Source organism: Peribacillus sp. TE19612, assembly GCF_056279465.1.
In genome coordinates this window covers 287,002-453,190 of sequence record NZ_JBWCCL010000003.1, presented here as the reverse complement: position 1 = coordinate 453,190, position 166,189 = coordinate 287,002, and the positions used below count along the sequence as shown (strand labels likewise).

General features: G+C 41.5%; 159 protein-coding genes, 3 pseudogenes and 2 riboswitches (1 of these 164 cut by a window edge). Of the genes and pseudogenes, 68 read left to right on the top strand and 94 right to left on the bottom strand.

Annotated elements, in window-relative coordinates; all coding sequences use genetic code 11:
- Nucleotides 1-139: 139 nt before the first annotated feature.
- The 4 genes from ACZ9AO_RS08125 to ACZ9AO_RS08110 all read right to left on the bottom strand — a co-directional run bounded on the left by ACZ9AO_RS08125 (nucleotide 140) and on the right by ACZ9AO_RS08110 (nucleotide 4,125).
- A complete protein-coding gene (locus ACZ9AO_RS08125) occupies nucleotides 140-895 on the bottom strand; it encodes a YjbA family protein (RefSeq protein WP_034314514.1) in 756 nt (251 codons plus the stop codon).
- A 114-nt stretch (nucleotides 896-1,009) separates the two neighbouring features.
- Complete coding sequence (locus tag ACZ9AO_RS08120) at nucleotides 1,010-1,774, bottom strand: DUF2268 domain-containing putative Zn-dependent protease (RefSeq protein ID WP_048686927.1); 765 nt, start codon at nucleotides 1,772-1,774, stop codon at nucleotides 1,010-1,012.
- 126 nt (nucleotides 1,775-1,900) lie between these two features.
- Nucleotides 1,901-3,139 (bottom strand): beta-ketoacyl-ACP synthase II, encoded by a 1,239-nt coding sequence (fabF, locus tag ACZ9AO_RS08115; protein ID WP_048686925.1) that lies wholly within the window; start codon nucleotides 3,137-3,139, stop codon nucleotides 1,901-1,903.
- A 50-nt stretch (nucleotides 3,140-3,189) separates the two neighbouring features.
- On the bottom strand, nucleotides 3,190-4,125 hold the full coding sequence (locus tag ACZ9AO_RS08110; protein WP_034314519.1) for a beta-ketoacyl-ACP synthase III: 936 nt from the start codon (nucleotides 4,123-4,125) through the stop codon (nucleotides 3,190-3,192).
- 202 nt (nucleotides 4,126-4,327) lie between these two features.
- Here ACZ9AO_RS08110 and ACZ9AO_RS08105 point away from each other — a divergent pair, with 202 nt between their 5' ends.
- A complete protein-coding gene (locus ACZ9AO_RS08105; protein ID WP_048686923.1) occupies nucleotides 4,328-4,549 on the top strand; it encodes a hypothetical protein in 222 nt (73 codons plus the stop codon).
- Nucleotides 4,550-4,590: 41 nt separating this feature from the next.
- On the opposite strand, the gene ACZ9AO_RS08100 is transcribed toward ACZ9AO_RS08105, so the two are convergent.
- The 3 genes from ACZ9AO_RS08100 to ACZ9AO_RS08090 all read right to left on the bottom strand — a co-directional run bounded on the left by ACZ9AO_RS08100 (nucleotide 4,591) and on the right by ACZ9AO_RS08090 (nucleotide 6,644).
- The gene (locus tag ACZ9AO_RS08100; RefSeq protein ID WP_034314525.1) at nucleotides 4,591-4,773 is read right to left on the bottom strand and encodes a ComZ family protein; all 183 of its coding nucleotides are present in this window, start codon (nucleotides 4,771-4,773) and stop codon (nucleotides 4,591-4,593) included.
- Nucleotides 4,774-4,985: 212 nt separating this feature from the next.
- Nucleotides 4,986-5,819, bottom strand: coding sequence for a hypothetical protein (locus tag ACZ9AO_RS08095; RefSeq protein ID WP_476108827.1), 834 nt, complete (start codon nucleotides 5,817-5,819; stop codon nucleotides 4,986-4,988).
- Nucleotides 5,820-5,921: 102 nt separating this feature from the next.
- Complete coding sequence (locus ACZ9AO_RS08090) at nucleotides 5,922-6,644, bottom strand: alpha/beta fold hydrolase (protein ID WP_048686919.1); 723 nt, start codon at nucleotides 6,642-6,644, stop codon at nucleotides 5,922-5,924.
- A 294-nt stretch (nucleotides 6,645-6,938) separates the two neighbouring features.
- Between ACZ9AO_RS08090 and ACZ9AO_RS08085 the strand changes: the two genes are divergently transcribed.
- The gene (locus ACZ9AO_RS08085) at nucleotides 6,939-7,130 is read left to right on the top strand and encodes a YjzD family protein (RefSeq protein ID WP_048686917.1); all 192 of its coding nucleotides are present in this window, start codon (nucleotides 6,939-6,941) and stop codon (nucleotides 7,128-7,130) included.
- Nucleotides 7,131-7,212: 82 nt separating this feature from the next.
- Here ACZ9AO_RS08085 and clpB read toward each other — a convergent pair whose 3' ends face one another.
- The 5 genes from clpB to ACZ9AO_RS08060 form a co-directional block, all read right to left on the bottom strand.
- A complete protein-coding gene (clpB, locus tag ACZ9AO_RS08080) occupies nucleotides 7,213-9,801 on the bottom strand; it encodes an ATP-dependent chaperone ClpB (RefSeq protein WP_476108826.1) in 2,589 nt (862 codons plus the stop codon).
- A gap of 219 nt (nucleotides 9,802-10,020) precedes the next feature.
- Nucleotides 10,021-11,220 (bottom strand): FAD-dependent monooxygenase, encoded by a 1,200-nt coding sequence (locus ACZ9AO_RS08075; protein ID WP_034314536.1) that lies wholly within the window; start codon nucleotides 11,218-11,220, stop codon nucleotides 10,021-10,023.
- Nucleotides 11,221-11,347: 127 nt separating this feature from the next.
- On the bottom strand, nucleotides 11,348-12,460 hold the full coding sequence (locus tag ACZ9AO_RS08070; RefSeq protein WP_251538662.1) for a cupin domain-containing protein: 1,113 nt from the start codon (nucleotides 12,458-12,460) through the stop codon (nucleotides 11,348-11,350).
- Nucleotides 12,461-12,490: 30 nt separating this feature from the next.
- Nucleotides 12,491-12,982, bottom strand: a complete 492-nt coding sequence (locus tag ACZ9AO_RS08065; RefSeq protein ID WP_476108825.1) for a DinB family protein — start codon at nucleotides 12,980-12,982, stop codon at nucleotides 12,491-12,493.
- 1 nt (nucleotide 12,983) lies between these two features.
- Nucleotides 12,984-13,931 carry a fumarylacetoacetate hydrolase family protein gene (locus tag ACZ9AO_RS08060; protein WP_476108824.1) on the bottom strand — a complete coding sequence of 316 codons (948 nt, stop codon included), beginning with the start codon at nucleotides 13,929-13,931 and terminating at the stop codon, nucleotides 12,984-12,986.
- Nucleotides 13,932-14,314: 383 nt separating this feature from the next.
- Here ACZ9AO_RS08060 and ACZ9AO_RS08055 point away from each other — a divergent pair, with 383 nt between their 5' ends.
- Nucleotides 14,315-15,073, top strand: coding sequence for an IclR family transcriptional regulator (locus ACZ9AO_RS08055; RefSeq protein WP_251538658.1), 759 nt, complete (start codon nucleotides 14,315-14,317; stop codon nucleotides 15,071-15,073).
- A 53-nt stretch (nucleotides 15,074-15,126) separates the two neighbouring features.
- Here ACZ9AO_RS08055 and ACZ9AO_RS08050 read toward each other — a convergent pair whose 3' ends face one another.
- The 8 genes from ACZ9AO_RS08050 to argC form a co-directional block, all read right to left on the bottom strand.
- A complete protein-coding gene (locus ACZ9AO_RS08050; RefSeq protein WP_034314546.1) occupies nucleotides 15,127-15,306 on the bottom strand; it encodes a YjzC family protein in 180 nt (59 codons plus the stop codon).
- A 630-nt stretch (nucleotides 15,307-15,936) separates the two neighbouring features.
- A complete protein-coding gene (gene argF / locus ACZ9AO_RS08045) occupies nucleotides 15,937-16,896 on the bottom strand; it encodes an ornithine carbamoyltransferase (protein WP_048686903.1) in 960 nt (319 codons plus the stop codon).
- Entirely contained in the window at nucleotides 16,893-20,012 is a 3,120-nt protein-coding gene (locus tag ACZ9AO_RS08040; protein WP_476108823.1) for a carbamoyl phosphate synthase large subunit, read from the bottom strand. The genes argF and ACZ9AO_RS08040 overlap by 4 nt, the downstream gene beginning before the upstream one ends.
- A complete protein-coding gene (locus ACZ9AO_RS08035; protein WP_048686899.1) occupies nucleotides 20,005-21,087 on the bottom strand; it encodes a carbamoyl phosphate synthase small subunit in 1,083 nt (360 codons plus the stop codon). The genes ACZ9AO_RS08040 and ACZ9AO_RS08035 overlap by 8 nt, the downstream gene beginning before the upstream one ends.
- A gap of 81 nt (nucleotides 21,088-21,168) precedes the next feature.
- Complete coding sequence (locus tag ACZ9AO_RS08030) at nucleotides 21,169-22,320, bottom strand: acetylornithine transaminase (RefSeq protein ID WP_048686897.1); 1,152 nt, start codon at nucleotides 22,318-22,320, stop codon at nucleotides 21,169-21,171.
- The gene (argB, locus tag ACZ9AO_RS08025; protein WP_476108822.1) at nucleotides 22,317-23,090 is read right to left on the bottom strand and encodes an acetylglutamate kinase; all 774 of its coding nucleotides are present in this window, start codon (nucleotides 23,088-23,090) and stop codon (nucleotides 22,317-22,319) included. The genes ACZ9AO_RS08030 and argB overlap by 4 nt, the downstream gene beginning before the upstream one ends.
- Before the next feature lie 12 nt (nucleotides 23,091-23,102).
- On the bottom strand, nucleotides 23,103-24,335 hold the full coding sequence (gene argJ / locus ACZ9AO_RS08020; protein ID WP_476108821.1) for a bifunctional ornithine acetyltransferase/N-acetylglutamate synthase: 1,233 nt from the start codon (nucleotides 24,333-24,335) through the stop codon (nucleotides 23,103-23,105).
- Between the two features lie 16 nt (nucleotides 24,336-24,351).
- Nucleotides 24,352-25,389: an N-acetyl-gamma-glutamyl-phosphate reductase gene (gene argC / locus ACZ9AO_RS08015; RefSeq protein ID WP_476108820.1), complete on the bottom strand. Its 1,038-nt coding sequence runs from the start codon at nucleotides 25,387-25,389 to the stop codon at nucleotides 24,352-24,354.
- Between the two features lie 232 nt (nucleotides 25,390-25,621).
- Between argC and ACZ9AO_RS08010 the strand changes: the two genes are divergently transcribed.
- Complete coding sequence (locus tag ACZ9AO_RS08010) at nucleotides 25,622-26,311, top strand: Crp/Fnr family transcriptional regulator (RefSeq protein ID WP_034314560.1); 690 nt, start codon at nucleotides 25,622-25,624, stop codon at nucleotides 26,309-26,311.
- A 240-nt stretch (nucleotides 26,312-26,551) separates the two neighbouring features.
- Here the strand turns inward: ACZ9AO_RS08010 and moaA are convergent, their stop codons facing one another.
- The 3 genes from moaA to ACZ9AO_RS07995 all read right to left on the bottom strand — a co-directional run bounded on the left by moaA (nucleotide 26,552) and on the right by ACZ9AO_RS07995 (nucleotide 28,858).
- Complete coding sequence (moaA, locus tag ACZ9AO_RS08005) at nucleotides 26,552-27,565, bottom strand: GTP 3',8-cyclase MoaA (RefSeq protein WP_251538647.1); 1,014 nt, start codon at nucleotides 27,563-27,565, stop codon at nucleotides 26,552-26,554.
- A 107-nt stretch (nucleotides 27,566-27,672) separates the two neighbouring features.
- The gene (locus ACZ9AO_RS08000; RefSeq protein ID WP_034314562.1) at nucleotides 27,673-27,981 is read right to left on the bottom strand and encodes a metal-sulfur cluster assembly factor; all 309 of its coding nucleotides are present in this window, start codon (nucleotides 27,979-27,981) and stop codon (nucleotides 27,673-27,675) included.
- An 88-nt stretch (nucleotides 27,982-28,069) separates the two neighbouring features.
- The gene (locus ACZ9AO_RS07995; protein WP_476108819.1) at nucleotides 28,070-28,858 is read right to left on the bottom strand and encodes an alpha/beta fold hydrolase; all 789 of its coding nucleotides are present in this window, start codon (nucleotides 28,856-28,858) and stop codon (nucleotides 28,070-28,072) included.
- Between the two features lie 216 nt (nucleotides 28,859-29,074).
- Between ACZ9AO_RS07995 and ACZ9AO_RS07990 the strand changes: the two genes are divergently transcribed.
- From ACZ9AO_RS07990 to ACZ9AO_RS07980, 3 genes are all read left to right on the top strand, one after another.
- A complete protein-coding gene (locus ACZ9AO_RS07990; RefSeq protein ID WP_057275841.1) occupies nucleotides 29,075-29,890 on the top strand; it encodes a Cof-type HAD-IIB family hydrolase in 816 nt (271 codons plus the stop codon).
- A gap of 103 nt (nucleotides 29,891-29,993) precedes the next feature.
- Nucleotides 29,994-30,146, top strand: a complete 153-nt coding sequence (locus tag ACZ9AO_RS07985; protein WP_164468789.1) for a hypothetical protein — start codon at nucleotides 29,994-29,996, stop codon at nucleotides 30,144-30,146.
- On the top strand, nucleotides 30,146-30,337 hold the full coding sequence (locus ACZ9AO_RS07980) for a DUF3813 domain-containing protein (protein WP_034314570.1): 192 nt from the start codon (nucleotides 30,146-30,148) through the stop codon (nucleotides 30,335-30,337). The genes ACZ9AO_RS07985 and ACZ9AO_RS07980 overlap by 1 nt, the downstream gene beginning before the upstream one ends.
- A 49-nt stretch (nucleotides 30,338-30,386) precedes the next feature.
- Here the strand turns inward: ACZ9AO_RS07980 and ACZ9AO_RS07975 are convergent.
- Together ACZ9AO_RS07975 and ACZ9AO_RS07970 are read right to left on the bottom strand one after the other, a co-directional pair.
- A pseudogene (locus ACZ9AO_RS07975) lies at nucleotides 30,387-30,635 on the bottom strand (KGG domain-containing protein); the annotation flags it as partial.
- A gap of 136 nt (nucleotides 30,636-30,771) precedes the next feature.
- Nucleotides 30,772-31,614, bottom strand: coding sequence for a YitT family protein (locus tag ACZ9AO_RS07970; protein ID WP_048686881.1), 843 nt, complete (start codon nucleotides 31,612-31,614; stop codon nucleotides 30,772-30,774).
- A 156-nt stretch (nucleotides 31,615-31,770) separates the two neighbouring features.
- Between ACZ9AO_RS07970 and ACZ9AO_RS07965 the strand changes: the two genes are divergently transcribed.
- The 5 genes and pseudogenes from ACZ9AO_RS07965 (at nucleotide 31,771) to ACZ9AO_RS07945 (ending at nucleotide 35,454) form a co-directional block, all read left to right on the top strand.
- Nucleotides 31,771-32,637: a DegV family protein gene (locus tag ACZ9AO_RS07965; RefSeq protein WP_063596478.1), complete on the top strand. Its 867-nt coding sequence runs from the start codon at nucleotides 31,771-31,773 to the stop codon at nucleotides 32,635-32,637.
- 68 nt (nucleotides 32,638-32,705) lie between these two features.
- Entirely contained in the window at nucleotides 32,706-32,837 is a 132-nt protein-coding gene (locus ACZ9AO_RS07960; protein ID WP_072272565.1) for a DUF3941 domain-containing protein, read from the top strand.
- Nucleotides 32,838-32,940: 103 nt separating this feature from the next.
- Nucleotides 32,941-33,432, top strand: coding sequence for a YajQ family cyclic di-GMP-binding protein (locus ACZ9AO_RS07955; protein ID WP_034314577.1), 492 nt, complete (start codon nucleotides 32,941-32,943; stop codon nucleotides 33,430-33,432).
- Nucleotides 33,433-33,669: 237 nt separating this feature from the next.
- Nucleotides 33,670-34,545, top strand: coding sequence for an SDR family oxidoreductase (locus ACZ9AO_RS07950; protein WP_476108818.1), 876 nt, complete (start codon nucleotides 33,670-33,672; stop codon nucleotides 34,543-34,545).
- 121 nt (nucleotides 34,546-34,666) lie between these two features.
- A pseudogene (locus tag ACZ9AO_RS07945) lies at nucleotides 34,667-35,454 on the top strand (MBL fold metallo-hydrolase).
- Between the two features lie 37 nt (nucleotides 35,455-35,491).
- Here the strand turns inward: ACZ9AO_RS07945 and ACZ9AO_RS07940 are convergent.
- The 4 genes from ACZ9AO_RS07940 to ACZ9AO_RS07925 all read right to left on the bottom strand — a co-directional run bounded on the left by ACZ9AO_RS07940 (nucleotide 35,492) and on the right by ACZ9AO_RS07925 (nucleotide 41,540).
- Nucleotides 35,492-36,535, bottom strand: a complete 1,044-nt coding sequence (locus tag ACZ9AO_RS07940) for a LacI family DNA-binding transcriptional regulator (RefSeq protein WP_476108817.1) — start codon at nucleotides 36,533-36,535, stop codon at nucleotides 35,492-35,494.
- 327 nt (nucleotides 36,536-36,862) lie between these two features.
- Nucleotides 36,863-38,512 carry a glycoside hydrolase family 13 protein gene (locus ACZ9AO_RS07935; protein WP_476108816.1) on the bottom strand — a complete coding sequence of 550 codons (1,650 nt, stop codon included), beginning with the start codon at nucleotides 38,510-38,512 and terminating at the stop codon, nucleotides 36,863-36,865.
- Between the two features lie 79 nt (nucleotides 38,513-38,591).
- A complete protein-coding gene (locus tag ACZ9AO_RS07930) occupies nucleotides 38,592-40,127 on the bottom strand; it encodes an alpha-amylase family glycosyl hydrolase (protein ID WP_251538633.1) in 1,536 nt (511 codons plus the stop codon).
- A gap of 150 nt (nucleotides 40,128-40,277) precedes the next feature.
- Nucleotides 40,278-41,540 carry an extracellular solute-binding protein gene (locus ACZ9AO_RS07925; protein WP_251538631.1) on the bottom strand — a complete coding sequence of 421 codons (1,263 nt, stop codon included), beginning with the start codon at nucleotides 41,538-41,540 and terminating at the stop codon, nucleotides 40,278-40,280.
- Nucleotides 41,541-41,897: 357 nt separating this feature from the next.
- Here ACZ9AO_RS07925 and ACZ9AO_RS07920 point away from each other — a divergent pair, with 357 nt between their 5' ends.
- Nucleotides 41,898-43,649 carry a glycoside hydrolase family 13 protein gene (locus ACZ9AO_RS07920; RefSeq protein ID WP_476108815.1) on the top strand — a complete coding sequence of 584 codons (1,752 nt, stop codon included), beginning with the start codon at nucleotides 41,898-41,900 and terminating at the stop codon, nucleotides 43,647-43,649.
- A gap of 44 nt (nucleotides 43,650-43,693) precedes the next feature.
- Here the strand turns inward: ACZ9AO_RS07920 and asnB are convergent, their stop codons facing one another.
- On the bottom strand, nucleotides 43,694-45,541 hold the full coding sequence (gene asnB / locus ACZ9AO_RS07915) for an asparagine synthase (glutamine-hydrolyzing) (RefSeq protein ID WP_063596487.1): 1,848 nt from the start codon (nucleotides 45,539-45,541) through the stop codon (nucleotides 43,694-43,696).
- Between the two features lie 285 nt (nucleotides 45,542-45,826).
- On the opposite strand from asnB, the gene ACZ9AO_RS07910 reads away from it, so the two are divergent.
- Entirely contained in the window at nucleotides 45,827-46,393 is a 567-nt protein-coding gene (locus ACZ9AO_RS07910) for a DUF2777 domain-containing protein (RefSeq protein ID WP_020018810.1), read from the top strand.
- Between the two features lie 57 nt (nucleotides 46,394-46,450).
- On the opposite strand, the gene ACZ9AO_RS07905 is transcribed toward ACZ9AO_RS07910, so the two are convergent.
- The 4 genes from ACZ9AO_RS07905 to ACZ9AO_RS07890 form a co-directional block, all read right to left on the bottom strand.
- Nucleotides 46,451-46,792: a YisL family protein gene (locus ACZ9AO_RS07905; RefSeq protein WP_048686864.1), complete on the bottom strand. Its 342-nt coding sequence runs from the start codon at nucleotides 46,790-46,792 to the stop codon at nucleotides 46,451-46,453.
- Nucleotides 46,793-46,925: 133 nt separating this feature from the next.
- Nucleotides 46,926-48,107 carry a DUF418 domain-containing protein gene (locus tag ACZ9AO_RS07900; RefSeq protein ID WP_476108814.1) on the bottom strand — a complete coding sequence of 394 codons (1,182 nt, stop codon included), beginning with the start codon at nucleotides 48,105-48,107 and terminating at the stop codon, nucleotides 46,926-46,928.
- 40 nt (nucleotides 48,108-48,147) lie between these two features.
- Nucleotides 48,148-49,422 (bottom strand): MFS transporter, encoded by a 1,275-nt coding sequence (locus tag ACZ9AO_RS07895; protein ID WP_476108813.1) that lies wholly within the window; start codon nucleotides 49,420-49,422, stop codon nucleotides 48,148-48,150.
- Nucleotides 49,423-49,702: 280 nt separating this feature from the next.
- A complete protein-coding gene (locus ACZ9AO_RS07890; protein ID WP_476108812.1) occupies nucleotides 49,703-51,295 on the bottom strand; it encodes a long-chain-fatty-acid--CoA ligase in 1,593 nt (530 codons plus the stop codon).
- 221 nt (nucleotides 51,296-51,516) lie between these two features.
- Between ACZ9AO_RS07890 and ACZ9AO_RS07885 the strand changes: the two genes are divergently transcribed.
- The 6 genes from ACZ9AO_RS07885 (at nucleotide 51,517) to ACZ9AO_RS07860 (ending at nucleotide 53,482) form a co-directional block, all read left to right on the top strand.
- On the top strand, nucleotides 51,517-51,738 hold the full coding sequence (locus tag ACZ9AO_RS07885; RefSeq protein ID WP_034315507.1) for a spore germination protein: 222 nt from the start codon (nucleotides 51,517-51,519) through the stop codon (nucleotides 51,736-51,738).
- 21 nt (nucleotides 51,739-51,759) lie between these two features.
- Nucleotides 51,760-51,966 carry a spore germination protein GerPB gene (locus ACZ9AO_RS07880; protein ID WP_251538621.1) on the top strand — a complete coding sequence of 69 codons (207 nt, stop codon included), beginning with the start codon at nucleotides 51,760-51,762 and terminating at the stop codon, nucleotides 51,964-51,966.
- Nucleotides 51,967-52,048: 82 nt separating this feature from the next.
- Nucleotides 52,049-52,660, top strand: coding sequence for a spore germination protein GerPC (gene gerPC / locus ACZ9AO_RS07875; protein WP_476108811.1), 612 nt, complete (start codon nucleotides 52,049-52,051; stop codon nucleotides 52,658-52,660).
- A complete protein-coding gene (locus ACZ9AO_RS07870; RefSeq protein WP_034314611.1) occupies nucleotides 52,650-52,829 on the top strand; it encodes a hypothetical protein in 180 nt (59 codons plus the stop codon). Before gerPC ends, ACZ9AO_RS07870 begins: the two co-directional genes overlap by 11 nt.
- A gap of 5 nt (nucleotides 52,830-52,834) precedes the next feature.
- Complete coding sequence (locus ACZ9AO_RS07865) at nucleotides 52,835-53,242, top strand: spore germination protein GerPE (RefSeq protein ID WP_251538617.1); 408 nt, start codon at nucleotides 52,835-52,837, stop codon at nucleotides 53,240-53,242.
- Between the two features lie 21 nt (nucleotides 53,243-53,263).
- Nucleotides 53,264-53,482 carry a spore germination protein gene (locus tag ACZ9AO_RS07860; protein WP_063596493.1) on the top strand — a complete coding sequence of 73 codons (219 nt, stop codon included), beginning with the start codon at nucleotides 53,264-53,266 and terminating at the stop codon, nucleotides 53,480-53,482.
- A gap of 45 nt (nucleotides 53,483-53,527) precedes the next feature.
- On the opposite strand, the gene trpB is transcribed toward ACZ9AO_RS07860, so the two are convergent.
- The 5 genes from trpB to ACZ9AO_RS07835 form a co-directional block, all read right to left on the bottom strand.
- A complete protein-coding gene (gene trpB, locus ACZ9AO_RS07855) occupies nucleotides 53,528-54,691 on the bottom strand; it encodes a tryptophan synthase subunit beta (RefSeq protein ID WP_048680038.1) in 1,164 nt (387 codons plus the stop codon).
- Nucleotides 54,692-54,820: 129 nt separating this feature from the next.
- A complete protein-coding gene (gene addA / locus ACZ9AO_RS07850; protein WP_476108810.1) occupies nucleotides 54,821-58,555 on the bottom strand; it encodes a helicase-exonuclease AddAB subunit AddA in 3,735 nt (1,244 codons plus the stop codon).
- Entirely contained in the window at nucleotides 58,548-62,045 is a 3,498-nt protein-coding gene (gene addB, locus ACZ9AO_RS07845) for a helicase-exonuclease AddAB subunit AddB (RefSeq protein ID WP_476108809.1), read from the bottom strand. Before addB ends, addA begins: the two co-directional genes overlap by 8 nt.
- A 187-nt stretch (nucleotides 62,046-62,232) precedes the next feature.
- Nucleotides 62,233-62,796 (bottom strand): signal peptidase I, encoded by a 564-nt coding sequence (lepB, locus tag ACZ9AO_RS07840; protein WP_048680048.1) that lies wholly within the window; start codon nucleotides 62,794-62,796, stop codon nucleotides 62,233-62,235.
- A gap of 33 nt (nucleotides 62,797-62,829) precedes the next feature.
- On the bottom strand, nucleotides 62,830-63,444 hold the full coding sequence (locus tag ACZ9AO_RS07835; RefSeq protein WP_048680052.1) for a TVP38/TMEM64 family protein: 615 nt from the start codon (nucleotides 63,442-63,444) through the stop codon (nucleotides 62,830-62,832).
- A gap of 288 nt (nucleotides 63,445-63,732) precedes the next feature.
- Here ACZ9AO_RS07835 and ACZ9AO_RS07830 point away from each other — a divergent pair, with 288 nt between their 5' ends.
- The 3 genes from ACZ9AO_RS07830 to ACZ9AO_RS07820 all read left to right on the top strand — a co-directional run bounded on the left by ACZ9AO_RS07830 (nucleotide 63,733) and on the right by ACZ9AO_RS07820 (nucleotide 66,807).
- Complete coding sequence (locus ACZ9AO_RS07830) at nucleotides 63,733-64,101, top strand: YhjD family protein (protein ID WP_476108808.1); 369 nt, start codon at nucleotides 63,733-63,735, stop codon at nucleotides 64,099-64,101.
- A gap of 1,647 nt (nucleotides 64,102-65,748) precedes the next feature.
- Complete coding sequence (locus tag ACZ9AO_RS07825; RefSeq protein WP_191929106.1) at nucleotides 65,749-66,588, top strand: ComEC/Rec2 family competence protein; 840 nt, start codon at nucleotides 65,749-65,751, stop codon at nucleotides 66,586-66,588.
- Nucleotides 66,589-66,807, top strand: a complete 219-nt coding sequence (locus tag ACZ9AO_RS07820; RefSeq protein ID WP_251538608.1) for a DUF3006 domain-containing protein — start codon at nucleotides 66,589-66,591, stop codon at nucleotides 66,805-66,807.
- Between the two features lie 90 nt (nucleotides 66,808-66,897).
- Here the strand turns inward: ACZ9AO_RS07820 and ACZ9AO_RS07815 are convergent, their stop codons facing one another.
- Nucleotides 66,898-67,461 (bottom strand): competence protein ComK, encoded by a 564-nt coding sequence (locus ACZ9AO_RS07815; RefSeq protein ID WP_034314639.1) that lies wholly within the window; start codon nucleotides 67,459-67,461, stop codon nucleotides 66,898-66,900.
- Nucleotides 67,462-67,776: 315 nt separating this feature from the next.
- On the opposite strand from ACZ9AO_RS07815, the gene ACZ9AO_RS07810 reads away from it, so the two are divergent.
- On the top strand, nucleotides 67,777-68,013 hold the full coding sequence (locus tag ACZ9AO_RS07810) for an IDEAL domain-containing protein (protein WP_048680068.1): 237 nt from the start codon (nucleotides 67,777-67,779) through the stop codon (nucleotides 68,011-68,013).
- A gap of 53 nt (nucleotides 68,014-68,066) precedes the next feature.
- Here the strand turns inward: ACZ9AO_RS07810 and ACZ9AO_RS07805 are convergent, their stop codons facing one another.
- From ACZ9AO_RS07805 to ACZ9AO_RS07775, 7 genes are all read right to left on the bottom strand, one after another.
- Nucleotides 68,067-68,876 carry a YitT family protein gene (locus ACZ9AO_RS07805; protein WP_048677994.1) on the bottom strand — a complete coding sequence of 270 codons (810 nt, stop codon included), beginning with the start codon at nucleotides 68,874-68,876 and terminating at the stop codon, nucleotides 68,067-68,069.
- Between the two features lie 142 nt (nucleotides 68,877-69,018).
- On the bottom strand, nucleotides 69,019-70,284 hold the full coding sequence (locus ACZ9AO_RS07800; RefSeq protein ID WP_476108807.1) for a M48 family metallopeptidase: 1,266 nt from the start codon (nucleotides 70,282-70,284) through the stop codon (nucleotides 69,019-69,021).
- Nucleotides 70,285-70,650: 366 nt separating this feature from the next.
- Nucleotides 70,651-71,316 (bottom strand): LuxR C-terminal-related transcriptional regulator, encoded by a 666-nt coding sequence (locus ACZ9AO_RS07795; RefSeq protein WP_476108806.1) that lies wholly within the window; start codon nucleotides 71,314-71,316, stop codon nucleotides 70,651-70,653.
- A gap of 186 nt (nucleotides 71,317-71,502) precedes the next feature.
- Nucleotides 71,503-72,030 carry an HD domain-containing protein gene (locus tag ACZ9AO_RS07790; protein WP_048677997.1) on the bottom strand — a complete coding sequence of 176 codons (528 nt, stop codon included), beginning with the start codon at nucleotides 72,028-72,030 and terminating at the stop codon, nucleotides 71,503-71,505.
- A 176-nt stretch (nucleotides 72,031-72,206) separates the two neighbouring features.
- Nucleotides 72,207-73,751 (bottom strand): fatty acid--CoA ligase family protein, encoded by a 1,545-nt coding sequence (locus ACZ9AO_RS07785; RefSeq protein ID WP_476108805.1) that lies wholly within the window; start codon nucleotides 73,749-73,751, stop codon nucleotides 72,207-72,209.
- Nucleotides 73,752-73,929: 178 nt separating this feature from the next.
- Nucleotides 73,930-74,919 (bottom strand): lipoate--protein ligase, encoded by a 990-nt coding sequence (locus ACZ9AO_RS07780; protein WP_476108803.1) that lies wholly within the window; start codon nucleotides 74,917-74,919, stop codon nucleotides 73,930-73,932.
- A 41-nt stretch (nucleotides 74,920-74,960) separates the two neighbouring features.
- Entirely contained in the window at nucleotides 74,961-75,695 is a 735-nt protein-coding gene (locus tag ACZ9AO_RS07775) for an MBL fold metallo-hydrolase (protein WP_063596505.1), read from the bottom strand.
- 172 nt (nucleotides 75,696-75,867) lie between these two features.
- Here ACZ9AO_RS07775 and yhfH point away from each other — a divergent pair, with 172 nt between their 5' ends.
- The gene (gene yhfH / locus ACZ9AO_RS07770) at nucleotides 75,868-75,996 is read left to right on the top strand and encodes a protein YhfH (RefSeq protein ID WP_065310849.1); all 129 of its coding nucleotides are present in this window, start codon (nucleotides 75,868-75,870) and stop codon (nucleotides 75,994-75,996) included.
- Between the two features lie 159 nt (nucleotides 75,997-76,155).
- On the opposite strand, the gene ACZ9AO_RS07765 is transcribed toward yhfH, so the two are convergent.
- From ACZ9AO_RS07765 to hemE, 3 genes are all read right to left on the bottom strand, one after another.
- Nucleotides 76,156-76,731: a TetR/AcrR family transcriptional regulator gene (locus tag ACZ9AO_RS07765; protein WP_048678001.1), complete on the bottom strand. Its 576-nt coding sequence runs from the start codon at nucleotides 76,729-76,731 to the stop codon at nucleotides 76,156-76,158.
- A 265-nt stretch (nucleotides 76,732-76,996) separates the two neighbouring features.
- The gene (gene hemH / locus ACZ9AO_RS07760; RefSeq protein ID WP_034314663.1) at nucleotides 76,997-77,932 is read right to left on the bottom strand and encodes a ferrochelatase; all 936 of its coding nucleotides are present in this window, start codon (nucleotides 77,930-77,932) and stop codon (nucleotides 76,997-76,999) included.
- A 78-nt stretch (nucleotides 77,933-78,010) separates the two neighbouring features.
- A complete protein-coding gene (gene hemE / locus ACZ9AO_RS07755) occupies nucleotides 78,011-79,054 on the bottom strand; it encodes a uroporphyrinogen decarboxylase (protein ID WP_048678002.1) in 1,044 nt (347 codons plus the stop codon).
- 252 nt (nucleotides 79,055-79,306) lie between these two features.
- Here hemE and ACZ9AO_RS07750 point away from each other — a divergent pair, with 252 nt between their 5' ends.
- A complete protein-coding gene (locus ACZ9AO_RS07750; RefSeq protein WP_048678003.1) occupies nucleotides 79,307-79,822 on the top strand; it encodes an antibiotic biosynthesis monooxygenase family protein in 516 nt (171 codons plus the stop codon).
- Between the two features lie 451 nt (nucleotides 79,823-80,273).
- On the opposite strand, the gene ACZ9AO_RS07745 is transcribed toward ACZ9AO_RS07750, so the two are convergent.
- Complete coding sequence (locus ACZ9AO_RS07745) at nucleotides 80,274-80,897, bottom strand: phosphatase PAP2 family protein (protein ID WP_251538603.1); 624 nt, start codon at nucleotides 80,895-80,897, stop codon at nucleotides 80,274-80,276.
- 94 nt (nucleotides 80,898-80,991) lie between these two features.
- Between ACZ9AO_RS07745 and ACZ9AO_RS07740 the strand changes: the two genes are divergently transcribed.
- Nucleotides 80,992-82,203, top strand: coding sequence for a M20 family metallopeptidase (locus ACZ9AO_RS07740; protein ID WP_476108802.1), 1,212 nt, complete (start codon nucleotides 80,992-80,994; stop codon nucleotides 82,201-82,203).
- A gap of 28 nt (nucleotides 82,204-82,231) precedes the next feature.
- Here the strand turns inward: ACZ9AO_RS07740 and ACZ9AO_RS07735 are convergent, their stop codons facing one another.
- The 3 genes from ACZ9AO_RS07735 to ACZ9AO_RS07725 form a co-directional block, all read right to left on the bottom strand.
- Nucleotides 82,232-82,939 (bottom strand): EcsC family protein, encoded by a 708-nt coding sequence (locus ACZ9AO_RS07735; RefSeq protein ID WP_311292520.1) that lies wholly within the window; start codon nucleotides 82,937-82,939, stop codon nucleotides 82,232-82,234.
- Nucleotides 82,940-83,648: 709 nt separating this feature from the next.
- The gene (locus tag ACZ9AO_RS07730; RefSeq protein ID WP_251538601.1) at nucleotides 83,649-84,857 is read right to left on the bottom strand and encodes an ABC transporter permease; all 1,209 of its coding nucleotides are present in this window, start codon (nucleotides 84,855-84,857) and stop codon (nucleotides 83,649-83,651) included.
- The gene (locus tag ACZ9AO_RS07725) at nucleotides 84,850-85,593 is read right to left on the bottom strand and encodes an ABC transporter ATP-binding protein (RefSeq protein ID WP_048677969.1); all 744 of its coding nucleotides are present in this window, start codon (nucleotides 85,591-85,593) and stop codon (nucleotides 84,850-84,852) included. The genes ACZ9AO_RS07730 and ACZ9AO_RS07725 overlap by 8 nt, the downstream gene beginning before the upstream one ends.
- 659 nt (nucleotides 85,594-86,252) lie before the next feature.
- Here ACZ9AO_RS07725 and ACZ9AO_RS07720 point away from each other — a divergent pair.
- The 3 genes from ACZ9AO_RS07720 to ACZ9AO_RS07710 all read left to right on the top strand — a co-directional run bounded on the left by ACZ9AO_RS07720 (nucleotide 86,253) and on the right by ACZ9AO_RS07710 (nucleotide 88,649).
- Nucleotides 86,253-86,675 (top strand): HIT family protein, encoded by a 423-nt coding sequence (locus ACZ9AO_RS07720; RefSeq protein WP_476108800.1) that lies wholly within the window; start codon nucleotides 86,253-86,255, stop codon nucleotides 86,673-86,675.
- A gap of 225 nt (nucleotides 86,676-86,900) precedes the next feature.
- On the top strand, nucleotides 86,901-88,004 hold the full coding sequence (serC, locus tag ACZ9AO_RS07715; protein ID WP_476108799.1) for a 3-phosphoserine/phosphohydroxythreonine transaminase: 1,104 nt from the start codon (nucleotides 86,901-86,903) through the stop codon (nucleotides 88,002-88,004).
- A 126-nt stretch (nucleotides 88,005-88,130) separates the two neighbouring features.
- Entirely contained in the window at nucleotides 88,131-88,649 is a 519-nt protein-coding gene (locus tag ACZ9AO_RS07710; RefSeq protein ID WP_476108798.1) for a tryptophan transporter, read from the top strand.
- 99 nt (nucleotides 88,650-88,748) lie between these two features.
- Here ACZ9AO_RS07710 and yhzF read toward each other — a convergent pair whose 3' ends face one another.
- Nucleotides 88,749-88,928 carry a membrane protein YhzF gene (gene yhzF / locus ACZ9AO_RS07705; protein WP_048677966.1) on the bottom strand — a complete coding sequence of 60 codons (180 nt, stop codon included), beginning with the start codon at nucleotides 88,926-88,928 and terminating at the stop codon, nucleotides 88,749-88,751.
- Between the two features lie 310 nt (nucleotides 88,929-89,238).
- Here yhzF and ACZ9AO_RS07700 point away from each other — a divergent pair, with 310 nt between their 5' ends.
- Both ACZ9AO_RS07700 and ACZ9AO_RS07695 read left to right on the top strand, forming a co-directional pair.
- Entirely contained in the window at nucleotides 89,239-89,601 is a 363-nt protein-coding gene (locus ACZ9AO_RS07700; protein ID WP_048677965.1) for a YtxH domain-containing protein, read from the top strand.
- A gap of 190 nt (nucleotides 89,602-89,791) precedes the next feature.
- Nucleotides 89,792-90,370: an HTH-type transcriptional regulator Hpr gene (locus ACZ9AO_RS07695; protein ID WP_034314691.1), complete on the top strand. Its 579-nt coding sequence runs from the start codon at nucleotides 89,792-89,794 to the stop codon at nucleotides 90,368-90,370.
- Between the two features lie 2 nt (nucleotides 90,371-90,372).
- Here the strand turns inward: ACZ9AO_RS07695 and ACZ9AO_RS07690 are convergent, their stop codons facing one another.
- Entirely contained in the window at nucleotides 90,373-90,699 is a 327-nt protein-coding gene (locus tag ACZ9AO_RS07690; RefSeq protein ID WP_053534080.1) for a DUF1878 family protein, read from the bottom strand.
- A gap of 241 nt (nucleotides 90,700-90,940) precedes the next feature.
- Between ACZ9AO_RS07690 and ACZ9AO_RS07685 the strand changes: the two genes are divergently transcribed.
- Both ACZ9AO_RS07685 and ACZ9AO_RS07680 read left to right on the top strand, forming a co-directional pair.
- On the top strand, nucleotides 90,941-91,480 hold the full coding sequence (locus ACZ9AO_RS07685; protein WP_053534079.1) for a DUF3267 domain-containing protein: 540 nt from the start codon (nucleotides 90,941-90,943) through the stop codon (nucleotides 91,478-91,480).
- 108 nt (nucleotides 91,481-91,588) lie between these two features.
- On the top strand, nucleotides 91,589-91,771 hold the full coding sequence (locus tag ACZ9AO_RS07680; protein WP_034314696.1) for a hypothetical protein: 183 nt from the start codon (nucleotides 91,589-91,591) through the stop codon (nucleotides 91,769-91,771).
- 111 nt (nucleotides 91,772-91,882) lie between these two features.
- Here ACZ9AO_RS07680 and ACZ9AO_RS07675 read toward each other — a convergent pair whose 3' ends face one another.
- Nucleotides 91,883-91,966 carry a YjcZ family sporulation protein gene (locus ACZ9AO_RS07675; RefSeq protein WP_057275797.1) on the bottom strand — a complete coding sequence of 28 codons (84 nt, stop codon included), beginning with the start codon at nucleotides 91,964-91,966 and terminating at the stop codon, nucleotides 91,883-91,885.
- A 184-nt stretch (nucleotides 91,967-92,150) separates the two neighbouring features.
- Nucleotides 92,151-92,234: a YjcZ family sporulation protein gene (locus ACZ9AO_RS07670; protein WP_141242671.1), complete on the bottom strand. Its 84-nt coding sequence runs from the start codon at nucleotides 92,232-92,234 to the stop codon at nucleotides 92,151-92,153.
- 200 nt (nucleotides 92,235-92,434) lie between these two features.
- On the opposite strand from ACZ9AO_RS07670, the gene ACZ9AO_RS07665 reads away from it, so the two are divergent.
- On the top strand, nucleotides 92,435-93,301 hold the full coding sequence (locus ACZ9AO_RS07665) for a peptidylprolyl isomerase (protein ID WP_048677963.1): 867 nt from the start codon (nucleotides 92,435-92,437) through the stop codon (nucleotides 93,299-93,301).
- Nucleotides 93,302-93,356: 55 nt separating this feature from the next.
- Here ACZ9AO_RS07665 and ACZ9AO_RS07660 read toward each other — a convergent pair whose 3' ends face one another.
- The 8 genes from ACZ9AO_RS07660 to cysK form a co-directional block, all read right to left on the bottom strand.
- Entirely contained in the window at nucleotides 93,357-93,539 is a 183-nt protein-coding gene (locus ACZ9AO_RS07660; RefSeq protein WP_053344914.1) for a sporulation YhaL family protein, read from the bottom strand.
- A gap of 99 nt (nucleotides 93,540-93,638) precedes the next feature.
- A complete protein-coding gene (gene yhaM / locus ACZ9AO_RS07655; protein WP_048677961.1) occupies nucleotides 93,639-94,577 on the bottom strand; it encodes a 3'-5' exoribonuclease YhaM in 939 nt (312 codons plus the stop codon).
- 178 nt (nucleotides 94,578-94,755) lie between these two features.
- Complete coding sequence (locus tag ACZ9AO_RS07650) at nucleotides 94,756-95,454, bottom strand: (2Fe-2S)-binding protein (RefSeq protein ID WP_251538599.1); 699 nt, start codon at nucleotides 95,452-95,454, stop codon at nucleotides 94,756-94,758.
- Nucleotides 95,447-96,271, bottom strand: a complete 825-nt coding sequence (locus tag ACZ9AO_RS07645; RefSeq protein ID WP_476108797.1) for an ABC transporter ATP-binding protein — start codon at nucleotides 96,269-96,271, stop codon at nucleotides 95,447-95,449. Before ACZ9AO_RS07645 ends, ACZ9AO_RS07650 begins: the two co-directional genes overlap by 8 nt.
- A gap of 311 nt (nucleotides 96,272-96,582) precedes the next feature.
- Nucleotides 96,583-96,996: a hypothetical protein gene (locus tag ACZ9AO_RS07640; protein ID WP_318291125.1), complete on the bottom strand. Its 414-nt coding sequence runs from the start codon at nucleotides 96,994-96,996 to the stop codon at nucleotides 96,583-96,585.
- A gap of 35 nt (nucleotides 96,997-97,031) precedes the next feature.
- On the bottom strand, nucleotides 97,032-100,052 hold the full coding sequence (locus ACZ9AO_RS07635) for an ATP-binding protein (protein ID WP_476108796.1): 3,021 nt from the start codon (nucleotides 100,050-100,052) through the stop codon (nucleotides 97,032-97,034).
- Nucleotides 100,053-100,073: 21 nt separating this feature from the next.
- Complete coding sequence (locus ACZ9AO_RS07630) at nucleotides 100,074-101,276, bottom strand: metallophosphoesterase family protein (protein ID WP_476108835.1); 1,203 nt, start codon at nucleotides 101,274-101,276, stop codon at nucleotides 100,074-100,076.
- Between the two features lie 170 nt (nucleotides 101,277-101,446).
- Nucleotides 101,447-102,370: a cysteine synthase A gene (cysK, locus tag ACZ9AO_RS07625; protein WP_048677955.1), complete on the bottom strand. Its 924-nt coding sequence runs from the start codon at nucleotides 102,368-102,370 to the stop codon at nucleotides 101,447-101,449.
- 309 nt (nucleotides 102,371-102,679) lie between these two features.
- Between cysK and ACZ9AO_RS07620 the strand changes: the two genes are divergently transcribed.
- On the top strand, nucleotides 102,680-102,868 hold the full coding sequence (locus tag ACZ9AO_RS07620; RefSeq protein ID WP_048677954.1) for a YhzD family protein: 189 nt from the start codon (nucleotides 102,680-102,682) through the stop codon (nucleotides 102,866-102,868).
- A gap of 98 nt (nucleotides 102,869-102,966) precedes the next feature.
- Here the strand turns inward: ACZ9AO_RS07620 and ACZ9AO_RS07615 are convergent, their stop codons facing one another.
- Both ACZ9AO_RS07615 and ACZ9AO_RS07610 read right to left on the bottom strand, forming a co-directional pair.
- Nucleotides 102,967-103,764, bottom strand: a complete 798-nt coding sequence (locus ACZ9AO_RS07615) for an enoyl-CoA hydratase (RefSeq protein WP_034314728.1) — start codon at nucleotides 103,762-103,764, stop codon at nucleotides 102,967-102,969.
- A gap of 93 nt (nucleotides 103,765-103,857) precedes the next feature.
- Nucleotides 103,858-105,474, bottom strand: a complete 1,617-nt coding sequence (locus ACZ9AO_RS07610) for a long-chain fatty acid--CoA ligase (RefSeq protein ID WP_251538593.1) — start codon at nucleotides 105,472-105,474, stop codon at nucleotides 103,858-103,860.
- A gap of 497 nt (nucleotides 105,475-105,971) precedes the next feature.
- On the opposite strand from ACZ9AO_RS07610, the gene ACZ9AO_RS07605 reads away from it, so the two are divergent.
- Nucleotides 105,972-106,850, top strand: a complete 879-nt coding sequence (locus ACZ9AO_RS07605) for a dimethylarginine dimethylaminohydrolase family protein (RefSeq protein ID WP_251538592.1) — start codon at nucleotides 105,972-105,974, stop codon at nucleotides 106,848-106,850.
- Nucleotides 106,851-107,049: 199 nt separating this feature from the next.
- Here ACZ9AO_RS07605 and ACZ9AO_RS07600 read toward each other — a convergent pair whose 3' ends face one another.
- On the bottom strand, nucleotides 107,050-107,448 hold the full coding sequence (locus ACZ9AO_RS07600) for a hypothetical protein (RefSeq protein WP_251538591.1): 399 nt from the start codon (nucleotides 107,446-107,448) through the stop codon (nucleotides 107,050-107,052).
- A gap of 305 nt (nucleotides 107,449-107,753) precedes the next feature.
- Here ACZ9AO_RS07600 and ACZ9AO_RS07595 point away from each other — a divergent pair, with 305 nt between their 5' ends.
- Nucleotides 107,754-108,203 (top strand): DinB family protein, encoded by a 450-nt coding sequence (locus ACZ9AO_RS07595; RefSeq protein ID WP_289349253.1) that lies wholly within the window; start codon nucleotides 107,754-107,756, stop codon nucleotides 108,201-108,203.
- Between the two features lie 111 nt (nucleotides 108,204-108,314).
- Nucleotides 108,315-108,446, top strand: a complete 132-nt coding sequence (locus tag ACZ9AO_RS07590; protein WP_476108795.1) for a hypothetical protein — start codon at nucleotides 108,315-108,317, stop codon at nucleotides 108,444-108,446.
- Between the two features lie 71 nt (nucleotides 108,447-108,517).
- Here the strand turns inward: ACZ9AO_RS07590 and ACZ9AO_RS07585 are convergent, their stop codons facing one another.
- From ACZ9AO_RS07585 to ACZ9AO_RS07570, 4 genes are all read right to left on the bottom strand, one after another.
- On the bottom strand, nucleotides 108,518-108,790 hold the full coding sequence (locus tag ACZ9AO_RS07585; protein ID WP_222620128.1) for a transcriptional regulator SplA domain-containing protein: 273 nt from the start codon (nucleotides 108,788-108,790) through the stop codon (nucleotides 108,518-108,520).
- 114 nt (nucleotides 108,791-108,904) lie between these two features.
- Nucleotides 108,905-109,771, bottom strand: a complete 867-nt coding sequence (locus ACZ9AO_RS07580) for a Cof-type HAD-IIB family hydrolase (RefSeq protein ID WP_057275891.1) — start codon at nucleotides 109,769-109,771, stop codon at nucleotides 108,905-108,907.
- A 147-nt stretch (nucleotides 109,772-109,918) separates the two neighbouring features.
- A complete protein-coding gene (locus ACZ9AO_RS07575) occupies nucleotides 109,919-110,275 on the bottom strand; it encodes a YlbF/YmcA family competence regulator (protein ID WP_034314741.1) in 357 nt (118 codons plus the stop codon).
- A gap of 73 nt (nucleotides 110,276-110,348) precedes the next feature.
- Nucleotides 110,349-111,488 (bottom strand): DUF445 domain-containing protein, encoded by a 1,140-nt coding sequence (locus ACZ9AO_RS07570; protein ID WP_251538581.1) that lies wholly within the window; start codon nucleotides 111,486-111,488, stop codon nucleotides 110,349-110,351.
- Nucleotides 111,489-111,624: 136 nt separating this feature from the next.
- Between ACZ9AO_RS07570 and ACZ9AO_RS07565 the strand changes: the two genes are divergently transcribed.
- From ACZ9AO_RS07565 to ACZ9AO_RS07540, 6 genes are all read left to right on the top strand, one after another.
- The gene (locus tag ACZ9AO_RS07565; RefSeq protein WP_476108794.1) at nucleotides 111,625-112,998 is read left to right on the top strand and encodes a YheC/YheD family endospore coat-associated protein; all 1,374 of its coding nucleotides are present in this window, start codon (nucleotides 111,625-111,627) and stop codon (nucleotides 112,996-112,998) included.
- A gap of 3 nt (nucleotides 112,999-113,001) precedes the next feature.
- Complete coding sequence (locus ACZ9AO_RS07560) at nucleotides 113,002-114,072, top strand: YheC/YheD family endospore coat-associated protein (RefSeq protein WP_476108793.1); 1,071 nt, start codon at nucleotides 113,002-113,004, stop codon at nucleotides 114,070-114,072.
- A 3-nt stretch (nucleotides 114,073-114,075) separates the two neighbouring features.
- Entirely contained in the window at nucleotides 114,076-115,443 is a 1,368-nt protein-coding gene (locus ACZ9AO_RS07555) for a YheC/YheD family endospore coat-associated protein (protein WP_251538576.1), read from the top strand.
- Nucleotides 115,440-116,636 (top strand): YheC/YheD family endospore coat-associated protein, encoded by a 1,197-nt coding sequence (locus ACZ9AO_RS07550; protein WP_476108792.1) that lies wholly within the window; start codon nucleotides 115,440-115,442, stop codon nucleotides 116,634-116,636. Before ACZ9AO_RS07555 ends, ACZ9AO_RS07550 begins: the two co-directional genes overlap by 4 nt.
- 63 nt (nucleotides 116,637-116,699) lie before the next feature.
- Nucleotides 116,700-116,903 carry a YheE family protein gene (locus ACZ9AO_RS07545; RefSeq protein ID WP_034314751.1) on the top strand — a complete coding sequence of 68 codons (204 nt, stop codon included), beginning with the start codon at nucleotides 116,700-116,702 and terminating at the stop codon, nucleotides 116,901-116,903.
- Between the two features lie 85 nt (nucleotides 116,904-116,988).
- Nucleotides 116,989-117,177 (top strand): hypothetical protein, encoded by a 189-nt coding sequence (locus ACZ9AO_RS07540; protein ID WP_034314753.1) that lies wholly within the window; start codon nucleotides 116,989-116,991, stop codon nucleotides 117,175-117,177.
- Between the two features lie 64 nt (nucleotides 117,178-117,241).
- Here the strand turns inward: ACZ9AO_RS07540 and ACZ9AO_RS07535 are convergent, their stop codons facing one another.
- Nucleotides 117,242-118,066 carry an MBL fold metallo-hydrolase gene (locus tag ACZ9AO_RS07535; RefSeq protein ID WP_289349249.1) on the bottom strand — a complete coding sequence of 275 codons (825 nt, stop codon included), beginning with the start codon at nucleotides 118,064-118,066 and terminating at the stop codon, nucleotides 117,242-117,244.
- A 283-nt stretch (nucleotides 118,067-118,349) separates the two neighbouring features.
- A riboswitch (SAM riboswitch) is annotated at nucleotides 118,350-118,454 on the top strand.
- A 69-nt stretch (nucleotides 118,455-118,523) separates the two neighbouring features.
- Between ACZ9AO_RS07535 and ACZ9AO_RS07530 the strand changes: the two genes are divergently transcribed.
- The 4 genes from ACZ9AO_RS07530 (at nucleotide 118,524) to ACZ9AO_RS07515 (ending at nucleotide 122,236) form a co-directional block, all read left to right on the top strand.
- Complete coding sequence (locus ACZ9AO_RS07530; RefSeq protein WP_048687407.1) at nucleotides 118,524-119,540, top strand: methionine ABC transporter ATP-binding protein; 1,017 nt, start codon at nucleotides 118,524-118,526, stop codon at nucleotides 119,538-119,540.
- The gene (locus ACZ9AO_RS07525; RefSeq protein WP_048687408.1) at nucleotides 119,527-120,195 is read left to right on the top strand and encodes a methionine ABC transporter permease; all 669 of its coding nucleotides are present in this window, start codon (nucleotides 119,527-119,529) and stop codon (nucleotides 120,193-120,195) included. The genes ACZ9AO_RS07530 and ACZ9AO_RS07525 overlap by 14 nt, the downstream gene beginning before the upstream one ends.
- A 56-nt stretch (nucleotides 120,196-120,251) precedes the next feature.
- Nucleotides 120,252-121,073 carry a MetQ/NlpA family ABC transporter substrate-binding protein gene (locus ACZ9AO_RS07520; protein ID WP_054397281.1) on the top strand — a complete coding sequence of 274 codons (822 nt, stop codon included), beginning with the start codon at nucleotides 120,252-120,254 and terminating at the stop codon, nucleotides 121,071-121,073.
- A 62-nt stretch (nucleotides 121,074-121,135) separates the two neighbouring features.
- Nucleotides 121,136-122,236 carry an iron-containing alcohol dehydrogenase family protein gene (locus tag ACZ9AO_RS07515; protein ID WP_251538569.1) on the top strand — a complete coding sequence of 367 codons (1,101 nt, stop codon included), beginning with the start codon at nucleotides 121,136-121,138 and terminating at the stop codon, nucleotides 122,234-122,236.
- Nucleotides 122,237-122,352: 116 nt separating this feature from the next.
- On the opposite strand, the gene ACZ9AO_RS07510 is transcribed toward ACZ9AO_RS07515, so the two are convergent.
- Entirely contained in the window at nucleotides 122,353-123,390 is a 1,038-nt protein-coding gene (locus ACZ9AO_RS07510; RefSeq protein WP_476108791.1) for an NAD-dependent epimerase/dehydratase family protein, read from the bottom strand.
- A gap of 181 nt (nucleotides 123,391-123,571) precedes the next feature.
- Here ACZ9AO_RS07510 and ACZ9AO_RS07505 point away from each other — a divergent pair, with 181 nt between their 5' ends.
- Together ACZ9AO_RS07505 and ACZ9AO_RS07500 are read left to right on the top strand one after the other, a co-directional pair.
- Nucleotides 123,572-124,456, top strand: coding sequence for a PucR family transcriptional regulator (locus ACZ9AO_RS07505; RefSeq protein WP_251538566.1), 885 nt, complete (start codon nucleotides 123,572-123,574; stop codon nucleotides 124,454-124,456).
- 113 nt (nucleotides 124,457-124,569) lie between these two features.
- Nucleotides 124,570-125,715 (top strand): ABC transporter ATP-binding protein, encoded by a 1,146-nt coding sequence (locus ACZ9AO_RS07500; protein WP_289349243.1) that lies wholly within the window; start codon nucleotides 124,570-124,572, stop codon nucleotides 125,713-125,715.
- A gap of 53 nt (nucleotides 125,716-125,768) precedes the next feature.
- Here ACZ9AO_RS07500 and ACZ9AO_RS07495 read toward each other — a convergent pair whose 3' ends face one another.
- Both ACZ9AO_RS07495 and fumC read right to left on the bottom strand, forming a co-directional pair.
- A complete protein-coding gene (locus tag ACZ9AO_RS07495) occupies nucleotides 125,769-126,011 on the bottom strand; it encodes a hypothetical protein (protein ID WP_034314767.1) in 243 nt (80 codons plus the stop codon).
- A gap of 109 nt (nucleotides 126,012-126,120) precedes the next feature.
- Entirely contained in the window at nucleotides 126,121-127,503 is a 1,383-nt protein-coding gene (gene fumC, locus ACZ9AO_RS07490; RefSeq protein ID WP_476108790.1) for a class II fumarate hydratase, read from the bottom strand.
- Between the two features lie 326 nt (nucleotides 127,504-127,829).
- A riboswitch (SAM riboswitch) is annotated at nucleotides 127,830-127,943 on the top strand.
- Between the two features lie 86 nt (nucleotides 127,944-128,029).
- Here fumC and ACZ9AO_RS07485 point away from each other — a divergent pair.
- Both ACZ9AO_RS07485 and metC read left to right on the top strand, forming a co-directional pair.
- A complete protein-coding gene (locus ACZ9AO_RS07485) occupies nucleotides 128,030-129,142 on the top strand; it encodes a methionine biosynthesis PLP-dependent protein (protein WP_034314771.1) in 1,113 nt (370 codons plus the stop codon).
- Nucleotides 129,139-130,320 (top strand): cystathionine beta-lyase, encoded by a 1,182-nt coding sequence (gene metC, locus ACZ9AO_RS07480; protein ID WP_053534051.1) that lies wholly within the window; start codon nucleotides 129,139-129,141, stop codon nucleotides 130,318-130,320. Before ACZ9AO_RS07485 ends, metC begins: the two co-directional genes overlap by 4 nt.
- A gap of 90 nt (nucleotides 130,321-130,410) precedes the next feature.
- On the opposite strand, the gene ACZ9AO_RS07475 is transcribed toward metC, so the two are convergent.
- The 3 genes from ACZ9AO_RS07475 to ACZ9AO_RS07465 all read right to left on the bottom strand — a co-directional run bounded on the left by ACZ9AO_RS07475 (nucleotide 130,411) and on the right by ACZ9AO_RS07465 (nucleotide 134,562).
- Complete coding sequence (locus ACZ9AO_RS07475) at nucleotides 130,411-130,659, bottom strand: type B 50S ribosomal protein L31 (RefSeq protein WP_034314776.1); 249 nt, start codon at nucleotides 130,657-130,659, stop codon at nucleotides 130,411-130,413.
- Nucleotides 130,660-130,795: 136 nt separating this feature from the next.
- A complete protein-coding gene (locus ACZ9AO_RS07470) occupies nucleotides 130,796-132,814 on the bottom strand; it encodes an ABC transporter ATP-binding protein (protein WP_476108789.1) in 2,019 nt (672 codons plus the stop codon).
- Nucleotides 132,811-134,562: an ABC transporter ATP-binding protein gene (locus tag ACZ9AO_RS07465; RefSeq protein WP_476108788.1), complete on the bottom strand. Its 1,752-nt coding sequence runs from the start codon at nucleotides 134,560-134,562 to the stop codon at nucleotides 132,811-132,813. The genes ACZ9AO_RS07470 and ACZ9AO_RS07465 overlap by 4 nt, the downstream gene beginning before the upstream one ends.
- Before the next feature lie 507 nt (nucleotides 134,563-135,069).
- On the opposite strand from ACZ9AO_RS07465, the gene ACZ9AO_RS07460 reads away from it, so the two are divergent.
- The 4 genes from ACZ9AO_RS07460 to ACZ9AO_RS07445 all read left to right on the top strand — a co-directional run bounded on the left by ACZ9AO_RS07460 (nucleotide 135,070) and on the right by ACZ9AO_RS07445 (nucleotide 139,364).
- Nucleotides 135,070-135,237, top strand: coding sequence for a hypothetical protein (locus ACZ9AO_RS07460; RefSeq protein WP_153246154.1), 168 nt, complete (start codon nucleotides 135,070-135,072; stop codon nucleotides 135,235-135,237).
- 22 nt (nucleotides 135,238-135,259) lie between these two features.
- Nucleotides 135,260-136,441 (top strand): DUF2515 family protein, encoded by a 1,182-nt coding sequence (locus ACZ9AO_RS07455; RefSeq protein WP_476108787.1) that lies wholly within the window; start codon nucleotides 135,260-135,262, stop codon nucleotides 136,439-136,441.
- Between the two features lie 74 nt (nucleotides 136,442-136,515).
- On the top strand, nucleotides 136,516-136,869 hold the full coding sequence (locus ACZ9AO_RS07450) for a hypothetical protein (protein ID WP_476108786.1): 354 nt from the start codon (nucleotides 136,516-136,518) through the stop codon (nucleotides 136,867-136,869).
- Nucleotides 136,870-137,249: 380 nt separating this feature from the next.
- Complete coding sequence (locus ACZ9AO_RS07445) at nucleotides 137,250-139,364, top strand: peptidoglycan D,D-transpeptidase FtsI family protein (protein WP_251539040.1); 2,115 nt, start codon at nucleotides 137,250-137,252, stop codon at nucleotides 139,362-139,364.
- A 53-nt stretch (nucleotides 139,365-139,417) separates the two neighbouring features.
- On the opposite strand, the gene ACZ9AO_RS07440 is transcribed toward ACZ9AO_RS07445, so the two are convergent.
- A complete protein-coding gene (locus ACZ9AO_RS07440) occupies nucleotides 139,418-139,885 on the bottom strand; it encodes a CBS domain-containing protein (RefSeq protein ID WP_214769613.1) in 468 nt (155 codons plus the stop codon).
- Nucleotides 139,886-139,953: 68 nt separating this feature from the next.
- Entirely contained in the window at nucleotides 139,954-141,444 is a 1,491-nt protein-coding gene (gene glpK, locus ACZ9AO_RS07435) for a glycerol kinase GlpK (RefSeq protein WP_476108785.1), read from the bottom strand.
- Between the two features lie 191 nt (nucleotides 141,445-141,635).
- Here glpK and ACZ9AO_RS07430 point away from each other — a divergent pair, with 191 nt between their 5' ends.
- Nucleotides 141,636-142,427, top strand: a complete 792-nt coding sequence (locus ACZ9AO_RS07430; protein WP_048687434.1) for a TIGR00266 family protein — start codon at nucleotides 141,636-141,638, stop codon at nucleotides 142,425-142,427.
- 88 nt (nucleotides 142,428-142,515) lie between these two features.
- On the top strand, nucleotides 142,516-142,722 hold the full coding sequence (locus tag ACZ9AO_RS07425) for a hypothetical protein (RefSeq protein WP_476108784.1): 207 nt from the start codon (nucleotides 142,516-142,518) through the stop codon (nucleotides 142,720-142,722).
- 1 nt (nucleotide 142,723) lies between these two features.
- Here ACZ9AO_RS07425 and ACZ9AO_RS07420 read toward each other — a convergent pair whose 3' ends face one another.
- Nucleotides 142,724-143,473 (bottom strand): SDR family NAD(P)-dependent oxidoreductase, encoded by a 750-nt coding sequence (locus tag ACZ9AO_RS07420; RefSeq protein ID WP_476108783.1) that lies wholly within the window; start codon nucleotides 143,471-143,473, stop codon nucleotides 142,724-142,726.
- A 219-nt stretch (nucleotides 143,474-143,692) separates the two neighbouring features.
- Between ACZ9AO_RS07420 and ACZ9AO_RS07415 the strand changes: the two genes are divergently transcribed.
- Both ACZ9AO_RS07415 and ACZ9AO_RS07410 read left to right on the top strand, forming a co-directional pair.
- Nucleotides 143,693-143,995: a phasin family protein gene (locus ACZ9AO_RS07415; RefSeq protein WP_251538531.1), complete on the top strand. Its 303-nt coding sequence runs from the start codon at nucleotides 143,693-143,695 to the stop codon at nucleotides 143,993-143,995.
- Nucleotides 143,996-144,009: 14 nt separating this feature from the next.
- Nucleotides 144,010-145,680, top strand: a complete 1,671-nt coding sequence (locus ACZ9AO_RS07410; RefSeq protein ID WP_476108782.1) for an ABC1 kinase family protein — start codon at nucleotides 144,010-144,012, stop codon at nucleotides 145,678-145,680.
- Nucleotides 145,681-145,713: 33 nt separating this feature from the next.
- On the opposite strand, the pseudogene ACZ9AO_RS07405 reads toward ACZ9AO_RS07410, so the two are convergent.
- From ACZ9AO_RS07405 to ACZ9AO_RS07395, 3 genes and pseudogenes are all read right to left on the bottom strand, one after another.
- A pseudogene (locus ACZ9AO_RS07405) lies at nucleotides 145,714-146,030 on the bottom strand (transposase); the annotation flags it as partial.
- A gap of 306 nt (nucleotides 146,031-146,336) precedes the next feature.
- Nucleotides 146,337-147,269, bottom strand: coding sequence for a catalase family peroxidase (locus ACZ9AO_RS07400; protein WP_251538514.1), 933 nt, complete (start codon nucleotides 147,267-147,269; stop codon nucleotides 146,337-146,339).
- 226 nt (nucleotides 147,270-147,495) lie between these two features.
- Nucleotides 147,496-147,924: an Lrp/AsnC family transcriptional regulator gene (locus tag ACZ9AO_RS07395; RefSeq protein WP_048687443.1), complete on the bottom strand. Its 429-nt coding sequence runs from the start codon at nucleotides 147,922-147,924 to the stop codon at nucleotides 147,496-147,498.
- Nucleotides 147,925-148,042: 118 nt separating this feature from the next.
- Between ACZ9AO_RS07395 and ACZ9AO_RS07390 the strand changes: the two genes are divergently transcribed.
- Nucleotides 148,043-148,441 (top strand): carboxymuconolactone decarboxylase family protein, encoded by a 399-nt coding sequence (locus tag ACZ9AO_RS07390; RefSeq protein WP_251538513.1) that lies wholly within the window; start codon nucleotides 148,043-148,045, stop codon nucleotides 148,439-148,441.
- Nucleotides 148,442-148,556: 115 nt separating this feature from the next.
- On the opposite strand, the gene ACZ9AO_RS07385 is transcribed toward ACZ9AO_RS07390, so the two are convergent.
- Nucleotides 148,557-149,024 (bottom strand): Lrp/AsnC family transcriptional regulator, encoded by a 468-nt coding sequence (locus ACZ9AO_RS07385; protein ID WP_476108781.1) that lies wholly within the window; start codon nucleotides 149,022-149,024, stop codon nucleotides 148,557-148,559.
- A 173-nt stretch (nucleotides 149,025-149,197) separates the two neighbouring features.
- On the opposite strand from ACZ9AO_RS07385, the gene hisC reads away from it, so the two are divergent.
- Complete coding sequence (gene hisC / locus ACZ9AO_RS07380) at nucleotides 149,198-150,310, top strand: histidinol-phosphate transaminase (RefSeq protein ID WP_251538512.1); 1,113 nt, start codon at nucleotides 149,198-149,200, stop codon at nucleotides 150,308-150,310.
- 93 nt (nucleotides 150,311-150,403) lie between these two features.
- On the opposite strand, the gene ACZ9AO_RS07375 is transcribed toward hisC, so the two are convergent.
- The 6 genes from ACZ9AO_RS07375 to iadA form a co-directional block, all read right to left on the bottom strand.
- Nucleotides 150,404-151,783 (bottom strand): amino acid permease, encoded by a 1,380-nt coding sequence (locus ACZ9AO_RS07375; protein WP_048687449.1) that lies wholly within the window; start codon nucleotides 151,781-151,783, stop codon nucleotides 150,404-150,406.
- 366 nt (nucleotides 151,784-152,149) lie between these two features.
- Complete coding sequence (lpdA, locus tag ACZ9AO_RS07370) at nucleotides 152,150-153,574, bottom strand: dihydrolipoyl dehydrogenase (RefSeq protein WP_476108780.1); 1,425 nt, start codon at nucleotides 153,572-153,574, stop codon at nucleotides 152,150-152,152.
- The gene (locus ACZ9AO_RS07365) at nucleotides 153,575-154,831 is read right to left on the bottom strand and encodes a dihydrolipoamide acetyltransferase family protein (protein ID WP_476108779.1); all 1,257 of its coding nucleotides are present in this window, start codon (nucleotides 154,829-154,831) and stop codon (nucleotides 153,575-153,577) included.
- A gap of 32 nt (nucleotides 154,832-154,863) precedes the next feature.
- Nucleotides 154,864-155,847: an alpha-ketoacid dehydrogenase subunit beta gene (locus ACZ9AO_RS07360; protein ID WP_251539038.1), complete on the bottom strand. Its 984-nt coding sequence runs from the start codon at nucleotides 155,845-155,847 to the stop codon at nucleotides 154,864-154,866.
- A complete protein-coding gene (pdhA, locus tag ACZ9AO_RS07355) occupies nucleotides 155,847-156,959 on the bottom strand; it encodes a pyruvate dehydrogenase (acetyl-transferring) E1 component subunit alpha (RefSeq protein ID WP_289349231.1) in 1,113 nt (370 codons plus the stop codon). The genes ACZ9AO_RS07360 and pdhA overlap by 1 nt, the downstream gene beginning before the upstream one ends.
- Before the next feature lie 1,466 nt (nucleotides 156,960-158,425).
- The gene (iadA, locus tag ACZ9AO_RS07350) at nucleotides 158,426-159,601 is read right to left on the bottom strand and encodes a beta-aspartyl-peptidase (RefSeq protein ID WP_476108778.1); all 1,176 of its coding nucleotides are present in this window, start codon (nucleotides 159,599-159,601) and stop codon (nucleotides 158,426-158,428) included.
- Nucleotides 159,602-159,796: 195 nt separating this feature from the next.
- Here iadA and ACZ9AO_RS07345 point away from each other — a divergent pair, with 195 nt between their 5' ends.
- Complete coding sequence (locus ACZ9AO_RS07345; protein WP_476108777.1) at nucleotides 159,797-160,105, top strand: hypothetical protein; 309 nt, start codon at nucleotides 159,797-159,799, stop codon at nucleotides 160,103-160,105.
- 192 nt (nucleotides 160,106-160,297) lie between these two features.
- Here the strand turns inward: ACZ9AO_RS07345 and ACZ9AO_RS07340 are convergent, their stop codons facing one another.
- Entirely contained in the window at nucleotides 160,298-162,295 is a 1,998-nt protein-coding gene (locus tag ACZ9AO_RS07340; RefSeq protein WP_476108776.1) for a transglycosylase domain-containing protein, read from the bottom strand.
- Nucleotides 162,296-162,623: 328 nt separating this feature from the next.
- Here ACZ9AO_RS07340 and ACZ9AO_RS07335 point away from each other — a divergent pair, with 328 nt between their 5' ends.
- The 4 genes from ACZ9AO_RS07335 to ACZ9AO_RS07320 all read left to right on the top strand — a co-directional run.
- Nucleotides 162,624-163,148: a universal stress protein gene (locus ACZ9AO_RS07335; RefSeq protein WP_251543547.1), complete on the top strand. Its 525-nt coding sequence runs from the start codon at nucleotides 162,624-162,626 to the stop codon at nucleotides 163,146-163,148.
- A gap of 494 nt (nucleotides 163,149-163,642) precedes the next feature.
- Nucleotides 163,643-164,530 (top strand): cation diffusion facilitator family transporter, encoded by an 888-nt coding sequence (locus ACZ9AO_RS07330; protein WP_095390957.1) that lies wholly within the window; start codon nucleotides 163,643-163,645, stop codon nucleotides 164,528-164,530.
- Nucleotides 164,531-164,766: 236 nt separating this feature from the next.
- A complete protein-coding gene (locus tag ACZ9AO_RS07325) occupies nucleotides 164,767-165,876 on the top strand; it encodes a sensor histidine kinase (protein WP_034314825.1) in 1,110 nt (369 codons plus the stop codon).
- 274 nt (nucleotides 165,877-166,150) lie between these two features.
- Nucleotides 166,151-166,189, top strand: the beginning of a protein-coding gene (locus ACZ9AO_RS07320) for a hemolysin family protein (protein ID WP_096339913.1). The gene runs 1,293 nt beyond the window's last position; only the first 39 of its 1,332 coding nucleotides appear in the window; its start codon is at nucleotides 166,151-166,153; the stop codon falls past the right edge of the window.

Here is a 166,189-nt window from a genome sequence, read left to right as displayed (position 1 = left end):
AAGGTAAAATTAAAAGACCTGAGTCCGATAGAATACCGAACTCAGGTCTTAGAAGCTGCTTAAATTATATGTCTAACTTTATTGGGTCAGATCAAGTCTGCCTACAGTCTGACTTATCCTAACGGATCGTCTTTTTTGTTCATAAAATCGATGGGCTATCGCCAGCCTCCACTTGCCAAAGCTTTTCAAAAAAAGGCTGCCCCTTCACAAGATTTTCACAAAGTTGAAGGTGCTTCTCTGACCAGCCTTCCTTCATTTCTTCATATAACTCAAGCCAAGCTATCTGAAAATCCATTTCTTGAATGCTTTCATATTTCTCAGGGGCCCATTCTGTGTACCAATAGCGGATTTCAGCAGTGTTTTTCGCCGTGAATAATTGGTCCATGGCCATGAATAGCAATTGCTTAAGCTGTCTTTCTTTTCTTGTCAAACCGTTCATGAATAAGGGAGACGGCGACAAAATATGATATTCTTTCTCAGATGTAGGTTTTTCAGTAAAGGTGTAATCCATCTCATCATGGTTTTCTATCATGTCATAAACAATTTGTTCCTGCCGGGGAATTATTCTGCTTTTCCTAATCGGAATATGATAACCTATCGTATCAACAGCTAAAATTCCATTTCCGTCAGTCACGATAAAACAATAGTCAAGCTGAATTCGCTCATGATTTTTCCTTGCATATGCTTTTTGATAAACATCATTCAGCAATGGCTTAGGTAATTCTGACAAGTCGTTTTCTATGTAGTGGAACAATGTTGATGACACTTTCAACAAAGGAACTTGATCTAGTAGTTCGATCCCGTCATCTTTCCTCCATTCATGAAAATGACAAATATTATAGCCGTTTTCTTCTCCTTCAAACCAGTTAACCCATACATCATGAAGATATAGCATCATTCATCCCTCACTTAAACAAATTTCTGTTTGTCAATCAGTATAGGCAGTAACCATACAATTTATTCCTATTCTAGAAAACAGATTAAGAAAAAAAGAACGTATATATTAGCTCTATTTTGATAAGAATTCTTCAGATTGAATAATGAATGATCTTTTCACGGAGAGTTTTTCAAAATTTTTCACCAGGTAATAGCCACTACAGTATCCAAGCATATATGGATATCCTTTCGACCCAAGCAGAAGTACATCATGAAGAGGATCTGTACGTTTTATCGTGTGCTTTTCCTCTAAATGCTTTCTCCAATATTCTCGTAGTTTATCTTCCTGATATAACTTAGTCCAATTCGCTAAATATTTTGTTCCTAAATATTTTCCCACCGTTCTTTCCGCCAGTCCTTCCATGATCATCGTATCAAGGAGAGTGAATTCTTTTTGGTCCTTTTTCAAATGATGCAGACGGCAAACATGATGGTATTCATGAATCAACAGGGCCTCCATTTCCTTTTCGGCTATCCCCTTTCCGTAAAAAAGGAATAGTTTATCTTTAAAGGCCAACCCTGACTTCGTTTCAACTTTTTTATTCCACATCCCTGTAGACATGAGCGGGAAAATATATATGGGAACATCTGGCCCTCCCCATAGCTTCTTATAAGCTGTAAACAAGCTTTGTGTTTTTTCCCATACATCGTTTTCTTGCAAGTCTTCCCATGTGAGTTTAGTTTTTTGATTCGGAGAATACATGCCATGCTTCAATAAATGATGATAAATCATATCCGCATCAAGGGTATCGTTGAAAGTGCTTTTAAGTCTTTCCATCATCTGGATCGGCCGGTTGAAATCCTTCCTCATCCATTCATTGGTTGAAATGACTCCCATTTCCCCATACACCTCCGCTTCTATTGACTATCGTATGATTTAATGAAGGCGGATGACACAATATATCCCTTTTCCCTTCAACATAAAAAAGAGCAGATCCCAAAAGATCTGCTCTTCCTTCAAAACTTATTGATATTTCTTGAAAAGAATCGTAGCGTTATGTCCACCGAATCCAAGTGAATTGCTGATGGCTGCATTGATTTCGCCCTTCCTTGCTTGATTCGGGACATAGTCCAAATCACACTCAGGGTCTGGTGTTTCAATATTGATGGTTGGAGGCAAAATGCTGTCCCTGATTGCCTGAATCGTGAATATTGCTTCCACACCGCCTGCTGCCCCTAGCATATGGCCCGTCATTGATTTAGTGGAACTTATCGCAAGTTTATTAGCATGGTCGCCAAAGACTTCTTTGACTGCCATCGTTTCGTATTTGTCATTGTATGGCGTGCTCGTTCCGTGGGCATTCACATATTGGATGTCTTCAGGATTCAAACCTGCATCCTCAATTGCAATTTTCATGGCTCTTGCCCCGCCTTCTCCACCTGGTGCCGGAGCGGTAATATGGAAGGCATCTCCAGTTGAGCCATAACCAGCTATTTCAGCATAAATCTTGGCTCCTCTATTCAATGCATGTTCAAGGTCTTCCAGAACGATAATTCCAGCTCCTTCACCTATTACAAAACCATCACGGTTAAGATCGAAAGGACGGCTAGCGGTTTGTGGATCAGGATTTGTCGATAAAGCCGTATTTGCACAGAAGCCTGCAACCGACATTTTTGTGATTGGCGCTTCGGCCCCGCCTGTAATCATGACATCGGCATCGCCCCGTTGAATGGCTTTAAACGCATCACCGATTGAGTTTGTTCCTGTTGCACAGGCTGTTACCGTACATGAATTGATTCCTTTTGCACCCAGTAAGATAGAAACCTGGCCGGCTGCCATGTCCGGTATCATCATTGGAACGAAAAATGGGCTAACCCGTTTATATCCCCTGTTTAAAAAGTTTTCATGCTGTGTTTCAAGTGTCTCCAGCCCGCCGATACCCGAACCGATCCAGACCCCGACACGTGCAGCATTTTCATCGGTTATTTCCAGCTTGCTATCATTATATGCCATAACGGAAGCTGCAATTGCATAATGGGTAAAACGGTCCATTTTGCGTGCTTCTTTACGATTTATATATGTTTCTATATCAAAGTCCTTGATTTCAGCAGCCACTTTAACGGGATATTCTTCAGCATTCAAACGAGTTAAAGGCCCTATTCCCGATTTCCCCTCGATTATATTCTTCCATCCAGTTTCTGCATCATTACCAACTGGAGAGATTGCTCCAATACCTGTTACAACTACACGACGATTAGTCATTGAAAATGGCTCCTTCCTATTTTTAAAGCTCTTACGATTTGTTTCTTCTTTTATTTACCCCACCTAAGAGCGATCGCTCCCCATGTAAGGCCACCGCCAAAACCAACCATGACGATTAAGTCATTGTCCTTGATTCTTCCCGCTTCCATTTCTTCCACAAGGGCCATTGGAATGGACGCTGATGAAGTATTTCCATATTTATGAACCGTTTTTGTCATTTTTTCAAGCGGGAGACCCAGGCGTTCCCTTGAGGCTTCCATTATGCGTATGTTTGCTTGATGCGGAACAAGCAGATCCACATCTTCCTTTGTCAAACCAGCTTTGTCCAATACACCCAGGCTGGATTCCCCCATCTGACGGACAGCAAATTTAAATACTTCACGTCCATTCATATGAATGAAATCTCCTTCCTGTAATAAGTGCTTCCCGCCAGTTCCATCTGCGCCTAATTCAAAGGAAAGGACCCCTTTGCCATCAGATACAGGTCCAAGTACAGCTGCACCCGCTCCGTCACCAAAAAGGACAGCAGTATTACGGTCTTCCCAATTGGTTACTTTCGAAAGTTTTTCAACACCGACAATCAACACATGCTTATATGCACCTGTCTTAATAAACTGCTGTGCCGTGATCATTGCATACATAAATCCGGCACATGCCGCACTTACATCCATTGCAGCTGCCTTCATCGCTCCCAATTTCTCTTGAATCATGCAAGCGACAGAAGGAAACGACTGATCAGGTGTAACGGTAGCCACAAGAATCATATCTATCTCTTCAGCCGAAATTTCCGCATTTTTCAATGCAGCCTTTGCGGCTTCATAAGCCATATCTGAAGTATCAATATCATCATTTGCAATTCTTCTTTCCTCAATACCCGTCCTGGTCCGGATCCACTCGTCAGAAGTGTCCATAATTTTTTCTAAATCCGCATTTGTAACGATTTTGTCGGGTAAGTAGCGGCCAAGCCCTAGTATTCCAGCATTCATCTTGCCATCCCCTTATATTTTAATGAGTTATTATAATCATCTATTATTACCTGGTACTAATTTTATATAAAAAAAGACTTCCTTGCAAGAGTTAACAGTTTTAAAAGCTAAAGAAATCTCTTTCGGAAGCCGGTCAAGCGCCTATGCCAGGGGAAATTCAGGGACATACATTATAAATAAAAGGAGTAAAGGAGGACTCATTATGGATATCTTCAATCGCAACCGCGAAAGAAACCCGGATGATCATTTTTCGAATTTGATGTTTGGCAGGAAACCCGAACCGGAGCAAGAGGAATCGGAGGTTGATTACTTGCAATTGATGGCGAGCGTTGAAACATTGATGGGCTTATACAGTCAATACAAACCGACCATTGATAAAATCAATCTGAACCCATTGATCGCCAAGTTCTTGAAAAAAGAATAAAAAAATCAAGGCTGCCCTTTATCGGGACAGCCTGCCTTTAATTAACGCTGAGCATCTTGTTTGCCAAGCTCATAGGCTTCTTGCATTACGCTTTTAAAGAGCTCCATGAATGGCTCTGCCATCTCCATTGAAAATGGAATCCCGCTTGCCTCAAGCTTCGCTTTAGCCTCTGGGAAGTATTTCATGGCGATTCCCATAAATTCAAGAGTTTTATCTGAACTCATTCGCGTTTCCCCCCTATCTTTTGAATATTCATCAATTGATTTGTGATGCCCAAATAATATCATAATTCCACAGGACCCTTTCGTAAAGGGCGCACATATAAAATCATGGATATCTTTTGATGTTCTTCCTATCCTTGTACATTATAGTACAAGACATATAGATTAGAGGCAAATATACCGTTTTGTTCTTCTCAAATAACGAAATTATTTGTTTAATCACGCTTTCTCCACTTTTTAAGTAAGTTTAATCGTTTATTATGTTTTTTTTGTAATGCAATGCCTTCTTCCGGTTCCATTTTGCATTGCACTTCAAATATTGTTCCTTTATTGATTTTAGTTGTTGATTGTTGGGGAGTGAATGAATCCATGCTTTCACCAAATATTAGCTTGGCACATTCATTCCAATGATCATCAATAGAGCTGCACAATTGGATGTCCCTATCGGAACTTGAGGTTAGCACCACTTCCAAGGCATGAACAAAATCAGTGATATAGAGAGCATCAAAGGTATATTCGGCAGCAATTGCCGCTTTGATATCAGACTGCCCAAGCTGATTGATTCCAGCTTCAAAGCTCATGCCTTCCGATTGCCAAGGTCCATAAATCGTCGGTAAAAATATGATTTTTGCAGAATCGATTTCACGAATCGAGCTTAATATGGAATGAAATATACTGACATCTTTTTCAATGGGCATGAAAAGAACGAAATTGGGCGTTTCATTCTTGCCATTTTTAAATTTCTCAATGAAGGAAACGATTTCGCCTATCAGAAAATCGATTTTGTCCATTTTGCCGCTTTGAATATCGTAACAAGAGATGAACACCGTGTCCTGCTGTGAAATATCCAATAATTTAAGTTTATTTATCGGAAAGTATATATAATTTGAATTCCTTCCTATTTCAAATTCTTTTTCTTCCATAATATATTGATTTGCTTCGGAATCATCCCAATCGATTCCGATTACTTCTTTCCCTTGGTTCAAAAAATATTGAGTCACATAGAAGCCCACAAATCGATAAGTGCCTATGACAATGTTTGTTTGCATAAATACAGCCTCCTCGTATGCCATCAAGCCCACTTCACCCGGCACGTCTAGTTTTTTTAGATGCTGTATCGTATGCAAACTATTGTGAAAATATATCTCTTCTCATAAAATCTCTTCATTCTCATTGAAGAACTTTTGTATTTGATAGGGGATTTTATAACGTTTTTCGGGCAATATATACGTCAGCTGCAAGTCTGCTTTTCTGGCCAGCTGTATTTGCCGATAAAGGGAGGCTTGCTCTTTCCGTAAGCTTCCAAAAACCTGAATCACTTTCATGGGGATATTCTCTGCGATAACTGAATCTTCAGTGTCCAGGATATGCTGTTCACATTCTGCCGGATCGAGCTCATATGCAGCAGCAACCTCTGACAGCCATTTTTTATAGAAGAACTTATTTTCCTTTTCTTTTTCCAGTTGTGCTTTCAAGGAAAAAACCGGATCGATCAATACGACAGACCGAATTTTATTTCCAAGTTCATTCATTAGCTTTAGGGCAAGTAGTGCGCCTGTCCCCTCTGCCAATATATGAACCCTTTGATTGACTATTTCTTTTTTCATGAAAAGAATATATAGGTTAAGGGAAAGGTCCAGTGCTTTAGGACTGCCCCAGTTGGCCCCGTGAAAATTGGAAGAAAATAGCGTGTATCCGTATTCCTTTAAATATTCCAATATCTGCAGCCTGCCTGGATGCTGCAGCCAAAAGCTGCTGTCTTTTTCGACAAAATGACTACGGTCTCCAATTACCATTACGGAAAAACCACTGGGCCGCTCTGGATAATAGATGATATTCCATTGGTCATCAATTTGAAAAGTTCGTTGTTCCATCGTTCAAACTCCTTTAAGGAATATTACTACTACTATATTAATTTATGACGAAAAATAGAAAGGGTCAGTGGAAACGCCTAACTTCTTATCTTAAATTAACCAAGCAGGGACGATTTTTGTTTTTATTCCCCCGATGATTTCCCTTTTGAAGTTTTGAACCAGCTTGTCTGCCAAAAAATTTCTCTTATGATTTAATGTATTGAATTATTTAAAGGTTATTATTAAAAACACGTTTTAACTGTATATTAATTATGGTAAGATAAAAATGAATGTAGTGGAATGAGGTGAAATTCGATGCGTTATGCTTGGACAATTTTTTGGACATTCTTATTAGTGCATATGACTGTATATGTTGTTTCTTCCATGATCGGAGTTTCATACGATGCTGCGCAGGGAACTATTCTAGGATTGGCTGCTGCTATCCTGATTTGTATCATCCCAGCTATCATGCCTGCCGGGCCAGCTAAAGACTCCCATCAACATTAAGAAGCAAAAGAGGACATCCTTTTTAGGATGTCCTTTTTGTTATACCGTACTTTGGATACGGATAAACTGCATATTAACGTTTTTATTTAAGGACCAATTCATCATGGTCATAATCAATCGTAATTCCTTCTTTAAGCTTAACAGTCCCAGCTATGATTTTACGAGCGATTTTCGTTTCGAGATGCTTTTGGATGAATCGCTTCAGCGGTCTAGCTCCATATACCGGATCATATCCCTGGTCCGCAATGAATTCCTTAGCCGCTTCTGTGACGTTGAGGACTATATTTTGTTCAGTTAACCTCACTTGTAATTGATGAACCATTTTATCTACGATTTCAACGATTTCATGTTTCGTCAGAGGTTTGAATAAAACAATGTCATCAACTCGATTCAAAAACTCCGGACGGAAATGCCCTCTTAATTCTTTAAAGACCTGATCTTTTATTTCTTCTTCAATGCCACCATCCACCCGGTTGGATTGCAATAAGAAATGGGAACCGATATTGGAAGTCATGATGATGACCGTATTTTTACAGTTGATTGTCCTGCCTTGGGAGTCTGTTATTCTTCCATCATCCAACATTTGCAATAAAATATTGAAGACTTCAGGATGCGCCTTTTCAATTTCGTCCAGTAATATGACTGAGTATGGGTTTCTCCTTACAGCCTCCGTAAGCTGGCCGCCTTCCTCAAATCCAACATAACCGGGAGGTGCACCAACAAGTCGGGACACGGAATGTTTCTCCATATATTCCGACATATCAATTCGAATCATATGTTCCTCACTATCGAATAATGTTTCTGCCAAAGCTTTTACCAATTCGGTTTTACCGACACCAGTCGGCCCAAGAAAAATGAATGAACCGATTGGTCTGTTTGGATCTTTTATTCCAGCCCTTGCTCTTAAAACAGCATCGGATACGAGTTCCACCGCTTCTCCTTGACCGATTACGCGTTCATGCAGGATATCTGATAGGCGAAGCAGCTTCTCCCTTTCACTTTCCACCAGCTTGCTTACCGGAATCCCTGTCCACCTTGCCACAATCGAGGCAATTTCCTCCTCCGTCACTTCCTGGCGAAGCAATCGTGATTCCTGTTTTTCCTTTTCCAATTCGTCTTCCATTGCTTCCAATTCTTTTTGAAGCTGCGGAATCCTTCCATGCCGAAGTTCAGCTGCCCGGTTAAGGTCATAGTCATTCTCTGCCTGTTCCAGTTCATGACGCAGTTTCTCAAGCTCTTCACGTTTGTCCTGCACCTTTTGAAGCGCTGATTTCTCCATTTGCCACTTGGATTTCATGCTATTCGCTTGATCCTGAAGTTCTGATAGTTCTTTTTGAAGCACTTCCAGCCTTGCTTTGCTTTGAGGGTCGTCTTCATTTTTCAGGGCCGCTTCTTCAATTTCTAGTTGCATGACTTTTCTCGTGATTTCATCCAACTCGGATGGCATGGAGTCGATTTCCATGCGGATCATCGCACATGCTTCATCCACAAGATCAATCGCTTTATCCGGTAAAAACCGCTCCGTTATATATCGGTTCGAAAGGACAGAGGCTGCAACGATCGCCCGATCATGTATCCTGACGCCATGATGAATTTCAAACCGTTCCTTTAATCCCCGCAAAATTGAAATCGTATCTTCAACATCCGGTTCAGGAACCAGAACCTGTTGGAAACGGCGTTCCAAAGCCGGATCCTTTTCAATATATTGCCGATATTCATCAAGGGTCGTTGCACCGATACAATGCAGCTCACCGCGCGCAAGCATCGGCTTTAACATATTTCCGGCATCAAGGGCGCCATCCGTTCTTCCTGCACCGACAATTGTATGCAATTCATCAATGAATAAGAGAATTTTCCCATCACTCTTCTTGATCTCATTCAACACCGCTTTTAGGCGTTCCTCAAATTCACCTCGGAATTTGGCCCCTGCGACAAGTGCACTCATATCGAGTGAAAAAACGGTCTTATCCTTTAAACCTTCCGGCACATCCTTCCTGACGATCCTTTGAGCCAACCCCTCGACAATCGCTGTTTTACCTACTCCAGGTTCTCCTATTAATACAGGATTATTTTTCGTTTTCCGTGAAAGGATCCGGATGACGTTACGGATTTCCGTATCTCGACCGATTACTGGATCGACCTTACCCGATTTAACCTCAGCAACGAGATCTCTGCCGTATTTTTTCAGTACTTCATAAGTGCTTTCAGGATTTTGACTAGTCACTCGCTGATTCCCCCTTATATCGCTTATAACCCGTTTTGCTTTATCATAATCAATTCCATATGATGAAAATAGCCTGTTTACATTCGTTCTATTGACTTGCAAAGACGCAAGCAGTATATGCTCGACAGATAAGTATTCATCCTCCCACATCTGCATTTCCTTTTCGGCAGCCGTCAGAACTTGCTGTAGGGAGGATGACATGTAAACCTGGGAAACACCCCCGCTCACTTCCGGTAATCCATCCAATTCCTTATTCAGCTCTATATCAAATAGATTCACCGATTTACCAGATTCCGATAAAATCCTGATTAATAAACTTTCATCCTGTTCCATTAAGGCCTTTAATAAATGAAGCTCCGTCAGCTCGGGATTCCCTCTTTCATTGGCTAGTTCCTGACCGCCAGTGAATGCCTGTTGGGTTCTCTCCGTCATTTTATTAATATCCATCTTGAAACCTCCCATTCATCTATATCATGAACGAATCCCCACTGGGTTTGACCAATTTTGACCTTTATATTTTCATTATACTTCTAATTCTCCCCATGTAAAGGAAAGTTATAAGAAATGCAGTAGTTTGGAAAATAAACGGAAAAAGCCTTTCTTCATATAGAAGAAAGGCAGACCCATTTAACATGGATAAATTCCTTTATGGATGAAAAAAATGGTTTATGCTTTCACGGCCGTTTTATTGTAACCATGAAATTCATCGACGAATTGGAAATCCCTATCCGTCCGACCTGCAAGGATCGTATCTCGGAGCAGAATGCCTGCATCGGTCGTATTGTGAATGATTTCCCCCCACATTCTAGCACTCGTTTGAACATTAGCCGTACGAGGAATGCGTTCCTCCTGATATTCCAAAAATGCCTGTTCAATGTCATTCCCATGCTTATGGAGCATATCAGACAAATAAGCTGCATCTTCTAAAGCCTGGCAAGCGCCTTGTGCCAAGTATTGAAGCATCGGATGTGCCGCATCGCCCATAAGCGTAATTCTTCCTTTTGTCCAATTATCAATTGGTAAACGGTCATACATCGGCCAGCGGCGTTGTCTTTGAATGAATGAAATCGCATTCTGAACAAGCTCACAAGTCCCGGCAAATACACGGTCCATTTCTTCCGGTGTTCCCCATTGATCTGTTTTTTCGTTTTCTTCCGTATATTGAGAACTTTTGAAAACCACTACTTGGTTATAAAGTTCTCCCCTTCTAACCGGATATTGAACAAGATGAAGGTCTGGCCCAATCCACATGTATACATCATCTAAATCCCCATGGCTCGTAACCTCCTCCATCGGGATCGCTCCCCTGTATGCAACATATTGAGAGCAGACCGGCTGATCTTCCACAAAAAGTTTCCGTGCCTTGGACCATAATCCATCGGCTCCAATGACAGCAGTTCCTGAATGTTGGGACCCGTTGGCAGAAGTAACCGTCACTTCACCTTCATACTCTACTGTCTCAATAATGGTTTGATTCGTGACCAGTTCGATATACGGGTTCTTTTCACAGGCTTCAGCCAATACTTTATGCAAATCGGAACGATGCAAAACAACATACGGAGCTCCATATCTTTCTTTATAAACATCACCTAAATCCAAAGCGGAAAGCTCTTTTCCGGAAAAGGCGTCCATCAGCACCAATCTTTTTGGAAATACTGCAATATCATTGATTTTATCCATGACACCCAAACGCTGCAATACGTTGGTGGCATTTGCTGCAAGCTGAATCCCTGCACCTATTTCCCCAAATTCGGGAGCTTGTTCTAGGACTTTTACATACTGTTTTGTTTCTGCGATTCCTAAAGCAGTTGCCAATCCGCCAATTCCCCCACCAATAACGATGAATGGTTTTTTTTCTGTGTTCATCATCAATTCCCCCTATATTAGTTGCTTCTAGCCAAAGTTGCGGACCACTACCACAGTAAGCGTTTTCATTCGAATGGCATTCATCTATTCACTAGTATCTTAGCTGAAGATTCCAAACCGATTATTTTCAAACCAAAACAGGATTGAATTCACTTTCAACCTTTTGGTACCCATTGTTTGTGTCTAATTCTTGTTGCTGTTCCAAATCGAATCTTTCCATTATTGGTAGGTCGTTTACCGAGAATAAGTAAGAATCCGCTTCTGCAACGTGCTCATGCCATGCCCAATTCGGAACGACGAAATAATCTCCCTTGGACCAGTCAAAACGCACGCCATTAATGACCGTATAGCCTGATCCTTGGTGCACTTGATAAATCGTGGAATGGGTATGGCGATGGGCTTTCGTATGGAAACCTTTAGGAAGTTTCTGCATCCATGCCCCCATCGTCGGATTGGCCGTTTGGCCATTTGATGGATTGATATATTCCACGGCAAAACCTTCATATGGATCCGGTTCGAAGTTCATCAATCCTTCTATCGCTGCTTTGGTGCCCTTCCACTTGTAGTTGGCAAGCGGTGCCACTTGTGAATAACGGTCGGATACTGGACGAACCATTCCGCCTTGATAACGGAGCTCTGAAAAATTATCTGGCCGCTTAGGCGTTTCAATCCGATCTGGATATGGTTCAAAGAAAGTGCCGCCTATGGAATAGATGGTTGGGATATCAAGGGCATCCATCCAAATCATTGGTTTTTCCCCAACATGTCCATGACCATGCCATAAGTTTTTGGGCGTGATCAAAAAATCGCCTTCTTCCATGAAGATCCTTTCTCCCTGCACGATGGAGTAGGCACCTTCACCATTCGTAATGAAACGAAGTGCACTTTGGGAATGACGGTGGGAAGGGGCCACTTCACCTGGCAACAATAGCTGGACCGCTGCATAAAGCGTTTGTGTTGTCGAAGCCCATCCCCAAGGCTGGCGATAAGTAAGGCCAGGGTTTTGAAAATAAATCGCCCTGCGCTCCCCGCCTCGGTCAGGTGTGAAGATTTCAGCCGCTTCCATCAATTTTTTTGTCAAAAGCTCTTCTTTCCATAAATAAGCATGCGCATGGGGTTTAGGTTCATGGTCCATCAGAGCGGGAATGGCTTCCCACAGCGGCCCAAGGTTATACTGCTGAATATCCTTTGTAAAATCTTTTACGATTGTACTATTCATGTATTCCGATTTTTCAGCCATATTAATCCCTACTTTCTTTTTTATCTTGCCTCACTGGATTTTAGAAAGATTTCGCTTAATTTGATCATAATGTCCTGAAACATGCTCATCGATGAAGTGATCGACTATATAAGAAACTGGTTTGTTTCCGAATTTAGCGAAATTCCGGTGTGGCGATTCTTTGGATAGTGTTTCTTCATCTAAATTCCCGAGACCGCTCTCCACTTTATATTTAAGCTCCTCCACTTGCTTCATGACATCATCCACAGCAAGTTTGTCAGTATCGGTAACCGCCGCCAATCGGGCTGGATCTTGCAATCCACGCCCCCAATCGGCTCCAGGCATCGCTAGTACAGTTTCCACTTCACCTAACCAATAAGGAATGGCTTCAGCTAAATGGGAAAGTATCTGCATGATTGACCATTCATCCTCAGCTGGTTTAAATCGGATCGTTTCTTCCGGTAGGTTTGCCGTTGTCTCAAGAATATGGTCGATGGATTGTTGCACTGATTGGATTGATGTCCCGATTTCCTGATAAGCCATTTTATTTTCCCTCCTCGACACGTCTCACACGGTTTTCAAGATAACCTATTTTGTCGATTTCGATTTTGACAACGTCACCATCTTTTAAGAACACTTGTGGATCACGGGCTACTCCTACCCCACCCGGTGTTCCTGTTAGTACGATGTCACCTGGTTCAAGAGTCATTAAGTTCGATAAGAATTCAACTAGATACTTCACATCGAATACGAAGTTGGATGTATTCGTTTTTTGGCGTTCTTCACCATTTACCGTTAATCGGACATTCAAGCCCGATGGATCGGACAGTTCATCGGAAGTGACTAACCAAGGCCCCATCGGAGCACTTCCTTCAACCGTTTTCCCTTGTAGCCACTCAAGTGTACGCCGTTGGATATCACGGTAAGTGACATCATTCGCAATTGTATAACCAGCTACATAATCAAGAGCATCTTCTTTTGAAACATTACGTGCCCTTTGTCCGACAACAAAAGCGAATTCGGCTTCATAATCCAGTTGTTCCGAGATTGGGAAAAACGGTATATCATCCTGGGGACCGATAACTGTATTGGCGAACTTTGCGAATACTACAGGGAATGGCGGCAGTTCACGGCCCATTTCAGCAATGTGTTCACGGTAATTATGGCCGACACAAATAATTTTGCTTGGCTTTTGGACAGGGGCCTCAAGCTTTATATTTTCAATTTCATGTACCAATTGATGTCTGAAGGAATCACGATTGTTAATAACGTAGTCCGCAGCCTTTTGCGCGATGGAAAGGCTTTCATTCCCTCCCTGTAAAAACTCCTCCATTGTCGCAGGGACATAAGCGTCGGCAATTTGTTCACTGCGAAGTTTCCCTTCGCTTTCAAGTAGCGCTTGATAGGCATAGTTCAAGTCAACTACTACATTTTCCGGGTAAATTGCACCGATGCGTTTAAATCCTTGACTGCTGAACGTTACTAATTTCATATTCATTCTCCTTTATTAATCTGGATTTTTTTAAAACCTCTTTTTGATGCCAACATCCTAATTCTGCTGGATTCGCTTCGCAAACCAGAATTTGAATGACTGTACACCTTATCTATTTCACTTATAGATAACATTGTTCACTATTTATATAAATGATAACTCAATTTTCGGAATATTGTCAAGAAAGTATTGCAAATTTTTGTGCAAATGTTATCATCTACACCATTATCAGTACTGCGGAATCAAAAAGTTCGTTATTCATTTAATAGGAACGTATATTGATAGCTTCAAGCATCCGGCGGTTTTTTCTGCTGAATTTCATGTTTATTTTACATATTCTGATATACTAGACCTAAATTAAAACAGATTAGGGAGATTGATTTATGGAAATCGTAAAATCCGGTTCGACGATTCAATCATTACAAATAGGGATGAGCATCATAGATTTACTTGCTTCCCAAAGAACTCCTTTAAGATTCTCTGATATTCAGGAATTAACGGAGATAACGAAAAGTAACCTCTATAAGTATTTGAATACTTTGACTCAACTGGAGTTACTATATCGCGATAAGACAACCGGTATGTATCACCTTGGGAGCAAATTGATTCAATACGGAATGGCAGCGATAGGAAATGAGGATGTAACGAGCAGAATAACTCCTTATTTACAGGAAATCAGTCACCATACTTCCTGCACGGTCCTTTTTTCCGTTTGGACATATGATGGACCAATCACTGCAAAAATATGGAATTCCAATCAAAACTTAAACATAGGGGCACAGTTAGGTACGCGACTTCCGCCATCATCCTCTTCCGGAAAGGTATTCACTGTATTTCAGGATCCTTCCTTGACGGCGGAATGGATTGAAAAAGATCGTAATGTTACGGGCTCGTTCCTTAAAGAAACAAATGAATATGATGAAATTCGGAAATACAAAATAGCTTTTGCCAAAGAGCCTCTTGTACCTTCCGTTTCCTCCATGTCCATTCCGGTTTTTAATTATAATTCTGAATTGTTGGGAGCAATCACTGCCGTTGGGTTCACCGAAAACATTCCTGATCATTATGAAGATCCTTTAAGCGTCTATTTAAGGAACAGCTGTTTGGAAATCTCGAATATATTCGGTTATTCCGCTGAATAGAAAAAAGCAGGAAGAAGGATGGCGACCATTCCTTTTTCCTGCTTTTAGATGTTTCATGGCTTCCGCTTATAGGTCCATATCCGATTATGATTGGATGTTTCAGGAAAAGAATCCCCTGCATCAAGCTTTACCATTTTCGGATTCACAACCGTGCTGCCCGTTTCACCGATTTCTACGTAGGTCCCATTATTCGGTGCCTTCTGTCCTGGCTTAAATTGACGATTTTGCCCCATAGATCTCACCCCTTTACATGCTTTCCCTGTTATTATTACCAGGTTCCTACCTTTCATGTCAGAAAAATTAGGTACATACAGGAAATTCGGCTGAATTAAAAAGCGTCTGTTCTCTGAGCAGACGTCTTTTTAGGTTTTTAAAAATTGACCGTCGATTGGAACGTAGGACACTCGCTTTCCTCCCTCGGCGCCATTGCGCCTGCGGGGTCTCCCTTGGACGCGCTTTTCCCGCAGGAATCTCGAACACCCACTCCAATCAACTTTGTTTTAACTTAAGGATAGATCCTTTTACCTGCAGTCCTTTTTGTTTTAAAAAATGGATTAAAACTTGAGGTGATAGGGATGCTTTTCTATACATGGTTATATTCTGCGAGATCAATTTGAAATGATTTACTTTAAATCAACTGGTACCATCGAACCTTTTGGTTCGTAAAATGAAGGCAACAATTGGTGTCTTTTTTCATTTAAACTTGATGGAAGATATGTTTTAGAGGTAGGACGCCCAAGTATTGATCCAGTTATTATTCTCTAACTGCTACAAATAAAATCAAAAAGGTTTCGGAATGAGACCATTCCGAAACCTTTTTTTCTACAAACTGAGTGACTGATCTCTGAGGTAAGCTTTTTTGGTTAAGACATTAAGTCCACTAGGACCGCCTTTTGGGCATGAAGGCGATTTCCGGCTTGGTGGAAAACGACGGAATTAGGACCATCGATGACTTCAGCCGTAACCTCTTCCTCCCGATGTGCAGGCAGGCAATGCATGAATAAATAATCTTCTTTAGCAAGTTTTACTAGCTCACCATTGATTTGATAATCTTTAAAAGCTTCTAAGCGGATACCATTCTCGATTTCCTGCCCCATGGAAGTCCAAACATCCGAATAGACGATATCCGCATCTTTTATGGCTTCCGAAGCTGAGGTTGTCACCAAAATTTCACTGCCAGTCTCTTCAGCCACTTTTTTAGCATAGGCGACGACCTTTTCATCAGGTTTGTAGGCGTCAGGACACCCAATGGAAAAATCCATTCCCATTTTTGCACAGCCTACCATCAATGAATTCGCAACATTATTACCATCACCGATATAACTCATCTTCAAGCCTTTTAACTGCCCTTTTATCTCGATGATCGTCAAGAAGTCTGCAAGTACCTGACAAGGATGTGCAAGATCCGTTAACCCATTGATGACTGGGATAGAAGCATTTTCTGACAATTCCAGGATTTTTTCATGCTCGAAGGTACGAATCATGATGCCATCAATGTATTCAGAAAGGACTTTTGCAGTATCGGAAATAGTTTCACCACGTCCAATTTGCAAGTCATTGCCACTTAGGAACAAAGCGTGCCCGCCAAGCTGCATCATGCCCACTTCAAAAGAGACACGGGTACGGGTAGACGATTTTTCAAAGATCATCCCCAGTGTTTTCCCTTTTAAAGGCGTATATTCTTCACCTGCTTGCAATTTGCCTTTAATGGTCTGCGCTAGCTTTAACAAATCTGCAATTGCCGTTGGTGTGGACTCTTTCATGGTCAAAAAATCTTTTCCATTTAAAATCTTCGCTTGTGTCGGTGCCGTCATTGAACTCATACGTGTGACACTCCTTTCGTATATGGTACAAGCCATTCCTGAAGCGAGGTAACCCCTGGATCAGCATTATCCACCGATTGTAGATAGGCCTTGAACGTCTCTTCTTCCGTAAAAGCAAGCAGTCGGTATTTCGCTGCAAGTAACCTTAGCTGCTTATCTTCCTCCGTTGTTCCATATGCCAAAACGACCGCAGCATTTCCTTCATTTAACCATTTATCAAAATCTGAATTCCCCAATGTCAAACCTGCTTCTTTGATTTGCACTAACAGGTCTTCACTTAATTGAACTGATTCTGATTGGTAAACGCCTGTGGTATGATTAGCTTTTTGAGCATGGAACACTTTTGTCAACGCTTCATTTACCGTTTCCCCGATGGCGATTCCTTCACCTGTTGATTTCATTTCCGGACCTACCTTCGAATCAAGTCCGCTTAGTGCAAAAGTAGAGAATACGGGATATTTGACAACTGCATATGGAATTTCATCCATTAAGCCCGTTTTTTCGAACGCATTCGACAATGAATATTTCCCAAGCAATATTTTTGTCGCTATTTGCACCAAAGCTACATCTGTCACTTTACTGATGATTGGAATTGTTCGACTTGCACGAGGATTCACTTCCAATACGTATACACTATTTCCCTCGATCACGAATTGGATGTTCATAAGACCTTTATAACCAAGTTCACTAACTAGTTTTTTAGCATAATGGGTCATTTTATCTTTAATATCATCCGTTAAGGAATGAGCTGGCAATAAGGCCATGCTATCTCCTGAATGGACGCCTGCTTTTTCTATATGTTCGGCAATGATGGGAATATAAACATCATTTCCATCAGCAATCAAATCGATTTCGGCTTCCTTCCCTGGAATATAGGAATCGATCAACACGGGATAGACTAGTGCCGTTCCATTAGCCATTCTATTCAACAAGCTTTCTTTGGAGCCGATGATTTCCATTCCCTGGCCGCCAATTACATAGGATGGGCGTAAGAGTACCGGAAAGCCGATGGCCTCTGCCCGGGAAATTAATTGTTCTTCTCCATTAGCCATTGAACCTGGTACATGGGGGATATCCAGTTTTTGAAGAAGCTGATAAAAACGATCACGATCTTCTAATTGATCAAGTGTATCGAAGGATGTCCCCAACAAATTGACACCGTATTCTTCCAGGCCTTTAGCAAGGTTTATTGCAGTCTGCCCGCCAAACTGGACGATTACATCTTTTATGTCTTCCGCTTCTATCACATTAAGAACATATTCAAGGGTCAACGGTTCGAAATAAAGGCGATCTGCTGTCGCAAAATCCGTGCTTACCGTTTCCGGATTATTATTGATCATGATCGTTTCAACATTTTCATCCTGGAGTGCATAAACACCGTGAACTGAACAATAATCAAATTCTATTCCCTGTCCGATGCGGATCGGGCCGCTGCCAATCATCAAGACTTTCTTTTTATCCGTTTTTTGCTGTTCGTTCTCACCAAAATATGTTGAATAGTGATAGTTTGTATGTGATTCGAACTCGGCTGCACATGTATCAACCGTTTTGTAAACCGCCGTAACACCCAGTGATTTCCTGTGTGCTCTCACTTCCATCTCATTTACTTTCCATACGGAAGCAAGATAGCGGTCTGAAAAGCCCCTTTCCTTGTATAACTGAAGTTCTTCCCTTGTTACCTGATCGATTGCCTTAGCTTCAATCTCCATTTCGCTTTGGATCAATGAAGCAAAGGATTTAAGGAAGAAATAATCTATGGCTGTCGCTTCATGGATTTCTTCAATCGTCACGCTTTTTCTAAGCATTTCAAAAATGACAAAGATTCGTTCATCTGATTTTTCGGCAAGCTTTCCCCAAAGTTCAGGAATGGTTTTATTTTTCAGTGATGATAGCTGCAGCCCAATCGTTTTCAATTCCAAAGAATCGACGGCCTTTTGGATTCCACCCTCAAAGCTGCGGTGTAAAGCCATGACTTCACCAGTTGCCTTCATCTGTGTTCCCAATTTGCGGTCGGCGGTCGTGAATTTATCGAATGGCCACCTCGGGAACTTCACCGCTACATAGTCAAGCGCAGGTTCGAAACTTGAATATGTGCTTTTCGTTACAGGATTGATGAGCTCCGATAAATCGTAGCCGACAGCGAGCTTTGCCGCTATGCGGGCAATGGGATAACCTGTTGCTTTTGAAGCTAATGCCGATGAACGACTGACGCGCGGGTTCACTTCTATTAAATAATATTGCTTGCTATTCGGATCAAGTGCAAATTGAATGTTACAGCCGCCTATAATCCCTAAAGCAGAGATGATTTTAATGGATGCGGCACGCAGCATCTGAAACTCATCGTCCGATAAAGTCTGTGATGGTGCCACGACGATTGAATCACCTGTATGGATCCCTACCGGATCGATATTTTCCATATTACAGATAGTGATGCACGTATTGTTGCCATCTCGCATAACCTCATATTCGACTTCCTTAAAACCAGCTATGCTTCTTTCAATCAAGCATTGTGTAATTGGGCTTTCTTGCAGTCCGCCCCGTACAAGTTCCTTAAAGGTCTCCAGTGAATCGGCAATACCACCGCCAGTTCCGCCGAGTGTATATGCGGGACGAACGATGATGGGGAAACCGATTTTGTCGGCAAAAGCCAGCGCTTCTTCAAGAGTATGGACAATCGTACTGTCGGGAACGGGTTCACCTATTTCAAACATCAACTCACGGAACAGCTCACGATCCTCCCCTTTTTTGATAGAATCGATCGGAGTTCCCAATAATTTGACCTTATATTTTTCAAGTATTCCAGCATCATCCAACTGATAAGCTAGGTTCAATCCTGTTTGACCGCCTAATGTAGCAAGCAGGCCATCCGGCTTTTCTTTGGAAATGATCTTTTCCAGTACATCAACCGTTAATGGTTCGAAATAAACAGCATCCGCATTCATATCATCAGTCATGATTGTTGCCGGATTGTTATTGACCAGTATGACTTTATATCCTTCTTCCTTTAAAGCGAGGCAGGCCTGTGTACCTGCATAATCGAATTCGGCGGCCTGCCCGATGACAATCGGCCCCGAACCAATCACTAAAATGGTCTGTATCGTGTCGTCCTTAGGCATAAGCTTTTTCTCTCCCGCTATAATCATTTATCATTTGTAAAAAGTCTTTGAATAGTAATGAACTCTCGATAGGTCCTGGATTTGCCTCTGGGTGGTACTGGGTAGTGAAGATTGGCAAGTCTTCATGCATGAGTCCCTCAACCGTGTTATCATTCACGTTTCTGAATCTCACTTGAAGCGATGTTCCTTGCAAGCTTGGTTCATCAACCTCGTAACTATGATTCTGCGAACTCATATACACCTTTTTCGTTTTCAAATCGACCACGGGCTGATTCGCACCGCGATGTCCAAACAGCATTTTTTTTGTATTTCCACCTAAGGCAAGGGCCGTTAATTGATGACCGAGGCAGATGCCCATCGTGGGAAAACTCGTAATGATCTTTTTTATGTTTCCTAAAAGGTATTCAAGCTGTTTTGGATCCCCAGGCCCATTTGAAAGCAAAATACCATCTGGCTTCAAGTCCTTGATTTGCTCGAATTCCGTATCGAATGGTACGACAGAGACTCGGCAGCCTTGAGCGACCAATGAATCCAGGATTGATTTTTTATAGCCGAAATCCATCATCACAACGTGCTTGTCACCTCCACCAAATCTCTCGACGACCTTTGTGGATACCTCAGCTACATGGGCTGATAAACCATTCAGGCTGGGTACGACAGTGTATTTTTCTTCAGCTGTGATGACTGCCTGCATGGAACCTTCCTGTCTTATATTTTTAACGACCGCTCTTGTGTCCACATGGCTTAAAAGAGGAATGTTCCACTTGTCTAAATATTCACCAATTGAATATTTAGCCTGATAATGGGAATGGCTCATATTTCCTTCATATACAATCACACCGGCAACATGCGGCTTTTTACTTTCAAAATCATGTTCATTGATTCCGTAATTTCCGATTAGTGGGTATGTGAAGATGACAATCTGGTCCTTATATGAAGGATCTGTCAACACTTCTTGATATCCGGTCATTCCTGTAAAAAAGACAATCTCTCCAGTGATTGTTTTTTCAGTCGATTTAGTCAGCAGTTCCCCTTCAAAGACGGAACCATTCTCTAAATATAGATAGCTTTTCATGATCTTCACCTCTTTAGATGATGTATATTTATATATACAATAGCATAATTATTCATTTTATTCTATAAAAATTCAATAAATTTAGACAGTTTGTTTTATTGCCAATACTTTTTTAATTTTATTTATTGCCGTATCGATCTCCGATTCGGAAACAGTCAGGGATGGAAGTAAACGAAGTACTTTAGGACCTGCACTCAATACAAGTAAGCCCTCTTCTTGCAATTCCATTAAAAACACCTGAACATCTTGTTTACATTCAATTCCGACCATCATTCCCAGACCGCGAATCTCTTTCACTTCTTCGATGCCATTCAATGCTTTTGCCAATTCGCTCTCAAGGTATTCCGCCTTTTTAACGGTTTCTTTTAAAAACCCTGATTGAAAAATTTCCTTTAATACAGCTTCGGCTGCTGAGACACTAACTGGATTCCCTCCAAAAGTGGATCCATGACTTCCAGGGTCAAAGAATACAGACAACTCTTCCTTCCCAATCATCGCCCCGATTGGCAGGCCATTTCCCAACCCCTTTGCCGAAGTGATGATGTCCGGCAGGATATTGAAATGCTGGAATGCAAATGGCTTTCCTGTACGTCCTATCCCAGTCTGAATTTCATCTATGATAAGGAGAGCTCCGTGTTCTTGGCATTTAGTTTGAATCGCGTCCAGATATGATTGCTGTACAACATGGATGCCGCCTTCACCTTGCACGATTTCAATCATTACAGCTGCCGTATTTTCATCGATGGCTGCTTTCATGGCATCATGATCATTAAATGGAACATATTCGAATGAAGCTAGCATCGGTCCGAAACCAGTCTTGATTTTTTCCTGTCCCGTTGCCGCCATCGTTGCAAAAGTACGGCCGTGGAAAGACTGCTGACAAGTGACAATTTTGCTTTTCCCGGTAGCTTTACGTGCTAGTTTGATGGCTGCCTCATTCGCCTCGGCACCGCTGTTGGCAAAGAACACCTGACTTAAACCAGAGGCATCAGCCAGCATTTTTGCTGTCCGTTCCTGTATGGAACTTTGAAACATGTTCGATACATGCCAATATTTATTAAGTTGTTCCGTCACGGCCATTTTTACCTTCTCATGACAATGTCCAAGATTCAAAACTCCGATTCCGGATGTGAAATCCAGATACTCTTTACCTGTTTCACTCGTAATCTTCAATCCTGACGCTTTTCTTGGCTCAATGTCCCACCTAGCGTATGTAGGAAATAAAGAACTCATTGAAATACCCCTTCTTCCTGAAGAAATTTTGTACCGATGAATTGTCCGCCTTGATAAAAATGATCTTTCCCACTAACGATCATCACTTCTTCAATCCCTTTATTCAGCACCGACAAGGCTGTATTGACTTTCGGGATCATTCCGCCATGTATAATTCCATCCATGATCAAATTCTTCGTTTCCGTTTCATTCAATTTCTCAATGATCTGCCCATTCTTCAAGACCCCCTGAACATCGGTCACAAATAAACACATATCAGCCGATAGTGCCTTAGCTACAGACCCGGCAGCCATATCGGCATTCACATTTAATTTATTGCCTTCTTCAGTAGATGAAATGGGCGTCAATACCGGACAATAGCCTTTTTCGAATAAAAGCCCGAATAATTCCGTATTGACTTGTTGTATTTCACCAACAGCCCCAAGTTTCTGTTCATCGATATAATCACCTGTGAGAATTCCGCCGTCCGAGCCATTTAAACCGACTGCCTTGATGCCATGGGCTTCCAATTTATGAACGAGGCTGCGGTTCGATTTGCCTGCCAGCATAAGTTCCACAATTTCCAGCACTTCTGTGGTCGTTTTTCTTAACCCATCTTCAAATACTGGTTCAATTTCAAATTTTTCAAGCATTGAATTTATATCAGGGCCGCCCCCATGCACAAAGACAATATGGTATCCGCGGTTTTGTAACTCTTTAATACTATTGAAAAACGACTCCGATAACTCATTAATGATGCTGCCGCCGCACTTTATGACTAATATGTTCATACTTTTCACCTCTTACGAACGATAGCTTCCGTTTATTTTCACATAATCATAGGTTAAATCGCAGCCCCATGCCGTGCCTGATTCATTACCATCTTTCAAATAAACATGAATGATGATACTTTCATTTTCCAAGTATGCTTTTGCTTCTTCCTCAGAAAACATAATCGGCTCACCGTCTTTAAGTACGACGATATCACCAAAAACGATCGTTGTTTGATCCGGATTGAATCCCACTCCGCTTCTTCCCATTGCAGCTATGATTCGTCCCCAGTTTGCATCCGCTCCAAAAGCTGCCGTTTTCACAAGATTTGAACCGACGATCGTCTTCGCCATCATCTGTGAATCTTGTTTCGTATGCATGCCATGAACATTCACTTCTATCAGTTTAGTCGCACCTTCTCCATCTTTCGCAATTTGTTTGGCGAGGTTTTCGGAAGTTTGTTTTAATAATTCCAGGAAAATGGACCATTCTGGATGGTCAGGTGTCAAAGGTTCATTGTTCGCTTCTCCATTCGCGAGCACCAACACCATGTCGTTCGTTGAACAGTCGCCATCAACCGTGATTTGATTGAATGTATCATTGGTAATCGAGGATAATGCTTGCTGTAAATCATGCGGTTCAATGGCGGCATCCGTCGTAATGAAACCTAGCATTGTGGCCATGTTTGGATGAATCATTCCCGAACCTTTTGCAGCACCGCCCATTTTCACGGTTTTACCGTCGATGATTGTTTCATAACCACAACTCTTCGTTACAATATCCGTTGTTAAAATGGCGGTACCGAAAGCTTCAGCAGCTTCAGGTGTATTTTCTGGCTGTAATGCCTCTATGCCGTTTCTTACTTTTTCCATTTCCATGAATTCCCCTATGACTCCCGTTGAAGCCACTGCAAATGAATGGTCCTCCAAACCGAACTTTTGAGCCGCAAGCTTCCTCATTTCATTTGCATCTTTTAAACCTTGTTCACCTGTACAAGCATTCGCACAAGCACTATTCACTACTATGCCGTGAAGTTTTCCAGTAACGGCAATACTGTCTTTCGTTACATTGATTGGAGCGGCTTGAACGACATTTTGTGTATAAACGGCCGCGGCTGAGGCTGGGACATCGGTAAAAATAATGCCAACGTCCTTTTTAGAATAGCGTAATCCTGCATGGACACCCGACGCTTTAAACCCTTGGGGCATTAAAATGTTTCCTTCTTGAATTTGTTTGATTTCTTCAACTGACTGTAGTGTATTCATTGGTTCCCTCCATAGTTTAAGGATATAGCGGACTGTTCCATAGTCCAGCCGTTTCTTCTAGTCCCATTAATATATTTGCATTTTGAATGGCCTGCCCTGCGGCACCCTTCACTAAATTATCAATAACCGAAACCACCGTTACCTTACCTGTTCTTTCATCATAATCGACGCCAATGTCGCAAAAGTTCGATCCGTATACCTGTTTCGTGGATGGATAGTGATCAAGGGGCTGTACCCGGACAAATGGGTGGTTCTCGTAAACCGTTTCGTACAAATCCTTTAATTCAACATTTGAGGTTTCCCGATTTACCTTTATATACATCGTTGCCATAATCCCTCTTGTCATTGGAACAAGATGGGTATTGAAGGTAATGGGCTGTAAACCTGATGACCATCGCCCAAGCTGTTGCTCGATTTCCGGTATGTGCTGATGTTGATTCACCTTATATATCTTAAAGTTCTCATTCATTTCACTAAAATGGGTGACTGCAGAAGGAGATTTCCCCGCCCCTGAAACCCCGGATTTTGCATCGATGATCACATCGGCATCCGCTCCGGCCAATCCTTCAGTGAATAAAGGGGCAAGACCTAATAGTGATGCGGTTGGGTAGCACCCAGGATTTGCAATGATCGTCGCTTTTTTTATAGCTTCGGCATTCCATTCAGCCAATCCGTAAACGGCTTCTTCAATAATATGCTGAGGCGCTGCCGGCTTTTTATACCAGTTTTCGTATTCACCAGGAGTTTGAAGTCTAAGGTCTCCTGATAGGTCGATCACTTTAATGTCGAGGTCAGAAAATTCCGAAATCAACTGCGATGAAACACCCGAAGGAGTTGCAAGGAATACAATATCGGATTTTTTTGCAATCGCTTCCGGATCGATTTCTTCTAATGTAGCTTTCATATGCATTAAATGTGCATTTTCTTCATATAAACTTCGACCAAATTGGGATGAAGTATGCAATGATTTTATTTTAAATTTCGGATGATTATTCAAAAACCTTATTAGTTCCACTCCTCCATAACCCGTTGCACCTACTATTGATACGTTCATAAAACCATCTCCTATAATTTCAGGTCCCTGTCAATCTTTGATTCTATTATTATAAGACTGAATAAAAATAAAATCAAATGTATTTTTATAAAATTATAAACATAAATTTTAAATGAAATATTATCCAACAAAATTCCTAGAATTATCCAAAGCTGTTGACTACTAGGGTTTTTTCCGTTTAAATCAAAGGTAGTAATTGAGTAATGACGGTTTCTGAAAGGTGGTCATATGCATGAATGAATTATCGTTATCCAATCGGATGCAAGCAATTTTAGATAATAAACAACAAATTAAACATATGGAAAAAGGGCGCTACCTTTTTCATGAGAGCACCCCAGCAAGTGATTTGTATTACATTATAAATGGGAAAGTAGAAGTGAGTAAGGTTGTTCCCGACGGTCGGGAATTAACTATACGCATTAGTTCGGAGAATGATTTGGTTGGGGAGACAGTCTTATTTTCTCAAAATCCTAAATATATGATGAATGCAAAAATGATGGAAGATGGTACTGTCGCGGTTATTTCCAAAGAAGCATTAGAAGAAAAAATCGCCTCCGATAGCCATCTCGCAGTCGAGATGATGACATGGTTATCCGCTCAAAACCGTAAAAATCAGGCTAAATTCCGCGATATGCTCCTGCACGGTAAGAAAGGTGCATTTTACTCCACCCTCATCCGTTTATCAAATAGCTATGGCACTGAAGCGGAAGACGGCAAAGTTATCAATCTTCCCTTTACAAACCAAGAACTCGCCAATTTTTGCGGCACATCCCGCGAAGTAGTCAATCGAATGCTCGCTCAATTAAGGAAAAACAATGTCATCTCCATTAAAAAGGGCCGCATTACGATTCTTGACTTTGACTATTTGAAACAGGAAATCGACTGTGAAAACTGTCCAATAGAAATCTGTACAATCGATTGAATCCTTTCCCATAAAAAGCAGCAATACATAAAGCCTTAATGATCTTAATAATGAATGGAATTTATTTCAGACTAATCCATCCCTAGGACCATTGAATTATTTTCATTAGCTTGTATCCTAAATAAAAATGCATAAAAAAAGTATAAACATGGATTTCGCCGTTGACCGGCATCATGTCCTGACAACTATACAAAAAAGGGATGGCATAGCTGCCATCCCTTAATTTTTCATTCGGACGGATTATCCGCCAATGAATGACATTTCGATTTTTTCCTGTTTCTTCACCGTTCCCGCTGCCCGCTCATCCGAATAGCGGTCGTCCCTACGGTTCCAAAGTGAAATGATGAACCCTGTCAATTCTTCATCGGTCATGTCGGAACGGAGCAATGACTTCAAGTCATGTCCCTTTCCATTAAACAGGCATGTATATAAACTTCCATTAGCAGAAAGACGTGCACGTGTACAACTTGAACAAAAAGACTCGGAAACCGAGGTAATGAAGCCTACTTCTGCAGTAGTGCCCTTATAGCGGAAGCGTTTTGCGACCTCTCCAAAATAATCTTCTTCAACTGGTTCGAGGTCGAATTCGGTTTGGAGCATTGCAAGCAGTTCTTTTTTCGTAATGACATTCTTTAACTGCCAGCCATTTGTATGTCCGACATCCATGAATTCTATATAGCGTAATTGAAGGCCCTCATCTTTACAAAATCGGGCCATCGGCAGGATTTGAGATTCATTGGTTTCTTTTTTGACTACCATATTCACTTTAACGCCAAGCCCTGCTTCTTTAGCAGCAGCGATGCCTTCAATAACGGGCTTTATGCCGATATCCCTGCCGTTCATCTTCTTGAAAAGATGGTCATCGAGGCTGTCCAAGCTGATATTCACCCTCTGCAAACCAGCTTCCTTCAAATTTACGGCATGTTTTTTCAAGAAGACCCCATTCGTGGTCAGTCCAATATCTTCAATACCTTCAATTTTAACGAGATTTGAAATCAGAGTGGTAAGATCTCTTCGGAGTAATGGTTCCCCGCCAGTCAACCTTAGTTTTTTTACCCCTAAGCCTGCGAAGATTTTAGAAAGCCTTACAATTTCCTCATAAGATAATAGCTCACTTTTAGGCAGGAACTGAAAATTCTCGTGAAAAATTTCAGCAGGCATGCAATACTGGCAGCGAAAGTTACAGCGATCTATGACTGAAATCCTTAAATCCCTTAGTGGCCTGTCCAATGAATCTTTAATTTGACTGTTCAATTAACCACTCCTAGCCGAAAGTATTAGAAAAAAACCAGACCATAAAAAGTGGCTCCTTGAATGGGTTCACTTTTTTTGACTGGCCCTTCATTTCTATTACAGAGTTATTATTTGATACCTAATGCAATTTTAGCATATCTGGACATTTTGTCTTTCGTCCATGGCGGACTCCAGACTATCTTCACGTCCGTTTCCTTGACCTCGGGGATATCTTCCAGAACCAATTTAACTTGATCGACAATCGTCCCAGCCATCGGACAGCCCATTGCTGTCAATGTCATCGTAACGGTGGTCAGACCTTCCTCATCCATATCCACATCATATACCAAGCCTAAATTAACGATATCTATACCAAGCTCAGGGTCAATGACCTGCTCCAAAGCTCCAAGAATAATGTCTTTTGTATCTTGATCCACTTCAATCACTCCTTTTATGGAAAATCTCTAGTTTGTCGCTTTCATCATTATGTCCGTATAAGCATCATAACAGATTTTGAGTGAGTACTTAAGCATTTTGCACAGCAGACAGTAAATGTTTCGCGAACCAGTCCGCTGTCTTAAGCACTCCTTCTCTGCTGACCTTATGCCCAGCCTTAGGGTCAAGGATAAAATCAATTTTTTCATCTGCCTTGTCATACCCTGCTTTGACCCCTTCATAAAAACGGTATGCATGCTGATAAGGTACAACCGAATCTTTGGCACCATGCCAAAAAAGAAGCGGTCGGTCGCAAAGCTTATCCTGATTAAGACTCAAATCAAATGGCTTAAGCTGTTCAATCACCTTCGCAACTTCCTCATCAGTAGCTGGGAAATCAACTTTCCTTTTCTTAATCTCCTCCATTTGGAGCTCTGCATACGCGACATATGATGGGTTCCCCATTAAACTGACTCCGGCGGAAATCCATTCATAAGCAGCAAGGGCCCCATTAGTAACTATTCCCCCCATTGAAGTACCTGCCACGCCAATTCTGTCGGGATCAATCAATTTTCGGGATAATAAATCATCCTTCAGCAAAGATAAATCCTGGATTGTTTGTAAAACCATTTCCCAAAAGCGGGGCATCATTTGAGAATCACTTAAACCGGCTTCCCTTTCCCCATGATGAATCACATCGGGTAGAAGCACACGAAACCCCTTTTCAGCCAATAAATAAGCATAGTGCAGATTATGTTCTTTTGCACTTTGAAAACCATGTATAAAAATAATAAGCGGCAATTCCTGATTGAAAGTGGTTTGTTCCCCTAAGTGCAAGACAGGAATTTGTCCAATTAGTTCTTTTTCAATTATTATCAAGTTAACCCCTCCGAATAATTTGTTCCGGTCTTTTCAATCCATTTTCAAAATGGAATTCATTACCTTCAAATCTGAGCTTCGCTTTAATTATCATAATCCTGGATATAGTAATATCATACAGGAATGCATAAAGAATGAAAAAGATTTACATTTACTTTAAAATAGGCTTAACAATATTTGCATATAATGAAATCAAAAAGAACAGAAGGTGTGTACATGACTGAGAAACATTTAATCGTATTGGATCTTGATGGTACTTTACTTACAGATAACAAAACAATTTCTTCAAGGACTAAAAAAACACTCCTAAAACTTAAAGAAGATGGACACGAGGTTATGATCGCCACCGGGCGCCCCTTTCGCTCAAGTGAACTTTATTACCGGGAACTGGGGCTGACTACACCAATCGTTAATTTCAATGGCGCTTTCGTCCATCACCCATTACATACAAGCTGGGGGGTATACCACTCTCCACTGGATATAAATGTTGCGAAAGAAATTGTCGAAGCGTGTGATCAGTTTACATATCATAACATCATCGCTGAAGTCCGGGATGAAGTTTATGTCCATTATCATGATGAAAAGTTGATGAACATGTTCAATCTAGGAAATCCGATCATGAAGACAGGTGATTTACGCAATTACCTTCAGGATTCCCCTACTTCGATGCTGATTCACACAGATAGTGAATTCGTAGGGCAGATTCGCCAGCATCTATCCGATGTCCATGCAGAATTGGTCGATCACCGCCGCTGGGCAGAGCCTTTTCATATCATCGAAATAATAAAAAGCGGGTTAAGTAAAGCCGTAGGGCTAAAACGCGTATCCAACTATCTGGAAATTCCTCAAAACAGGATAATCGCTTTCGGTGATGAAGATAATGATTTGGAAATGCTCGAATATGCGGGAACCGGGGTGGCCATGGGAAATGCGATCTCACCAGTAAAAACGGTAGCAAATACGACGACATTGACGAATGAAGAAGATGGTATAGCCGTCTTCCTCGAAGAAAAATTCAATATGAAAGCCTAATTCGTCATTTTTTACCTTCATAATATTCAACTTTCAAGCCAAACTAATATGGACAACAGATCTATTCCGTTGTCGACAACGCTCAGAATCGGAGGAGATAAGAATGGGTAAAAGCAGTAAATCTAAACGATTTGTACAGCAGGGCAAAGAAAGTGTTGCCAGGCATGCCGAAAAAATCCCTTATCACACTACGTTTGAAGAGGCAGAAAAAGACAGGTTAAGAATTATGTCTGAACAAAGTTATGGTGGCTTCTAATGGGAAACAAATTATTCCAAAAGGCTAGGGAATTTGTTGAAGAAGCTCTCCACTCTGAGCATGACGGTGACCAGCATAAGACAGAGGAAATCGCTAAAAACGCTCTTTCATCAGCCTTTGCCAATACGAACGAGGCTGAAAAAGAACAATTGCGAGAACTCCAGCAAGAGCTGGAAAATCACTCTAAATAATGTGAAAGCCTCCAGGGATTCCTGGAGGCTTTCGCTTTGTTTTTCATCAATTGTTATTTCGTGCCTTACCGCCTTTTTCACCGATCTCCTTATAAAAATCTTTACCATGGGAATCAGCAGTGGCTTCCCCGCCCTTTTGTCCAATTTCCTGATAGAATTCCTTATCATGATTATCCGAAGTGGCTTCTCCGCCCTTTTGCCCAATTTCCCGGTAAAAATCCTTGTCGTGATTTTTAGAAGTGGCTTCCCCGCCTTTACGGCCTGCTTCCTGCCTGCTCATTTTTTCGTCGTTAGCCATTTTAATCACTCCTTCATAAGATTTTAAATTGGCGCTACAGTATTAGAATTAGCCGTTTTGTACAGGCAATAAACTTAAAACGCCGAAATACCTCCTTTTGTAATAGAAGTGTAATGGCCTTGATTTTTTATTAATATCATTCCCTGCGGAAAGTCCCAACAATTCCTGACGTTTCTATGATGTTTGTGAATGCGTGTGGATCCACTTCCTTGATGATCTTTTCAAGGTCATACAGTTCATACCTTGTAATGACAATCAATAACATTTCCTTAGTTTCGTTAGTGAATGCACCTTTTGCGGGAACCCTTGTAATTCCGCGAACTAATTTAGCATGGATTGCCTGTTTAAGCTCTTCGCTTTTCTTTGTAATGATCATGGCCGTAAGCTTTTCATGACGTGTATGTATCGCGTCCACGACACGGGTCGATGTATAAAGGGTAACAAGTGTATACAAAGCTTTTTCCGGTCCATAAACAGCACCTGCCGTTACAATGATCACGCCATTCAGCAGAAATAAATAAGTCCCTACAGGTTTATCCTTCTTCCGTGAAAGAAGCATGGCGATAATATCCATTCCGCCAGTCGATGCACCGTATTTCAAGGTGATTCCCACACCAACTGCAGCTATGACTCCGCCAAATACCGCATTCAATAATATGTCAGGTGACCAGCGTGTAATCGGGATGATTTCCATAAAAAAGGACATCAAGGCAACGCTGAGGAAACTATAAAAAGTGAAAGACTTTCCTACCTTTCGCCAAGCAATGATCGTTACTGGAATGTTCAATAAAAGCAAGAGAATACCTGTCGATACATTAAAAGGAGCAAAAGATCCAATCATCCTCGATAGAAGCTGGGCCACTCCGGTAAATCCGCTTGCATATACGTTTGCCGGTATTAGAAAAAAGTTCATTGCGATGGCATTAAGCAATGCCCCGACCACAACTATGATAATTTTCTTCATTTCACCACTGTACATCCTAAAAACCTCCATTTCACCCTTATTCTATTATCTTTTTACCCTTAATTATTTATTCTATTTACGTAGAGATTGAATTTTTACCGTTACGTGCTACACTAAAAAGTAGAGTGACCACTCATTTTCTAAAAATTGTAAAAAGAAAGCAGGTGTATTATGGCTATCACAATTCTTGCAGATAGTGCATGTGATTTGCCGTTGTCTTTCTATAAGGAAAACAATGTTTCATTAATCCCTTTACAAGTCCATCTTGACGGGGAAACTTATGAAGATTTACTTACCATTAATTCTCACGAAGTCTATCAGGCGATGCTTGAAGGAAAAGCTCCGAAAACATCGCAAGCTTCTCCAGAATACTTTATAGAACTTTTCACACAGTTTGCCAAGGAGAAAAAACAAGGGATATATATAGCCTTTTCCTCTGAGTTATCAGGAACATATCAAACGGCAGTCATGATTCTTAATCAGGTGAAGGAAGAGTACCCTGACGTTGACATTGATATCGTCAATACAAAATGCGCTTCCATGGGCGTCGGTTTAATTGTAAAGAAAGCAGCCGATCTGGCAGCAAACGGTGCCACTAAAGAAGAAATCCTGGCTGCCATAGAATTCCAAACCCGGCATATGGAGCATCTATTCACTGTAGACAACCTTGAATATCTGGCCCGTGGCGGCCGCATCTCCAAGACATCTGCCCTTGTTGGCGGTTTATTAAACATTAAACCGTTATTGCATGTTGAAGATGGGAAGCTTGTTCCGCTTGAAAAGATACGCGGCAAAAAGAAATTGATCAAACGTGTAATCGAATTAATGCACGAAAGAGGCAAAAACTTAACTACCCAAACGATTGCCATCAGTCATGGGGACGATGAAGCAACGGCCCTGGAATGGAAGGAAGCCATCCAAAATGAATTCGGGACAACCGACTTCATGATCCATACAATTGGCTCCGTCATCGGTGCGCATGCCGGCCCTGGCACAATTGCCCTCTTCTTCTTAAACGATACCCCTGAGAAATCATAAACATACATACTCCCTTCCATAATTGTGAACAATATATATTGATCAGATAATGGAAGGGAGTTTTCACTATGTCCAAAACAACCGATGACAATAAAAGGCCAAAAGATAACCAAGCGAGAAATGCTGAAAAAAATATCGCATATCAGGAAAACCTTGCTGCAGGTAAGCACTCCTATTCGAAGAAAACGGACCATAAATGAAGCGTGGGGCTTGTCCCCCCGCTTTTTTAATATCGTTTATATAGTTGTCTTCCTATCATACTTTCTCTATAATAAAGGAAATAAACCCTGCTGGAGGTAAGTGATGGCAAAGGAAAATTCATTTGATATTGTTTCGAAAGTAGACTTTTCAGAGGTAACGAATGCAGTTACCATGGCTATGAAGGAAATACAGACACGCTATGATTTTAAAGGGAGCATAAGCAGCATCACCATTGATAAAGAAGACTTGGTTTTAGTATCCGACGATGAATATAAGCTCGAACAGCTGAAGGATGTTCTCATCAGTAAACTCATAAAACGTGACGTACCCGTCAAGAACCTGGATTATGGCAAATTGGAAGGAGCTTCTGGCGGGACCGTTCGCCAACGGGCCAAGTTAATTCAAGGCATCGATAAGGAGCAAGCAAAAAAGATCAATACCATCATTAAAAATAGCGGCCTTAAAGTGAAAAGCCAGATCCAGGATGATCAAATCCGGGTTACCGGTAAGAACCGGGATGATTTACAAGGAATCATTTCCGCGATTCGGGGCGCTGATCTATCCATTGATGTACAATTCTTAAATTACCGCTAAGTATGAAGACCTCACCTGCTTTGGGTGGGTCTTTTTTCATTTGTTTCAACTGCCTCCGTCAGCGCTCGTCCACCTCTTTTTCTTATGAATCGCCTTCATGGAACATGGAAAGACTAGTCATGTTCCCTTCAGTTAAAACATAAACCAAAACATTTGTGGGTATTTTTTCCATGTTTTCTTTTTCCTAAAAGAAGGAATAGAAAAAGCGTAGATAATTAAATGGGAGGCGTTTATATCTTGACTACTCAAAACCAAAATCAGAACAAACAAGGATTTCCACCTCAACATCAGCAGCATCAACCTGGATTGGAAACAAAAATGGAACCGAATCCTGATTCAGTTAAAGCTGCCTACAAAGGAAGCGGCAAATTAAAAGGTAAAACGGCAATCATAACGGGAGGAGACAGCGGAATCGGAAAATCAGTTGCCATTTACTACGCTAAAGAAGGAGCGAATGTGACAGTTGCATACCTGGATGAACACGAGGATGCCAAAGCGACAAAAGAATTAATCGAAAAAGAAGGCCAGAAATGTTTACTCATTTCCGGTGATATCGGTGATGAAGCCTTCTGCCAGGAAGTCGTCAAAAAAACGGTTGATGAATTTGGCGGTTTGGACATTCTAGTCAACAACGCCGGAGAACAGCATGTGCAGACAAGTATCCTGGACATTTCAGCTGAACAATTGGAAAAAACGTTCCGCACGAATATTTTCTCGATGTTCCACTTAACTAAAGCTGCATTGAACCACCTTAAAAAAGGAAGCAGCATCATTAATACAACCTCTATCACAGCCTATCAGGGCAACCCAAAACTAATCGATTACTCTTCAACTAAAGGTGCAATACTAGCATTTACAAGAGCCCTGTCGAACTCCATTTCAAAAGATGGCATCCGAGTGAATGGTGTTGCGCCTGGACCGATCTGGACACCGTTGATTCCTGCCTCATTCGGCGAGGAGGATGTTGCCAAATTCGGACAGGATACTCCAATGGGCCGTGCAGGTCAGCCTGAGGAATTGGCACCAGCCTATGTATATTTGGCAAGTGATGATTCATCCTATGTCAGCGGACAAGTCATCCATGTAAACGGCGGGACCGTTGTTAACGGATAAGGCCTCACCCTTTTTCCAAAAGCAGTGGATTTCATAAATTGAAATCCACTGCTTTTACTCTTTCAGGCAGGATATTTCCGGTTAACGCGGAATATATGAGTGGGAAGGAGTGGAGTCATTTTTGAAAAATATTGTAGATCCATGGTTCACCGTTCAGGGATTGGACTCAAAAACGTTTGCAATCAGTGAATATGGTCATTGGGAGAAAGTTCATTCCTTTTTATTACTTGGTGAGACCGGGCTGCGTTAATCGACACAGGATTAGGCATCGATTCAATTAAGCGGATTACAGACCAGCTTACCGATCTTCCGATCATCGTCCTGACCACACACGTTCATGCGGATCATATTGGCGGTCAAGGTGATTATGAAACGATTTATGTTCATGGTGATGATGCCAATTGGCTGATTAACGGCATTGAAGGTTTGCCCTTGGAACAAATAAGAAAGAACATGGCCCGGGATATCACATTACCCATACCCGATTCATTCAACCCTGATACATACAAGCCATACCAGGGGTACCCCGATAGGCTCTTATCGGATGGGGACACGATTGATCTCGGGAACCGAAGTTTAAGCATTTATCATACACCTGGTCATTCGCCTGGCCACATTTCAATTTTGGTTGATGAAACAGGTTATTTATTTACTGGCGACCTGCTTTATTCAGATACTCCCGTTTATGCATTTTATCCCTCGACAAGCCCTGAAGACCTTGTTAATTCGTTAGAAAAAATCGCAAAGATCAAGGCAGTCTCCAAAATCTATGGCGGACACAACCAACTAGGCCTCGAACCAAATATCCTTGAAGAAGTCCTTGCAGCCATTCAATATCTTAAAGAGAATCATTTGGTCAGACACGGAACGGGTGTACATGCATTCAAAAGTTTCAGCGTACATTTCTAGATAAAAAAGGCATTGCTTTTACGCAATGCCCTCTCGTTCAATAAGTCATGGCCATTGCACCTTGCTTGATCGATTTGCAGGAATGCCTTTCCACGAAATGATGTGGAATGATGGTCCCGGCAGGAGCATCTCCAGTCTGCAGCATATGAATGATGCCCTTAGCGGCCTGATATCCCAAATCAAAAATATTAATATCTACGGAGGTCAGGGCTGGTAATGACAGTTCAGAGAAAAGAACGTTATTGAAGCTGACGATTGACATTTCTTCAGGAGTGCGCACGCCCATTTCGCGAAGTGAATGCACGATGCCAAGTGCCATGAGATCATCACTGACCACCAAAGCGGTAGGTGGTTCATCGATGGATAGTAACCTTTTTGCAGCGGCTTGTCCCCCTTCATGCAAAAAATCTTCATGCAGGGTATATTCCATCCTTCGATCGATTCCAGCCCTCTCCAATGCCCGTTCATATCCTGATAAGCGATCAATGGTCATCATAAGGGATTCATCACCTCCGATGAATCCAACCCTTTCATGTCCTAGCTTTATGAGGTAATCCGTTGCCTGTTCGGCAGCCAAGACATTATCGTTATCAACATATGTTATCTCCTCGATGTAATCATAGGGTTTCCCAATGATCACAAATGGAAAATCCCTTTCTCTCAAATAGGTCAGAATGTGATCGTTCATCCTTGAATACATCAGGATTATTCCATCCACCATCCCCCCCTGCACCATATTCACTACTCCTTCGTAGATTTCATCTTCTGTTTTTCCCGTGCTTAACAACAGGGAATAATGGTTTTCCTGAGCTCCCTCACTTAGACCCTGGAGGATCGTAGGAAAAAAGGGATTTTGATAATAGTCATTTGACGAACTTTGCATTACCAAGCCAATGATCCTGGTCGATTGATTGGCAAGACTACGTGCAATGAAGTTTGGATGGTATCCTAATTTAGTCATCGCCTTACGTACCCGTACCTTTGTTTTTTCACTTATCCGAGGATTGTTTGCAATCACTCGAGAAACTGTTGAAGGAGCAACATTCGCTAGCTGTGCCACATCTTTTATTGTGATGGCCATGCATTTCCCCTCTCCTTTCTTAGCCTTTATTGACTTCATTTTAAAAGGTGAATACCAATAAACACTTCTCTAATATTCGTTTTATATTTATACATTTTGTATGTATTCATAATACACTCAGTTCAATAGTTATATCCATACTTTTTTTAATGTTTATTTAATTTTTCAGAAAATACTTACTTTTCCGTTTTTTTCATCTAAGATTAAAATTCAAAAAGAAGCTGATGGATAATCAGCTTCTTGAAAAACGACAGGTCTATTGGAAATTAAGAAGTCAGACGACTAACTACATAGGTTTTAGGCTAATTTCCAATCAAGTCCATAGAATCAATAACGATAAATCCTCGTTTCATATGGACGTAAATCAATAAGGGGCACCTCAGGACAATCCTCATAATTAGCAAGCAAAAGTTCCATTTCCCCCCAATAAGAAAGGTCGATTTGATGGTGATTCATACTAAAGTTACATACTACCATAACTGAATTATCATTCATGTTTCTTGTATAAATATAAAGCTCAGGATGATCTTCCCATAATAACTCATATTCCCCATAAACAAGGACCTGATGTTTTTTTCGAAGTTCAATCATCTTTTTATAAAAATGATAAATGGATGACGGGTCATTTTTCTGCTGTTCTACATTAATGGCGTGATAATTTGGATTAACCCTCATCCAAGGGGTTCCATGAGTGAATCCGCCATTTTCAAGATCATTCCATTGCATCGGTGTTCGTGAATTATCACGGCCGCTATGCCATATAATGTTCATGATCTCATCATGAGGTCGACCTTTCGAGGTCTCTATCCTATAAAAGTTTTTCATTCCGACATCATCATAATCATCAATCGAATCAAATTGGACATTTGTCATGCCAATTTCCTGACCTTGATAAATAAAAGGTGTCCCTTGCATGAAAAAGTAAAGGGCCCCTATCATTTTTGCGCTTTCCAACCAATATTGATGATCATTTCCCCAGGTGGATACACTTCTCGGCTGGTCATGATTTTCAAAAAACAAAGCATTCCATCCTTTGTTTTTCAGCCCCTTTTGCCATTTGGTCATCGTTCGCTTTAACCCTTGAACATCAACAGCGTGATTCTGTCCCCTATTCCAAAGACCAAGATGTTCAAATTGAAAGATCATATTGAACTTCCCATTCGATTCCCCGACCCATTCTTCCGCCTGCTCTATCCTGACGCCATTGGCCTCACCGACCGTCATGATATCATACTTAGAGAAAGTCTCTTCTTTCAACTCCTGAAGGTAATCCAGAATCCCGTCCTGATTGGTATGCATTTCAAACGCAGGTACATACTGATGCCAATAAGGATTGGGCATATCCGGAAGGCCTTCGCGCTTATGAATATGCGTGATCGCATCAATCCGGAAGCCATCGATTCCCTTATCGAGCCACCAATTGACCATTTCATATAATGCCTTTCGCACATCAGTGTTTTTCCAGTTTAAGTCTGGCTGCTTTTCGGCAAATAGATGTAAATAGTATTGATTGGTCCTTTCATCGAATTTCCAGGCACTTCCGGAAAAGATACTTTCCCAATTATTAGGCTCACGGCCGTCCTGCCCATCCCTCCAAATATACCAATCCCGTTTCGGATTATCGCGGGAAGAACGTGACTCGACGAACCAGGGGTGCTCATCACTTGTATGATTCAAAACAAGGTCGAGTATCACCTTCATCCCACGCCCGTGAACATCTTTCAATAACAGATCAATATCTTCGATTGAACCGAATTCATCGGAAACTGCTTGATAATCACTAATATCATAGCCATTATCCGCATTGGGCGATTTATAAAAAGGACAAATCCAAATGACATCTATCCCTAATTCCTGCAGATAGTCGAGCTTTGAAATCAAACCTTTTATGTCTCCGACTCCATCACCATTACTATCCATGAAACTGCGCGGGTAAATTTGATAGCAAACCGCTTCTTTCCACCAGGTCTTATTCATGCTGTAACCTCCCGATCCTGTTTTCCACAAAGCCTTAGGGACAATGTTTGGCGGCTACCGACAATCGAGAGGTATATGATTATTTTGGTTGATTCCGTTTTGAACGTTTAATAACCAAAGCAATGAATATACCAAAAATGAGAAGAACCAATCCTATGACTAACAGGTAAGGAATATTAATAATCGACTTAGGTGACAGCGTATAGATTTCTGTCGTCTCCCTGTCGATTACGATAGAGTAGCTGTTGTCCTTACTGCGGACCAGATCCCCATTCAGCATACCTCTCAACTCTTTATTGCTTTCAAGTTCCTTATCAGTAAGGTTTATCGTTTGAGTTTCAGTCGTATTGTTCATGGCGACGACAATCGTTTCATCACCATACACACGCTTGAATACCGAAGCTCCGCCTTCTTCATATAAAAGCTCCATATCCCCTTTTACCAATGCTGGGTACATGTCTCTGAGATCAGAAAGCTTCGTTATATATTCCACCAATTCCTGTTCTGTCTTAAAATTCATCAACTTATGATTATCCGGGGCAATATCGCCATTTAAGGCAATTTCCGATCCATAAAATACGATAGGCACCCCTGGCATCGTATATAGATACGACAGGGCCATTCTCCATCTGGAACCTGGATTTTCGTTATGGTCGGCTGCATCCTTTGTAAACCGGGGCATTCCCTCTGTATCCATGAACAAAGCCTGATGGGCATTGCCCCCTAATTCATCTTCGCTTTTCGCAAACGCATTAAAAACAGGTTTCAATTCCTTATCGGGCGCAGCAAATGCTTCACGTAGCTCAGCATTCTGCGGATAAGCCATAAAAGCATCGATACCCGTCTCCTTGTAGCTTGAGATCAATTTCGCATCACCTTGAACATCTCCGATTGTATAGAAATTTGATTTTTCAGATTTGACTGCATCCACAAATTCCTTCCAAAAATCTTTTGCTACGTATTGGACTTTATTTATACGGTATCCATCAATATCGGTTTCCGTTATCCACCATTTGGCAGCATCAAGTAAATATTTCCTTGTTTCCTCATTATCTTGATTCAAATCGGGAAGACCATCAACCCACCCTGTTTCCAAATCCGTTTGGCTACCGTCCTTGGAAATCTTTTTTTCTTCATGGAACCATTCTTGTTTTTTTGGATCGTTCAGCCACGCGGAGTCAGGGCCCACATTATTTGCTTGAAAATCAATGATCACCTTCATATCGCGTTTATGTGCCTCATTCACGAGTTTTTTAAACTCTTCCATTGTCCCATAGTGTTTATCCGTTTTATAAAAATCGGCCACCCAATCGCCATGATAGCCATTTGCATCATTAGCGAAAATCGGTGAAAGGATGATAGCGGTATAACCCATATCTTTTAAATAATTCAGTTTCTTCGTGACACCTTCGAAATCCCCACCATTAAACGTGGAAGGGTCATTCACGTTCGCATCTCCATTATTTTGGGTATCCCCATCGAAAAATCTGTCGACCAATAATGAATATACGATTTCATCCTTCCAAGTTCGTTGTTCTTTTTCAGCTGCTCCTACTGGAATGGCGTAAAAAAGAAGCAGCGGAATTAAAGCGAGTGATAACGCTCTTTTTCTCATATCCGTTCTCCTCCTAGCTATCTCTTTACGCCTTTAAGATTAGCCTTTTGACCCCTTAACGTCAAATCCAATTTATAAAAAACTTTACACTTAAGGGACAAACTGGGGATATTGGTTATGGTTACTGAATTGGAAAAGAGCCGAACACGGTTAACGTTCTTTTTTTATCTTCTTGACCGCTTTATCCAAAGCCCTTTTTGGTTTTGCTTTTTGAGTGGTCATTTCATCCATGGCTGAATTCATCGGTCCCCATACTTTATTCATTTCCGGAATATTCGGCACTGGTTCAGCGTATTGTAATTGTATGCTCAAGGCTTGTGCCCTTTCATTTTCTTTGATTGCGGCATTGTGTTTAATTGATTTATTAGGTGGGATTTCCCCTGTTAAATCAAAACGCTTCATTGCATTATCATCATTAGTCAAATATTCAACTAACTTCGTAGACCAATAAGGGTGTTTTGTGAATGCTGTTACATGCCAGCCTTTGATTTCCATGAACGTTTTCATTGGCTGACCATTGGGCAATTCTGGCATGGGGGCAATTCCTGTATCCTTTCGCTCGGTAAATGAGTTCCCGTCACTCATGATAGAAGCCAACTTCCCTTGTAAAAACAACTTCTCCATTCCTGCCTTGCCGCCTTTAGGAATCAAACCCGCCCTATACCATTTTTGGATGTACGCAGCCCCTTTTATGGAACCCCTATTATTCAAACCAATGTCGGAAGGGTCTAACTTTCCATTCTTATCTTTAAATATATAACCTCCCATTCCAGCCATTACTCCATACGAATCATGGAAATCATTCCACTTGGCATAGTAACCATGCACGTTACGCTTTCTTAATTCCTTCGTCATTTTATAAAGGTCATTCATCGTCTCAGGAGCCTTAGCCATCAATTTTTTATTATAAATGAAGACGGAGGTGGTTACGGACTTTGGCAATCCAAAAACCTTATCTTGATACATCTCCCCCCTAATTGAAGGTTCAATGAATGCATTCAATACATCATCTTTCACCTTCACTTCCTGAATTAAGCCTTCCTTCACGATTTGCCCGACTTTCTCATGGGAAAAAGTTACGACATCCGGTGCCTTTCCATTTCCGATTGGCCCATCTCGACGAAGTCGTTCATACATCCCGGTAGCCATTTCAAGCTCTTCATGCTCAACTTTGATTCCATATTCTTTTTCAAAGGCTTCAATCACTGGCTTTAGAGCCTCCGCTTTACCTTCTTCCTCCCAAATGATCAATTTTTCCGGCTTCGCTTCATTGCTGGCTTCGTCTTCTTTTTTCTTATCTTCTTTCACTGCTTTATTTTTATTTTCTAAATCTGAACTGGATCCGCAAGCACTTACACTAACAATCAATAATATGGACATGAACAAATGAAAAATCAGCTTCTTCACTTTCATTCTCCTTTTTGCAATGTTTATTCTATCATGTCCAAAAGCACCAAATAATACTGTTTTTCAGTTCAGTACTTCAAATAAAGCCAATTGATGAAAGCGATACCAAAGCTATTGTTATCATTATATGAACGGCTTTGATTTTTACAACATTTTCCTTGGCGTATTTATTTCCTTGTAGTGATGAACAATTTTTGTTATTTTTTAGTTAATAAGTGCTTCTTTCAATTGAAATTGGGTATATAACCAAAATGAAAAAGCACTTTACCTGGCTTAGTACCGCTTCATAGAGACCCTCCTCGTAACAGCCGGAAGTTTCCTTTTTCACATCCTCAAATACTTATAGAATTGGAGTGATTTTAAATGGAATTTTCATCCATACACCATAGACCTAATGACAATTACGGCTATCCCATCAACACCGAAACCCTACATATCCGCCTACGTACGAAAAAACAAGATATCTCCTCAGTTGGATTGATTTTTGGTGATCCATACATATCAGATAATGGTCAATGGCAGTACGAAGAACTTCCCATGAGTTTGTCAGGCAGCGATACCCGTTATGATTATTGGCATATTTATGTGAAACCTCCTTACCGAAGAATTCGATATGGGTTCAAGGTAACCTCAGAAGAAGAAAGTGCATTTTACACGGAAAAGGGCTTCTTTAAAGAGCCTCCCCGAGATCCCGGATGCTATTTCGCGATTCCCTATCTCCATCAAAATGAAGTTTTCGGGGCACCGGAATGGGTCAAGGATACAATTTGGTACCAAATTTTCCCTGAACGTTTTGCGAACGGAAACCCCGCCAACGACCCCGAAGGTGTGAAACCCTGGGGAAGTGAAGAACCGGCGGTGGATAATTTTTTTGGCGGGGACTTCGAAGGAATCATTGAACATTTGGATTACCTGGAGAATCTCGGCATCAATGGAATTTATTTCACGCCAATCTTCCATGCCTACTCCAATCATAAATACGATACGATTGATTATCGGAGTATCGATCCGCAATTCGGAACGAAGGAAACATTGAAAACATTAATAGCCGAATGCCATAAACGGAATATACGGGTCATGCTGGATGCCGTTTTTAACCATAGCGGCTACTATTTCCCCCCTTTCCAGGATTTACTCGAAAAAGGGGAGAAATCGAAATATAAGGATTGGTTCCACCCACACAGCTTCCCTCTTAAGGGAGGGGAAAGGCCCAATTATGAAACTTTCGGTTTTTTTGAATCGATGCCAAAATTGAATACGGCAAATCCGGAGGTGAAAGAATATTTGCTCGAAGTCTCGGCTTATTGGATCAAGGAGTTCGATATAGACGCCTGGCGGCTCGATGTGGCAAATGAAGTCGATCAGCCATTCTGGCGTGAATTTCGAACAACGGTGAAAAGTATAAAGCCTGACCTTTATATCCTTGGGGAAATTTGGCATGACTCCATGCCATGGCTTCGCGGCGATCAGTTCGATGCCGTCATGAATTACCCTTTCACCAACCAGGTCTTTCGCCTGATCGCCTCACAAACCATCAATGCACGCGAGTTCACTGAAGAAATGACAGCCATCTATCACAGTTATCCAACCAATGTTTTTGACGTGACATTCAACCTTCTTGGAAGCCATGATACACCGCGGATTTTCACGGATTGCGGGGAAGATTTAGCTAGAGCCAAGCTCATTCACGCAATCCTGCTGACATTCAATGGCAGCCCTTGTATTTATTATGGAGATGAAATCGGCTTAACCGGCGACATGGATCCAGGATGCCGAAAATGCATGGTCTGGGAAGAAGAAAAACAAAACACCGAGCTACTCAATGAAATTAAGGCATTGATCCACTTGCGAAAAGAAGAACGGTTACTTGCCAATGACGGGGAGTTCAAATTCCTTGATACAGCTGGAAACGAAAATATCGTGGCCTACCAAAAGTATAATGAAAAACGTTCTGTCGTGATCCTCATCAATCCGACCGATGTCAAACAATCCTTTACCCTTCCTGTTGATTTGAAAGGACGTACACTAACGGATTTAAGAACGAAGGAAACCACACAAGTTGGCAAATTTGAATTGGGTGGTTATCAATATAAAATTCTCGCAATCAATCATTGAGGCAAATGAAAACGGGGCGTTGATAATCATCCGCCCCGTTTTTTTCACTCGATTATTTGGATATCATATTCTTTGAACCATACATGGGTCTGTGCCAAATGCGCGAGCAATTGTGGCCCTGACATCAATTGGCCGAACCATGGCACTTTAAAAGCCGCACCCTTTGAATCTACTATATCGGTTAGCTTCTGTTTATCGAAAAATTCATGCAGGATCGAATTTTTATCCGTCAGTAAGTCTTTCAACCACGCCTGCACACGGTCTGTATATATAGGGTTATGGGTTTTTGGATATGGGCTTTTTTTACGATACAATACTTCATCCGGTAATAGCCCCTCCAAAGCCTTCCTAAGAATACCCTTTTCACGGTTGCCTTCCATTTTCATTTCCCAAGGAATGTTCCATGCATATTCAACAAGGCGATGATCGGCAAATGGCACGCGCACCTCTAGACTTGCCCCCATACTCATCCGGTCCTTCCGGTCGAGAAGCGTCGTCATGAACCATAATAAATTCACATAGAAAAGCTCTCTCCGCTTTGCCGCTATACCGCTTTCCCCTTCCAATTTAGGCGTTTCGGCAAGGGTGGCCAAATAAGCTTCCTGGGCATATTCCTCCAGCTTCAATTTCTCGCGCCATCCCGTTTTCAATAAAGATACCCGCTCATCCGTAGATCTCATCCATGGAAAACCAGCACGATTCAAATCATCCTCACGATGAAACCAAGGATAACCTCCAAAAATTTCATCCGCACATTCGCCGGAGAGGCCTACGACAAAATCCCGCTTGATTTCCTTACAAAACCAAAGTAAAGAAGAATCGACATCCGCCATGCCTGGGAGGTCCCTTACAAGGACAGCTTCCGTTAAATAATTTGTCAACTGCTCTTGAGAGATGACCGATGAATGGTGAACCGTGTTAAAACTATCCGACATCTTTTTAATCCAATACCCATCGGAGTTTGGCTGGAAATCATTTGCCTTGAAATAACGCTCATTATCCTCATAATCAATGGAATACGTATGAAGCTGGCCTTTCCCTTCTTTTTGATAGGCATTTGCAGCAATGGCCGTGATTGCGCTTGAGTCAAGCCCTCCTGATAAGAAGGTACAAAGCGGAACATCGGATACAAGTTGCCGCGTCACTGCATCTTCGACAAGGAAGCGAACCTTCTCGGCCGTCTCATCAAGCGTATCCCGATGTTCTTCGCTTTTCACATTCCAATATCTCCAAATCCGGAGGCCTTTCCTTGATAAAGTAAGCGCATGGGCAGGCCTTAATTCCTGGATATTATGAAATACGCCTGAACCTGGCTTCCGGGATGGACCAACACCAAAAACTTCAGACAACCCTTCGCGGTCAATCTCCGTTTTAACATCCGGATGGGCCAGAATCGCCTTCAGCTCCGATCCGAAAATGAACCCGCCGTCCCTTTCCGCATAAAAGAATGGTTTTACCCCCATGCGATCTCTTCCGACGAATAATTTCTGTTCCTTTTCATCCCAAATCGCAAACGCAAAAATCCCATTGAACAAGTCAATGCATTTTTCTTTCCATTCTATATAAGAAGTTAGCAAAACTTCTGTATCAGAATGACCGTTAAAGGAATATCCTTTTAATAATAGCTGTTTACGAATATCCTCGGTGTTATATAGCTCACCATTATAACAAAGCGTATATCTGCCGTTTTCTTGATTTTTCGTCATCGGCTGTTTTCCGCCTTCCGCATCGACAACCGTTAACCGTTTATGACCAAAGGCAACATGGGCTTCGCTCCAAACATTATCTTCGTCAGGCCCCCGCTTTGCCAACGTTTTTGTCATGTTTTCCAGCGTTTTCGTTTTTGTCCGTAAATCTTTTTGAAAATGCACCCAGCCTGTTATCCCACACATTTTATACTTCATCCTTTCTATCCGGACTATCAAAAATATATTGGCTCCCTGTCTTAAAAAGATTTACAGTCCCTAAGTATCGCTCAGCATCATTCCGTAGGGCCACCTTGCCAACAACGCCCGGCATCGTTAATGAATTGTTGAGCAAAGCATCCCGTGTTAAACATAGCCTATGCAAAGACGGAAAGATGGTTATTTGTCCATAATATTTTAAAATATACAGTTATATTTTCATTGGATTTTGACTAAAAAGTAGGTGAGGATTCCACTATTGGAGGTATATGTATGAGTCAGCAACAACGAACTAAGTTAATGAATAGGCAAACAAGAGCTTTTACCGAAGGAACAGTGGAAAATATCAATCAACAATGGATTTTTTTCGATGATGAAACAGATGAGGCCTGCTCCATTGAAGACCACGTTGACAGCATCATCGAAGTGTACAGGGGTGGGCGCTGGCAGCAAGGAGTAATTGAAGAAGAGGGAAAGATCCTGCTTCATCGGGAAATCACCTTCTTAAGGGAAAATGAGCCCATTCGGATACGCAAAAAACTGCTCTACTCTTTTGAACGTTTATTGGAAGAATTGAACGATGATTCCTTTTTCCAATTTGTAACGACATTGAATTCACTTGATTTTTCTATTTATGATTGTATATATAGCTATAACCAGCTCACTTTTTTAAGGGCCGTCCCAAACCAGTCCGGCGTGAATTTCTTCACCTTTGATAACGAGAGCCAAATTTGTCTCGTTCAGCACCATTTTTCATACGGGAAAAAGGATCATGATCGTTTTGAATTCACCCTGAACACTGGAAAAAGGATCGTCATTGAGAAAGTGAATTCACAATAACAGGTAAAAGAAAACGGGTAAATGAGATTTCCTCATTTACCCGTCTTTAATTCTGTATTAAAAAAAGTCCATTCCTTGTGGCAGTGAAAGTCCTAAATAAAGGACGAATACAAGCGCTACGATGAACAATATCCACATGGCACCTGTGCTTTTTCTTTTTTTCGTACGGACCAGCACCATTTCCATCGCCGCAATCACGATGATACCAACAATCATTTTTACTGCATAGGCACCAAAATCAGTGATCAGCATGCCGCCAGTAAGGAAAATCAATAGATAGAACAACCGTGTTATCATATGTAGCATTTTCGCTTTCGGGTTTGCACCTTTAAGCATCGAATATGTGACAAAGAAAAGAATGATTCCGATAACCCAAGCTGTAATATGCATATGTGTCATTTTTTTGCCCCCTCGTTCAGTTTCCATTTCATCATATCATAGGCTTTTACAAAAAAACAAAACTAAGTATCCACCTGTATGGGTAAAACCAACAATTTAATGAACATCATTTACATTTCTTCTTAACTGGTCCCTACCTGCGCATGACCGGCTTTTTACCATACGTAAAAAAACGCCATATATATTCAACCGGTCCGTATTTATACAGACCCATCCACAATAAGGAAAGCAGGATTTGCAGGCAAAACAGGGCTATTAGAAAAACAAATCCTGTTGTATATGAGACTGATCCATATAAACCAAGGCCATATGAATAAAAAATGCCCGTACATACCATCGATTGGAACAAGTAATTGCTCATCGACATCCTTCCGATATACGAAAGCGGATGTAACAGACGGGAAGCCCCTGCCCGTTCCGCCAAAATCGTGATTGCCGTGATATAAAAAATCGTAAGTAACGGTCCTCCCAAATAATCCTGAACGAATATCGTTCCAAAATGGTATACCGTCACATATGGCAGCATCTTAATTGACATGCCCAATAGCAAGCTTACCATCGATATCGCTTTCAATTGTCGTTTATATTGGGTTGGATTTTGGAGAAAGCCCTGTTTTGCCACGCCTGCTCCCATTAAAAAAAACGGAAAAATCGATAAAAAAAGGATAATGGCATTAAAAGGGTTGTTCACCATATACCAATCCAACGCCCTTTGACTCATCAGTTCCGTAAATGTACCAGATTGATAAACTTCCAAAGACTGTTTCATCATCGCCGAATCAGTCGTGATCGCCATCCCTTCACTATCAAAAATGCCCATTATAAGAAATAGAGAACCCAATATCGCAAAAGGCAGGACATAACAAACCGAGCCAAGCAGAATTAAATTCCGGCCCTTCATCTTATAAAAAAACAAAAGTGCAAACCCAAATACAGCATAATTAATGAGGATGTCCCCATGCCAGATGAAGAAAGCATGAATGCAGCCAAGTATCAGCAGGAAACTTAGCCTTTTCATATATAATAACGGAAATGATATACCCTTTTCTTCACTCCTTACTGCCAAAATGATTGCCCCGAAACCGAACAGAAAGGCAAATAACGGATAAAAGCTGGCCTGTGCCACTATATCACTGAATCTATACAAAATCCCATCCCATCCTCCTGCCCACCGCTCGGCACCATCTATGTACAAGAGCGGGGAGTGGAAAGAAGGCATATTCACTAAAAAAATCCCTAAAATGGCTAACCCACGTAAAATATCGATGCTTACGATCCGTTTACTTTCCTGCAATGGTACCATCGCGCCCTTCATAGGTACACCCTCTTTCATTCATACAGATTTAACATCTTTTCTATATCTCCATTGCATCACCTTTAACTTTCGTGACCGCTTTTTGCTTTTTTATCAGTATGACAAACAAGCTGCCCAATAAGCAAAAGATTCCTGCAAGGAAGAATGCCCATGTATAGGAGTTGAATATTTTGAAGATAAGCCCCCCACCGTACGCCGCCACTGCTGCACCCACCTGATGGGCCGCGAATATCCACCCGTATACGATCCCGCTTTTCTCCAAGCCAAATACTTGCCTTGAAATGCTTATGGTCGGAGGAACGGTCGCTATCCAATCCAAGCCATAGAAAACGGAAAAGATAATCAATAGACCGATAGAACCTTCATTTAATGCAAAAGGAAGTAATACGAGGGAAGCCCCCCTTAGAGCGTAATACCAAAACAACAGCCAACGGTTATCAAAACGATCTGATAGCCATCCGGATACAGTCGTACCAATCAAATCAAAGATTCCCATGAAAGATAGCAGTGATGCTGCCGTCACAACCGGTAAACCAAAACTAATGCAGTAAGAAATGAAATGTGTCCCGATCAACCCGCTCGTTGAAAGTCCGCATATAAAAAAGCTACCTGCCAATAACCAGAATTCCTTCACTCTCACTGCTTCAATCAACGACTGAAAAGCCATGGCGATGGGATTCTTATTTTGGACTGTAACAGCCTCCTGCTTTTCCTCTTCCAATCCATATGGAAGAGTGCCGACTTCCTTCGGATTGTTTTTCATGAATAAAAGGATGATTGCCAGCATGATCAAGCTAAGGACCAAAATTAATCCAATCGCCCATCTCCACGAATAACTCTCAATGATGATGGCTAAAACCGGAAGTAAAATGAGCTGGCCCGTGGCAGTACTTGCCGTAAGTATCCCGACCGCCAGCCCCCGCCTCTTCTCGAACCAACGATTTGCCACATATGGGCTCAATACCGTTAAAAACACTCCAGAACCCAATCCAATGATAATTCCCCAAATTAAAATGAGCTGCCACTCATGCTGCATGAAAAAAGTGAGGAGAATCCCTGCCAATAAAGTGGACATGGCCGATACCATCATTTTCTTCAACCCAAGCACTTCAATTAGGGCGGCCATGAATGGACCCGATAATCCATAAAGAAAAAGACTTATGGCAAAGGCTAAAGAAATGACGGACCGGTCCCACCCGAACTCATTTTCAAATGGTACGATGAATACTCCCGATGATGACCTAACGATACCGGCTACAATAATCGAGAAGAATGTTATGATTAAAATAACCCAGCTATAATGAATACGTTTCAATGCTCTCCCCCACAATCCAAAACTGTTAAAATCAACATAATGAAAAAAGAAAAATTATAATAATTTGAAATATTTTATAATAGTAACACTTTATCTTTAAACAGGAAGCTTTTTATCGAAACAAATTCCGATGTTCCTGAATGACCTTCCCTTATCCAACAATGGCATGAGTTACTGCGGCTATTTACGAATGGAAACATATCAGTGTCCACCTCAGGAAACCGTTTTAAACGGCAACAGAAAAAAAACGCTGATCATTTCTGAACAGCGTTAGCGAGCTTCAATTAACGAATCTGCCTGTTTTCCCCTTAGATTCCCAGTAATCATTACGAAGATGGATTTTTTGTATTTTCCCCGATGCCGTTTTTGGAAGCTCATCGACGAACGACACACTGGTAACTGATTTGAAATGAGCTAATTTTTCCCGTGTGAAGGCCTTTATATCATCCTCCGTTAATTCCACGCCCATTTTTGGCACAATGAATGCATGCGGTGTCTCTCCCCACTTTTCATGCGGAACGGCAATGACTGCCGCTTCAAGAATGTCCAGATGTTCGTAGAGTATTCCTTCCACTTCTATGGAAGAGATATTTTCTCCGCCACTAATGATTATATCCTTTTTGCGGTCAACGATATCCACATTCCCGTTTTCATCGATTGTGGCCATATCCCCTGTATGCAGCCATCCATTTATCAGTGTCTGGCTGGTTGCTTCTTCATTTTTCCAATAACCTAACATCACTCCATGGCTGCGGACGATAAGCTCGCCGATATCCACGCCATCTTGGGCAACTTCCTCACCATTGTCATGGATAACCTTTACCTCACTGCCTATGATGGGATATCCGGCTTTCGCCTTCATTCTGTATTTTTCTTTTTCCGGAAGATCATCGAATTCAGAACGAATCAGCGATATCAGACTGACCGGTGTTGATTCAGTCATTCCGTAAATTTGAATGAATTCCCAGCCTAACTCTTTTTCCACCCTTGTAACGAATGCAGGAGGCGGAGCGGAACCCGCAACAACGATTCGGATATCCTGCTCGATTTTCGGAACATTCCGTTCATAATATTGGAACAGTGAATTCAGAACCGTCGGTGCCATATGCATGATGGAAATCTTATGCTTTTGCAGTGCATCAAATATCATTTCTGGGCTGGTTTTCCTCAAACAAACTTGAGTGGCACCATTTGCCGTATAATAAAATGGCGCCCCCCACCCATTCACGTGGAACATCGGCAGTACGTGCAAATATGTATCGCGGTCATTGACCCTGAAATGATGCATCGCACCCAGGGCATGTAAATAGTTGTTGCGGTGAGTCAGCATCACCCCTTTGGGATTTCCTGTGGTCCCGCTAGTATAAAGAAGGCTCGAAACATCATTTTCATCCACTGACTCCCGGTTAAAGCACTCGTTATCATAACGTTCCAGCCAATGGTTGTAATCGGTTTCATTTATCTCTTCATCTTTATAATGAACGATTATGTGCTCCACCGATTCAAGTTCGTCCTTGACAGAGGAAATAAGATGATACAATTCCTGATCTACGAAAAGGACCTTGGACTCGCTATGGTTCAAAATGAAAACATAATCTGCAGGCTTCAAACGGATATTCAAGGGAACGATTACTGCCCCAATTTGAAATACCCCATAAAAGCCTTCAAGCATTTCAATTGAGTTAGGTGCCAAATATGCCACCTTGTCACCCTTTTTGACACCAAGATCCCTTAAACCATTTGAAAGCTGGTTTACACGGCCATTCAGCTCTAAGTATGTTAAAACCTTGTCATCTCCAATGATGGCTTTCTTATCGCCATATAGTAAGGCTGCTCGATCTAAGAAATGCGATAATACTAATGGTACATTCATTTCCTCACCTCTAGTTTTATTTGAAAATTCTGAATTAGCATTATATTACCATATCTGTTTCCAACATTCCAACAATATCAGCCGTTGTTATATAACAATATATTAATAGGCAGATGAATCACATCAATCATGAGTCAACATACAATACATTGAAACTCCCTTCAGTGATAGGCTCATGGCCTGAAATCAAGGGAAAACAGAATAAAAAAAGGGTGATTTTCTTGCCGGCCATCGTAGGAATCGTTCAAGTCATCAACGTCGGTAGCAGTGGAATTGTCCATATTGGTGACGTCTTTAAAATTAGTCCCTATTCCACCTCAAAAACGTTTGCAGGTGCTGGCTCGTTTAATACGGGTGAATCCATATCCCTTTATAATGCCTATAGCACCACGAATACAAATGATACTGATGGTGTTGATCAGCCACTGGTCCTAAATCTCTAATGTTTTAAGAAAGGAGTCAGCATGATCTTCAATATTCACCAGACCATACAAATTAATATGATAAAAATTGAAAGCATCGCCAATTCATCCGTTTTTCAAATAGGTAGTGCAGGGGTGATTAAACCATATTCCACATTGGCCAATACCGGTGGATTCACTGAGCCTGCTCCCGAAATTGAAGCCGATGTAACCCCATTAGCCAGTTTCGTCCCATTTACATCCTCCTAGTTCATAGGCATTCACCTACATCCTACTTTTTCATATACTGTCTTATATGAAATCAACTTATTGTGAAGGTGGGTGTTGAATCGTGAATCAGGATCTCTATTCATATTCCATACAAATGCAGCGTTTTCTTGAAGCCCAGGATAAACGGATCATGAAACTTGAACACGAACTCAAACGCCTGACAGATGAAATTGCCGAGCTGAAAAATAAACCGCCAATCCATGTAGATAAAATTGAATATAAATTCGATCAGTTAAAAGTCGAATCTTTAGATGGAACATTGAATATCGGTTTAAATCCAACTGACCTTAACAACATTGATGAATTTGCCGTCAACAACCAACCCGTTCAACCTGCACCTAACCTATTTCCAGGAAGGGAAATCGTCGTCCAGGAAATTCACAATGATATACTTTCAGACTTGGAAAATATGATTCACGATGCGGAAACCCAGCTGAAAATATCCTTGGAAGCATCTTATCATGACTTCATTAAACAGGACGTCGAACGCCAGCTTCATCAACGCATCAATATGTATTTCGATAATCTTTCTTACGCGGAACGTGCACCGCAGCAACGGGATAATGTCAAGGAAAAGATCAGGGAGAAGGTGAAATCCGATATTCAAACTGCATTATTCCAATTCATTACCCATTCACAAGCCGAGACAGGAGGAAATGCAAATGGAGTTTAATGTAACCAATCACCAGCTTTGTGTAGGAGATATTAAAATTACCGGTGTAGCAAGCTCTGCTTTATTTCTCATAGGGGATGTACAAACGGTCCAACTATCCTCAGCATTCGATACCCCGCCGGAATCCCTTATCATAGGGCCATTCGTGCCGCTTTCTCCAGAAGGATAAAAAATATGTTTTCAAGAATATCAAAAGTAAAATCTATAGTATCAGACACGGTATCGTTCAGCTCCGCCATGCAAATCGGGGATACCTCATATATTGACGGGAATTCCCTGGCTTTAGCCGTTCAAAAGAAAAGTGAAACTTTCCACTCAGTCGATATTCATTTCGCAGACTATGACATTTTTAAGAAACCATTTTATATCCCAAGATTGAATGAACCAGTCATATCAAGTTTTTCAAATCCAAATCCCTTCATACGGGTCGGCAATATCAATATAATCGGGGTATCGGCCTCATCTGTGGTTGGTGTGGGGAACGTAGGCCATGCACGTATGGAATCAAGAGTGAAGCATATTCGGGAAGTGCCTAAAGAAAACGAAGAGACGCCAATCGAGGATTCAACCAACAACACTTAAACTTTTAAAGGAGGGGTTCATATGCCTGCCATTATCGGCCCGGTTCAAGTATTTAATGTCGCGCAAGGAAACCTGTTATTCGGTGATTGCGCCGTCATTTCCCCTAAGTCTTCCTCCAAATCGGTCTTCGGATCCGGCTCAGGGAACACAGCTGCAATCACTTTCACGGCCAATGGCCTGAATGGAAGCAATGTCCTTGATATCAATGGAGTTGACCAGCCCATTACAGGGAATAATTAGTCATAGAAAAAGCCTCCCATTTCCTGGGAGGCTTTTACATTCGGACTATTTTTCTAACATGTTAAATACTTGCTCAACATCTTTGTCTCCCCTGCCTGATAAATTAACGATCAGTATATCTTCCCTTGTTAACTCTTTAGCTAGCTTCATGGCGTGAGCCAGGGCATGTGAGCTTTCGAGAGCTGGAATGATTCCCTCTGTTTTGGATAATACCTGAAAAGCCTCCAGCGCTTCTTCCCCTTTTACCGTGACATACTCCGCTCGTCCGCTATCTTTCAAAAAACTATGCTCGGGTCCCACGCTTGGGTAATCCAAACCGGCGGCTATGGAAAATGTCGGTTTTGGTTCCCCTTGCTCATCCACTAACGTCAAACTTTTGAATCCGTGCAATACTGCCGGGACACCTTGCGAAATACTTGGGGCTTCAATTGGCTCTACACCAATTAAACGGACATTTTCTTCATCGAGATAATGAGCAAAAGCACCGATCGCATTACTTCCCCCTCCTGCACAAGCAATGATGGCAGTTGGCAGTTTCCCTTCCTTTTCAAGGATCTGGCGCTTCGATTCTTCACTTATGATTGATTGGAAATGCTTAACGATCGTTGGATATGGGTGTGGCCCCACTGCTGAACCAAGCAAGTAAAAAGTATTTTCATAGTTTTGCACCAAGTCATTCAATGCCTCATCAACAGCATCCTTCAATCGACCCTGTCCCTTTTCGACCGCTACGACTTTTGCCCCCAGCAATTCCATTCGAAAGACATTCAATGCCTGCCTCTCCGTATCCAGCTTCCCCATATAGATCACACACTCCATGCCAAACATCGCACATGCTGTCGCAGTCGCCACACCATGCTGTCCTGCTCCTGTTTCTGCGATGATGCGTTTAGCACCCCTTCGTTTAGCGAGCAGGATTTGTCCGATCGCATTATTAATTTTATGAGCACCTGTATGATTCAGATCTTCACGCTTCAAGTATATTTTTGCCCCGCCAACCTTTTCCGTTAAATTCTTTGCAAGTGTTAACGGGTTTTCGCGTCCGACATATTCTTTCAGATAATATCGGAACTCCTCAATGAATTCCGGGTCATCCTTATATTTCAGGAATTCCGTTTCTAAAATATCCATAACTTCCTGAAGTTCACCCGGTATAAAGCTTCCACCGAACTCACCAAAGTATCCCTTGCTCTTGATCTCACTCGTCATACTCTTCTCTACTCCTTTAAAAAGGTATTTTTCTCCACTAGTATATAGTAAGCATTTACACTTTTTCAAACTATTCTGTTTATTCAACCAAAAAGAAGCGTCCCACATCAATGGGACACTCCTTCTCTCTTATACTTCCAATAAATGCGAGCCGTCAAAGAAAAACAAGTAACGGCCGGTTACCTTCTTATTCATTATCCCTTCAACAGCCCTCGTATAAAGCTGAAGCTGCATCTGGTATCGATCGGCAAGAATCCCTTTAGCCCCTTCGTACCCGTTTGCAAAACGGCCGGTGATCGTATCCGTTTTATAGTCGAGAAGCACAAGACCTTGTTCATCCTCAAAGATACAATCAATCACACCTTGGATAAGGACTTCTTCATCTCCAGCTGTCCAATCGCTGTAAGCTTCCTTTGCAGGCAGCGACATCGTAAATGGCACTTCACGGCGAATGCTTTTGGCCCTCTGCATTCTTTGCCCGATTTCACTATCGAAGAAATCGACGATCGTCTCCGGATCCACAGCTTCTTTCTGTTCCTCCGTCAACAGCTCACGTTGAATCAGATCAATGATCAGTTGCTGAATCGATTGAATGGTAATCTCTTTAGATAGATCAATATGCTGCATGACTAAATGTGTAATCGTACCCCTTTCGGCAGGAGTCAGTGACTTTTCTTGCATGAAAGTCGGCCGCTTCGTGATAGGCCGCTTAAATCTACGCAACAGCTCTGTGGAGCTTTGTTCGTCCTTGAGTTCATATTGACGTTTTAATTCAGAAACGGATTGCTTGGAACGAAACACCGTCGCCTCATGCTCGGGGTACTCCCATTCCAGCTGTTCCTTGATATCATCATAAAACTCGGAAACGATGCCGACCTTCTCCGATTTCTGGACATGTTCAAGCATTTGCTCTTGAGCCAGTGCCTCTTCCTCATCCAGAACAGCAAGCTCTTCACTCGGAATGACGGAAATGGACCAATTCGATGGATGCGACTCCATTTCCAAGCCAAGACCTGCAGCACCAAGAGAATCCCGATGTCGGACAAGGGATGGACCAATCCAATCAAGATAACTTTTTGCACCTGCCCGTACATAGTCCTTCAATAGCCAATCTCCATGTGCCGCATTACTTTCCCAGTTCTGCTGCGTTTTTTCTGCATCATTGATACTGGCAATCAAATAAAGCTTTTCCTTAGCCCTTGTTAGCGCCACGTAGAGGACACGCATCTCCTCGGCAATTAATTCAAGCTGCTTTTTTTTCTTAAAAGCCAATTGAGGGAGGGATGGATAAGTTATCCGTAATTCGGAATTCACATACTTTGCCGCAAAGCCATAATCTTTATCCAGTAAATAGGACTTTCGTAAATCCATCATATTGAATTGCTTGGAAAGACCGGCAATGAACACGATCGGGAACTCAAGCCCCTTTGACGAGTGAATCGTCATCAGCCGGACTACATCTTCCTGTTCCCCTAAAGCCCGAGCTGCCCCTAAATCATCTCCACGTTCTTGCATCCTTTCTATAAACCGCAAGAAACGGAACAGACCGCGGAAAGAACTTGCTTCATATTGCCTTGCCCTGTCATACAGCGCTCGTAAATTGGCCTGACGCTGTTTCCCACCCGGCATCCCACCTGCAAAATCATAAAACTGCGTTTCGCGGTATAGGAGCCAGATCAGATCTGATAATGCCTCCTGCCTGGCAATCTTCCGCCACTTCACTAGATTTTTATAAAATGCAGAGGCTTTTTCATAAAGCCCCGGATGTTCCTCAGGGTCACTCTTTCTGTAAAAATCAGCTAGTGCTTCGTAATAGCTTCCTGTATGGAATAAACGCACCTTTGACATCTCTTCTTCATCCAACCCGACGATAGGTGAACGGAGAACGGAAGCCAATGGGATATCCTGTTGCGGATTATCAATCACCTTCAATAAGGAAATCATGATGGCCACTTCGGTCGCTTCAAAATACCCTGTGGACAAATTGGCATAGACTGGAATTCCCTGCTTTTTAAATTCCTCCATGATTTGCGGTGCCCATGGCATCGAACGAAGTAGAATGACCATGTCCCGATAAGTGGCAGATCGGTACCTTTTGGTTTTCGTATCATATATCCGATGCTTTTCGCTTATAGCCTTTTTAATGAGCTTGGCCATCTGCCTTGCTTCGAGCTGCGCTTTTTCAAGCTCCTCGGCCTCAAATCCGCCATCATACCCTTCCACTTCCAAATGAGCTTCAGGATCGGCTGCTCCATCAATTAAATGAAGTTCGATCGGGTTTGGATCGTCTTCGGGATATGGGGCACCTTTTTTCAATTGGGCATCTTCATCATAATCAATCTCACCGACTGTAATACCCATCAACTGTTGAAACAAGAAATTGGTCCCATCAAGAACTTCCTTTCGGCTCCGGAAATTGCGGTTTAAATCAATTTTCAGTCCGGAATCAACACCGTCATGGGTAAATCGTGTGTATTTTCCAAGGAAGAGATTCGGTTCTGCAAGCCTGAACCGGTAAATGGACTGCTTGACATCGCCTACCATGAAAAGATTCCCATCATATTCTCCATCAGCCGTCACCAGTTTTAAGATCGATTCCTGAACCAGGTTCGTGTCCTGGTATTCATCCACTAGTACCTCTTTGAACTGGTTCCTGTATTCGATGGCTGCCGCTGAAGGTTTTCGTTCACCATCCACCGTTTCCCCTGTCAAAATTTGAAGACAATAATGTTCCAAATCGGCGAAATCCACCAAGTTCTTTTCTGCTTTTGCAGCAAAGAATCTTTCGTCAAACCGTTTAACAAGCATTACAAGTGTATCGACATAACCCTTAAGCTCCCTTATATCCCGCAGGTAGCTTTCCGGTTTCCGGGAAAATAACTCTTCCTGTAACGATTTGATGATCTTCTTGGCCTTATCCCGGTACTTGGTAGCCTCATCAGCAACTTCCTTGATAAAATCTGCACCGGTAAGGCGTTTTGCCGTCCCGAATTTCACGTTTTGGATTTCCTCATAAAGTGCATTCCAGGATTGGTCCTTCACTTCCGAAAGTTTAACAACCAGTGCAAGATCGGCTATATAGTTCTCAGCCCTTGGAGCCGGCCCCCCAGGGGTTTTTGTCAACGCAAGCGAGCGTTCCAATAAATCCCTGGCCGTTTCCAATTGTAAACCAATATCGAACTTCAATGAATCGATAAACGAAAGATCATCAATCCCATCATCATCTGCCAGCTCATACATGCTGGCGGCACCATCGAGCCATCGGTCCGGGTTTGGATTCGATTGCGAAAAATCATGCAGCGACCGAACGATATTCTGAAGTGCATCATCATTTCGATCGCTTGTGAAAGCATCGACCAAATTAAAGAACTCTTCGTTATCACTTTGGCCATACTGCTCCTCGAAAAGCTCTTCCATCACTTCATCACGGAGCAGCTGAATCTCCGTTGAATCTGCAATCCGGAAGCCAGGGTCGATATCCGTAAGATAATAATACTTCCTGATCACCTCTAGACAAAACGAATGGAGTGTGGAAATCGAAGCACGATTAATCAAGCTCAACTGCTTACGTAAATGCTGTGAATGCGGATTATCATTGATCGCTTTTTCTAATGCCTCACTTACCCGATGGCGCATTTCGGCAGCCGAGGCATTGGTGAATGTAACCACGAGCAGTTCATCAACATCGATTGGATCTTCTTCTGAAATGACTTTTTGAATGATCCGATTGACCAGTACCGCTGTTTTCCCTGAACCCGCAGCGGCCGCAACCAGGATGTCCTGATCTTTAGCCCATATTGCCTTCCATTGATCTTCCGTCCAAGTCACGTCTCCTGGCAGAGCAGGAATTTTCGTTTTACTCATCGCTCTCCCCCTCTCCCCTTAATAGCTCAAGAACGTCATTTTGTTTCTTCTGTGCCAAATTCCTGAATTGGTTCTCCTCCAGTGACTGGTCGAATTGGCATACAGATTTAAAGGAACAGAAGGTACACGGCGTTTTTTCCTTTAATTTGTATGGAGTAATATCCACATCACCATCGACCATTCGATCACCAGCTTCCTGATAAATACGGCGCACATGATGATTCAGAAGCGAAAACTCTTCCCTGCTGGCAACTTTGGAAGCCGCCAGGAGCGATCCGTCCTTTTTAAATCCAGCTGGAATGATATCCGACTTACCCGAATTTTCAATATCAAGCGAGGTATCCATCAACTGAATGACATTTGAATGGTCCAGTACAAGTCCATTCATTTTAAAGCTTTTATAAATTTCTTCTTCAATTTTATCCAAACTGAGCATACCCTTTGATTTGACAACGGGATTATGCACATGAAAATACAAAACTCCGGCTGGAATCGCTTCTTTTCCAATCAGCGACTTGGAATGGGTGACGACGATATCTAGGTATGTCAACATTTGCAGCGCGAGTCCATAATATACTTCACTCATGTTCAGTTCCTTTTCACTCGACTTATAATCGAGCACACGCAAATAGACACCCTCATCTTCTTCCGCTTTATCCACTCGGTCGATCCGCCCGATCAATTCCATCTTCGTACCGTTTTTCAATGTGAAAGAAAGTGGCGGCAGCTCGCCATTTTTTCCGAATCCAAGTTCTAATCCGATCGGAGCAAAACCGCTCGCCTTTGCATGTTCACTTAATACGATCGAGGCACGTCCAATCACGTTTTCGAGTTTCCTGCGTAAATAGTGATGGCGGTTCGTACTTAACAAAATCTGATTTTGGAGTTTAGGAGCAAGTCTCTCCACAGCAATTCTGGCCAGCTCCAAGCATTGTTCCGGGGTCAATGTAGACCAAGGAATATCATGTTCCTTCAAGTAATCGGAAATCATTTTCAACGCTCCATGGAACATCTCGCCTATATCCGGGGCATCCAAACGGAAAATCTGCCTTTCCCTCAATTTCAAGCCATGAGCCGCATAATGGGAAAACGGGCAGCTATTGAACATTTCCATCCTGGATACACTCGTAAGAATGCTCTCACCGTATAATTGCTTACTTGTTTCCTCAGTTAATTTCTTTGTCCTATTTTGATAAAAAAGGCTCGATAAAACCTTAGTTGCTGAAGGACCGGCCATTTCATCATCAATAATGGCATTATATACATCCCACCATAGTGAATGGATTGGATAGTTCCTTTTCTTCAGCTGCAATTGGGCAGCCAGGTACGAAAGGGCCACATCATGATTCGCTGCATATTTCACCTGTTCCTCTGCAGACAGATCGGACGGATCGTTCATATAATACACATCGGAAACGTTAGGCAATACGTCCCTTACCCGTTTCAAATAGGATGAAGGTAAAAGCGCCTTCCCTTCCTCATCGGCAAGCGGATATGATAAATAAAGGGCCTCGGCAGGCGTAGTGAATGCTTTGTACGCTGTGAACTCCTCATCCAGCAGGCGCACTTTCGAACTTGGGGCAACATCAAGTCCACCAGCCAGCAGCACATCACGATCACTATCTGAAAATATCCCGTCAGATACAGCTTTTCCCGGCAGAACCCCTTCGTTCAAACCGATAACAAAAGCTGTCTTCACATCATCCAGGCGGGATAAATCTAGATTAGCGACTAATACTTGGTCAATTGCCGGCGGTACCAAAGAAAATTCAAGAGACTCCAGACCAGCTTCAATGATTACCGCAAACTGTTTCATGGAAAGCTCTTCCCCGCTCAGTAGTTCAACGAATTGGTCCAATAGGTCGACAACCGCATTCCATGTTTGCTCATGCTCTCTTGCCGATACCAAATCACCTGCTTCTTCTGCCTCCAGTTTCAGCTTTTCCAATTTTTCCGGTATATGCAATTCTTCAAGATATAGATAAAGGGCTTCACACAATTCCCTGCCATTAGCAGCCTTTTTAGCCCGTTTTGATAGCTTCAAGATGGGCTCGGTAAATAATTGCTTCATTTCATTCAACTCTTGCTCAAGCATCATTTCCTTATCCGTTTGGTTCCGGTCCTCGAGTTCCAGACCGCGGAATCGCCGGTAGGTCCAACGATCTTTGGACGTCCACCCGCTTCCTTTAATGCCGCGTGCCAGCACATAGTTTTCCAGCTTATCTACCTGTTCACGCATCCGATCGTGGTTTTTTTGCAGCGGAAATAGAAGCTCCGTCTTGATTGCACGAAATACCGGTTCATAACGCCAATAGCCATTGATGATCTCCAAAGTCGAACGAATCAGTTCAATCAGAGGATGATTCAGCATCGTCCGTTTGGAATCGACGAACAAGGGAATTTGATAATCCCGAAAAACGGTTTGTAAAATATCTGCGTATGCTTCCCCGTTACGGACTAAAATCGCAATATCACGGAAACGGTGCTGTTTCTGTCTGACCAGCGACAAGATATCCCGGGCAACTCCTTCAATTTCAGCTCTGCGGTTAACTGCCTGGGCGATCGTTACATCAGGTGACTGCTCAAACGTTCTTGCAGGACGAATGGAAAAATAAGTTTCCAGATGATTCAGCCCCGGACTCTTTCCAAACCTTTTCGATCTTTTTAAGATTCGATCTTCTGAAATCGGTATGCCATTCCTCAATCCAGCCTGATATAGGTGATGATAAAGGTTTCCCGTTTGCCTGAACAATTGCAAATCATCCGGAGCATATTGCCTGTAGGGCTGATCTAACGTCAGCGAGATCGTTACACTCCTGCACAGCTTCATCATTTCTTCAACAATCAATAATTCCTGTGGAGTCAAGCTATAAAAACCATCGATATATATATCCGCATTCCTTATATATGAAGACTCTGACATTTTTTCGATCAGCAAAGTGAAATAATCTTCGGAGTCTAAATATTTATTGACCATTTCATCCTCAAAAGCCTGATAGACCAATTCAAGATCATGCAGTTTATCCTGAATGCCGCTGCCGGCCTGTGAGGTTTCAGCCAAATAGTTTTGAATGTCATCAGGTTGGATGCAATACTGCTTGAACTCAGCCAGCATTAGCTCCATCTGTGCAATGAACCCCTGCTTATCAGCAGATCGACTGAACATCTTTAACTCTTCCTTTTTATCATCCATGATCTTCCGTATCAGCATATTAACGCCAACACTGTCCAGATGCAGCCGGCTCATTCCCCCGGTTTCCTGAAGAACGCGCCAAGCAAGCCTGCTAAAACTGAAAACCTGTGTCCGGATCATTCCGGCAAGGCCTGGTGTTTTAATTAATTTATATTCAGATAGAAACGTCATCTGATCAGGAACGAGGTAGATAATTGGATTTCCTTCGGGATCTTCTGCCAATTTAGAGCGGATTTCGTCCAATATATTCGAAGTTTTCCCTGTACCCGATCTTCCCAGTAAAAAACGGAGTGACATCTCTTTTCCCCCTTACAACATAATATCTAGATCCATCATACCAGAAATACTTTCGTCTTTATGACTAGGTTTCTGTTTCCCATTAGATTTACCTTCTATTATTTTACCGTTTCCCTAAAAAAAACACCAACCGTACGTTCGCGTTTTCCCCAAAAGAAAAAGCCCGCATCATACTCGGGCTTCACAATCACTCACCTGTAAACTTAAAATTGAAATCATTGACCGGCCAATATCGAACATCCACTTTACCGACAACATTTTCTACCGGTATATAACCAAAGTGACGGCTGTCAGCACTTTCAAGACGATTATCGCCCATGACAAAAAGCTTGCCCTCCGGAACTTTGGTCACATCCGTCAATTCTTTTAATGTAAAATCACCTGTAAAATCCTGTCCTGGGAAACCTTCCTTGAATTTCTCAAGATAAGGCTCATCCACTTTCTCACCATTTACGTATAGCCAATCATCTTTATAACGAATACGGTCACCTGCAACCCCTATAACCCGCTTAACATAATCTTCTTGTGAATTCGCATGAAAAACAATAATGTCAAAACGGTTGATATCATGAATCTGGTAATTGATTTTATTCACGACAAGTTTATTTCCATCTTCAAGGGTCGGCTGCATCGACTTTCCTTCAACATCATAGCTTGAAAAGAGAAATGTACGGATTAAGATGTAAATAACAAAAGCTATCATCGCTGGTTTTATCCAATCGGATAAAGAATTCTTGTTTGTTTTTTCCATCTAGTTCAACCCCTACTGCATTTATATATTAATTTATTGCCCTTCTTCTCTCTTCATGCTTTTATTTAACCGGACTTCCAGTCTTTTCCCCACATACCATAGGATAAAGATGACGATTCCGATAATGATCGTTCGCACAGGTTTATGAATCAATGATACTAAATCGTAACCTACGAAACTGATCGTAAAAATCATCACCGCCTTCCCTCCAACTACTGCAAGTCCATATTGCAGGGTACTGACTTTTGATAGCCCTGCCACGATATTAACGATAGCCGAAGGTGTAAAAGGGAAGCAGAGCAATATGAACAAAGGACCGAATCCATGGCTCTCAACCCAAACCATCAACCTCTGCACCTGTTTATGCTTTTGCAAAAATCGGAAAAACCTCATTTGACCATATCTTCTAATAATCCAAAAGATCAAAAAGGACCCCGCCACCGCACCAATCCAAGAAAATAAAAACCCCCACCAGAGACCAAATGCCGTTGCATTGGCAAGCACGAACACCACTAAGGGCAGAAAAGGCAAAAAAGCTTCCAGCATCGGCAGTAAGATCCCGGGAATTGGACCGAATGAGCGATATTGCTGAATAAGTGCCGATATATGATCAAGTGTAAACCACTCACGTATAGTATCCAAATCCATAATTATCTCCCTCGACATGCTGCCATCAAAGCAGCATAAACTTATTAAAAACCGTTTATTTTAGATATATCACTTTCCCCCGAAATTGCAAGAATTATTATCCATATATCTTCATACTTTCCCTATCTCCGGAAAACATAATCTTGTTAACGAATATTTCTAGATTTATCAAAACTGCTTGCATAACCACTGAAAATACATTAGGATAAAAACGGAACAAATGTTCTTATTTTTACGTAAGATACATATTAGTATTAAAAACGCGCTATTTAGAAAGGGGCGGTCATGATGACCCGCATTCCAGAAGGTGACCGAAATATGATTGAAAAAGCCATCTACCTCCCTATGGTTATTACAGTCTTAAACCGGGATCTCAAGGTCATCGAAATTAGTCCGTTTAAATTAAAAAGGCCCTATTCGGAGCTAGTCGAACATATTTTAAAAGTGGTTCAAGACGAGCTTGCCGAGGTACGGCGCTATTTGCGCAAAGAGAATATTAAGGTTAGTGAAATCAAACGCGATGAAACCTTCACGATGTATTGTTTTTTATATAAAGGATACGAGGAACATCATAATTATTTCAATCCCCGCCTTCGCAACAAAACCGAAGACTTGTTATGTTATTACTTTTTCGAAAAAAAAACCTCAAGGGATTAACAGGTTACAAGGGAGCCTTCCGGAAGGATACAAATTCCCTTGGACGTAAAAAGGATGACCATAAAAAAGCACCGCATCTTTCCTGGCATAAAGGTAAGGGAGTCTTTCATGATCAAGATCGATTCCATAACATCTTAATTTAATTGGCTAGTTCAAACCATGGATTCATCTCCGTGAAAGATTACTTTCGATCAAGGCATAACCTATGTAATCAAGTGCATACTGAATATCCTAACAATTTTAGTTTTAAGATTCCTTAAATGAAAGTTAATTACATGCTCCATGACAAAGGTTGGAGTGGCACCCGTTATGATCGACTCATCATATTGAAGAAAAGGATAGGAAAACAGTCAGCTTCGACAAATCGATGTAAAAGTAACCAATATCATGATCCGCCGCAGAATGTAACACGTATCCCATGATTTGCCCTGATCGATTGCCATCAACCAATCCCTGCATCGAATGAATGGAAATTCCTTTAGGACGATGGGACGCTTAAAAAGCCCATGCTATTGGATCAAGCTCTATCATGTCGGATGAAATGTCTGCCATGGATTTCAGATTTCAGATAGATCTTCTTCTGAAAATACCTTTTACATTTAACTGCGTTACTTCAAGTTCCCTAGTTATGGCATCCTTCATTAAAAGTTTGCTGTATGCATAGCATCGCCTTCGTTCTTGATGATTAAACGGCAGAATGTCAAAGCTGCCTGGTATGGGATACTATCCTCTTCCCTATTATAGGAACCGAGGACTGCCATAGCCGCTTCTCCTCTTCTTGTTACACAAGCCGTTTGCACTTACTGCTTACTGAATTAAGGCAACAGTTTCGACGAAAATGTCCTTAACGATTAAAAGGCTGGCCCGTTTGTTCATTATTAAGCGACATTTTAATTTCCATTCATCTATTATAACTATACGTCTAAACTATCATTTTAGTGTCAGTACAACGTTATTGAGAAAGATGTTAATTGCATATCCATACCTAGTATTATCTACTAGTAACAACCTCTTTATATTAAATGTATAAAGCAAAAAGAACTTCCAGAAAAACAAAACCATTTGTGAAATACTGAACAAAAGATACATCATCGGTGTCTATTATATTATGTATTAAGGAGTCAATCATTAAGGAAACTTATACTTATACTCATCCCTAATTTCTTATGATAACCATGCAATATTTTATTTGCATGGTTTAATTTGTAGCCAAAAGGGTTCCTATCTAAATTTTAAAACAAAGTTGGTTGGAACGAAAGGTGCAAACGCGCCGAGGAGGCTCTCGGACCGCCCGCGGAAAGCGAGTGCCTGGGGGGTAATCAACGTTTAAATTGGACAAATCCTAAAAAAACAGTAACAATCTCTTTAACAAAATATTTTGTTGGTAATCCTAACTTTCTACGCAGCCTGCTCCTTTAATATATGCCAACTTCACACTCTTTTCTGAGAGGAATAGATTTTTTAGTGATTGACTCTTTAAAATAATGGTTTTCATTTTAATCCAAGAGATTAATCATAAATACCCAGGATCATTTTCCCTAAACATAAGCCTAGACAATATTTTCCTTTTTTTACCGCAAACAAAAATCGTGTCCATATTCCCATTTTTCCGGTTACACATGGTAAATTATTAACTGGAGGGGAAAAATGAAGAAAATAAATATTCTACTGGTGGCTGTTCTTGTTTTGTCTTTATTCACTGGACTTAAAACAACTGAGGCAGCCTCAAATGTAAAGGTACATTTCATCAACGTTGGACAAGGAGATTCAATCCTGATACAAACCGGTAATGAAAACGTTTTAATCGATGGCGGCGGTAAAGGAAAGGGCGACGAAGTTGTTGCCTACCTAAAAAAACAAAAGGTAAAAACACTTACTGCATTAGTTTCCACTCACCCAGATGCGGATCATGTTGGCGGTCTTGCTCATGTGATTAAATCACTTAATGTAAAATCTGTGTATGCCCCTAAAGTTTCACATACTACCCAGGCATACAAAGACTTTTTAACGGCTGTTAAGAAGAAGAAGCTTACAATAAAAAAAGCGAAGACGGGCGTGGAAATCAACACTAAAGCAAAGGATAATTCCCTTAAATTCATTGCACCTGTTAAGGACTATGCTAAGTCTGACTTAAATAATTGGAGTGCTGTCCTGTTGCTTAAACACGGCAAAAAAACATTCTTGTTTACAGGTGATGCCGAAGAAAAAGCAGAGAAAGATATGCTGGCTAAAAAACTGGTACCAAGTGTGGATGTACTTAAAGTAGGCCATCATGGTGCAAAAACATCGACAAGTTCAGCTTTCATTAACAAAACAAAACCGAAATATGCTGTAATCAGTGTAGGGAAAAATGGCTATGGGCACCCTACTTCCACTGTTATAAAACGGTTGAATTCAGTGAAAGCCAAAACTTATCGCACAGATAAATCAGGTAACATTATTTTTACTTCTACAGGTCAGAAAATTACTGTAAAGACGGTGAAATAATTGGCACAAGGAATTATTGATCGCTTCGAAGGAAAGATCGCTGTCGTTGAAATCGATGGTGGTGACATGAAGGATTTCCCTAAAAGTGCTCTTCCCAAGGGAGCAAAAGTAGGAGATATGCTGATTATCGATGGTGATACCATCACCATTTCCAAAGAAGGAACTGAAAAATTAAGAAAAGAAATTGACGATTTAATGGATGAATTATTCGAAGATTGATTCCAGGGCCCTTCTTTAATAAGAAGGGCTTGCTTTAAATTTGAATATTCCCGTTTGCATTCTTCTCTGATTTTTCCCCTGAACCCCCTCTTATCGTGGTATATACTTTGAGATTACCTCTGAAGCCTTGACTCCATTAGCATCAGTGAACAGATAAAAGGATTTCCTCTTTGTTTCCTCAATCCTCTGGATCAATTTCGTTTTTAAAAAAGAGGTCCGGTGCAGCTGGTTTTCGAAAGAGCTGCATGACACTGCTATATCGATGGTTTGTCTATTCCTGAATGTGATGGTTGTATGTTTGGAATCCAGGCGCTCATAGGATACCACATGCTCATGTGATAACCAGATGCATTGAGGACGTAACGGAGATGTAGTTGGAAAGAAGAATATCGAACTGGTCGGATCAATCGCGATAGGTGCTTTATGTGTGATGTTTATAAGCTGTTTCGTGCCTTGCTTGCGTCCTTCATAACTTGATCCGAAGAACTCGCAGCTTTTCTTTATTATTTCCATTGGTTTAAACGGCGAGATGAACTCGTCCTCCATTTCAACGATACGGGCATATATTTTACTGCCGTAATTAATTGGCGCAACCATTAGTGTATGTGGCGTGATTTCATATTCCTCGATGATTCCCTGATTGTTTTCCTTCATTTTTATTCCACCTCTTCCTCATTGCTAAACATCGCTATCACCTTCCAAAGCTTATATTCTTAATTGCTTGTACCCTTCCATTCCTGTCCAAGAAGAGTGAAGGGGGATAGTAAATGTATGTTAAATTACTCACTATAATAGCATAACCCTTAAACATAAAAAGCAAGTTCACAAAAAATTTAAAATTCTTTTATATTGTGGCTTTTTCGTCATCTAAACGACACATTCTCTATCATAATTTAAATTTTTTAAATTTTCAGTTGATTTTATCCACTCAAATCCATATAATAATAAAAAGGGTCAGGGGTGGTAACTTTGAAAAATGAAAAATCTTATTCAGAGTCAGTGAAGTCCTTATCAATGAGCGAAATGAAAAACGATGCCGTGGTTCAGGAAATGTTAATTGATATGATTATTCAGGAAGCCGTCCTTACTACCAAAAAGAATCTCCTTGCAAAACAGATCGATGATGCCTTGGATATGAAAAACAAACCTTTATTCTTAAAACTAAGTTCTGAAATGAACGTTTTACTAAAACAATTTGGAAATTAACATTCATGATCAAAAAAGCCTCCCATAATGTCGGGAGGCTTTTCTTATTATCATCACTCTTTATGAAACATACCCATGACCTCGGCAGTTTCGGTTATATTAACAAAAGCATTCGGATCCACTTCTTTTATCATCGTTTTTACATCGGTTAACTGATAACGTGTAATGACTGTCATCATTACTTTGCTCTTTTCTCCTGAATATGCACCTTCACCATCCATGACTGTAATTCCACGATATAGGTTGGTCAGAAGCTTCGTTTTCATTTCGTCACTCTTTTTGGTAACGATCATCAATGTTAATTTAATGTGATTGGAATGGATCGTATCGATCACCTTTCCTGCTGCATAAATGGAAATCAGCGTATATAATGCGGCATCCCAACCGAAGATGAAGCCTGAGATTACCACCACAACAGCATTCATCACCGAAAGCAATGTACCAAGCGGAAAGTCGCTCTTCTTAGCCAATAGCATGGCAATGATATCAAAGCCGCCCGAAGACCCCGAAGCGCGAAAGACGATGCCTATACCGATTCCCGATATGATTCCGCCAAATAAAGAAGACAAAATCGGTTCAGTGGAAATACCGTGAACTGGAATGAGGTATAAACTGATGGAAATCACGACAACTGATAATATCGTATAGGTGATAAAGCGTCTCCCTAATTTCAGGTAACCAAGTATCAGCAATGGCAGGTTCATCAGAAAATTCAATATCCCTGTGTTGACTGGGGTGATGATTCCGAACATGATCGCAAGTCCACTAAGTCCGCTGCTTAAAATTAAATGTGGTATCAAAAATAAGTTGTAGGCTACTGCCACAAGCACTGAGCCTACAGTGATGAAAAGTACATTATACATATCCGATCTCCTTAAAACGAACTGGGAATTTAATTTATTATAGTAGAGAACCTAAGATTTTTAAAAATAATAGTTTTTTCTGAAAACGACCACAAACTTCCACTTTCCGAAGAAAAAAAGCCAGCTGGTTTTCAGCTGGCTTTCAATCACCCTTTGTATCTGCATTTTCAACCGTTGAAATCCGTTCGAGCATGGTCGGATGGGAATACCGCAGCCATTTAACCAGGAATGGCGGGTTGACCTGACTCAAACCCGACCTCGTGAGTTCCTGGAAAGTCGTGATTGCTGATTCTTTGTCCCCGGTCATTTCAATGGCATAACGGTCAGCCCTTGTTTCTTGATATCTGGAAACATAATTGGACAGCGGACTCGAAGCAAAGAGCAGCACAGACGTTATCAAGAGAAATAACGGAAGAGATGATATGCTGTCAACCGAAAGGACCTTTAACTGATGGCCCCAGCGACCAATGATAAAATTCATGATTTTCGAAGTCAGCCACAAACCGATTAATGTCAGTCCTAAATAACCTGCAATCCCTATATAAATGTGCTTTTCCACATAATGAGCCATTTCATGTGCCATGATAAAAAGGATTTCATCTTCCTTCAGTTTGTTCAGGGTCGTATCCCAAAGAACTATTCTTGAGTTGGAACCTATGCCGGTCACATATGCATTCAAGGCATTTGTCTTTTCCGCCATATTTACTTCATACACGTGTTCAGCCGGGATCTCAGCCTGTGAGGCTAGTGCCAATATTTCCGTTTCCAGCTCTTTATTTTTGAGAGGATAGAATTCATTGTACAGTGGATCAATCAATACAGGCTGAACGAACATCAGGAACAAGGAAAAAGGAATGGACAACATCCAAGCATAGAGCCACCACTTCTTCACACTTTTCTTCATTAACCAATATAAAACGGAAACGATGATGAACATCATCCCAAAATTCACCCAGAATTCGATGACTCCATCCTTCATCCACGAGGTGAAACTTTGTGTACTTATGTGGTAACTCTTGCTCATCCGATATCCAATGAAACTGATTGGAAATAGAGCCAGGTATGAAATAACGGAAAGCCAGAATAAGTAAATGCCCGTTCTGATCGCTTTCCGTCTCGAGACTGCCATTGACGATTTTTCAAATGCCTTTGAAAAACCGAATAATAATATGAAGAAATACAGAAGCCATTCATATGGCGTCGATACGAAAAAAATAAAATTCCGCAGTCCTGAATACTCTTCACTAAGCTTTAGTTCCCTTGCATTCAGGAATGTTGCAGGATCTGCTGCCGTTCCACGCAAAGCTTCGGGAATGGTCGTATCCGCTCCATAAAAAATATACCAATACATCGCTGCTGCATAAAGGATATATAATATAATCGCTCTTCCAGCCCATTTTCTAACCATGATGCCCCTCCTTAAAACGAATCTCCCTCTTAATAGTTTAATCCAAAATGGACAGGTTAGAACCGCATTTCCCTTCAATATTATTCTTCCTTACAATTCCCATCATTTTGTTGATTTTTCATTGTTCATTATCAACCTTAAGATTTCCCAGAATAATCCATCAGTCAAACATGCACTTCCTGGAAGGGAGGCAGAATGATTCGTATGCAGAGACACTAAAAAAACGGAGGGATGAGAGGTTTAAGGCAACTACGAATTTATTCCTTTGCCTAATTGCTAAGATGAAATCGTTTCATCAAAGGATTTCAAATGTGAATTTGATTTATAATGAATGAGACCGATTAACGGAACGGCAGGCATGATCGGTCATCCCTTCATCCCGCTATTTTGAAAATCATACAAAAGTGCCATAAGCTCCGGTCGATTATTAACATTCAGTTTTCTGTAAATACGGCTTATATAGTTTTTTACCGTGCCGATCGATAGAAAAAGTTTTTTTGAAATTTGCTGATTCGTTTCGCCTTGGGTTAGCAGAATAAGCAGTTCATGCTCGCGTTTAGAAAAAGCCCCCAATTTTTCCATTGCCTTTTCCAAAGTTACTGGTGATCTTTCAATATCCCGCTCCAGCTTTTTCATTAAAATTGATTTGAATGAGGCAGGATAAACGATCTGACCGTTGGCACATTGACGGATTGCCGACATCACTTGTTTCATTCCGCCATCCTGTAACACATAACCTGCTGCACCATGGCCTATTGCTTCGATAAGATAATGATTTTCTGAATAGGCAGTAAAAATGACGAAAGGAGTGGATGGGTGTTTTTCCTTCAGGATTTGCATGACTTCCTGTCCATACTTCCCTGATGAGCGGGCATCAATAAGAATGACATCTGGAATGACTGATGTATAATCAGAATCAAGAAGGTCCATTTCATTTCCAGTCATCCCCATGACCTTAATGTCACCTTCTTGTTCGATGATTCCCTCAATTCCTCCCTGACCACCATATATCACTAGCTTAATCGACTTCATAACCTCACCTGTTACTTTCTTTATTTGTTATTAATCCGATAGTTTTTTATAATTGTTCGCCGTGGAATAGTTCTAATGGTCTATATTTTACATCATTAATTCACCTGTTAACAAATTTAAACTGTAAAAATACTTTTAATAAATGTGTATCTCCTGACAATAAAAAGGCTATCAACCCGTTTGACTTCAGGAAGATAGCCTTTTTCTTTGTTCCTCATCTATGAGCGTATCAAGTTTCATGATGCTTTCCTTTGCCCGGGGAAAATCAATTTTGCGATAATGGTGTTTTCCGCCTTCTTCTTCATCTTTTTCGTCGGCCCATTTGACGACTTGCTGAAGCGGTGTACGAATAATATCATTCGAAGGTAAGAACGAATCGGTATGAAATAAAATGGCGAGGGAAATGGTCTTTGCCTTGATCGGGTTTTCTCCCAAGCGGATTAACAGTTTATGTGCTCGTTCGGCACCTTTGATGGGGTGAATATCATTTTGTTTATAAAGATCATAATCCCATTTACCATTGCGATACCAGGTGAAATGACCCATATCATGCAATAGCCCGGCTTTAGCGGCAATATCAGGGTCGACATTATATTCATTTGCTAAGTGAAACGCATGGTATGCTACCGCAATCGCATGTGCCAGACCTGAACGGTTCAAGTATTTTTGAGCAATGGGATGTGCAAAAATATCCAAAAGCTTTACATCTCTCATCTAACCCCTCCTTACAATTTTGTGGAAATTTTTAATGACAATCATAACTCTTTTCGAAACAAGAATCAAGGTTTTAAGATTCTTCAATATATTTTATGCAGCCTCATACACTTTGGTTGTACAAAAAAAGGACCATTGCCGGTTATAGGCAATGATCTCCTCATGATCAATGTAATTCAATTTTGCAGTACATGATTTTTCAAGGAACGCCGTAAAATTTTACCAGTTGCATTTTTTGGAAGTTCATCCAAAAACTCAATTTTTGCCGGCACCTTATATTTGGCCAAGTGTTCCATGCAATGGGCAAGCAGCTCTTCCTCAGTCAATGCATTGTTTTTCTTTACCACAAAGCATTTAACCACTTCCCCCTGATTGGGATCGGGAACGCCAATGGCTGCTGCCTCAACTACTTCAGGATGGGCATACAAAACCTCCTCCACTTCACGTGGATAGACATTATAGCCACCGACGATGATAAGCTCCTTTTTACGATCTACAATGAAAAAGTAGCCTTCATCATCCATCCTGGCTAAATCGCCTGTATATAACCAGCCATTTTTCAAGACAGCGGCTGATTCTTCAGGCATTTTATAATAACCTTTCATTACATTCGGACCCCTGACAATCAATTCTCCTACACCATTGATCGGCACTTCTTCTCCAAGCTCATTGACCACTTTGTTTTCCACCCTAAGGATGGATGTTCCGATGGAACCCGCCTTCCTTGGACGGTCCAAAGGATTGAAGCAGGTAACAGGGGAAGCTTCGGATAAGCCATATCCTTCTGAAACCCTAACATTAAATTTCCGCTCGAATGATTCAAGCAGAGACACTGGCATGGCTGATCCGCCAGATATGCATATCCGCAAAGACTTCAAAGCATCCTCTTTCGCATCTGGATATTGAAAAAGAAAGTTATACATCGTAGGCACGCCAGCAAAAACGGTTGCATCATATTTTTTGATTTGCCTGAATATTTCCTTTGGACTGAATTGTGGGACAATTAAAAGCGTACCTCCGCTTATCAACGGGGCATTCACAACTACCGTTAAACTGAAAACATGGAACATTGGCAATGTCGTAATGACACGGTCACTTTCCGTGATATTTAAATATTCACCAATATCATGTGCATTGGAGTAGATATTGGTATGTGTGAGCATGGCCCCCTTTGGTTTCCCCGTTGTCCCGGAAGTATAAAGTATGATTGCCGTATCTTCAGGATCCAGTTCAGGACCTTTAAAGCCTTCATCCCCCGATTTGACCATTTTTGTAAACGATTTCATTTTATTGCAGATGTTAAATTCGCTACTATCCCCATTATCCGGCTGCATTTCACAAATTACATATTGTTCTACGCTTGAAAGGATAGGGTTCATTTTCTCCAGTAAGGGTAAAAGCTTATCTAATGCCACAACAACCTTTACATCGCCATTATTCAGGATATAACCAATCTCGTCAGGTGTGTATATTGGATTGACGGGAATTACGGTCGCCCCTGCTCGCATAGCTCCATACAATGAAATGATGAAATGTGGAGAGTTGCCTAATAACAGCGCAATGTTATCACCTTTTGAAACACCAAGCCTATGTAATTCGTCTGCGAACTTCGTAACGGCTTTATCCAATTCCCCATATGAAGTGGATTGATCCAAAAAGTAATATGCTGGCTTATCCGCCTTTTTTAAAGCCATTTGATGAAGCTGTTCAGATAAATTCATCTTTCTCCCTCCCCTGCAAATAGCATGAATGAATGGTCATTCATTTTTATGGTGAAATAAATACATTTTTATTATATTAAAAGAATGCGATCACAGCAACCATTTTATCCATATTCAAGCAATTACTGTCATTATTAGTCACAAAAGCCGTCCTATTAAGTCGGGACGGCTTCCAGGCTTAATATATTAAAGCCAATATTTCTTCTTTTGTTACATTGCCAAAATAATGACGAACATCGATCTCATCCAGTACTCTGCTGATTGCTTCCTTTTCATAGCGTATTCCAGTAAGCTTTCGTTCAATATCCGCAACCTCTCCGACCCCGAAGAAATCACCGTAGATCTTGCAGTTCTCAATGATTCCCCTGTTCACTTCAAGGCGGATATCAACAGATCCCACAGGAAATCTATGTGAGTTTTGCAAGTTAAATTTAGGTGATTTCCCGTAATTCCACTCCCAATTTTGATACCTATCTTCCGAGATTTCGTGAATTTTCTCCCAATCCGTTTCTGTTAAAACATACTCTGTAACCTGTCCGTTATCTTTGAAAATATTTTGCAGAAGGAATGAACGGAATTCTTCAACAGACATCGGTTCTTTTAGGAAATCGGCGATATTACCAACACGGCTTCTTATCGATTTAATCCCTTTGGACTCGATTTTATCTTTTTTCACTTTTAAAGCGGATACAATGTGATCCATTTCTGATTGAAACAGCAATGTCCCATGACTGAACATTCTGCCCTTCGTTGAAAACATCGCGTTTCCCGAAATTTTCTTTCCTTCAGCCAGAATATCGTTACGACCGCTCAATTCAGCATGTATTCCTAGTTTCTCGAGCGTTTCCACGACAGGCTGGGTGAATTTCTTGAAGTTATGGAAACTATCCCCATCATCTTTCGTAATGAAACTGAAATTGAGATTCCCTAGGTCATGATAAACCGCTCCACCCCCGGAAAGGCGGCGAACAACTGTAATGCCCTTTTCATCTACATAATCGGAATTGATTTCTTCAATCGTATTTTGATTTCTGCCTATGATGATTGAAGGTCGATTAATGTAAAATAAAAGATAGGTTTCATCTATGTTTAAATGTTTAAGCGCAAACTCTTCGATGGCCAGGTTAATTCTTGGATCTGTAATTCCCTTATTATCAATAAAAAGCACAGTTGTTCCTCCTTGTAGACTTCATATCACTGATGTTTCATTTATAGTTGGAACTCGAGATTGGTTTTGGCTACAGCTATTTCCCTTTTGAATACCTCGGATGCTTCTTTTTTCAGTTGATCGAGATTCCCATAATGAGGGAGGTGAGTTAACAGCAAAAGCTGGACGTCAGCCTTTTCTGCCAGCAGGCCCGCTTCCCTTGCCGTCATATGCCCCGCCTTTGAACCATCCATATCACTGTAAAAGTTACTTTCACATAATAAAACATTTGCGTCTTTAGCGAAATCTGCAAGCTCATCCATATATGAACTGTCACCTGTGTAAACTATCGAATGATTTTCAGCTTCAATCCTCATTGCAAAACAAGGTACTGGATGTTTTGTTTTCATGAACGTAAATGTACACGGTCCAATGGTTAAAGGCTGATCAGCAGAGATGGCTATCCCCTTTGTCACGTCTTTATAAGTTAACTTACCAAATTCGACTTCGTCCAAATCATGACCATATATAGGAATCGTCCTTTTTTCGCTGCCCAATATCTGCTGTATGAACGCAGCGTGTTGCAGGACACCAATATCCGCTACATGATCAGGATGATAGTGGGATAATACAACTGCACCAAGATCCTCCGGCTTCATATGGTTTTGAAGCTGTGATAGAACACCGCTGCCACAATCAAGCAGAATGCGAAAATCTTCATATTCAAGCAAATAGCCGGAACTTGCCTCATTTTTAGCTGGATAACCGCCCCAGCAGCCAATTACGGTGATTTTCATGCTTAGGCACTCCTTTTTTTCTCTCAATGACTTCCCCATTAATATAAACTATTCTTGCCCTTATTTCACCTTTTTTACTTATGTTATAAAACATTCATTGACATTCTAAATCTGTTATAATACAATAAAACCATAGAAAAGCGAATAATAAAAAATTCAGGAGATGATGTTCATGATTCAAAGTAGCGTTGAGTTCTTTAAAAATCTGCCACCGAAACAATGCACGGAATGCGGAAAAAAAATTGAAGAACAGCACGAATGTTATGGAAACCACTGTGATCATTGCCTTTCTGGAGAGTAGTAGTCTTTGTGTTTCACCATCCTCTTCCCAAATAGCAGGATGAATTCATAGATGTTTCGGTTTCGCAGCTGAAAAAAACCCCAATAAAAGAAGAGAACCGATGATCGGTATCTCTTCTTTTATTGGGGTTCATTGCCTTTCAGCAAAAAAATAGAATGATCACGTAACGGATAATCCTTTGAACAAATATATTTTAAATAGTTCAGCAATTTCCTCTTTCTCTAATGGGGCATGGTTCCTTTCCCAATCAAAGATCAGGGCAAGGTACATTTTTAGCATCAGGAAAGCTGTTATCTCTGGATCGCAAGGTTGTATATAGCCCTTATCAATCGCTATTTTTAGTTTTTCCTTAATGTAGGATACGATGGCTTCTTCCATTTCATTAACCATTTCCTGAACGGCCGGCGTACCAATTTCCCGCTCTTCCTGAAGAAGTTTTAATGATAATTGATGTTCCTGCCTGAACTCCAGAATTCGATAAACGGCCCGATGCAGGTTTTCAAAAAAGGAGAGTTGGTCATCCAAAGATTGTTCCGCCTCATATTTCATTTCCTCTATCATCCGCTGAACGATTTCTTTAAACAGCTCTTCTTTATTTTTATAAAAGGTATAAATGGTCCCTTTTCCCACATTGGCAATTTTAGCGACTTGATCCATCGTCGTTGCCTTATAGCCAAAAAGTGAAAACGACTTGGTCGCAGCTTCCAAAATTAATTTTTTACGATCAACAGACATTTCCCACCCCAATCCTGACCAGACGGACAAAACAGTCATTATGTTCAACGATATCATACCAAAAATTTTCAGTTTTTTCAATTATATTTTCAATTTCCAAGTGAAACAATGGCCATCCTCGTTACTGGACAGCCACTTTTCGAAAATACATATTTATTTAAATCTGCAAGGCCAAAGGTAGCGTCGCTTTTCCAGTGAATAACATAACTAAAATATGCAGAGCACATGGCAAGCATGGTTAAACTAAATTTATCCTATTGACTGATCACTTTTCCTGTAATCTGTTTAAAATGATCGTGGCCAAAGCATCGATGAATTCAGGTTTAACATTGGGCATATCCGGCCTATAGTAGCCTGCGCCAATCTCTTCCGTCACAACCTTACATTCATAATCGTTATCATAAAGGACTTCAAGGTGCTCGGCAACAAAGCCAACAGGAATATAAATGAAAGCTTTATAACCTTTTGCTTGATGAAGATCTCTGGTTAAATCCTGTACATCGGGTCCCAACCATGGTTCAGGAGTTTGTCCAGCGCTTTGCCAGCCTACTGCATAATTGGTAACCCCTGCGCCTTCGGCAATCATGTCTGCCGTTTCTTTCAATTGATTTGGATACGGATCACCCGATTGCAAGATTTTTTCCGGGAGGCTATGTGCCGACACAATCAAAGCGAAATTATCGCGTTCTTCCGAGGTCATTTTCCCGATTACTTCTTTTACTTGGTCTACCCAATATTGGATGAATTTTGGTTCATCATACCAGCTTTCAACGGAAGTGATGGTCAGGTCACCCAATTTAGCGGCTTCATCCTGGGCACGTCCATTATAAGACTTCACGCTGAATGTTGAAAAATGCGGTGCCAATACGATACTGACCGCCTCTTTGATTCCATCTTCATGCATTTGTTTCACTGCGTCTTCAACAAAAGGTTCAATATGTTTCAGTCCAAGATATGCCTTGAATTCAACTTCCTCCTGGACGGAATTCAATTTCTTTTCAAGCGCTTCAGCTTGTCCTGCCGTTATTTTTGCAAGCGGGGATAATCCACCGATCGCTTCATATCTGCCTTTAAGGTCGGCAATCAATTCGTCGCTTGGCCGTCTCCCATGTCGAATATGTGTATAATACCTTTCAATATCCTCTTCAGTGTATGGAGTACCATAAGCCATGACTAAAAGGCCCATCTTTTTTCTTGACATGAAATTACACCTCTTTTAAAGATTTCGTTCTTTTATTGTGCATCCAATTAAGGAGTTTTAGCAAATGGTTCGCTCACCTTACTTCATTTTTGATGAATATTCGTGAATGAAAGCGGTCAGCCTCTTCAGTGTTTCCGGATTTACGGATGGGAAAACTCCATGACCAAGATTAAAGATGTAGCCGTCCTGTTCCATGCCCTGATCCAAAATCCTTTTCGTCCGTTCTTCTATAACATCCCATGATGATAATAGCAGGGCAGGATCAAGATTACCTTGTACCGTTTTCTGGATTCCCATTTGTCTTGCTTCTGTAATTGGCAATCTCCAATCAAGCCCGACTACATCAATCGGAAGATCATTCCACTCAAGTGCCAAGTGACTTGCGCCGACCCCGAACATGATTAGCGGTACATTTTCTTCTCTCAATGAAGAAAAGATACGAGTCATGATCGGCTTGATGAACACGCGGTAATCTTCAACATTCAAAGCACCCACCCATGAATCAAAGATTTGGACGGCTTTAACGCCGGCTTTAATTTGTGACTTGACATAGATGATGATCATATCCGCTAGCTTATCCATTAATGCAAACCAGGCCTTTGGCTCGGAATACATGAAAGCTTTCGTCTTATTGTAGTTTTTGGAGGGGCCGCCTTCAATCATGTATGAAGCAATGGTGAACGGAGCCCCGGAGAAACCGATCAAAGGAACGGACAATTGCTCCGTGGTCAATAATTTAATCGTGTCCAACACATATGGGATGTCTTTCTCTGGGTTCAATTCACCTAATTTTTCAACATCTGTCACCGATTGGATTGGATTGGCTATGACTGGACCGATTCCGGACTTAATCTCAACATCGACACCAATGGCTGGTAGCGGTGTCATTATATCTTTATATAAAATCGCAGCGTCTACATCATATTGCTCAACTGGCAATCTAGTTACATAAGCGCATAATTCCGGCTGATGAGTAATTTCAAAAAGTGAGTACTTTTCTTTCAATTTACGGTATTCCGGCTGTGAACGGCCAGCCTGACGCATATACCAAACAGGCACATGATCCGTTTTCTCTCCTCTTGCAGCTTTTAAAAATGTATCATTCGTAATTTCCTTAGACATTAATATCCACCTTTCAAGCAATCACGTTTCTATTTTTATTCATTACCTACATAGAATATCAGAAGGATGTTGAATTTCAAATCGAATCTCCTTAAACTATAGCTTTTTCTATAATATATTTGTCAAAAAATCGACTTTTATATATGTATCTTACCGGTTTACCAGCTTTATGGTTAGTTTGGAAATGGTAAAAGCACTATTCATTGGGTAAAATGGGTATACAGGCACTATATAGTAATTGGAGGGGAAATTATGAATGTATTCATCACATCAGGCACTTACGATTTTTTGAAAATCAAAAAAGATAAGCACCCGAATGAAAAAATATTACTTATGCAAAACCCTGACACTGCAGTACTTTTACATGAAACTACAGGTAAAACGATCTTCAGCTCTCCACGTAAGTATGAAGTAGTTGATGGGAAAGGAACCCTTCAGGATCATGGGTATGTAGTCATGAACAATATCCCTGTAAGTGAAGAAGGAAGGCCGGTATTCGAACATCGTTTTAAAAACAGGGCTGGATTCATTGAAAATGAACCAGGTTTCGTCGCACTTCGTGTACTGCGGCCAATCAACTCTGAAACTTATGTTATTCTAACGATTTGGGAGAAACAAGCTGATTTCCTGAACTGGAAGAATTCCAGTTCCTTTAAGATGGCACATAATAGCGACTCCAAAGCTCCCGTTACGAATTCCAGCCAGAAGATGTTTTCAGGTGAAGCCTATGTAACGCAATATACATTGGTGAAGGATTCCGAAGAATAATCCATTCTTGCTCAATAAGAGGCGCATCCTAAAGGATGGGCCTCTTAAACTTAGACAAACTCGTCTACAATTTTTTTGCTTGTACAAATTTGGTCGTTGTTTGGAACGTATGGCACTTGCGCCTGTGGGGTCTCCCTTGCTCCCTTGGACTAGCTATTCCCGCAGGAGTCTCAAACACCCGCTCCAATCAACTATGTTTAAAAATTCGGATAGAACTCCTATTGCCTACTGTCTTTTTTGTTTTAAAATAGATCTATTAAAACTTGAGGTGATTGGTTCGTAAAATTGAGGCTTCCATTGACTTCACTTTCATTTATGACTTGGTGAAAGATATGTATTCAGAGGTAGGACGCCCAAAAATCATATAAACCTATAACAATCCGACAAATTCCTTCTTTATTTCCGGGGAAATGCAACCGATATTTACATATATTTCATCAGAATCCTTTATTCAAAGCACTCTAGACCCCAGGAATTTATACAATTTAAACAAGATTAAACTATATGCCGCCCCTAATGCAAAACCTGCCAAAATATCAGTTGGAAAGTGAACTTTCATAACGATCCTGCTGACACCGATCAGCAGGACCAGACAAACGAAACCAATTCCCATTGCCCATTTCAATGAGTTTCCTTTAATTTCATTCATGATTAAATAAGCTACCATACTGAAGAAAATAATGCCCACCATTGCGTGGCCACTTGGAAAACTGAAGCCAGCGGTGTCCATCAAATGATTTTCAGGTCGCACTCTTTTAACATGATTTTTTATCCACCCGTTTAATACATCCCCGCCGGCAATCCCGATAGAAAAGACGGCCATGGTCCAATAATCCTTCTTTATTATCCACAAATATAGAACACATAGTAAGCTGCCAAAACCAATGAACATGGATTTCCCAAGATAGGTAATGGACTTGAAGAAAGTGAACGAAAAAGTATTTTTACCTACGGAAAAGAGTTCCGCAATATATGTATCGAATGCTAAAGATTTCTCACTCTGAATTTCATTCATTAAAAAAAAGAATAGCAACAAGCAAAGCGAAACCATAGCAATCCAGGAATATTTATTCATTATCTCTCTCTCTCCTCAAGGTATTTAATTCTCTTTGGATCATTCAGAATATGATATACTATTTACAATTAATCCAATCATTGGGAGGTGCAAAATGATACAGCGATTACACGATCTTCTGGATGGCTCATATGAAGAAATGGTTTCCATCAGGCGTTACCTTCATCAACATCCCGAGCTTTCTTTTCAAGAAACCCAAACGGCTGCCTTCATCGCTGAATATTATAAAAAACATGGAATCGAACACCGGACGAATGTAGGCGGCAATGGTGTTATTGCCAAGGTCACAGGCAGTAAGCCCGGTAAAACCGTAGCATTGCGCGCTGATTTCGACGCCTTACCCATTCAAGATGAAAAAGAAGTTCACTATAAATCTTCCGTACCCGGGGTCATGCATGCGTGTGGACACGATGGCCATACAGCGACACTCCTTCTCCTTGCAAAAAATCTGAATGAACTGAAGGATGACCTCGAAGGTGAATATATATTTATCCACCAGCATGCTGAAGAGTATGCTCCAGGAGGCGCCAAACCGATGATTGAGGCTGGCTGCCTTGATGGGGTGGATGTAATTTTCGGCACCCATTTATGGGCCACGGCCCCTACCGGAACAGTCCAATACGCTTTAGGACCCCTTATGGCCGCTGCTGACCGTTTTGAAATCACCATTCAAGGGCAGGGCGGACATGGAGCCCAGCCGCATAAAACCCGTGATGCAATCGTAGTCGGCTCTCAGCTAGTCATGGCCCTACAGCAAATCGTAAGCCGCCGGCTTAACCCAATAGATTCTGCAGTCGTTACCGTCGGTTCCTTTATAGCAGATAATGCCTTTAACGTCATTGCAGATAAGGCTAAAATAATCGGGACCGTCCGCACATTCAATGAAGATGTCCGTTCATTCATTAGCAAAGAAATGGAACGGATTGTTAAAGGAACCTGCATAGCTGCTGACTGCACCTATGAATATCAATACTTTCAAGGCTATCCGGCTGTTATTCCGCATGTTGAAGAAACTAAATTCCTCATCGAAAGCACTGAGTCCGTCAAGGAAGTTTTGATTACAGAGGAAATTGCCCCGGATATGACAGGTGAAGATTTTTCTTATTATTTACAAAATGTAAAAGGTACATTCTTCTTTACGGGAGCCAGGCCAAAAAATGAACAAACATATCCACATCATCATCCTTTGTTTGACATTGATGAAAAAGCGATGCTCATTGCAGCCAAAATATTAGGCACTGCAGCGGTGACCTATCACAATAAGAAACAATCATCTAAAAAAGTGAATGAATCATTATTACGATAATGGTAAAGGGACGGGTTTTCCCCGTCCCTTACTGTTTAAGAAGTCTGATTCGGTAACAATGAACAGCCGTCTTCCCAAGATGTTCCAACAAATGATAGTTGGCATATCCACCGACAGCTGCCCCAAAACCTGGAACGAGCTGAAACATTTTGATGACATCGATGTGATCGCGATATTCCTGCTGAAATTCCTGCCAGTCTATTTCCGGACATTTCCCTGAATCCCATTCCTCTATTACCCGTAATGTTTCCAATTTCTTCTCCTCGCTTGAAAATGCCATCTGGAAGATATGAAGGATGAACAATCGTTCCTCATATTTTTTGGGATCGAAACCGTATATACGGGATATTTCGAATAATAATTTCATCTTGATGCTAAGCAGTAATGGGAAATCAGCCAATCCAATTAAAAGCCCTGCCGCTCCGGTACCCACACCTTCTATAACGGCCGTTTTCCTATATGCGGTTACAGTTTCCGCAACCCACTCTTCCTTTTGCTGCAAGGATAATAGCACTACATTTTTTTCTTTAGACATATATTTAGAACCTGATAATACTGCCTCTATCATCCCTTTAATACTATCAGTAATCACTTTGTGCACTCGGTCTGGAATATAACTATTCAATTTGATTTGCGCCTTTTTGGACATCCGCTCAAACCTGCCGGATTTCTTGGCTACTTTCTTTTTCCATGATATTAGTTCAGATAATGCCTTTTGTTCATATTCATCCATCATTTAACACCTCCGTTAAATATGTATATACCCCCTATGAGGCTTTTATTTTCAATTTTCATTTCTTAAAAATTAACTGAAACGTTTTTTTTGAGGGTTTGTAAAATTCGAACGTTGTTTTCCACTCCAGGCACTCGCTTTCCGCGGGCGGTCCGGGAGCCACCTCGGCGCTCTTTGCGCCTGTGGGGTCTCCCTTGGACGCGTTTTCCCCGCTGGAGTCTCGTACCTTACGTTCCAATCAACTGGATCGTTTTTTAAAATAAAAACTGCAGGCTGGTCTATTCCGAACCAAGTTTTAGACTAGGTTATCCTTGATGTTTTCTTACTGTATTCCTTAATGGATGGAAGAAATTTGCGACACACTCCTGCCGAAAAACTGGCTAGCCGAGACCCCACAGACGCTTGCGTCGAGGAGGCTTGGCAGACAGTCGGCGGAAAGGGAGCGAATTTCTGAAATCAACTGAAATGTAATAACCGTAAGTTAGACTCATCCCGAACCAGATTTCAGACTGGTTCTTTGATTTTTTTACTGTAATCCTTAATGTATGGAAGAAATTTGCGACACTCCTGCCGAAAAACTGGCTAGCCGAGACCCCACAGACGCTTGCGTCGAGGAGGCTTGGCAGACAGTCGGCGGAAAGGGAGCGGATTTCTGAAATCAACTGTAACATTAATAAAGAAAAAGCTGATTTTATGAAAAATCAGCTTCTGCTTAAAAGTTTTTTATTTTCTTTGTTGCATAAATTTTAAAACCGAATATGAAAACAAGCCCCATTGCCAAGGCGGCTAAAGCGGACATCCATTCCCCTTTCACTAGCAGGACCAAACTGAAGACAAGGTCCTCAAATAATAGGAAATAGGAAATTAGTTTTATGACTGCAGATTCTCTCATTTTTGCTGGCAATGGATACAATGAGACCCATACTTTCCACTCATGTGCCTTCCAAACCGGCAGCAGTTGCAGGGCTGTCATGAATAAGAACATGAACGTAACAATCAAATGTGCAAATATGTTAGTGAATACACTTAAAATCACGGATCCCATGATCGTTAAACGAAAACAAAGTCCCACATAATCATTGGATCGCAGAAGGGTACGAGCGTAAAGATAGGTATAAGTTGATTTATCACCATACGGAATGAGTGCTAATAGCCAGTCCATCCATTTCCTTCTCGCTACCTTCCCTTTCAAATGAGGAACATCAGTAAACATGTTCGCTATTCGATAGAAAGAATTCATCCGTTTGTTTTCCAGTTCCACCAGCCGTTCCCACTTCAGCACGAAACCTTTAGTAGCGCTTCGGTAATACATGTAAAGTGCTAACAATAATAAGAAGGTTATAAGTGCAAACAGTATATTTGCCCTTGAACAGATGAAATAAAGAATCACGCCATTAAGTAAAAAGCGAATGATAGAGTCCCAATGGCTCACTGATGTATCCTGATATTTCAATACCAGCCAGCGCATGGTCAAATTCAAATACTTCAAAATAAGCAAAACGGCCAGGATGATTCCAAGGTCCTTACCTCCTGCACCCGTAACCTTCGAATACATCGGTATCGATGCAATCAGGACAACCAGAAGAATAAAGCCCTGCATGAACCAGCTTAATATCAATGAATTCTTGAAATAACTTCTCAACTTCGTTTCAAGCGGAAGCAGGAATACCGTATCGGGTTCTTTCAAGAAAGTATTTATCGGGCTTCTGGTTACAATGATCGATAAAACAAAGGCCATGATCAATGCAGCAGGGAAATCACTGTTTAACGTCTTCACCCAATCACTGTAATAATAAGCCAACCCACCAAGAACCAATACCATGACAAAAACAAGATGGCCATTAAAAATATAACGAAGATATTTTTGCGTCTCATTTATATAGCCTAAATATCTTTCCTTCCAGAGATTTTGACTATTCATGACCGATTTCTTCTTTCGTCAATTGGATATATAAATCGTCCAGAGTTGCCCCTGGCATGGAAAATTGTTCACGAAGCTGCTCAAGATTGCCTTTCGCCCGAATCTCTCCATTATGCAGTATGATGAAAGAATCACAATACCTCTCGGCTGTCGCCAAAATGTGTGTAGACATTAAAATTCCCGCTCCGCTCTCTTTCATCTTCCTCATCAAATCAAGCAGGGATTGAATGCCTAGTGGATCAAGACCTACGAAGGGTTCATCGACGATATATAAAGACGGCTGTACTAAAAAGGCGCACATTATCATGACCTTTTGCTTCATTCCCTTTGAAAAATGGGCCGGGAACCATTTAAGCCTTTTCTCCATATGGAATTCCTTTAACAGAACGTCCATCCTCTCTTTAAATGTGGCTTCCGCCAAACCATGTGCCATGGCTGTAAGCTTTAAATGCTCCTCAAGTGTAAGCTCATCATACAAAATGGGCGTTTCTGGAACATAAGTGAATTGTTTTCGATATGTATCCGGGTCCTGAGCTAGTGTTTTACCATGAATCGAGACGCTTCCGCCTTTCGGCTCCATGAGTCCGATGATATGTTTAATCGTCGTACTTTTCCCAGCCCCGTTAAGCCCAATTAACCCAACCAGCTCATTTGGCTGAATGTCAAAACTTATTCCTTTTAAAACGGGCGTTTTCGTGTATCCGCCCACTAGCTGCTTTATTTCCAATAAGGACATATAAACGATCCTTTCTATATAGAGGTTCTTATTTCCATTTTATCAAATTCTCCTGCTTTTATATAGTCGAGTGTTCCCGGACCTAAATTTCCATAAATAACTAATTATATTTTTGCTGCTTGATGGCCATCATAAATAAGGAAGAAGGGGTTAGTCATTACGTGTGATTCACATCATATTGTAAATGAGGTGTCAGTTAAAGACGTATTACACTGAAATACCCATAAGGTTTATTACAAATGATTTACATCATATTGTAAATGAGGTGTCAGTTAAAGACGTATAAACTGAATTAAACCAGAAGCTTCATAACAAAAATCGTTTCGAGCAAGGAGATGGTTCTCTTGCACGTAAAAGCAGAAAAATCATTCAATAATTATCAATTATGCTTTAAAAGTTGATGAAACTTTAAAGATATAGGAGATGGTTGCTTTGAATGGAAAATCTCTATTTAGATAATAACCATATTTTACTACAATGTAGATGAGGTGTTTGTCGCAGAGAATTTATGCTAATGCGAATTGTGAAGCAAAACCCCCTTTTTCGACAGGCAGGGTGCAACTTAATGTTGCATCCTGTTTTTATATTTTTCCTTTTCCCAAGGATTCAAGCTATGGTACGATTAACCAAATACATTAACTTTTAAAGGAGCGTTATTCATGAGTGATTGCATTTTTTGCAAAATAATCGATGGGGAAATTCCAAGTAGTAAAGTTTTCGAAAATGAACATGTTTTGGCCTTTCTCGATATCAGTCAAGTTACGAAAGGCCATACGCTGGTAATACCTAAAGTACATAAGGAAAATCTTTATGAGTTGACACCTGAGATTGCCAAGAACCTTTTTGAAGCGGTGCCGGAAATTGCCCGCGCCATGAATCAGGAATTCCAACCTGTAGGCCTGAACCTTTTAAATAATAACGGTGAAGCTGCAGGGCAGTCCGTTTTCCATTTTCATATGCATTTAATTCCTCGGCATGGGGAAGGTGACGGCTTTGGTGCTGTTTGGAAAACCAATACCAGCGACTATACACCGGATAGCCTGAAACAAATTGCTGACTCCATTGCTCAGCATATAAAATGAGACTGCAATAGCCTGTGAAGAAGGTTTCTTTCTCCTTTCGTTGCTTGAAAAAATGATCCCGAGTTGGTCCTCACTTTAAAGTGCAGGGCCTTTTTACTTTGGCCTATCATTTAAAAGGATTGTCACTTAAAATTCTAAATTTTCCTCCAATTGAATTTAGTTTTCTGGTAGGATATATGAATAGTCTCAAATACTTTATCACATAGTCACATAGGAGGAAAAAAATTGAAACGTGCACGTAATTTTAACGCTGGGCCAGCCGCCCTTCCTTTAGAAGTTTTACAAAGAGCCCAAAACGAATGGTTGAATATTGAGGATTCCGGTATGTCTGTCATGGAATTAAGCCATAGAAGTTCCGAATTCGAAAAAATTCATAACCATGCCATTCAATCATTAAAAGATCTTATGGAAATTCCTGAAAATTATGAAGTTCTCCTGCTGCAAGGAGGGGCAAGTCTACAATTTTCCATGATTCCCATGAACATTTTGAAAGATGGAAAAAGGGCGGATTATGTCCTCACTGGTTCTTGGTCGGAAAAAGCATTAAAAGAAGCCAAAAAGGTTGGTGAAACGGCCGTAGTAGCTTCATCCAAAGATGAAAAATATACGTTCATCCCTAAAGTGGAAGATATCAAATTGAATGACGATGCTGCTTATCTTCATATCACAAGCAATAATACGATTTACGGAACACAGTGGAAGGATTTCCCGGAAACAGGCAACATTCCTCTAGTAGCCGATATGTCGAGTGATATTCTCAGCAAAAAGATTGATATTAGTAAATTCGGCATCATCTATGCTGGTGCACAAAAGAATCTAGGTCCGTCGGGAATCACAGTCGTTATCATCCGTAAAGATTTAATAACGGATAATGACAAAATCCCATCCATGATGAACTATTCAATCCATTCGAAAAATAATTCTTTATACAACACTCCTCCGACATTGGCCATTTACTTATTGTCCCTTGTGTTGGATTGGGCTAAAGATCAGGGCGGAGTGGAAAAGATTGCTGAAATCAATGAAGAAAAAGCAAAAGTCATTTACGATGCCATCGACGGCAGTGACGGTTTTTATAAAGGCCATGCCCTACCGGACAGCCGTTCATTAATGAACGTAACGTTCACGCTTCCGTCTGAAGAAGCTGAAGTGCATTTCCTTAAAGAAGTGAAGGAAGCCGGATTCGTAGGACTGAACGGTCACCGTTCCATCGGCGGCTGCAGAGCATCCATCTATAATGCGGTCCCTCTATCCCATTGCCAGGACCTTGCTGATTTCATGAAGAAATTCCAGGAATCGTATAAAGCGAAAGAAGCTCAAACTCTTTAATTCAAACAAATATAACTTCTAAAAAAACAGGTCTTATGATATACTATTTTAAACTTCTTGCAACAGGCAATAGTGCATTGTTGAAGAAAAGCTGTTAGTTGAGATGAGAATAGGAGAGATGAGTAAATGAAAACGAAAACCCTTGTGTCACTGTCCCTATTAATCGGGATTGGGGCTGCCCTGCATTTTATCGTACCTGGATTCTTCCTAGGAATGAAACCGGATATGATGCTGTTGATGATGTTTTTGGCGATAACCCTGTTTCCCGCTAAGAAGAATGTATTCATTGTCGCCCTGGCAGCAGGAGCCATCTCTGCCATGACAACTACATTTCCAGCAGGACAGATCCCAAATATCATAGACAAATTGGCAACAGCCTTTCTGTTTTACCTTTTATTCATCAGTCTAAAGAAGTTTTCAACATCCGTTGTCACCGTTAGTATCTTGACTGCCGTTGGAACATTGATTTCCGGCGCTGTCTTCCTTGGTTCGGCTTATTATATCGTTTCCCTTCCAGGGCCTTTCGTTGCACTTTTCGGAGCTGTTGTGCTTCCTGCCGTATTGTTAAATACAGTTGCGATGGTCATCATTTATCCAATTGTGAAAGGCATCGTAAGAAAATCAAATATACCCATTAATGCTTAAGCAGCAGGATCATCATACCTAAAAAAGCACCGGAATGTCCGGTGCTTTTTTTTCCAATCATATGAATCTGGAATTCTAGTCAGAATCACCCTCCAATGATCAATGAATCAACATCCACATAAACCAAATGAAAAGCAGTAAAACCCCGGGGAGACCCATAGCGAAGGCTCTAGCCTGGAGCACCCTCCTAGGCGGATAGATGCCAGGAGTTTTTGCTTGCCTTAGAAAATACCCCATCCCGCACAGGCATACCAGGCCTAATAAAAAAATGATTTTCATTATTAACCCACCAGTGCCATCCATGTTCCGACAGCTTGTTTTTATTATCTATATGCCGCTCTTCCCTTTATATGAAGCATTATTATTAAAGCTTCATGTTATTTTTAAATATTATATATTGACTCTCTAAGTTTAAAAAAATATTTTTGTGATATAAAGATAAAATGGTCGATTCTCTTCCATAAGGATGAAAATTATGGTATTTTGATATCAATAGCATTTCTCTCCCTATTTATCATAATTTCCAATTGATGCAGCAGGGATTCAGACCATGGAAAGCGAAAACATATTATAAAATGAGGTGATCCTAATGAAAGCAAAATCATTACTAATTGGCTTTTTGACCGGAACAGTAGTAGCTGGTGCGGCAACCTTACTTTCGACACCAAGTTCAGGTAAAGACCTACGGACCCGCATCAAGACGAATACCGACGAAATTAAGACTACAATTGATGAATTAAAGGTAAAAATGCAGAATATTAAAGATGACACGATGGAAGCTTCACAAATCAGCAAAGAAACGGTAAAAACATTCATTTCGGATGTTCAGGTCGTCATCGAGAACTGGAAGCGGGAAATCGAACCCAATAAGAATGAATTATTAAAGAACGTTCAGGAAATTGAAAATTCATTGAAAGAATTGGAAGCGGCCGCCCCTACTTCTAAAAATTAATAGCTGACATCGTCACACAAGCTTGATTCTCCATTTTTCCCAATAAATTACATGGTTTATTGGAGAAGAATGGAGAATTCATTAAAAAAACTAAAATTTTCTAAAAATTTTGCAAATATTTATCTTTATTAATTTTTATTTTATTGTCATAATAAATATATAGAATCTTATAAGTAGGTGAGCCCATAATATGCAGAATAAAAATTATTCTATGAAAGAAGCAATGATTTTTAGTCAACGAATTGCACAATTAAGCAAAGCATTATGGAAATCAATTGAAAAAGATTGGCAGCAATGGATCAAGCCCTATGATTTAAACATCAATGAGCACCATATTCTTTGGATTGCCTACCATCTTAATGGCTCTTCCATTTCAGATGTTGCAAAATTTGGGGTCATGCATGTTTCTACCGCATTTAACTTTTCAAAAAAATTAGAGGAACGCGGATACTTAACATTTTCAAAAAAGGAAAATGACAAAAGGAATACGTATATAGAGATCACAGCGGAAGGTGAAAAAATCCTACTTGATTTAATGGAGACATACGACCCAAGTAAGAACTCCGCTTTCTCGGGTGCACTTCCATTGCGTGAGCTTTATGGCAAGTTTCCGGATATGATTGAAATGATGGCCATCATCCGAAATATATACGGTGAAGACTTCATGCAAATCTTTGAACGATCCTTCGATAACATCGATCAGGAGTTTACGGACGTGGAGGGTAAAATCACAAAAAAAAAGATAGAGAAAGAAACTGAGCCAGTTTAATCTCATACTCTATCCATTTCCTTCATGAATGATACATATAAACCTTGTGAGATGCATGCATCAATGCATTCCTTTGTAGTTATTTTTGGATTAACCTTTCTTTCAAATTGATTAAAAAGCGGTCGAAAGTTCATATACCCTTCCGCTTTTTCTATTTCATAGCGTTTGCTCAAGATATCACATGTTTCCAATAATTCTTCCGCTTCCTTCTTCGTGAAATTTTTTTCCACAAATAGATAGTCCAACTTGGCCTCCGGATTGCGTATAAGGTTTAATAAAAGCCGTTGATGAAAACGGAGTATTTCCATTTCTTCATTTATATTTTTCATACATCACTAATCCCCATTCAATCATTCAATTTAACATAAAAGACTTATAACCAATTTTTGATTTTTCACACTCGGTAATCCGCCTGATCCCCATTTCAAAACCTGCCTTAAACGCCCATAGCATGCTTACTCACCAAAGTGATTTTATCTTAAACATAATCCAAGAATTCCATTGCTTTTTCCACCCATTCATCGTAATGTATGTAAGTATATTCAACAGCTTTGGAGGGCTGATTTTGAAATGAATTCGTGGAAAACAATTGACGTGGCAAAACAATATGGGAATTGCCGTCTGCTCTTTTTTTCAGTTTTTACTATATTGATGTCTTTTGTTCTGATCTATACATTATTAAGTGTCTTTTCAACCCATGTTATTTTGTATGGCGATCAAACAATGGTATTTTTTAGCCTATTGCTCTTATTATATCCTGTTCACAAACTATTACACTATTTACCTTTACGATTATTATGTAAAAAAGTGAAAACTTCATGGTCCTTGAAGTGGAACCTGGTGTTAACATGCAGAGTCAATGTGCATGATCCGATTCGAAAGCATCTTTATCTCTTGACCCTTGTGTTGCCTTTCGTCATTATGTCAGTCACATTGATTGGTTGTGCCCTTAGTTTTCCGCATTACATCCATTATTTCACTATTTTATTATCCCTGCACACCGGCTTATGCGTATCGGATTTTATTTATATAAAAAACCTGGTTGGGTCCCCAAGGCATTCTTTTATCGAGGAACACCTCGAAGGTTACGATATACTTATTCAAAAGTGATTCCTTATTCATTCATAATGATGACTGCTAAGATTTTTAGGTATCTTTTTTCATTATAATTTGGTATCGTATTTATACATGATGTTTTGCAAGGAGGGATTTTAGGTTTTGATCTCGTTCTGGTTTATTATTTTTGCTATTTTGATCCTTTATAATATTAATAGAATGACAAACTCTTTATGCATTCAAAAGGAAATTGCTGAAGACCGGCAGCCTAAAGTATTCAGGACCATTAATGTATTAATTACTATTATGTTATTATCCTCCTATATTGAAATTTTGTATACGTAGAGATGAGCAACAAATGATGTCCATCATTTGTTACATACATTGGTGATACCCGGGGCATTATCCACATAAAGAAAAAGGGCGAAGCAAAAGCTTCGCCTTTTGTTTATGAGTTTAGCACCAAGAAGCTCCAATGATGACTAACAGGATGAAAAGAACGACAATTAGAGCAAAGCCTCCACCTATTCCTCCAGACATTGATCTTCCTCCTTTCCATTCTTAAGTAATTGTAATTTCATGCACACTCTTCTATCCGCCAAAAGGAATCCATTCCTTTCATAGCTTGAAAATCACTTAAATCTTTTTGTTGAGCGGCTACCCTATCCTATTCAACTCCATGGCAAAAGGAGTGGGCTCTTTCCATTAGTAATTTTGCAGCCGATTAGAAACAGGCTGATCCTACAATTATTAATAAAATGAATAACACCACTAACAAAGCGAAGCCTCCGTTAAATCCATTACCCATTATGCTACCCCCTTTTGTTGTCCTCGATTTATCATATGTAATGGATTAATATCCGGGTAGGCGTACACCCATTTTTCAAAAAAATCTTATTCATGCACCAATATAATATTTTTTGTAAAGTAACCAGAATATGTTATAGTTAATTTTGTGGAAATACGAAAAAATAGCAAACCAGAAACTTATAACTAGGAGTTGTTTTTATGAAGAAGTGGGCATTATCGATTGCTGTTACTGCAGGGCTGATCGGACTTACAGCATGCAACAGCGACAAGGAAGCAGTCGTGGAAACTAAAGCGGGGGATATAACCAAAGAAGAATTTTATAATGTAATGAAAGACCGTTATGGTGAAACCGTTCTTCAAGAACTTGTTTATGAAAAAGTTCTTTCTGAAAAATATACAGTAACGGATAAAGAAGTTAAAGCTAAAACGGACGAACTTAAAGCGCAAATGGGTGAAAATTTCGAAACGGCCCTGGCCTCTTCCGGATATAAGAGCGAAGCTGATCTTAAACGTGCACTTAAAATCGGCATGCTTCAAGAAAAAGCAGCCGTTGCCGATATAAAAGTTAAAGAAGCTGATGTAAAAAAAGCTTATGAAGACTATAAACCACAAATCAAAGCGAGACATATTCTCGTGGAAGACGAAAAAACCGCCAATGAAGTTAAAGCTAAATTGGACAAAGGTGAAGACTTTGCCAAACTTGCCAAAGAGTATTCAACGGACACAGGCACAGCTGAAAAAGGCGGGGAGCTAGGCTGGTTCGGACAAGGTGAAATGGTTCCTGCATTTGAAGAGCAAGCTTACAAAATGAAGAAAGATGAAATCAGCAAGCCGATTAAATCCGATTATGGCTACCACATCATCCAACTTCTTGATACAAAAGAAAAAGAATCATACGAAGATATGAAAAAAGATCTTGAATATGATTTGAAAGTCGCTCAAATTGACCAAACTAAAGTTCAGGACATTCTGAATTCTGAAGTCAAAAAAGCGGACGTGAAGATTAAAGACAAAGATCTAAAAGATGCCATCACTTCTGGTGATGCAGCCAACGCTGAAAAATAATTGAATAGTAAAAAGCGACAGGACTTTACCTGTCGCTTTTTTTTCATCATTCGGGCTATGCTCCCTGATTTATATCCTTTTTACGCCTCTCACGCTCTTCTTCCATGCGTTCAATGTATTTCTGACCTTCCTTTTCAATCCAAGCATCATCTATGAGGCGTTCCTGCCTAGCTGTCCAAATTGACATGACTGCACTGACAATTATTCCAATAAACACGAACCAGATCCAAATTGGCATGTCCATTCCCTCCCAAAAAATCTACTATTCATTTACTAGAGAATATGCACGAACCAAAAAAATATGCTTCTTTCTCCATCGAGAAAGAAGCATATTTCATTAAAATGTCGGTTTATAGAATGAACGATTATCGAGCGCGAAGACTCTTTCCGTAAATTCACCCGGCTTCACTTTTTCCAAGGCGCGGTCCATCATATTTATCTTGGCATCCATATTATCAATATAATGCAGCACTTCCGCTTCCCTAACCATTGGCGGCTTGGGACTGCCCCACTCAGCTTTACCATGGTGGCTTAATATCAAGTGCTTGAGAATCATGATTTCTTCCGCTTCAATGCCCAATTCCTCTGCAGCTTTACCGACTTCATTCACCATGATGGTGATATGTCCCAACAAGTTCCCTTCCACTGTATAAACAGTCGAAACAGGTCCAGATAACTCATGCACCTTTCCAAGGTCATGCAGAATGACCCCTGCATACAAAAGATCCTTATTGAGGGAAGGATATAGGGTTGAAATGGCCTTAGCCAGCCCAAGCATCGATACAACGTGATAGGCCAGCCCCGACATATACTCATGATGGTTCTTGGTGGCAGCAGGGAACGTCAGGAATTCATTCTGATATTTTTTAATGAGATGCCTAGTCACCCTTTGGATATTCGGATTCCTCATTTCAAAAATGTATTGAGTGATGGTTTCCATCATTTCTTCCTGACTTAAAGGCGCCGTTTGAATTAAATCGGCTTTCGTGACCCCATCAGTATCTGAAGTAATTCTAATATTACGGATTTTCAATTGGCTGCGTCCTCGATAATTCTGGACTTCCCCTTGGACTTTCACTGTTGCTTCCGCACTGTATGTTTTCTCATCAGCCTCGGAAACATCCCATAGCTTTGCCTCTATCTCCCCGGTTTTATCGCACAAAATCAATGTTAAAAACGGCTTTCCATTACTTGCCACCGCTTTTGTACTCGTTTTAATGTACATATATATATCTACTACTTCACCAATTCCGTAGTGTATGATCCCATTTCCCATGCGACTGCCTCCGTTCAATTAAATATCAACATTATAACATACCAATCTCGTTAGTGCGTTTAGTTTTCGTTAATAAGTGATAGACATTGGACAGGAAAAGCTAAAGCTTTGCCGTCTCTTATCACTCCACAAGAAAGCCAGGCTTGACCCCAAGCCTGGCTCTCCAATCAAATCTATTTCAACAGTTTTTGTTCGGACAATACGCGCACTTCTCCTGGCCATCAATTCGGTAATATAAACAGCATGTCACCCGTTTATAAGGGTTCATGGACTCCGGAACACTTTTTTCCCCAATGAATCGTTTAAAGGGGGAACGCGTTTCAATATTCAGCCATACTTCATCTTCAAGAAGCATTTCAATGTCCTTTTCAACTCGCGTCTTTATATCAGTTTGCTTCAATAACTCACTATACATCCATACCGTATAGCTCCAAATATTTTCCCAAAGTACTAGTTTCGATATTTTAGCAGTTCCGGAAAAGAAGCGAATGGCATCAGCACCAAAGCTGTTCAATATGGAATGGAGGGCAGAAGGGCTTTCCTTTTCCGTGACATTGCTCCAACTGTTGGTTTTCAGCAAAAAATTCGGGAGCCAATGCTCATCTTCCGGATCATCCAAAACACCAAAGTCCTGAAGTGTGCCTTCCCAGATAAGCCGATGTTTACTTAACATGTACAATTGTGCCGTGACAAAAAAAGCATAGCGTCTGAACCACATTGAAATGGCTATCCTTGACGTTTCCGCCCCAGTCCGGGCTTGTGCATACTGAATAAGCTCATCAGCATGATTGAAGGTCTTGGAAACTTTGGCTTCATCTCGAAAGGATATCCGGTATCCCTGAAGTTCTTTTTCAATGGATGGTGTAAGGTTATGCATTGGCCAGCGCTTTTATCTGAGTTTGTGCGTAGCGCCCTTTACCAAACGGGACGCACATAGGACTGCCAAAAATTGGATCGAAGAATATTTGACATTCCATGCTGAATACATGCTGTACCAATTCAGGCGTGATGATATCCTCTGGCCGTCCTTGAGCATGTATCGCCCCATTTTTAAGTGCCACCAGATTATCCGCATAACGGCAAGCTAAATTCAAATCATGAAGCACCATCACGATCGTTCGGTTCTCAAACTCATTCAAGTCGAACAATAAGTCCAAAATCTCGATTTGATGGGTCATATCAAGATATGTAGTCGGTTCATCCAACAATATGACATCCGTATCCTGAGCAAGCGTCATGGCTATCCATGCCCGTTGCTTCTGCCCTCCCGATAATTCATCGACTGCCTGATCCTTTAAATCGGTCAGATTCGTTGCTTCAATCGCCTTTTGAACTTTTTCTTCATCCACGGAACTCCACTGTTTCAACCAACTTTGATAAGGATATCTTCCTTGTTTAACTAGTTGATAGACGGTAAGCCCTTCAGGAGCAACCGGGGATTGCGGAAGAATCGCCATCTTTCTCGCTACATCCTTCGATGACATGGTTGAAATCGCTTTGCCTTCGAGCATGACCGAGCCGGATTGAGGTTTTAACAATCGGGCTACAGACCTTAGAAGTGTTGATTTTCCACATCCATTAGCACCGATGAATACGGTGATCTCCCCTTTGGGTATTTCTATATTCATATCATTTATTATTAATTTATCACCATAACCGAGCGATAAAGACTGAGTGTTAATAGCTGGTCGCATTAAAATACTCCCCTTTTAGTCTAATAATACCAGTTTAATGAAAATGATTCTCACTGTCAATCTTAAAAAGGAATATAATCCAAAAACTCCATGTCCCGTTCCTCTTAAATGATTCATTAAAGTGATTGCTCCTTTAAAGATATGAAGCTTCCTTTGGAAACATTAATCTAAAAAAAAAGCACATTATACTTTCATTCATCACTGCCTGCAGCTTCCGAACGATAGTCATTCTCCCCCTCTGCGAATTACTATCGGAATTTCCAAACTCCATTTAGCGGAAAATAAAAAAAGCCCTCCATATGGAGAGCCTGTTAACCGACAAGCAGGCGATTTGTACAATGTTCCAAGGATTCATCCCTAATGAAGGTAAATAAATCCTGATCGATAAAAGGAATTAATCCTTCTGCAATATTCCATGCATTGACCTCTATTTGATAAAGGATTTCTGATTTTCCTGTACGATGCAGCTCCTCACTAAGCACAGCAAGATCGGGGTCTAATGCGTGCCCCATCTCATGTGTGAGAATCACCCATGTATATTCCTCAAGCCTTGCAAGCGAGCCTAGGGAGCGTTCACACTGAATTTCAATATCTCTCTCATATAAAGTGATGCTATGACCTATGGCAGAATATTTTCCCCCAACACATCGTTTACCAGGAAACTCCTTTTCGATGATTAACTCCAAAGAAGAATCATGGCGGCTTACAAACTCATTCCTATTCAATGACTTCACTCTCTTTATCTATAGTTTAAGACCCATTATATTTCGGGGATGATCAAATCATTCATATTTTGGCGCAATACGGGACTGGATAGACGAATCACTTGATTTTCACTAAAGTACTCCATTATATATCGGTGGCATGTAAAAAATAAGATTTGCCGCTTTTCCGAAACTTTTTTCAATAACTCAAGCATCCGTTTTGTCCTCTCCGCATCAAAATTGACGAAACTATCATCAATGATGAGAGGGAATGAATCATTTTCAAAAGTATGATCAGCAAGTGCGAGCCTTAAGGAAACATAAATTTGCTCAGCTGTCCCGCGGCTGACCTCTTCAACCCTGAAACTCAAACCATCACTGCGCTGTACCAGAATCCCTTCTCCCGACTGATCAAGGATGATTTTCCGGTAGCTTCCATTCGTTAAAAAGGAAAAATGCCGCTCGGCATCAGCGATTACCTTCGGCAGGCGCTCCCTTTTATATCGGTCCAATGTTTTATTCAATAAGCTTTTGGCTATTGCCAATTTCGCCCATTCCTTCGCCTCTTCGTTAAAAGCAGCTTTTTCTTCATGCAAACGATGAAGTAAATCATCATAAATCCCTGAAACTTCAAGCTGTTTTATCTTATGCTTCGTATCCGCCCGCTTCTCTAATGAAAGGGATTTCGCCTTTACGGAATCCTTCCGTTTCTGTTCTAAATTCTCAAATGTATAAGTATTGGTCCCCTGTTTTAAATAAGATTGGATTTGATCAGGCAGCATTCTGGATTGCCCAATTTGAATAGTAATCAAATCAAGCTGCTTTTGTAAGGTGATTTTCTTTTCGGACAATGCAGCGACATGCCTGAATTCTTCCTCGTCCTTGACCTTCGCTAACTTAAAAAGCATTTCCATTTCTGCATCAAGATAGCCATTTTCCATCGTCAGCTGCTCGATTTCGTTCGTCAAACGGCTTCTTTCCTGCATCCATTGGGTTAACTGAACGGAGAATTCAACCGCTTTATTCAACTCCCGTTTCAATTGGCCAATCGCTTCCCTCCATGTGGATGGTTCAAAATCAAGGCTATTTGCAAAATGAAATAAAGCCTTTGATTTACCCTCAAATTCTGCCCGGAGAAAATCATGCCTCTTGATTGTTTCATATTTCCTATCAACGCCTTCCTTCCATTTCTCAAGAAGTTCAAATACAGATTCAAGATTGATTTCCATTCCGGGATAAGACAGACCCCAACCGCTTAAGATGTTCCTCAATTCTTTATCCAACCGGTCCCTGCTAGCTTCCCAATCGGCATACTCCTGAATCGTCGATTCAAACGCTTCCTCCCTTTCTTCATATTTGAAACTTTCACTTTCAAAGCGCCTTTGGAGACGTTGGTCCAGTTCAAGCAGCCGCCCCATCGACTCTCCTTCACTCCCTTTATTGGTTTCACTCCCAATTGCAGCCCTTTTCCTTTTCATCTCATCCAATTGCCTGATATACCCGGACGATATATCATCACCTTTAAAGAGATACCTGGAAACCGCAAACAGAACAGCTACGGCTAGAAGTATCACACCCAACAAAATCTGTTCACTGAAATAACTTCCGATCGCACCTAAACATAGTAGCACTATTAAACAGCCATTCATGATATGTGAACGTTTGCGATTATCCGCTTCCTTCTTCCTCTGTAATCCCAATTGCTTTTCAAGTTCAAGTATTTGTTCATCAAGAATAAGGGATTGTGCTGCTTCAAATTCGATGTTATTCTGCTTGTTGTATAAGGACTCCAGCTCGATTCTTTTTTCATCTGGCAGTAACTGGGCCTTTATCTCCTTCAAGCGGGCTTCTGTCGTTTCCAGACTTCCCTTTTGCAGTTCATATTTCTCATCGAGCTGTTTTTTATCATTTTGGAGCTGATGCTTTTCCCTTTCGGCCCTTTTCACCTTTTCCTTCATGAATGTACTGATATCCAGTTTTCTTATTTCCTCATCAGAAACATCCAAGAATAATTCCTGCTTCACCTTTTCGATATTCTTTTCTTCCAACAGCCTTTCGTGTTCCGCTTTTCTAATATCCAGCTCGAGCTTCTCCAACAATGTTCCTTGATCGATTGCATGTTCAATTTGCTCTTTATGCTCCTTGATGAAAGGATTGATTTCTATTTCCGTGAGTTTCCCCTCAAGTTTGTCCATTTTCTCAGTCAATGCCGCAAGTTGGGCTTTCATGGGGATTCCAACTGCCTGTAGCTGTTCAAGTCTTTTTAAGCCATCAACAGGAAAACTTACATCCGGAATTTTACTTATTTCAGCCTCTAGTTCCCCCTGTTCTTCAACCAAGGGTTTAATTCGCAAAAAAGCACTTACGTTAACAAGATTTTCTTCAATCTCTTGAATGCCTTCCGTGACTTTAGAGAGCTCCTCCTTAAGTTTTGCTTTTTCCTGAAGTAATGCCGTATATGACTGCTGTTCTTCTTCTGATGCTTTCACCTTTTTCTGCAATTCCTTAAGTTCTTTCAATTTCACATTCAGCAATGGTTTTTGGCCTGATGGCTTGAACCTTGAATCGAGCTCTTTTTGCAATTTCGTTTCGGCTTCAAGAAGTTTATCATTCCCGATCAGCCCGGCTGAAAGCAGATATTTACTCATCGTACCTTCACTTAGTGTATGTAATCCCTGCAGGCCTTGAAGGTCGAAAGAAAAAATGGCTTGGTAATAGTTTTTATCAACGCCATGAAGAATCTCATTCAATTCTTCCTCGCCGCCGACCCTTCCATCCTCGAAGGTCAATTTGACATCACCAGTAGCTTTTCCCTTCACACGTTCAATAACGATTTCCCCGTCTTTTTTTGTTATGAGGCTGAGCCTTCCCCCATATTTGGCATGCATTTTGGGCTCGTAACGCGGTTCGATTTGAACCTTTGTCGGAAAACCAAACAGCATACTATGAATGAAAGACATGAGGGTTGACTTGCCCGATTCATTTTCCCCAAAGAAAATCTGCAGCTGTCCCAATTCAGGAAAACGCTGATTTTCCAGTTTGCCGTAACCATAAACATGGAGGTCTTTAATAATCAAATCCGTTCCTCCTCCCTACACTCATTTATTCGCTTCAAAAATGTGCAAAAGCCATCTTTCCGCATCATCCAACAGTTCCCTATGCTCATCCGGCTCTATTGAATCAAGAAACCTTCTTGCTCCAGGATGAATGTATAGCGGGGCAAGAGCAGCCTCCGTATCATCAAATTCAGAAGCAAGCCTGGATACCTCAGCCAGAAATGGCGATATACTTTCATTTGACCTATTCATAGGAATGGACTGGATGAGTTTGATTTTATACACCCAGACAAATGATTCCCCTTGGTCCCCTTCCTGCAAAATCCGGGTCAATTCTTCAAGATATTCCCCGGAAGCTCCTGCTGCATCACCTGCATCCAGCTTCAACTCCAAAAGAAAGCTTCTCCCATCGAAACCCTTCCGTTCAATTACTTCCTTGCATTGCTTGAACAGGGCATCAAATCCACCTTCTGCGGATCGTTCAATTGTTTCGCTTTCCCATATCACCTCAGAGGTTTCAATAAAAGAATGGCGCGTCATGTCCCCCTCGAATTCTATAAGCATGCACCCTTTAACGCCTGACTCCTTTCTGTTCCTGCCTTGAATATTTCCTGGGTATATCACAAGCGGATCTTCCGAAACAACCTGATGTTTATGAATATGGCCTAATGCCCAGTAATCGAAATCTTTGGCAGCAAGTTCCTTCAATGAAAAAGGGGCGTACGGGCTATGTTCGGAATTGCCTTCCAAATTCCCATGAAGCAAACCTATATGATAATCGGCCCCTTCAGCTTTTATGTAGGTTTCGATCATTCTCTCCCTTACTTGACGGCGTGGATAACTGAATCCATAAAGATGGACAGTCGTCCCATCAATTTTTTCAAACCGTTTCACTTCGGTTTGCCCTGAAAATACGTGTACATTATCCGGCAGCTCCACAGTAATCCATGAGCCGCTGAGGTGATCATGGTTACCATGAATGATAAAGGCAGGGATTTGATGCTGCTGGAGCTTTTCCATTTCGGTCCGAAAGCGGACCTGTGTCCGGAGACTCCGATTTTCCCCATCAAATAGATCCCCCGATAACACGATAAAGTCAACCTGACGGGAAATTGCTTCATTAATGATAGTTTGAAAAGCTTTAAACGGGCTTTCCCTTAATTCCTTTAATATAGATGACGGCATATCCTTCAACCCTGAAAAGGGACTATCCAGATGGAGATCCGCCGCATGAATGAATTTCACACTGCTCAAAAGTATCACCTCGATTTCTTTCAACATTTCAATTTTAACATGAACAGAACATACTTTCCCATACATTATTTTTATTACGTCATCATGCAGTATGGGCAAATTCAACAGGAAAAAGACCGAATGGCGAACATTGTTTCATTCACGGCATTCGGTCTTTTTCATCAATTAAAGATATCCATACTTAAATAGCGTTCACCATTATCCGGTGCAATGCATAATACTCGTTTTCCACTTCCAAGACGACGGGCTTCCTGCAGGGCAGTCCAGACAGAGGCACCTCCTGAAGGCCCAATCAATATCCCTTCCTTCGAAGCCATATCCTTCATGGTGGAAATCGCATCTTCATCAGCCGCTTGAACGATTTCATCAAATACCTCTGTATTTAAGATGGCAGGGATAAAACCAGGGCTCGTACCCACTAACTTGTGGGGACCAGGCTTTCCTCCCGAAAGGACTGGGGAACCCTTAGGCTCGACAACGACAACCCTTAAATCCGGCAGATGTTCTTTCAAGGCTTCACCTGTACCGGTTATCGTTCCTCCCGTTCCAGCAGTAGCGACAAACACATCCAGGTCTCCATCCATCTGATCCAGAATCTCGACTGCTGTCGTCACTCTGTGAATATCAGGATTGGCTTGGTTTTCGAATTGCTGCGGAATAAAGCTATTAGGAATCTCTGCTGCGAGCTCCTCGGCTTTACGAATGGCTCCCGGCATCCGCTCTGATGCAGGGGTGAGGACAACTTCCGCTCCGTATGCCTTCAAGATATTGATTCTTTCTTTCGACATATTATCCGGCATGACCATAATCGCCCGATATCCCTTAGCCGCGGCATTCATGGCAAGCCCAATACCTGTATTCCCTGATGTTGGTTCTATGATCGTAGCCCCGGCTTGAATGATACCATCCAATTCTGCCTGCCTTATTAAGTTGAAGGCAGCCCGATCTTTTACACTGCGGCTCGGATTAAAATACTCAAGTTTCACGAATACCTCAGCGTCACCCTCCGCTGTTAAATGATTAATCCTAACAACAGGTGTATCCCCTATCAATTCAGTGATATTATTAACGATTTTTACCGTCATTCAAAAAAACCCCCTTCGATCCATACACTTCCAACATGCACTTTTACTCAAGTTCATTATATCATTTATGATTTTTCATTTTAAAGAGAGAATTCCTCTAGTATAAATAGGTTTTGTTTTCATTCTTTCCAAGCTTAAAGGAAAAAACGATGAAGTTAGTTCGATATAGTTACTTTTTCAAGATATTCAGCTATGTATCAATATTCCTTGTCTTAATAGATTCACTCACATAACAATAGTCAAAATTGACAGATAATGATAAAATTTTTATAACAGTTGATAACATTTTTGATAAGGGAGTTTTTGAAAATGAGCAGAATATACAAATTAACCGTTTTTGAACCGTCAGGGGAAAAACTATTGGATGAATCATTTACAGCCGAGAATGATGAACAAGCAAAAGAATTGGGACAAAATCTATTAAAGGAAAAAAACTATCAAGATCAAACACATCGCTGTACATCGCCTTCAGGCGCTTTATTGCTTTTTCATCGCTGATTGAAAATGGAAGCGCAATCACTAAGAATATGATCGAGTTTTCCATACTTTCCTTATATAAAAAAAGGCCGTCACTGGAAAGTGACGGCCTTTCTTATTCATTTTCCAATGAAGTTCGGTTTCCTTTTTTCCACGAACGCTTTTATTCCCTCTTGGTGGTCCGCTGTTTGGCGCATTTTCATCTGAGCAGCTTTTTCAATCTCAAGCATCTTAATTAATAGTGGGCGATTTTTTTCACTAAGGATCTTTTTCGTTTTAATCATGGCCTGCACCGGGCTTTGCAGCCAAGATTGCACTTTTTTCTCTACCGCATGTTCCAAGGTTCCGTCTGCCACTTCATGAATGAGGCCCTTTTCTTTTGCTTCAAGCGCTGTAAGCACTTTACCTTCCCAGATCAATTCTTTCGCACCCACTTCACCAAGACGGCGTTCAAGGAAGAAGTGTCCGCCGCCATCAGGGATTAATCCAATCCCGATGAAATTCATCGCAACCTTACTTTCCGAATCGGCAATAAGGTGATCCGTTGCAAGAGCTATACTCAACCCTAGCCCTGCAGCTGCACCATGAATGGCACTGATGGTCAATTTAGGCATGAAGTATAGGGTGGTCACCAATTCACTGATTCCATCCATCAGCTCATCGAAAGCGTTTTCTTTTCCAGGCGAGAGCATCATCTTAATGTCACCACCAGCGGAAAACGCTTTCCCATTCCCTTTTAAAATGACGACGTCCACTTCATCATTCTCGCTTACTTCCTTAAGGGCATTAATGAAATCATGCAGCATTTTCGGATTTAGAGAGTTCATTGCCTCTGGACGGTTCATTGCAACAGTGGCCGTCCTGTCCGAATATGTGACTAAAACAGTGCCTGCAGGTGATGTCGATTCAATACTCAATTTATTTCCTCCTCTTTCGTTCTATGAATCTATTATATATTCATCAACCATTATGAGAATAGGGTGAAAAGTTATAATTAAACAAATATGCCATTATTTATTGATATATTTATCCTGAAGCTGATCACGCAATGCCCTTTTCAAAAACTTCCCAACGCCGGTTTTCGGGATTTCATCCAAAAAGACCACTTCATCCGGCAGCCACCATTTTGCAAACTGCGGTTTTAAAAATTCGATGATGTCTTCCTGGGACACTTGCCCCTTGTATGCCTCCTTCAGGACAACACAGGCGATCGGCCGTTCCTGCCACTTTTCGTGAGGCACTGCAATTACCGCCGCCTCAAAGATTCCTTCATGGGCCATTAAGGCATTCTCTATATCAACGGAAGAAATCCATTCACCGCCGCTTTTAATCAAATCTTTAGTCCGGTCGACGATTTTCACGAATCCTTCTTCATCAATCGTGACAACATCCCCTGTATAAAGCCAGCCATCTTTAAACGTATCCCCTGACCGCTCATCCTTAAAATACTCATTGGCAATCCAAGGACCCCTAATCAGCAATTCTCCCATTTCTTTCCCATCAGGCTTCACTTCGCCATCCTGACCGATCACTTTAATTTCTATCATTGGCGAAACAAGGCCCTGCTTGGCCTTCAACTCATAAAGTTCTTCTTCAGGGAGGTCTTCCTGATAGCTTTTGGGTTTCGATACAAATACGAGCGGGCTTGTTTCAGTCATTCCATATGCATGCAGGAATGGTATCCCATACTTTTGTTCAAAGGTTTTAATCATGCTTTTCGGAGCAGCCGACCCTCCGCATAAAACGGCACGAATGCTGCTCGTATCATGGCTGCCTTCTTCCAGCTCCTTCAATAAGCCCAGCCATATCGTCGGAACCCCTGCTGCGATAGTAACCTTCTCCGTCTCTATAAGCTCCGCCAAAATCTTTGGGGTGAAATAGGGTCCTGGCAAAACCATCTTCGTTCCAAACCAAACACTGGCAAAAGGCATGCCCCAGGCATTCACGTGAAACATCGGCACGACAGGAAGGGCCACATCACGCTCGCTTATTGCTGTAGAATCGGCAAGCCCCAGTGCAATCGCATGCAGTAAAATTCCGCGATGCGAATAAACCACACCTTTGGGGTTCCCGGTCGTGGCGGACGTATAACATATGCCGGCAGGTGCATTTTCATCCAAGGTTTGGATGAATGGCTGTTTCGGATTTCCTTCGGCTAATAATTTTTCATAATGATAAATAGGTGAAAGGGTCGTTTCAGGCAGCTCATCTTTATCCGTCATAATGATATACCCTTCCACTGTCGTTAACTCATCTTTAATTGCTTCCAAAAGGGGGATGACATCCGGATCTATCAATAATAATCGATCCTCCGCACTATTGACGATATAAGAAACATGTTGAGGGGACAAACGCATATTGATTGTATGTAAGACAGCACCATGACAAGGAATCGCAAAATAAGCTTCTAAATGCCGATGATGGTTCCAGGCAAGCGTTCCAATACGGTCACCTGTTTGTATACCGAATTTTTCAAGATTACTGGTCAGCCTTCTTGTACGCTCAGCAATCTCAGCATATGTAAATGTGTGAATGCCACCATCCGTACGCGAAACTACCTCTTTCTTCGGAAAATATTTTTCAGCTCTCTCAATGATTTGAGTCATGATCAATGGAGTATCCATCATTACAATCTCCCCCTTATATTAAAAGCATGCTCATTATATATTCGACCAGAAAAAAAATAATCCTTTTTCCCTAGGAACCTTTTATGATTATTTTGAATCTGGCTTCATATTGATGATATTTTCAAATCAGTTTACGACAAAAAACGGATTCAGAAAGGGAACGGATTTCTGAAATCAACTGGAATGTAATTTAAGAAAAAACGTAGGCTCATTCCCAAAAAATTTTAGATTAGGTTATTCTTCACTTTTTTTTCTGTAATCCTTAATGGATGCAAGAAATTTGCGACACTCCTGCCGAATAACTGGCTAGCCGAGACCCCACAGGCGCTGGTGCCAATGAGGCTTGGCAGGCAGTCGGCGGAAAGGGAGCGGATTTCTGAAAAGTTCTTTTAAACCATCTAAATCCAGTGGTGCAGTTCCATGACAATTTTTTATGTTTCTTTCTAGAAAAAAGAGGAAATAGTAAAGATACAATTATATTTAGAGGGAGCTCATTTATGGTAAATAAAATAAACGAAGAACTAGAAGCTTATTGTGCGAGTGAATATTCAAAGCTATCACGAGTGATCGTCTGTGAACCTCATTATATGGAGATCCGGGAGATCATTAACGAAACACAAAAAGAGTTTCAAGAAGAAAATATCGATCAAGCGCTTGCCTTGGAGCAGCACGCACAATTTACAAAGGCTCTAGAACATGAAGGGATTGAAGTCATAAAACTTCCGCCTCAATTTACATATCCGGAACAAGTCTTTACGAGAGATATCGGTTTCACTCTTGGCGAAACCGTTTACGTAGCTGAGTTGGCAACAGGTATCAGGCAGGGTGAAGAACAAATATTGAAATCCTGGCTCGAAACGAATGGTATTTCATATTTCAACCTCCTCAAAAATCATATTGAGGGCGGGGATGTCCTTATTGACGGAAAGACCATCTATATTGGAATCAGTGAAAGAACGGATGAAACATCCGTCAAGCATCTTCAATCCTTATTACCGGAATACGAGGTCATTGCGGTTCCTTTCATTGAAACATTCCTTCATTTAGACTGTGTTTTCAATATCATATCACCGACAGAGGCGCTTATTTTTCCAGAGTCCTTTACAAAAAAAGAGATGGATATATTAGCTTCACGTTATGACATGATTGAAGTGACGAAAGAAGAACAATTCACTTTAGGAACCAACGTGCTTTCGATTGGGAATAAAAAATTATTCAGTCTACCCTGTAATAAACAGGTAAATAGTCAGCTTCGTGAACGCGGATATGAAGTCATTGAAGTCGATATAAGCGAAATCATCAAGTCCGGTGGCTCTTTCCGTTGTTGCACCATGCCACTATTGAGGACTACGAAAAAGAAGACTGATTCAGCCTGAGCAGAATGAAAGAAACCGGACTAATATGGAAGTCCGGTTTCTTTCTCCTTTTTGTTGTCAAACATTAATTTTCAATGGAATTTGCGACCACCCCTTAAAAAGGCTGGCTGCATTATATAACTCTGATGATAGTCGGGCACATGAGAGTTCAAAAAATGCTTGTCTGGAAGTTTTTGAAAGTAAGAATCTTCTCTATACATCAATTCAGTAGTAGTCTTAATATAATTTCAGAATCCTTTCTATTTAACTGTACATACTGGCTATGTTCATCCTTCGTCAATTCTACAATATTTTCATCAGTATTTACCCAAGCATAATATACGGAAATTCCACCTTCATTTTTCTCATCATTAAAATAAAAGATGAAGTCCGCCTTAGAATGATCCTTCTCCAACGCGAATTCTTCCCAAGCGGCATTCTTTACTATTTCTTTTGTTTTTTCTGTTTTCCCCATTTCTATCTTTTTTTTATATGCTTCGAATTTATAGTGTTTACCTTCATATTTTTGAACGGAAATATGTTCTTGCTTTGTTGTGCAACCTGAAGCCATCGTTATTGATAATAAGCAAAGGCCAACTAGGAGCGGTTTCCTTTTCATGACAAGTCATCTCCTTATACCCAAATGGATTAATTATCCAATATTTTTCATTATACTAGTCCACGCAAAAGAGTAATAGGATTGTTTGTCGATATATTAACCTTTATCCCTTGGGCATATGTCCTTCAATGCATGTATTCCGATTATTAATCAACAATTACACCCCTTAAAATGAAATAAATTGTAAAATGATAAGTCCCCCCCTTTTTGAAAAGGCTTATCTAAAATTTGATAATATTGAAATATACTTGCTATAATTTTCATGAGTAGCGGTAAGTAATACAAGATTGAAAGGGGAATGTAAGATGAATTATGTTAAAAATCAACTGACAGCCATGCGCAGCAATCTTTTAAAGGAAATTGAGGGAATCGATCCAGAGTTCATGGATGTGCAGCCTGAAGGTTTTAATAATACAATCCATTGGCACATTGGACATGTCCTTACTGCAGCGGAAAAGTTTTTATTGAACTCCAGCAGTAATTTGCCAGAGAGTTACAGCCAGCTATTCGGATATGGTTCAAAACCAGCCAACTGGACCGGAGATGTACCTACCGTTGAAGTATTAAAGCAACAGTTGCATGAACAACTTGATCGACTTCTTGAAATTCCGGAAGAACGATTGACAGAAAAAACAGCACAGCCTTTCAACGGAATGGAAACAGTGGGAGAATTCATTAATTTTGTAGTCTTGCACGAAACCAATCATATAGGCCAAATTCACGCAATGAAACTATTCATACAATCCAAAAACTGAGATTAAGAAACTGTCACTCTATTTTTCTTGAAATGGGAGTGGCAGTTTTTTTATTTAGGACGAATAATTACAGTTTTGGTGCGTTTGCACGTACGTTTGGAGCATATACTCGTGAGTTTTAAGCTTTTACTCGTGAATTTGGTGCAAATACTCGTGAATTTTAAGCTTTTACTCGTGAGTTTGCAGCAAACACTCGTGAATTCGAGCGTTACTCGTGAGTTTGCAGCAAACACTTGTGAATAAAATAAAAAAGGCCCTCGCTTTTTATAGCGAGGGCTTTCGTCTGTTCACCCGTAAAGCTGAGTAAACGCCTCTCAAGTCATCTGGTCCTGGTTATCCATATAATCACTGTATGCTTTTTCCGCTGAGGCTTCCGAAGTGAACAAAGCATCATCATCCTCGATCGTATGAAATGTATCGTTCAGGAACAAGGCAACTGCATTGGGATCTTTGGGGTGCGGAACAATTTCCGCTGCCCTGATATTCGAAACTGTAGGGACATGGGGATTATTATAAATCACAAACACCTCGTCACCGACCTGTACTTCTTTTGCATTGATTACACCCATTGAATTCTTCCTTTCCATTACTGATTTTCCTTTAGTTTATGGAAAGAAACTTATAATTATTTATGAAAGATGACAGACCTCGCAAGTGGCGTTATCTGAATGGGGCCCCTTCAACAGAAGGAGCCCCGCCATTCACTTAAGCATATTCATTTTTTGTAAAAATTCGATCGGATGCTGTTTCCGGAAAAACTCCCTAAGCATATAGGCAACACCATCTTGATCATTGGAGCGCGTCACCCATTTTGCCACTTTCCGTACTTCCTCATCCGCATTGCCCATGGCAACTCCCAGACCAGAACCGGCAATCATCTCCATATCATCCAATCCATCACCAATCGAGACGATCTCCGTTCTTTTCACCTTTAAATGGTCCGCTAAATACAATACACCACTCCATTTAGATACACCCTTCGGAACGATTGTCAGTTTATGTCCTGGGTGTAAGACTGCATCCACCTCAGGGAACATTTCCTTTATCAATTTCAACATATCATTTCGAGCATTTTTTTCTGGAAATATAATGTCCATCTTCGTCGGGGCCATCGGCTGATCAATAAGCTCTTCACTGATATCATCCACATAATTTTGAGCATAAATATTTTGGTCATTCAAATACATAACCGATTTACCAAGCAAATTCTCCGGGAGGTTCACCCGATTGCCCAGCGAGTATTTTTCATGAATGAGCAATATTTGGCACGTGGTCTTTTCAAGCATTTGCACGAGCTCTGCAGTCAGTTCTTCTGATATTCTTTTTACCATTATCGGCTTTTCCATGGAAGCTCCGACAAAGGCTCCTTGCTGAGCAACGATCATCGGATTTATTTTTAGGGCTTTGGCCACTTTTTTTGCTGAGTGATAATTTCTTGACGTCACAAGTGCAACATGGACACCTTTTTGGTGAACATAATCTATTGCTTCTTTAGTCGATTTATTTAAACGGCCATTCGACTGGAGCAATGTCCCGTCGATATTGACCGCAAGTAGTCGATATACCATGCTGATCTCTCCCATCTGTTGTATCCTCTTTCAAAATTTATGACTAAAATTTCGAGAATAGAACAAATAGTGGTTCACGACCCTTGCACTTGTGCTTTCAGGGAACAAAAAAACCCCCAACCATTAAAGAAGGGAGTCTCCAACTGCTTATTGCTGTTGCTCAGGCAAGCCATATAAATCTTCAAGCGGCTTCATGATAATTTTATTGAGGTCTGCGATGACCATGCTCATCCGTTGTTCAGCTTCCATCAATTGTGAAATGGTTGGGTTTTGTTGGACAAGCTGTACCGTCTTTTGTGCTTGCTCAACCTCTTCCGGTGCAATCTCCTGTCCCATCATTTGCTTTTGCTGCAATGACATCTGCAGATTACGGAAGTTTTCAAACATTCCTTTTGTTGCTTCATCCGAATTCACAAGATCATATAAGCGTTGCAAATCGGCATATTCATTGCTTGCCCTAATCGCCTTTTCCATTTCATACGCTGCATCATATACGTTACTCATTTATTTCCCCTCCCGGTAATCATTGTATTCCTACACCTTTTCCACTATAACAAATCCGATTGAGAATTACACGTCATCCTATTAAAACAGTTACGAAACCTTGAAATAAACCGATGATTCCACCAAGCAAGGCCCCAAGGTATGTGATCATCGACAATTCCTTCTTAGTGATGGAAACGACTATTTCCTCAAGACGGGACACAGAAAAGGACGAAACCTGTTCTTCCACGATATCGTCCAAATGCAGTTTTTGGAATAGCGGCTGGAAATGATTGATTACGTACTCGGCACCTTTTTCCACAAAAATCGGAACGCCCTTTTCCACAATGGTGTCCGAGAAATTGGCAGTCAATTCTCGAACCGGCTTATTCAGGATCGAAGCGACAGGCAGCATTTCAACCGTTTTTTCGGTAATCCATTGTTTTATCGTTTCTCTCCCGATCATTCCCTCGATTTTCTCTATATCCCATTTCTCGAGATTTCCCCACTCTTTCACCAACATCACTGACAATATATCAATCGTTCTCGATTGTTCAAAAAATTTAATGATTTCCGGCTGAATCTTGTCAATTAACTTTTCGTTTCCAATGAACATCTGAATTAAATTGATCAGCTTGCCCCGTTCCTTGAAAAAATCATCCAACATGTCTTCAAGACGGCGTTTGCCTTCCGCACTGTCAAAATATTCTTTTCCCTTTTTCACGATGAAACGTGACAAATCAGGAATCGAGTCGAGGGCTTTTTGCTGAAGGTGCGGAGGGACGATATCTTTCAAGCTCTTGCTCATGTTCTCTTCCGACCATATTTCATATTTACCAAGAATGAATGTTTGTAATCGCTGTTCTAGCGTAAATGAAGAATTCTTCATTCCCAATTGATCAAGTAATTGAGCAGTACTTTTTTGTGTGGACAATGCTTTCTTTACTTCTGCCTGGACGAAAATTTTCATATTCTGTATAGAGGCATCATTGATGACTTTACTTTGAATGCTCTCTGGTGTGATTAAATGATCGACCACCAATTTGCCTAATTGTTTAGCTAACTCATCCTGCCGCTTCGGAATCAACCCTGGTGTCAACGGCAGCTGCTTCCCAAAAATATGGATTGGCTTATACGGTCTGAATAGCATTCTGATAGCCAATAAATTAGTGAAGCCACCTATTACTGCACCAACGACGACCATAAACAGTATCTTTAGCCAAAACTCACCCATGAAATTTCTCCTTTTATTGCTTGAAATAAAGGCTTTATGACACCTTCTAATTAAAAAATCATAGAATGTGTTATCCACATTTGCCCATCATTTAATTATTAAAGGATATCAAACTTAGTGCAAACGGGGAATTATTATGAACCTTAACCATCAGAAAGTTTACATTACGGTAAATCCCGCAGAGACTAGAAAGAAGGCGCTATTGTTTATCGAAGAAAAATTATTTGAGGAATGGGACCTTCAATTTGGAGAACCCGTAACGATAATGGCTGGATGCCGTTCCGTCCCGGTACTTGTCCAGCCATTCCCGTCATCCCAGCCTACATTGAAACTTTCATATGATATGAACCAAATTTTATCCTTACCCATTTTTTCCGATCCAATCTCCGTCTCATACCATGCGGATGAAAGGTCAATTAAAATAGGACCATTCTTCGCTTCACTCATGAACCAGACTCCCTTGCAAGACGGGACATTCGGCGAGATGGAAAAATTTTATCAGGAAATGAAATCATATTGTAATCAGCAGGGCATCCCCTTCTATTTAGTTAAACTGCAGTCTCTTCAAGATGGGGTTGTGGAAGGCTACCTGCCAGGGCAAGGTGGCTGGAAAGCCTTGCCCCTCCCCATCCCTGATGTATTTTATAACCGGATACATTCGCGTAAACTTGAGCAATCGTCTTCTTTCAAGCTGTTTAAAACTGAACTGGAGGAACGGTCGATTCCGATGTTCAACGGAAGGTTCCTCTCCAAACATGATGTACACGAACTGCTGATCTTAGAAGATGAGCTTTTGCCAAATTTACCAGAGACGATACTGTTTAACGAAAAGGAAACTTTCTTGACATTTATAGAAAAGCATTCGGTAATCTACTTTAAACCCGCATCAGGCAGCCAAGGCAGGAATATTTGCAGATTAACGCAAGTAGCTGGAAAATGGAAAATCGAGCAATCCGGACATCTCCAGAATGTACATTTTGCTGATACGGATGAAAAGTTGTTTGAAACCTTAAAAAAATTTTCCAGAAAACGATCCTACATTCTTCAAAAAGGGATTTCCCTATTCGAAACCGATCAGAGAAAAGTTGATTTCCGCATACTACTTCACCGGAACGAACAGCTTGAATGGAAAGTTACATCAATGGTTGCCCGGATTGGGGATCCTGGTACTATTGTTTCCAATCTTGCACAAGGCGGATTGATGAAAAATGGGCCGGATTTTCTAAAAGAAGCATTTGAACTTCAGGACGCCAGCCGCATATATCAAAAGCTCGTACGCCTGGCTAAAAACACTGCACAGGCCTTAGTCGAAAACCTTGACGATTCATTCGGTGAGCTAGGGATCGATTTAGCACTGGACACCGATACCCATCCATGGATCATCGAAGTGAATTCAAAACCTTCGAAAAAATTTCAAGGCAACTATGAAACCTTTCGTCCATCAGTAAAATCAATCATAGATTTCATGCTTGCCCTTAACCCGAAAACCATCCATAAAAGGAGTTGCTAGCACGTGTTAATAGGATTAATGGCCGCGTCGGATACTCATGAAAACAACTACTTCACCGAAATAGCCAAAACCGCTAAATCATTTAATATGAAAGTTTGCAAATTCTCACCGGAAAATATTGATATGGATCTAAAAAAAGTGAGGGGCGAGCGTTTTGATGCCGAGAGCGAAACTTGGATCGCCGCATCTTTTGATTTACCTGATTTTGTATATGATCGCTGTTTTCACGGTTTAGTTCGTGAGTCAACGGAAACGCGACACAAAATCGAGTGGTTAAAAGATAATTCGAATTTCTTAGGACTGGGACTTCCTGGTAAGTGGGAAGTGTACCAAATCCTTAAAAACCATCCACACCTACAGGCATTTTTTCCAGAAACCGTACAAGTGACGACACCTGAAGATATTATAGGACATTTGGAACGCCTGGATAAAATCATCATCAAACCTGAATTCGGTGCAGGCGGTACAGGAATCTATCTCCTTTCAAAAACCGAAGACGGGACTTTGGTTTCCATGACGAAAAAGGGCACCAAATATGACCGCACATTCTCCTCCAAATCTCAGCTTAACAAATGGCTGCAGCATTTATTAAATCGATACCGTTATCTTTGCCAGCCATATTTAGAACTTTGCACCCAAAATAATGAGCCATTCGATTTACGGATTTTACTTCAAAAAAACGAGAAGAATCAATGGATGGAACGGGGCCGCGGAATTCGTACGGGACAAAAAGACGGAATTACTTCAAATCTTGCCACAGGCGGGGAAGCCATTTCATTGGATAACTTCAACAAAAGAAACCCGGAAACGATTTCGATTGCTGTCGAACAAAAGATTCATCATATCCTTCGCACCCTGCCCGTTGAAACCGAAGCTGTCTTTGAAAGATTATTTGAGTTGGGAATTGATCTAGGCATCGATAAAAAAGGCCAAATATGGATAATGGACATTAACTCGAAGCCTGGTAGGAAAATCATTCAGGCACTACAGCCGGAGACCATGAAAGATATTCATCGAGCACCGTTTCAGTATAGCCAGTATTTAGCCGAACAGCTTCAGAAAGCAGGTGAATAGGAAGTGAGAAAGACTTATCCTGCCGAAATTGCCGCTATCCCTGGCAATGTTCTCTACTACCCTTCAGAGCTTGGAGATTTGGCAGAGATTGAATTAATTTATTTCGGACGGCATTCATGTCCTGCCATCGTCAAACAAAACCCGGCCGTCAATCAAACAATCGTGCTATCGAAAAGTCTTGCGGAATCTCTACTATTCGATCATACCGATATTCCCCTTCATTTATTCATATACGGCAAGAGCATCCATATCGGACCGCTTGTCGGAATCTTTTCCTCAGGCTTCACGGGCATTTCAAACAAACCTTTAGGGGAGAGATCTGAATTTTTCGCAAAGCTCCTTTCGCTTAGCAAGACCACAGGCTGTATTCCCTTTGTTTTTGGAGAGAATGTAATCAATTGGGATGAGGAGACAATCAAAGGCTATGTATTTGATAAAGATGACTGGAACATTTATGAATTTCCTTTTCCTAATGTCATTTATGACCGGCTACCAAATCGGTTGACGGAAAACCGTGATGGACCTAAAGAAGTGAAGCAGAAATTCCAAAAAACATATACCATACCATGGTATAACCCCGGATTTTTCAATAAATGGGATGTAAATGAAAGGTTATGCGCAGATGAGCGGGCACTGCCTTATTTGCCGGAAACGTATCCATTTCAATCCATATCCGTGGTGGAAACCCTTCTTTCCCATTACCGGCAAGTTTATATAAAGCCCATTCACGGCAGCCTCGGTCTAGGGATTCACCAAATTCTTTATGATAAGCATGAGAATGTTTACTATTGCCGCTATACAAACGAAGCAAAAGAAAATAAACTGCAACGGTTTTCGACATTGGAATCCATCGTTAAACACATTTTTCACGACCGCCCGCTCGAGAATCTGATCGTGCAGCAGGGCATCCCATTAATTCGATCTGAAAAACGTCCAGTGGATTTCCGGGTTCATACGAACAAGGACAGTAATGGAAAATGGCAGGTGACCGCGATTGCCGCAAAAATTGCCGGCGCCGGCAGCGTCACGACCCATATTAAAAGCGGGGGTGTCATCAAAACGGTTGCCGAACTGTTTGGAGATGACGATGAGGCGACAGAAGTCGAACGAAAGCTATCGGAAGCCGCACTGATTTTAAGTGACAGTATAGAAAAGAACTTGGACGGCATCATCGCAGAAATAGGATTTGATTTTGGATTGGATAAAAAAGGGCAGGTTTGGATGTTTGAAGCCAATTCCAAGCCTGGACGTTCCATCTTCTCCCATCCAAAACTCAAGGATTTCGAATTGCTGACCAGAAAGCTAAGCCTTGATTATGCCATTTATCTTACGGAACAGACGATTACAAAATCAATCAGAGTGCCGCAATGAACATTTTTTATGATATCCCCACTGAAAATTGGCACCACACTCATGAGAATGCGGAACTTTTCGCCGGCTCTGCCGAAGAAGAAATCAGCTATAAAAAGAACCATTCGAATCAACCTCTAATTCCAATCACAATATTTCCGGGTAACCGGATGCTTACCGTCGGAATTTTAACTGTTTCCAATCCCAAAAAAGAATCAGGTTTGGGTGGAAACCTGACCCTTTTTCGGGACTTATCATTATATTTATTGCAACATGGAATATTGGCGTATGTATTCACAGGAAATGCCCTTCATTCCGCGTCGATGAAAGGGTATCTTTTTTCCTCCATTTCAAACAAGTGGATTGAATGTAAGGTGCCCTTCCCTGACATCGTCTATAACCGTATCCCCTGGAGGAGCTATGAGGCGTCAGAGGAATTCCAACATCTTATCACACATTTTAAAGATTACCGAATGACTCTATTCAACCCCTGTTTTATAGATAAATATGTGATGTTCGAAGCATTAACTGAAGATGGATCCCTCACCAACCACCTTCCGCCCACCATGGTCTTACGAAACAGCGGTTGCCTTGATTCTTTCCTGGAGACATACAGGCATATATACCTTAAGCCATGCAAAGGAAGCCAAGGGAAGGGCATTTATACCATTATCAAAAATGATGATGATACCCTATTGTTCAATAGCTTAAAGCATAGTGAGTCCTTCCCTGATTTTGCTTCCTTCTGGGATACAAAAAAAAGGGATTTATTAAAAAGGAGCTATCTTGCTCAACAGGCGATCATACCAAAAAAACTCTTTGGACATCGTTATGATTACCGGATTCTCGTCCATTATGAAAAAGGTTTTTATAAAGTGACCGGCAAAGCGGTAAGGATGTCGCAAACCCAGGAAATCACCACCCACACTCCCCGAGGCGGAAAGCTTTTTCCTTATCAGGACATTAAATCAAAAAACCTGGATCTAAAATTAGCGAATATCGCCCAAAAATGCGGAGAGTTACTTTCAAAAAAGATCGGGTTTCTCGGAGAGTTTTCCATTGATATAGGGGAAGACGAATCGGGCTCGCTTTTCATATACGAAGTGAACTCAAAGCCGATGCAATTCGATGAAGAAGAAATTGAAACAAACAGGCTTTTGCATTTAAAAAATCTTTTCATTGAATTAACTTTTCCCAACCTGAAAAGAAAATAACACCTCCAGCTGCCGTTTTCCATTATAATCGAATGAGAAACAGTATATATGGAGGTAATACATATGATCACTCATTTTCAATGGGAACCATTGCATAAGAATCTGCCAGGATGGAAAATTTCCTTTTATTTCAACAAGCAGGCAGTCAAAGCCTTGTATCATAAAGATGGATCCATCGAGTGGACAGCCAATCCGCCTTCCGAAACAGATGAAACTAAACTCAAAAGCATGATACATGATTTAATGATCTTCCATGTATATGAATGAAACCCCTTTACATTCATGAAATCGCTAAACAGAATAAAAAAAACTCCTTTGCCTAAACTAAAGAAAAGGCTAGGAGGGATTTCTTTTGGATAAAGAAAAAATGACATTTTTGAAGGATACCGAATATGATGGCAAGGACTCCGTTTACCTGGATATCGACCGTATCATCAATGAAGGAATGGCGGGCGGAAATGTGTATGAAGTCGCTAACCTTCAGAACATCGAAGAAGCACATGATTTTTATGATGAAACAGATCCCAATGTCAATAAATGAATAATGTGGGCTCTCTTATGGAGAGCTCTCTTTTATATCAGTCAGACCGTTAAACGGATAGCATTCAAATAGTCCCATTCTCCCTCGCACTTAAAATATTTTCGTTTAATATCGATGTAATGATATGCTCTGAATCCCACTCATGCCCGGATATCTCGATAAGGGGATAGCGATTCGGTAAAACGACCTGCTGGATTTCATGAACGGTCAGCCCTTGAGAATGCAAGCGTAAAATTTCCCCTTGGAGGTTTTCCAGATAATCCAGTTTTTTTCGAAACATCTCCTTCCCATCAGGAACATGCCCAGCATGACAGCAAAACACTTCCCCGAAGTCATATTGAAGCAATCTTTTTATGGAATCGATGATCACCGGGACAGACTCTTCCCGTAAGACAAGCTTTGTTTTTGGGGTTACGAAAAGGTCTCCTGAAAAAAGCACGCCATTATTGTGATTCAAATACACCATATGGTCCTTTGCATGACCTGGGGTAAAAATCGGCTCCCACGTTTGGGTACGGGAATGAATGGCCTTCCCTAGCGGCTCAGCTTTAAAGGCGTCTCTCTTTCCCCAGAAAATTTTGCGATATTCAGGATATTCAGCATCCTTTGCACAAACCTCAACCGACATCGGGTGAATGAAAAGAGGAACCTTTTTATGTTCCTTTATCCAGGCAGCGCCCCCCGTATGGTCTTCATGATAGTGAGTCAGGGCCACTGAGTCGAAGTCTGCGGATTCATAGAATGGAATAAGCTCTTCCAATAAAATCTGTGCGCCAGTATCTATCAATAGGCCATCCGTTAAAAAGACATACACACTCATCCCCCCCTTGTTCCCGCCAGGAGTCCCATGCACGCAAACCACATCATTTATCGTCTTGATCTCTATCATTCGGTTTCCTCCCCATTATTGTACAAAAATAGTTTTACCTTCCTTTTTTTAACTTTACTATAATAAATGTAGTACCACTTTACCTTTTTGACAAGGAAATATTGGAATAAATAGCCTCGATGAAAATGCTGGATTATTGCATAATAGCCTATTTTCCATGAATCGTTTTAACGGACCGTACCCGATTTAATGACAAAAAAATAAAAGAAACGATTGACATTGCCGGATTTTACAAATAATATAGATTATATTATAAAACTTGAAATATTCTAAAATAATAATTTACTTATCAAGAGTGACGGAGGGATCAGGCCCTGTGATGTCCGGCAACCGCCCTTAGGGAACGGTGCCAATTCCTGCAGAATGATTGCATTCTGAAAGATAAGCCGAGATATGATTTCGCTGCCTCTTTCTGAATGATAGAGGCAGCTTTTTTAATGTTTAAGGGGGAAAGCTCATGATTGAAATCCGTTCAATCCGAAAGGAATACGTCTCGAAGAAAAACCGAGTTATCGGAGTGGATAACGTATCTTTGACCATTCAAACTGGTGAAATATATGGAATTGTCGGCTACAGCGGAGCTGGAAAAAGCTCATTACTCCGCTGCTTGAATTTGCTTGAACGTCCGACAGGTGGAAATATCATTATCGACGGCATTGATTTAACCTCTTTATCTAGCAAAGAGCTTCGTAAACAACGCCAAAAAATCGGAATGATATTCCAGCACTTTTCCCTGGTCAGTTCAAAAACCGTTTATGAAAATGTCGCTTTCGCCTTAAGGGCCGCGCATCGATCGAAGGACGCGACTAAGTTACGTGTATTGGAATTGTTGGAAATCGTAGGGCTCAGCGATAAGAAAGATGTCTATCCTGCACAGCTTAGCGGTGGACAGAAGCAACGGGTCGGCATAGCTCGCGCGTTAGCAAATGAACCCACTGTACTATTATGTGATGAAGCGACTTCAGCCCTTGATCCAACAACTACAAAAGCGATTTTACAGTTATTGAAAAAGATAAGCAGTGAGCTTGGTATCACCATCGTGTTGATTACACATGAAATGGAAGTGGTCAAAGAACTATGCCACCGAGTCGCCGTGATGCAGGATGGCCGGGTAATTGAAGAAGGACCCGTTTATGAAATATTTTCACAGCCCAAACAGGAATTAACGAAGCAATTCATTAGCAGTGTACTGGATTTCGAACTCCCTTCGCACTTGATTGATGAAAGTGAAGGGACGATTATTAAGATTCAATTCGAAGGGCAAACCGCCGGTGAGTCGATTCTTTCGGATACTCTCCAATCCCATGCAGTAAAGGGGAATATTTTACACGGTAAAATTGAGTATATCCAGGATGTTCCTTTAGGCATTTTAATCATCGAGTTAATTGGCGATGCCGTCCAAATTCATTCGGCATTGGAATATATAAAAAATCGTTCCAGTTCTGTGGAGGTGTTAAAACATGTCACTGCTTAATCCCATCGTCAATATTTTACCTGATCTTAATAAAGCCTTTCTTGAAACGATTTATATGGTCGGCGTTTCTCTTGCAGTAGCCCTGCTGATCGGTTTACCGCTTGGAGTATTGCTATTTACAACAACCAGGAATTTATTTTTTGAAAATGGCATCGTGAATCGATCTCTCGGTTTCGCAGTCAATATTGTCCGTTCAATCCCGTTCATCATTCTCTTGGTCGCCCTCCTTCCTTTAACGGACCTACTTACGGGATCGACGATAGGGCCAAGAGCAGCTTCTGTTTCCCTGTCCGTATCCGCAATCCCTTTTTTTGCAAGGATTGTTGAAACAGCATTACGTGAAATAGACAGAGGAGTGATTGAAGCTGCAATTGCCGTAGGTGCCACTCCATGGATGATCATTAAGGATGTACTTCTTCCAGAGGCAAAACCGGGAATCATTCAAGGACTGACATTAACGACCATTTCGCTAATCGGTTACTCAGCAATGGCTGGGACAATCGGCGGTGGCGGAATTGGCGACCTGGCAATCCGGTACGGATATTACCGATATGACAACACAGTCATGATCACGACGATCGTCGTGCTGATCTGCCTTGTGCAACTCATTCAAATGGTTGGTGACAAAGTTTCATACATAGTTAACAAGCGATAGGATCAATCATTTTTTTAAATGACTCAATACATTTCATTACTCAGGAGGAATTTCAAATGAAGAAAATAGCTTCGTTATTATCAGTCTGTGCACTTGCACTCGGCTTGGCAGCATGCGGGAGCGATGATGCATCCCCAAATACAGAAGACAAAAAAGAATTGAAGATCGGGGCGACTACCGGGCCGTACGCCGATATGGTTAAGGAGGCCATCAAACCAGGTCTGGAAGATCTCGGATACAAAATAGAGATCGTCGAATTCACCGACTATATCCAGCCGAATAAGTCGCTTGGCAACAACTCGATCGACGCCAACCTTTTCCAGCATAAAGTGTACATGGATAACTTCGCTAAAGAAAATGATTTAAAGCTTTCCGACCTTATCATAGTTCCAACAGCGCCAATGGGCATATATTCTAATAAGTATAATTCATTGAAAGAAGTGAAAGACGGCACATCCCTTGCAGTGCCCAATGATCCGGTTAACCTGGCACGTGCACTAAAAGTGCTGGTGGATGAAGGGTTGATTGAAGTCGATCCAAATGTCGACCCTTTAAAAGTATCTGAAAAGGATGTAACGAAAAATCCAAAAAACATCCAGCTAAAACCATTGGAATCTGCTCAGTTACCCCGCGCAACAGACAGCGTTGACCTATCGGCGGTCCCTGGCAACTTTGCTCTTGCAGCGAAAATGGACCTCAAGGATGCCCTAGTTTTAGAAAAAATGCCGGATATGTATCGAAACGTTGTTGCAGTGAATACAAAAGATGTAGACGCTCAATTTGCCAAGGATATTAAATCAGTAGTGGAATCCGACCAGTTTGAAAAAGTGATCGATGACAAATTTGCCGGATTCGGAAAACCAGACTGGATGAATTGATCAAATAATCAAGGCCTGCTTCCCCTTTACCGGGAACAGGCCTTTCATTAAGGAGAGCAAATATGAATACCTTACTGGAGGTCCGCAGCGGCCCCGCTTATTACGCCTGTAAAGCAAATGTCCTTGAAAACCTGGAAGTGAAACTGAGTAAAGGGAATATACGTAAAGTGCTCGTTATTCATGGACGAAAATCTTGGGAAGTTACTGAACCCTTTTTTCCTTCCTTAGAAAATATTGAGACGATCTTTTTCACATACGGCGGGGAATGCAGTGACCCGGAAATTGAACGCGTCAAGAAGGCAGCTCTTGAACATGGTGCAGATGCATTAATTGGCATTGGCGGCGGTAAGTTGCTTGACCTAGCCAAATCGGCCGGAAACTCGCTTCAAAAGGAAATCATCCTCATTCCAACCTTGGCTTCCACCTGCGCTGCCTGGACACCGTTGAGTGTCATTTATGATGATAATGGTTCATATGTCCGTTATGATATTCATGAAAAAGGCACTTGGATGTTATTGATCGAACCAGGAATTCTTCTTAATTCGCCGATAAACTATTTACGTGCTGGAATCGGCGATACATTGGCAAAGTGGTACGAGGGCAATGCACTGGCCGAAAAGCTTGCCACCAAGTCCGTTTGTATTGAATTGGCCCATTTGGCCGCAAGGCAATGCCAGGAAGTTTTATTGACATATGGCGAGGAAGCCTTAGCTGATTTGGAAAAAGGGAAATGGACAGATGCGCTGCAGCGTGTAATTGAAACGAACATCATCACCAGTGGTCTTGTTGGCGGGTTTGGCGGCCAGTACTTGCGCGTTGCCGGTGCCCACTCCATTCATAATGGCATGACTTCCATCACCCAAGCGCATCATTTACTTCACGGGGAAAAAGTGGCATATGGCATTTTAGTCCAGCTTGTGCTAGAAGGGAAATTCTCGGAAATCAAACAATTGCTGCCCATCTACCAGGTGCTTAATTTGCCGATGACATTGCTTGATATTGGCCTGACTGTTGAACATAAAGCGGAACTTCAACAGATTGCTTCCCACTCTGTCAAAGAAGGTGAAGACATCCATCTTCTCTTCCCTGATATCAACAAGGAAAAAGTGGCATCCGCCATGGAAAACCTTGAAATCCTTACAAACCATGCAAGCCCTTCCTAAAAAAGCGATGGGGTTTTGACCCCATCGCTTTTTTTGATTCCTCATTGTATAAAATCATCCTTTCCACCAAGCATACATAATGTGCCGTTAATACTTCAGTATAATAAAAGAAGGTCTCAAACTACTGTCTGTTTCCATAATCCAAGAAGATGACTTTCATGTTGTCTGTGCATGCCTGCTTTTCTATCGGCAGATTCCGGACGGCCCTTTTCCCAATTCCATATATCTTCGAGAGTTTCTGATAGGGGACGGAATGTTAGTCCATTATTGATGGCTTGATCGTTGTCGACAGCCAAAAACCCATTCAAAGGTTCCTTACCTCCTGGTAAAGGGAATTCTTCCGGTATCCATAAAGGCATTTCTCCCCACGGCTCTACTTTATTGTCATTTAAAAATTTTTCAGAGACCCATGTAAAGGCAGCATTACTTCTTGTTACCTTTTTGCAGCCTTCAAGTATTTGCCCCATAGTCAGTGTGTATTCGGGTCCAACGGCATTATACGTACCTGTCATGCCCTTTTCCATCATTTGGATGATCCATTGAGCCAAGTCCCTTGCATCGATAATTTGGATTGGACGTCCAGGGCGTCCAGGCGCTAAAACTTCTCCCCCTTCCGCTATTCTTTTAAGCCAGTACGGCAATCGGTCAGTGTAATCATATGGACCTACTATTTGCCCGGCACGAATTGACAAGACTTTCCCCGGCAGTTCTTTTTCAGCTGCTTTTTCGCTTAATGATTTTAACGGTCCATAATATTCACCGTATATCGGTCCAGCCGTTCCGCGGGTTATTTCTTCTGCTTTATCATCATTTAGTGCATGAACCTCTCCATTTTCATCAATACCTGGTTCGGTTGGATCACTATAAACCGAGATGCTTGAAATATATGTATAATGTTTAACTTGATTAAGCAACCTGCAAGATTTCGATACAGTTCGAGGGATAAAGCCTGATGTATCAATTACTGCGTCCCACTGTCTTCCTTTCAGCATTTCAAGATCCCCGTCGCGGTCCCCTTTTAACTGTTCTATTTCGGGGAAAACATAAGGGTCATTTCCACGATTAAAAAGTGTGACATCATGCCCCTTCTCTATTGCAGCTTTTGCTAAATATCGGCCTAAAAACCGTGTACCACCCAATATTAAAATGTTCATAAGATCTCCTCCTCTTTAACGGTATTCCATAAAGCATACGCAATACCCTTTCCTGAAATTAATAATACTTGCAACTTTTCTTTTGTTTTCCCTTCTCGGAAAAACTAAAGATATCCTAATCTTTTGAACTTTATTCTTTTTCGCTATAATGATATGGAAAGGGAGAAAGAAGGTGGAACCGATGCTTGAAAATCTTATACAAAAATTCCCGAACGCTCTTACCAATAAAAAAGATACTGATGATATTTCTAATTATGTTTGGTTCGAAGACTTCAGAAGTATACTTGGTATTCCCCGTTCAGAAATCACAGCAGAAGAAATCCGTTTATTGGAACTGCTTTTTGTTCCTTCCATAAACCCAAATAACCTCAATGCACATCCAGGCTCATCATGGAAAAATTTTTTATCCGAACCGAATGCACCATTGCCTTTAACGAGCTGGGAGAATGTTCGATTCCTTCATTTCAAGTTGACTCATGCTGATTTTTCCAACTCCGATTTTGAAGGGGCCTTCCTCGCTTTCGTTCCATCTGACGCAGCTATTATTTGGGAAAATGAAACGTCAGGCGTCTTAATTGAACCCGACAAGGATGAACCATTATCAAATAAAGAACTGATCGCCATTACTTCCACACTTGAAAGTGACTTTTATGTAAAGACCCGTATGTTCACCGGGCGCTTTCACCCTGTAGATCAAGACCTTCGCCATCACTGGACTCAGGAGAAAAAGTGTTTTGAAGTGGCACAGGTGCATCTGCCGGATATAAAAGTGACTGATTTGGCAGACATCATCCCATACTCATTAATAAATGATCCATCCTTTAAGAATGCAAATTGGTTTATCAATGAAATTCTTGGCAAGACCAAGCACGATACTGAGCTTATCAAAACGGTTAAAACGTATATCGAATGTAACTCCAATGCCACATTTGCCGCCAAACAGCTTTATATACATCGGAACAGCTTACAATACCGAATCGATAAATTCTCTGAAAAAACTGGTCTCGATATTAGAAACTTCCGTCATGCCCTTACTGCATACTTGATACTTTTACTGAATGATTAATTTCCAATGTAAGCACTTTTTTGTGCAATATGCCCATACTTTTTTCAAAACCTATAGCTTAGACTATAGCTAATTGGTACAAGTAATCTAAGAGTTTAAAAGGGGGATTTTTCATGGCAGAGTTAGTGTTAGATCATATATTCAAGATTTATGATAAAAAGGTGACGGCTGTTAAAGACTTCAACCTTCGTGTTGCCGATAAGGAATTCATCGTTTTTGTGGGACCTTCAGGTTGCGGTAAATCAACGACATTAAGGATGATTGCCGGACTGGAAGACATTTCCCAAGGAGATTTATACATAGACGGCAAGCGAGTCAATGATGTCCCCCCTAAAGATCGCGATATTGCGATGGTTTTCCAGAACTATGCCTTATATCCTCATATGTCTGTATTTGACAATATGGCATTCGGATTAAAGCTCAGGAAAACGCCAAAAGCTGAAATCAAGCAAAGAGTAAATGAAGCGGCAAGGATTCTCGGACTTGAAGAGCTGCTAAACAGGAAACCTAAAGCGCTTTCAGGTGGTCAGCGCCAGCGTGTTGCACTTGGCCGTGCAATTGTAAGGGACGCAAAAGTTTTCTTGATGGATGAGCCATTATCCAATCTCGACGCAAAACTGCGGGTTCAAATGCGCGCGGAAATAGCTAAACTGCATAAACGGCTCGACACCACAACGATATATGTCACACATGACCAAACAGAGGCAATGACCATGGCGACACGTCTTGTTGTAATGAAAGATGGTATCATCCAACAGGTCGGTGCTCCAAAGGATGTTTATGAGAAACCAATAAACGTGTTTGTCGGCGGCTTTATCGGATCGCCTGCCATGAACTTCTTTTCCGGAACATTAAAAGAAGGCACAATCAAAATAGGCGAACAAACGCTTGAAATACCTGAATTTAAGATGAAAATGCTACGTGATCAAGGATATGTCGGAAAAGAAGTAATCCTTGGCATCCGTCCGGAAGATTTCCATAATGAAGGAGCTTATTTCACGGAGTCCCCTAACACTACATTCACGACCCAAATTGATGTAGCCGAACTCATGGGCGCGGAGATCATGCTCTACTCAACTTTAGAGGGGCAGGACTTCGTTGCAAGGGTCGATGCCAATAACATTATCCAGGCAGGCGAAAAGATCGAACTTGCCCTCGACATGAATAAAGCGCACTTTTTTGATAAAGGGACCGAACATCGCATTTTAGTTGAAGAGGATGAACAGATGCAGGAAAGCATGAAGTTATCTGCCAATTAAACATGAAAAGACCCATTCATTATGGGTCTTTTTACGTTAAAATAAAGGGCGATTCATTCCTGGACCAATACCACTTCATCATGTCCGCATTCAGGGCATTTCATGAGATGGGGGCATTGCCCTTTTTGAAGGGATTGAGGGTATCCGTCGTTTTCTTTAAGTATGTCGATATCCATATAAGCACTGTAATCATCAGCATAATCCATGAATTTCCCTTTATCCTCAAGTTCACTGCCGCATTCCGGGCAATCCACATGAATTTTTCTTAGACCGTTGCAAAGCGGGCATATAGACATTGTTTTTCCTCCTGTTCCAGATACTTATGATTTCAGTATTTGTCGATTCCAGTATTTTAACACATGGAAACACCCTCCCTAATGCTAGAGGGAGGGTACTTCCATCCAATTATTTATTAACCATGTTAGCAGGATCGACCCATGCTTTGAATTCATCTTCCGTCAGGAACTCCAGTTTCAATGCCGCTTCTTTTAACGTGGAGTTGTCCTTGAAGGCAGTTTTGGCAATCTTGGCTGCTTTTTCATAACCGATATGCGGGTTCAATGCTGTTACCAGCATAAGGGAACGCTCTACATTTTCTTTAATCTTATCTTCATTTGCAGTGATGCCAACCGCACAATTATCGTTGAAGGAATGAATGCCTTCCGTCAATAATTTGACCGTTTGCAGGAAGTTATAGATGATGACTGGTTTGAATACATTCAATTCAAAGTTACCTTGGCTTGCTGCAAAGCCAATTGTAGCATCGTTACCCACGATTTGTGTCGCAATCATGGTAAGCGCTTCGCTTTGGGTCGGATTGACTTTACCTGGCATGATGGAGCTGCCCGGCTCGTTTTCAGGAATGGCAATTTCTCCGATTCCGCTTCTCGGTCCACTTGCAAGCCATCTGACATCGTTCGCAATTTTCATTAAATCCGCCGCCAATGCTTTCAAAGCACCGTGTGCGTAGACGATTTCGTTATGGCTAGTCAATGCATGGAACTTATTATCAGATGTGACAAAAGGATATCCTGTATCCGCTGCAATTTGTTTGGCAGAAAGTCCCGGGAATTCTTTATTTGTATTGATTCCGGTTCCTACAGCCGTTCCGCCTAGAGCAAGGTTCAATAGTTTTTGGCTGCTTTCCTCAATCATCGCCAAATCTTTATCGAGCATCGCTTTCCAACCGGAAATTTCTTGTCCTAATGTTAAGGGTGTAGCATCTTGAAGATGTGTCCGGCCGATTTTCACGACATCCCAAAATTCTTTTTCTTTTGTATCGAATGTATCACGAAGTGCTTTGATGGCAGGAACCAATTTTTCAGCGACTTCCATAAAGGCTGCAATATGCATGGCAGTCGGGAAAGTATCATTTGAGCTTTGTGCCTTGTTAACATCATCATTCGGGTGAAGGATTTCCGATTCACCATTTTCTTTTAACCATTCATTCCCTTTGTTAGCGACCACTTCATTCACATTCATATTACTTTGCGTACCGCTTCCCGTTTGCCAAACTACAAGCGGGAAATGTTCATCAAGCGTACCTTCAAGGATTTCGCCGCAAATCTTGACGATGGCGTTCTTTTTAACTTCGGAAAGATCACCAAGATCATAGTTCACCTTTGCAGCAGCTTGTTTAACGTATGCAAATGCACGAACCAATTCAATCGGCATTTTTTCGTTACCGATTTTGAAATTGTTACGGCTTCTCTCAGTTTGTGCTCCCCAATATTTATCAGCAGGAACTTTCACTTCACCCATCGTATCTCGTTCGATTCTGTATTCCATGTGTTCTCCTCCTAAGTTTGCACTATTCATTGAAGAAATTTTGCATATGAAATGAATAATGTCGTATTATTCTTTCTCTCCATACATTGTACAAACTTTATTATTTTAAAGCAAAAATATCCCGCTGACCCTTTCCATATTTCTGAAAAATCCTAGGCCATTCATATTTAGATGAAAATTTGGATATTCTTTTTTGACACATAAAGTGTAGGCACCGCTAGGCTTCAATTGACCTGGCCATGAACACCAACACATCATCACTCCCAAAATGTCCTTGACAGTATTTTGTATATATAGTAAATTCAAAAGAAATTGAATAATCTAAACTCTTATCGAGAGAGGTAGAGGGAATGGCCCGATGACACCTCAGCAACCTTCATTTGTTTCAAACCAATGAAAAGGTGCTAATTCCACAAGTTTATGAACTTGGAAGATAAGAAGAATGACTCGTCACTACTTAATCAAAGTCTTCTTCTTAAAGAAGACTTTTTTTTATTTTATTTAACTCAAAGGAGCAGTGAAAACCATGTATAAACCTGAAACATATCTTGCTCAATTAGGAAATCGCAGTGAAACGGCGACAGGAACAGTCAATCCGCCGGTATACTTTTCAACAGCTTTTCGCCACGAAGGAATCGGTCAATCGACGGGATTCGACTACACAAGGACAGGTAACCCTACCCGCCAGCTATTGGAGCGATCCATCGCCGATCTGGAAAAAGGAGACCAAGGCTATGCCTGCAGTTCAGGAATGGCCGCCATCTCCACTATACTCGCCCTTTTTAAATCTGGTGATGCGTGGATTGTCAGTGAAGATCTTTATGGCGGTACATATCGGCTGTTAGAACAAGGTTTTAAAAAATGGGGATTGCAGTGTGACTATGTAAACACTTGTTGTTTGGAGGATATCGAAAAAGCCATCACTCCTCACACGAAAGCCATCTTCATCGAAACTCCCACTAACCCTCTTATGCAGCAAACGGATATTAGCGCCGTTGCCGCATTGGCTAAACGATATAATTTATTGCTAATCGTTGATAACACTTTTTACACGCCTCTTATTCAACAACCCATCTTGCTTGGAGCGGATATTGTGATTCACAGTGCAACCAAGTATCTCGGTGGTCATAATGATGTGCTCGCCGGACTGATCGTTGCTAGCGGCGCTGAATTATGTGATGCACTTGCCTTCCATCATAATGGCACTGGAGCTGTCTTGAGCCCATTTGATTCTTGGCTGTTGATGCGCGGAATGAAAACCCTGGCATTGCGGATGGAGCGGCATGAAAAGAATGCCAAGATACTTGTAGATTACTTATCGGAGCATGATTGTGTTACGGACGTATTGTATCCAGGCCGAGGCGGCATGATTTCTTTCCGCATCATTGATGAAGCGGCGGTCAACCCATTTTTACAATCGCTCTCATTAATTTCCTTTGCAGAAAGCCTTGGAGGGGTCGAAAGCTTCATCACCTATCCTGCCACACAAACACATGCCGATATACCGCTTGAAGTCAGAACGGCAAACGGGGTTTGTAATCGATTGCTCCGCTTCTCCGTTGGCATAGAAGATAGCGACGATTTGATTGGTGACTTGCAGCAAGCATTCGCACATGTAAAAAGGGAGGCACTACGATGACAGATCATGATTTTAGCTTTGAAACGAAATTACTTCATAATCAACATAAATTCGATCCGGTAACGGGCGGTGTGAGCGTCCCCATTCAGCATGCATCGACTTTCCATCAATCCGATATCGATCAATTCGGCAAATATGACTACAGCAGAAGCGGGAACCCAACTCGCGAGGCACTTGAAGATATCATTGCCGATCTAGAGGAAGGCACTCACGGCTTTGCCTTTTCATCAGGTATGGCTGCCATTTCAACAGCCTTCCTCCTATTGTCTGCCGGAGACCATATCGTCATTTCCGAAGATGTGTATGGCGGAACGTTCAGGATGGTCACAAGCGTATTGAACCGTTTCAATATTGAGCATACCTTCGTTGACATGACGGACCTTGAAAGTGTCAAAGCGGCGGTTCAGCCAAATACCAGGGCCATATACATTGAAACGCCTTCAAATCCGTTACTTAAAGTGACCGATATTCAAGCTGTATGTGATATCGCAAAAAAAGCCGGTGCCTTAAGTTTTGTTGATAATACATTCTTGACGCCCGCATTGCAAAAACCGCTGAATCTGGGCGCTGATGTTGTCCTTCATAGCGCGACGAAGTTTTTATCCGGCCATAGTGATGTGGTAGCTGGGCTTGCGGTCGTTAAAGATCCGGAATTGGCGGCAAGACTCGGTTCGCTTCAAAACTCCTTTGGAGCGGTCCTTGGTGTCCAGGATGCGTGGCTCGTAATGAGAGGCTTGAAAACCTTGTCAGTTAGAATGGAACATTCACAAAAAGGGGCAGAAAAGATTGCAGCCTACTTAAAGGAGCAGCCCTTGGTGAAAAAAGTGTATTATCCCGGCCTAGCCGATCATCCACAGCACGCCATCCAGAAAGGCCAGTCACTCGGAGCGGGGGCGGTCCTTTCATTTGAATTGGAAAGTGAGGAAATCTTCCGTTCCTTCGTGAACACTGTCGAGCTCCCTGTTTTTGCCGTAAGCCTGGGAGCGGTAGAATCCATATTATCCTACCCGGCCAAAATGTCCCATGCGGCCATGCCTGCTGATGAAAGGGAAAAGCGAGGCATCACGAATAGCTTGCTCCGCCTCTCTGTCGGACTGGAAAATCCGGACGATTTAATCAAGGACTTCGAAGCTGCCCTCGTCAATATTGCCAAAGGGGAAGCAATTGCTGCAAAATGATTTTAAAGTAGTGGGTGCCTCATATTTTATGGGCACCTTTTTTTATTCCATCAATAAAAGAAGACCATCGATTTCCCGATGGCCTGACTCTCATTTCTTCATATTATATTTATCCAGGAAGCGATCCACCCGTCCGCCTTTTTCAGCAAACTTCTGCTTTCCTGTATAATAAGGGTGCGTATCCGAGCTGATTTCCACTTTTAATAAGGGATATGTTTGGCCGTCTTCCCAAACGATCGTTTCATTGGACGTCTTAGTGGAGCCTGTCAAAAATTTATACCCACTGTTGGTATCCATGAATACCACTTGTTGATAATCGGGATGAATTTCTTGTTTCACTATTATCACCTCATCGTCAGTATAGGTATATATTAAACGTAATGATTACTATTATCAATCATTATGCTTGAAGGTACCAAAAGTCGGTACCTTCATTATAGTTTAATCTAGATGATCCACCCTTATTCAATTGTGTTCAGCCAGCCATGCCTTTATGCGGACCTGCCTGCAGTTCATACATTTGATAGTACTTCCCTTTCAGTTCCATTAATTCCTCATGTGTACCTTGCTCAGCAATCCGCCCTTTTTCCAGTACAAGAATTTGGTCGGCATTTTTTATCGTGGAAAGCCTATGTGCTATGATGAAGGTCGTTCTCCCTTTTTTCAGCACTTCCATTCCCTCCTGGATAATTGCCTCGGTTTCGGTGTCGATGCTTGCTGTCGCTTCATCCAAGATCAATATGGCCGGATTGAATGCAAGGGCACGGGCAAAAGAGATTAGCTGACGCTGTCCGGAAGACAGCGTTCCGCCTTTTTCGATCACGGGTTCGTCAAGCCCTAAAGGAAGATGCTTCAGCACTTTGTCCCCCCCGACATCTCTTAATGCTTTTTCAACCATTTCCCTTGTGATGCCTTTATGATTGAGACTGATATTGGAGGCGATGGTGCCAGTAAATAAATAGGGGTCCTGAAGGACGATCCCCATATGCTCCCTAAGCGTCTGATGGGGGATATCCAATATATTTCTGCCATCGATTTTGATCTGTCCTTCACTGCTGTCATAAAAGCGGAACAATAAATTCATTATGGAGCTTTTTCCTGAACCGGTGTGGCCAACTAAAGCGACCGTTTCCCCCTGTTTAGCGGAGAAGGAAATGTCCCTTAACACATATTCTTTATCCTTATAACCAAAAGAAACATTTTCGAATTGTACGTTTCCTTTGTATCTGGATATGTTTTCATCGCTGACTGCCAATCCCTTCTCATCCAATAAGCTGAACGTCCTCTCCCCTGCAACAAGCGCCTGTTCAAGATTAGCGAACTGATTGACGATTCCGTGAAGCGGATGTAGCAGGCGGCTGATCAAATCAACAATTGCATACATCATCCCTAAGGAAATGGCCGAACCCGCTGTAAGGGAAATACCGCCGAAATACCAGACGAAGGCCATCAGCGCCAAAACCTTAATGACGCCAATCAAGTTTCCACCCGTCAACGAGTTCAAATGGAGCATTTTATTTTGATAGGAAAAATGCTCCCGGTTCAGATTTTCAAAAGATTGCTTCGTCTCCTTTTCACGTCCAAATGCCTGAATGATGCTCATACCAGAAATGGATTCATTGATCATTCCATTAATATCGCTGACCCGTTCCCGAATGATGTGATTATATTTCGAGGCGAATTTACGGTATACCATCGTCCAGATAACGATGATCGGAATAAGCAGAAGGCCAATGGTACCGACTCGTGAATCCAGAATAAACAAAGCAATTAGAACGCCGAAAATATTAATGGTACTCGAGAAGAAGTTGGCGAGCACGGTTACATATAATTCCCGGATAGCTTCCGTATCATTAGTGACCCTGGCTACAACTTTACCCGCTGGCATATTATCGAAATAACGTATCGGCATACGGGAAATATGCCTAAATATATCATTTCGCATCTTCTGTATGATTCGGTTCGCCGCTTTCTGTAAATAAAAACTCTGGCCATATTGAAAAATGGAGGAAAGGATGACAAGGCTGAAATAAAAAGCCACAAGCTTAATGATCCGCGGGATTTCCGGTTGATAAAATCCCATCACTTCCTGACTCGTCAATTTCACTGCTTGCGCACGTTGCTCTTTCCCGTCTTTCTTGATGATCAATGATTGGTTCTCCAAGGTTCTGCCCCCATCGATAGGGACAGCTTCATCTACGAAGACAAATTGATTGCCAACCTGCAGAACATGGACTTCCCTGCCTTTCTTCTCACCTTTTGCAAAGTAATCAGCCCGTTTATACCAATTTCCATCATACTTAACTGCATCTTTTCCTTTACCTGCTTCATACCAGGAAGATTCGATGCCAAGTATATGTGAATCGATGATTTTCTTGGCAACGAAAGGACCCGTTAAATCGGCCGCTACCGAAAGAGCAAGCATGATCAGGGCGCCAATGATCAATTTTTTATAAAGGGCAGCATAATTAAAAAGTTTCTTTACGACCTTCATGCCTTCACCTCCGTCCCTTCGTCAACCTGCTGTCGTTCATATTGCTCCCTATACCAGCCATCATTCAGCAGTAAATCCGCATGAGTCCCCTCTTCGATGATCTTTCCGCTGTCCAATACGATAATCCTGTCCGCGTGCTGAACGGCTGATAAGCGGTGGGTTGTGATGATGGTCGTTTTCCCTGCCCGTTCATTTTGGATATTTTCGATGATCGTCGTTTCCGTTTTTGCATCGACAGCGGATAAGGAATCATCCAATATAAGGATTTCCGGATTTTTGATTAATGCCCTGGCAATCGAGATCCTCTGCTTCTGCCCACCGGACAGAGCGACACCCTTCTCACCGACGAGTGTCTCTAGACGGTTTGGCAGCATCATTAAGTCCTTCTCAAAATCCGCAAGCCGGATGGCTTCAGCCAGTTCAGCTTCCGTTGCATCCATTTTACCGAATAAGATATTTTCCCTAACAGTCTTCGAGAATAAAAGATGGTCCTGTGGAACATATCCGATCCATTCACGGATATCTTCAAGGTGCAGTTGCTCCAGCGGCTTGCCTGCAAAAGCGATTTCACCTGTTCCTAAAGGATATTCCCGCAGCAATTGCTTCACGAATGTCGTTTTTCCACTACCTGTTTTCCCTACTATCCCCAATGTTTGACCGCGCTCAAGCTGAACGGAAATATCGGATAGATTCACAACCGTTGAGGAAGGGTATGTAAAATGCACTGAATTGAATTGGATATTCCCCGGGTTCGTAATACTCTCCAGCCTCATTGAATTCTTCACATCCGCTTCATACGAAAGGGTATCCTGAACACGGTCTAGCGAAGCATTTCCCCTTTGCATGACATTGATCAGTTCACCCACCGCGATCATCGGCCAGATTAACATGCCTAGGTACACATTGAACGAAACAAGTCCGCCAAGCGTTATGGCCTGTTGAAACACAAGATAAGCCCCATAGCCCAACCCGATTAAATAACTGATGCCAATGATAATGCTGATCGTCGGATCAAAGAGGGCGTCGATCCTTGCCACGGCTAGGTTTTTGCGATATACATCCTCGGTCATTTCCTCAAATCGCTTTTCATCTTCCCGTTCCTGGACATAGGCACGGATAACACGGACACCGGAAATGGATTCCAGGACCTTGTCATTTAAAGTGCCAAAGGCTGCTTGTGCATCCGTAAAACGTTTGTAAATTTTCTTCACGTAAATTTGCATTAGCACTGCCATGATCGGAAGCGGCAGCACCGCCGCAATCGTTAACTGCCAGCTGATCGTGGCTCCCATCATGACCACTACCGTGATGGTGAACAGCACCGCGTCAACGAGGGTCAATATCCCGAAACCAGCTGTGAGGGATATGGCCTTTAAATCATTGGTTGCCCTTGCCATTAAATCTCCTGTACGGTTCTTTTCATAAAAACTCGGCGTCATTTTCAGCAAATGTCCCATAAACCCTGACCTTAGTTTCCGTTCGACCAAGTTTCCGCCGCCGAATAACAGATAACTCCATAAGTAACCAAATAGGTAACTGCCGATCAGTACCATGAGCAAATAAATAACGTATTTCATGACCCCTTCCTGCGTCATGCTGCCATTGTTCATATCATCGATGGCATTCCCGACAAGTTTTGGCGGGATAACCTCCAAGATATTCACTAGACATAGAAATAAAATCGCCAAGGTGTAACGCTGCCACTGTTCTTTAAAGAACCAGGACAGCTTTTTAAAAATCGCAAACATGAATTCCCCTCCCTTTTGGTCAAACCTTTCACTCGCTAACCGCTTTCTGGATCTCCCGGCTGCAATAAGATTTCCAATGTTTTTTGTCTCATTTATAGTTCCTCCTATCCTTTATATGGAAAGGGTGCTAATGCACCTGGATCCAAAATGCCAAAAAGCCCCCGCCAATTAGCGGAAGCTTTTTTAGATGCGTAATAACATATAAAAGCGCAGGCCGCGAAAATTCCACAACCTGCGCTTTAAAATCATGAATGGAAACGAGGAATCCTATGTCTGGAAAGACAAGGTCTCAGGGCAGGCGGACGTATGATATTCAATTGTGACATCACTGTGCTTAACTGATTTAGTCATGACGTTCGCCTCCTTTTCCATTGATTAATGGTAATTTTTAACTTGTTTTTAAAGATTACTACGATTGCATATTTTTGTCAATTGAGACTTTTCTAGATTATTGATGGATAATCCTTTATTCTAATAAGAATGACGCAACCTAAGGAGGTTCAGCATATGCAATGGAGAAAATATATACTCCTGGCGGTTCCCTTTTTATTATCAGCCATTTTCATCTTATTTGCCGTACCGGTCCAATATAGATTTTTATCCTTCATTCCTGTGTTTCTTTTCTGGATAGTTTATTATATTTTATTGTACCGGGAAAAGAAGAAAAAAAGATGACATCACCTTGGGGCCGTTGCAAATGCAACGCCCCTTTCTTGATGGCCCTGCATATAATGATCGAAAAACATTCGTGGTGAAATGTATGCTTTCCCAATATTTGCAAAAGCTGTTGGGTAAACACCCTGCCAAAACAAAACCGATCATCGATGCAGAAAGATATGACACACTAAAATCCCGTTTACAAAAAGAGCTCTTTCAGCCTGTTGATGAGTCAAAAGCTTTTTTCCCCGAGGAAGCCGCTCTGATAAAAAGCATTCGAACCGAAACGGCTGCCTTGAACCGGAACAATATCACAAGAACACAAGCCTATCTTGCCTTTTACAATCGAAATCCAGAGATCCACTGGGCCTTTTTAGCACATATGGTTTCGAGGAATGGCGGATACCATATGACTGACTTGAAAAGTTCAAACATGACCCATCTCCTTGACAGAGCGGAACGGCAGAAATTTTTCCTTTTCCTTGAGCGTGCCAATTCAGCCATATTTGCAGATGCCTTCCCCCAGCTTCTTTTATATGAACATTCTAAACAAAAAGAACTTCCGCTAAGAAGGTATTTACCAGTATTCCGCATTTCAAGATTCATGGCCCCGATTTGGGAATGTTTCATCGAAGAGCCCCATTCACCCCTTTTGACAACGGCCCTTATCATTAATGAACAAAGAATGCTTCAGGAAAGGATATTAAAACGCACCCGTCATGGTGAAATCCTCCGCAGGCTTGATTTTCAGCTTCAGGAATACTTAGGCTTCATGAAAGTGATCTTTCCTTATGCAAACAAGCAAAAAGGACTTCATTCCTTGACAGGACTTACCGTCGAACGCTTTGCCGACCCGAAACAGCGCATTGCAACGGGGAAATTATTATATGGGCTTCTTTTTCAGCATCCGGTGGTTTTTCGCGGTGTTGGCCATTTTACAAAAGAGATTCCCCACACGGGTTCCAGGGAGGATTACTGGGCAAGCATATATACCTCTGATGGATCCACGTCAAAAGTTGATAAAATCTTCAGTCCCACTCTTCATGATGCATGGAAAGATCAACTATTCTTTCCTCCACATTCCTTTGATTGGTTCACGAATGAAAGCTATATGGAAGATTTACGAAGTTTACCGATCATTAAAAAGGAGGACCTGACCAACGAGGTGCTAGAAAATGTCAAGCAGCTCAAAACCCTTAACGAAATGAAAGCCATTTTCTAGCATGATGCCTCTTACTTTGAATATCCCATCCCCCATTTGGCAAGAATGGTTAGCAAAAAGAATGGGTGAATCAAATGAGAGGCATTGTACTATTGAATCCAAATCACAAGATTGGGGATTTACATACGGATGAAAGCTTGGCAATCCAAAAGATCGTGTCGGACAAGTATATGGAAGAGAATAATATTTCCCCGGTCATACTCAATCCGTATCAAATCCACCCTTATTACACCATCCCGCATGAGCTTCTATCCAATTTACAAAGTAAAAAAACGGGGCAAATCGATTGCCTTGTGCTTCACTCCCTAGAAACCATTGAACGTTTCAACTATATTTACCCTGAAAAATGGCTTGAGCTATGCGGATATTTCAAAGAGATTATCAGTGTCACGACTCAAACTCCCGTTAGGAAATATGAAGCAAATTAATGTTTATCATGGTACTTAAGTCATTGTTGTGAATTTAAGGGTTATAGTCATTAATCGTTCATGTACAAGACTTCTTTCCAATCACCTTGTTTATGTTCCCCTTTTTTTAATGAGCGCCCCAAACACGCATCCCTACTAATGATTGCCTTTGTACCGGTACGCCCCATTTTATCTATTAAAACCCCTTCGGCTTCATTAGCCTATATATTTATATCAATTTTCCCAATTATAAGATTACTAGGAATTATATAACTTCAGAACATTCTTTTGGAAATATAGATAAATTTACGGATAAAGCATAGAAAAATAAGTTAATTTTATATATCATTGGAGATAGGAATTTTCTTATTTTTTACTTTTACTAGAAAGGAATGTTAATGATGGCCAAAGAAAAAAAGAAAAAAACCCCAATTCCTTTCCGACTGAACTTCATGTTCTTTTTAATATTCATTTTATTTTCAAGCTTAATAATCCGGCTTGGCATCGTCCAAATCGTGTATGGCGATGATTACCTTCGCGAAGTCGACCGAACGGAAAACGATGTGGCCAATACCCCTGTTCCCCGGGGCAAGATGTATGACCGGAACTTGAATCCGGTCGTTGATAATGAGCCGCGTAATGCCATCACCTATACGAAATACCCGAATACCAAAACGGCCGATATGGTGAAGACGGCAGAGGTCCTTGCCACCTTGATAGAAAAAGATACCAAAAAGGTAACCCTTCCGGATAAAAAGGATTTTTGGATTTTAAAGCATCCGAAAGAAGCCGAAGCCTTGATCACCAAGGCCGAGAAGAAGAAGGTAATCGAAAAGAAACTGGAGCAAAAAGATTTATACAAACTTCAAATGGAACGGGTAACCGATGAGGATATCAAAGAATTCACCAAGGATGAATTGGAAGTGATCGCCATCTTCCGGGAATTCAATAGCGGCTATGCCCTCGCACCTTCGATTGTAAAGAATAAAGATGTCTCCACTAAGGAATTCGCCAGGGTCAGTGAACATTTGGATGAAATGCCAGGCGTGGATGTAACGACGGATTGGGAAAGGACCTATAAGTATGATGAGACCCTCCGCTCGGTTCTTGGCAAGGTCTCTTCTTCCGAAGAAGGCATTCCCAATGAAAATATTGACTATTATCTGGCACGCGACTATACCAGGAATGACCGGGTCGGAAAAAGTTATATTGAAAAACAATATGAAGATGTCCTGCGCGGTCAAAAGACGCGGATTGAAAATGTGCTGAGCAAAGGGGAAGTCATCAAAACGAATACCCTCACTGAAGGGCAAAGCGGAAAAGACTTGGTCCTTACAATTGATATGGAGCTGCAGCAGCAGGTTGAAAAAATCATCGAGAACGAATTGCGCAAAACCAAGGCTAAGGGAAATACCTACTTATTGGATCGTGCCTTCGTCGTTTTAATGGACCCGAATACAGGCGAGGTGCTTACGATGGCCGGCAGGCAATACGGCCGTAACAGTAAAACAGGCTTGACCGAAATGAACGATTTTGCCCTTGGAAACATTACGACCTCGTATACGATGGGATCATCTGTTAAAGGTGCCACTGTCTACACAGGCTTTCAGACAGGAGCCATCGCACCAGGGTCAGCTTTTTTTGACAGGAAACTCCTTTTAGCAGGGGCTCCTAAGAAAGGATCTTATAGTGATTTGGGTTATGTAACCGATGTCTCCGCGTTAAAGAAATCATCGAATGTCTATATGTTCATGACGGCAATCAAAATTGCCGGCGGTCATTATATCCCTAACCGGCCGTTAGGAATCAACCGGGAAGCTTATTCCATCATGCGGAATCATTATGCCCAATTTGGCTTGGGTGTCCGTACCGGCATCGACCTGCCAAATGAATCCGTAGGGTTTAAAGGAGTCGATATGTCAACAGACGGATTGCTGCTGGATTTATCGATCGGGCAGTATGATACATATACCCCTATGCAATTGGCACAGTATGTTTCGACGATTGCAAATGGCGGAAAAAGGCTTGAGCCCCATATGGTCAGGGAAATCAGGAATCCATCCAACGAACACAATGAATTGGGCAGCGTCTTTAAAACAATGAGTCCCAAAGTGTTAAACGATTTAGGCGGGAAAGACGTTTGGATGCAGCGTGTCCAGGAAGGATTCAGGCAGGTTGCCCAGGAGCCAGGCGGGACGGCATATAAATATTTCGGCGGGAAGTCTTACCGTGCGGCAGCAAAAACGGGTACTGCCGAGGCCTTTTACGACGGACCGCGGAGAAATCAATATAGCGCTCCAGTCCCGACTATCAATTTGACGCTTGTAGGTTATGCACCTCACAATAATCCGGAAGTGGCATTCTCTGTCGTCGTGCCATGGGTGTATCAAGGCAAGCCCTCTGATGATATTAACAAAAGGATCGGGCGGGACGTAATGGACGCCTACTTTAAATTGAAGGAAAAAAGAGCAAAAGGTGAATCTGGTGCAGATAAAGCAGTAGAAAGCACTCAATGATGAATACAAAAAAGGCCTGCTCGATTACGAGCAGGCCTTTTTATGATGCCCATTTATTCCAGCTTTTGAACGAATTCCTTATAAAGGGCCCTAAGGGCATCTCCCCTGCTGATGATGCCGACGACTTTATCATTTTTGTCCACGACGGGGATTTTCTTGAAATGATGCTTGGAAAGGACCTTTATCAATTCATCTAGCGGATCTTCGGGAGATAGCTTTGTAATCCTTTTATTTTTAATGATTTGTGAGACTTTATCATTCATTTTGGATGTAACCTTTTCATCCAATTCTTCACCGGGAAGAACCGTAATGTAGGTGAAATACCCCATGATGGCTTCCTCTGCAGGTGTCAAGTAACGTAGGATATCCCCGTCCGTCACCATTCCCAATAGCTTATCATGTTCATCCACAACGGGGACCCCGCCCACTTTATTTTCGATCAAGATCCGCAGAATTTCCTTTAATGTAAAATCAGGACGGGCTACAAAGACTTCCCTTATCATGAAATCCTTAACTAACATATTACCACCCCTTTTTTAATTTTGTACGCTCTATATTCATCTCTCCCCTATTAATACCCTTACTTACTCTATTTAAAAACCCTTGCCGCCTGAACTGCCTTTTTCCAGCCATTATATAAATCCTTCCGTTCCTGTTCTTCCATCTCGGGTTCGAATTTCTTATCGACTGCCCATAGCTTTGAAATCTCTTCCTGACTTTCCCAATATCCGACAGCGAGCCCCGCCAAATACGCCGCTCCTAACGCTGTCGTTTCACTAATAACGGGTCTTTCGACTGGTACATTCAGGAGGCCGCTTTGGAATTCCATCAAGAAGTTGTTTTTGACAACCCCGCCATCAACCCTCAATGCCTTTAGGTTAATCCCTGAATCGACTTCCATGGCGCTAAGGACATCTTTTGTCTGGTAGGCCAATGCTTCCAATGTTGCCCGGACGAAATGCTCCTTCGATGTCCCCCTTGTCAGTCCGAATACAGCTCCCCTGACATCACTATCCCAATAAGGGGTGCCTAATCCAACAAATGCGGGAACTACATAGACACCATCGGCTGAAGTGACCCGCAAAGCATACTTTTCACTGTCTTTCGGATCATGCAAGAGTTTCAGTCCATCCCTTAACCATTGTATGGCCGAACCTGCGACAAAAATACTTCCTTCCAAGGCATATTCGACTTTTCCATTCAGCCCCCATGCAATCGTGGTCAACAGGCCATGCTCTGATTTCACTGCCTTTTCTCCTGTGTTCATCAGCATGAAGCATCCGGTGCCATACGTATTCTTAGCCATTCCTTTTTCAAAGCATTCTTGGCCGAACAATGCGGCCTGTTGATCTCCCGCTGCTCCGGCAATCGGGATTTCGTGCCCAAAGAAATGGTGTGGCGCTGTTTCCCCGTATACCTCCGATGAAGAACGAACATCCGGAAGCATCGACCGCGGAACCTGCAGGATTTCCAGCAACTCTTCGTCCCACTTCAGGTCATGAATGTTATACATCAGCGTCCTTGAGGCATTCGAATAATCGGTTACATGTGATTTACCACCCGAAAGTTTCCATATCAGCCACGTATCGATCGTACCAAACAATAAGTCTCCGTTTTCAGCCTTTTCCCGTGCCCCATCTACATGGTCGAGAATCCATTTCACCTTCGTTCCGGAAAAATATGCATCAATCAATAATCCGGTTTTCTGCAAAAATAAGTCATCGAGGCCTTCACCCTTCAATTGCGTACAAATTTCGCTAGTCTGCCGGGATTGCCAGACGATGGCATGATGAATCGGCTGACCTGTTTCCTTATCCCATACCACAGTCGTCTCCCGTTGATTCGTTATGCCAATTCCAGCGATCTGTTCAGGCCTTACATTCATTTCCGATAGACAGGATGCGATTACCGATAGGATGGAACCCCAAATTTCATTGGCGTTATGCTCCACCCATCCTGGATTCGGAAAATATTGGGTGAATTCCTTTTGGGCAATATGCAAAACTTCCCCGCTTTTTTTAAATAAAATGGCCCGGGAACTTGTCGTTCCCTGGTCCAATGATAGTATGTAAGTCTCCACGGCTGTCTCCTCCTGCACTTAAGAAAAGGTTCATTTCAGCTTAAGTGTCATGCTGTTTTTTCTTTCTTCATTTTACTAGATATACCCTTGAAAACAAAAAATATATAAACTACAGCAGAAAACTGAAAAATATTGGCAGGTTAAGAGTTTATCTTTTACAATGAAAATAAGATTGATAGGAGGAATGGAAAATGAATAACCATGAAATAGATTTTAAATTATATGGAGATGACATGCAGTTTGTTGAAGTGGAATTGGATCCTCAGGAAACGGTGATTGCCGAGGCTGGAAGCTTAATGATGATGGAAGATCAAATCAAGATGGAAACCATCTTTGGTGATGGGTCTTCAAATGGTGACAGCGGAATGATGGGTAAGCTATTCGGGGCCGGGAAACGGCTACTTACTGGTGAGAGTCTTTTCATGACGGCTTTTACGAATGAAGGACGAGATAAAAAACACGTTTCATTCGCATCGCCATATCCAGGTAAAATCATCCCGATGGATTTAAGCGAGCTGGGCGGGAAAATCATATGTCAAAAAGACGCGTTCCTGGCGGCAGCGAAAGGCGTTTCAGTCGGAATCGAGTTTCAAAGAAAGATAGGGGCAGGCTTCTTTGGCGGTGAAGGGTTCATCATGCAAAAACTTGAAGGAGATGGAATGACCTTCGTTCATGCCGGCGGCACGATCCATAAAAAAGAATTGGCTGCAGGAGAGATCTTACGTGTCGATACAGGATGTTTAGTAGCAATGACTAGCGGGGTAGATTATAATATTGAAACTGTAAAAGGCGTGAAAACCGCTTTGTTCGGCGGCGAAGGTTTATTCTTTGCAACATTAAAAGGACCCGGAACAGTCTGGGTGCAATCTTTGCCATTCAGCCGGCTTGCCAGCCGTGTATTTGCTGCAGCCCCGCAAAATGGAGGATCATCCGAAGAAGGCAGCGTAGCTAGAGGCTTATTCAATTTATTCAACGATAAATAAGAACCGGACCAATGGCTGCCATCCTGGCAGTCATTGATCTCTTTTAAAAAGGATGGGTAGCTACATGCAGCTTGTTAAGTGGTCCTACATGAGACGCTATAATATCAGGGCAATTTTTGATCAATTCCCGAATTCGCCTGTTATTTTCCGAAAAATAAGAGATTACTATTTTGTTTATACCGTTCACTGGACAGCTGCCGATGCCCCTATCGGCATAAAAGAGCTTGAAGAAATGGAACATCTGCTCAACCGTGAGCTCGGGACTGAACTGCAATATCTCTGCCGAAAAAAATGAGTTACTCCTCGTACATCATTTTTCTTGTCATGCCTCCATCGACGATAAGATCCTCACCCGTAACGAAATTATTTTCCGTTGCCGTCAAATAAAGACAGGCCCTTGCAATATCGTCCGGTTTGCCAACCCGATTGGAAAAATGCTGCTGGTGATCTTTATCCCTCAGCGATTCATAATCTCCCGTTTCAATCCACCCCGGAGAAATCGAATTGACCGTAATTTTCTCTTTGCCCAAAGAAGCGGCAAGTGCATGTGTCAGTGCTTTGATCCCTCCTTTGGTTGCTGCATAGGATTCCGAATCAGGCTCAGACATCATCGCTCTGGTTGATGCTATATTGATGATTGCACCTCCCATTTCATTTTTCCGCATCGATTCTGCCGCGGCCCGGGAACAAAGGAAAACACTGCGCAAATTCGTATTCATCATATCGTCCCATTCCTCAATCGTCAGATCATAAAGCGATTTGAATAATGCCTTTCCTGCATTATTGATTAATATATCAATGGTCTTATATGTTTTTAGAGTTACATCCATCAAATGATGGATGTCAGCTTCCTTGCGTACATCCGTTTTGACGAACATGGCTTCATGACCGTTACTTTTGAGCTCTTCCACACACAGAAGTCCTTCCCGCTCTGCCAGATCTGCGAGAACGACTGAAGCCCCGCTTTCTGCATATCCCTTTGCCACGCCTCTCCCTATCCCATTCGAAGCGCCTGTTACAATCACCGTTTTATTTTTGAAACCCATTATTCCATCCTCACTTTCACAGATTTGTCCCTATCATAATATCCAATTCGCTTCACTTTAAACAATTTCCTTTCATCAATAACCTGCAGGACCCTTATATTTTTGTAGCTGCCCTAAAGTGATGTATGATAGATGGTAACAACAAGAATGAACCAGAGTGAAAGGCATCCGCTATTATCTTTCTTACAGTGTAAAAATTTATATTGGAGGAATGTAAAAATGGACTTATTAAAAAATGTGTTTTCTTTAGGATTAGGTGCTGCCGCTGCTACAAAAGAGCAAATTGAAAAAACGGTGGACTCTCTTGTCAAAAAAGGCGATATCAGCAAAGAAGACTCCAAGGTCCTTATTAAGCAATGGGTCGAAAAAGGGGAGCAAGCCCAAAAGCAGCTGGATGATTCCGTCAAGGCCAAAGTCAATCAAGCCCTCAATGGCCTAAACTTGGCAACTAAAGAAGAAGTCGAGGAATTGGAGCGCCGTATCGTAATTTTGGAGAAACAGAACCAAAACTTACAACCGTGAAAGGAGGTACTTGAATGTTTCGCAAGCGACTGAAACACGCACATCGTTACCAAGAAATCATTAATGCCTTCTTGAAAAATGGGTTTGGTTACTTCATCTATCGCCTGGGATTATCCGAGAGTAAAGCGGGATCGAAACTCCAACCCGATGAAAACCTGAACCTCCGCTCAATCGGAGAGCGACTGCATACGATATTACAAAGCTTGGGACCTACATTCATTAAACTTGGTCAGATTGCAAGTACGAGGCGTGATTTCGTTCCTGACGAAATCGTCCGCGAGCTTGAAAAGCTACAGGACCAGGTCACCCCCTTTCCATTTGATAGGGTCCGTAAAATTGTCGAAGCCGAATTGGGTGATTCTTTGGAAAACATTTTCCTTGAATTTAATGAAACCCCACTGGCGACCGCTTCGATTGGACAGGTCCATACGGCTCGGCTTCCATCAATGGAAGTCGTCGCAATCAAAGTGCAGCGGCCAGATATTCTGCCGACTGTGGAAACGGATTTGGAAATTCTCGATGATTTGGCAAGACTTATGGAAGCACGCATATCTTGGGCAAGACGCTACCAAATCAGAAAAATGATTGATGAATTCGCTAAATCACTCCGCGCAGAACTTGATTATAACTCCGAGGGTCGAAACGGGGAAAGAATAGCCAAGCAATTCACCGATGATCAAGGGTTTAAGGTACCAAGGATCCATTGGGAGTTTTCCACAAAAAGGGTCCTGACAATGGATTTCATTCAGGGAATTAAGATCAATCATTATAAACAGCTTGATGAGGAAGGTTATGATCGCCGGCAAATCGCGGAAAGATTAGCGAACTCCATGCTTCATCAAATATTGATCGATGGCTTTTACCACGGTGATCCCCACCCTGGCAATATCATCATATTGCCAGGGAATGTCGTCGCACTCATGGATTTCGGAATGGTGGGACGTCTGGAGGAAGAAACGAAATATCAGTTCGCCTCACTTGTCATCAATCTGAAACGCGGAAGCACCAATGGATTGATCAAGACGCTTTCAGATATGGGTCTCTTGACGGATGAAATCGATATGGCCCCATTAAGGGGGGATATTGATGAACTGCGAAATAAATATTATGATATCCCATTGAGCCAAATCAGCTTAGGCGGAGCAGTCAATGACCTGTTCACGGTTGCCAATCGGCACCAAGTCCAAATCCCACCCGAATTCACGATGCTCGGCAAGGCTCTGCTTACCATGGAGGCCATCGTCGAAGGATTAGATCCTAATTTCAGCATCATGAAGGCAGCTGAACCTTTTGGGGAAAGGCTTTTTAAAGAACGCTACAACCCAAAAAACATTGCGAAGAACGCCTGGAATCAATTCATCGAGTCTGCTGAAGCCATTGCCGAATTGCCCAAGGATATCAGGGAAGTGACAGGTATCATTAAAAAAGGGAAATTGCGGCTCGATATCAACATTCCCGAACTTCAAGTTTTTTTACATAAGCTTGATCAAATCTCGAACCGGCTGTCGTTCAGTATCATCCTGCTTGCATTCAGCATAATCATGGTCGGTCTCATTATCGGCTCTGCAATAGGCGGGGAAACCTTGATCCTTTGGAAGATACCGGTTATCGAAATTGGTTTTGTCGTTGCAACCCTGATGTTCTTACTCATGCTCTACACTATTTTCAGATCCGGAAAAATGTAAAACTTCTTAAAATGGAATTCAGATTGGTCTCATCCCGAACGTGGAGTAGGAGGCACTTTATCATGGAAACCATAGCCTAAAAACCAGCGGTAAGCCATATTTGTTTCAACTTCTTCAATTGTTTTACGCATTGAACGAATTCCGAAGCTATATTGAATGAAAGTCAGTTTAACTAATATAACTGGATCAATACTTGGGCCTTCTACCTCTGAATACATGCCTCCAAATCATAAATGAAAGAGAAGTCAATGGCAGGCTCCATTTTAAGAACTAAGTTGCGCTGGCACCAGTTGATCTAAAGTAATCATTTCAAGTTGATCCCGCTGAATAGAATCATGTTTAGAAAGCATCCTCATCACCTCAGGTTTTAATACTTCTATTTTAAAACAAATATGACTCTAGGCAAAAATGTTCTATCAAAAAGGTAAAACAAAGTTGATTGGAACGGAAGGTACGAGACTCCTGCGGGAAAAGCGCGTCTAGGGGAGACCCCGCAGGCGAAAGCGAGGAGGCTCACCGACCGCCCGCGGAAAGCGAGTGCCCTACGTTCCAATCAACGTCCAAATTGTACAAGCCATAAAAATAGACAAACTCGATTTTCATCGAGTTTGTCTACATTCCCCTTTGGTAAGGGGGTTCCCTTTTCTTGATTTGATTCATTGGTTTTTTATCCGACGTTCATATGAAACGGCATACGCACCATGGCGAAAATGCAAGATCTGGTCTTCCGAGCATTCGATTCCTTCAGGAATATTGGTCGGATCAAACAATAAAGTATCTTTACACACTTCCAATTTTTTGGAGATCATTAAATGCCCTATCGTGATTACCTGTTTATCTTCCGACCAAGCTGTAGTCGGATCGTCAGTCGGGTCATTTTCCCCTCCTATTTGGATGTTCAATTTAAAGCCCACCGGTCCTTCTTTAAGCCTCTTTTCCATTTCTTCTTCCAGATACTCCGGCGAATGCTCGGCCACCTCCCTTTTTTCTAACATACTAAGGCCCGCATCTGGCACCCACTCGTACTTGATTGCCTGCCGCCTTCCTTCCTTGTTAATGAAATAGAATGCGTGAATGGAGTAATATTGGCACGTTGAAAAACTGGCTGGAGAACGCATTTCTTTAAGCATTTGCAAGCTTGCCTTGCTTTCAGGGTATTTCCACAGGATTTTTGCAAGCTCTTTCAGATTGGGGAAACCTTCCTTTGCAGATTGGAAAAAGCCAGCAATATCAACAAACGCTTGCGGGGTTTTCGCAAAGAATAACGGAATGGTCACAGTAATAAGATCTGACACCTTTCCATTCGGCAAATGAAACTTGACTGCCATGCCCTTTACAGGGGAAATGGCATCAGGATGGCTTGGAATCGGTGAGCTATTTGAAAACCGAATGATCACCGGCACGGCTTCATCCTGTAGATGCGAAGCCACCGTTAAGGGGGACGCTTTTCCGTTTGGGGTAAAAACCCCCTCATAAACATATCCCCTTGCATGCACACGTCGATAACCAGGATGTGTTCCTGCTACATTTTCAATCACATTTACTGCTTCCCTGGCCAGTCTAGGTTTGTAGTCGTCGGTTCCTTCCATGATACCTCACCCCACCTTTTCAGATTATAATTCATTATTACATGTACCCCTTATTCCATTAGCTTATTCTTTCTTGAATCACCGAAAGCATTGATTGCAAAAAAAAATACCTGGCGCTGCAAACATATGTCATATCTTTATGGACACGTGATTTTATCCATTAATTCTAGAACCGTTCAAAATGATCAGCATATACAGATCTCTTTTTCTTCCATTATAAAAATACTCATTCCTGTTCCGGCTCCACCTGTGAAAGGATCACATGGGTAACGGTTGCCGCAAAAGGAATGGTCCGATTGATGAATTCCTCCACTTCTTCAAGGCTCTGAGTGTGGATTTTCAGCATAAAGCAAGCCTGCCCGGCAATTCGATAACAAAAGTCAACATTCGGCACCTTGGAGATATACTTTTTGAATTTCTCATATTCCCCATTTTTTATCGTAGCTTCCACGATACACTCAATTGGAAAACCTATCTTTTTATGATCAATCTCGGCAACATACCCTTTAATGATTCCGAACGACTCCATTTGCCGTACCCGTTCGGCAACGGTGGGGGCCGAGAGGTTTACTTTCTTTGCCAATTCCCTCATGGAGATTCGGCTATTCAACGTTAATTCGGCAAGGATGCTCTGGTCTTTCTCATCTATTTTCATTTTTAAATTATTCTCCTTCTTCTCTTTACATTCATTCATTATTAAACCGCATTACTTTACAAACGGAATTAAAATTCCTGGATTTTTATATTAGGATTATCTCAAAGGAGAGATGTTCATGACAAGAATAAAAAACTCATCACAGGGCTCCAGTCCATTCCAAAGATTATTTCATTCTGAAGAGATTTCGCATAAATGGTCGGACCTCTCAGATTGCATATCTGCAAATGGGAAACTTTCGGAGAAATTGAAGGAAAACGTCAGAAGAGTGCTGGCATACGGTAATGGCTGCTCATACTGTCAGGCAAAAGGGACTCCGCTAAAGCCGGAAGATATGAAAGAAAGCTATGCAATTGCCTTTGCGGAAGTATTTCTCTTGCAACGTGAAAAAACGGAGGAAAAGTTTTTCCAAGTATTGAAGGAAGTGTTCAGTGATGAAGAGATTTCTGAACTATTGGCATTCATTTGTTTTACAACCGCCCAGCAATATTTCGGGGCTTTGATGGATTTACAATAACACCAAAAAAGGAACAGGCCCTCCGCCTCGTTCCTTTCTGTAAAAAACCTAAATCCTACCCTTCATTAGTTTGAACGATACCCGAATCCTTTATCAGCATCAGTTGAATGACCGCCTAGGATTTCGCACCATTATCCTCCATTTCATTGATCCTTGGAAGAATGGAGCGGGAAGGTACCGGGGATGTCAAAACCACAGATGTATTCAGATGTCCATAGGGTATTAATCGATCTATCAGTAATCTCATGCTGTCCATATCAGCTAAAGCCGCTTTCAAAAAATATCCAACTGTTCCTGTTACACGGTGGCACTCGATAATGTCTAAATCATTTTTCACTAATTGCTCAAAATCGGTAACAGGAACCTTAAGTTCACTCACCTGAATGAACACAAGTACACCCCTTCCTATTGCCAAAGGGGAAACCCTTGCGCTGAACCCCTCAATGATCCCCTTTTCTTGCAGGCGGTACATTCGTTCAGAGATGCTAGGTCGACTGAGAGCCAATTTCTTCGATAGTTCACTAATCGTAATGCGTCCATCTTTTTGTAAAAGTTCCAGTAAACTGACATCTATTTCATCCATGAAGCAACCGCCTTTCATAATGAAGGAATATAAGCATATATTTCTTTAAAATGTTGTATGGATAGTGAAAAATACATTCTTTTTTGTATGTAATTTTAACAGTTAATATTCTATCATTAAAATAATCAAATAGAAAAAGAAAATTCAGAATTTACCAAAGGGAGGAACCTGCATTGACCTTTACTAAAATCCCGGTTCGACAAAACATCGAAAGCATTCGCCCATATGTTTCCGGCAAGCCAATTGAAGAAGTGCAACGTGAACTTGGTCTTGAAACGATCGTTAAATTGGCATCCAATGAGAACCCATTCGGTTACTCACCTCTAGCAAAAGAAGCCATGCTTGCCGAAATGGAGCAAACCTCCTTTTATCCTGAAGGTATGGCGCCTGCATTAGCTGAAAAGCTGGCAAGAAAATTGAAGATCGATAAAGATCATATCATTTTAGGCAATGGATCTGATGAAGTGATACGTTTGTTGACACGAACCTATATCCAACAAAATGATGAAGTCATCATGGCTGATGTGACCTTTCCACGCTATGAAACGAATGTATTGATTGACGGCGGCACACCTGTAAAGATTCCTCTTATCAATGGTGTACATGACCTCCAGGGTATGTATGAAGCCATAACAGAAAAAACGAGAATGATATTCGTCTGTAATCCCAATAATCCGACAGGAACGATCGTTCAAAAAGAAAAGTTACGATCTTTTATCGAGAAGGTGCCGAAACATATTTTACTGATCGTTGATGAAGCATACTATGAATATGTCGATGATGCAGAATATTTAGAAACCTTGCCGCTTCTCAAAATGCATTCAAATCTGGTTATCTTACGCACCTTTTCAAAGATTTATGGACTGGCTGCTTTAAGGATTGGATACGGTTTAATGGATGCCTCCATCATACAAGAGCTAGTTAAAGTGAAGGAACCCTTCAATACCAATCGTTTAGCACAGGCTGCGGCATTCGCTTCCCTCGACGACGATCCATTTGTTGAGAATTGTGTTCGTAAGAATGAGGAAGGAAGAAGATATTTAGAAAATGAACTAAGCAAGATGGGTTTAACATTCTTCCCTTCACATGCCAACTTCTTGATGGTCGAATTGAACCAGCCTGGCAGGGACATTTTTGAGAAGTTATTAATCCAGGGTGTCATCATCCGTTCAGGTCATTTGCTAGGCTATGAAAATACTATCCGCGTGACCATCGGCACTCCGCTTGAAAACGAGAGATTCATAGCATCCTTACAACATATAATCAATAAAACATCTGGAGCATGACCAATCGAAATGAAGTTGCAGAATATCAGTGATCAGTAATGAAAGATACGACATGGACGCCTTTGCCCATGTCGTATTTTTTTTACGTGGATTTTATTTAGCGATATTCTTTTCTATTATAGGTGTTTCCTGTTTGTCCACATTTTTAAATTTAAAAATCGAAATCGAGATTAAGGCAGCCAACACAATCAGGCAAGCAATGATACTGATCCGATTCTGTTCACTGAACACGAACGTGACACAAATGATGCTTAAGGTGATTACGGTAAACAAGGTTACATATGGAAATCCCCATAATTTAAAACTCGGAGCTTTGGGATATGAATTGCGAAGTTTAAGCTGCGCTAAACAGATGCTGATCCATACAAGTGATACTACAAAACCCGGAAACGCCATTAATAGAGTAAATGCCTTGTCCTGAGCAACGAAAGTAATCATGGAGCCGACGACCAATACACCTGCACTTAATATCAAACTGTACATGGGAACGCCATTTTTTGATACATAAGAGAACGACTTGGGAGCTTCCCCTTCTGCAGCTAAAGAATGCAGCATTCGGGTACACCCATATATTCCAGAGTTAGCAGCTGATAAGACGGCCGTAATCAAAATGAAATTCATGATATGTGCAGATCCCTGAAAACCTGACATGGACAAAACTTGTACAAACGGACTTGCCTGGTCGCCAATTTCATTCCACGGAATCAAACCGCAGATTACAAGTATCGGTAAGGTGAAGAATAATACGACTCTCCAAATATAGTTTTTAATGACCTTAGGTAAAATGCGCTCTGCATCCTTTGCTTCCGTTACCGTCACCCCTATTAACTCGGAACCGCCATAGGAGAACATGACGATCAGTAATGCCGAAAAGATGGACATCCACCCATTTGGGAAAAATCCTCCATGCCCTGTGAAGTTTTGCAGATAATTAGATCCGCCGCTTGGGATGACTCCAAATAAAATACAGGCTCCCAATATGATGAATAAGATGATCATTGTAATTTTAATGCCGGCAAACCAAAATTCGAATTCACCATAATTTTTGACATTCATCATGTTAATTCCAATGATGAAAGCTGTACACCCTAAACTTAATATCCATAACGGGATTGCCGGGAGCCAATACTGCAAGAAGCTTCCTGCCACCACTACCTCAATGACACAAACGGACAGCCACATAAAACAATACATCCAGCCTACGATGAAGGAAAAGCGCTTACCGAATGCTTTCTGAACGAAGCCTTTCATATTCGTATTTGGATAGACAATTGCCATTTCCGCTATAGCACCCATGACTACAAGCAGTAATAATCCTGCAAAGATATAAGTGAATATGACTCCTGGCCCTGCTAACGATATGGTTTCGGCACTTCCTTTAAAAATCCCAGTACCTATTGCCCCTCCCATTGCCATCATGCTAATATGCCTTGGCAATAATTTCTTTTGCAATGACCCACCATTTGACTCCATTACATTTGCCTCCTTCATTCCATAATTTTCTCGTATAAATTAAACCCATTTCAATCGTTGAATGGCGAATAGATATGTTATCTCATCAACCGTTATGGTTTAGGAGTGGAAGGATCCAAAGCCTTATTGAAAACTCTATACTTCCCCAAAGTAAAAATGATATCAATATGCCGAAGGTTTTACAAGAGGGAATCATTACAGGCCAATACGGCCCCTGTTTGGTCAAACGCCGGGACGGATTTTCGAAATGGAATGAATTTACTGATAGCCTTGCCTTTCGGGGACAATTACCAGGTTTTTGACTCCATTAAGATAAAACATTCTAATCGGGGACTACATTGGTAATCCCCATTACTTTACCTTTTCCTATTTATTTACGATGTGAATTGCATGTCCCAAAACTGCCTCAGCCGCTTCCAGCCACCCCTCGGTCAAGGTCGGATGAGGATGCATGCTGAGGGCTATATCTTCGACCCGAGCCGCCAGCTCAAGGGCAAGGACCCCTTCACCTATAAGGTTGGAAGCATCAGCACCTACCATATGCATTCCGAGCAATATATGGCTATCGGCATCCACGATCACTTCTGCAAATCCCTCCGTTTCATTCGTTGCAAGCGCCCTTCCGTTGGCACTGAACGGAAATTTGCCAACCTTGACGCTGTATCCCTGTTGTTCAGCTTCTTCACGGCTTAAACCAACACCAGCTATTTGTGGTTCCGAGAAGATTACATAGGGAACATAAGGCGAGTCAACGGCACTTGGCAGCCCCGCTATTACTTCAGCTGCCACGATTCCCTGTTTGGAAGCTCGATGGGCAAGAGCCGGTCCAGGCGTAGTATCACCGATGGCAAAGATGTGCGGTACATTTGTACGGCATTCCATATCCACTGCTATATGGCCTTTCTCGCCAACCGTCACTCCAGCCCGATTCAGGCCAATTTCTTCAGTGTTAGGGACCCTGCCAATTGTAACCAGGGTCTTTTCGCTCACGACCGCTTCCGTCCCCTGTTCTTCCGAGGAAACAAGAAGATGCACTTGACCATCCACTACACTCGCTTTCTCTACCCTAGAGGATGTTTTGATATTGATCCCAAGCTTCTTGGCATTCCGGGCGACTTCCTTTACCAGGTTTTCAGCAACGTGGGGGAGTATGCGATTGTCCATCTCAATGATGGTCACTTTAGTACCCAGCTTTGCAAATGCCATACCCAGCTCGATTCCGATATATCCTCCGCCAATGATCGACAAGCTTGCTGGAACTTCCTTCAGCTGCAAAGATGATGTTGAATCCAATATATATTCTCCATCGACTTTAATGAAGGATGGAATGAAAGGCCTGGACCCCGTCGCAATAATTGCCTGTTCAAACCTGTAGGTTTCAAAATCGCCATCGGTTTCAACCCCAATGCGGTCATCAGATAAAAAAGTTGCTTGGCCTTTAACCACCGTCACTCCGTTTTCCTTACACAAATGGGCAATACCTTGCCCCAACTGGGATGTGATGCCCGCTTTCCAATCCTGCCAAACTCCCAAGTCCATAGTGGTTCCTTCCTGAGGTAGCCGGATTCCCATTTTCCCTAAATCGTTTAGCCCATGATATCGATCAGCTGCGTGAATCAATGCTTTTGAAGGTATACAGCCCCGATTAAGGCAAACCCCGCCCAGCTTATCCTTTTCAATCAGCACGACCGATTTTCCTAACTGGCCGAGACGGATAGCCGCAGCATATCCTCCCGGACCTCCTCCCATGATGACAACATCCGTCTCAACAGCAACTTCCCCTACTACCATTTATCTCATCTCCACAACTAAACGAATTGGATTTTCCAGCAATTCCTTGATTTTATTGGTGAATTGCACCGCTGTTACCCCATCAATCAAACGATGATCGAAAGAAAGAGACATATTCATCATTAACCGGATAACACCTTCCAAATCGCGAACGACCATGCGATGTTCCATTTTATGCAAAGCTAATATGGCCGCTTCCGGATAGTTAATGATCGGGGTAGCGTGCATCCCTCCGATAGGTCCTACATTGCTGATGGTAAATGTACTGCCTGTGATTTGATCAATACTCAACTTTCCTTCACGGGCTTGAGCTGCCAGCTGCCTGATTTCATTAGCCAGTTGGAAAATGGTTTTTTGATCGGCATGTTTGATCACTGGAACAATGAGACCCTCGTTTGTATTCGTCGCAATTCCAATATGATAATAATTTTTCAGGATGATTTCATTGGTCCTTTCATCAATTGAAGCGTTTAGTGTTTTGAACTCCTTTAAGGCGATGACAATGGCCTTAACGAAAAAAGGCAAAAAAGTCAATTTTATATCCTTATCATCTGAATACTCCTTTAATTGATTTTTAAATTCCTTCAATCGGTCCATTTCCAATTCATCTACATGGGTTACATGAGGAATGGTCGAAACTGACTTCACCATATGTTCAGCGATTTTTTTACGAATGCCTTTAAGCGGAATCCGCTCTTCCCGCTCATTTCCTATTATCGGGGCCATCTCTTGACCTGTCTTGTCATCATGCTGTTTGGCCTTTTCCCGTGTAATTGAATCATTCTCTTTAAACTGCTTCAAGTCACTTTCGGTAATTCGCCCTGCCGGACCGGAGCCTTTAACCTTCTCGATATCAATCTTCATTTCCCTGGCCATTTGACGCACGAATGGTGTTGCCAGCGCACGCACTGCCTGATGATGGTGTTTAGTCGTAATATGCTGCGCATTGACATTTACATCACCGGATTGCCCGACTTGGTTTTCTTCTTCACTAATGCCTGTATCCGGAACTGACACATCGTTCTCTTCCTGAATTGTGAATATAGTGGTTCCCACTTCCACGATATCCCCTACGGAAAAAAATATTTTCTTAACCACTCCCGCTGCCGGAGCTGTCAATTCCGCATTGACTTTATCCGTTTGCACCTCAACAATGGGTTGGTCCTGTTTTACCGCATCCCCTTCCTTGATGAGCCATTGGATAATTTCCCCTTCATGCATCCCTTCCCCTACATCAGGAAGTTTAAATTCCATCATGCGTCATCCTCCTTCTCCTTCTCCCTTAATCATTAAAATGATATCGTTTCGACAATTCCCTTTTTTACACGGTCAACAGTCGGTAAATAATGATCTTCTATTGTAAACGGCGGAACCGGTACATCAAATCCTGTTACACGCTTAATCGGCGCTTTCAGGTAAATAAGAGCTTCATCATTAATGATGGAGATAATCTCCGCACCTAGACCGGCAGTCTTGTGGGCTTCATGGACGATTAATGCACGACCTGTCTTTTTAATGGATTGCACGATCGAATCCCTATCTAAAGGGTATAAAGTTCTAAGATCGACCACTTCACACTTCCAGCCTTTTTCTGCTTCAATCTTTTTCGCGGCATTCAATGCCTCCCTTAACATGGCCCCCCATGCAAAAATGGTCAGGTCGCTTCCCTCCTGGACCACTTTTGCTTGACCGATTGGTATTCGGTACATTTCGTCTGGAACTTCTTCCTTAAAAGCCCGATACAATTTAGTCGGTTCCAAAAAAATCACTGGATCTGGATCTTCGAGCGCTGAAATGAGCAGCCCTTTTGCGTCATATGGATTACTGGGTGCAACCACCTTTAAACCCGGAGTATGGGCAAAGAAGGTTTCGACACTTTCGGAATGAAGTTCAGGACCCCTGATTCCGGCACCATATGGCGTACGGATTACGAGGGGCACCCCAAATTGCCCACGAGTACGATACCTCATACGGGCAGCATGGGAAACGAGCTGCTCGAACCCCGGATAAATAAAGGCGAGAAACTGGATCTCCACTATGGGCAGCATTCCGTTAAGAGCCAAACCAATGGCAGAGCCGATGATTCCGGATTCAGCTAATGGCGTATCCACAACTCGATCTTTTCCAAACTTCTCATAAAGTCCTTCCGTCGCTCGAAAAACCCCGCCATTCACGCCAATATCCTCACCCAAGATCATCACGCGATCATCATGACCCAGCATTTGGTCCAGCGCTTCCGTAATAGCCTGGAGCATCGTTAAATTTTTGCCCATCATTTCTTCCCGCCTTTCCTTAAGATTTGGTTCAATTCCTGCTTCTGTTCCTTAAGATGCCATGACTCCTCGGCATATACATGGTTAAACATTTCGAGCGGGTCGGATTTCGGATACGCTTCGGCCTTTTTAAGGTGAGCATCGATCAGTTCGTTGAATTGCTTTAACACCAATTCTTCCTGCTCTTCATTCCAATGACCCTCTTTATTCAAATACTTTCTAAGGCGTGTAATGGGATCGCGGTTTTCCCTCCAGAACGTTGAAATTTCGTCCTGATCGCGATATATGTTCGGATTGTCTGCAGTAGTATGGGCGCCATAGCGAAAGGTAATGGCTTCGATTAATGTAGGCCCTTCCCCTTTAAGCGCTCTTTCGACAGCCTCCTTTACAGTCATCCATACGGCAAAAATATCATTTCCATCCACCCGCACCCCATGGATGTCATAAGCAGCAGCACGCTGGGATATTGTTTTTGATGCCGATTGCTTTTCAAAAGGGACACTGATTGCGTAGCCATTATTTTGGCAGAAAAAGATTGTCGGGGTTTTATAAACGCCGGCAAAATTCAGTGCTTCATGAAAGTCCCCTTCAGAAGTCGCTCCATCTCCAAAATAGGCAATGCTAACATTCTTTTCGCCTTTAAGCTTACTTGCCCAAGCCGTTCCAACTGCATGAACCATTTGAGTCGCAATTGGAACACTTGGAGGCAATATCCTTTTTCCTTCTGGACAAATCGAACCATCAAAATGCGCCATCCAGTATAGGAAAACACGGTATAATTCCTGTCCATGAATGATTGCTGCTCCATGATCACGGTATGTGGGAAACATCCAGTCCCCTGCCGACAATGCCAAAGCGCTTCCTGCTTGGGACGCTTCCTGCCCTTCGAAAGGTGCATAAGTCCCGATCCTGCCTTGGCGCTGGAGATTAATTGATTTTCGGTCAAATGTTCTGAGCAGGAGCATGCTCTCATACATCTTTAACATAAGTGATTTATCGATTTTTCCATCAATTGCTTCAATGATTTCCCCATCAGGAGTCAATACTCGAAACATTTCCGGCTCAACTCCGCTTGAATGCGCTTTCATTATTGGGTTTCCCGTCTTTTCCATTTCATTTCTCCCCTTAAGATAGATTTGTTTCGCAAACTTACCTAGGTTTTGAACAGTCATGAAATAACAGCCCAAAATGTTTTTATTGGTCTTTCTGTCTGTGATTAAATGCTGTTTCATAAACTACATTTCCTTATATAAAAGGATAATACATCCATGTTTTTAATAATATGTTAAATAGAATGAATTTTTTACATATTACCTTTATTTAGAAGATGTTTTCTGATACTTCACCTTCATTTTGAAAATGAGAGCCTTTAATGGGAAGTTTCATAATGATTACCTTCAAAATGTGATATGCTCACGACAGATTTAGAACCTTCATTCCAAAAGTATCCAGCACAAAAAAGACCCATTATATAATATATGGGTCTTAGGCTGTATAAAAACTCCAAGAAATCAGTTGCCTACGTTTTTTTCAACAGTCCTCCGACTGCCTGCAAAGCCTCCCCGACGCAAGAGCCCGCGGGGCCTCGGCTAGCCAGTTTTTCGGCAGGAGTGTCGCATATTTCTTTCATCCAATGAGGATTACCGGTGAAAAACTTAAAGGATAAACTAGTCTAAAACTTGGTTCGGAATAGACCAGCCTGCAGTTTTTTCTAGAAAACATTCCTTTTGATTTCAGAAATCCGCATCCCTTTCCGCCAACTGCCTGCCAAGCGTCTGTGGGGTCTCGGCTAGCCAGTTTTTCGGCAGGAGTATCGCATATTTCTTCCATCCAATGAGGATTACAGGTGAAAAACTTAAAGGATAAACTAGTCTAAAACTTGGTTCGGAATAGACCAGCCTGCAGTTTTTTCTAGAAAACATTGCTTATGATTTCAGAAATCCGCTCCCTTTCCGCCGACTGCCTGCCAAGCCAACTCGACGCAAGCGTCTGTGGGGTCTCGGCTAGCCAGTTATTCGGCAGGAGTGTCGCAAATTTCTTCCATCCATTAAGGAGTACAAGAAAAAACATGAAGGATAAACTAGTCAATTAAACATGGTTCGGAATAAGACGAGCCAGCATTTTTTTAAAATAACACAAAGGTGATTGGAACGGAAGGCGCGAGACTCCTGCGGGAAAAGCGTGGCATGGGAGACCCCGCAGGCGCGCAGAGGAGGCTCCCGCCCGCTCGCGGAAAGCGAGTGCCTGGAGTGGAAATCAACGTTCCCATTTTACAAACCCACAAAAAAGCTGTCGGCAAACAATTATTATCTAGTTGGTAAACAAAAGGGCTCTATCTAATTAAAACAAAGGTGATTGGAACGGAAGGTACGAGACTCCTGCGGGAAAAGCGTGGCATGGGAGACCCCGCAGGCGCGCCGAGGAGGCTCCCGCCCGCCCGCGGAAGTCGAGTGTATGAAGTTGAAATCATTACACATACCCTCTTTCAGGGATCCGAAATTAGATCAATGTTACCCTTTTTGCATTTCAGGATGGGGTAGGACCCGCAACGGGAATTGCACCCAAAGGTAGAAAAGGTCTATTTTTCAAATGTTCCTTTAACGACAGCATGGCCATCTTTGACCATCATCTGCCCCATCGCGATAACACTATTTATTTCTAAAGTTTGTTGATTCATCATGATGATATCCGCGTCCTTACCTACCGAAAGCTTTCCCTTTGCAGATAGCTTTAAAATGTTTGCCGGGTTTTCCGTCACAACTCGTAGGGCATCGGCAATTGTCACTCCATCCTCGAGGACCGCATCGACAACACATTCATATAAGGACATGCATGTACCAATGTTCAAACCGCGCAGGTTGCCGCTTCCATCGAAGTCAGGCAGGCTGGCTTGCCCATCTGAAGTTATGGTGATCTGTCCGATTTCAACGCCTTCTTCTAGAGCCATTTTAATTGCTGTACTTGCTTTGACCTCTCCTTCTTCGAGGAATTTCTGGATTGTACTTGTCGTAAAATCTATATACCCCCCTTTTTTTGCATATTCCACCCCTGCATTGAATAAATGCGGATTTCGGTTTATATGTGTAGGGTAGAACTGAGTGATCGGAATTTCCGTTGTTTCGACAACTTCTTCAATTACATGCAAATGATCTAGACTGTCGCCGACATGTATGTTTACTATACCGCTTTTCCCTGATAACAGACCTCCATTACGTGCCTGCGAGGCCAGCTTAGCGAGTTCGGCTGCAGTCGGCTGCGAAGAACGGTGATCGGCAATGGCTATTTCGCCAACACCAATAATTTTATCCACAAGAATCAAATCATCCTCGATCTTACCGGTTAACGTCTTGACTGGAACTTGATACGAACCAGTCTGAACGAAGCAGCTAATTCCTTCTTCTTCAAGCGCTTTCGCTTTAGCGAGAAGTGCAGGCATCGTCCTTGTCGTTCCATCTGTGCCGATGACCCCTACCAATGTCGTTATACCCGCTAAAGTGGCATCTGTTAATTGGATTTCAGGTGTCCTCGTTTTAAAGCCCCCTTCCCCGCCTCCGCCGATAATATGTACGTGAGCATCTATAAAACCCGGAGCCACAATTTGACCACTCGCATCAATCACTATCATTTCAACGAAATTGGCAGGTACATCAATCTTGTCCTCAATAAAGCCAATTTGCTTTCCAACCAAGAGGATATCTTTTTGGCCCATATATTCCGGACCATAAAGCTCCCCATTTTTAATAAGTGTGAGCATTGTTCGTTCCCCCCTTAAAAAATTGAAATTTTCAAATAGGTTTCAAAATCTTTCACTCGGGTAAATATACAACATGACCCGCTAACAATTACATAAAAAAGTCCAAAACATACTTGTTCATTTTTAAACGTTGTAGCTGAATTGACATCTTGATTATGCTTTTCCAAAAGTATAAAAACAAAAGGAGTAAACGACATGAATAAAGTGATTTCTTCTGACATTCAAACAAATAAAAGATTATCCATGCGACAAATCATGAACCTATATCAAGTTACAAAAGAATTTAAGGGAAATATATATTTTATCTGCAACCATAAATTGGTCGATGCCAAGAAACTTTCGACTTTCGTATCCTTTGTGCTCATTCTTCAAGAGTGTGCAACAATGAAAGTCATCCTTGAAGGCGAGAATGTACATGCTATGCTAGAAAAAGTACAGGCTATTTGTAAAGAAAATGATGAAAGTGCATTCGCTTTCCAATCGAACCAAACCGTTAATATTTAAATGATTCCGACTACGTTATGAAGAGGGTGTATAGAAATGAGAACCATTTTAATGGTGATAGGCGCAATCGTCGTGATTGGCATAATAGCAAATCTAATTTTTTAAGAATGATGAAAGACTGTCAATGATTGACAGTCTTTTTTTTTGTTGATTTGATTTAGAAGGGCTTGATCATGCTAACGGACCTGGGAATCACCACGGAACCTCCCAGTCCCTCCATTTATTCAAGCCTTCCCGTATTTCATTTCCTTTGTCAATCCAATATTGTCTCCTCTTCTCCTCTTCTTCCTTCTCCTGTTGCTCAGCTATAAGAGCCTGCTGTTCTGCTATAAGCGGACCGATATCTTGAGCTTTAAAAGATTGAGCAGCTTGATTCTGTAACGCTTGCGACATTATTTTTTGAAAGATGAGTGCACTTCCCTGACTGCTGTGTGTCGTTAGATAATGATTTTTGTCCGTCTTATCATATCCAGCCCATACAGCACCGACCAGCGAAGGTGAATAACCGATGAACCATTGATCTTTAACCCCTGATATTCCTTCGATGGGTACTTGTGTGGAACCCGTTTTACCTGCTATTTCATAACCGGAAACTGCCGCGTTTTTCGCTGTGCCATATTCCACTGTTCCAAGCAGCATGGCATTCATTTTATCAACGGCTCCTACAGAGGTCACTTTGGTGCTCTTCTCTTTCCAGGCGGCAACTTCTTTTCCATCGGCATTTTCTATTCTTACAATGGCATGGGTTTCCATCCGTTCACCTTTGTTTGCGAAAGCTGAAAAGGCTCCTGCCATCTGCAGCGGGGACACACCTTTTTCCATCCCTCCTAAAGCGATCGACAGGTTTCGATCATCCTTGTCATATGGAATCCCAAACCGCTTAAGTGAATCAAGCCCCTTATCGATGCCAATCTCATTCAATAGCCAAACCGTTGGTACATTCAAGGAATTCATAACCGCTTCATACATGGGGACTTCTCCTTTATATTCACCACTCAGGTTTGTTGGCTCATATTCACCGAAGCTCATTTTTTCATCCTTTAAAGGGTCAGTGATATCATATCCCTCTTCAACAGCTGGCGTGTAAACGACAAGCGGTTTAATGGATGAACCAGGAGACCTTGTCAGCTGGGTTGCCCGATTATATCCCATGAATTGATGTTCACCTCTCCCGCCGACAAGTGCTTTTATGCCGCCGGTTTCAGGATCAAGGAGGACAGACCCGCTTTGAACCAGTTCTTCTGTACTCGTTCCAACTGGAAAATTAGCTGCATTCTCATACACGGTTTCTGTAGCCTGCTGCATGGATTGGTCCAGAGTCGTGTAAATTTTATAGCCCTTTGAAAGCAGCTCCTCAAGCTTAATTCCATATTTACTCGATGCTTCCGATAAAACATGATCGACATAATAAGGATACTTACCTCTTAATGGATCGGTTTCCTTCTCCCCCATAAGAAGTGTCACCGAATCTTTTTTTGCAGCTGCTTCTTCATCTTTCGTCAAATAACCATGTTCCGCCATTCTCGAAAGAACCAAATCACGCCGCTTCACTGCACCGTCCAAATTCTTGTATGGATCAAGTTTGGAAGGCAAGTTAATGACTCCCGCCAGCAATGCTCCCTCGGCAACGGTCAATTCAGATACCTCTTTGGAAAAATAAATATTTGCTGCCTTTTTGATTCCCCATGCCCCATGGCCAAAATAAACTTGATTCAAATACATTTCCAGGATTTCATCTTTTGTATATTGATTTTCAACTTCCTGGGCGAGAAAAAACTCTTCTATCTTCCTCTTCAGTGTTCGATCCGATTCCAGCATCGTGATTTTCACAAGCTGCTGGGTAAGCGTGCTCCCGCCTTCAACAACACTTCCAGCCTTCGCATTTTTAACCAAAGCCCGCATAATCCCTTGATAATCTATGCCGTGATGTTCATAAAAACGGTGATCCTCAATGGAAACCACCGCTTGTTTCATATGTTCCGGTATTTCATCTATCGCAACACCTTCGGATTTATTTGCCGTGATCGTACTGGCAAGATTCCCATCCAGATCATAGATTCCTGTCGGTTGCTGAAGCTTATTTTCAAGATGACTTATATCAGCACCCTGCTTGAAATACAATAGTGAACCGGCGCCTAAAACCACTATCGCCAATATTATAATTAGACCTAATTTCACTAACCCTCTCATTTGTACCCCCATTTTCCCATCTGCGACATGTTTCATTAAAAATATTTTACCCTTTTTATTAAAGAAAACTCGTCGATTGAATAAAAGGCCGAAGCTAGGCGCCCTTTTCTTGTAGTACTATACTCGGATATCGGCACCCTTGATGATATTTCTTCATCGTCTGAGCATGACAACTAACTGAAGGACCAGATTTCATCCTACCATTTTAACTATGCTCGTATCTATCCTTTACCCGTAAATGGCAGTCTATATACAGATTAAAGGCGTGAGGCCATTTAAAAGTGGGTATAACACCTTTAAGGTCTTAAAAAGGGGAGAGATGATATTAATGAGGGACTTAAAACATATTGTCGTCGCTTTTGATGGAAATGAAGAGAGTAAACGGGCCGTCGAATATGGAGCAACATTGAAAAAGGCCTTTCCAAAAGCCGAGTTGACCGTAGTTCATGTCCTAAATGATAAGGTTGAACAGCGTATCATCGGTAACGCCTCCGCGCCGGGGTTCGTGCCCTCTGCCGGATTTTATGTGGATCCAGTCCAGACACATCCTGTTGTTGAAGTTGACCAGCCAAGAAATCAAAAGGTAAATGACACCCCTTCCGCCCTCGAGAATAGTATTCAGAACGCAGAAAGTAATACGTTGAGATTATTAAGTGAATGTCAAGTGACGGGAAAATTCGAACTATTGGAAGGATATGCGCCAGATAGCGTATGTGACTTTGCAGCGAGAACTTCAGCTGATCTTATCGTTGTCGGCAATAGCGATAAAAGCGGTTTGGAAAAATTCTTCCTTGGCAGTACAAGTAGTTCCATTGCGAAAAACGCACCATGTTCGGTATTCATTGCAAAATGAAGAATGAGCGGGTTTTTCCCTATTGGTTCGAGTAATACATTCTCCGAAAAAGGCCGGATTCATATAGAATCCGGCCTTTTTGTTAATAGGATTTTTTCAGTATTACATTCGGAGCAGCCGAAAGACACCGGGTTGCTAATTGTTGCCCAAACCACATCCTGCATCAGTGCTGACTATCAGGTTCAAAATGCCTGAATCAGAACCGTTCACTCTCAGCCTTTAGGCTCCCCTTGTGGAAGTATTTAATTTTCGATCAACGGTTAGAATATACTATTAGTTTCTTTAAATGAGAATTAAAGAAACTGTACATGTCATCGAATTCACATTTTACCATCATGTAAATATCATTTCGTTTATCCAACATCTTTACAGACTTTCAATACACCTGCTGAAAACCAAGTTAGATGGCTAAATATGACAATTTTTCTATAGACTCACTAAGGTTTGATTTGGTATCTTTATTAAGCCTAATTTACATTGGGGAGGGAATGGACATGGATAAACATTCGATATCAGCTGAAAAAGGCGCCTACATAAGCATTGCCGCTTATATATTCTTGTCTGCTCTTAAATTGTCATTTGGTTATTTCGGTGATTCTAAAGGGCTTTGGGCTGATGGTTTAAATAATACGACCGACATCATCGCTTCCATAGCCGTTTTGATTGGTTTGAAAATTTCAAAGAGACCTCCTGATGATAATCATTCATATGGTCATTTACGGGCGGAAACCGTAGCGTCATTGGTAGCTGCCTTCATCATGATCACAGTGGGCCTTCAGGTTGTATTCAGTGCCATTGAATCCTTCTTTCACCAAGATTCAACAACCGTTCCCAGTATGCTGACCGGTTATGTCGCTCTATTCTCTGCAATCTTCATGTACGGAATCTACCGTTATAACCTTACATTAAGTAAAAAAATCAACAGCTCTTCCATCTATGCCGTTGCTCAGGATAATCGTTCCGATGCCCTTGTCAGTGTTGGTGCTTTCATTGGAATCATCGGTACTAAGATGGGAATCCCTTGGCTGGATGCGATAGCTGCAGCAGTCGTTGGGGTCATCATATGCAAAACGGCCTGGGATATCTTTCGTGATGCTTCCATCTCTTTAACCGATGGTTTCGACGAGCAGCTCCTGCAAAAGATCGGACAAACCATTATATTGACAGAGGGTGTTAAAGACATGAGTGAAATTAAAGCCCGGATGCACGGAAGTGAAATCCTGCTCGAAACTACCGTTCATGTCAACCCTCTTTTGACCGTCATTCAAGGTCATGATATTACAGTTAGAATCGAAGAAAATCTTTTGAAGGAATATAATATCCAGCATGTGATCGTACACATCGAACCATATGCATTTCATAAAAAAGGTAACCGTCATTAACTTTACGGATACCTTTTTTTGTTATTTATTCCTGTAATTACTGTAATAAAACTGTGTCAAAAAAAGGTATTTATTGATTGATTGCCGAATATTTATCCAATTGACACATGTTAAAAGAACAGTAATCTGTTATCATGAAAACAAGTTGTAATTATTTTGATATTTTGTAATTTTATTCAAATAAAGCACTTTCTGGGTCAAAAGTAAATTCATTTTCCTACAGTATGGAGGGCAAAATGGTATCTAATCGAGAAATGACCATTCACTTTTTATCTTCTCAAAAAAACAGTATCATTTCCAAATGGAAAGATGAGTTGCTGCATTTACCGGACGGATATCTGGGGTATTTTAAAGGAGAAGTGGAAAATATTTTTAATTTGCTAATGGATCAGGTTGGAAAATCGGATACTGACATAGACGATGTACTGAAGGTCGTAGGGGAAAAAATTGCGGCTGATCGCGTTACTAAGCAATTGGATATGGAAAATTTCTTTTCCACTGCAACCATCGGGAGATCCGTCATCATAGAGCACATTTTGAATTCCGGAGCACACAAAGAAGAAATATCGGCTCTAATAAAACGGGTAAACGTTTACTTCGATAAACTCATTCATTTTGCATTATCCCATTATACCGAATTGAAAACGATGGAACTTGAAGAACGCTATCAATTCATAAGCCCAAACCATAAAGACCGTTTGACGCTCCTTGGCCAAATGACCTCGAGCTTTGTCCATGAATTCAGAAATCCACTGACTTCCATCATGGGATTCATACAATTATTACAGGCAGAACAACCTGAGATAAAGTACCTTGATATCATTTCAAAGGAATTGGATCAGCTCAATTACCGGATCACGCAATTTCTTAATATTTCCAAAAAGGAGACTTCAACAACACAACCTGATCTATTTTCCATTGCTCAGCTTGTGAATGAGGTGATCGAATTTTTATATCCCAGCATTTTGGAAGTTAATGCTTCCATTACATGCAATATTGCCGAGGATGCCGTAATTTCGGGTTCTAAAGAAGAATTCCGTCAGGTTTTACTAAATATTATATTAAATGCTCTTGATGTGGTTGCAGGGATGCCTTCCCCATCCATTTACATTTCAGGCTCTGAATCGCCACCCGGCATTCTTACTTTAAATATATCGAATAATGGGCCGAAGATACCTGACGACGTCCTGCCGAATATTTTTGAGCCATTCATCACCACAAAAAAAAGAGGAACGGGATTGGGATTATTCGTCTGTAAAGAAATCGTTTTAAAGCATCAAGGAACATTATCCTGTCACTCTACCGATTTCCTAACGACCTTTTCCATACAATTAAAAACTAAATAATGGATAAATATCCTTTTTTCCTTAGGCTTTTAGTGTGAAATTTTTGACTGATTGACGTCCAGTTACTTATACTAATAGGAAGGTTCCACTACTGATCGAGGTGAATGATCCTATAGATTGAAAATAAAAACCAGATTTCATACAAGATAGCGAATTATTTTTCCATCTAACATTTTATATACTAATATCATTTCATTCATTATTGGTTTTGGGAGGTGACTGGGATAATTAAATCGTTCGGCACATCTGACGATTCAATAAAGTCCCACACTAATTGGACATATTAAGTTTTTTATTTGTCATTATTTTAATT

Coding starts and splice junctions, on each gene's coding strand:
- ACZ9AO_RS08125 (WP_034314514.1), bottom strand. CDS start 895: ATGCTATATCTTCATGATGTATGGGTTAACTGGTTTGAAGGAGAAGAA.
- ACZ9AO_RS08120 (WP_048686927.1), bottom strand. CDS start 1,774: ATGGGAGTCATTTCAACCAATGAATGGATGAGGAAGGATTTCAACCGG.
- fabF (WP_048686925.1), bottom strand. CDS start 3,139: ATGACTAATCGTCGTGTAGTTGTAACAGGTATTGGAGCAATCTCTCCA.
- ACZ9AO_RS08110 (WP_034314519.1), bottom strand. CDS start 4,125: ATGAATGCTGGAATACTAGGGCTTGGCCGCTACTTACCCGACAAAATC.
- ACZ9AO_RS08105 (WP_048686923.1), top strand. CDS start 4,328: ATGGATATCTTCAATCGCAACCGCGAAAGAAACCCGGATGATCATTTT.
- ACZ9AO_RS08100 (WP_034314525.1), bottom strand. CDS start 4,773: ATGAGTTCAGATAAAACTCTTGAATTTATGGGAATCGCCATGAAATAC.
- ACZ9AO_RS08095 (WP_476108827.1), bottom strand. CDS start 5,819: ATGCAAACAAACATTGTCATAGGCACTTATCGATTTGTGGGCTTCTAT.
- ACZ9AO_RS08090 (WP_048686919.1), bottom strand. CDS start 6,644: ATGGAACAACGAACTTTTCAAATTGATGACCAATGGAATATCATCTAT.
- ACZ9AO_RS08085 (WP_048686917.1), top strand. CDS start 6,939: ATGCGTTATGCTTGGACAATTTTTTGGACATTCTTATTAGTGCATATG.
- clpB (WP_476108826.1), bottom strand. CDS start 9,801: ATGGATATTAATAAAATGACGGAGAGAACCCAACAGGCATTCACTGGC.
- ACZ9AO_RS08075 (WP_034314536.1), bottom strand. CDS start 11,220: ATGAACACAGAAAAAAAACCATTCATCGTTATTGGTGGGGGAATTGGC.
- ACZ9AO_RS08070 (WP_251538662.1), bottom strand. CDS start 12,460: ATGGCTGAAAAATCGGAATACATGAATAGTACAATCGTAAAAGATTTT.
- ACZ9AO_RS08065 (WP_476108825.1), bottom strand. CDS start 12,982: ATGGCTTATCAGGAAATCGGGACATCAATCCAATCAGTGCAACAATCC.
- ACZ9AO_RS08060 (WP_476108824.1), bottom strand. CDS start 13,931: ATGAAATTAGTAACGTTCAGCAGTCAAGGATTTAAACGCATCGGTGCA.
- ACZ9AO_RS08055 (WP_251538658.1), top strand. CDS start 14,315: ATGGAAATCGTAAAATCCGGTTCGACGATTCAATCATTACAAATAGGG.
- ACZ9AO_RS08050 (WP_034314546.1), bottom strand. CDS start 15,306: ATGGGGCAAAATCGTCAATTTAAGCCAGGACAGAAGGCACCGAATAAT.
- argF (WP_048686903.1), bottom strand. CDS start 16,896: ATGAGTTCAATGACGGCACCGACACAAGCGAAGATTTTAAATGGAAAA.
- ACZ9AO_RS08040 (WP_476108823.1), bottom strand. CDS start 20,012: ATGCCTAAGGACGACACGATACAGACCATTTTAGTGATTGGTTCGGGG.
- ACZ9AO_RS08035 (WP_048686899.1), bottom strand. CDS start 21,087: ATGAAAAGCTATCTATATTTAGAGAATGGTTCCGTCTTTGAAGGGGAA.
- ACZ9AO_RS08030 (WP_048686897.1), bottom strand. CDS start 22,320: ATGAGTTCTTTATTTCCTACATACGCTAGGTGGGACATTGAGCCAAGA.
- argB (WP_476108822.1), bottom strand. CDS start 23,090: ATGAACATATTAGTCATAAAGTGCGGCGGCAGCATCATTAATGAGTTA.
- argJ (WP_476108821.1), bottom strand. CDS start 24,335: ATGAATACACTACAGTCAGTTGAAGAAATCAAACAAATTCAAGAAGGA.
- argC (WP_476108820.1), bottom strand. CDS start 25,389: ATGAACGTATCAATAGTAGGTGCAACGGGTTATGGAGGAGTGGAACTA.
- ACZ9AO_RS08010 (WP_034314560.1), top strand. CDS start 25,622: ATGAATGAATTATCGTTATCCAATCGGATGCAAGCAATTTTAGATAAT.
- ACZ9AO_RS07990 (WP_057275841.1), top strand. CDS start 29,075: ATGACTGAGAAACATTTAATCGTATTGGATCTTGATGGTACTTTACTT.
- ACZ9AO_RS07985 (WP_164468789.1), top strand. CDS start 29,994: ATGGGTAAAAGCAGTAAATCTAAACGATTTGTACAGCAGGGCAAAGAA.
- ACZ9AO_RS07980 (WP_034314570.1), top strand. CDS start 30,146: ATGGGAAACAAATTATTCCAAAAGGCTAGGGAATTTGTTGAAGAAGCT.
- ACZ9AO_RS07970 (WP_048686881.1), bottom strand. CDS start 31,614: ATGTACAGTGGTGAAATGAAGAAAATTATCATAGTTGTGGTCGGGGCA.
- ACZ9AO_RS07965 (WP_063596478.1), top strand. CDS start 31,771: ATGGCTATCACAATTCTTGCAGATAGTGCATGTGATTTGCCGTTGTCT.
- ACZ9AO_RS07960 (WP_072272565.1), top strand. CDS start 32,706: ATGTCCAAAACAACCGATGACAATAAAAGGCCAAAAGATAACCAAGCG.
- ACZ9AO_RS07955 (WP_034314577.1), top strand. CDS start 32,941: ATGGCAAAGGAAAATTCATTTGATATTGTTTCGAAAGTAGACTTTTCA.
- ACZ9AO_RS07940 (WP_476108817.1), bottom strand. CDS start 36,535: ATGGCCATCACAATAAAAGATGTGGCACAGCTAGCGAATGTTGCTCCT.
- ACZ9AO_RS07935 (WP_476108816.1), bottom strand. CDS start 38,512: ATGAATAAGACCTGGTGGAAAGAAGCGGTTTGCTATCAAATTTACCCG.
- ACZ9AO_RS07930 (WP_251538633.1), bottom strand. CDS start 40,127: ATGAGAAAAAGAGCGTTATCACTCGCTTTAATTCCGCTGCTTCTTTTT.
- ACZ9AO_RS07925 (WP_251538631.1), bottom strand. CDS start 41,540: ATGAAAGTGAAGAAGCTGATTTTTCATTTGTTCATGTCCATATTATTG.
- ACZ9AO_RS07920 (WP_476108815.1), top strand. CDS start 41,898: ATGGAATTTTCATCCATACACCATAGACCTAATGACAATTACGGCTAT.
- asnB (WP_063596487.1), bottom strand. CDS start 45,541: ATGTGTGGGATAACAGGCTGGGTGCATTTTCAAAAAGATTTACGGACA.
- ACZ9AO_RS07910 (WP_020018810.1), top strand. CDS start 45,827: ATGAGTCAGCAACAACGAACTAAGTTAATGAATAGGCAAACAAGAGCT.
- ACZ9AO_RS07905 (WP_048686864.1), bottom strand. CDS start 46,792: ATGACACATATGCATATTACAGCTTGGGTTATCGGAATCATTCTTTTC.
- ACZ9AO_RS07900 (WP_476108814.1), bottom strand. CDS start 48,107: ATGAAGGGCGCGATGGTACCATTGCAGGAAAGTAAACGGATCGTAAGC.
- ACZ9AO_RS07890 (WP_476108812.1), bottom strand. CDS start 51,295: ATGAATGTACCATTAGTATTATCGCATTTCTTAGATCGAGCAGCCTTA.
- ACZ9AO_RS07880 (WP_251538621.1), top strand. CDS start 51,760: ATGATCTTCAATATTCACCAGACCATACAAATTAATATGATAAAAATT.
- ACZ9AO_RS07870 (WP_034314611.1), top strand. CDS start 52,650: ATGGAGTTTAATGTAACCAATCACCAGCTTTGTGTAGGAGATATTAAA.
- ACZ9AO_RS07865 (WP_251538617.1), top strand. CDS start 52,835: ATGTTTTCAAGAATATCAAAAGTAAAATCTATAGTATCAGACACGGTA.
- ACZ9AO_RS07860 (WP_063596493.1), top strand. CDS start 53,264: ATGCCTGCCATTATCGGCCCGGTTCAAGTATTTAATGTCGCGCAAGGA.
- trpB (WP_048680038.1), bottom strand. CDS start 54,691: ATGACGAGTGAGATCAAGAGCAAGGGATACTTTGGTGAGTTCGGTGGA.
- addA (WP_476108810.1), bottom strand. CDS start 58,555: ATGAGTAAAACGAAAATTCCTGCTCTGCCAGGAGACGTGACTTGGACG.
- addB (WP_476108809.1), bottom strand. CDS start 62,045: ATGTCACTCCGTTTTTTACTGGGAAGATCGGGTACAGGGAAAACTTCG.
- lepB (WP_048680048.1), bottom strand. CDS start 62,796: ATGGAAAAAACAAACAAGAATTCTTTATCCGATTGGATAAAACCAGCG.
- ACZ9AO_RS07835 (WP_048680052.1), bottom strand. CDS start 63,444: ATGGATTTGGATACTATACGTGAGTGGTTTACACTTGATCATATATCG.
- ACZ9AO_RS07830 (WP_476108808.1), top strand. CDS start 63,733: ATGACCCGCATTCCAGAAGGTGACCGAAATATGATTGAAAAAGCCATC.
- ACZ9AO_RS07825 (WP_191929106.1), top strand. CDS start 65,749: ATGAAGAAAATAAATATTCTACTGGTGGCTGTTCTTGTTTTGTCTTTA.
- ACZ9AO_RS07815 (WP_034314639.1), bottom strand. CDS start 67,461: ATGAAGGAAAACAATCAGGGAATCATCGAGGAATATGAAATCACGCCA.
- ACZ9AO_RS07805 (WP_048677994.1), bottom strand. CDS start 68,876: ATGTATAATGTACTTTTCATCACTGTAGGCTCAGTGCTTGTGGCAGTA.
- ACZ9AO_RS07800 (WP_476108807.1), bottom strand. CDS start 70,284: ATGGTTAGAAAATGGGCTGGAAGAGCGATTATATTATATATCCTTTAT.
- ACZ9AO_RS07795 (WP_476108806.1), bottom strand. CDS start 71,316: ATGAAGTCGATTAAGCTAGTGATATATGGTGGTCAGGGAGGAATTGAG.
- ACZ9AO_RS07790 (WP_048677997.1), bottom strand. CDS start 72,030: ATGAGAGATGTAAAGCTTTTGGATATTTTTGCACATCCCATTGCTCAA.
- ACZ9AO_RS07785 (WP_476108805.1), bottom strand. CDS start 73,751: ATGAATTTATCTGAACAGCTTCATCAAATGGCTTTAAAAAAGGCGGAT.
- ACZ9AO_RS07775 (WP_063596505.1), bottom strand. CDS start 75,695: ATGAAAATCACCGTAATTGGCTGCTGGGGCGGTTATCCAGCTAAAAAT.
- yhfH (WP_065310849.1), top strand. CDS start 75,868: ATGATTCAAAGTAGCGTTGAGTTCTTTAAAAATCTGCCACCGAAACAA.
- ACZ9AO_RS07765 (WP_048678001.1), bottom strand. CDS start 76,731: ATGTCTGTTGATCGTAAAAAATTAATTTTGGAAGCTGCGACCAAGTCG.
- hemH (WP_034314663.1), bottom strand. CDS start 77,932: ATGTCAAGAAAAAAGATGGGCCTTTTAGTCATGGCTTATGGTACTCCA.
- hemE (WP_048678002.1), bottom strand. CDS start 79,054: ATGTCTAAGGAAATTACGAATGATACATTTTTAAAAGCTGCAAGAGGA.
- ACZ9AO_RS07750 (WP_048678003.1), top strand. CDS start 79,307: ATGAATGTATTCATCACATCAGGCACTTACGATTTTTTGAAAATCAAA.
- ACZ9AO_RS07745 (WP_251538603.1), bottom strand. CDS start 80,897: ATGAATAAATATTCCTGGATTGCTATGGTTTCGCTTTGCTTGTTGCTA.
- ACZ9AO_RS07740 (WP_476108802.1), top strand. CDS start 80,992: ATGATACAGCGATTACACGATCTTCTGGATGGCTCATATGAAGAAATG.
- ACZ9AO_RS07735 (WP_311292520.1), bottom strand. CDS start 82,939: ATGATGGATGAATATGAACAAAAGGCATTATCTGAACTAATATCATGG.
- ACZ9AO_RS07730 (WP_251538601.1), bottom strand. CDS start 84,857: ATGAATAGTCAAAATCTCTGGAAGGAAAGATATTTAGGCTATATAAAT.
- ACZ9AO_RS07725 (WP_048677969.1), bottom strand. CDS start 85,593: ATGTCCTTATTGGAAATAAAGCAGCTAGTGGGCGGATACACGAAAACG.
- ACZ9AO_RS07720 (WP_476108800.1), top strand. CDS start 86,253: ATGAGTGATTGCATTTTTTGCAAAATAATCGATGGGGAAATTCCAAGT.
- ACZ9AO_RS07710 (WP_476108798.1), top strand. CDS start 88,131: ATGAAAACGAAAACCCTTGTGTCACTGTCCCTATTAATCGGGATTGGG.
- yhzF (WP_048677966.1), bottom strand. CDS start 88,928: ATGAAAATCATTTTTTTATTAGGCCTGGTATGCCTGTGCGGGATGGGG.
- ACZ9AO_RS07700 (WP_048677965.1), top strand. CDS start 89,239: ATGAAAGCAAAATCATTACTAATTGGCTTTTTGACCGGAACAGTAGTA.
- ACZ9AO_RS07695 (WP_034314691.1), top strand. CDS start 89,792: ATGCAGAATAAAAATTATTCTATGAAAGAAGCAATGATTTTTAGTCAA.
- ACZ9AO_RS07690 (WP_053534080.1), bottom strand. CDS start 90,699: ATGAAAAATATAAATGAAGAAATGGAAATACTCCGTTTTCATCAACGG.
- ACZ9AO_RS07685 (WP_053534079.1), top strand. CDS start 90,941: ATGAATTCGTGGAAAACAATTGACGTGGCAAAACAATATGGGAATTGC.
- ACZ9AO_RS07675 (WP_057275797.1), bottom strand. CDS start 91,966: ATGTCTGGAGGAATAGGTGGAGGCTTTGCTCTAATTGTCGTTCTTTTC.
- ACZ9AO_RS07670 (WP_141242671.1), bottom strand. CDS start 92,234: ATGGGTAATGGATTTAACGGAGGCTTCGCTTTGTTAGTGGTGTTATTC.
- ACZ9AO_RS07665 (WP_048677963.1), top strand. CDS start 92,435: ATGAAGAAGTGGGCATTATCGATTGCTGTTACTGCAGGGCTGATCGGA.
- ACZ9AO_RS07660 (WP_053344914.1), bottom strand. CDS start 93,539: ATGCCAATTTGGATCTGGTTCGTGTTTATTGGAATAATTGTCAGTGCA.
- yhaM (WP_048677961.1), bottom strand. CDS start 94,577: ATGGGAAATGGGATCATACACTACGGAATTGGTGAAGTAGTAGATATA.
- ACZ9AO_RS07650 (WP_251538599.1), bottom strand. CDS start 95,454: ATGCATAACCTTACACCATCCATTGAAAAAGAACTTCAGGGATACCGG.
- ACZ9AO_RS07645 (WP_476108797.1), bottom strand. CDS start 96,271: ATGCGACCAGCTATTAACACTCAGTCTTTATCGCTCGGTTATGGTGAT.
- cysK (WP_048677955.1), bottom strand. CDS start 102,370: ATGACGGTAAAAATCGTTAATAATATCACTGAATTGATAGGGGATACA.
- ACZ9AO_RS07620 (WP_048677954.1), top strand. CDS start 102,680: ATGAGCAGAATATACAAATTAACCGTTTTTGAACCGTCAGGGGAAAAA.
- ACZ9AO_RS07610 (WP_251538593.1), bottom strand. CDS start 105,474: ATGATGGATACTCCATTGATCATGACTCAAATCATTGAGAGAGCTGAA.
- ACZ9AO_RS07605 (WP_251538592.1), top strand. CDS start 105,972: ATGGTAAATAAAATAAACGAAGAACTAGAAGCTTATTGTGCGAGTGAA.
- ACZ9AO_RS07600 (WP_251538591.1), bottom strand. CDS start 107,448: ATGAAAAGGAAACCGCTCCTAGTTGGCCTTTGCTTATTATCAATAACG.
- ACZ9AO_RS07595 (WP_289349253.1), top strand. CDS start 107,754: ATGAATTATGTTAAAAATCAACTGACAGCCATGCGCAGCAATCTTTTA.
- ACZ9AO_RS07585 (WP_222620128.1), bottom strand. CDS start 108,790: ATGGAAAGGAAGAATTCAATGGGTGTAATCAATGCAAAAGAAGTACAG.
- ACZ9AO_RS07580 (WP_057275891.1), bottom strand. CDS start 109,771: ATGGTATATCGACTACTTGCGGTCAATATCGACGGGACATTGCTCCAG.
- ACZ9AO_RS07575 (WP_034314741.1), bottom strand. CDS start 110,275: ATGAGTAACGTATATGATGCAGCGTATGAAATGGAAAAGGCGATTAGG.
- ACZ9AO_RS07570 (WP_251538581.1), bottom strand. CDS start 111,488: ATGGGTGAGTTTTGGCTAAAGATACTGTTTATGGTCGTCGTTGGTGCA.
- ACZ9AO_RS07565 (WP_476108794.1), top strand. CDS start 111,625: ATGAACCTTAACCATCAGAAAGTTTACATTACGGTAAATCCCGCAGAG.
- ACZ9AO_RS07550 (WP_476108792.1), top strand. CDS start 115,440: ATGAACATTTTTTATGATATCCCCACTGAAAATTGGCACCACACTCAT.
- ACZ9AO_RS07545 (WP_034314751.1), top strand. CDS start 116,700: ATGATCACTCATTTTCAATGGGAACCATTGCATAAGAATCTGCCAGGA.
- ACZ9AO_RS07535 (WP_289349249.1), bottom strand. CDS start 118,066: ATGATAGAGATCAAGACGATAAATGATGTGGTTTGCGTGCATGGGACT.
- ACZ9AO_RS07530 (WP_048687407.1), top strand. CDS start 118,524: ATGATTGAAATCCGTTCAATCCGAAAGGAATACGTCTCGAAGAAAAAC.
- ACZ9AO_RS07525 (WP_048687408.1), top strand. CDS start 119,527: ATGTCACTGCTTAATCCCATCGTCAATATTTTACCTGATCTTAATAAA.
- ACZ9AO_RS07520 (WP_054397281.1), top strand. CDS start 120,252: ATGAAGAAAATAGCTTCGTTATTATCAGTCTGTGCACTTGCACTCGGC.
- ACZ9AO_RS07515 (WP_251538569.1), top strand. CDS start 121,136: ATGAATACCTTACTGGAGGTCCGCAGCGGCCCCGCTTATTACGCCTGT.
- ACZ9AO_RS07510 (WP_476108791.1), bottom strand. CDS start 123,390: ATGAACATTTTAATATTGGGTGGTACACGGTTTTTAGGCCGATATTTA.
- ACZ9AO_RS07505 (WP_251538566.1), top strand. CDS start 123,572: ATGCTTGAAAATCTTATACAAAAATTCCCGAACGCTCTTACCAATAAA.
- ACZ9AO_RS07500 (WP_289349243.1), top strand. CDS start 124,570: ATGGCAGAGTTAGTGTTAGATCATATATTCAAGATTTATGATAAAAAG.
- ACZ9AO_RS07495 (WP_034314767.1), bottom strand. CDS start 126,011: ATGTCTATATGCCCGCTTTGCAACGGTCTAAGAAAAATTCATGTGGAT.
- fumC (WP_476108790.1), bottom strand. CDS start 127,503: ATGGAATACAGAATCGAACGAGATACGATGGGTGAAGTGAAAGTTCCT.
- ACZ9AO_RS07485 (WP_034314771.1), top strand. CDS start 128,030: ATGTATAAACCTGAAACATATCTTGCTCAATTAGGAAATCGCAGTGAA.
- metC (WP_053534051.1), top strand. CDS start 129,139: ATGACAGATCATGATTTTAGCTTTGAAACGAAATTACTTCATAATCAA.
- ACZ9AO_RS07470 (WP_476108789.1), bottom strand. CDS start 132,814: ATGAAGGTCGTAAAGAAACTTTTTAATTATGCTGCCCTTTATAAAAAA.
- ACZ9AO_RS07465 (WP_476108788.1), bottom strand. CDS start 134,562: ATGTTTGCGATTTTTAAAAAGCTGTCCTGGTTCTTTAAAGAACAGTGG.
- ACZ9AO_RS07460 (WP_153246154.1), top strand. CDS start 135,070: ATGCAATGGAGAAAATATATACTCCTGGCGGTTCCCTTTTTATTATCA.
- ACZ9AO_RS07455 (WP_476108787.1), top strand. CDS start 135,260: ATGCAACGCCCCTTTCTTGATGGCCCTGCATATAATGATCGAAAAACA.
- ACZ9AO_RS07450 (WP_476108786.1), top strand. CDS start 136,516: ATGAGAGGCATTGTACTATTGAATCCAAATCACAAGATTGGGGATTTA.
- ACZ9AO_RS07445 (WP_251539040.1), top strand. CDS start 137,250: ATGGCCAAAGAAAAAAAGAAAAAAACCCCAATTCCTTTCCGACTGAAC.
- ACZ9AO_RS07440 (WP_214769613.1), bottom strand. CDS start 139,885: ATGTTAGTTAAGGATTTCATGATAAGGGAAGTCTTTGTAGCCCGTCCT.
- ACZ9AO_RS07430 (WP_048687434.1), top strand. CDS start 141,636: ATGAATAACCATGAAATAGATTTTAAATTATATGGAGATGACATGCAG.
- ACZ9AO_RS07425 (WP_476108784.1), top strand. CDS start 142,516: ATGAGACGCTATAATATCAGGGCAATTTTTGATCAATTCCCGAATTCG.
- ACZ9AO_RS07420 (WP_476108783.1), bottom strand. CDS start 143,473: ATGGGTTTCAAAAATAAAACGGTGATTGTAACAGGCGCTTCGAATGGG.
- ACZ9AO_RS07415 (WP_251538531.1), top strand. CDS start 143,693: ATGGACTTATTAAAAAATGTGTTTTCTTTAGGATTAGGTGCTGCCGCT.
- ACZ9AO_RS07410 (WP_476108782.1), top strand. CDS start 144,010: ATGTTTCGCAAGCGACTGAAACACGCACATCGTTACCAAGAAATCATT.
- ACZ9AO_RS07400 (WP_251538514.1), bottom strand. CDS start 147,269: ATGGAAGGAACCGACGACTACAAACCTAGACTGGCCAGGGAAGCAGTA.
- ACZ9AO_RS07395 (WP_048687443.1), bottom strand. CDS start 147,924: ATGAAAATAGATGAGAAAGACCAGAGCATCCTTGCCGAATTAACGTTG.
- ACZ9AO_RS07390 (WP_251538513.1), top strand. CDS start 148,043: ATGACAAGAATAAAAAACTCATCACAGGGCTCCAGTCCATTCCAAAGA.
- ACZ9AO_RS07385 (WP_476108781.1), bottom strand. CDS start 149,024: ATGGATGAAATAGATGTCAGTTTACTGGAACTTTTACAAAAAGATGGA.
- ACZ9AO_RS07375 (WP_048687449.1), bottom strand. CDS start 151,783: ATGGAGTCAAATGGTGGGTCATTGCAAAAGAAATTATTGCCAAGGCAT.
- lpdA (WP_476108780.1), bottom strand. CDS start 153,574: ATGGTAGTAGGGGAAGTTGCTGTTGAGACGGATGTTGTCATCATGGGA.
- ACZ9AO_RS07365 (WP_476108779.1), bottom strand. CDS start 154,831: ATGATGGAATTTAAACTTCCTGATGTAGGGGAAGGGATGCATGAAGGG.
- ACZ9AO_RS07360 (WP_251539038.1), bottom strand. CDS start 155,847: ATGGGCAAAAATTTAACGATGCTCCAGGCTATTACGGAAGCGCTGGAC.
- pdhA (WP_289349231.1), bottom strand. CDS start 156,959: ATGGAAAAGACGGGAAACCCAATAATGAAAGCGCATTCAAGCGGAGTT.
- iadA (WP_476108778.1), bottom strand. CDS start 159,601: ATGCTCACACTTATTAAAAATGGGGAGCTTTATGGTCCGGAATATATG.
- ACZ9AO_RS07345 (WP_476108777.1), top strand. CDS start 159,797: ATGAATAAAGTGATTTCTTCTGACATTCAAACAAATAAAAGATTATCC.
- ACZ9AO_RS07340 (WP_476108776.1), bottom strand. CDS start 162,295: ATGAGAGGGTTAGTGAAATTAGGTCTAATTATAATATTGGCGATAGTG.
- ACZ9AO_RS07335 (WP_251543547.1), top strand. CDS start 162,624: ATGAGGGACTTAAAACATATTGTCGTCGCTTTTGATGGAAATGAAGAG.
- ACZ9AO_RS07330 (WP_095390957.1), top strand. CDS start 163,643: ATGGATAAACATTCGATATCAGCTGAAAAAGGCGCCTACATAAGCATT.
- ACZ9AO_RS07325 (WP_034314825.1), top strand. CDS start 164,767: ATGGTATCTAATCGAGAAATGACCATTCACTTTTTATCTTCTCAAAAA.